This window comes from Enterococcus sp. DIV1094 (assembly GCF_017316305.2).
Lineage (GTDB): Bacteria > Bacillota > Bacilli > Lactobacillales > Enterococcaceae > Enterococcus_B > Enterococcus_B mangumiae.
This window is the reverse complement of the sequence record NZ_CP147250.1, coordinates 1,180,687-1,411,372: the sequence shown is the minus strand read 5'-3', so window position 1 is coordinate 1,411,372 and position 230,686 is coordinate 1,180,687. Positions and strand designations below refer to the sequence as shown.

Annotated in this window: 219 protein-coding genes, 10 tRNA genes, 3 rRNA genes, 4 pseudogenes, 1 riboswitch and 1 other annotated feature (1 of these 238 cut by a window edge); of the genes and pseudogenes, 86 read left to right on the top strand and 150 right to left on the bottom strand. The window is 38.8% G+C overall.

What is annotated here, in order from left to right; all coding sequences use genetic code 11:
- The first annotated feature begins 120 nt into the window (after window positions 1-120).
- Window positions 121-834: a trehalose operon repressor gene (treR, locus tag DOK79_RS06875; protein ID WP_206854469.1), complete on the top strand. Its 714-nt coding sequence runs from the start codon at window positions 121-123 to the stop codon at window positions 832-834.
- Window positions 835-1,114: 280 nt separating this feature from the next.
- A complete protein-coding gene (gene msrB / locus DOK79_RS06870; RefSeq protein ID WP_206854472.1) occupies window positions 1,115-1,561 on the top strand; it encodes a peptide-methionine (R)-S-oxide reductase MsrB in 447 nt (148 codons plus the stop codon).
- A 166-nt stretch (window positions 1,562-1,727) separates the two neighbouring features.
- Here the strand turns inward: msrB and DOK79_RS06865 are convergent, their stop codons facing one another.
- The 9 genes from DOK79_RS06865 to DOK79_RS06825 all read right to left on the bottom strand — a co-directional run bounded on the left by DOK79_RS06865 (window position 1,728) and on the right by DOK79_RS06825 (window position 12,015).
- Window positions 1,728-2,672 (bottom strand): tocopherol cyclase family protein, encoded by a 945-nt coding sequence (locus tag DOK79_RS06865; RefSeq protein ID WP_206854475.1) that lies wholly within the window; start codon window positions 2,670-2,672, stop codon window positions 1,728-1,730.
- A 168-nt stretch (window positions 2,673-2,840) separates the two neighbouring features.
- The gene (locus tag DOK79_RS06860) at window positions 2,841-3,407 is read right to left on the bottom strand and encodes a Maf family protein (protein WP_206854478.1); all 567 of its coding nucleotides are present in this window, start codon (window positions 3,405-3,407) and stop codon (window positions 2,841-2,843) included.
- Between the two features lie 28 nt (window positions 3,408-3,435).
- Window positions 3,436-5,529: a DNA mismatch repair endonuclease MutL gene (mutL, locus tag DOK79_RS06855; RefSeq protein ID WP_206854482.1), complete on the bottom strand. Its 2,094-nt coding sequence runs from the start codon at window positions 5,527-5,529 to the stop codon at window positions 3,436-3,438.
- Between the two features lie 17 nt (window positions 5,530-5,546).
- Entirely contained in the window at window positions 5,547-8,135 is a 2,589-nt protein-coding gene (mutS, locus tag DOK79_RS06850; RefSeq protein WP_422392099.1) for a DNA mismatch repair protein MutS, read from the bottom strand.
- A gap of 13 nt (window positions 8,136-8,148) precedes the next feature.
- Entirely contained in the window at window positions 8,149-8,523 is a 375-nt protein-coding gene (locus tag DOK79_RS06845; RefSeq protein WP_206854776.1) for a YlbF family regulator, read from the bottom strand.
- 15 nt (window positions 8,524-8,538) lie between these two features.
- Window positions 8,539-9,336, bottom strand: coding sequence for a TIGR00282 family metallophosphoesterase (locus tag DOK79_RS06840; RefSeq protein ID WP_206854486.1), 798 nt, complete (start codon window positions 9,334-9,336; stop codon window positions 8,539-8,541).
- 432 nt (window positions 9,337-9,768) lie between these two features.
- Window positions 9,769-10,542 (bottom strand): HAD family hydrolase, encoded by a 774-nt coding sequence (locus DOK79_RS06835; protein WP_206854488.1) that lies wholly within the window; start codon window positions 10,540-10,542, stop codon window positions 9,769-9,771.
- Window positions 10,543-10,556: 14 nt separating this feature from the next.
- Complete coding sequence (locus tag DOK79_RS06830; protein WP_206854490.1) at window positions 10,557-11,189, bottom strand: DNA alkylation repair protein; 633 nt, start codon at window positions 11,187-11,189, stop codon at window positions 10,557-10,559.
- A 28-nt stretch (window positions 11,190-11,217) separates the two neighbouring features.
- Window positions 11,218-12,015, bottom strand: coding sequence for a formate/nitrite transporter family protein (locus DOK79_RS06825; protein WP_206854492.1), 798 nt, complete (start codon window positions 12,013-12,015; stop codon window positions 11,218-11,220).
- 323 nt (window positions 12,016-12,338) lie between these two features.
- Here DOK79_RS06825 and rpsD point away from each other — a divergent pair, with 323 nt between their 5' ends.
- Both rpsD and DOK79_RS06815 read left to right on the top strand, forming a co-directional pair.
- Complete coding sequence (rpsD, locus tag DOK79_RS06820; protein ID WP_010734406.1) at window positions 12,339-12,950, top strand: 30S ribosomal protein S4; 612 nt, start codon at window positions 12,339-12,341, stop codon at window positions 12,948-12,950.
- 910 nt (window positions 12,951-13,860) lie between these two features.
- Window positions 13,861-14,415, top strand: a complete 555-nt coding sequence (locus DOK79_RS06815) for a biotin transporter BioY (RefSeq protein WP_206854494.1) — start codon at window positions 13,861-13,863, stop codon at window positions 14,413-14,415.
- A gap of 130 nt (window positions 14,416-14,545) precedes the next feature.
- Here the strand turns inward: DOK79_RS06815 and DOK79_RS06810 are convergent, their stop codons facing one another.
- The 9 genes from DOK79_RS06810 to DOK79_RS06770 form a co-directional block, all read right to left on the bottom strand.
- A complete protein-coding gene (locus DOK79_RS06810; protein WP_206854497.1) occupies window positions 14,546-15,499 on the bottom strand; it encodes a zinc-binding dehydrogenase in 954 nt (317 codons plus the stop codon).
- Between the two features lie 41 nt (window positions 15,500-15,540).
- Window positions 15,541-16,773 carry a nucleotide disphospho-sugar-binding domain-containing protein gene (locus tag DOK79_RS06805; RefSeq protein ID WP_206854500.1) on the bottom strand — a complete coding sequence of 411 codons (1,233 nt, stop codon included), beginning with the start codon at window positions 16,771-16,773 and terminating at the stop codon, window positions 15,541-15,543.
- 91 nt (window positions 16,774-16,864) lie between these two features.
- Window positions 16,865-17,653 carry a GNAT family N-acetyltransferase gene (locus DOK79_RS06800; protein ID WP_206854504.1) on the bottom strand — a complete coding sequence of 263 codons (789 nt, stop codon included), beginning with the start codon at window positions 17,651-17,653 and terminating at the stop codon, window positions 16,865-16,867.
- A 151-nt stretch (window positions 17,654-17,804) separates the two neighbouring features.
- Window positions 17,805-19,061: an ABC transporter permease gene (locus tag DOK79_RS06795; RefSeq protein WP_206854506.1), complete on the bottom strand. Its 1,257-nt coding sequence runs from the start codon at window positions 19,059-19,061 to the stop codon at window positions 17,805-17,807.
- Complete coding sequence (locus DOK79_RS06790) at window positions 19,054-19,953, bottom strand: ABC transporter ATP-binding protein (protein ID WP_206854509.1); 900 nt, start codon at window positions 19,951-19,953, stop codon at window positions 19,054-19,056. The genes DOK79_RS06795 and DOK79_RS06790 overlap by 8 nt, the downstream gene beginning before the upstream one ends.
- 469 nt (window positions 19,954-20,422) lie before the next feature.
- Window positions 20,423-21,064, bottom strand: coding sequence for a DUF998 domain-containing protein (locus DOK79_RS06785; protein WP_206854511.1), 642 nt, complete (start codon window positions 21,062-21,064; stop codon window positions 20,423-20,425).
- 29 nt (window positions 21,065-21,093) lie between these two features.
- On the bottom strand, window positions 21,094-21,855 hold the full coding sequence (locus DOK79_RS06780) for a 3-oxoacyl-ACP reductase (RefSeq protein ID WP_206854513.1): 762 nt from the start codon (window positions 21,853-21,855) through the stop codon (window positions 21,094-21,096).
- On the bottom strand, window positions 21,852-22,073 hold the full coding sequence (locus tag DOK79_RS06775) for a DUF2829 domain-containing protein (RefSeq protein ID WP_206854515.1): 222 nt from the start codon (window positions 22,071-22,073) through the stop codon (window positions 21,852-21,854). The genes DOK79_RS06780 and DOK79_RS06775 overlap by 4 nt, the downstream gene beginning before the upstream one ends.
- Entirely contained in the window at window positions 22,070-23,593 is a 1,524-nt protein-coding gene (locus DOK79_RS06770) for a helix-turn-helix domain-containing protein (RefSeq protein ID WP_206854778.1), read from the bottom strand. Before DOK79_RS06770 ends, DOK79_RS06775 begins: the two co-directional genes overlap by 4 nt.
- A 422-nt stretch (window positions 23,594-24,015) precedes the next feature.
- Between DOK79_RS06770 and DOK79_RS06765 the strand changes: the two genes are divergently transcribed.
- On the top strand, window positions 24,016-24,750 hold the full coding sequence (locus DOK79_RS06765) for an MIP/aquaporin family protein (protein ID WP_086335311.1): 735 nt from the start codon (window positions 24,016-24,018) through the stop codon (window positions 24,748-24,750).
- A gap of 183 nt (window positions 24,751-24,933) precedes the next feature.
- Window positions 24,934-25,557, top strand: coding sequence for a helix-turn-helix domain-containing protein (locus DOK79_RS06760; protein ID WP_206854519.1), 624 nt, complete (start codon window positions 24,934-24,936; stop codon window positions 25,555-25,557).
- A gap of 564 nt (window positions 25,558-26,121) precedes the next feature.
- On the opposite strand, the pseudogene DOK79_RS06755 reads toward DOK79_RS06760, so the two are convergent.
- Together DOK79_RS06755 and relB (DOK79_RS06750) are read right to left on the bottom strand one after the other, a co-directional pair.
- Window positions 26,122-26,223, bottom strand: a pseudogene (locus DOK79_RS06755) (type II toxin-antitoxin system RelE family toxin); the annotation flags it as partial.
- Window positions 26,224-26,326: 103 nt separating this feature from the next.
- Window positions 26,327-26,596, bottom strand: a complete 270-nt coding sequence (gene relB, locus DOK79_RS06750) for a type II toxin-antitoxin system RelB family antitoxin (RefSeq protein ID WP_206854521.1) — start codon at window positions 26,594-26,596, stop codon at window positions 26,327-26,329.
- Window positions 26,597-26,801: 205 nt separating this feature from the next.
- On the opposite strand from relB (DOK79_RS06750), the gene DOK79_RS06745 reads away from it, so the two are divergent.
- Together DOK79_RS06745 and DOK79_RS06740 are read left to right on the top strand one after the other, a co-directional pair.
- Window positions 26,802-27,050, top strand: a complete 249-nt coding sequence (locus tag DOK79_RS06745; protein WP_206854524.1) for a type II toxin-antitoxin system RelB/DinJ family antitoxin — start codon at window positions 26,802-26,804, stop codon at window positions 27,048-27,050.
- Window positions 27,047-27,343, top strand: a complete 297-nt coding sequence (locus tag DOK79_RS06740; protein WP_206854526.1) for an addiction module toxin RelE — start codon at window positions 27,047-27,049, stop codon at window positions 27,341-27,343. Before DOK79_RS06745 ends, DOK79_RS06740 begins: the two co-directional genes overlap by 4 nt.
- Window positions 27,344-27,400: 57 nt before the next feature.
- Here the strand turns inward: DOK79_RS06740 and DOK79_RS06735 are convergent, their stop codons facing one another.
- From DOK79_RS06735 to DOK79_RS06725, 3 genes are read right to left on the bottom strand one after another with little or no spacing between them, the layout of a single operon-like run.
- Window positions 27,401-28,297: a metallophosphoesterase gene (locus DOK79_RS06735; RefSeq protein WP_206854529.1), complete on the bottom strand. Its 897-nt coding sequence runs from the start codon at window positions 28,295-28,297 to the stop codon at window positions 27,401-27,403.
- Between the two features lie 18 nt (window positions 28,298-28,315).
- Window positions 28,316-28,675 carry an iron-sulfur cluster biosynthesis family protein gene (locus DOK79_RS06730; RefSeq protein ID WP_206854532.1) on the bottom strand — a complete coding sequence of 120 codons (360 nt, stop codon included), beginning with the start codon at window positions 28,673-28,675 and terminating at the stop codon, window positions 28,316-28,318.
- Window positions 28,676-28,722: 47 nt separating this feature from the next.
- A complete protein-coding gene (locus tag DOK79_RS06725) occupies window positions 28,723-29,301 on the bottom strand; it encodes a GNAT family N-acetyltransferase (RefSeq protein WP_206854535.1) in 579 nt (192 codons plus the stop codon).
- 218 nt (window positions 29,302-29,519) lie between these two features.
- Here DOK79_RS06725 and DOK79_RS06720 point away from each other — a divergent pair, with 218 nt between their 5' ends.
- A complete protein-coding gene (locus DOK79_RS06720) occupies window positions 29,520-29,816 on the top strand; it encodes a hypothetical protein (protein ID WP_206854537.1) in 297 nt (98 codons plus the stop codon).
- A gap of 67 nt (window positions 29,817-29,883) precedes the next feature.
- Window positions 29,884-30,006 carry a hypothetical protein gene (locus DOK79_RS06715; RefSeq protein WP_254905451.1) on the top strand — a complete coding sequence of 41 codons (123 nt, stop codon included), beginning with the start codon at window positions 29,884-29,886 and terminating at the stop codon, window positions 30,004-30,006.
- A 185-nt stretch (window positions 30,007-30,191) separates the two neighbouring features.
- Here DOK79_RS06715 and DOK79_RS06710 read toward each other — a convergent pair whose 3' ends face one another.
- The 4 genes from DOK79_RS06710 to DOK79_RS06695 are packed head-to-tail and all read right to left on the bottom strand — an operon-like array spanning window position 30,192 to window position 33,822.
- Entirely contained in the window at window positions 30,192-31,145 is a 954-nt protein-coding gene (locus DOK79_RS06710) for a siderophore ABC transporter substrate-binding protein (RefSeq protein ID WP_206854539.1), read from the bottom strand.
- Window positions 31,146-31,167: 22 nt separating this feature from the next.
- A complete protein-coding gene (locus DOK79_RS06705) occupies window positions 31,168-31,923 on the bottom strand; it encodes an ABC transporter ATP-binding protein (protein WP_206854543.1) in 756 nt (251 codons plus the stop codon).
- Window positions 31,920-32,879, bottom strand: a complete 960-nt coding sequence (locus DOK79_RS06700) for an iron chelate uptake ABC transporter family permease subunit (protein ID WP_206854546.1) — start codon at window positions 32,877-32,879, stop codon at window positions 31,920-31,922. The genes DOK79_RS06705 and DOK79_RS06700 overlap by 4 nt, the downstream gene beginning before the upstream one ends.
- The gene (locus DOK79_RS06695) at window positions 32,872-33,822 is read right to left on the bottom strand and encodes an ABC transporter permease (RefSeq protein ID WP_206854549.1); all 951 of its coding nucleotides are present in this window, start codon (window positions 33,820-33,822) and stop codon (window positions 32,872-32,874) included. The genes DOK79_RS06700 and DOK79_RS06695 overlap by 8 nt, the downstream gene beginning before the upstream one ends.
- A gap of 173 nt (window positions 33,823-33,995) precedes the next feature.
- Between DOK79_RS06695 and DOK79_RS06690 the strand changes: the two genes are divergently transcribed.
- Window positions 33,996-34,436: a YueI family protein gene (locus DOK79_RS06690; protein WP_206854550.1), complete on the top strand. Its 441-nt coding sequence runs from the start codon at window positions 33,996-33,998 to the stop codon at window positions 34,434-34,436.
- A gap of 650 nt (window positions 34,437-35,086) precedes the next feature.
- On the opposite strand, the gene DOK79_RS06685 is transcribed toward DOK79_RS06690, so the two are convergent.
- The 21 genes from DOK79_RS06685 to DOK79_RS06590 all read right to left on the bottom strand — a co-directional run bounded on the left by DOK79_RS06685 (window position 35,087) and on the right by DOK79_RS06590 (window position 60,863).
- The gene (locus tag DOK79_RS06685) at window positions 35,087-35,401 is read right to left on the bottom strand and encodes a hypothetical protein (RefSeq protein WP_206854553.1); all 315 of its coding nucleotides are present in this window, start codon (window positions 35,399-35,401) and stop codon (window positions 35,087-35,089) included.
- A 274-nt stretch (window positions 35,402-35,675) separates the two neighbouring features.
- Complete coding sequence (locus tag DOK79_RS06680; RefSeq protein ID WP_242543227.1) at window positions 35,676-36,146, bottom strand: SMI1/KNR4 family protein; 471 nt, start codon at window positions 36,144-36,146, stop codon at window positions 35,676-35,678.
- Between the two features lie 13 nt (window positions 36,147-36,159).
- Window positions 36,160-36,228 (bottom strand): hypothetical protein, encoded by a 69-nt coding sequence (locus tag DOK79_RS15485; RefSeq protein WP_421757549.1) that lies wholly within the window; start codon window positions 36,226-36,228, stop codon window positions 36,160-36,162.
- A gap of 238 nt (window positions 36,229-36,466) precedes the next feature.
- Window positions 36,467-36,670 (bottom strand): hypothetical protein, encoded by a 204-nt coding sequence (locus DOK79_RS06675; RefSeq protein WP_242543228.1) that lies wholly within the window; start codon window positions 36,668-36,670, stop codon window positions 36,467-36,469.
- Window positions 36,671-37,030: 360 nt separating this feature from the next.
- Window positions 37,031-39,313, bottom strand: a complete 2,283-nt coding sequence (gshAB, locus tag DOK79_RS06670) for a bifunctional glutamate--cysteine ligase GshA/glutathione synthetase GshB (protein ID WP_206854555.1) — start codon at window positions 39,311-39,313, stop codon at window positions 37,031-37,033.
- Window positions 39,314-39,599: 286 nt separating this feature from the next.
- A complete protein-coding gene (gene ftsY / locus DOK79_RS06665) occupies window positions 39,600-40,598 on the bottom strand; it encodes a signal recognition particle-docking protein FtsY (RefSeq protein WP_206854558.1) in 999 nt (332 codons plus the stop codon).
- A 12-nt stretch (window positions 40,599-40,610) separates the two neighbouring features.
- Window positions 40,611-41,420: a Cof-type HAD-IIB family hydrolase gene (locus tag DOK79_RS06660; RefSeq protein ID WP_206854560.1), complete on the bottom strand. Its 810-nt coding sequence runs from the start codon at window positions 41,418-41,420 to the stop codon at window positions 40,611-40,613.
- A gap of 8 nt (window positions 41,421-41,428) precedes the next feature.
- Window positions 41,429-45,010 carry a chromosome segregation protein SMC gene (gene smc / locus DOK79_RS06655; protein WP_206854563.1) on the bottom strand — a complete coding sequence of 1,194 codons (3,582 nt, stop codon included), beginning with the start codon at window positions 45,008-45,010 and terminating at the stop codon, window positions 41,429-41,431.
- 12 nt (window positions 45,011-45,022) lie between these two features.
- Complete coding sequence (rnc, locus tag DOK79_RS06650) at window positions 45,023-45,715, bottom strand: ribonuclease III (protein WP_206854565.1); 693 nt, start codon at window positions 45,713-45,715, stop codon at window positions 45,023-45,025.
- Between the two features lie 203 nt (window positions 45,716-45,918).
- The gene (locus DOK79_RS06645; protein WP_206854568.1) at window positions 45,919-46,542 is read right to left on the bottom strand and encodes an ATP-binding cassette domain-containing protein; all 624 of its coding nucleotides are present in this window, start codon (window positions 46,540-46,542) and stop codon (window positions 45,919-45,921) included.
- Window positions 46,535-48,574 carry a DUF1430 domain-containing protein gene (locus DOK79_RS06640; protein WP_339093170.1) on the bottom strand — a complete coding sequence of 680 codons (2,040 nt, stop codon included), beginning with the start codon at window positions 48,572-48,574 and terminating at the stop codon, window positions 46,535-46,537. The genes DOK79_RS06645 and DOK79_RS06640 overlap by 8 nt, the downstream gene beginning before the upstream one ends.
- Before the next feature lie 383 nt (window positions 48,575-48,957).
- A complete protein-coding gene (locus DOK79_RS06635; RefSeq protein WP_206854570.1) occupies window positions 48,958-50,739 on the bottom strand; it encodes an oligopeptide ABC transporter substrate-binding protein in 1,782 nt (593 codons plus the stop codon).
- A gap of 25 nt (window positions 50,740-50,764) precedes the next feature.
- Window positions 50,765-51,679, bottom strand: coding sequence for an ABC transporter permease (locus DOK79_RS06630; protein WP_206854572.1), 915 nt, complete (start codon window positions 51,677-51,679; stop codon window positions 50,765-50,767).
- 29 nt (window positions 51,680-51,708) lie between these two features.
- Window positions 51,709-52,671 (bottom strand): oligopeptide ABC transporter permease, encoded by a 963-nt coding sequence (gene opp4B, locus DOK79_RS06625; RefSeq protein ID WP_206854576.1) that lies wholly within the window; start codon window positions 52,669-52,671, stop codon window positions 51,709-51,711.
- On the bottom strand, window positions 52,671-53,615 hold the full coding sequence (locus tag DOK79_RS06620; RefSeq protein ID WP_206854579.1) for an ABC transporter ATP-binding protein: 945 nt from the start codon (window positions 53,613-53,615) through the stop codon (window positions 52,671-52,673). The genes opp4B and DOK79_RS06620 overlap by 1 nt, the downstream gene beginning before the upstream one ends.
- A complete protein-coding gene (locus tag DOK79_RS06615; RefSeq protein WP_071867772.1) occupies window positions 53,616-54,620 on the bottom strand; it encodes an ABC transporter ATP-binding protein in 1,005 nt (334 codons plus the stop codon).
- A 589-nt stretch (window positions 54,621-55,209) separates the two neighbouring features.
- The gene (gene acpP / locus DOK79_RS06610) at window positions 55,210-55,452 is read right to left on the bottom strand and encodes an acyl carrier protein (RefSeq protein WP_206854789.1); all 243 of its coding nucleotides are present in this window, start codon (window positions 55,450-55,452) and stop codon (window positions 55,210-55,212) included.
- Window positions 55,453-55,571: 119 nt separating this feature from the next.
- Window positions 55,572-56,573, bottom strand: coding sequence for a phosphate acyltransferase PlsX (plsX, locus tag DOK79_RS06605; protein ID WP_206854582.1), 1,002 nt, complete (start codon window positions 56,571-56,573; stop codon window positions 55,572-55,574).
- Between the two features lie 47 nt (window positions 56,574-56,620).
- Complete coding sequence (recG, locus tag DOK79_RS06600) at window positions 56,621-58,657, bottom strand: ATP-dependent DNA helicase RecG (protein WP_206854584.1); 2,037 nt, start codon at window positions 58,655-58,657, stop codon at window positions 56,621-56,623.
- A 109-nt stretch (window positions 58,658-58,766) separates the two neighbouring features.
- Window positions 58,767-60,449 (bottom strand): DAK2 domain-containing protein, encoded by a 1,683-nt coding sequence (locus DOK79_RS06595; RefSeq protein ID WP_206854587.1) that lies wholly within the window; start codon window positions 60,447-60,449, stop codon window positions 58,767-58,769.
- A 51-nt stretch (window positions 60,450-60,500) separates the two neighbouring features.
- Window positions 60,501-60,863 carry an Asp23/Gls24 family envelope stress response protein gene (locus DOK79_RS06590; protein WP_010720424.1) on the bottom strand — a complete coding sequence of 121 codons (363 nt, stop codon included), beginning with the start codon at window positions 60,861-60,863 and terminating at the stop codon, window positions 60,501-60,503.
- Between the two features lie 270 nt (window positions 60,864-61,133).
- On the opposite strand from DOK79_RS06590, the gene rpmB reads away from it, so the two are divergent.
- Together rpmB and DOK79_RS06580 are read left to right on the top strand one after the other, a co-directional pair.
- Entirely contained in the window at window positions 61,134-61,322 is a 189-nt protein-coding gene (rpmB, locus tag DOK79_RS06585) for a 50S ribosomal protein L28 (protein WP_206854589.1), read from the top strand.
- Between the two features lie 445 nt (window positions 61,323-61,767).
- Entirely contained in the window at window positions 61,768-64,437 is a 2,670-nt protein-coding gene (locus tag DOK79_RS06580) for a YfhO family protein (RefSeq protein ID WP_206854593.1), read from the top strand.
- Window positions 64,438-64,483: 46 nt separating this feature from the next.
- Here the strand turns inward: DOK79_RS06580 and truA are convergent, their stop codons facing one another.
- The 38 genes from truA to rpsL form a co-directional block, all read right to left on the bottom strand.
- Window positions 64,484-65,230, bottom strand: a complete 747-nt coding sequence (truA, locus tag DOK79_RS06575; protein ID WP_206854596.1) for a tRNA pseudouridine(38-40) synthase TruA — start codon at window positions 65,228-65,230, stop codon at window positions 64,484-64,486.
- Between the two features lie 35 nt (window positions 65,231-65,265).
- Window positions 65,266-66,063, bottom strand: a complete 798-nt coding sequence (locus tag DOK79_RS06570; protein ID WP_206854597.1) for an energy-coupling factor transporter transmembrane component T family protein — start codon at window positions 66,061-66,063, stop codon at window positions 65,266-65,268.
- On the bottom strand, window positions 66,053-66,922 hold the full coding sequence (locus DOK79_RS06565; RefSeq protein ID WP_206854599.1) for an energy-coupling factor ABC transporter ATP-binding protein: 870 nt from the start codon (window positions 66,920-66,922) through the stop codon (window positions 66,053-66,055). The genes DOK79_RS06570 and DOK79_RS06565 overlap by 11 nt, the downstream gene beginning before the upstream one ends.
- Window positions 66,898-67,737: an energy-coupling factor ABC transporter ATP-binding protein gene (locus tag DOK79_RS06560; protein WP_206854601.1), complete on the bottom strand. Its 840-nt coding sequence runs from the start codon at window positions 67,735-67,737 to the stop codon at window positions 66,898-66,900. The genes DOK79_RS06565 and DOK79_RS06560 overlap by 25 nt, the downstream gene beginning before the upstream one ends.
- 266 nt (window positions 67,738-68,003) lie before the next feature.
- Window positions 68,004-68,384 carry a 50S ribosomal protein L17 gene (gene rplQ, locus DOK79_RS06555; protein ID WP_010734449.1) on the bottom strand — a complete coding sequence of 127 codons (381 nt, stop codon included), beginning with the start codon at window positions 68,382-68,384 and terminating at the stop codon, window positions 68,004-68,006.
- A gap of 26 nt (window positions 68,385-68,410) precedes the next feature.
- The gene (locus DOK79_RS06550; RefSeq protein WP_005880735.1) at window positions 68,411-69,349 is read right to left on the bottom strand and encodes a DNA-directed RNA polymerase subunit alpha; all 939 of its coding nucleotides are present in this window, start codon (window positions 69,347-69,349) and stop codon (window positions 68,411-68,413) included.
- Between the two features lie 79 nt (window positions 69,350-69,428).
- Window positions 69,429-69,818 (bottom strand): 30S ribosomal protein S11, encoded by a 390-nt coding sequence (gene rpsK / locus DOK79_RS06545; protein WP_010734450.1) that lies wholly within the window; start codon window positions 69,816-69,818, stop codon window positions 69,429-69,431.
- 27 nt (window positions 69,819-69,845) lie between these two features.
- Window positions 69,846-70,211, bottom strand: a complete 366-nt coding sequence (gene rpsM / locus DOK79_RS06540) for a 30S ribosomal protein S13 (protein ID WP_206854604.1) — start codon at window positions 70,209-70,211, stop codon at window positions 69,846-69,848.
- 17 nt (window positions 70,212-70,228) lie between these two features.
- Window positions 70,229-70,345 carry a 50S ribosomal protein L36 gene (gene rpmJ / locus DOK79_RS06535; protein ID WP_002288710.1) on the bottom strand — a complete coding sequence of 39 codons (117 nt, stop codon included), beginning with the start codon at window positions 70,343-70,345 and terminating at the stop codon, window positions 70,229-70,231.
- A 32-nt stretch (window positions 70,346-70,377) separates the two neighbouring features.
- Window positions 70,378-70,596: a translation initiation factor IF-1 gene (gene infA, locus DOK79_RS06530; RefSeq protein ID WP_002288695.1), complete on the bottom strand. Its 219-nt coding sequence runs from the start codon at window positions 70,594-70,596 to the stop codon at window positions 70,378-70,380.
- A gap of 190 nt (window positions 70,597-70,786) precedes the next feature.
- Window positions 70,787-71,434, bottom strand: coding sequence for an adenylate kinase (locus DOK79_RS06525; protein ID WP_206854606.1), 648 nt, complete (start codon window positions 71,432-71,434; stop codon window positions 70,787-70,789).
- A gap of 60 nt (window positions 71,435-71,494) precedes the next feature.
- Window positions 71,495-72,790, bottom strand: a complete 1,296-nt coding sequence (gene secY / locus DOK79_RS06520) for a preprotein translocase subunit SecY (RefSeq protein ID WP_206854608.1) — start codon at window positions 72,788-72,790, stop codon at window positions 71,495-71,497.
- The gene (gene rplO / locus DOK79_RS06515; protein WP_010734454.1) at window positions 72,790-73,230 is read right to left on the bottom strand and encodes a 50S ribosomal protein L15; all 441 of its coding nucleotides are present in this window, start codon (window positions 73,228-73,230) and stop codon (window positions 72,790-72,792) included. The genes secY and rplO overlap by 1 nt, the downstream gene beginning before the upstream one ends.
- Window positions 73,231-73,278: 48 nt before the next feature.
- Window positions 73,279-73,458, bottom strand: coding sequence for a 50S ribosomal protein L30 (rpmD, locus tag DOK79_RS06510; RefSeq protein WP_206854611.1), 180 nt, complete (start codon window positions 73,456-73,458; stop codon window positions 73,279-73,281).
- A gap of 14 nt (window positions 73,459-73,472) precedes the next feature.
- Entirely contained in the window at window positions 73,473-73,973 is a 501-nt protein-coding gene (gene rpsE / locus DOK79_RS06505) for a 30S ribosomal protein S5 (protein WP_002288681.1), read from the bottom strand.
- A gap of 20 nt (window positions 73,974-73,993) precedes the next feature.
- Complete coding sequence (rplR, locus tag DOK79_RS06500; RefSeq protein WP_010734457.1) at window positions 73,994-74,350, bottom strand: 50S ribosomal protein L18; 357 nt, start codon at window positions 74,348-74,350, stop codon at window positions 73,994-73,996.
- 164 nt (window positions 74,351-74,514) lie between these two features.
- The gene (rplF, locus tag DOK79_RS06495) at window positions 74,515-75,051 is read right to left on the bottom strand and encodes a 50S ribosomal protein L6 (RefSeq protein WP_206854614.1); all 537 of its coding nucleotides are present in this window, start codon (window positions 75,049-75,051) and stop codon (window positions 74,515-74,517) included.
- Window positions 75,052-75,082: 31 nt separating this feature from the next.
- A complete protein-coding gene (gene rpsH / locus DOK79_RS06490; RefSeq protein ID WP_010734459.1) occupies window positions 75,083-75,481 on the bottom strand; it encodes a 30S ribosomal protein S8 in 399 nt (132 codons plus the stop codon).
- 36 nt (window positions 75,482-75,517) lie between these two features.
- Window positions 75,518-75,703 (bottom strand): type Z 30S ribosomal protein S14, encoded by a 186-nt coding sequence (locus DOK79_RS06485; protein WP_002356214.1) that lies wholly within the window; start codon window positions 75,701-75,703, stop codon window positions 75,518-75,520.
- Between the two features lie 18 nt (window positions 75,704-75,721).
- Window positions 75,722-76,261 (bottom strand): 50S ribosomal protein L5, encoded by a 540-nt coding sequence (gene rplE, locus DOK79_RS06480; protein ID WP_034689410.1) that lies wholly within the window; start codon window positions 76,259-76,261, stop codon window positions 75,722-75,724.
- A 28-nt stretch (window positions 76,262-76,289) separates the two neighbouring features.
- Window positions 76,290-76,598 (bottom strand): 50S ribosomal protein L24, encoded by a 309-nt coding sequence (gene rplX / locus DOK79_RS06475; RefSeq protein WP_010734461.1) that lies wholly within the window; start codon window positions 76,596-76,598, stop codon window positions 76,290-76,292.
- Window positions 76,599-76,633: 35 nt separating this feature from the next.
- Window positions 76,634-77,002 carry a 50S ribosomal protein L14 gene (gene rplN, locus DOK79_RS06470; protein ID WP_010734462.1) on the bottom strand — a complete coding sequence of 123 codons (369 nt, stop codon included), beginning with the start codon at window positions 77,000-77,002 and terminating at the stop codon, window positions 76,634-76,636.
- 57 nt (window positions 77,003-77,059) lie between these two features.
- Window positions 77,060-77,326, bottom strand: coding sequence for a 30S ribosomal protein S17 (rpsQ, locus tag DOK79_RS06465; protein WP_010734463.1), 267 nt, complete (start codon window positions 77,324-77,326; stop codon window positions 77,060-77,062).
- 24 nt (window positions 77,327-77,350) lie between these two features.
- Complete coding sequence (rpmC, locus tag DOK79_RS06460; RefSeq protein ID WP_002288664.1) at window positions 77,351-77,539, bottom strand: 50S ribosomal protein L29; 189 nt, start codon at window positions 77,537-77,539, stop codon at window positions 77,351-77,353.
- Complete coding sequence (rplP, locus tag DOK79_RS06455; RefSeq protein WP_010734464.1) at window positions 77,529-77,963, bottom strand: 50S ribosomal protein L16; 435 nt, start codon at window positions 77,961-77,963, stop codon at window positions 77,529-77,531. Before rplP ends, rpmC begins: the two co-directional genes overlap by 11 nt.
- A 2-nt stretch (window positions 77,964-77,965) precedes the next feature.
- Window positions 77,966-78,622, bottom strand: a complete 657-nt coding sequence (gene rpsC, locus DOK79_RS06450; RefSeq protein ID WP_010734465.1) for a 30S ribosomal protein S3 — start codon at window positions 78,620-78,622, stop codon at window positions 77,966-77,968.
- Between the two features lie 13 nt (window positions 78,623-78,635).
- Window positions 78,636-78,983, bottom strand: coding sequence for a 50S ribosomal protein L22 (gene rplV / locus DOK79_RS06445; protein WP_010734466.1), 348 nt, complete (start codon window positions 78,981-78,983; stop codon window positions 78,636-78,638).
- A 22-nt stretch (window positions 78,984-79,005) separates the two neighbouring features.
- Window positions 79,006-79,284, bottom strand: coding sequence for a 30S ribosomal protein S19 (rpsS, locus tag DOK79_RS06440; protein ID WP_010734467.1), 279 nt, complete (start codon window positions 79,282-79,284; stop codon window positions 79,006-79,008).
- Window positions 79,285-79,326: 42 nt separating this feature from the next.
- Entirely contained in the window at window positions 79,327-80,157 is an 831-nt protein-coding gene (rplB, locus tag DOK79_RS06435; protein WP_010734468.1) for a 50S ribosomal protein L2, read from the bottom strand.
- A gap of 38 nt (window positions 80,158-80,195) precedes the next feature.
- Window positions 80,196-80,486 carry a 50S ribosomal protein L23 gene (rplW, locus tag DOK79_RS06430; RefSeq protein WP_034689412.1) on the bottom strand — a complete coding sequence of 97 codons (291 nt, stop codon included), beginning with the start codon at window positions 80,484-80,486 and terminating at the stop codon, window positions 80,196-80,198.
- The gene (gene rplD, locus DOK79_RS06425) at window positions 80,486-81,109 is read right to left on the bottom strand and encodes a 50S ribosomal protein L4 (protein WP_010734469.1); all 624 of its coding nucleotides are present in this window, start codon (window positions 81,107-81,109) and stop codon (window positions 80,486-80,488) included. Before rplD ends, rplW begins: the two co-directional genes overlap by 1 nt.
- Before the next feature lie 27 nt (window positions 81,110-81,136).
- Entirely contained in the window at window positions 81,137-81,766 is a 630-nt protein-coding gene (gene rplC, locus DOK79_RS06420) for a 50S ribosomal protein L3 (protein WP_002290445.1), read from the bottom strand.
- A 31-nt stretch (window positions 81,767-81,797) separates the two neighbouring features.
- Entirely contained in the window at window positions 81,798-82,106 is a 309-nt protein-coding gene (gene rpsJ / locus DOK79_RS06415) for a 30S ribosomal protein S10 (protein ID WP_010734471.1), read from the bottom strand.
- Window positions 82,107-82,498: 392 nt separating this feature from the next.
- Window positions 82,499-82,756: a hypothetical protein gene (locus DOK79_RS06410; RefSeq protein ID WP_206854617.1), complete on the bottom strand. Its 258-nt coding sequence runs from the start codon at window positions 82,754-82,756 to the stop codon at window positions 82,499-82,501.
- Between the two features lie 292 nt (window positions 82,757-83,048).
- Window positions 83,049-84,236: an elongation factor Tu gene (gene tuf / locus DOK79_RS06405; RefSeq protein ID WP_010734472.1), complete on the bottom strand. Its 1,188-nt coding sequence runs from the start codon at window positions 84,234-84,236 to the stop codon at window positions 83,049-83,051.
- A 173-nt stretch (window positions 84,237-84,409) separates the two neighbouring features.
- Window positions 84,410-86,494, bottom strand: coding sequence for an elongation factor G (gene fusA, locus DOK79_RS06400; RefSeq protein ID WP_206854621.1), 2,085 nt, complete (start codon window positions 86,492-86,494; stop codon window positions 84,410-84,412).
- 78 nt (window positions 86,495-86,572) lie between these two features.
- Window positions 86,573-87,043, bottom strand: coding sequence for a 30S ribosomal protein S7 (gene rpsG / locus DOK79_RS06395; RefSeq protein WP_010734474.1), 471 nt, complete (start codon window positions 87,041-87,043; stop codon window positions 86,573-86,575).
- Window positions 87,044-87,134: 91 nt separating this feature from the next.
- Complete coding sequence (gene rpsL, locus DOK79_RS06390; protein ID WP_010734475.1) at window positions 87,135-87,548, bottom strand: 30S ribosomal protein S12; 414 nt, start codon at window positions 87,546-87,548, stop codon at window positions 87,135-87,137.
- 307 nt (window positions 87,549-87,855) lie between these two features.
- On the opposite strand from rpsL, the gene rpiA reads away from it, so the two are divergent.
- From rpiA to DOK79_RS06375, 3 genes are all read left to right on the top strand, one after another.
- Window positions 87,856-88,539 (top strand): ribose-5-phosphate isomerase RpiA, encoded by a 684-nt coding sequence (rpiA, locus tag DOK79_RS06385; protein WP_206854624.1) that lies wholly within the window; start codon window positions 87,856-87,858, stop codon window positions 88,537-88,539.
- Window positions 88,540-88,650: 111 nt separating this feature from the next.
- On the top strand, window positions 88,651-89,235 hold the full coding sequence (locus tag DOK79_RS06380; protein ID WP_206854625.1) for a recombinase family protein: 585 nt from the start codon (window positions 88,651-88,653) through the stop codon (window positions 89,233-89,235).
- A 282-nt stretch (window positions 89,236-89,517) separates the two neighbouring features.
- Window positions 89,518-90,204: a 2,3-diphosphoglycerate-dependent phosphoglycerate mutase gene (locus DOK79_RS06375; RefSeq protein ID WP_010734478.1), complete on the top strand. Its 687-nt coding sequence runs from the start codon at window positions 89,518-89,520 to the stop codon at window positions 90,202-90,204.
- A 178-nt stretch (window positions 90,205-90,382) separates the two neighbouring features.
- On the opposite strand, the gene DOK79_RS15480 is transcribed toward DOK79_RS06375, so the two are convergent.
- On the bottom strand, window positions 90,383-90,760 hold the full coding sequence (locus tag DOK79_RS15480) for a CPBP family intramembrane glutamic endopeptidase (protein WP_422392098.1): 378 nt from the start codon (window positions 90,758-90,760) through the stop codon (window positions 90,383-90,385).
- 786 nt (window positions 90,761-91,546) lie between these two features.
- On the opposite strand from DOK79_RS15480, the gene DOK79_RS06370 reads away from it, so the two are divergent.
- Window positions 91,547-92,407 carry a carbohydrate binding domain-containing protein gene (locus DOK79_RS06370; protein WP_206854627.1) on the top strand — a complete coding sequence of 287 codons (861 nt, stop codon included), beginning with the start codon at window positions 91,547-91,549 and terminating at the stop codon, window positions 92,405-92,407.
- Between the two features lie 161 nt (window positions 92,408-92,568).
- On the opposite strand, the gene deoD is transcribed toward DOK79_RS06370, so the two are convergent.
- The 15 genes from deoD to DOK79_RS06295 all read right to left on the bottom strand — a co-directional run bounded on the left by deoD (window position 92,569) and on the right by DOK79_RS06295 (window position 107,180).
- On the bottom strand, window positions 92,569-93,276 hold the full coding sequence (deoD, locus tag DOK79_RS06365; RefSeq protein WP_206854629.1) for a purine-nucleoside phosphorylase: 708 nt from the start codon (window positions 93,274-93,276) through the stop codon (window positions 92,569-92,571).
- Window positions 93,277-93,299: 23 nt separating this feature from the next.
- A complete protein-coding gene (locus tag DOK79_RS06360; RefSeq protein WP_206854631.1) occupies window positions 93,300-94,115 on the bottom strand; it encodes a purine-nucleoside phosphorylase in 816 nt (271 codons plus the stop codon).
- Between the two features lie 85 nt (window positions 94,116-94,200).
- Complete coding sequence (gene deoB / locus DOK79_RS06355; protein ID WP_206854635.1) at window positions 94,201-95,367, bottom strand: phosphopentomutase; 1,167 nt, start codon at window positions 95,365-95,367, stop codon at window positions 94,201-94,203.
- Window positions 95,368-95,461: 94 nt separating this feature from the next.
- Complete coding sequence (locus DOK79_RS06350) at window positions 95,462-96,418, bottom strand: ABC transporter permease (protein WP_206854638.1); 957 nt, start codon at window positions 96,416-96,418, stop codon at window positions 95,462-95,464.
- Entirely contained in the window at window positions 96,418-97,551 is a 1,134-nt protein-coding gene (locus DOK79_RS06345) for an ABC transporter permease (protein ID WP_206854640.1), read from the bottom strand. The genes DOK79_RS06350 and DOK79_RS06345 overlap by 1 nt, the downstream gene beginning before the upstream one ends.
- Window positions 97,544-99,106, bottom strand: a complete 1,563-nt coding sequence (locus DOK79_RS06340; protein WP_206854644.1) for an ATP-binding cassette domain-containing protein — start codon at window positions 99,104-99,106, stop codon at window positions 97,544-97,546. Before DOK79_RS06340 ends, DOK79_RS06345 begins: the two co-directional genes overlap by 8 nt.
- Before the next feature lie 248 nt (window positions 99,107-99,354).
- The gene (locus DOK79_RS06335; RefSeq protein WP_206854646.1) at window positions 99,355-100,440 is read right to left on the bottom strand and encodes a BMP family lipoprotein; all 1,086 of its coding nucleotides are present in this window, start codon (window positions 100,438-100,440) and stop codon (window positions 99,355-99,357) included.
- A 62-nt stretch (window positions 100,441-100,502) separates the two neighbouring features.
- A complete protein-coding gene (locus DOK79_RS06330) occupies window positions 100,503-100,901 on the bottom strand; it encodes a cytidine deaminase (protein WP_206854649.1) in 399 nt (132 codons plus the stop codon).
- 17 nt (window positions 100,902-100,918) lie between these two features.
- Window positions 100,919-101,581 carry a deoxyribose-phosphate aldolase gene (gene deoC / locus DOK79_RS06325; RefSeq protein ID WP_206854651.1) on the bottom strand — a complete coding sequence of 221 codons (663 nt, stop codon included), beginning with the start codon at window positions 101,579-101,581 and terminating at the stop codon, window positions 100,919-100,921.
- A 13-nt stretch (window positions 101,582-101,594) separates the two neighbouring features.
- A complete protein-coding gene (locus DOK79_RS06320; protein ID WP_206854654.1) occupies window positions 101,595-102,896 on the bottom strand; it encodes a pyrimidine-nucleoside phosphorylase in 1,302 nt (433 codons plus the stop codon).
- Between the two features lie 140 nt (window positions 102,897-103,036).
- Complete coding sequence (locus DOK79_RS06315; protein WP_206854657.1) at window positions 103,037-104,053, bottom strand: substrate-binding domain-containing protein; 1,017 nt, start codon at window positions 104,051-104,053, stop codon at window positions 103,037-103,039.
- Between the two features lie 332 nt (window positions 104,054-104,385).
- A complete protein-coding gene (locus tag DOK79_RS06310) occupies window positions 104,386-104,967 on the bottom strand; it encodes a hypothetical protein (protein WP_206854660.1) in 582 nt (193 codons plus the stop codon).
- Between the two features lie 14 nt (window positions 104,968-104,981).
- Window positions 104,982-105,548, bottom strand: a complete 567-nt coding sequence (locus DOK79_RS06305; protein WP_206854663.1) for a hypothetical protein — start codon at window positions 105,546-105,548, stop codon at window positions 104,982-104,984.
- Window positions 105,532-106,116 (bottom strand): hypothetical protein, encoded by a 585-nt coding sequence (locus DOK79_RS06300; RefSeq protein WP_206854664.1) that lies wholly within the window; start codon window positions 106,114-106,116, stop codon window positions 105,532-105,534. Before DOK79_RS06300 ends, DOK79_RS06305 begins: the two co-directional genes overlap by 17 nt.
- Window positions 106,117-106,574: 458 nt before the next feature.
- Window positions 106,575-107,180 carry a class I SAM-dependent methyltransferase gene (locus DOK79_RS06295; protein WP_206854666.1) on the bottom strand — a complete coding sequence of 202 codons (606 nt, stop codon included), beginning with the start codon at window positions 107,178-107,180 and terminating at the stop codon, window positions 106,575-106,577.
- Window positions 107,181-107,627: 447 nt separating this feature from the next.
- A riboswitch (M-box (ykoK) riboswitch) is annotated at window positions 107,628-107,795 on the top strand.
- A 450-nt stretch (window positions 107,796-108,245) separates the two neighbouring features.
- On the opposite strand from DOK79_RS06295, the gene DOK79_RS06290 reads away from it, so the two are divergent.
- From DOK79_RS06290 to DOK79_RS06275, 4 genes are all read left to right on the top strand, one after another.
- Window positions 108,246-109,166, top strand: coding sequence for a LysR family transcriptional regulator (locus DOK79_RS06290; protein ID WP_206854668.1), 921 nt, complete (start codon window positions 108,246-108,248; stop codon window positions 109,164-109,166).
- Between the two features lie 318 nt (window positions 109,167-109,484).
- Entirely contained in the window at window positions 109,485-110,408 is a 924-nt protein-coding gene (gene coaA, locus DOK79_RS06285) for a type I pantothenate kinase (RefSeq protein WP_206854670.1), read from the top strand.
- Window positions 110,409-110,466: 58 nt separating this feature from the next.
- Window positions 110,467-112,032 carry a glutamine-hydrolyzing GMP synthase gene (gene guaA, locus DOK79_RS06280; protein ID WP_206854671.1) on the top strand — a complete coding sequence of 522 codons (1,566 nt, stop codon included), beginning with the start codon at window positions 110,467-110,469 and terminating at the stop codon, window positions 112,030-112,032.
- Between the two features lie 406 nt (window positions 112,033-112,438).
- Window positions 112,439-112,975, top strand: a complete 537-nt coding sequence (locus DOK79_RS06275; RefSeq protein WP_206854673.1) for an HNH endonuclease — start codon at window positions 112,439-112,441, stop codon at window positions 112,973-112,975.
- 315 nt (window positions 112,976-113,290) lie between these two features.
- On the opposite strand, the gene DOK79_RS06270 is transcribed toward DOK79_RS06275, so the two are convergent.
- Window positions 113,291-114,892: a TIGR04141 family sporadically distributed protein gene (locus DOK79_RS06270; RefSeq protein ID WP_206854675.1), complete on the bottom strand. Its 1,602-nt coding sequence runs from the start codon at window positions 114,890-114,892 to the stop codon at window positions 113,291-113,293.
- A 691-nt stretch (window positions 114,893-115,583) separates the two neighbouring features.
- On the bottom strand, window positions 115,584-118,274 hold the full coding sequence (locus DOK79_RS06265; RefSeq protein WP_206854677.1) for a bacterial Ig-like domain-containing protein: 2,691 nt from the start codon (window positions 118,272-118,274) through the stop codon (window positions 115,584-115,586).
- 266 nt (window positions 118,275-118,540) lie between these two features.
- On the opposite strand from DOK79_RS06265, the gene DOK79_RS06260 reads away from it, so the two are divergent.
- Window positions 118,541-120,028 (top strand): helix-turn-helix domain-containing protein, encoded by a 1,488-nt coding sequence (locus tag DOK79_RS06260; protein ID WP_206854680.1) that lies wholly within the window; start codon window positions 118,541-118,543, stop codon window positions 120,026-120,028.
- Between the two features lie 97 nt (window positions 120,029-120,125).
- Here the strand turns inward: DOK79_RS06260 and DOK79_RS06255 are convergent, their stop codons facing one another.
- On the bottom strand, window positions 120,126-120,494 hold the full coding sequence (locus DOK79_RS06255; RefSeq protein ID WP_206854683.1) for a hypothetical protein: 369 nt from the start codon (window positions 120,492-120,494) through the stop codon (window positions 120,126-120,128).
- 159 nt (window positions 120,495-120,653) lie between these two features.
- Between DOK79_RS06255 and DOK79_RS06250 the strand changes: the two genes are divergently transcribed.
- From DOK79_RS06250 to DOK79_RS06215, 8 genes are all read left to right on the top strand, one after another.
- Window positions 120,654-120,776 carry a hypothetical protein gene (locus tag DOK79_RS06250; RefSeq protein WP_339093131.1) on the top strand — a complete coding sequence of 41 codons (123 nt, stop codon included), beginning with the start codon at window positions 120,654-120,656 and terminating at the stop codon, window positions 120,774-120,776.
- 386 nt (window positions 120,777-121,162) lie between these two features.
- Window positions 121,163-123,118 (top strand): BglG family transcription antiterminator, encoded by a 1,956-nt coding sequence (locus DOK79_RS06245; protein WP_206854686.1) that lies wholly within the window; start codon window positions 121,163-121,165, stop codon window positions 123,116-123,118.
- Window positions 123,108-123,563, top strand: coding sequence for a PTS sugar transporter subunit IIA (locus tag DOK79_RS06240; protein ID WP_206854690.1), 456 nt, complete (start codon window positions 123,108-123,110; stop codon window positions 123,561-123,563). The genes DOK79_RS06245 and DOK79_RS06240 overlap by 11 nt, the downstream gene beginning before the upstream one ends.
- Before the next feature lie 12 nt (window positions 123,564-123,575).
- Window positions 123,576-124,922, top strand: coding sequence for a PTS galactitol transporter subunit IIC (locus DOK79_RS06235; RefSeq protein WP_206854691.1), 1,347 nt, complete (start codon window positions 123,576-123,578; stop codon window positions 124,920-124,922).
- Between the two features lie 12 nt (window positions 124,923-124,934).
- Complete coding sequence (locus tag DOK79_RS06230) at window positions 124,935-125,219, top strand: PTS sugar transporter subunit IIB (RefSeq protein ID WP_206854693.1); 285 nt, start codon at window positions 124,935-124,937, stop codon at window positions 125,217-125,219.
- 12 nt (window positions 125,220-125,231) lie between these two features.
- Entirely contained in the window at window positions 125,232-126,065 is an 834-nt protein-coding gene (locus DOK79_RS06225) for a class II fructose-bisphosphate aldolase (RefSeq protein WP_206854695.1), read from the top strand.
- A gap of 12 nt (window positions 126,066-126,077) precedes the next feature.
- On the top strand, window positions 126,078-126,773 hold the full coding sequence (locus DOK79_RS06220; RefSeq protein ID WP_206854697.1) for a triose-phosphate isomerase: 696 nt from the start codon (window positions 126,078-126,080) through the stop codon (window positions 126,771-126,773).
- Window positions 126,774-127,289: a YjbQ family protein gene (locus tag DOK79_RS06215; RefSeq protein ID WP_206854698.1), complete on the top strand. Its 516-nt coding sequence runs from the start codon at window positions 126,774-126,776 to the stop codon at window positions 127,287-127,289. It begins immediately after the preceding gene.
- 149 nt (window positions 127,290-127,438) lie between these two features.
- On the opposite strand, the gene yicI is transcribed toward DOK79_RS06215, so the two are convergent.
- The 4 genes and pseudogenes from yicI to DOK79_RS06195 all read right to left on the bottom strand — a co-directional run bounded on the left by yicI (window position 127,439) and on the right by DOK79_RS06195 (window position 132,712).
- Window positions 127,439-129,700, bottom strand: coding sequence for an alpha-xylosidase (yicI, locus tag DOK79_RS06210; RefSeq protein ID WP_206854700.1), 2,262 nt, complete (start codon window positions 129,698-129,700; stop codon window positions 127,439-127,441).
- Between the two features lie 10 nt (window positions 129,701-129,710).
- A complete protein-coding gene (locus tag DOK79_RS06205) occupies window positions 129,711-130,550 on the bottom strand; it encodes a carbohydrate ABC transporter permease (protein ID WP_206854702.1) in 840 nt (279 codons plus the stop codon).
- Window positions 130,547-131,413, bottom strand: a pseudogene (locus DOK79_RS06200) (carbohydrate ABC transporter permease). Before DOK79_RS06200 ends, DOK79_RS06205 begins: the two are co-directional and overlap by 4 nt.
- Before the next feature lie 18 nt (window positions 131,414-131,431).
- A complete protein-coding gene (locus tag DOK79_RS06195; RefSeq protein WP_206854704.1) occupies window positions 131,432-132,712 on the bottom strand; it encodes an ABC transporter substrate-binding protein in 1,281 nt (426 codons plus the stop codon).
- Between the two features lie 113 nt (window positions 132,713-132,825).
- Here DOK79_RS06195 and DOK79_RS06190 point away from each other — a divergent pair, with 113 nt between their 5' ends.
- Window positions 132,826-133,770, top strand: coding sequence for a helix-turn-helix transcriptional regulator (locus DOK79_RS06190; protein WP_206854706.1), 945 nt, complete (start codon window positions 132,826-132,828; stop codon window positions 133,768-133,770).
- Window positions 133,771-133,991: 221 nt separating this feature from the next.
- Window positions 133,992-134,657, top strand: a complete 666-nt coding sequence (locus tag DOK79_RS06185; RefSeq protein WP_206854708.1) for a hypothetical protein — start codon at window positions 133,992-133,994, stop codon at window positions 134,655-134,657.
- Here DOK79_RS06185 and DOK79_RS06180 read toward each other — a convergent pair.
- The 7 genes from DOK79_RS06180 to DOK79_RS06150 all read right to left on the bottom strand — a co-directional run bounded on the left by DOK79_RS06180 (window position 134,654) and on the right by DOK79_RS06150 (window position 141,462).
- Entirely contained in the window at window positions 134,654-135,310 is a 657-nt protein-coding gene (locus DOK79_RS06180; RefSeq protein ID WP_206854711.1) for a hypothetical protein, read from the bottom strand. The two genes, DOK79_RS06185 and DOK79_RS06180, sit on opposite strands and share 4 nt — an antisense overlap.
- Window positions 135,311-135,617: 307 nt before the next feature.
- Window positions 135,618-136,784 carry a carbohydrate binding domain-containing protein gene (locus DOK79_RS06175; protein WP_206854714.1) on the bottom strand — a complete coding sequence of 389 codons (1,167 nt, stop codon included), beginning with the start codon at window positions 136,782-136,784 and terminating at the stop codon, window positions 135,618-135,620.
- 390 nt (window positions 136,785-137,174) lie between these two features.
- Window positions 137,175-137,990: a MetQ/NlpA family ABC transporter substrate-binding protein gene (locus DOK79_RS06170; protein ID WP_206854716.1), complete on the bottom strand. Its 816-nt coding sequence runs from the start codon at window positions 137,988-137,990 to the stop codon at window positions 137,175-137,177.
- A 10-nt stretch (window positions 137,991-138,000) separates the two neighbouring features.
- Window positions 138,001-138,681, bottom strand: coding sequence for a methionine ABC transporter permease (locus DOK79_RS06165; RefSeq protein WP_206854719.1), 681 nt, complete (start codon window positions 138,679-138,681; stop codon window positions 138,001-138,003).
- Complete coding sequence (locus tag DOK79_RS06160) at window positions 138,656-139,399, bottom strand: ATP-binding cassette domain-containing protein (protein WP_206854721.1); 744 nt, start codon at window positions 139,397-139,399, stop codon at window positions 138,656-138,658. Before DOK79_RS06160 ends, DOK79_RS06165 begins: the two co-directional genes overlap by 26 nt.
- Before the next feature lie 699 nt (window positions 139,400-140,098).
- On the bottom strand, window positions 140,099-140,362 hold the full coding sequence (locus DOK79_RS06155) for a hypothetical protein (RefSeq protein ID WP_206854723.1): 264 nt from the start codon (window positions 140,360-140,362) through the stop codon (window positions 140,099-140,101).
- A gap of 17 nt (window positions 140,363-140,379) precedes the next feature.
- A complete protein-coding gene (locus DOK79_RS06150; protein ID WP_206854726.1) occupies window positions 140,380-141,462 on the bottom strand; it encodes a radical SAM/SPASM domain-containing protein in 1,083 nt (360 codons plus the stop codon).
- A 636-nt stretch (window positions 141,463-142,098) separates the two neighbouring features.
- Between DOK79_RS06150 and DOK79_RS06145 the strand changes: the two genes are divergently transcribed.
- Window positions 142,099-143,700 carry an ABC transporter ATP-binding protein gene (locus DOK79_RS06145; RefSeq protein WP_206854728.1) on the top strand — a complete coding sequence of 534 codons (1,602 nt, stop codon included), beginning with the start codon at window positions 142,099-142,101 and terminating at the stop codon, window positions 143,698-143,700.
- Window positions 143,701-143,811: 111 nt separating this feature from the next.
- Here DOK79_RS06145 and DOK79_RS06140 read toward each other — a convergent pair whose 3' ends face one another.
- The 4 genes from DOK79_RS06140 to DOK79_RS06125 form a co-directional block, all read right to left on the bottom strand.
- On the bottom strand, window positions 143,812-144,639 hold the full coding sequence (locus DOK79_RS06140; RefSeq protein WP_206854731.1) for a class I SAM-dependent methyltransferase: 828 nt from the start codon (window positions 144,637-144,639) through the stop codon (window positions 143,812-143,814).
- Between the two features lie 425 nt (window positions 144,640-145,064).
- Window positions 145,065-146,390 carry a 6-phospho-alpha-glucosidase gene (locus tag DOK79_RS06135; protein ID WP_206854734.1) on the bottom strand — a complete coding sequence of 442 codons (1,326 nt, stop codon included), beginning with the start codon at window positions 146,388-146,390 and terminating at the stop codon, window positions 145,065-145,067.
- 23 nt (window positions 146,391-146,413) lie between these two features.
- Window positions 146,414-147,997 (bottom strand): PTS transporter subunit EIIC, encoded by a 1,584-nt coding sequence (locus DOK79_RS06130; protein ID WP_206854738.1) that lies wholly within the window; start codon window positions 147,995-147,997, stop codon window positions 146,414-146,416.
- A gap of 57 nt (window positions 147,998-148,054) precedes the next feature.
- Window positions 148,055-148,846 carry a carbohydrate deacetylase gene (locus DOK79_RS06125; RefSeq protein WP_206854741.1) on the bottom strand — a complete coding sequence of 264 codons (792 nt, stop codon included), beginning with the start codon at window positions 148,844-148,846 and terminating at the stop codon, window positions 148,055-148,057.
- Window positions 148,847-149,002: 156 nt separating this feature from the next.
- Here DOK79_RS06125 and DOK79_RS06120 point away from each other — a divergent pair, with 156 nt between their 5' ends.
- Window positions 149,003-149,716 (top strand): MurR/RpiR family transcriptional regulator, encoded by a 714-nt coding sequence (locus DOK79_RS06120; protein ID WP_206854744.1) that lies wholly within the window; start codon window positions 149,003-149,005, stop codon window positions 149,714-149,716.
- 90 nt (window positions 149,717-149,806) lie between these two features.
- Here the strand turns inward: DOK79_RS06120 and DOK79_RS06115 are convergent, their stop codons facing one another.
- Entirely contained in the window at window positions 149,807-150,010 is a 204-nt protein-coding gene (locus tag DOK79_RS06115; protein WP_206854747.1) for an RICIN domain-containing protein, read from the bottom strand.
- Window positions 149,979-150,542, bottom strand: a complete 564-nt coding sequence (locus tag DOK79_RS06110; protein WP_206854749.1) for a TIGR00730 family Rossman fold protein — start codon at window positions 150,540-150,542, stop codon at window positions 149,979-149,981. The genes DOK79_RS06115 and DOK79_RS06110 overlap by 32 nt, the downstream gene beginning before the upstream one ends.
- A gap of 68 nt (window positions 150,543-150,610) precedes the next feature.
- Here DOK79_RS06110 and DOK79_RS06105 point away from each other — a divergent pair, with 68 nt between their 5' ends.
- The 4 genes from DOK79_RS06105 (at window position 150,611) to DOK79_RS06090 (ending at window position 154,670) form a co-directional block, all read left to right on the top strand.
- Window positions 150,611-150,928, top strand: a complete 318-nt coding sequence (locus DOK79_RS06105; RefSeq protein WP_206854755.1) for a MazG nucleotide pyrophosphohydrolase domain-containing protein — start codon at window positions 150,611-150,613, stop codon at window positions 150,926-150,928.
- Window positions 150,929-151,010: 82 nt separating this feature from the next.
- Window positions 151,011-151,766, top strand: coding sequence for a MurR/RpiR family transcriptional regulator (locus DOK79_RS06100; RefSeq protein WP_206854758.1), 756 nt, complete (start codon window positions 151,011-151,013; stop codon window positions 151,764-151,766).
- Between the two features lie 139 nt (window positions 151,767-151,905).
- The gene (locus DOK79_RS06095) at window positions 151,906-153,213 is read left to right on the top strand and encodes a PTS sugar transporter subunit IIC (RefSeq protein WP_206854760.1); all 1,308 of its coding nucleotides are present in this window, start codon (window positions 151,906-151,908) and stop codon (window positions 153,211-153,213) included.
- Window positions 153,214-153,230: 17 nt separating this feature from the next.
- Window positions 153,231-154,670: a 6-phospho-beta-glucosidase gene (locus DOK79_RS06090; RefSeq protein ID WP_206854762.1), complete on the top strand. Its 1,440-nt coding sequence runs from the start codon at window positions 153,231-153,233 to the stop codon at window positions 154,668-154,670.
- Between the two features lie 54 nt (window positions 154,671-154,724).
- On the opposite strand, the gene DOK79_RS06085 is transcribed toward DOK79_RS06090, so the two are convergent.
- Window positions 154,725-155,753 (bottom strand): FUSC family protein, encoded by a 1,029-nt coding sequence (locus DOK79_RS06085; RefSeq protein ID WP_206854764.1) that lies wholly within the window; start codon window positions 155,751-155,753, stop codon window positions 154,725-154,727.
- 470 nt (window positions 155,754-156,223) lie between these two features.
- On the opposite strand from DOK79_RS06085, the gene DOK79_RS06080 reads away from it, so the two are divergent.
- Window positions 156,224-156,673 (top strand): hypothetical protein, encoded by a 450-nt coding sequence (locus DOK79_RS06080; protein ID WP_206854766.1) that lies wholly within the window; start codon window positions 156,224-156,226, stop codon window positions 156,671-156,673.
- Window positions 156,674-157,303: 630 nt separating this feature from the next.
- On the opposite strand, the gene DOK79_RS06075 is transcribed toward DOK79_RS06080, so the two are convergent.
- Window positions 157,304-157,882, bottom strand: coding sequence for a TMEM175 family protein (locus tag DOK79_RS06075; RefSeq protein ID WP_206858860.1), 579 nt, complete (start codon window positions 157,880-157,882; stop codon window positions 157,304-157,306).
- Window positions 157,883-158,077: 195 nt separating this feature from the next.
- On the opposite strand from DOK79_RS06075, the gene DOK79_RS06070 reads away from it, so the two are divergent.
- On the top strand, window positions 158,078-158,275 hold the full coding sequence (locus tag DOK79_RS06070; protein ID WP_206858861.1) for a hypothetical protein: 198 nt from the start codon (window positions 158,078-158,080) through the stop codon (window positions 158,273-158,275).
- 74 nt (window positions 158,276-158,349) lie between these two features.
- On the opposite strand, the gene DOK79_RS06065 is transcribed toward DOK79_RS06070, so the two are convergent.
- Together DOK79_RS06065 and DOK79_RS06060 are read right to left on the bottom strand one after the other, a co-directional pair.
- Window positions 158,350-159,168, bottom strand: coding sequence for a ZIP family metal transporter (locus DOK79_RS06065; RefSeq protein WP_206858862.1), 819 nt, complete (start codon window positions 159,166-159,168; stop codon window positions 158,350-158,352).
- Between the two features lie 57 nt (window positions 159,169-159,225).
- Entirely contained in the window at window positions 159,226-160,209 is a 984-nt protein-coding gene (locus tag DOK79_RS06060) for a Gfo/Idh/MocA family protein (protein WP_206858864.1), read from the bottom strand.
- Between the two features lie 155 nt (window positions 160,210-160,364).
- Between DOK79_RS06060 and spxB the strand changes: the two genes are divergently transcribed.
- Window positions 160,365-162,107, top strand: coding sequence for a pyruvate oxidase (spxB, locus tag DOK79_RS06055; protein WP_206858867.1), 1,743 nt, complete (start codon window positions 160,365-160,367; stop codon window positions 162,105-162,107).
- A gap of 305 nt (window positions 162,108-162,412) precedes the next feature.
- On the opposite strand, the gene relB (DOK79_RS06050) is transcribed toward spxB, so the two are convergent.
- Together relB (DOK79_RS06050) and DOK79_RS06045 are read right to left on the bottom strand one after the other, a co-directional pair.
- Window positions 162,413-162,628: a type II toxin-antitoxin system RelB family antitoxin gene (gene relB / locus DOK79_RS06050; RefSeq protein WP_206857194.1), complete on the bottom strand. Its 216-nt coding sequence runs from the start codon at window positions 162,626-162,628 to the stop codon at window positions 162,413-162,415.
- Between the two features lie 234 nt (window positions 162,629-162,862).
- Window positions 162,863-163,384 carry an HdeD family acid-resistance protein gene (locus tag DOK79_RS06045; protein WP_206857195.1) on the bottom strand — a complete coding sequence of 174 codons (522 nt, stop codon included), beginning with the start codon at window positions 163,382-163,384 and terminating at the stop codon, window positions 162,863-162,865.
- A 237-nt stretch (window positions 163,385-163,621) separates the two neighbouring features.
- Here DOK79_RS06045 and DOK79_RS06040 point away from each other — a divergent pair, with 237 nt between their 5' ends.
- Window positions 163,622-165,244: an ABC-F family ATP-binding cassette domain-containing protein gene (locus tag DOK79_RS06040; RefSeq protein WP_206857199.1), complete on the top strand. Its 1,623-nt coding sequence runs from the start codon at window positions 163,622-163,624 to the stop codon at window positions 165,242-165,244.
- Window positions 165,245-165,314: 70 nt separating this feature from the next.
- Here DOK79_RS06040 and DOK79_RS06035 read toward each other — a convergent pair whose 3' ends face one another.
- The 8 genes from DOK79_RS06035 to rpsF form a co-directional block, all read right to left on the bottom strand.
- Window positions 165,315-166,178 carry a DegV family protein gene (locus DOK79_RS06035; protein ID WP_206857201.1) on the bottom strand — a complete coding sequence of 288 codons (864 nt, stop codon included), beginning with the start codon at window positions 166,176-166,178 and terminating at the stop codon, window positions 165,315-165,317.
- 248 nt (window positions 166,179-166,426) lie between these two features.
- The gene (locus tag DOK79_RS06030; RefSeq protein WP_206857202.1) at window positions 166,427-167,719 is read right to left on the bottom strand and encodes an adenylosuccinate synthase; all 1,293 of its coding nucleotides are present in this window, start codon (window positions 167,717-167,719) and stop codon (window positions 166,427-166,429) included.
- Between the two features lie 247 nt (window positions 167,720-167,966).
- Window positions 167,967-169,334, bottom strand: coding sequence for a replicative DNA helicase (gene dnaB, locus DOK79_RS06025; protein ID WP_206857203.1), 1,368 nt, complete (start codon window positions 169,332-169,334; stop codon window positions 167,967-167,969).
- 193 nt (window positions 169,335-169,527) lie between these two features.
- The gene (gene rplI / locus DOK79_RS06020) at window positions 169,528-169,980 is read right to left on the bottom strand and encodes a 50S ribosomal protein L9 (RefSeq protein WP_010734553.1); all 453 of its coding nucleotides are present in this window, start codon (window positions 169,978-169,980) and stop codon (window positions 169,528-169,530) included.
- A 5-nt stretch (window positions 169,981-169,985) separates the two neighbouring features.
- Entirely contained in the window at window positions 169,986-171,959 is a 1,974-nt protein-coding gene (locus DOK79_RS06015; protein ID WP_206857205.1) for a DHH family phosphoesterase, read from the bottom strand.
- A 165-nt stretch (window positions 171,960-172,124) separates the two neighbouring features.
- Complete coding sequence (gene rpsR, locus DOK79_RS06010; RefSeq protein WP_010734555.1) at window positions 172,125-172,361, bottom strand: 30S ribosomal protein S18; 237 nt, start codon at window positions 172,359-172,361, stop codon at window positions 172,125-172,127.
- Between the two features lie 25 nt (window positions 172,362-172,386).
- A complete protein-coding gene (ssb, locus tag DOK79_RS06005; protein WP_161642285.1) occupies window positions 172,387-172,899 on the bottom strand; it encodes a single-stranded DNA-binding protein in 513 nt (170 codons plus the stop codon).
- 50 nt (window positions 172,900-172,949) lie between these two features.
- A complete protein-coding gene (gene rpsF / locus DOK79_RS06000; protein ID WP_206857206.1) occupies window positions 172,950-173,249 on the bottom strand; it encodes a 30S ribosomal protein S6 in 300 nt (99 codons plus the stop codon).
- A gap of 323 nt (window positions 173,250-173,572) precedes the next feature.
- On the opposite strand from rpsF, the gene DOK79_RS05995 reads away from it, so the two are divergent.
- The gene (locus DOK79_RS05995) at window positions 173,573-174,868 is read left to right on the top strand and encodes an ISL3 family transposase (protein ID WP_206859623.1); all 1,296 of its coding nucleotides are present in this window, start codon (window positions 173,573-173,575) and stop codon (window positions 174,866-174,868) included.
- Window positions 174,869-175,014: 146 nt separating this feature from the next.
- Here DOK79_RS05995 and gyrA read toward each other — a convergent pair whose 3' ends face one another.
- The 6 genes from gyrA to dnaA all read right to left on the bottom strand — a co-directional run bounded on the left by gyrA (window position 175,015) and on the right by dnaA (window position 183,701).
- Window positions 175,015-177,510 (bottom strand): DNA gyrase subunit A, encoded by a 2,496-nt coding sequence (gyrA, locus tag DOK79_RS05990; protein ID WP_206856679.1) that lies wholly within the window; start codon window positions 177,508-177,510, stop codon window positions 175,015-175,017.
- Window positions 177,511-177,529: 19 nt separating this feature from the next.
- Complete coding sequence (gyrB, locus tag DOK79_RS05985; RefSeq protein ID WP_206856681.1) at window positions 177,530-179,476, bottom strand: DNA topoisomerase (ATP-hydrolyzing) subunit B; 1,947 nt, start codon at window positions 179,474-179,476, stop codon at window positions 177,530-177,532.
- Between the two features lie 6 nt (window positions 179,477-179,482).
- Entirely contained in the window at window positions 179,483-180,598 is a 1,116-nt protein-coding gene (gene recF / locus DOK79_RS05980) for a DNA replication/repair protein RecF (RefSeq protein ID WP_206856682.1), read from the bottom strand.
- Entirely contained in the window at window positions 180,585-180,827 is a 243-nt protein-coding gene (yaaA, locus tag DOK79_RS05975; RefSeq protein ID WP_019723041.1) for a S4 domain-containing protein YaaA, read from the bottom strand. Before yaaA ends, recF begins: the two co-directional genes overlap by 14 nt.
- A 208-nt stretch (window positions 180,828-181,035) precedes the next feature.
- Window positions 181,036-182,166, bottom strand: a complete 1,131-nt coding sequence (dnaN, locus tag DOK79_RS05970; RefSeq protein ID WP_019723042.1) for a DNA polymerase III subunit beta — start codon at window positions 182,164-182,166, stop codon at window positions 181,036-181,038.
- Between the two features lie 200 nt (window positions 182,167-182,366).
- Window positions 182,367-183,701, bottom strand: a complete 1,335-nt coding sequence (gene dnaA / locus DOK79_RS05965) for a chromosomal replication initiator protein DnaA (RefSeq protein ID WP_023518857.1) — start codon at window positions 183,699-183,701, stop codon at window positions 182,367-182,369.
- Window positions 183,702-184,240: 539 nt separating this feature from the next.
- Here dnaA and rpmH point away from each other — a divergent pair.
- The 4 genes from rpmH to jag all read left to right on the top strand — a co-directional run bounded on the left by rpmH (window position 184,241) and on the right by jag (window position 186,426).
- On the top strand, window positions 184,241-184,375 hold the full coding sequence (gene rpmH, locus DOK79_RS05960; RefSeq protein ID WP_002293121.1) for a 50S ribosomal protein L34: 135 nt from the start codon (window positions 184,241-184,243) through the stop codon (window positions 184,373-184,375).
- Window positions 184,376-184,493: 118 nt separating this feature from the next.
- Window positions 184,494-184,850, top strand: coding sequence for a ribonuclease P protein component (rnpA, locus tag DOK79_RS05955; RefSeq protein WP_206856683.1), 357 nt, complete (start codon window positions 184,494-184,496; stop codon window positions 184,848-184,850).
- Window positions 184,847-185,668 carry a membrane protein insertase YidC gene (locus DOK79_RS05950; protein ID WP_206856684.1) on the top strand — a complete coding sequence of 274 codons (822 nt, stop codon included), beginning with the start codon at window positions 184,847-184,849 and terminating at the stop codon, window positions 185,666-185,668. Before rnpA ends, DOK79_RS05950 begins: the two co-directional genes overlap by 4 nt.
- Window positions 185,669-185,682: 14 nt before the next feature.
- On the top strand, window positions 185,683-186,426 hold the full coding sequence (jag, locus tag DOK79_RS05945; protein ID WP_206856685.1) for an RNA-binding cell elongation regulator Jag/EloR: 744 nt from the start codon (window positions 185,683-185,685) through the stop codon (window positions 186,424-186,426).
- 162 nt (window positions 186,427-186,588) lie between these two features.
- Here the strand turns inward: jag and DOK79_RS05940 are convergent, their stop codons facing one another.
- Window positions 186,589-186,927, bottom strand: coding sequence for a heavy metal-binding domain-containing protein (locus tag DOK79_RS05940; RefSeq protein ID WP_206856686.1), 339 nt, complete (start codon window positions 186,925-186,927; stop codon window positions 186,589-186,591).
- A gap of 340 nt (window positions 186,928-187,267) precedes the next feature.
- On the opposite strand from DOK79_RS05940, the gene mnmE reads away from it, so the two are divergent.
- Window positions 187,268-188,665, top strand: coding sequence for a tRNA uridine-5-carboxymethylaminomethyl(34) synthesis GTPase MnmE (mnmE, locus tag DOK79_RS05935; protein WP_206856687.1), 1,398 nt, complete (start codon window positions 187,268-187,270; stop codon window positions 188,663-188,665).
- Between the two features lie 17 nt (window positions 188,666-188,682).
- Window positions 188,683-190,578 (top strand): tRNA uridine-5-carboxymethylaminomethyl(34) synthesis enzyme MnmG, encoded by a 1,896-nt coding sequence (gene mnmG / locus DOK79_RS05930; RefSeq protein WP_206856689.1) that lies wholly within the window; start codon window positions 188,683-188,685, stop codon window positions 190,576-190,578.
- A 117-nt stretch (window positions 190,579-190,695) separates the two neighbouring features.
- On the opposite strand, the pseudogene DOK79_RS05925 reads toward mnmG, so the two are convergent.
- Window positions 190,696-190,819: pseudogene (locus DOK79_RS05925) on the bottom strand (site-specific integrase); the annotation flags it as partial.
- Window positions 190,820-191,030: 211 nt separating this feature from the next.
- Here DOK79_RS05925 and DOK79_RS05920 point away from each other — a divergent pair.
- Together DOK79_RS05920 and DOK79_RS05915 are read left to right on the top strand one after the other, a co-directional pair.
- Window positions 191,031-191,186, top strand: coding sequence for a hypothetical protein (locus DOK79_RS05920; protein ID WP_206856690.1), 156 nt, complete (start codon window positions 191,031-191,033; stop codon window positions 191,184-191,186).
- Window position 191,187: 1 nt separating this feature from the next.
- Window positions 191,188-192,018, top strand: coding sequence for an Abi family protein (locus DOK79_RS05915; RefSeq protein ID WP_206856691.1), 831 nt, complete (start codon window positions 191,188-191,190; stop codon window positions 192,016-192,018).
- 230 nt (window positions 192,019-192,248) lie between these two features.
- On the opposite strand, the gene DOK79_RS05910 is transcribed toward DOK79_RS05915, so the two are convergent.
- Complete coding sequence (locus DOK79_RS05910) at window positions 192,249-192,548, bottom strand: VanZ family protein (RefSeq protein WP_242543295.1); 300 nt, start codon at window positions 192,546-192,548, stop codon at window positions 192,249-192,251.
- 658 nt (window positions 192,549-193,206) lie between these two features.
- Here DOK79_RS05910 and rsmG point away from each other — a divergent pair.
- From rsmG to guaB, 8 genes are all read left to right on the top strand, one after another.
- Complete coding sequence (gene rsmG / locus DOK79_RS05905) at window positions 193,207-193,920, top strand: 16S rRNA (guanine(527)-N(7))-methyltransferase RsmG (RefSeq protein WP_206856710.1); 714 nt, start codon at window positions 193,207-193,209, stop codon at window positions 193,918-193,920.
- Window positions 193,921-193,931: 11 nt separating this feature from the next.
- Complete coding sequence (locus DOK79_RS05900; RefSeq protein WP_206856693.1) at window positions 193,932-194,699, top strand: ParA family protein; 768 nt, start codon at window positions 193,932-193,934, stop codon at window positions 194,697-194,699.
- Window positions 194,686-195,576 carry a ParB/RepB/Spo0J family partition protein gene (locus tag DOK79_RS05895; protein ID WP_181055239.1) on the top strand — a complete coding sequence of 297 codons (891 nt, stop codon included), beginning with the start codon at window positions 194,686-194,688 and terminating at the stop codon, window positions 195,574-195,576. Before DOK79_RS05900 ends, DOK79_RS05895 begins: the two co-directional genes overlap by 14 nt.
- Window positions 195,577-195,593: 17 nt before the next feature.
- Window positions 195,594-195,785, top strand: coding sequence for a DUF951 domain-containing protein (locus DOK79_RS05890; RefSeq protein WP_010734580.1), 192 nt, complete (start codon window positions 195,594-195,596; stop codon window positions 195,783-195,785).
- 8 nt (window positions 195,786-195,793) lie between these two features.
- Window positions 195,794-196,894 carry a redox-regulated ATPase YchF gene (ychF, locus tag DOK79_RS05885; RefSeq protein ID WP_206856694.1) on the top strand — a complete coding sequence of 367 codons (1,101 nt, stop codon included), beginning with the start codon at window positions 195,794-195,796 and terminating at the stop codon, window positions 196,892-196,894.
- Window positions 196,895-196,973: 79 nt separating this feature from the next.
- Complete coding sequence (locus DOK79_RS05880) at window positions 196,974-197,669, top strand: DUF1129 domain-containing protein (protein WP_206856695.1); 696 nt, start codon at window positions 196,974-196,976, stop codon at window positions 197,667-197,669.
- Between the two features lie 235 nt (window positions 197,670-197,904).
- Window positions 197,905-198,237, top strand: coding sequence for a hypothetical protein (locus tag DOK79_RS05875; RefSeq protein WP_206856696.1), 333 nt, complete (start codon window positions 197,905-197,907; stop codon window positions 198,235-198,237).
- 217 nt (window positions 198,238-198,454) lie between these two features.
- Window positions 198,455-199,939, top strand: coding sequence for an IMP dehydrogenase (gene guaB / locus DOK79_RS05870; protein ID WP_206856700.1), 1,485 nt, complete (start codon window positions 198,455-198,457; stop codon window positions 199,937-199,939).
- 67 nt (window positions 199,940-200,006) lie between these two features.
- Here guaB and serS read toward each other — a convergent pair whose 3' ends face one another.
- From serS to DOK79_RS05855, 3 genes are all read right to left on the bottom strand, one after another.
- Window positions 200,007-201,278 (bottom strand): serine--tRNA ligase, encoded by a 1,272-nt coding sequence (gene serS, locus DOK79_RS05865; protein WP_206856701.1) that lies wholly within the window; start codon window positions 201,276-201,278, stop codon window positions 200,007-200,009.
- Window positions 201,279-201,328: 50 nt separating this feature from the next.
- Window positions 201,329-201,543, bottom strand: a binding site (T-box leader).
- Between the two features lie 25 nt (window positions 201,544-201,568).
- Complete coding sequence (locus tag DOK79_RS05860; RefSeq protein WP_206856712.1) at window positions 201,569-202,774, bottom strand: sensor histidine kinase; 1,206 nt, start codon at window positions 202,772-202,774, stop codon at window positions 201,569-201,571.
- On the bottom strand, window positions 202,761-203,450 hold the full coding sequence (locus tag DOK79_RS05855; RefSeq protein ID WP_010734587.1) for a response regulator transcription factor: 690 nt from the start codon (window positions 203,448-203,450) through the stop codon (window positions 202,761-202,763). The genes DOK79_RS05860 and DOK79_RS05855 overlap by 14 nt, the downstream gene beginning before the upstream one ends.
- 877 nt (window positions 203,451-204,327) lie before the next feature.
- Here DOK79_RS05855 and DOK79_RS05850 point away from each other — a divergent pair.
- From DOK79_RS05850 to DOK79_RS05795, 12 genes are all read left to right on the top strand, one after another.
- A 16S ribosomal RNA gene (locus DOK79_RS05850) occupies window positions 204,328-205,887 on the top strand.
- A 77-nt stretch (window positions 205,888-205,964) separates the two neighbouring features.
- Window positions 205,965-206,037: transfer RNA gene (locus DOK79_RS05845), tRNA-Ala, on the top strand.
- A gap of 181 nt (window positions 206,038-206,218) precedes the next feature.
- Window positions 206,219-209,133 (top strand): 23S ribosomal RNA (locus tag DOK79_RS05840).
- Between the two features lie 90 nt (window positions 209,134-209,223).
- Window positions 209,224-209,339, top strand: a 5S ribosomal RNA gene (gene rrf / locus DOK79_RS05835).
- The 16S, 23S and 5S rRNA genes sit together here with 9 tRNA genes alongside, the layout of an rRNA operon.
- Before the next feature lie 12 nt (window positions 209,340-209,351).
- A tRNA-Val gene (locus DOK79_RS05830) sits at window positions 209,352-209,424 on the top strand.
- A gap of 3 nt (window positions 209,425-209,427) precedes the next feature.
- Window positions 209,428-209,500 (top strand) — tRNA-Lys (locus DOK79_RS05825).
- Between the two features lie 7 nt (window positions 209,501-209,507).
- Window positions 209,508-209,589 (top strand) — tRNA-Leu (locus DOK79_RS05820).
- Window positions 209,590-209,615: 26 nt separating this feature from the next.
- A tRNA-Thr gene (locus DOK79_RS05815) sits at window positions 209,616-209,688 on the top strand.
- Between the two features lie 10 nt (window positions 209,689-209,698).
- A tRNA-Gly gene (locus DOK79_RS05810) sits at window positions 209,699-209,770 on the top strand.
- 24 nt (window positions 209,771-209,794) lie between these two features.
- Window positions 209,795-209,880, top strand: a tRNA-Leu gene (locus tag DOK79_RS05805).
- A gap of 10 nt (window positions 209,881-209,890) precedes the next feature.
- Window positions 209,891-209,964: transfer RNA gene (locus tag DOK79_RS05800), tRNA-Arg, on the top strand.
- 18 nt (window positions 209,965-209,982) lie between these two features.
- Window positions 209,983-210,056 (top strand) — tRNA-Pro (locus DOK79_RS05795).
- Between the two features lie 144 nt (window positions 210,057-210,200).
- Here the strand turns inward: DOK79_RS05795 and DOK79_RS05790 are convergent.
- Window positions 210,201-210,410: pseudogene (locus DOK79_RS05790) on the bottom strand (transposase); the annotation flags it as partial.
- Between the two features lie 162 nt (window positions 210,411-210,572).
- Here DOK79_RS05790 and DOK79_RS05785 point away from each other — a divergent pair.
- From DOK79_RS05785 to DOK79_RS05755, 7 genes are all read left to right on the top strand, one after another.
- Window positions 210,573-210,646: transfer RNA gene (locus DOK79_RS05785), tRNA-Arg, on the top strand.
- 165 nt (window positions 210,647-210,811) lie between these two features.
- Window positions 210,812-211,279, top strand: coding sequence for a CtsR family transcriptional regulator (locus DOK79_RS05780; RefSeq protein WP_206859633.1), 468 nt, complete (start codon window positions 210,812-210,814; stop codon window positions 211,277-211,279).
- A gap of 7 nt (window positions 211,280-211,286) precedes the next feature.
- The gene (locus tag DOK79_RS05775; protein ID WP_206859631.1) at window positions 211,287-213,761 is read left to right on the top strand and encodes an ATP-dependent Clp protease ATP-binding subunit; all 2,475 of its coding nucleotides are present in this window, start codon (window positions 211,287-211,289) and stop codon (window positions 213,759-213,761) included.
- Window positions 213,762-214,018: 257 nt separating this feature from the next.
- Window positions 214,019-214,942 carry a peptidase U32 family protein gene (locus tag DOK79_RS05770; RefSeq protein WP_206859629.1) on the top strand — a complete coding sequence of 308 codons (924 nt, stop codon included), beginning with the start codon at window positions 214,019-214,021 and terminating at the stop codon, window positions 214,940-214,942.
- 18 nt (window positions 214,943-214,960) lie between these two features.
- Entirely contained in the window at window positions 214,961-216,202 is a 1,242-nt protein-coding gene (locus tag DOK79_RS05765; RefSeq protein WP_206859626.1) for a peptidase U32 family protein, read from the top strand.
- 144 nt (window positions 216,203-216,346) lie between these two features.
- Window positions 216,347-217,693 carry a glutathione-disulfide reductase gene (gor, locus tag DOK79_RS05760; RefSeq protein WP_206859625.1) on the top strand — a complete coding sequence of 449 codons (1,347 nt, stop codon included), beginning with the start codon at window positions 216,347-216,349 and terminating at the stop codon, window positions 217,691-217,693.
- A 145-nt stretch (window positions 217,694-217,838) separates the two neighbouring features.
- The gene (locus DOK79_RS05755; protein ID WP_206853763.1) at window positions 217,839-219,275 is read left to right on the top strand and encodes an IS1182 family transposase; all 1,437 of its coding nucleotides are present in this window, start codon (window positions 217,839-217,841) and stop codon (window positions 219,273-219,275) included.
- Between the two features lie 57 nt (window positions 219,276-219,332).
- On the opposite strand, the gene DOK79_RS05750 is transcribed toward DOK79_RS05755, so the two are convergent.
- Window positions 219,333-220,763 carry a helix-turn-helix domain-containing protein gene (locus DOK79_RS05750; RefSeq protein ID WP_206858487.1) on the bottom strand — a complete coding sequence of 477 codons (1,431 nt, stop codon included), beginning with the start codon at window positions 220,761-220,763 and terminating at the stop codon, window positions 219,333-219,335.
- 477 nt (window positions 220,764-221,240) lie between these two features.
- On the opposite strand from DOK79_RS05750, the gene DOK79_RS05745 reads away from it, so the two are divergent.
- From DOK79_RS05745 to DOK79_RS05710, 8 genes are all read left to right on the top strand, one after another.
- Window positions 221,241-222,662, top strand: coding sequence for a helix-turn-helix domain-containing protein (locus DOK79_RS05745; RefSeq protein WP_206858500.1), 1,422 nt, complete (start codon window positions 221,241-221,243; stop codon window positions 222,660-222,662).
- A gap of 152 nt (window positions 222,663-222,814) precedes the next feature.
- Window positions 222,815-223,159 carry a hypothetical protein gene (locus tag DOK79_RS05740; protein WP_206858502.1) on the top strand — a complete coding sequence of 115 codons (345 nt, stop codon included), beginning with the start codon at window positions 222,815-222,817 and terminating at the stop codon, window positions 223,157-223,159.
- Window positions 223,160-223,194: 35 nt separating this feature from the next.
- Window positions 223,195-226,146, top strand: coding sequence for a hypothetical protein (locus tag DOK79_RS05735; protein WP_206858505.1), 2,952 nt, complete (start codon window positions 223,195-223,197; stop codon window positions 226,144-226,146).
- A 32-nt stretch (window positions 226,147-226,178) separates the two neighbouring features.
- The gene (locus DOK79_RS05730; RefSeq protein ID WP_422392095.1) at window positions 226,179-227,897 is read left to right on the top strand and encodes a VirD4-like conjugal transfer protein, CD1115 family; all 1,719 of its coding nucleotides are present in this window, start codon (window positions 226,179-226,181) and stop codon (window positions 227,895-227,897) included.
- Between the two features lie 403 nt (window positions 227,898-228,300).
- The gene (locus DOK79_RS05725) at window positions 228,301-228,528 is read left to right on the top strand and encodes a hypothetical protein (RefSeq protein ID WP_019722809.1); all 228 of its coding nucleotides are present in this window, start codon (window positions 228,301-228,303) and stop codon (window positions 228,526-228,528) included.
- 35 nt (window positions 228,529-228,563) lie between these two features.
- A complete protein-coding gene (locus tag DOK79_RS05720; protein ID WP_206858508.1) occupies window positions 228,564-229,388 on the top strand; it encodes a hypothetical protein in 825 nt (274 codons plus the stop codon).
- Window positions 229,389-229,397: 9 nt separating this feature from the next.
- Window positions 229,398-229,748 (top strand): PrgI family protein, encoded by a 351-nt coding sequence (locus DOK79_RS05715; protein WP_206858512.1) that lies wholly within the window; start codon window positions 229,398-229,400, stop codon window positions 229,746-229,748.
- On the top strand, window positions 229,745-230,686 hold the start of the coding sequence (locus DOK79_RS05710; protein ID WP_206858513.1) for a VirB4-like conjugal transfer ATPase, CD1110 family. 1,401 nt of this gene lie beyond the right edge of the window; 942 of the gene's 2,343 nt are visible here — the first part of the coding sequence; it begins with the start codon at window positions 229,745-229,747; the stop codon falls past the right edge of the window. Before DOK79_RS05715 ends, DOK79_RS05710 begins: the two co-directional genes overlap by 4 nt.

The window sequence follows — 230,686 nt, the reverse complement described above, 5'->3', positions numbered from 1 at the left end:
ATCGCTCTTATCCTTGCCATAGAAACATCGATCTTCTGTCTAAGTCCAGTTTGAAATCTACATATAGCTGTAGTATAGTGAATAAGCGAAGAATGAATGATTGACCAAAGGAGAGGAACGATGAACAAATTCAATGAAATTTTTTTAGACTTAGAAAAGAAAATCTTAGACAAAGAGTATCCTCCTCATACTTTATTACCCAGCGAAAATCAATTGATCAAAATCTATGGTGTTTCACGGGAAACAATTCGTAAAGCACTTAATCTATTGACGACAGAAGGATATATCCAAAAGAAACAAGGAAAAGGATCGATTGTTTTAGACCGAAACCGTTTTGATTTTCCGATTGCTGGACTAACAAGCTATAAGGAACTTCAAGAAAATCAACATATTCCGAGTGAAACGATCGTACAAACACTGGAAGAAACAGTGATCGACAAAGAATTACACAAAGTAACTGGCTGGCCAGTCGATACACCTGTCTGGCATTTAGTCCGTCAAAGAAAAATCAATGGCGAAGTCGTGATTTTAGACCGAGACTATTTATTAAAAGAAACCGTTCCTACTTTGACTAAGGAACAAGCAGCCAATTCGATTTATGAATACTTTGAAAATGAGCTAGATCTCTCCATTGCCTATGCTCAAAAAGAAATCACCGTCGAACCAGTTGATGCCAGTATCTCGGAGTCTATGGATCTCCACGACGATCCTTACGTCGTGATCGTTCGCGGCCTTGTTTATTTAGAAAATACTGAATGCTTCGAATACACTGAATCGATCCACCGTCTCGACAAATTCCGTTTCGTGGAATTTGCACGGAGAAGAAGGTTGTGAGAAAAGTGTTCTGACCTGAGCAGTAAGATAGGAAATTGAAAAATAGCTTCTCATATTTTACAATTTCTTAGCTTAGTGTTGAAGGTCAGCTTTTCGAACACCGTTTATCAGGTTGTGAGAAAGCCGGGTAGCTCCAAGTAATAAGCCAGAAAAAATGAGCGTGCCTTCTACTGTTCGTTAAATTTCCGCTAAATCACTAAGCTATCCTCCCTACTTAAAGCAGATTGTTTGCTTCTATTTCAGATGGCAGTATGATTAGGAGACAAAGGGGGCATTAGCAATGAGTAAACCAACCGACACAAACAAAGAGGATTTAAAAGAAACATTATCTCCGATTTCTTATGCAGTGACACAAGAAAATGCGACAGAACGTCCATTTACCGGAGAATACGACGACTTTTATGAAAAAGGGATCTATGTCGATATCGTTAGCGGCGAACCACTTTTTAGTTCTGCGGAAAAGTATGATGCAGGCTGTGGCTGGCCGGCATTTAGCCAACCAATCAGCAGAAAAGACATCAAAGAAAAAGCGGACTTTTCTCATGGGATGCACCGTGTCGAAGTAAGAAGTAATGAAGCCGACTCTCATCTGGGACATGTGTTTAATGACGGTCCCGCAGATAAAGGCGGCTTACGCTATTGTATCAACTCGGCGGCTTTGAAGTTTATCCCTTATGAAGAAATGGATGCTGCAGGTTACAGCGAATATAAATCAATTGTCGAATAAATTGGATGTAACTGAAGTACACTATTAAAAAATAATCAGCCCGCACCTCCCGAAATTGTTCTAATTTGGAGGTGCAGGCTTTTTTTGAAGAAAAGACTTCTGGAATACCGACTATTCAGTTTCAGAAACCACGATATATCTACTATTACCGTCGCTTTTTTTATACTTAATATTCATGCCCACGGAGATTTCCTACTTCCTCAAAACCAGCGGCATTCCCTTTTTGTTGAAAGACTTCCTGCTTGTTTTTACGGAAAATCAAGGTCATCTCTGTACTCGCTTTTTCACGGATGATCCGACTCATCTGACCTTGTTGTGGTGCCATCAGCGGATGTCCCTCTTTTGCTAAGACTTGGATTTCTAGTTCAAGATTTTTTTGCTTTATTCGAATGATCAGATGATTCTCTTCACGAAAAATAGCCGAAATCTTAGCTCCATCATATGTGGACAAACGATATTCTTCCCCACCGATTTGTAAAACCGAAATGATGCCTAAAAAACCAAAACCTAAAAATGGAATCTCAGCCGCGGAGAAGAAAAAACGAGCATCCGAGGCAACAAACTGATTGCATTGAACCCATAGGTAGGTAGCAGGAAAGGAACTTCCCCAGTCCTTTTCCAAATAGCCGACACCATCTGTAAAATCAATCGTTTCTCCATTCCAGCGCAACTCTCCTTTTAACGAATGTTTCATGCTTAAAATGCCATGATAACATTCCATAAAAGATAAATACGAGAAAGGACCCATGATGCTTGGCGCGTAGCGACTTCTTTTCAATGGAATAAATTCCCCATAAGAAATCGTTCCTTCTATCGTCAATGACGGGCTCCGTAAAGCCAGTGTGATCCCTTCCTCGCTAAATGTATTCTCACCGATTTTGACAAATAAACGATCTTCGCTTGCCATAAATGCTTCACTGTCAAAATGAAATACTTCCGAAGATTCGTGATTGATCACTTGGATAAACGGGCACTTTTCTCCTTGTTCTCCGATCGAGTAGCCCGGAATAAATGCATAAACTTCATTACCTATTTGATGCTTGAAATACCAACCTTCAAAAAACGGCGCTTTTTTCGTTTCGCCATGATAAAACTTATCCGTTGTAATCACCTTGTCCACTCCCCTCAGATAAATTAAGTTTACCATGTTTTTTTATAGCTTCTAGTTGATACGCTTGAACCGAGGGAGTGGCATAAAATCATTCAATTTATCAGTATACGAAAAAACACACGACCCGCTTGGTGACAGACGGATCGTGTGTTTTTCTCATTTTATTCATCAAGACAAAATATCTGTCCATTTCTTCAATGCTTGATTGACTGCGCCGATCGGAAAGCCAACGATACTGTAATAATCGCCAGAAATCGACTCTACAAAAGCCCCTGCGTAACTTTGAATGCCATACGCTCCCGCTTTATCGCGATGATCGCCAGTTGCTAAATACCGTTCGATCTCTTCTTCGGTCAACTCATAAAAAGTAACTGCCGCATGGGAAAGAATGTGTTCTTCTTGAGTTCCGTCACTTAGTACAACGGCTGTGTAGACATCATGGGTGTCTCCACTAAATTTGCGTAACATCCGTTTTGCGTCTTCGTCATTCTCTGGCTTTCCAAGAATTTCGTCTCCTAAAACCACGGTGGTGTCACTGGCAATAACTAACGCTTCTTCGTTTTCCTCTTGAACAGCCGCCGCTTTTTCTGCCGCCATCCGTTGGACATAAGCAATCGGGTCTTCTTGTAGCTTAGGTGTCTCGTCGATGTCTGCTGGTTGGATCGTAAATTCGGACACTAATCGACCGAGTAATTCTTTTCTTCTAGGCGATTGCGATGCCAATATTATTTTCATCAAAAAACTTCCTTTCGAGCCTCATCGATCAATGCGGGTCTTGGATTCGTTTGAACATTCGTTCCATATCTGAATTCGTAAAGTGGATCAATACCGGACGACCGTGCGGGCAATTGAACGGATTCTCACATTTTGCCAAGTCTTTTAATAATACTCTTGCTTGTGCTTCATTTAAATAGTGATTCGCTTTGATCGATCGTTTACAGCTCATCATGATCGCCGTTGCTTCTCTGAATTTCTTCACACTCACTTCACCAGTCGTCAATAACATATCGATCATCCCTTGAATAATCGCTTCTTCTTCTCCACTTGGGTACCATGTCGGGTGCGCTCGGACGATAAAACTATTCTGGCCAAATTCTTCCAGATAGATTCCTGCCTCTTCCAATAGTTCCTTTTTCTCTTTTAACTTGATGGCATCACTATTGGGATAATCTAAAACAAAAGGAACGAGTAATTCTTGTAAATCATCTGAAACATCACCGATTTTTTCACGGAAATATTCATATTTGATCCGCTCTTGCGCAGCATGTTGATCAATGATGTATAATCCTTCATTGCTTTGCGCAAAAAGATAGGTTCCGTGCATCTGTCCAAAGTATTCAAGCTGCGGAAACCGTTGTGTGGGTACTTCCTGCTCGATCTTATCAATGGCTTTTTCTAAACTACGACTATCTTGAGTCAGATCAAATTCGGGATGCAGTTTGAGTTCTTCTTGCCCACGATCAAGTTCTGCTTCACTTTCTTCCACTGGATCGTGTGGTTCTTCATAGTTATCAACAGTGGATAAATCAATTGCTTGAAAGTTATCCACTGTTTTTTCTACAAAGTTATCAACACTTTCACCAGAGTTATCCACCGTTTTCTCCTCTTTTTCTGGATAATTCAGTGTATCTTCAGAAAAAACAGGGAGGTTTTCAACATTTTCCACAGACTTATCAACAGGTTGTATCGTTTTTTGTGGATTTTCTTCAACGTAAAACGTGCCCGTTTGTCGGTCAAAATTTAAACTTTGTGGTTTCTTTGTTGGTTCCTCGAACGCATAAGAAAGATCGATTTCGATTTGTTCCGTTTTCGGCTGATCTGCGATTTTTTTCTTAAAGCGAAGATTATCTGCTGCACTAGGAATCAGATTTTCTTGACTTAGCGCTTGTTGGATCGCTTGTGTGATCAGTTCGGTCAGTTCTTTTTCCTTCGATAAGCGGACTTCTTGCTTCGTTGGATGGACATTCACATCGACAAGTAACGGGTCCATTTTGACTTCTAACACAGCGATAGGAAAACGCCCCACCATTAGTTTCGATCCATAACCGGCCACGATAGCTTTATTCAATGAAAAGTTCTTGATAAAACGACCATTGATGATCGTCGATAGGTAATTCCGACTCGCTCGAGTGACTTCTGGTAAAGAAACGTACCCTGAAACTTCAAAATCAAGATCTTTTGCTTCGACTTTTAACATTTTTTTCGCTGTCGAAAGTCCATAGATTCCTGCAATCGTTTGTTTCAAGTCTCCATTACCAGCTGTGGCGAGCATCTTATTGCCGTCATGAACTAAGCGAAAGGCGATGTTAGGATGACTCAACGCCAGTCGATTGACGATATCCCCTATATTGGCTAATTCTGTTTGCAACGTCTTGACGTATTTTAACCGTGCTGGTGTGTTGAAAAACAAGTTGCTCACTGTGATCTTGGTGCCTTGTCTTAATGGTGCAGGGCGATGCGTCAATACTTCCCCACCTTTTAATTCAAGATAGGTCCCTTGTGTTTCTTCTTGGTTTGCTGTCTCGATCGTCAGCTCCGAGACAGACGCAATACTAGGAAGAGCTTCCCCGCGAAACCCTAATGTCCGAATGCGAAACAAATCATCACGGTTATGGATTTTACTCGTCGCATGTCGTTTAAACGCATTTTCAACATCGTCTGCTAAGATACCTTCCCCGTTATCGATGATTTGGATTTTTTTCAAACCGGCTTCTTCTACCAGAATATCGATTTGAGAGCTATGGGCATCAATGGCATTCTCAACAAGTTCTTTCACAACAGAAGCTGGTCGTTCAACCACTTCTCCTGCTGCGATTTGATTGGCTAAGCGTTCGGATAATTCCTGGATTTTCGCCATTGATCAGCACCTTCTTCCTATAATTGTTTTTGTAATTCGTACAATTTATTCAACGCATCCATTGGGGTCATTTCTAAGAGATTCAATTGTTTCAACGAAGAAATGACCTGAGTTTCAGCTTCCGTCACTTCGCCAAATAAGGACAATTGTTGACTCTCTTCGTTGACATAATGCGTTTCTTGATCTGTTGGTGTCATTGAATAGTCACGTTTTTTCGTGACAGATGCTTCAAGAGCAGAGACATGATGTGTCGTTTCCCCTGACTCTAAAAAGGCTAAGATCGCAGATGCACGTGTCAATAATTCATCTGGCAGTCCCGCAATCTTAGCTACATGGATCCCGTAACTTTTGTCTGCTGGACCGTCCATCATCTTGTGTAAAAACACGACGTCGCCATCTTTTTCGACTGCCCCGACGTGGACATTTTTCAATTGTGGTAATTCTGTATCAAGCACCGTCAGCTCGTGGTAGTGCGTAGAAAATAATGTTTTGGCTTTGACGTGTTGATGGATATACTCGATGATCGCCTGTGCTAATGCCATCCCATCATAGGTTGCTGTTCCTCGACCAAGTTCATCAAATAATATCAAACTATTTGGTGTCGCATGACGCAAGGCTTGGTTGGCTTCCATCATTTCTACCATAAAGGTACTTTGTCCCGCAATCAAATCATCACTCGCACCGATCCGAGTGAAGATCCGATCAAAAATCGGCAACACTGCTTTTTGTGCAGGAACGAAACAACCCATCTGTGCCATCAAGACCGTCAATGCTAATTGACGCATATACGTACTTTTACCAGACATATTTGGCCCAGTGATCAGCAAGATCATCTCTTCTTCTGACATGATCACACTATTGGGAATGTATTCTTGATGCCCCAACACTTTTTCTACCACCGGATGACGTCCTTCTTCGATCACTAGCGTCTTTTGGTTCGTCAATTCTGGACGGACATACTGATAGCGTTCACTGATCGTCGCAAAGCTTTGCAAGACGTCCACAGTACTCAATGATTTTGCTAAGGTTTGCAATGGCTGGATTGCTTTTTTCACTTCTTCTCGAACGGCTAAAAAGAGTTGATACTCCAAATCGACTGATTTTTCTTCAGCTTCTAAGATTTGTGTCTCTAATTCTTTTAATTCAGGTGTGATAAAACGTTCCGCGTTTGCTAACGTTTGTTTTCGTTCATATTTTTCCAGTTCAGCATTCATCAGGTTGGCTTTCGTAATTTCAATGTAGTAGCCAAACACTCGGTTAAAGCCAACTTTTAAATTTTTGATCCCTGTACTTTGACGCTCTCTAGCTTCCAATTCTGCTAACCATTGTTTGCCATTTCTCATCGCAGAACGATAGGTGTCTAACTGTTCATTAAATCCGTCTTTGATGACATTTCCTTCGGTGATCTGTAAAGGCGGCTCATCTTGGATCGCTTGTTCGATCAGTTCAACCAATGTATCCATCGGTTGCATATCTTGCAACAACTCTGTCCATTGCCCTTTATCGATACCTGCGATCAATTCACGGATCATCGGCACTTGCTGAAGCGATGTTTTTAATTGGATCAAATCTCGACCATTGACATTGCCAAAAGCGACTCGCCCAGCTAAACGTTCCAGATCATAGACTTTCGTCAACGCACTCTGCAAATCAAGCCGTTCAAAATAACTATCGATCAGCGATGCCACCATTTCTTGGCGAGCAGTGATTTGATGGGATTGGATCAACGGGCGATCGAGCCATTGTTTTAATAAACGTCCACCCATCGCTGTTTTTGTTTCATCTAATAGCCATAGTAGCGTGCCATGTTTTTTTCCTGTACGGATCGACTGACTTAATTCTAAATTGAATTTAGAATAATAATCCATTTTCAAAAAATGATCCGGTTGATATTCGACCGCTTTTTGGATATGTGCCAAACTTCTTTTTTGCGTGACTGCTAAATAAGTCAGTAATTTCCCAGTCGCTTCTTTTTCTAATTCATCCGTCAACTCACTCGTTAGAAAACTGAATTCCGCATTTTCTTCTACACTTTCTTGTTTTGAGAAGACTAAACCAAGTCTAGTGCTTAGTTGTTCATATAATGTTTCGCTGATCTCTGTTCCTAGAATCAGTTCTTTTGTTTGTAAAGCAGAAGTTTCATTCAAAACAGCTTCTTCATCGACCAAACGAGCCGTTTTTAGCTCGCCTGTACTCAAATCTGCGTAGGCAAAACCAAAAGCAGAACCCTGATTGACCACTGCCGTCAGGAAATTGTTGTCTTTGGCTGATAGTCCTTTACTATCCATCACTGTTCCAGGAGTCACTAATTGCACGACTTCGCGTTTGACCATTCCTTTGGTCGTTTTAGGATCTTCGACTTGTTCACAAATCGCCACTTTGTATCCTTTTTCGATCAAGCTATCGATATATCCTTGCGCCGAATGATGTGGGACACCACACATTGGGATAGGATCATCTGCATTACGATTGCGGCTTGTTAAAGTCAGTTCTAAGATTTGCGCTGCTTTGACAGCATCTTCGTAAAATAATTCATAAAAATCTCCGAGACGATAGAACAAAAAAGCATCTTGGTATTGTGCCTTGATGCTTAGATATTGTTCCATCATCGGAGTGTTCTTAGTTTTTTGAGGCATTTTGCTCCTCCTCTATATACTCATTGATTTCATTTTGGATCATTTGAGTCAAATGGTGCAACAACTCATTTGCTTCCATCAATTGACGGCGATAAGCAATCACTAAAGGATATTCATCGATTGCTTGCGTCAAGACCTCGATTCGTTTGATGGCTTCTTTTTCTGCTTCTTTTTGTCCGTAATGCGCATATTGTACGGCATCTTTTTGTGCTTGCTTCAATGCTTCTGTTTGTTCATTCAAGTAATGACTATGTTTGACTTTATGTTCCAATTCTTGATAGCGTTTGATCGTTTCATTCTTTTTTAAAAGAGTCGCCAACTGATCGACTTCTAATTGGATCGTCATTTCATCCTGCACAGATTTTCTCACTTTCTACTCTCTATAAGGGCGGTCTTCATTGATTTGGATCAATTCGATTGCTTTCGCTTGCCCCGTCTGGTCGTCAATATCTAAGATACAGCCACTTAAGATTCCTCGACCTTGTTCTACTACTTCAAAACGTTTTGGTAACGCCGTTAAGAATTTTTCAATGACCGGTTCACGGCGCATCCCTAAAATCCCATCATATGGTCCTGTCATACCAACATCCGTCAAATAAGCCGTTCCTTGTGGCAAGATACGCGCATCATTCGTTTGAACATGGGTATGTGTACCGACCACCGCAGACACTTTCCCGTCTAAAAACCAACCCATCGCTTGTTTTTCACTCGTTGTTTCTCCGTGAAAATCAACAAAGATGATCGGTGTTCTTTTACGAGCTTCTTCGACTAACTCAGCCATTTTACGAAATGGATCATCTAAATCAACCATAAATGAACGAGCTTGCATATTGATGACTGCTAGCTCCAATTGATTGACTTTGACAAAGACAATCCCTTGTCCAGGCGTTCCTTCTGGAAAATTTGCTGGACGAACCATTTTTTTCGCATCATCGATAAATTCAAAAATATCCCGATTGTCCCATGTATGATTTCCCATCGTTACGACATCTACGCCATCTTGCAGAAACTTCTTATAGATTTTCTCTGTGATCCCACGACCAGATGCCGCATTCTCACCATTAACGATCGTCATTTGTGGACGATATTTTTTCTTCAAACGAGGGAGATATTCTGTGATCATTTCTCTACCCATCGCACCTACTACATCACCAATAAACAATACCCGCACACGATTTCCTCTTCTCTTCTAACGTATCTTATATTATAAGTGTTTTAGTAAAGAAAGGAAAGAGGTTGTAATAGAAGCTGTTTTCTAGAATATCAAGAAAGGTAATTTGGAACTAGCTAGCAACAGCTTTTCCTCTCCTTATCTCTAACTATGTAAATTGATCAAAATTTATTTTTTATTCTTTTTACTAAGTAAACAATAGACAGGGCTAAACCTATGAAGAGCATGAACCAAAACAGAAATTTAAAAACTAAAACTAAATAAAAGACGATGTTCCCCATGATATCACCTCCCGAAAAAAGATTGTTTTCAAAGAAGGAACAAAGTAACTATCTGATGATATGCTAAGAAAAAAACAGAGGACATCCAATCAGAAAATTCTGTTGCATGTCCTCTGTTTTGCTAAGCGCATTGTCGAAGTATTTCTTTGACCTAAATCAAAGCTAATTCTTTCAAAGCCTTCCAAATACCATCTTGATCATTCGTATCTGTGACCATTTTTGCTTCTGCTTGGACTTCTGGTACTGCATTGCCCATTGCGACGCCAATACCAGACATACGCAGCATTTCACGATCATTTTGTCCATCACCAAAACTGATGACGTCTTCTGGCGCAATCCCCACTCGGTTCGCCAGGTTCATGATCGTTACCGCTTTTGAACCATCGTGCGGCACCACATCGACACTATTTTCGTGCCAGCGCACAAAACGGATACGATCGTAAGCACTGAATTGTTGGTCATAAGAGTGATCAAAGAAAGCTAATGCTTGATACACATCCTGTTTTTCAACAAAGTATTCATCCAATTCTGGTAAATGCGCACCAAATGAATGCATCGCATCTTCCATCATATCGATACGATTAGATGAAAAGCGTTTGATTGAATCCAAACTAACAAATGCGGTATCGATAGCCTTTTCTTGTGCTTCTTGAATAAATTGGTGTAACTGTTCTTCATCCAGCAAATTTTTGTAGACTTGTTCATGATCCAAAAATCCGGCTGCACCGTTACATAGAATATAATTGCTAAATGCTAGATCACGGATAACTTCTTGTGCGTGAAAGCGACTACGCCCTGTAGCAATCGTCACTAAATGTCCATCTTTACGCAGTTTTTCCAAGGCTTCCCTTGTACTATCCAACGCTTGCTTGTTGGAGTCTAACAACGTGCCGTCGATATCAAAAGCAATTAATTTGCGTGTCATTCTATCTCGCCTCTCTATAAATACTTACTTGCTTCTCTCGTTGCAAGTTTGCTTAATTCTTTCGTCAATTGTTCTTTTACCCAAAGTGGATTTGTTTTACTATAATCTCGCAGCGCCCAACCAATGGCCTTTTGAATAAAAAATTCCTTTGTTGAACGATCTGCATCAATCGCCCGTTCAAGTAAAGTGACATCTGTCTGCTCTTTAAAACCTAGTTGTAAGGTAATCGCAATGCGTCTCAACCAAAAGTCTTCTTGACCTTCAAATAACTGGAAAACAGCTTCGATTTCTTGATGAAGTTTCCCCCATGTACTGTAGACTTTTTGCCATGAATCAATGCTGTCCCACCATTCCTTCTGTGAGACAAGTTCACGCAACCATACTAGATTCTCAAAAGAGAGTCGTTTGACGTTCTTCTGGACTAGATCGATCGCTAAATATTGATATTCACGCTCTTCTCGTGCATAGTAATCAGCTACTAAAGAAAGTAGTTCAGGAACAGGTAACTTCTGACTTTCTTTCATTAATGATTTCTGTATCAATGCTCTTTCTGGCTTAGGCACACCAGCAAAGCGGAAATGATGTTTCATATAAGCTTCCATCTGTACCGCTTTTTCGGTGTTTTTAGGAAATATGATTTTCTCCAAAACACTTCCTCCCTTTTAGAGATACCTCTTAGTCAACATAAGATGATTTCGATTGATTCAACCATGCATAGCCTAAACCAATCACTAATCCTCCACCAATATAGTTTCCAATCAAAGCAAACGTTAAGTTGTGGATGATATTGCCCACTGTCATCGCGTCCATGTGTCCGCCTGAAACGAAATAAGCTAATGTAAATGCTGGGAAATTGGCGATAACGTGTTCATAGCCTAGAAAAGCAAAAATGAAAATAATGAAAACAATTGCTAAGACTTTCCCCGCATCATCTTTCATTCTCATACTGATCAATACCGCTGTATTTACTACAATGTTGGCAAACATTGCTTCCACTAAAATTGTCATCGTCGGTTTCGTCAATTTGACTGCGATCGACTCTAACATATAATTATCCATCGGCAGATCTTGGAATGGTGTAGTCAAAGAAACTAAAAAGCCAAATAATACCCCACCGATCAAGTTAAATAAAATACAAGTAAACAGAATTTTTGCAGCTAGTCCTAATTTTAATCGCTTACGTTGGACCCCAACTGACATATAAAGCATATTTGAGGTACCAAGTTCAGCATTCATGTATAAAATCATTACTAACGACCAACTAAACATAAACGCATAAAGCATCTTTCCAAAGCCATGAGCAATATGCTCACCTTTGATCGCAATCGAAAAAGCAACAGCGGTTCCAAGTGTCAAGAACAAACTAGCTAATACAGCACGCACAGCATAGCGGGCGTAACTATTTTCGATCAAATCAACTTTCTTTTCGATTGATGCTTCAATCTTTTCAAACAACGGTGATACTGGGTTCATCTCTTTTCTCCTTTAAGATTTGTTCAATTATTTTCATGCTTTTGGCATATACCCTCTTATTCTATAGACAGAGTCGAGGTTTGTAAAGCTTTTTTGCTACTTATTCGCTTGACATTGACCAGTCATATCGCTTATACTGTTATTCGTGTAAAATAATGCAGCAGAAAAATAATAACTCGTCCCTAGTTTGTTGCCCCGCTTCGGGTTCAATTGTGTAACCGCGGCTGCAAAGGTGAAGATTGAAGAACAAACTATACGATTATGAATTTTTTAACGGATTATTTTACTCCAAAAAATATAGTTATCTATTGGAGGAAATTTTAATGTCTCGTTATACAGGACCATCATGGAAAATTTCTCGTCGCCTAGGTATTTCATTATCTGGCACAGGAAAAGAATTAGCACGTCGCCCTTACGCTCCAGGTCAACATGGACCAAACAGCCGTGGCAAACAATCAGAATACGGTATGCAATTAACTGAAAAACAAAAATTACGTCATATGTACGGTATGAACGAACGTCAATTCCGTAACTTGTTCGTTAAAGCAAGCAAAATCAAAGAAGGTAAACACGGGGTTAACTTCATGATCTTACTAGAACAACGTTTAGACAATGTTGTTTATCGTTTAGGTCTTGCAACTACTCGTCGTCAAGCACGTCAATTAGTTAACCATGGTCATATCATGGTTGATGGCAAACGCGTTGACATCCCTTCATACCACGTTGCAGTTGGTCAAGTGATCTCAGTTCGTGAAAAATCACAAAACATCTCAACTGTTAAAGAAGCAGTTGAAGCAACTGTTGGACGTCCAGCATTCGTAAGCTTCGACGCTGAAAAATTAGAAGGTTCATTGACTCGTTTACCAGAACGTGACGAATTGTACCCAGAAATCGACGAAGCTCTTGTCGTTGAATACTACAACCAAAGCCTATAATTCAAAAAACTTTGGTACAAAAAAAGCCGGCTATCTTATGGATAGCTGGTTTTTTTAGCTTACTGTTGAAGGTCAGCTTTTTGAACACCGTTTATCGAGGTTGTGAAAAAGCCGGTTAGCTCCAAGTAACAAGAAACCAACCTCCCTCTCCTCAAGTCGGCACATATCCAAAGATAGCACTCGAAACAGCGTATATGTCACGCTGATTCGAGTGCTATCTTTGGATGTTGGCTTTAGCTGTTTCAGGTGTTTCAGTGACTGGATCAATAGGAAGGAACATTAAAAGATTCTTTATTTGGGTGATCGAACAGCGAAGCTTTTGTCGTTCGCCTATTGTTCTCTAAAAACATCGTCATTGAATACCTTCCACTTAATCTAGACGAGGAAAAGAAAAAGATCTCTAAAGTGTGATGCTTTGAATGGAACAAAATAGTCAGCATCGTTGCTTTCCTAATGAAATGTCTCCTTTAAACAATCAACTGCTTCGTTTTCCCTTTATCAATGGTGGATAGACAGATTACCTTGTCACTTTCACAGTTGCTGATTCTTGGCACACTCATTACTCAAACAACATTTAGTGCCCATTGTAAATCAATGAATGTCTAGCTGATCGATTGAATCAACAAACGATTTCATTGACTACATTGGGCACCTCTCTATAGAAGATTCAAATTCAAAAAATCCTCATTTTTCTATGTGCCAAAATATAGTTGTTTATGTTATATAAAAATTATATCATGTATCAAAACACTTGCTATTCATACTTTTTTCTACGTGCGGAAATATTTTTGCACTCTTGCTTCACGTAATGTAACAAAAAAATAAATATACGGAGCCTTTACATTTATTTTCTTTTCCTCTATAATTTCGTTAACCTTTAAAAATAAAATGGTTAACGAAAGGAAAGCTGATGACAAAATCATTAAAAGAACTTATACTCGTTGCCGAATTTACAGCAATCATTGCTGTACTCTCACAATTTGCGATTCCATTAGGTGTGATTCCACTGACTGGCCAGACTTTTGCGATTGGGTTGACCGCCACCTTCCTAGGGAAACGTACTGGTACTCTCGCTGTTTGTATGTATCTCTTATTAGGGTTGATTGGCCTCCCCGTCTTTTCCGGTACGACTGGGGGAATAGGCGTCTTATTTGGCCCATCAGGTGGTTACCTTTTTGGTTTTATTCTTCAATCTTTCGTCATTGGTTGGTGGATTGAAAAGACCAGTTCTCGCTTCTTTCACGCTTGGTACGCCAATCTATTCGGCTCTCTTCTTGCTTTAGTTGTCGGAACTCTGTGGTTATCATTCAGTGGTAATTTATCATTTCAAACAGCTCTACTCAGCGGATTCGTTCCTTTTTTATTGCCAGAATTGATCAAAAGTACAGGGGCAGCGTACGTTGGAAGTACCTTGCGAAGACGACTACATTTCAAATCAGAAACGATTCTTTCATCAAAAAAATAACTAGCGGAGATGGAGATATAAATGTTTGACTTCGGGAAATAAAGCGTAATCCACCAAATGAGCCAAATTTTGGTAGCTTCCGCCTTATTACCGAAATATTTTTCTTATCCTAGATTGGTGACGAAAAAACTTACGAAGGTTGCAAAAGTATTTTCCCGATACTTTTACCTGATTCAAGATGCTCATGTGCTTGTTTCCCCTCTTTTAAAGCATAAATCGTTGGTGGACTTGTTACTATTTTTTCCTCTTCAAAATACTTGAACAGCCTTGCGCTTCTTTCTTTTCGTTGGTTTGCGCTGGTCAAGTAATCCCATAAATCGCCAGTTAGTATACTTTTTGATTGAGATAATAATTGGATGAAATCAATAGCTGGTGGATTTCCCCCAGCCATACCGAAGAAAACCACCTTTCCTCTATTTTTGAGCAACGAAGTACTCTCAAGTAAAGTAGATCCTACGCCATCGTAGACTGTATCAAAAAAAGAATGATATTCAGATTCCCAACCAGAATTTCTCACAAAGACCATCTCTGCGCCTTGGTTCAATGCGAGTTGTTGCTTCTCTTCTGTAGAAGTTACACCATAAACTTTGACGCCATCTGCCGTGAGCATTTGCGATAAGATTTGCCCTACGCCACCACTGATACCATGTACGAAAACATTCTCATCCTTGCCGTTCAAACCTAGATCATGCGCTAAAAAATCTGCGGTCAAGCCTTGTAGCCCAATGCTTGCTATTAATTGGATATCGATTGTCTTTGGTACTCTTATCGCCTTTTCTTCAGGTACAGCTACCAATTCAGCATTAGCAAACGGAACATCAACAAACAAGACTTTATCACCAACTTCATACTCGGCGACCGCGGTACCTATTTCCACTACAGTGCCTACTCCTTCATAGCCATTGATATAAGGTATATGTTTTTCGATATGGTAATTTCCTTTTCTTCGATAGATATCTGCGTAATTCAGTCCTATATACTCCATTTGAACTAATAGTTCTTTGTTGGCAATTACGGGTTCAGGAAGTTCACCATACTGCAAGACGTCCGAACTTCCAAAGCTTTCAAAATATAAGGCTTTCATCTACATTATCTCCTAACACCACTTATTTTTTTCTACTTATTTCAGAGATATTCTGCCTTAATGATCTCTGCTGCATTTTTTGCACCATCTATCTCCATAAGTGTCTTCATTTCGATTGCTTTTTGGCTATATCTCTTGGAAGAAATTTTTTGAAGCATAGTTACTATTTTATGATACTTTATTTCATTTGGACGTACAGATAATGCATTCCCAAATTGTTCACAATAGCGAATGTTCAATTCTTGCTCATATTGAAGTCCGACACCAATAAATGGCTTACCTGATGTGCAAGCCGTTTGGACAGTTCCCTCTCCGCCATGGATGATTGAAAGATCAACTTCTTTTGAAATCAGATGTGCTGGTAATAACTCTGTCAAATAGATATTCTTACCAAAATTATTTTCGTTAGAATCTCCTGTTATGAAGTGTTTTACTGGTGCTATCACGACACAATCCAATCTGTTAAGAATATTCAAAAGTTTTAAGATCATTTTTTTGTTCCCTGAACTCCCCATAGATAAATAGATCACTTTCACTTTATTCGCTTTCGCAGCTTGAATCACCTTTTTGATGAAATCAGGTATTTCTAAATCGAATCGAGCATAAATGGGACCTACTATACGCATATTTTTTGATAAGGGTACTTCCGAAATAAACGTTGGATGCGTCGTGAGCAAATCCAACTCACCCGATAATAAGTCAATCGTATATTTTGGAAGTGTCAAACCATACTTTTTGGCTACACGCTTTAGTGCATAAGGTTTCCATTTTGTATGAAGGAATATTTTTTTGCAGATTGACCAAATGAAGTTGGTTGGAATTATTTTTTGTGTCAGTTGATGAGGTGCAGGTGCATCATACAAAGATAGTTGCTCTCTTGTCAACGTAAAAGGTTTGATATATATCAGTGGTACTTTATAGATTCTAGCGGATAAAAAGGCAGTGATATTCGTTCCTGTGACAATCACTTTAGGCTGCTTCTTCTGATAGAAAGCCAACTCATTTTCTATTCGTTCCTGAACGATTTTAAACGTAAACGGATGTCTGATGGACTTCATTTGATCTACTTTGATTATTTGTTTCTCTTGTTCCAAGGTAAATATAGGTTTTAATAAATAAAAAGTGAATCCTGCATCCTCTATTAGATGCTTATAAGTTTTAGAAAATCCAAAAAAAATACAATGCCCCGCGTCTTTTAAATTATTTGCTACCTCAATCATTCTTGTTGTTTCCGCTAAATTGAATGTTGCTGGGGCAAATACGATTGTCTCCATTTATTCTCTCCAATAACAAGTTAGTAGCTATAGTAATACTTGACGAATCAGTAAAATCAATCGGTAGTAAAGTGAAACTTATTTTACCTAACTACCATTGAAAGAAGATCCCCTGCTGTTCTCCGATTTTTTCAAACCCAAGTTTTAAATACATCTCTTTTGCTGTTTCGTCTTCATTCGCTACTAGATAAACCTTGGTAGCTCCTTGTTCTATGGCATCCTTCATTAATTCTTTGATCAACGTCGTGCCATACCCTTTGCGCTGTTCCTCAGAAATGATGTGGAAATCTTCAATTTTTGCTATCCCTTGATGAATAAACAAATCACAACTGCCCACCACTTGATTTGTCTCATCATAACAAAGATACGTATTAATTTTGCCTTCACTCAAATAAACTTCTTCTTTGCGTTTTTCTTTATTTTCTACAAAAGCCATGTAATCTGGGTCCGTTTCGTCCTCTAACTCAATCATCAATTTTTCTTTTAATTGCGAAAGATTCGTGACTTTTATTACTTTACAGTCTGTTCTTGAGCGGATATGATCAAATTTAGACAAATCAAACAAATAAAAACCATCTGTTTCTATTTCAACTTGTTGTTCAACTTGTGCTAACTGCTCACTGTTGAGTTGAAAATATATTTGGATTTTACAAAATGAATGCTTTTGTTCTTTTCTAAGCAACACTTCCCGTTCGATGATATCCAACAACTCCTCTTGGGAATCACTTTCAGCGATCAACGTGAAATTTAGGTCATACATATCTAGTAATCGCTCATCTGTAAATCGAATCACTTTTCCTTCTTTTTTTTCATCTGCCATACATTTTGTATAGTATTTCTCACATTGCTTCACTTGTCGGTCATTCATTGTTTTTAACATTTTTTACTCTCCTAAAATTTACTTTTCTATTACCAGAATTTTTTTATCTAGTTAAATACTTCTCGTCCTTAGCTGTCTTTTTTGCAAACAAGCCAGATTCATCAGCGTATTCTGAGGAATCTGGCTTGTTTTTCATATGTCATTATATTTACTATTTTTTCTCATTTCGCATGATGGAAATCGATTGTTTCAAGGAACTCCAAATCCCACCTTCACTATAGACCAAGACATTGGATTTATACATTGTGGCAGAAAAGAACATCAGTCCTAATGTCGCTACAAGCAGGATGATCAATGAAATCCAAGCCTCCATATTCTGCGCTGTTTCATTTGCCAAGCGAATCGGCATGATATATGACGAAAGAAATGGAATATAAGACGTGATGCGAAGAACGATATTACTCGGATCAATTACAGCTAGCATCACCCCTAATCCATAGCCACCAATAGAAAGATACGTCACAGGAACGATTGCTTTTGCTGTATCCTCTGCTTTATTGACTAACGAACCGCAAAGAGCCGCTAAAATAGAATAGATCAAAATACCTAAAATCATAAATAGTAGTACATACCATAGGAATGGTCCAAAGAACATCTCCAAGGATACATCTGCTAAAAACATTTGGACGATCTCCATATCTTTGAACTGCGTATAGCCAAATCCAAAAATAATGGCATACAATCCCATTTGCGTGAGTGCCACAAGTAAGATTCCTGTCAATTTTCCATAAAAATGTTTTTGTGCCGTAGTACTCGATAATATGACTTCCATGATTCTTGTTCCTTTTTCAGAAGCAATTTCTTGCGCAATGATTTGTGAATAAGTCATGATAATAAGAAGCAAGAACACGCTAACAATCGAACTGACTATATTTTGGACTCGCGAATGATCTTCTCCGATCATCATTTCACCATTCTCGTCAAAGCTGACTTTTTGCCGAGTAAATGTTGCCTGCTGACTTAGTTGAGCAACTTCTTCAGGCGTTACACCTAAGTTTGTCGCACGAATCATCGATTGGATGCCATTCAACTGCTGTTGGATTATGACTTGAGTCACTTGTCCTAATGAATTCTCACTGAACAACTCTCCAGAAACGGTATTATTTTCAGTTGAAATGATCATATACGCATCTAACTGCTCGTCTGCTAACTTCTCTTCACCTGCTTGTTCAGTCTCTACTGCTTCAAATTCAAAATCATCCGACTTGATTTGTTCCAGATACTGAGAAATTTCCTCATTGTCTGCTACGATCCCTATACGATTGATTTCACCAGTTCGTTGTGCAAACGTACTTGCAACATAACTGATTCCCATGGTAAAAAACGGAACTAGAATCATGATGAGAAAGGAGAACGTTTTGACATTTTTCCAATAGACATCTTTTGCAATGATCCAAAATTTACGCACCGAGCTCACCCGCTTTCATTTTAAATATTTCTTCCAATGTTGGTGGTTGTTGATTGAACATTGGGATATAGCCAGATTGCATGGCACGAGCGAAAATTTCTTTACCTACTTCTGGATCTTCTAATGTGATTTCTAAAGATTGGTCCTCACGCATATTGACTTGTTGTACGCCACTGATTTCTTCAATCTCTTCTTTCGAAAGATCTGATTCAAGAAACAGCTTTGTACGCCCAAAGGCTTCACGGATCTCATGGACTTTGCCATCTAAAACCATTTTTCCATTCCGTAACATGATCAAATGATCACAAATCTTCTCCACATTGTCCATATTATGACTTGAAAAGATGACACTTGAACCTTTATCTTTCAATTCGATGATCCCATCTTTTAATAACTCTGCATTGACTGGATCTAAGCCGCTGAATGGTTCATCTAGAATGATCAATTTAGGTTCATGGATCAATGTAGCAATCAGTTGGACTTTTTGTTGATTTCCTTTAGACAGCGATTTTACTTTATCTGTTTTCTTTCCTTTCACTTGAAATTTCTCCATCCAAAAATCGATTTTAGGTTCGATTTCTTTTTTGGTTTTCCCTCGAAGTGAGGCAAAATAAATCAACTGTTCTTGGATTGATACCCTTGGATAAAGTCCGCGTTCCTCTGGCAAATAGCCAATCACATCATAGTCTTTTTCACTTAAGTGTTGTCCATTCCATAAAACCTCTCCTTGATCTTGTGTCAAAAAATCTAAAATCAAACGAAAAGTCGTCGTTTTCCCAGCTCCGTTTTGCCCGATCAAACCCATGATCTTCCCACGGGGAATTTGAAAGGATACTTGATCCACTGCTGTGTAATTCCCAAAACTCTTTACTAAATTATTCACTTCTAACATGCAAATCCTCCCTCTATGCACATTCCGTAAAGAAATCGCATACATAAAAAATGAGATAGTTATTTATACGGTTTCCGGTAATCTACACACAGTTGTTTGGTTTAAAAATGATTTCAACTCTTCTTGACTGGTATTTACGCTTACTTGTAGGAATAAACCGTTATAATATTATTCATTTATCATCCAATTATAACTAAAATGTAATTTTATTTCCATTCATTTTTTTCGAAACATATGAAAACAAACGTTTTTTATCACACAAAACACGTAACTTTTGTTATTTTATTTTTTTGGTTATAGATAGAAATGAAGGGTTATTCAGTAATTTAAGACATATACGATTTCTTCGTTAGAAATAAACCTAGAACAAAAACCAGAACATTCTCTGGTTTTTATCCTAGGTTTCCTTATTTCTTATTCAAAATAGCTTTACCTTTCGCTTAACTATTCCTATTATGTGTCTGGGACATTATTCGTCGCTCACTATCAACTTATTGTTTGTTGTATAGATATAAGACAGGAAAAAAACAAATGCTTGCAGCGGAAAAATCACCATTCGTTCTGTCAATCCTAAAATATTCCAACCTTGTGCCATACCAATTGGATTCAATGCCCCAAATAAAGTAATCAATGTGGCAGTTGCTATACAGATTTTTCCAAATGTTGGTAGTTTTTCTTGTTTAAGGTAGCCAAAACCAATCAGGAAAAGGGCGGAAATGGTAGTGAATACGACAATGATCGTCACGATGATGTGCATCATATTTTGAAAATTCATCTCCGTTTTGTCGCCGGTCAGTGGAAATAGTTTATACCCCACCACCGTGGTAATTGCCATCACAAGAAAGAGCAGATAACCGATTCGGGTCAACCAATGATACTTTTCAACTGATTTCACGACCATTCCAACGACGAAAAGTAAAAAGCATAATCCATAAACAAGCAGGATTGCATTCAATAATTCCGCATTTGGTGCATCGACTGCGGTTAACGAGCTAATGTCTGTGGTGATTGGATCATAGGTTTTCCAAAGGTGTTGACCAAGAAAAACATGTAAAACATATGCCACTACACTGACCATTCCAAGAGGCATCAACCAGTTGAGCCCTTTCATCCTTTCACCCCCACTTATTCTGTTTATTACTATTTAAGCAGCCAACCGCCATCGATTGGGACGACTGCCCCATGGATATAACTCGCTTGAGGCGTCGCAAGAAACAACGTTAATTCTGCCACTTCTTCTGGTTGCGCCCAACGTTTGACAGGTGTCTCTTCTGCCACCCATTTTGCCATCTCTCCATCGCCTGCAAAATCAGCCGCATTCATTGGTGTTTGGATAGCTCCTGGTGCGATGGCTTTTACGCGGATCCCTTGAGCCGCATAATCAAGAGCTAATTGTTTCGTAAACCCGATGATTGCATGCTTCGCACTCGTATAGGCGATTCCGCCACCACCAGCTACCATACCTGCAATCGAGGCCATGTTGATAATCGTACCTGTTTGCTTTTCTAACATATCCGGCAATACTTGTTTTGTTAGTCGAAACAAGCTTTTCACGTTGACCTCATAGATTCGATCCCAAAGTGTTTCTTCTGTTTCTAACAAAGGCTTGTAATCATCAAGAATCCCTGCGGTGTTCAACAAAATAGTAATGGTCCCGACTGTTTCACGGCAAGTCATGACCGCTTTTTCAATCACTTCTTTTTGCGAAATGTCACCGATAAATGGAACAAAATGCTCAGGGTATTTTGTAGCTAGTTCTTCCATACGTCCTAATTTCAAATCCACTCCAAACACGACCGCTTGTTGGTTTAAAAAAGCTTCTGCTTGCGCAGCACCGATTCCTTGAGCTGCGCCTGTCACAAAGACGACTTGATTCGCTAAATCAGGATAATGATTGGTCATTCAACGATCATCCAATCTTCTGCTAGAATGTCACAAACGGTTGGCGCGAAGCTTGAAAATCCTTCATCACTTGTTTTGATCAGAAAATATGGCGTAACTGGACACCCATCAAATTCATCGCCTGATACAAGAACTACATATAATTCAAATCCGCTCCAGCCTTTTCGAATGACTTTCGCACCTGTTTTCAACTTGGGTAATACTTCTTCAAATGTCATGTTTTTTTTCTCGCTTTCTTTATTTGGATTTCTTTGATTTTATCAAATAATCGGATATAATCCGAGAGTTCAAGGTCAGCGGTCACGATAAAGTAATCTAAGTCCGCCCAAGGTTTGCGATGGACCTTACTTGTAGACAGTAACAGATCAACCTCTTTTCCCCGATAATCCGCTGGCAAAAACGACAACTGGTACTCTTCTTTGAAGAATTGTCTTAGTTTTTCTTTTAGTAATTCTTCTTCAAAAAGAGGGAAATCCGTCATCAATAAAATAGTGACCTTGGGCAATTGTCGATTGAACGCACGCATTGTTTTTAACACAGTTAAATATCTTCGCATTAAAAATGTCTCGTTTTCATAGACCCACTCGTCTGAATGTTGCTTTTCTTTGTTGAAAAAATTCCGCAACCACTGTTTCAACGACTCATTTTCAATCACTAAATGCCTACTAAAATCGTTACCGTTCTCATCAATCATTTCTTTCGCTTGAGGGAATAAATAAGCAAATAGGTGACTACTGAATAAATAGTTCTCTGCTTCTTTTGTAAATGGTTCTTCTTCTAGTTTTTGCTCTTGATAATACGTACTTACCGCCTTTTTTGCTTCTATTAAAGCTGTAAAAGGAGGCGTTTGTTGTTGTTGATGAAAAGTGAAGAACTGCTGACGGATCATTGGTGCTTGATAATATTCTTCCCGAGTCATCAATACGAGAAATAGCGCCCCTAATTCTTCTTTCGCTTGAAAATAGTTGGGTAAGAAAGGCTCCATCCATTGACAGAACGCTTTAAATAGTGGATTTTCTTCAATCAAATCACGCTTTTTCTTATTCAAAACCACATAATGTTTTTGGGATTTGCGTAAGAAAAACGCTCCTAACATATACTCTAATCGCCGCTTTTTGATTTCATGCAAACGCACATCAAAAAACAGTAAAATTTGTTCAGCGATTTGCTTCACATCTTCTTGCGGAATCGTTTCAAAAGGCCAAACTTTTCCACGAAACAATTGCCAAAAAGTCATATGTAGATATAGTCGAATGATTTCTTCTTCCCCGCATGCGATATAGCTTCCCCTTTTTAGTTGGATGCCATATCCAGAAAACTGTTCTTTCCATTCATTGATTTTCCGATGAACAGTTGACTCACTGATATAATGCTTTTGGGCAAATTGATAGAGCGTGTGGAATTCTTCAAAAAAAATGTCGTGCAACAGCTGATACTTTAGCGTACTTTGCACGAGATAAATCAAAAAGCGTTCACGTTCAATGGGATCCAATGAAGGATAAAAATGATAACCTGAGCGATTATTCTTTGTAAATAAATCTTGATTTTTCCCACTGAATCTATGATAGTTTTTGCTCAATTCATTTAAATATTTGGACACACTTCGCGCGTCTAACTGAAGTTTTTGCGCAAGTTGAACAGCTGTATGCCCTGCTTGATCTTCAAAGCTTTCGAGCAAGAGCACTTTGTAATATAAGTCTTTGTCAAAACGTTTTAAGTACTCAGAAGACAAATACAACAACTTCACCCCTTGATCGTATTTCCTTCATTGTAGCATATAATCGTTGTCTAAACATCCAAACAGATGCACTACCAAAGGAAGGAAGCAATTAAGGATAGTTCTGCCTTTGATTGGTTCCATACATTTTCTTTTCCATTGGCATATCGATATTTTTCTGAAATTTTTCAAAAAATGCAGATCACAACCGACACTATTTGATAAAAATCGATATTTTTTTTTGATATATTTATAGTTAGGGTTGGTGTTTTGTGTCATAGGGTTTTATCAATGTATCACCTGTTGTTCGGATTTCTTTGCATAAAGAAGTCATTTTTTATTTTGCACTTATCACAACAACAGAAATACACCTCTTACGGAACACTTCACCCACTTGTGTTGCTGTTTCTTTTTTATATTTCAATAAATTGATGGAGGGTATTATGGATTATTCACTTATGACCCGTCTTGCGGCGGAACTACTTGGTACAGCATTATTGATCGTTTTAGGTAATGGTGCTGTTGCAAACGTAGACTTAAAAGGAACAAAAGGATATGGCAGTGACTGGATGCTGATTGCGGTCGGCTATGGTTTTGGGGTTATGATGCCAGCAATGATTTTTGGTGGAATCAGCGGAAATCATATCAATCCGGCATTTACGATTGCTTTAGCATCTAATGGGTTATTCCCTTGGGCAGAAGTCGTACCTTATATCGTCGCTCAACTACTTGGAGCGGCTCTTGGCCAATTGATCGTTGTCGCTTGTTACAAACCTTATTACGATCAAACAGAAGACGTGAATCATGTATTAGGTACTTTCTCTACGATCAACAGCGTTGGTTCTAAATTCAACGGTTTCGTCAATGAGTTCTTCGGTTCATTCGTTTTATTCTTTGGCGCATTAGGTATCACAAAAGCACCATTTTTCCAAGATAACTTAGGAACAGCTCATTTAGCTCTTGGTTTCTTAGTTTGGACATTGGTCGCTTCACTAGGTGGTCCTACTGGTCCTGGATTGAACCCTGCTCGTGACTTTGCGCCACGTTTGGTTCATGCGTTGTTACCATTGAAACATAAAGGTTCTTCACAATGGGATTACGCTTGGGTACCAGTTGTCGCACCGATTTGTGCCGGTATCGTAGCAGTCTTTCTCTACAAAGCATTATTTATGGCATAAAATGAATGCGTACTGTAAAAACGGAAATCTTTGGAAGCAATTCCTTAGATTTCCGTTTTTTGTTGATTTCAAGCTTAAAAACCACTCTTGCAACTGCCAGTTGACAGAACGCAACAGGTAGATAGTAGCTACGCAACCGTTAAAATTGTTACAATAAATGCAGGAAAGAAAGGAGTGTTGACGATGGATATGGCAGAAAGAATACAACACTTGAGAAAAACAAAAGGGCTATCTCAAGAGGAACTTGCTGACACGATGAACGTTTCAAGGCAAGCCGTTTCTAAATGGGAGAGCGGGCAAAGTACACCGGACTTAGAAAAAATAATTATGCTTAGTGAATTTTTTGAAGTCACCACCGATTACATCCTAAAAGGAATTGAAACAGTAAAAGATAAAGACCAACAAACCAAAGAAATATTAAGTAAAATTCTCTATATCTCTTCCACAGCCTTTGTTGCGATTGGTTTATACAGTGCATTTTCTGGCTGGTATGCAGAACAAATGTTAGAAGATGTTTGGGGTTCAATGATTATCCAAGCAGTCGGAATTGCTGGCTACTTTATCGGAAAAACATTGTCGAAAGAAAAAGCACCCTTTTATGTTGATTGGCTTAATCTCATGGGAATTTCCTTTATGCCAATTTCTATGTTGATTGGTTATCTTTCGCTACTTGCTTTGAATCAAGGTCAGATTGCACCTTATCCAATTGGCACCGCTCATACTTTACTTTTTGGCTTGGTACTCTTTGCGGTTGGTGTGATAAGTTTTATCTTTATTAAAAATCGGAATAAACTCTCGGTTAGATAAATCAATACAAAAGCACCTTTATTCTTTTTGAATGAGGTGCTTTTGTATTTGACTTGGTAAAACAAGACACGAAAAGTTGATATATGCTATTTTCTTTTGTAGACTCAGTTGGAAATATTCATTGCACGAATCAAGAACTGAATCTCTCAAGGAACCCTAGTTGGTATGTTTACCCTTTGTGCATTATCAAGTATTTTCTGTTCTTCTTACTTTAAAATATCTGGGTTCTCCGGTTGTTGAAAATGACTTGATACAGGACAAAGCATTATTGAGCCATCATGCTTACTAGAATAAACAACTCTCCCTTGATATCCATATTTTCCAGTTAAGCTCACTGTTTCATTTGGATATTCGAGACTAATTTCATCCTATGGATTAATTTTTGTGTCGCATGAAGAAAAGTTCATATTCAGTGTGAAATCTGCATTACCTAGATCATTTTTATACGGCGTTCCCTGCACAGTTAGCCTGACACGTACATATTCAAAAATACAAAATTCATTGAAAAGAGCTTTGAATACAAAAAACCGAAGTGTACAAAAATTCACTTCGGAGTAGATGCTACTATAGATATATATTTTTTCTATGTCCTACTTCTAATGCTAAAACAATCAACTGCTCATCATCAATCTTTGTAATGACGCGATAATTTTCCGTTCTGTATCGTCACCCACCTGTATTTATAGAATTTTTTATGCCTTTGATCTGTTTATGTTTATGTAATCATCTTATAATAAGTTGTTACTTCAAATTTCTTTAGTTTTCTTATTTACTTATCGAAGATGGCTATTGTATTTACCAAGTAAATCATTTTTTCACCTATATCATACTTCTCTAAAATGACAGATAAATCACTCGACTTTTTATCTTTCAAATATTCTTCATAGACCAAATCTCCTATTTTTGCATCATAGGTATCTTCTAAAGCATCTAATGTTTTTGTTTTAAGTAAATCAGATAGACTCTTTCCTTCAAATTTAGCCATTTCATCCAAAAATTTTTTCTCATCTTCTGTCACACGAACTGTAATTGTTGCCATAATGTTCCCCTCCTTTTGCTTTATTCGATAGATATATTAATTATAAAACACCTATGAATATAAGAACACAGCGTGTTCGTTCGTTGGGAGAATTTTTTTCTTTATTCATCAATAGTGCAAAAAAAGAATGTTCTTATTGTACACATCTCCAAACAGGTGTACAATAGGTGCATAAATAGCACAAAAAAAGAGGGCTGAACTTACTATGGACACAAATAAGACAAAAGAACGATTAAGTATCAATTTAGACAGTGAATTGAAAAAAGAAGTTGGTAGTTTATTATCTGATTTAGGGCTAGATTACACGACAGCAATTACGATTTATTTTAAGCAAATTGCCAAGAAAAAAAAGATTCCTTTTGAGCTTTCGACAACAAGTTATTACACGATCGATGAAGTTGCTGGGCAGGATTGGCGAAATAAGGTAGCGGAAATCAAGGATGAATGGGAATGATCTATGAAGTAAAATTAACAGAAAAATCAAAAATAGATTTTCAACAGCTCGATAATAGTCAAAAACAACAGATCCTCAAATCTTTTATGAAAATAGAGTTACATGGGATGCAAACCGGGCAACAATTACGTGGAAAATTAAAAGACTGTAGAAAACTAAAACATAAGCGTTTAGGATTAAGAGTTATATTTAGAGAATCAAATTTTGGTATAGAAATAATTGAAATCATAGCAATTGGTAGACGCTCAGATAATGAAGTCTATACAATAGCTGAGAAAAGATTGGGACGATAAAAAATACATAAAAGCCCCCCAGTGTCAGTTTCGATGACACTGGGGGGCTTCACATTCTCAGTAAGCAATCACTGTTAACGCTTGTTCAAACTCTTGTTTTAAATGTTGCAATTGGTACTCCTTAAATTCTGGACGATGGGTACGCAATAATACACGCAATTTCATTGGGTTGTAGCGATCAATCAATTGATACTCGTTGATGAAATCCCGCGTCAATTGCCATTCGTAATAATAGCCAAAAGGACGGCAACTATACGTCGTTCCTTGAAGGGATTTATCCTCAAATCGCCGATGCGTATGGCCAAACACAACTTGTTGAAGATTGTCATATTGATCCAGTAATTGCCCAAATGAAGCTGATCCTAAGAACGCGTTGAGTTGGTTCCACCGTTCATAAGGAGCATTTTGGTAAACAATGAACTCTTGTTTCGGAACAAAATGCGTCGATAAGATCACATTTAAATTCTTTTTACGCAAAGTATCCAATAAGGATCTTGTCGCTTCCAATACTCGTTCATTCACTTCTAAATCCGTGCCTTCTCGTTCGATCAAACGATCATACCAGTATAAACGCTTCATCCGAACGATTTTATTCACGTCTGTTTCTTCTGAAAATTGGTAATCATACCAACCGTTGATACCTAATAATACGGTATCTTCGTTTAGTGGGATATAGCGTTCATTCAAAAAATGCGCATCTGGAAAATGACTGATCATCGCTTCACCAGTGACATCGGCTAACTCATGATTCCCAAAGTGAAAAGTCGTCGGTAGCCGCTCTGCAAAAAATTCAGCGACAGCGACACAGCGATCTACTTTATTGGCAGTATCACCAGCCAAGTGTAGCCGAGTAATCTTTTTTTGTTGTAAGACGTTCCATAAAATCAGTAATTCAGCCTCACCAAATTGATTGATATCGACATGTAAGTCACTGATGATTGCTAAATTCCCCATACGTTTTCCTTCTAAATCTTAAATATTTGATGTAACGATTTGAACATTGTTTTTGATGATTCCTCCAGGACCTTTTAGTTGTAGACTCTTGTAAGTTGGTTCTACCGCTAAAGTTGTCGGATTATCTAAATAAACTAACGCACTTTTCTTGATTTTTATTGGTCCCATTTGAGTATCAACTACTTCAGAATATAAGCTCAAATCTGCTGATGTCTCTTTGTTTACAATAATCAGACGAAAAGAAGTATCGATTTGGCAAGTGATTCGGCTATTTGCAAATGGTCCATCTCCGTCTTCTACATCCAGCAATAATTGTTCATTCTCATTCACTTTTCTACGAAGCAGTTCTTCTGCTTCTTTTGATACGATAAATTCCATCTTAATCACCTCAGTTTCAGCTTAATGATTTTTGCATGAAGTTGCAACTAACTTGTTTTTTGTTTACTTTCTAACCACATTTTTTGGGTAATTCCTTTAAGAACCATTGAAATGAGTTCTCCTTTTTCGCGTTTCGCATCAGGGATCACAGCTTCTTCTCTCATCCCTAGCTTATCCATCACTCGACCTGATTTACTATTTTTTATATTATAATAAGCAAAAATCCTTACGAGTCCCATCTTTTCAAAACCAAGATCAATTAGGGCTTTTCCGGCTTCTGGCATGATTCCTTTTCCCCAATACTTTTTATTTAACGCATAACCTAGTTCACCCGTATCATCGCCTTCTTGTATCCGCAAATCGATCGTACCGATCATCTTCCCGTTTTCTTTCCATTCAATGGCATACTTCCCAAGTGGTGCCGTCATAAAAAAATTGGCCACATTGATTTTTGTATCTTCAATTGACTGATGGCGAGGGAAAACGAAGCGACATGTTTCTTCATCATGGGCATATTCAAATATATCCTCTGAATCTTCTAGTGCAACTGGTCTTAAAATTAAACGTTCCGTTTCTATCACACGATTTTCAGCAAATACCAAGTTTCGATTGATCAATAATTCCATGTGCATCCCTACCTTTTCAATTGTTTTAAATTACTTTATCGAAGTTCACGAAAAGAAGCAAGCTAAATCTTAACTTTGTCTTAAAATAACATTTCATACATAAAAAAGCGAAAAAACTTAAACAATCCCTGAAAAAGAATAATTTTTTGTTCACGATTTATTAACAATTTTTCTGTAAAGTTATTTTATCAAGTAAATGAGTACAGGAGGATAAGAAGATGGCAGAGTATATAAAGAGTATTTACTTTATTGAAGAAACACAAAATATTGAAGGTTCATACATCGAAGTGAAAACATTATTCGTTGATGAAGACAAAGAAAAAGCACTGTCGATCTATCATAAATTAGCGAAGAAGAAACCAAATTACTTTGGCTTGATTCTAAGTGAATACAAAATCAAAGCAGAAGAAAGCTATTTTTATCAGCTCTTGAAACGCTGGACAAAACTGCCAGCTGACTTTTATCGTCAAGTCAAAATCGTTAATTATCAACCATTAGCTGAAACACACGCTTAAATTTAAGCTTTAAGCTTTCTCTAAGGTTCGCCTTGTATCCTTGAGTCAAATCAAAGGAGGCGATCTTATGTTTCGACAATGGCTTGCTCACTTCTTCCATGACCCAACACCGCGAATCGACCCGTATGAAGTTGATAATGAATTTACCCTGACACTGGATTTTCCTAACGATCAAACAATCACCCATTAAATGAAGTTGTACAGAAATCCTCAGCTCCGAGAAATAAGCGTGAACCCCCGAAAATTTTTCTTCAAATTTTTGGGGGTTCACGCTTATTTCTATAGGAGCTACTTCTGCATCACCTTTTATTCAGTTTTAGGGTGTACAAGGGCTCTAATGTCCCAGGTTCATTTTCTTAGTTATTCACTGGAGAGTTATTTTAACGCTTGATTCACGTCTTCAATCATTAAATTCATTGATTCAAGTCCACCACCGCTCAAATACCAGACGTCTGGTTGCAATGAAATCACTTGATCATTTTTACCGGCATCTGTTTGCGCCACTAGTTCATTCGCAGCGACGTTATCGTTGCTTGTGTCTCCTCCAATTGCTTGCGTACGGTCGATCACAAATAAAATTCCAGGATTTTTCTCTAAAACATATTCGTAAGAAACACTTTGACCATGCGTAGATGCTTCGATTTGATCATCTGCTTGTTTAAACCCAAATAAATCATGAACTAATCCGAAACGTGAGCCTGATCCGTAAGCTGAAAGCTGGCCTTCATTGACTAAAGTGACTAAAGCTGTCTGATCAAGCGCACTCGCTTTTTCTTTTACTTCAGTGATTTTTTCGTTAAGATCTGCTAATTTTTCATCTGCTTCTGTTTCTTTATCGAAGATTTTTCCTAATGTTGTCACATTTTCTTGCATTGATTCCCAAGGTTTTTCTGAGTCCAGCGCCAAAAATAACGTTGGCGCGATTTGGCTCAATTGTTCCTGATAATCTCTTTGACGACCTGAAATAATGATCAAATCTGGTTGCATCTCATTGATTTTTTCCAAATCAGGTTCTTTGATGCCCCCCGCAGATTCAACTTCTTGATATTTTTCTAAGTACGCAGGAAGATTTTTAGTTGCAGCACCTACTACCTTATCTCCCACACCTAACGCATCCAATGTATCTAGAGAGCCATTATCGAATACCACGACTTTCTCAGGGTTTTGTTGCACTTCGACAGATTCACCATTACTGTCTTTGACTGTTAACTTGGAATCTGTTGCTACGGCGCTTGATGCTGTTGTTTCACTCGTTTGTGCTTCGTTATTTCCACATGCAGCTAATCCTAATGATGCCATGACTAAAAATCCTAAAACTATTTTCTTCATTTTGACGCTCCTTCATATTTTTTTAGAAATAAAGACAAAATCTGCGTCCTTCGATTTCACAGATTCGAATGTCCATTTCGTATAATTGATCTAAAACCTCTTTTTTGATGATATCGTTTGTTTTGCCTTGCCTAAATAATTTCCCTTGTTTCATTGCAATGATCTCATCGGCATAACTCGCCGCAAAATTGATATCATGTAACACAATGATGATGGTTTTTCCTAATTCCTGTACAAGGCGCTTTAAAATTTGCATGATTTGTACTGCAAAATTCATATCTAAATTATTGAGTGGTTCATCCAATAGAATATAATCTGTATCTTGTGCAAGAACCATCGCAATATACGCTCGTTGTAGTTGTCCTCCAGAAAGTGTGCCGATCGTTTGGTCTTTCATCGTTTCTAACCCTAGATGTTGGAGTGATTCTTCAATGATTTCATGGTCTTTTGTAGTCAGCTTTCCTTTTGAATAAGGAAAACGTCCAAATGACACAAGTTCTTCGACCGTTATTTTCATACTGATCTCATTTGATTGTTTTAAAATCGCTAGCTTTTTTGCCATTTCTTTTGACTTCCAAGCTTTTACTTCGTTGTGATCCAAGTAGATCTCACCGGCATCTTTAGGAATCAAACGACTGATCATGGATAGAACCGTTGATTTACCAGCACCATTAGGACCGATAAAGGCAGTCAATTGTTGATCCGAGATTTCTAATTGCAAGGAATCAATGACTGTTTTTCCTTGGTAACGTTTATCGACCATCTTTAAATTGATCATCTTAGTTCCTTCCTTTCTCGAATCAATTTCGTGATAAAATAAATCCCGCCAGTAAACTCGACAACGACACTGACCGTCGTATTCCACCCAAACACTTGCTCAACGATCAATTGGCCACCGGTCAAAAATAAGAACGCAATCAAAAAACTGCCGACTAACAAAACACCATGTCTGTACGTCGCAAACAAGCGATAACTGACATTTGCGACAATAAACCCTAGAAAAGTGATTGGTCCAACTAAAGCAGTTGCTGTACCGGTCAACAAACTGACACAACAAAGAATCGCAAACTGAAAACGTTTGGTCTCGATCCCCAGATTTGTTGCTTGATCCTTTCCTAGATGAAAGACATCCAGATAATGCCTTTTGTAGAAAAGAAACAACCAACAACAGCCAATCAATAGTGCAGCAGGAATGAGATAGCCTGTCTGGACATTTCCAAAGCTAGCAAATAATTTCCCCTGCAACAAATCATATTCATTTGGGTCCATCACTACTTGTAAAAATGTACTGATGCTATTGAACAGTGTGCCTAGGATCATGCCTGTCATCAACAATAAGAACAAGTTAGGTTGTTCCTTTCGTAACAAAAAGAAAAACAGTAACTGGCTTAAACCCACCATCAATGCTACGTTGATCAAGAAAAAGCTTGTACCTGTTTGCTGGAGCATCGTCACGCCGCCGATCAAGAAAAACAGGACCGTTTGAACAAGGACATAGAGCGAATCCAGCCCTAATACAGAGGGGGTCAAAAATTGATTTTGAGTGATGGTTTGAAAACTGACCGTCGCACTACTTGTAGCGAGTGCGACTAAAATGAATGCCATGATTTTCTTACTCCGCAACGCCCAAGCAAACGACCAGTTGCCATACGTATTGATCGTCAAATAGCCAATCGACACGCCGATCACGAGTAGCACTAAAAGTAAAAATAGACTAGTTATTTTCTTACCCATGCTTGCGCCCCCTTACTAACAAGTAAAGGAAAATCACGCCACCGATGATCCCCACGATCACACTGACTGGAATCTCATAAGGAAAAATCACAAGACGCGCAATCATATCACAAATCAGCAAAAACATACTTCCAAAAATCGCTGTGATACCCAATGTTTTATGTACTTGATCCCCATAAAGCTTTGCGGTGATATTCGGAATGATCACACCTAGAAAAGGAATGGTACCAACCATGATCAATGTAATCGCACTGGCTAAAGAAACGAGGCCGATCCCAAATAATTGCATGTTGCGATAATTCATCCCTAAATTCACTGCAAAAGATTCCCCTAATCCTACGATCGTAAATTGATACGCAAAAAAAGCTAAAATAAGTAATAACGGAATCGTGACATATAACAACTCATAATTTCCCCGCATGACTGTGGCGAAATTGCCTTGCAGCCAAGATGACATGTTTTGCACTAGTTGAAACTGATACGCAAAAAACGTCGCAACAGATCCAATAATATTTCCTAACATCACGCCGATCAAAGGTAACATCAACTGATTTTTTTGTGGGAAAAATCGTGAAAAAGATAAAAATAAAAGTGTACCGGCAAAAGCAAATAAAAAAGCAGTTGCTGAACGAAGCCAAAGAGAGGCATTCGGTAAAAAGAGCATCACCATTAAGATACCCAATCTGGCACTATCCATCGTCCCTGCTGTTGTTGGTGATACAAACTTGTTTTGAGTCAAATGCTGCATGATCAAGCCACAAATACTGCTCGTTGCGCCAACAAGTAATAGACAAATCGTCCGCGGAAAACGCGTCGCCAATAACAATTGCATACTCTGACCTTCAAATCGAATAATATCCATTAGTTCGACACGTGACACACCAATAAACAGCGAACATATACTTAAAATAACTAACAAAACAATCAAGCGACCCACGCGCATTTTACTCTACCTCACTAACTGAGAATGATTCTCATTCTTATTCTAAGTGAAGTGTTGAACAAAAGCAACCGTTTTTTTAGTAAAACAAGAAGAAACACTTTAAATTCGGGAGCACGCAAGGATGAACCTTGCTATGTTATAATGACTTAAAAGAACAAAAGGAGGTAAATTGGATGGCATCAGATGAATTAAAAAATCATTTGGACAAAGGAATGTATGGCACGCCTTTGGTCAACCCAGAAGAGCAGCATAAATACCTAGGTACCTTCCGTGAACGTTGCTATCTTAGTATGACCGTTGCTGAAATGAATGACCCGACAAACAAAGCAAAGTTTCTAGAAGAACTAGAGAAACGACCAGAAGCATTTATTCTGATAAATGGGACCCTGCCCCTCGATATCCAGAATCAATACATCCAATTGGCAACGAAAAATCAAACGAAATTCACTGTTGTAAACGATTATGTTTCTGAAGATCCGGAAAGTATTGGTCTTTTGATTGCAACCAAAGAAGCGGTGAATGAACCCGTTATTGACGTAGAAGAAAAATATCCAACGAAACAAGAAGAAGAAGAACCAAAGAAAAAAAGCTTTTGGAACCGATTATTCAAATAATTGCTAAAAGATCAATCGATTCTTGGAGTTTCTAATCAAAACTTGTCAGAATCCAGAAGTCGATTCGCCAGAATAAAAGAATCATCCACAAACTAGATAGGTCTAATGATGTGGATGATTTTTTATTGGTGCAGAAAAAGTCCTATCTCCTCCATGTTTCAACCTAATTTAAGTGGGAGAGGTTATACTTTCATTGAGTGCTATCCATATTATACTTATCATCATTTGCCGAAAAAGATACTGTGATTGGCGTATAATAGTCAACTTCTATATCATCTTGAATTAGTTTATTTTCATAATTTTGGATTTTCATCATTCTTTTCCACTAGCAATTATTTCAAAAGATTTAGAAGTCGTAATTACTTTTCTTGAGGGTTATGTAGTTTAAATATCCTCATAAATTTTACTGATATAATATAAATCATCTTTGTCGCATCCATTAAGATAATCTATAGTTTCTTCCTCATTCTTTGTTAAATTTTTTGTCATTTCATCCCAACATTTTTCTATTCCAAAATCATCATTTATATCTAACACTTTTCTCTTTTTTTAAAATATTAACCATTTCTTTATTTAATTTTATGGTTGCCTGGTTGCATCAGGAAATATAGTTGCCGGTTTCCCATTTTTTTATTACGTCAACCCTTCAATTATTGATTGCTAACACTCACTGAAAGTACTGTCCCAAAACAAAGTTCTACAACTTCCTGATTTTCTTTAAAAATCTTTAGATACATGTCTTCCTTTTTTAGTTCTGTAATATTATAAAAATCCCCATAAAAAACATCCGTTTCTTTATAAGTCAAAAATACACTGACTTGGCTATCATAAGTCCTTATAAAGATTTTCAACTTAAAATCATCTTTGGAAATTTTATACATGATATTGCCATCACCTATATTATCAGTTATACTCCCAGCTTCAGATAAGAAAAGCTCCATCAATTCTAACTCATCATATTTCATTCCCTTATCTCCCTTACTTACGAATCACTGTAATTACTAATTCCAAACCATTAATTACTGTAGTATCAGTAGTGTCGTCAATCATATCTGCACGATAATTTATGTTGTCTCTTTGTAGATAACTTTTCTTTTTAGCTGTTTCATTACTTCAAATATCCAAATGAAAATCATACTTGTAAGCATAGATCCAATTTATTATGAAGACACACTAGTATTCTTCTACGTATCAAATTAAGGTTTTAATAGGCTACCTCGTCAGATAATTGTTTATATATTAATTGATTTCGTCTTTTACCATATCTAGAAGAAATTCTCCAAAATCATTGTATAAAACTTCATTATTTTGCGATTCTTCAGGGAAACCTGGGAAATATGAGGTTATTTTAGGTTCATCATTTCCATTTAATTCTTTATAATTCAAGCAATACATTTCTCCCATTCCAGTGTTATACAAAATAACTAAGTGCCTTGGCATATTTACTAATTTCCGTTCATTCAAAGTTGCCCAAACGGTATCAGGAACACCAGAATTTTTAAAATCCTCTCTGAAAACCCCGTAAATTTCAATTGAGCCAAACGTTAAAGCACCAAAAGATGATAAAAAAAGTTGATAATCTTTTGGAAATTGTAATTCAAGCTCTAGTTGGGCCGACCGTATGAGAGTATCAGAAGCGCCACCAAAATCGTCTGCTATATTCTTATTTTCTTCTATTATTTTTTTTGCCCTATTGTACTCATTGATCATTCCATCATCTCCTTTATTTAAAATCATTTGCTCTATTTTTCCAATAGTTAGAACGCCATTTATTAAAAGTTTTTCTATCAATTCCAGATGGTACATTGCGAGTAACAACGTATTTGATTGAGTTGAAACCCTTAATGTTCTTCTGGCATATAAGGTGAAAGAAGCAGTTGCCTTATTCCTTCTGCTTGAGTGATAAATTGATTCATTTGGCGAATCTGTGCTTCTAATTCGGATTGTTTTAAGGTAATGGAATCAACTTGTTCTATGTATTCTTGAGGAAATCGTTTTGTTGCTTTTTCGACCGCTTCGGAGAGTAAGATTTATCCTTGGACGAGTGGGTAAAGTACTTGAGAAAAATAGGCTTTCTCTGCATCGTACGCTTTTCCTTTAAGATTGGGCATTTGTAAGGTGAACTGGGTAATCACTTGTTGGAGATTCTGGTAATCAGTGACTTGTTTTTGGCAAAAGTGACTAGTGCTACTGGCTTGTGTCAGGGAATCGGCTAGGTACATGTCGATACTCATGCGTTTTATTTCCTTATGTAAGTTGGTATATTTACTACTTGCGCTAAAAAATTCCTCCCTATATTTTTTGTACCACTTTCAAAAACAGTATAACAATTCATCACTAGCCATGGGATGAAAGTTCGATTAGATAGATATTGTTACCTAATTTCATCAGGTTTGTAACTACATCCTTGTCTTTTGAACAAGACCAGAATATTCCTCATAACAGCACTACTAGACTGCGTAAGCAATATTCAAAATATTCAATAGTAATTGATTCAAAAATAAGCAATTTGATCCAAACAGGCAAGCTGTTCTTGGATCAAATTGCTTATTGTGGCTAAATACTTTTAATACAGCCCTTTTTAACGACTTATTTTAGTTCTCTTTTCGTGTCTTGATTACTTCAGGATACAACAATTCCAACACGTTCATCGTCAGTCTTCTGCCTTTTCCAGCAAATGGATAGACGTGCATGTGCATCGCTGGGTTGAAGTTGGCTTCGATGATGCCATAGGCTTGCTCATCTGTTTGAGGATCAATATCTTTATCTGGAATGATCAGGTCGATCCCACTGATTTTTGCTCCTAAGGCTTCTACCGCTTGTTGTGCAATTTGTTTATATGCTTCGGAAAATTCATCCGTCACGTCAATTGAATCCCCACCTGTACTGATATTGGAATTTTCGCGTAAGTACACGACTTGATCTTTTGCAGGAACAGAATGGATTGTTAATCCTTGTTCTTTTAACATCAACTGTTCGAGTTCGCCTAACTGGATCAATTCCAATGGTGCTCGATGGTGACTTCCTCTTAATGGATCTAGATTTTTTTCAGCAACAAGCTCTTCCACTGTTCGTTTTCCATCACCCACAACATTGGCAGGGACACGAAGTAAGATGGCTTTTACTTGGCCGTCAATGACAAAGAAACGATATTCTGTTCCTGGCATAAATGCTTCAACCAGTACAGAAGTATCTTCACGAAAAGCGATTGCTAAACCAGCCTGGTAATCCTCTAAAGAAGCTCCTTCTTTAAAGATCGTGATCCCTAATCCGTAATTTGTCGATTTCGGTTTAATGACAAAAGCTTGTTCTGCAAACCGTGGATAAGCAGTTAAAGCTTCTTCGATCGAATCGAATTCGGCTCCTTCAGGTACACGGAAACCGGCTTCCTTTAAAACTTTTTTAGTCACTGTTTTATTTTCCATGATCAATGGGACGATGTAGCTATCTTTACTTGTCATATTGGCATTTTTCACATATTCAATATGATCTTGGTGTTGCAAGCGTAGAAACTGGTCCGATTCATCTAATACTTTCACTTGGATGCCTTTTTGGATCGCATCAAACATCAAGATTTGTGTCGACAGCTCCATTTCACGAAATCCTGCTAATTGATAGGATCGTTCATGGCTTTCTTCTTCATACTGTTTTCCTAAAGCATAGGCAAACGCATGTTGACTTGTTTGTTGTGCTTGTTGATAAATCTTCCCTGCCAGAGTTTCAGCTGGATGATCAAATTGTTCGATCATTTCGTCAATCATTGTTAGGCGCTCAGATTGTCCTAAAGCCACAAGCATCTCTTTCATCCCTTGAAGAAGACGGATGCCTTCATCATAAAAAGCAGTTTGAGTCACGGGATTTTCTAGCGATACGTGTTCATTTCGCTGTTCACCTTCGTCGACCCAGCGATCAACTGCTACATCGTGTTCGGTCCATAGCATATACAATAAGAACGATTGTAAAAATTGCACTTGTTCTTGACTGATACCGACACGTGCATAGGGATTTAAATCAATATTTCTCAACTCGATATAGCGGATACCCGATTTCGCCAAATCAGCTACTCGTTTTCCACCACGGAAACGGATCGGTGCATAAAATTCTTTTTCTTCAGATAATTTACCTTCTTCGACCATTCTTTCAATATCAGACAAATATTGTTGCAGAGAAGCATACGATACTTTGACATTCGGATGGTTCGTATAACCATAGGAACTATTGCGAATACTGCGCACAGGTTCTACTGGTGCCGGTTTGTCAACGAAATAGTGGTCTTCACTTAGAGGGGATGCTCCGAATAAATAAGTGATTAACCAACGATAGCGCAAGAAATTCTGAGCTGTTTTGAAATACAATTCTGTTTTAAATGCAGCAAAATCAGTGAATTCTGCCTGTTGTGTATATAAAGCTTGCAGAAGATCATCACCAAATTCAAAGTTGAAATGGATCCCGCTGACCATTTGCTTGCGTTTGCCATATTCTTTTGCCAAATAACGACGATACAAGACATCTTCGAAATTAGAAAGCTTTGCGATCATGATATCTTCGTCTTTTTCAGGTAAAGCAGGAGGCATACTTAATGGCCAGATCATTTCATCATCTGCCATCGAGCGTGAAGCGACGTCATAGATTGCTTCTAAATAATTAAAAAGTTCGTTGATAGAATCCGTTACCGGAGTAATCAATTCGACTTGAGTTTCACTAAAATCTGTCTGGATGTATGGATGATACGTACGATCCCCAAAAATCTCAGGATGATTCGTTGTTGCCAGCTCTCCAGAGAAGTTCACACGTTGGCCTTCACGTTCAATCCCAAAGCGGGCTTGACTAATAAACGGCAGTGAACGAGGATGCAGTAATAATTCTTTATAGTTCATGGTTAAATGTCCTCCAATTCATATGTCTCATTATAGTAAAAACCGCCAAGAAAAAGAATGAAATTGTTTGAAAATGAGAAAAAAGGGGTGTTTTTTTTATAAATCACCTAAGTTTACGGAAAAAATACTTTGAATGAAATAAAAAAAAGAGGATGAAACAAAAGGACACTCTCCAAAAAACAAGCAGGAAACCACGAAAATCAGAAAAATATTATTCGTAGAATCTCTTTTGTTTTTTGAGATGGATCACTTCTGTTCCAAACTCTTTCGCTAAATGCACACTTATCTATTCTTCTTTCAATAGGCCTTTGAATAAGCCAATCACAAAATCATTTGGATCGAAGGCTTCTAGATCATCGATTCCTTCACCTAGACCAACTAATTTCACCGGCAAGTGCAATTCATTACGAATGGCTAAGACGATCCCACCTTTGGCTGTACCGTCTAATTTCGTTAAAACTAACCCCGTTACATCTGTCGTTTCTTTGAACTGTTTCGCTTGGACCATGGCATTTTGACCCGTCGTCGCATCCAACACGAGTAAAATCTCATGTGGTGCTTCTGGTAGTTCTCGTTGGATCACTCGCTTGATTTTTTCTAATTCGTTCATCAAATTGACTTTGTTTTGCAGACGCCCAGCTGTATCGACGAGTAAGATATCCGCTTGCTGTTCTTTGGCTTTTTCAATGGCATCGTACACGACTGCTGCAGGATCGCCACCGGCATTTCCTCTAACTACTTCGACTTCCGCACGGTCGCCCCAAACAACTAATTGGTCGATCGCCCCCGCACGAAATGTATCTGCTGCCGCTAACAATACCTTTTTGCCTTCTGTTTTGTATTGATGCGCTAGTTTTCCGATACTTGTGGTTTTTCCTACACCATTTACACCAACAAAGAGGATCACTGTTAGACCTTCTTCTTGGAGATTCAGCGTGTTGACTTCATCGATTCCTTCTTGCTCATAAAGCTCCACTAATTTTTCAATGATTGCATTTTGGATCTCTGCCGGTTTCTTGGCGTTTCTTAGCTTCACTTCTTGGCGTAAGGCTTCAGTGATCTTGATGGCTGTTTCAAATCCGACGTCCGCACCGATCAATGTTTCTTCCAATTCTTCGAAGAAATCTTCATCGACTGTACGGAAGTTTGCAAACAGCTCATTCATTCGTTCACCGAACGTTTTACGGGTCTTTTCTAGACCCTTGTCATATTTCTCTTGTACTTCAACTTCTTCTGGTGCTTCTTCACCAGTAAAGGCTCGTTTGATCTTATCAAAAAATCCCATATTATACCTCCTTTACTTTAAAACAAATTGTTTGATTGCTTGTGCTACCCCATGTTCGATATTACTTGCCGTAACATGATCAGCCGCTTCTTTGACAAAAGGTACCGCATTTTCCATCGCAACACCCAGCCCTGCGTATTCGATCATTGGCAGATCGTTTTCTTCATCTCCGATTGCCATGATCTCACTACGTTCAAGACCTAAATCTTTTGCCAGTAAAGAAATACCATACGCCTTAGTCACACCTTTTGGCATAAACTCTAATAAAACGTTGCGCGTTTTGATCACTTCATACGAATCATAATAAGCGCTTGGGATTTCCTTGATTTTTGCATCTAGTTCGTCTTGCTCATAGGCAATGACTGCTTTATTCAACACAAACTCATCCGTGATATCAGCTAGTTCTGCTGGTTGGAATTGCAATAAGTTGTTTAAAACATTGTACAATGATTGTTTTCTGGGCGCACTCGGTAATTGCAAAACGACATTATCCGACAAAACGTCCAATGGCAAGTCTAGCTCTTGGCTCAACGCATAAAGTCGGTGGATATCCGAAACAGCCATCGCTTTTTTCTCGATGATTTCACCTGTATCGTTCTTTTGGACTAAGCCACCATTGAAGGTAATGCTATAATCGCCTTCTTCTACTAAGCCTAGTTCTTGTAAATAATGGGCCATCGCAGCTAATGGGCGCCCCGTACATAAGACGATTTTTACGCCTTGGGCTTTTGCTTTAGTCAACGCCTCTTTATTCTCAGGCGAGATTTTCTTTTCTTCATTCAATAATGTTCCATCTAAATCGATAGCGATTAATTTGATCATTTTGTCCCCTACACTTTCGTTTCGCTCATTCTTCCTTCTTCATTGATATCTTCCATGCGGACAGAGACGATTTTTGAAACCCCAGACTCTTGCATCGTCACACCATACAAGACATTCGCAGCTACCATCGTCCCTTTACGATGGGTGACCACAATAAACTGTGTATCATCTTGAAACTCGCTGAGGTAACGACCAAAGCGTTTGACATTGGCTTCATCTAACGCTGCCTCGACCTCATCCAAAATACAAAACGGTACTGGACAAACGCGAATGATTGAAAAGAGCAAGGCAATCGCAGTCAAGGCTCGTTCGCCTCCAGAAAGCAGGCTTAAACTTTGTAGTTTTTTCCCTGGTGGTTGTACCTCGATCTCAATCCCTGTCTGCAACAAATCAGTTGGATCAGTCAATACAAGCTCTGCGTGTCCACCACCAAACATATTTGGAAAAACGATTTTGAATTCTTGACGAATCGCTTCAAACACTTCTTTAAAGCGGGTCCGTACCTCATCGTCCATTTCATCCATCGTTTCAAATAATTGGTCTTTCGCTGATAATAAATCATCACGTTGTGCAGCCAGGAAAGTATGGCGTTCATTGACTTGTTCGTACTGTTCGATCGCATTAAGATTCACCGGTCCTAAACGATCGATTTGTTGTTTCAACGAAGCAACTTCTACTCGGCTATTTGCTACATCCGTCGTTTCTTCATAAGCTTCACAAGCTTTTTCATAATTCATCTGGTACTCAGTTTGCAAGTAATTCAAATGATTGTCCAAAATCATTTCCGCACGATTCTTTTGTACCTCTAATTGTGATTGCTCTGTTAAAAGCCCTTTTTGCTTGCGGTTTTCAGCTAACAGTTCGGTATCTAGTGCATCGATTGCTGTTTGCATTTCTTCACGTGTCACTTTTGCTTCTTCCAGAGAAGCTTTTAGGCGATCTCTTTCTGCGGCTAGGTCAGTGATTCGTTGATCTAAACTCTCTTCTGTCAGTTCATGATCAGAAAAATCCGCAGTTAATGCGTGTAGTTGCTGTTCCAATCCTTCTTGTTTGGCTAATGCTTCATTTTTTTGTACGCGTGCGCCACGTAATTGGATCTGCAAGTGATTGTATTGTTCTTTCAACACTGCTAGTGACGCTTGTTCTTGCGCTTGTTTTTCTTGGATCTGCGCACGGCGTTCTTCCATTTTGTCACTTTCTTGACTCAATGAACTGATTTCAGTATCGATCTCTTGACGTTGGACTTCAAGTTCTTGCTGTTTGGTCAAAAGCTCTTTTTGTTGTTTTTGGTAGTTCTCCATGAATTGTTGCAATTCTCGTGTTTCATAGCTTGAGATTTGTTGCTCTTTTTCAAAACGAGTTAATTCGTTAGCTACATTTTGCCGCTGATTGGCTACTTCTTGTTCTTCAAAGCGTAACTGTTCGCCTTGTGTCCGTAGGCGTTCTTGTTCTTCTGCTAAAACTGTTACTTCTTGTTGTAATGCTTGCACTTTCTTTTCTTGACTCTGCAATTCCTGATCCGCTTGTTGGAACTCACTCGTCAATTGTTTTAATTCTTGATTTTGTGCAAACAAACTTCCTTGATTGCCTCGCTTAGTCGCTCCACCAGTCATTGAACCACCGGCATTCATGACGTCTCCTTCTAATGAGACAACACGATACTGGTAACGAATCTGTTGGGCGATTGCATTGGCACTTGCTAAATCTTTCGCTAAGAGAATCGTCCCTAATAAATTATGAACGATGGTTTGGATCTGTTCAGGATAAGTCACTTGTTCGCTCGCGATCCCGATAAAACCTTCAACTGTTTGCGCTTGAGCAAATATATGCGCGGGTAGTTGGCGAGGTTTGATCGTCGTCAGTGGTAGAAACGTTGCTCGGCCACCTTTTTGCTGTTTCAAATAAGTGATTGCTTGACGTGCGTCACTTTCATTTTCAACAATGACATGTTGCGCTGACCCACCTAAAGCTGTTTCGATGGCTAATGTATAATCAGCTGGAACATCGATCAACTCAGCAACTGCACCAACGATCCCAGAAAGCCGTTGTTTTTGTTGTAAGATCAACCGAACACCTTGATAGAACCCAAAATAATTTTCTTGGATTTCTTGCAGACTTTTTTGACGTGCCCGTAATTGTTGGACTTGATTCATCAGTTGATACATTTTCGGCTGTTCTTTGGCTAACAGATCTTGCGCTTTTTTCCCTTTGGTTTGGACATCTTCAAGTGAAGCTTTGACCTCATTCAATGCGTGCTGTAGTTTTTCATGTCGCTTCGTCAGCTCGATTTGTTTGGCGGACATTTCTGCTACATTGGCTTCCACTTCTGATTGTTTGGCTAATGTTTGTTGGCTTTTAGAAGTTTCTTGGATATATTGACGCTCCAAATATTTCAATTCATTGCCGACAGTCGCTTGTTCTTGCATCAAATCGACATACTGATCGCGTAGTTCTGCCAATAGTTCTTTCGTTGATTTTTGGTATTTCTCCAACTCTTGTTGCGTACTCATCAGTGCTTTTTCAGCTTGTTGGATCTCTGCTTCTTTTTGACTTACTTCTTGTGTCAATGTCGCTTGTAAGTCTTCAAAGTGAGCTACTTTTTCTTGCACTTCAGCTAGAGAAGCTTGGTATTCTTTTGAGCTTTTTTGGGTATGCTTCGTTCGCTCAAGTAAAACTTCTTTTTGTCCTTCGGTTTGCTTCAATTTTTCTGACAAGGCTAACAAGGTTTGTTGATTTTTTTCGATCATGCGATCGGCTTGATTGTTTTGTTTGCGTTTGTCTGCTAATAATTGTTCTTTCGTTTGGATCTGTGTCGTTAATGACGTCAACGATTGATTGAACTGATCCAATTGTACTTGTCGTTCATCCCACTCTTTTTTTGCAGCCTTGATTTCCGCAATCATTAAGGAGATATCGGTCTTTGTCAATGTTTCTTTTAATCGTAAAAACTCCTTAGCTGCCTCACTCTGGGCGGCCAAAGGAGTTAATTGCTCTTCAAGTTCATGGATGATATCTTGGACACGGCTTAGATTATCCTCTGTTTCAAAAAGCTTTTGCTCCGCTTTCTTCTTGCGTTGTTTATATTTCAAGACTCCTGCTGCTTCTTCAAAGATCCCACGTCGATCTTCGGGTTTACTACTAAAAATCGCTTCGACTTTCCCTTGAGAGATGATCGAAAAAGATTCTTTACCCAAACCTGAATCCATGAATAATTCTTGGATGTCTTTCAAACGACAAGGCTGTTTATTGATGAAAAATTCACTTTCACCTGTTCGACGGTAACGACGTGTGACACTGATCTCACTATATTCTAGTGGTAAGTAATGATCTGAGTTGTCTAATACGACGGTTACTTCAGCGACATTCAATTGTTTGCGAGAATCAGAACCGGCAAAAATAATATCCGGCATTTTCCCACCACGAAGGCTTTTCGCAGACTGTTCTCCTAGCACCCAACGGATGGCCTCGGTAATATTGCTTTTCCCACTACCGTTTGGTCCAACGACCGCTGTGACGCTATTTTCAAACTCAATGATTGTTTTGTCTGCAAACGATTTAAAGCCGGCTATTTCAATGCGTTTTAAATACACGAAGTCTTTCCCTCACTTACTTAGTGCTGCCAAAGCATTCTCAGCAGCAGCTTGTTCTGCTAATTTTTTCGATTTTCCTTGTCCAGTCCCAATCAACCGATCATCAACGTATACTTCGATCCAAAAAATACGTTCGTGTGCTGGCCCTTCTTCGTTGATCAAACGATATTCGATCAATACATCTCCTGCTTTTTGCAATACTTCTTGTAATTTTGTTTTGTGATCCATCTCATGGGAAAAAGCACCTGCACGAACCTTCGGAAAAATCACTGTTTCAATAAACGCATGTGCTGCGTCAAATCCTTGATCAAGGTACAATGCTCCTAAAAAGGCTTCAAACAAATCACAAAGAAGTGCTGGACGTGTGCGTCCACCAGAGTTCTCCTCACCTTTTCCTAACAGGATATACTGATCAAAATGACATTCCTTGGCAAATTTGGATAAACTATCTTCACGTACGATAGCTGCACGAGTTTTGGTCAATTTTCCTTCTGGAATATCTGGATACAAACGATACAGATATTCTGAAACCATCAACTCTAATACAGCATCTCCTAAAAACTCAAGACGTTCGTTGTCCGACAGTTGCAAATTGCGATGCTCATTCACATAGGATGAATGGGTAAAAGCTTGTTCAAGCAAGTTTAAATCGTGAAAAACGATGCTATACTTCTCTTTCAATTCTTTTGTTAGCTGATTGTCCATTTCCCACATTCCTTTATGGCTATTTTTTCAATACTTCCTTATTATACTGGTTTTTTATAAAATATGAAATGGTTGAGACAAAAGGTATGAAAAGCTTTATAAACCATGTTGGAAAATCCTATTAATAAAAAAACACTACGAATAAAAGATAAGAAATTTGATGAAACATATCTTACCGTCTATTCGTAGTTCAGTTATACCTATCACAACTTTTTCTTGATCAATAGTTGTTTCATATCGATTTGCCCACCTAGCTGTTCTGCCAAATCTAAGTCATGGGTGACTAAGACGATCGTCACTCCTTGTTCATTCAATTCTTTCAATGCATCGATCACGAGTTGGCGATTCCCTCTATCTAAAGAGGCAGTAGGTTCATCCGCAAAAACAATCTTAGGCCTTTGTAAAAATAAACGAGCTAATGCGACGCGCTGTTGTTCGCCACCGCTTAGACGAAATACTTTTTGATGCAATAAATCTTCCGTTTGAAACTTACGAAGCGCAGCAATCATTTTCTCCTCTTCGTTTACTACTAATTTTAAATTTTGCTTGACCGTTTCATTATCGATCAATGCAAAGTTTTGAAATAAAAATCCTGCATACTCACGAAAAAAGCGTTTTTTACTTTTGTGATGGAGTAATTGATTGTCGAGCCATATTTCACCAGAATCAATTGGTTCAAGTTGTCCTAAGCAGTTTAATAACGTCGTTTTCCCAACACCACTACTTCCTGTGATCACAGTTATCGAACCAGTCGCTAACTGTAAAGAGACATTGTCAAAAATCACTTTTCCCTTATACTTTTTACTGATTTTTTTTGCTTCAATCATATTTGATCACCTCCAGACGTTTCCTTTTTTCTGAGAAATACGTAGCGAATAGAAGGACACATGATTCAAATAGTAGTAATAAAATTAAAATTTGCCACCAAGCATGATGGATAAATGACAGAATCAACGCGACAACCCCAGAAATACCTAATACTTTCATGTAATACTTATGATGCCTTTGGAGTAGTGTCCAACCCGTAATATATTTGAGAAATAGTTTTTTCTTATTCATTTCTACATACACTAGACTCAAATAGATCTGGACGAACACAAAACCAATGAGGATCAGGAAAAGAATGCTTACGGTTGTATAATACTCACGTCTCACACTCACAAGCACTTGATTGATGCTATCTTTGACAGCAATCAATCCATAAAAATCATGTTCCATATGATTCTCTTCAATAAATTCTTGAACAAGTTGAGGATCTCGAAATAAATAAGTGCCATTTGAGATATCCTGGAGCCATATTTCGATATTCGGTTGGATCAATGGCAGTGACATGGAGACGATAATTGGATTAGAAGAAAAAATTTTTTCGTAGGGTTGGAAATTATAGTTAAAAAGGACTTGATTTGCTTGCGTATAAAGAATTTTTAACTCGCCTTCGTATGCTTTCGTTTCGTACTCAAAAGAATTTTGATAAAAATCAAGTTCAGCTTCGGCTTCTGGAATGATCATTTCTGTATACATTCGCTTATTTTCAGGAATAAGCAGATAGAAAAAAGAATCATCTAATGCGTCAATCGATTGACCATTCGCATCCTTAATAGCAAATTCCTGAATGGCCTGATGGTTACTTAACCAAAAAGCATCATTTTGAATATAACTTAGTGTCGGACTATTGTGGCCAAGTTCATTGTCCCGCAGAAAAATACCGCCTGCTTGCTCTGATTGTTCTAACAAAGGAAGTAGCCGTGAATTGATTGACACTTGTTCTTTCTGTCGCACCTCTTTACTTTTTGCCAAATCTACAAGTAAACTCGTGTCTCTACTAAATCCCAAGTGATAATAGTCAGGAACTCTTGTCCATTGGGAGAGCTGTCGTTCAAGCTCACGTGTCTCCATTACTTTATTTGATAACGTACTGGCTTGCACAGTGACAAATGTGAAGATAACGATCTTTAATAAAATATTCAAACGAAATAATAATCGGTAAGGTTTCCTTCCTTTTATCTTATCTGAAATCGTACCAAACGAAAATATCACCCAACTCGTAAATAATTGAAGCACCCAAATCATTAAAAGGCCCCAGAAAAAAATAGGTAGATAAAGAAACTGCAATTGTGGGAATCCCCAAGAAAAAGCAACAATTATGAAGGTGTAAATCGCACTATCAATGAAACTATCCTTGATTGAACCCTTTAACCAACGACGCCCTAGCATCTCAAGGATACCGATTTTCTTACGCAGAGAAGCTTTATAAAACAATAAAGCTAAGATCACAAAGACAAATAAAATCAAAAATAGTTGGCCAATACTCATTAACAATCCCGCAGTCAACAAATAGAACCATTTTATCTCCTCAATCTCCAATTTGATCCCTTGCTCATAAAAATCAGCCACCATTTCAGATGGGGGTGCTTCTGTTACTATATACGTACCTAACACATCTTGATTCTTCATCTCTGTATAATCATAAAAATATGTGTTGACATCCGATTTTATTGGGGTGAAAGAGTATTCTGAACGCTCCGTTTGATCAAACGTATAAATTTCTTTTATCGTCTCACCGGACTCGCCCATTCGAAAAACTAACTTATGTATCGCTATTTGATGTTTTTTTGCATACGCAGAAATCGTTTGGTTGACTTCTTGAATCGTTCCACTTGCTTCTTCGATCATAATACCGGAATGAGCATTGGGGATCGCACTCTTTATCCCCTCATTTCCAATAAAAGAAATCGCATAAAGGAAACTTAACACTGTAACTATAAATAATCCTCGATAGATTTTTTTCATCATGAATAGAAAAAAGTAGCTAAAATATAAATAAGCTAAAAACACTTCGTACAATAGTGGCGAAGTCATTGAATATTTGTATCCTTCGCCTAATCGTGTAGCGAGATTTATATCTTAGTCACTTACAATTTCTGTATCCACCACCTTTCAGCCTTACTTCCAGTAAACACATGCTCTCGTTCTGATATTTACAGTGACTTTTAGATTGCATAAAAATAACAAAACTAAAACATCTGATTATTCCTCTCCCTTCACAAATAATTATATATTCACAAGTCTATAAAGAATATCTATTCTTCTTTTTTTCTGATTAAAAAACAGCCATAGTTTATTTGTTATGTATTAATGATTTAAGACAACGAACCTTTCACCTACTACTCACAAAGAAAAAAAGAACCAGCCGAGAATAGGACAAGCCTATCTCGAGCTGATTCGTTTTTATCATTTGTTGATTATGAACGTGAATCTGAAGTCACAGTTACAGTAGCCCATGGATTTGGTGCTCCGTATGACCAGTCCCAATCTCTTACGCGGTCGTTGACTGGTAATACTTCGTTACGGAATAATGTTGGAATTGCAAATGCTTCTTCAAATGCATATTGTTGCCAGTTGCTATAAGCTTCTTTCAAGAAATCTTCATCAAATGCTTCTGAAGAGTTGATTGCATTGATCAATTTTGTGTTTTCTTCTGACTCATAACGAGTGTAGTTGAATGCAGCGTTTGCGCCCCATAAGCCAGTTGGGTTTGGATCTGTTCCTGTGCTCCAAGCAGCTTGATAGACATCAATTTCTGGATCATCATTTTCTAAACGATCGTAGAATGAGTTGAATTCGATCAAACGACCAGTTGTATATTGAACATCTAGTCCGATTTCTTTCCATTGTTGGATATAGTAATCGGCTAATGGTTGTGCCACTTCACCACCGGACATTGATGCAAAGTTGATCGTCAATTTATTGCCGTCTTTATCTTCACGGATACCATCGCCATCAACATCTTTAAATCCTGCATCATCCAATAATTTGTTTGCTTTATCAAGGTTCAATGTGTAACCTTCGATTGAATCATCATGGAAGTCTGCAAATACTGGTGGGATCAACGTTGTTCCGTTGCTTCTCAAGCCTGCGTAGAAACGTTCCCCTACTGCATTATTATCTAAAGCGTAACCCATTGCTTGACGTAATGACTTATCTGCCATTTTTGAATCTGGATCGTAAGCAACTTTTCCTTCATCAGCATCCCATTTACCTAGTTTGAATCCTAGATATGTGTATGAAGTTTGTGGACGACCTAAGTTTGTATAGCCAGCGATATCTTGGTAAGTTTCGAAAGTATCCGTTGGCATTTGGAAAATCATGTCATATAATTTTGAATTCAATGCTTCTGTCGCACTTGCTGTTGGCAATGATTTCATTGTGATTTTCTTCAATGGTGGTGTTCCGTTCCAGTAGTGTTCGTTTGGTAAGTACTCTACTGATTCACCAGCTACGATATTGCTCATGTAGTATGGACCAAATGTCACTGGATGTTTGCGGACTTGATCACTTGATTCCATATCTTTGACTTCAACACCTTCAAGTGTGTGTTTAGGTGCAGCATATGTCCAGATACCGCCACCTGCTTGAAGCATACTTGGGTTCATTTCTTTGTATTCGATTTTAACAGTTTTGTCATCTACTTTAGTAATTCCAGAAATCGTATCGGCACTACCACTGTTATATTCTTCCATACCGACGATATTACGGAACGTATCGTCATAACGAATACCTGTGTAGTCAGGATGTCCGATGATTTCATAAGGGAAAATAACGTCATCTGCTGTAACGTCCTCGCCGTCAGACCACTTAACATTGTCTTTCAGTGTGATCGTTGCTGTTTTCGCATCTTCATCTAACTCTAATGAAGCTGCACCATCATTTGTGATCGTGAAGTTGGCATCATTTGTAAATAATGGTTCATGAGAAGGTGCCATAAATGCATTATCAAAGGCATCTTGATAAAATTCCCATTGGAACAATCCTTTGAATTGGCTATCCGTTGCTACTGCAACGTTCAATTCGCCATCTTCGATTGCATCATCATTATTTGTTGTTGCTAGTGGGAACGTTAAATCACTACCACTCCCGTTATCTGACGAATTATTCCCTGAGGAACTAGTTCCGCCGCCATTTCCACACGCTGCTAAAGTTGCAACAGATAGCAGTGTGACAAGTCCAAAAATCGTTTTCTTCATATCCTATTTTCCCCCTTCACTTCTCTTATCCTAACCGTTGACGCGCATCTGCAGAACGCTTAAATGCTTGACCAACGTAATTTATACTCAACATCAAGACTAAAATCAGAATTGACGCGGGTAACCAAATCCATTGTCGATTCACTAAAACTTCACCGTTACTTGCATAACCGATCAATGTTCCCAAACTTGGTACATTGGTTGGCAATCCGAAGCCTAAGAAAGTCAAAGTGGTCTCGATCCCAATATTTGCCGCAAAGTTCATTGTCAAGTTGGTAATGATCAATGAGCTAAGGTTCGGCATGATTTCACGGAACATGATTTTCACATCACTTGTTCCCATTGTTTTAGAAGCACTGACATAATCACGTCTTGCTTCGGATAATGTTTTGCTTCGGAATAATCGGGCTTTAGCGACCCAATAAAATGCACTCATAATAAAGATGAATGACCATACATTATAGTTCGTAATAATTGAAACAAATACAATAATGATCAACATGATCGGTAAAATCATGATGAAATCGACGATACGCATCAAGATGTTATCGATCATACCACCGTAGAATCCTGAAAGGATCCCTAAACCTACCCCGATGATCGAAGTCAAGATCGTAATAGCAAAACCGATCATGACAGAGTTTCTTGCCCCGATGATCAATTGTCCGAAGACATCACGTCCACCTTCATCTGCTCCTAAAAGGAATTTTGTTCCTTGAGTGGAGATAGCACCAGGTTCTGCGTACTTATCAAAAATACTAACAAACATTACTTGATCTTGGTCAATAAAGATTGCCCCAATAAAAATGACTAACAACAAAATCACTAGTAAGGCCAGTGAAAAAATGGCGACTTTATCTTTTATAAATTCTCGTGCAATCATTCGTATCCCCATTGGTGGGATACTTTCTTGCGTAACTTCTTTCTTTTTATCACTCATTGATCGATTCTCCCTTCTGTTTGATTTTTTTATTGGATTCGTATACGCGGATCAACAATGCTCATGATGATATCTGACAGCAGTGTTCCGACTAGCGTTGCGATTCCTAAAATCAAGACTAAGGCAGTGATCACGGTATAATCACGTTGACCGATTGAGTCAATAAATAGTTTTCCGACACCAGGGTAACCAAAGATCTTTTCGATAACTACAGATCCGGCGATCAATGACGTAATTTCATACCCCATTTGAGAAGCCATTGGCAATGCTGCATTACGGAAAATGTGGCGACTGAATACTTTGTTGGTCGGCACACCTTTTGATCGAGCGGTACGTACAAAGTCGAGTGATTTTGAATCAATGACTTCACTACGCAGATACTGGATCGTAACAGCTGTGGCTAAAAAGGCTTGTGTGATTGCTGGCAATAGAATGTATTGCAAGCGATCAAACCATTGAGCAATAAAGTTTCCTTGGAAACCTAAGGTCTGAGAACCACTGGTTGGGAACCAGCCTAAACGGTAACCAAAAACGAATAACATGATCAATCCAAAAATGAATAATGGAACAGCAAAACTAAAGAAGTTATAGATAACAACTGCTTTGTCCAAAATCGAATTTTGGTAACGACCAGCCAACATGCCTAACGGTACAGCGATCAAATACGTAATAATTACAGTTAAAACTGATAAATACAAAGTATTGACGACACGTTCACCAATCAAATAGGCAACAGGGCGTTTGAATAAGAAACTTTGTCCGAAATCACCTTGTACAGCATTTCCGATCCAACGGAAATATTGTTCATACCAAGGATCGTTCAGTCCGGCTGCTTGACGCATTTGCTCGATGACAGCTGGGTCTTGGTTTGGGTTGATCAATCCTGTAAAAGGATCTCCAGGCATGGCTTGCGCTAGTATAAAGATCAACACACTAAGAATGATCACTTGCGGGATCATTAAAAGAACTCTTCGTAGAATCGTTTTCCACATTAGCTAGCACCTCCATCTTTCAACGCTACTTTGTGTGTAGGGGTTAATGTACGTAAGTCATACACTCGGCCTGTTGTGTCGTAGTAATCTTTTTGATGTTCGATATACTCGCGTTCAACATTCCGTCGGTTTTGTTTATGCATTTCCCGATTGTCTACATCGATTCGTGGAATCGCAGATAGTAAGCGTTTTGTATAGATGTGGCGTGGATCATTGTAGATATCTTCTCGTGTACCGATTTCAACAAATCGACCTTTGTACATGATCGCAATATTGTCACACATGTGTTTTACGACACCTAAGTCATGAGAGATAAATAAATAGCTCAATCCAAATTCTTGTTGGATGCGTTTCATGAAGTTCAAGACTTGCGCCTGAACGGATAAGTCTAAGGCAGAAACAGGTTCATCTGCCACGATCAACTTAGGATTTGTCGCGACTGCTCGGGCAACCCCCAAACGCTGTCTTTGTCCACCAGAAAATTCATGTGGATACTTGTATAACGCATCTTCTGGCATCCCAACGATATCTAATAAGCTTTTGACCTTTTTCTTTTCTTCTTGATCGCTCAAGCGTTCAAAGTTACGGATCGGTTCAGCGATGATATCCAACACGCGTTTTTTCGGGTTCAAACTAGACATCGAATCTTGGAAGATCATTTGGACGTCTTTGTTATAACCGATTTTTTTGCGGTTACTTCTTTTCGTCACGTCTTTGCCTTCATACATGATTTCTCCGGAGGTCACTTTTTCTAAACCAACCACTGCTTTACCAGTTGTGGATTTACCAGAACCTGATTCGCCAACTAGTCCATATGTTTTTCCTTTTTCAATAATAAAATCGACACCGTCTACTGCATAGACATGGTCTGTTACTCGGTTGAAAAACCCACTGCGAATAGGATAGTGAACTTTCAAATCTTTGATTGTGATTAATTCTGACATCTACACCTCTCCTTTTTCGTCTCTAAAGTGGAAATGTTTATAACATGAGCAACGTACCATGTGATTTGGTGCGATTTCATGCAACACTGGATTTTCTTCGTGAGCGCTCGCTGGAATCCAAGGAATCCGCGGTGCAAAACGACAGCCTGTTCGTGGCATATTTTTCAATGAAGGAACGACCCCTTCGATCACATGTAATTCTGCTTCGTGGTTTCCTTCTTGTGGAATCGAATTTAGTAGTGATTGTGTATAAGGGTGTTTTGGGTTCTCAAATAATTCTTTGACGCCCGCAACTTCAACAAATTGTCCACCGTACATTACAGCAACACGATCGGCCATTTCAGCAACGACACCTAAATCGTGCGTGATCAAAATGATCCCTGTTTTTGTTTCTTCTTGTAAATCTTTCAATAAGTCCAAAATCTGTGCTTGGATCGTTACGTCCAAAGCGGTCGTTGGTTCATCTGCGATGATGATTGGCGGCTTACATGCAATGGCGATTGCGATGATCACACGCTGTCTCATACCACCTGATAGCTCATGCGGATATTGACGACCCACTCGCGCAGGATTTGGGATCCCAACTTGTTCTAATAGTTCCAATGCACGTGCCTGTCTTTGATCAGCAGTCATTTTTGTATGATAAGACAAACCTTCTTTGATTTGGTCTTCAATTCTCATCAGAGGGTTTAACGCAGACAACGGATCTTGGAAAATCATTCCAATATCATTTCCGCGAATTTTGTTATACAACGTTTCATTTAATTCAATTAAATTTAAATCATTGTACATGATCTCCCCTGTGATCTTTGTGTTGTTAGGATCCAACAACCCCATGATCGTTGTAGCTAACGTACTTTTTCCGCAACCAGACTCACCTACGATGGCTAAGATCTCGTTTTTATCTAAAGTAAAAGAAACGTCGTCTACTGCATCGTAATATTCATCTTTTAGACGGAAGCCTGTGTGTAGGTTCTGAACATCTAATAATTGATTATCTGACAATCGAATACCCCTCTCTGCTCCTCGATGGAAGTTCTTTAATAAAAAAAATAATCCTACACTGAATAACAACTTAAACAACAAAAAATTAAATAAGTAGCATTCTAAGGAGTGTGTAATTTATTATTAATAATTATATAGAAAACCGTTTTATATTGCAAGATTATTTCACATTGTTGCCAGAATTATCTGAAAAATCTTACGTCACTATGTGAGTATCAGAAAAAGATTAAAAAAAAATGAGGCGAAGAGCAAACCTTCTCTTTATCCTACTATTTTTATAAAATGAGAATTATTATAAAACATGACAAAAAAACAGGCGCCGATAAAAAACGGGGTTTATTAAAAAAACATTTTTATTTACAAAAGCATAATTATACAAAATATACGGAATAAAAATAATGGAAAATCTGTTAAGGCGTTCCCTTTTCTTCCATGATCTTACTCTTTAAAAAAACTATTTCATAAAAAAACACAACTGAAAAAGCCAAGAAAACATGAAATAGTAAACCTATTTCTGTTTTCTTGGCTTTGATTTGAAATTAGCTTTCGCCAATTCATTCATCGGTTGTTGTGTATTTATTCATTGAATTTATTTCAAGTTATTGCTGATATAATCCACGGCGCCGCCGACTGTTTCGATTTGTTCAGCATCTTCATCAGAGATCTCTGTTCCGAATTCATCCTCCAGTTCAAGAACGAATTCCATGATACTAATTGAATCAGCTTTCAGATCATCTTTAATGTTTAATTCATCTGTCACTTTGTCGGTATCCATTTCAAAGTGATTCGAAATGATTTTAGCTACTTTATTAAATACTTCTTCACGCGTCAATTTTTTCACCCCCACAATTCTTAGAACTACTACGTTTTCTTCACCATAGCTAATTTTACTGACAATTTTTGGGAATGTCCACCCTTTTTTCTCCATGAGCTTGTCAATTCACAGAAAAATCAGTCCTCTTTTTTCTCAAATTGCTCGACCAATTGTCCTACGACGTTGGTTTCAAGCATCGTATGAATCTGGCGGATCGTATAGCGAACAGCCTCTGGTCCGGTTGCACCATGTGTTTTGATGACTGGTGCTTTCAATCCAAATAAAACTGCGCCGCCATGTTTTGAATAATCCATTTCAGCTTTCAATGAGCGCAAACCGTCTTTTAGCAGTAACGCACCCATTTTCCCTTTAATGCCTTCATTCAAAATGGCAGATTTCAACAATGTCATCATGTTCATCGCTGTACCTTCAATCGATTTCAAGACCGCATTTCCAGTAAAGCCATCCGTGACCACGACATCTGCTACGCCATTCAATAGGTCACGTGCTTCTACATTCCCGATGAAGTTCAAGCTTGTTTCATTTTGTAAGAGTTCAAACGCTTGTTTCGTCAATTCGCTGCCTTTAGTTTCTTCCGTTCCGTTGTTCAACAATGCTACGCGAGGACGGCCAATTCCACGAACTTTTCTCGCATAAAACGAACCTAGGATACCATATTGTAAAAGATGCTCTGGTTTATTTTCCGCATTTGCACCTAAGTCAAGCATATCAAAGCCTTCGCCTTCTTTGCCGACAACTGGCAACGTGGACATCAATCCTGGGCGTTCAATATTTTTGATACGTCCGACAATAAATAAGCCGGCTGCTAATAGGGCCCCTGTGTTTCCCGCTGAAAAAATGGCATCTGCTTCCCCATTTTTGACTGCTTGTGCAGCTAAAACCATAGAAGCCGTTTTTTTGCGACGGATGGCTTTGACTGGTTCATCATCACTATTGATTTTTTCGTCAGTATGGACGATCGTGATATTTGTTTGATCTGTTAAATATTTCTTGATTTCTGGTTCTTTACCATAAAGAACAAATTCTAAATCAGGAAAATCTTTTTGTGCTAGAGCTACGCCTTCCACAATGGCTTGTGGTGCGTGATCTCCGCCCATTGCATCTACTGCAATTCTCATTATTGTTTCCACTCCTCGTCATCATTTTTGAACGTATTGATAATCGATTAATCAAAATAACGATTATCTTGGTTGTCTAATTGTAGCTTGGCTGTTAATGGTTGATACTCAGGTAATAATTGCCAGTCTTTGATTTGCCAGATTGCCGCAGCTTCCTCACGGGCAACCTCTAAGACGTTCCCATCTGTGACTAGATCTGCGATCGCAAATTCTGGCAAGCCAGATTGGCGAAACCCGAATACTTCCCCTGGCCCTCGTAACTCTAAATCTTTTTCACTCAAGATAAAGCCATTCGTGGTTTCTGTCATGATTTTCATCCGCTCGACACCTAATTCATTTTTAGGGTTCGCCACGAGGATACAATAAGAAGCCTCACTCCCCCGACCGACACGCCCACGTAGCTGATGTAGCTGGGCTAAACCGAAACGGTCCGCATCCATGATCAGCATGACCGTTGCATTCGGCACATTGACCCCGACTTCGATCACTGTCGTCGACACTAAGATCTGGAGTTGATTTTCTTTGAATGTTTCCATGATCTGATCTTTTTCTTGATTCTTCATTTTACCATGCAATAAGCCAACTTCATATTCTGGTGCAAATAACTCACGAAGTTTTTCATAAATTTCCACTGCATTTTTCACATCTAAGGCTTCCGACTCTTCAATCAGTGGACAAATCACGTACATCTGATGCCCTTTGCGTAGTTCCTTATACGTCCATTCTAACACGCTATCTAGTTGAGGGGTTCTGACCCACCTTGTTTCGATCGGAATCCGCCCAGCAGGAAGCTCATCGATCACAGACACATCCATTTCACCATAAGCTGTGATTGCTAAGGTTCGAGGGATAGGTGTTGCTGTCATAAACAGCACATCAGGTCGCCAACCTTTTTCACGTAGGACCTTTCGTTGATTCACACCAAACCGATGTTGTTCATCCGTGATCACTAAACCAAGATTTTTGAAAGCCACGCCTTCTTGGATCAATGCGTGTGTGCCAACGATGATATCGATCTCCCCATTTTCTAAACGTTCTAGAAGCTCTCGGCGTTCTTTGGCTTTCGTTGAACCAGTCAATAACGCGACTGTTACTTCATTGGGATCAAATAGTTGGGATAAACTTTCCATATGTTGTTGCGCTAAGATTTCTGTTGGGACCATCAGCGCTCCTTGAAAACCAGCAGTCACTGTCGCATATAACGCAATAGCAGCAACCACGGTTTTACCACTCCCTACATCGCCTTGTAAAAGTCGCTGCATGTGATGAGGATTACGGAGATCTCGACAAATCTCATTCGTCACACGTTTTTGTGCCGTCGTTAATTCAAAGGGCAATTTTCTCGTAAACTGTTTTAACCGTTCCACATCATAAAGGATCTCAAGCCCGTTCTTCTCCGATTTTTCTGCTTTTTTAAGTCCTTGTAACTGCATCTGGAACATAAAAAATTCTTCAAAGACGATCCGTCGTTTGGCTTGATGATTTTCCTCATGATTTTGCGGAAAATGCATGCTTCTTACAGCAGTTGAACGATCAAGTAAACGGTATTTTTCAACCAATGATAATGGTAAATTCTCTTCAATAAAATCACCATACTCACTAAATCCTCGGCGGATCAGATCGACGAGAGTCGTTTGACGAATGGATTTGTTGACGTGATAGATGGGAGAGAAATCATCTGGGCTTTGCGAACCAAGGATCTTCATCCCATTTAGTGCTTTACGTTTTGCATCCCATTTCCCATAAACGGCGATTTCTTCAGATAAAATGACTTTATCTTTTAAATAAGGTTGATTGAAGAAAGACACATTGAAAACTTCATGATCTTGCATCATACGAAACTGCAAGCGGCTTTTTTTGTAGCCAAAACGGCTCATTACTGGCGGAGAGACAACCAATCCTTTTAATGTAACTTTTTCTTGGTCTTGGATTTCGTTTAGATTTCTTTCTTGGATATCTTCATAACGAAAAGGATAATAAGTTAACAAATCTTCGATCGTATGGATGCCTAAACTCGCTAAACTATCCGCTCTTTTTTGACCGACACCTGCTAGGACTGTGACTGGATCAGCTAATGAACGCAAAAGACTCCCCTCCTTTAACAAAAAAAGGAACTTGGTCAACGATTCACTGATCGTTGACCGAAGATCCTTTCAAATGATTTTCTGCTCCATCTATCGGCTTCACTCTACATTATTCAGCAGAGAATAAATAAGGATAGACAGGTTGATCCCCTTGATGGATCTCGATTTCTAACTCAGCGTGTTTCTCGCTTAATTGATCCGCTAATGCTTGTGCTTGTTCTGCGGAACCATCTTCTCCGATTAAAATCGTAACGATCTCAGTATCTTCGTTGATCATTTGCTCTAACGTAGCAAATGATGTCGCTAACATGTCTGGATTAGAAATCACGATCTTGCCATCGATCATTCCTAAGAAATCACCTTCTGTGATTTTCACTCCATCGATCATCGTGTCACGAATCGCATGCGTCACTTGACCGCTGACAACGCTTGAAAGCATATCTGTCATCGTTGCTTTATTTTCTTCTAAAGTAGCTTGCTCATTGAAGGACAACATCGCTGTCAAACCTTGAGAAACCGTTTTTGAAGGTACTACAGCAACTGGAAGTTCAGCCACCTCAGCAGCTTGGTCAGCTGCCATAAAGATATTTTTGTTGTTTGGTAAGATGATGACTTTATCTGCGTTTACTTCGTTGATTGCTTTCACGATATCTTCCGTACTTGGATTCATCGTTTGACCACCACTGATCACGTAGTTCGCTCCTAAACTTTCAAACAACTCTTGCACACCTTTACCCGCTGCAATTGCAACGATTCCATAAGGCACACGAGGTTTTGCTTGTGCGACAGGCGCTGAAGGTGCTTGATCATGTTCCAAGATCGTTTCATGTTGTAGACGCATGTTGTCTACTTTGACTTTCACTAAGGAACCGAATTTTTGACCATAATTCATGACTTCACCAGGATTTTCTGTATGCACGTGCACTTTGATGATCTCATCGTCATTGACCACTAATAGAGAGTCACCCAATCCATCTAGATAGTTACGGAATTCTTCATAATCGAATGTACTATCTACTGTCGGCCCTTCACCGATCTTCACCATGATTTCTGTACAGTAACCATAATGGATATCTTCAGTAGCTAATTGACCTTGCACGCTACGATGATGTTCTGCGTTCACCATATCATCCATTTGAGCAGGAGATGGTTCATAGACTTCATCTGCTTGATATTCTCCATTCAACGCAGTTAGAAAACCTTCATATACAAATAGCAGACCTTGTCCGCCACTATCAACAACGCCCACTTCTTTTAACACAGGCAATAAATCAGGTGTTTTAGCTAACGCGCGTTTACCACCTTTGACGACAGCAGTCATGACTTCGATCACGTCATCTGTTGACTTTGCTTTTTTCTCACCAGCTTTTGCAGCTTCTCTTGCAACTGTCAAAATCGTTCCTTCGACAGGCTTCATTACTGCTTTATAAGCTGTTTCAACGCCATGAGTGAAAGCCGCAGCTAATTCTGTAGCTGTTAAGACAGTCACGTCAGGGATTTGTTTTGAAAAGCCACGGAACAACTGAGACAAAATGACCCCAGAGTTTCCTCGGGCACCCATCAATAATCCTTTAGATAGTAACGCTGCTAATTCTCCTACCTTTTCATAGGTAGAATCAACAACGGCTTTTGCGCCACTTGTCATTGATAAATTCATATTTGTACCGGTATCTCCATCGGGAACCGGGAATACATTTAGCGAATTGACATATTCTGCATTTTTTTGTAGCCGATTCGCACCGGACTGAACCATTTCTTGGAATTGGCTTGCACTAATTTCTGTTACACTCACCTAGATAATCCTCCTTCAGATCGACTGCTGAACAGTCAGCAAGTCTCCTGCCTAGTCTGGCAGTACACGAACACCTTGCACGAAGACATTTACTGAATTGGCTGTAACACCTAGTAAAGTCTCCAAGTTATATTTCACTTTTTCTTGGACATTACGAGAAACTTCCGAAATTTTTGTTCCATAACTAATGATCGTATAAACATCTACAGCGATCCCATTAGCTTCTTGGCGGACAACTACTCCTCTTGAGTAATTTTCTTTACGTAAAATTTCAGTGATATTATCTTTGATTTGATTCTTGCTAGCCATTCCTACAACACCAAATACATCTGTTGCGGCACCACCAACAACTGTTGCGATGACATCATTGGTAATTTCAATGGTTCCAGCTGACGTTTGAATTTTTACAGCCATGAATGAGCCTCCTTAACGGGTAAAATATTCCCATTTTTCTACTATCACATTTTATCATAGCGTCCACGGAAATAAAAGGTTGTTCCCTTAAAGTACTCAAAAACCATTGAAAAAAATAGGAAAAGACCTTGTTCACGTTACATTTAATCAATGAAAATGTCAACCAGATCTATGAAAATATGCTTGCAAATTCCCACGCTATATGATATGTTATTCTGGTATGAGCTGAATTTACTATTGCTCCAAATCAAGGCAAAGGAGGAAATTTACATGGCAAAAGTTTGTTACTTTACAGGTCGCAAGACAACAAGTGGAAACAACCGTTCACATGCGATGAACTCAACAAAACGTACTGTTAAACCTAACTTGCAAAAAGTTCGCGTATTGATCGACGGCAAACCTAAAAAAGTTTGGGTGTCAACTCGTGCGTTGAAATCAGGAAAAGTTGAACGCGTATAATTGAATGAAATGATTTGAACCGTTCAACAAAATGAACGGTTTTTATTTTTAACGAATTATTATCAAATGAGAAACATGTTCTCAACTCATTCGAATCAAGTAGATAAAATAAAAAAGGCTTAAAACAATCAATCACCCAGATAATTGTTTTAAGTCTTCTTTTATGTGCCACTATCCCTAAGATAGTGATAGGTATATGTTTTTTTATAATTGTTACAAATAAAACATAACGCATTTGCAAACGCCTGTCAACACTTTATTTTAAAGTAGAAAGTGTTTTCTTATTTTATGTTATTTTCTTAATAGAAATGTAATTTAAACAGACTGATGTTATTTAATTTTAAATGTAATTTTTTTATGAATTTGATTGTATTTTCAGCAAGTAAAATCATGAATGTGATAAACTAAATATAACTTCTTATAGAAATTTGGTGACTGAATTGTAATGAAAACAACATTGAAAAAATTCTTAAAAGAAAACGGCCGCTATGCAGCTGCTAGCTTCTTTATCCCTTTTCTGATTCTTTTATTGGTATATTTAAGTATCGGTATTTATCCAGGAAGTGATCGAAGTATCCTGGCAAGTGATGCTTTCTCACAATTTTCAAACTTTCATGCAAGCTTCCGTAACATGTTGTTAGGGAAACAAAGCATTTTTTACACGTGGAATGCTTCACTTGGTTTAAATTATCTATCATTGATTTCTTATTATTTGGGTGGACTTTTCACCCCACTCGTTTTATTGTTCCCTAATCAGCTGATGCCAGATGCCTTGTATGTCATCACCTTACTAAAGGTTGGTTTCGCAGGATTGTCTTTCTGGTTTTTAGCACGTAGCTATCGCATTCCAAATTGGGGACAAGTCGCATTAAGTGTGAGTTATGCATCGATTTCATTTATCACTGCCCATTCACAGATCATTATGTGGTTAGACACCTTTATCTATCTTCCTTTGATCATTTTAGGTATCCATCGGGTAATGGATCAAAAGAAACCCGTTTTATTATTTGTCAGCTACTTGCTTTTATTCCTGTCCAGTTTTTATATGGGCTTCATGGTCGGTGTTTTTTCCTTTTTATATTTTGTCACACGACTACTGACGAATTGGCGGGTATACAAAGGTTCGATCTTACCCTATGGCATCACTTCCTTATTAGCAGGAGGCGCTTCGATGGTGATCATCTTGCCAGCTATCCTCGATCTACGTTCCAATGGCGAAGCGTTGACGCAGATCACCTCCTTAAAGACAGAAGCGACTTCTTATTTAGATCTATTGATGAAAAATATGGTCGGTGTCTATGATACGACAAAATATGGTTCGATTCCTTTTATCTATGCTGGGTTACTTCCTTTGGCATTGTGTCTCTTCTATTTTGTCAGTCGTAAATTCCCGTTAAAGAATAAGTTGCTATTCGGCGGATTATTTGCAATCTTGATTGCTAGCTTCTATTTAGTACCTTTAAATTTATTCTGGCATGGGATGCACGCGCCAAATATGTTTTTATTCCGCTATTCGTATCTGTTTTCTTTCCTCGTCCTCTTATTAGCAGCCCAAAGTTGGGAAAAGGTACAGGAGAACGATCACAAACGATTGCTAGGAGTCATCATCGTACTAGCAGCTGCTTTTGCTACCGCTTGGGGAATCAAACCAGCTGACAGCTATACGTATGTCACGCTTACGTCCTTTATTTTGACGCTGGTCTTTTTAGGACTGTATGCTTTGACGATCGGCTTATTCCAACAACATCCGTTTGACTGGAAACGATTGAGTATCCTCTTGCTCCTAGTAATGACAGCCGAAGCAGCAGTCAATACAAATAGCATGATCCATGGGATTCTCGATGATTGGAACTATGCCTCACGAAGTTTGTTTACAGAGCCATATCCTGAGATCAAAACATTAGTGGACGCGTCAAAACAAGATTCAGATACTTTTTATCGCTTAGAAAACCTTGATCCTGTTTCTCCAAATGATTCGATCAACTACGGTTATAGCGGGATCAGTATGTTCTCTTCCATCAGAAATCGTAACTCCTCCTCCTATCTGGACACTTTAGGCTTCCGTTCAAGAGGAACAAATTTGAATATTCGCTACAATAATAATACCTTGCTGATGGATGGATTTACGGGAATCAAATACAACATCGCTAAAAATGATAGTAGTTTCAATAAATATGGTTTCCAACCAGTCAAAGAAACGGAAAACTACACGTTGTTCGAGAACAACAATGCTGTGCCATTGGCGTTTAAAGCACCCTTGACGATCAATGAGATCGAGCAACCGGTGTCCGATAACCTAACGAGTCAAACGAATTTGATGAATGCTCTTTCTGGATTGAATCAACAATTCTTTACGTTCTACACACCGACCCTAAAAAGTCATGAAAACACAGAGATCGTCAACACGACAAATGGGGTCACGTATAAAGAAACAGCAAATAATTTACCAAAAGATTTAACTTGGGAAGTTCAAGTACCGGCGAATACTCAAGCGTATCTAAGTTTATTCCCAACGAATTTTGCCCAATTAGAAAGCTCTACAGCAACTATTACCGTGAATGGAGTATCTAGAAAATCTCAACTCAATATCACTGGTCAATATTATGATTTAGGTTATTACCCACAAGATACAACTGTCACTTTCACTGCAAGCTTCTACGGAACAAAAGAAGTCAGCTTTATGGAACCAAAAGTGGTGGGACTTGACGTAGTGGCTTATCAAGCAGCAGTCAACCAAATCAGAAATAATGGTGTAGAGATGACTACGACTGGCCGAACAGCCACAGGAACAGTCAATGCGACGGAGAAAACAATGGTAGCAACCACGATCCCTTACGATGGCGGTTGGACAGCTAAGATCGATGGTGAAAAAGTCCCTGTAAAGAAATTCCAAGATGCCTTTATTATGATCGAAGTGCCTAAAGGCGAGCATACGATCACCTTTAGCTATCTACCAAATGGTTTCATCCCTGGCTTACTTCTCTTTATTGGATGTATTGCCTTGTTCCTCTTATATCTGTGGTATCTTAAACGGCAACCATTTGGCGGTATCATCGATCCTACAAACGGCAGTGATGACAAGCGTCCAAGACGTGAGCGTCGTAGAGCAAGATAAAAAGAAAAAAGCGTTTCGGTGATTGCCGAAACGCTTTTTATTTATACTATTCGTATTTTACTTCATAGAGATACAAACCTTCAGGATGCGCAGTAGGACCGGCAGCATTGCGGTCTTTTTTAGCAATGATCTCCGGCAGACAATCTTCCGGCAAACGATCGTTGCCTATTTTTAATAATGTTCCGACTAAAATACGGATCATTTTATACAGGAAGCCATCACCACGAAACGTGAACGTCAGCTCATCGCCAGCTTCATTGACTTGCAAACTCGCTTCATAGATTGTCCGAACCTTGTCTTCGATCGAGCTTCCTGAAGCACAAAACGAAGTAAAATCATGCGTACCAAGTAAATCAGGCAATGCTCGCTCAATCTTCTTTAAATCTAAAGGATAAGGAAAATAGCTCGCATAATGTCTGCGAAAAGGACTACGTGGCTTGCCGATATCCACTTTGAATTGATACGTCTTTTCTTTAACGAGATAGCGTGCGTGAAAAGTCTCCGGCACGATCTCCACACTTTTTACCGCAATATCTTCTGGCGACTGTGTGTCTAACCCAAAACGCATCCGTTCCAACGGTCGCTCTTCTGGATAATCAAAGTGAATGACTTGGCCGAGTGCATGAACCCCTGCATCTGTCCTACCAGATCCAAAAATCGTGATTTCTTTTCCATTTGCCATCTTCTTTAATGTTTTTTCCAGTTCTTCTTGGACAGTTCGTCCGTTAGGTTGTTTCTGAAACCCATTGAACTGTGTACCATCATAGGCAATGATTGCTTTATAGCGTACCATTCTTCTTCCCCTGTTCTCGTTCATCTTTGATCCGTTTAGCTGCGAAGGAACACTAGCACGACCGTCACGACCACAAAGGCAAGCATGACAATCGTGTCTTGCAAGTGCCAGTGAAGCACACGGTATTTTGTTCGTCCTTCTCCACCTTGATAGCCTCTTGCTTCCATCGCTGTTGCTAGATCTTCCGCACGATTGAAACTGCTGACAAATAGTGGGATCAGTAAAGGAATCACTGCTTTCATTTTTTGCACTAGACTGCCTTCACCAAAATCGACACCACGAGCGCGTTGTGCATTCATGATCTTCTCTGTTTCATCCATCAATGTCGGAACAAAACGTAAAGCAATCGAAAGCATCAAGGAAACCTCATGTACAGGAAAGCGCACAGCCTTCAATGGGCGCAACAAATATTCAATCGCATCAGACAATTCCAAAGGCGGTGTTGTCAGTGTCAACAATGTAGACATAAAGATGATCAAGACAAAACGACAAAAAATAAACAGTCCATTCATTACGCCGAATTGAGTAATGTTGAAAATCCACCAACTCCAATAAGTTTCTCCACCGCTAGTAAACAGTACTTGCAAAGCGACCGTGAATAGGATCAACCAGATCAGCGGTCGGATTCCACGAATAAAGAATTTGATATCTACTTTTGACAAAAAGACAGTGAATAAAGTAAACACTGCTAATAAGGCATAGGTTTGCCAATTATTTGCTAAGAAAATAATGCCGATAAAATAGAAACTCGCTAATAACTTTGCTCGTGGGTCTAATCGGTGGATAAATGAGTCTCCAGGCATGTAACGACCAAAAATCAGTTTATTCATCATGAGCGGTACCTCCAACCAGTTTTACCAGTTGATCTGCTAGCGCTTCTGCAGTGATCGGCAGTTCATCAAAAGGAATCCCTTTTGCTCGTAGATCCTCTGCAAATTCAGTAGCTGTTGGCACTCCTAATTGGCGTTCCTTTAACCAAGAAAGGTGTTGGAACACTTCTTTAGGTTCTCCGCATTTAACGATCCGGCCTTTTTCTAACACATAAACAAAATCAGCATAATTTGCTACATCATCCATTAAATGTGTCACCAATACGATCGTGATTTGATGTTCTTGATGCAACCGCCAGAACATATCCATCATTTCTTTTCTTCCTTGTGGATCTAACCCCGCTGTAGGCTCATCTAACACGAGTACTTCTGGTTTCATTGCTAAGACGCCAGCAATCGCTACACGGCGCATTTGACCCCCAGACAGCTCAAATGGGGAGCGTTCTAGATACGTTTCATCTAAGCCGACTTGCTCTAATGTTTCTTTTGCTAGTAACATCGCTTCTTCTTCGCTAACACCAAAGTTTTTAGGTCCAAAAGCAATATCTTTTGCTACCGTTTCTTCGAATAGCTGTGCTTCTGGAAACTGAAAAACAATACCAACTTTTTTTCGAATCGGTTTCAAATTTTTATTATCTGTATCCGGTTTGATTTGACGATCGCCGATTTGAACGATTCCTTCTGTTGGTTTGATCAACGCATTCAAATGCTGAAGCAAGGTGGATTTCCCGCTTCCTGTATGACCAACTAAGGCAGTATAGCTATTTTCTTTGATCAACAAATCAATGTCGAATAACGCTCGTTGCTCGAATGGTGTATTCGGTTGGTACGTAAAGTTTACTTTTTCAAAACGGATGTCCATAACCAATCCACCATCCTTTCTTCTGTCATGTATTCTTTAGGCACTTCAATGCCGCGTTCTTTCAAGGCACTTTTTAGTTTTTCAGGGAAAGGCAAATCTAAGCCGAGATTGATGAGTTCCGGTCCAGCAGAGAAAATCTCTTTAGGTGTTCCTTCATTCACTAATTCGCCTTCTTTCATCACAAAGATACGATTGGCATTCGCTGCTTCATCGATATCATGCGTGATTGAAATAACGGTCAATTGGCTTTCCTCTTTGATCTTTTTGATCGTCGTGATAACTTCTTCACGACCTTCAGGATCTAACATACTTGTCGCCTCATCTAAAATAATGATTTCTGGTCGGAGTGCTACAACACCGGCAATCGCCACACGTTGTTTCTGCCCACCAGAAAGACGAACGGGTTCTCTTGTCGCAAAATCAGACATCCGTACTTTTTGAAGGGCATCTTTTACTCGAACGACCATTTCTTCGCGAGGAATACCTTGGTTCTCTAATCCAAAGGCAACATCATCTTCGACTGTTGATCCAACAAATTGATTGTCTGGATTCTGAAAAACCATGCCGACTTTTTGACGAATCGCCCATATATTCTCTTCATTTAGTGTTTGGTTACCAACTTTGACTGTTCCAGATTCTGGCAGGAGTAATCCATTGATCGTTTTCGCAAGCGTGGATTTACCAGAACCATTGTGCCCGATAATCGCGATCCATTCTCCTTTGTTGATCGTGAAAGAAACATCTTTCAATGCTGGTCGTAAATCTTCTGGTTGGTATTTGTAATTAATCTTTCCTAATTCAATAATCGGCTCCATAAGTACTCCCCTCATCCTAAAGTTCCTACTAACACTATCAAAAAAACGTTGAGTTTTCAATCATTTCTGATTTTTAAAATGTTTTTTTATACCTTCAATGCTGTCTTGACAGTTAATTGAAGGTACAAAAAAACACTTTATGATGAGTGCATACTCCCCAAACGGATCGCCTGGGGAGTAGCGCTGAGCTAGACTCGGAATAAGTAACTTCCAACATCATAACACTCTAAAAGAATCATCCATAAAGTGATGTTATTAGTGTGATTTTAGACAAGTTCTAAGACAACCATTGGTGCACCGTCTCCGCGTCTTGGTTCTGTCTTCAAGATACGAGTGTAGCCACCTTGACGTTCAGCATAACGAGGTGCAATATCGTTGAACAACTTTTGTAAAGCTGATTCGATAACGATTTCCTCATTTTCTTCACGCACGCTAGCAACTTCATTACGTACGAAAGCCGCAGCTTGACGACGTGCATGTAAGTCCCCACGTTTGCCTAAAGTGATCATTTTTTCAGCAGTTGAGCGAACTTCTTTCGCACGAGCTTCTGTAGTCACAATACGTTCATTAATTAATAAGTCAGTTGTTAAATCACGCAACATCGCTTTACGTTGGCTAGATGTGCGTCCTAGTTTACGATAACTCACGTTGGTTTCCCTCCTTCGTAAAAGGTTTAATCTTCTTTACGTAAACCTAAACCTAAGTCATGCAATTTTGCTTTAACTTCTTCTAATGATTTACGTCCTAAGTTACGGACTTTGATCATTTCTGGCTCAGATTTATTCGTAAGTTCTTGTACAGTATTGATTCCTGCACGTTTTAAGCAATTGTAAGAGCGAACAGATAAGTCTAATTCTTCAATTGTCATTTCTAACATTTTTTCTTTTTGTGTTTCTTCTTTTTCGACCATGATTTCAGCGTTTTTCGCTTCATCAGTTAGGTTGACAAAGATGTCTAAATGTTCAGTCATGATTTTTGCAGATAAACTCATTGCTTCCAATGGTTCGATTGAACCATCTGTCCAGATCTCCATCGTCAATTTATCAAAGTCTTCACGATGTCCAACACGTGTGTTTTCTACTTGGTAGTTGACACGACGTACAGGCGTGTAGATTGAATCGACTGGAAGAACACCGATTGGCATATCTTCTTTTTTGTTTTCATCTGCTTGAACATAACCACGTCCTGGTTTCACTGTTAAGCGAGCATGGAACGTAGCACCTTCAGATACACTACAGATGTACATATCTTTGTTAAGAATTTCTACCTCACTATCAACGATAATATCGCCAGCAGTTACTGTAGCAGGTCCGGTAATATCGATTTCAAGGGTTTTTTCTTCTTGACCATACATTTTCAGTGCTAAACCTTTAATGTTCAAGATGATTTGAGTGACGTCTTCTCTAACACCTTTGATGGTAGAGAATTCATGCAGCACACCATCGATTTGAATATTAGTGATGGCAGCACCTGGCAAAGAAGATAATAAAATACGACGTAGGGAATTCCCTAAAGTAGTCCCATACCCTCTTTCAAGAGGTTCAACGATGAACTTGCCATAATCTTTTTCTTCATCAATTTTTGCGATTCTTGGTTTTTCGAACTCAATCATTCTTATCTTTACCCCTTTCAAAACGAAAAGTGTCTTGTTCAATGACGTTACTAATAGAACTCAAAATGAGAGGCACTCATTAAACACGACGGCGTTTTGGAGGGCGGGCACCATTATGAGGAACTGGAGTCACGTCACGAATTGCAGTCACTTCTAAACCTGTCGCTTGTAATGAACGAATTGCTGCTTCACGTCCAGAACCAGGTCCTTTAACTGTTACTTCAACAGTTTTTAATCCGTGTTCCATTGCTGCTTTTGTAGCTGTTTCTGCTGCCATTTGAGCCGCAAAAGGAGTTGATTTTTTGCTTCCTTTGAAACCTAATGAACCAGCTGATGACCACGCTAAAGCATTTCCGTGAGTATCAGTGATCATGATGATTGTGTTGTTGAATGTAGAGTGGATATGTGCAATCCCAGCTTCTATATTCTTTTTCACACGGCGTTTACGATTCACTTTTTTTGCTACCATGAAGATTTAACCTCCTTCACTTAAGAATTATTTTTTCTTGCCAGCGATAGCGCGAGCTGGGCCTTTACGAGTACGTGCATTGTTTTTCGTGTTTTGTCCACGAACAGGCAATCCACGACGGTGACGGATTCCACGGTAAGAACCGATTTCCATCAAGCGTTTGATGTTTAAGTTCACTTCACGACGAAGATCCCCTTCAACTTTTAATTTATCTACTTCTGCACGGATAGCATCTGTTTGTTCATTCGTTAATTCACGAACACGAACATCTTCAGATACGCCAGCATCAGCTAAGATTTGTTTCGCAGTAGTGTTACCAATACCATAGATATAAGTAAGTGAAACTACTACACGTTTATCACGAGGAATATCTACTCCTGCAATACGAGCCATATTTAGTGCACCTCCAATTATCCTTGACGTTGTTTATGTTTTGGATTTGCTGGGCAAATCACCATAACGCGTCCTTTACGACGAATTACTTTACAATGTTCACACATTGGTTTTACTGATGGTCTTACTTTCATGATAATACCTCCTGTAGTTTTACGGAGTACAATTATTTAAAGCGATAAGTAATACGGCCACGGTTTAAATCATACGGAGACAATTCAACCGTCACTTTGTCACCAGGTAGAATACGAATGTAGTGCATACGAATTTTACCTGAAACAGTAGCAAGAACTTGGTGTCCGTTTTCTAGTTCAACTTTAAACATTGCATTCGGCAAAGTTTCGACGACTGTACCTTCGACTTCAATCATATCTTCTTTTGCCACGCACAGTACCTCCTTGTACTTGTTTCGCATTTTCACACGATAAAATGGCGGAAACTGCAGTTCCCACCTCAAAATTCTCAAAATGGATCATCTAGAGGATTCTCTAGAAGTCGGACTGACATATTCTATCATAATTTATTGAACTTGACAAGAGTAACTGCTTAATGCAAGTCGGCTACGGGCAATCGTGCTATTTTTCAATGATTTTTTTGACATCAGTAAATACAGCATCGATTTCACGATCACCATCGATAGTGTTTAGCAAACCTTGTTCTTTATAATAAGCCAAGATTGGTTCACTATTTTTGATGTTGATAGCCAGACGATTTTTAACCGTCTCAGGTTTATCATCTTCTCTTTGATAGAATTCATGCCCACCACAACGATCACATGTGTCTTCAACTTTTGTAGGGTTGAAAATTTTATGGTAAGTTGCTCCACAGTTACGGCAAATGAAGCGGCCTGCTAAACGCTCAACCAAAACTTCTTCACCCACGTGGATATCGATGACAGCATCAATTTGTTTATTTAAATCTTTTAGCATTGCATCTAGAGCTTCTGCTTGCTCGATCGTACGAGGAAAACCATCTAATAAGAAGCCTTTCTCTGTATCGGGTTCTGCTAAACGCTCTTTTACGATTCCATTTGTTACTTCATCAGGAACTAATGCACCTTTATCCATATAAGACTTTGCTTCCAAGCCAAGAGCTGTTTCATTTTTGATAGCTGCACGAAACATATCTCCTGTTGAGATGTGAGGAATCCCGTAAGCGTCAATGATTTTTTCCGCTTGAGTTCCTTTACCTGCACCTGGCAGCCCCATTAAAATGAGGTTCATTGCTTTCCCTCCTAATAAATGTGAGAACGTGTGTTGAGGAAAAAACCTCAACACGCTTTCTTACTCAATAAAGCCAACATATTTACGTTTCAGCATTAAGCCTTCTAACTGTTTCGCAGTTTCTAAAGCCACACCGATCACGATCAACAGACTTGTACCACCTAATCCGATTGATTGTGGCAGATCCCAAACCATTTGTGCAATGATTGGTAATAATGCCACTAAACCAAGGAATAGTGCTCCGACTGTACTTAATCGCATCAATAAGCTTGAGACATACTCTTCAGTTCCCTTACCAGGGCGTACACTTGGTATATAGCTTCCTTGCTTTTGTAAGTTCTCCGCTAATTTCTCAGGGTTAACTTGGACAAAGGCATAGAAGAACGTAAATGCGACGATCAATACCGTATAAATCGTTGCGCCAGGCACCGTATTATAGTTAAAGATCTCCATCATTATTTTATACCAGTTTTCAGATCCAAATCGGCCACTCAACGCTTGTAATACAGCATTAGGTGTTGCAATAAATGAACTTGCAAAGATAACCGGAATTACCCCAGCAGCGTTCACTTTCAACGGTAGATAACTACTTGTTGGCGCACCTGCTACACGTTTTGTGTACTGAATCGGAATCTTACGTTCAGCTTGTTGGAAAAATGTTACGAATGTCACGATTGCTAGAACCGCAACAAGTAAGATGGCAACGAAAATCGCAGATCTCCAAAGATTGGAAGAGTCGATGTTTACGAAGTAATCTTCGTAAATTTCTCGCACACTTTCCGGTAATCTTGAAATGATCCCTGCAAAGATGATCATTGACACACCATTACCGATACCTTTTTCAGTGATTTGTTCACCCAACCAAGTCACAAACATCGTTCCTGCCGTTAAGATCAAACCGATCGTCACGTAAGTAGAGATGTTTGGATTATTGACAAAACCTAATTGAGCGTATTGGTTGAATCCAGCAGTGATACCGACAGATTGGATAAATGCCAATACTAATGTCAAATATCGTGTTGCTTGGTTCAATTTTTTACGTCCAACTTCACCTTGTTTTGACCATTCAACAAAACGTGGAACGATATCCATTTGTAATAACTGGATCACGATCGATGCAGTAATGTATGGCGAAACCCCCATCGAAAAGATCGAGAAGTTTTGCATCGCACTACCACTGACCAAGTTCAACATGTTGAAAAATGGTAAGCTAGAAAGGTTTTGTAATGAGCTCGCGTTTACGCCAGGAACAGTAATATGTGCCCCTAGACGAAAGACAAAGAGAACAAATACAGTGAAAAGGATTTTCGATCTAATATCTTTGACCTTAAAAGCGTCCTTTAATAGTTTAAGCATTAGATCACCTCAACAGAGCCACCAGCCGCTTCGATTGCTTCTTGTGCTGCTTTTGAGAATTTAGCTGCTTTCACAGTTAACTTTTTGTTCAATTCTCCGTTAGCTAATACTTTGATCCCAGCTTTTTCGTTTTTCACGATTCCAGCTTCTACTAAAGCAACAGGTGTTACTTCAGCTCCGTCTTCAAAGCGGTTCAAGACATCTAAATTAACGACTGCGTAGTCCTTACGGTTAACATTTGTAAATCCACGTTTTGGTAAACGACGGAACAATGGTGTTTGTCCCCCTTCGAATCCTAGACGTACACCACCGCCTGAACGAGCTTTTTGTCCTTTTTGACCACGTCCGGCAGTTTTTCCGTTACCTGAAGAAGTACCACGACCAACACGGTTACGTACTTGGCGTGAACCTTCAGCGGGTTTTAATTCATGAAGTTTCATAGGTTTGGCACCTCCTTAATTGTCCTAATTCTTATTTTAATTGTTTAATTAAACTTCTTCAACGTCCACTAAGTGAGAAACAGTGTTGATCATGCCTTTGATTGCTTCGTTAGAAGGCTTAACCACTGAGCTGTTAATCTTTGTAAGACCTAGCGCTTTAACAGTTGCGCGTTGGTTTTGAGGACGTCCGATAATACTGCGTTTTAAAGTTACTTTTAATTCAGCCATTATGTTTGTCCTCCTTATCCGATTAATTCTTCCACTGATTTGCCGCGAAGTTCTGCAACTTCTTCAGCACGTTTTAATTGTTTCAAACCTTCAACAGTTGCGCGAACAACGTTGATTGGTGTGTTTGAGCCTAAAGATTTAGAAGTGATATCTGCTACCCCTGCTAATTCTAATACGGCACGAACTGGTCCACCAGCAGCAACCCCAGAACCTTCAACAGCAGGTTTCATTAGGATTCTACCACCACTAAAAGCACCGATTACTTCGTGTGGGATTGTTGAACCAACCATAGGTACTTCAACTAAGTTTTTCTTCGCATCTTCAATTGCTTTACGGATTGCTTCAGGTACTTCTTGTGCTTTACCAGTACCAAATCCTACGTGTCCGTTTTTGTCACCGACAACAACTAAAGCAGCAAAACGTAGACGACGTCCACCTTTAACAACTTTTGTTACACGGTTAATTGCAACAACGCGGTCTTCTAATTCCAAATGTTTTGGATCGATATAAACCATGAATGGTATTCCTCCTTCTTCTAAAATTCTAGTCCATTTTCGCGAGCAGCTTCAGCTAAAGCTTGCACACGGCCATGGTAAAGGTATCCACCACGGTCAAAGACTACGACTTTAATGCCTTTTTCAGTTGCGCGTTCAGCAACTAATTTACCGACAGCTTGTGCTGCTTCTGTTTTTGTTCCACCTGAAATTTCTTTATCCAAGGTAGAGGCACTTGCTAGCGTTACACCCGCTACGTCATCAATAAGTTGCGCGTAGATGTTTTTGTTAGAACGAAAAACGTTCAAGCGTGGGCGCTCAGCAGTACCAGAGATAGTATTACGTACACGACGGTGTCTCTTTTGACGTGTTTTGTTTTTATCTGGTTTTGTAATCACAATTGTCACCTCTTTATTTTTATTTTTTCTACTGTCATGCAGTAGAAATAATCAGTTTTGAAAAAATAGAAGCTGCGGCACAAGTAAACTCTCTCTTAATGAAGAAATACTTCAGCAAAATCCTTTTTTCCTGCTGCTGGCTTCTATGCAATTTTTCGAAACGATTATTTACCAGTTTTACCTTCTTTACGGCGTACGAATTCGCCAACATAACGAATACCTTTACCTTTATAAGGTTCTGGAGGACGAGTACCACGGATGTTCGCAGCTAATTCGCCAACTTCTTCTTTGTTCGCACCCTTCACAATTACTTGTGTGTTAGATGGCACTTCAACAGTAATGCCAGCTGGTGGTGTGATTTCTACTGGATGTGAGTAACCAACGTTCAATACAAGTTTTGTTCCTTGCATTTGCGCACGGTACCCAACCCCGATTAATTCTAATCCTTTTTGGAATCCTTCACTAACACCTACAACCATGTTGTTGAAGTTAGCACGAGTAGTTCCATGGATAGTTTTCATTTCTTTACTGTCGTTTGGACGAGTGAATGTCACTTCGTTTCCTTCGATATTCATTTTGATATCAGCAGAAAACTCACGAGTCAATTCCCCTTTTGGTCCTTTAACTGTAATGTTGTTTCCATCTTGAGTGATTGTTACTCCTTCAGGGATCACAACGATCTTATTTCCAATACGGCTCACTTAAAGACACCTCCTTGTAGATTCTACTTGATTACCATACGTAAGCGATAACTTCGCCGCCGATGTTTTTCTCACGAGCTTCTTTATCAGTGACAACACCTTCAGAAGTCGAAATAATAGCGATACCTAAGCCATTTAAAACTTTTGGCACTTCGCCAGCTTTAACATAAACACGTAAACCTGGTTTAGAAATACGTTTTAAGTTTGTAATAACACGTTCGCCGCTTTTACCGAATTTAAGGAAAACACGGATCACGCCTTGCTTGTCATCTTCGATATATTCAACATCACGAACGAAACCTTCACGTTTCAAGATTTCAGCGATGTCACGTTTAATTTTTGATGCAGGAACTTCTAAAGCCTCATGTTTAACCATGTTTGCATTACGGATACGAGTTAGAAAATCTGCAATTGGATCTGTCATGACCATTGAACTTTTACCTCCTTCTTATGCGAATTTACTTTTTTACCAGCTAGCTTTCTTCACGCCGGGAATTTGACCTTTATAGGCAAGTTCGCGGAAGCAAATACGGCAAAGATGGAACTTACGATAAACTGAATGTGGACGTCCGCAACGTTCGCAACGAGTATAAGCTTGTGTTGAATGTTTTGCAGGACGTTTGTTTTTAGCAATCATTGATTTTTTAGCCACGTAGTTCGCCTCCTTTAATTATTTTTGGAATGGCATGCCTAATTGTGTCAACAACTCACGAGATTCTTCATCTGTGTTCGCTGTTGTTACAATAACGATGTCCATACCACGTACTTTATCTACTAAATCATAATCTACTTCTGGGAAGATCAATTGTTCTTTAATACCTAAAGTGTAGTTTCCACGACCATCAAAGGCTTTTTTACTTACACCATGGAAGTCACGTACACGTGGTAGAGAAACTGATACTAATTTATCTAAAAATTCGTACATTCTTTCTCCGCGCAAGGTAACTTTTGCACCAATTGGCATTCCTTCACGTAAACGGAATCCAGCGATTGATTTTTTAGCTTTTGTAATCATTGGTTTTTGTCCAGTGATCAAAGTTAGTTCTTCAACTGCTTTGTCTAAGTTTTTAGCGTTTGATACCGCATCACCAACACCCATGTTGATGACGATTTTTTCAACTTTAGGTGTTTGCATAACAGAGCTATAGTTAAATTTTTCCATCAATGATGGAGTTACTTCTTTAAGATATTTTTCTTTTAGGCGGTTCATTCAGTAAGACCCTCCTTCCTTAAACTTTTTATTTATCTAAAACTTCACCGGTTTTTTTAGAAACACGGACTTTTTTTCCGTCTACTTCTTTGTAGCCAACACGGCCAGCTACACCAGTAGAGTCGATGACCATCACGTTAGAAACGTGAAGTGGCGCTTCCATCTCAACAATCCCGCCTTGAGGAGCAGCTTGAGAAGGTTTTTGGTGTTTTTTGATCATGTTCACACCTTCGACAACCACTTTATCCTGTTTAGGAAACGCTGCTAATACAACGCCTTCTTTGTTTTTGTCTTTACCGGTGATCACTTTAACTTTATCGCCTTTTTTAACAAACATACTGTTTCGCACCTCCTTTGTTAAGTGTCTCAAGATTATAAAACTTCTGGTGCTAGAGAAACGATCTTCATGAAGTTGTTTTCACGTAGTTCACGTGCAACTGGCCCAAAGATACGTGTTCCACGAGGGCTTTTATCATCACGAATAATCACTGCAGCATTTTCATCAAATTTGATGTATGAACCGTCTGCACGACGAGCTCCTGATTTTGTACGAACGATAACGGCTTTAACGACGTCACCTTTTTTGACAACCCCACCTGGCGTTGCTTGTTTAACCGTAGCAACGATCACATCACCGATATTCGCAGTTTTGCGACCAGATCCACCAAGGACTTTGATCGTCAAAATTTCACGTGCGCCTGAATTATCAGCGATTCTTAAACGACTTTCTGCTTGGATCACGTTGTGTATCCTCCTTTCAGATTTTGCATTCAATCTACATAGGAAAATCTCGTGTTATTAGATAATAACTGCTTCTTCGACTATTTCCAACAAACGGAAACGTTTTGTAGCTGATAATGGACGAGTTTCCATAATTCTCACGATGTCGCCAACTTTTGCTGTGTTGTTTTCATCATGTACTTTGTACTTCTTAGAGTAGTTCATGCGTTTACCGTAAATAGGGTGGTTTTTCTTTGTTTCGACAGCAACGGTAATTGTTTTATCCATTTTGTCTGATACCACGCGACCTTGATAAACTTTGCGTTGATTTCTTTCTTCAGTCATACGCTTAATGGCCTCCTTCCATAATTACTTAGCTTGTTCACGCAAAACTGTTTTGATGCGTGCAATCGATTTACGTACTTCTTTAATACGTGCAGTGTTTTCTAATTGACCTGTTGCTAATTGGAATCTAAGATTAAACAATTCTTCTTTTAATTGTTTTTCTTGATCAAGCATTTCGGCAGTGGTTAATTCTCTGATTTCTTTAACCTTCATTCGATTCACCACCCATTTCCTCACGTTTTACGATCTTAGTTTTCATTGGTAATTTGTGAGAAGCTAAACGTAATGCTTCACGAGCTACTTCTTCAGATACGCCTGCGATTTCAAACATGATTTTACCACGTTTTACTGGTGCAACCCATCCTTCAGGAGCCCCTTTACCTTTACCCATACGAACGCCGATCGCTTTAGATGTATATGATTTATGAGGGAAAATTTTGATCCATACTTTCCCGCCACGTTTCATGTAACGAGTCATAGCAATACGAGAAGCTTCGATCTGACGGTTTGTGATCCAGTGTGATTCAACAGCTTGTAAGCCGTATTCACCGAATGCTACTTCTTTTCCGCCTTTTGCTTCACCACGCATTTTTCCGCGGAATTCACGACGGTGTTTTACACGTTTAGGTACTAACATGTTTATTTCCCTCCTTTCTCAGTGTTTTTTTTAGTTGGAAGAATTTCTCCACGATAGATCCACACTTTAACTCCTAGTTTTCCGTATGTTGTATCTGCTTCTTCCCATGCGTAATCAATATCCGCACGCAAAGTGTGAAGAGGAACTGTTCCTTCTGAGTATCCTTCTGAACGAGCGATATCCGCACCGTTTAGACGTCCAGATACTTGAGTTTTGATACCTTTAGCGCCAGAACGCATTGAACGTTGGATGGCTTGTTTTTGAGCGCGACGGAATGCAACACGGTTTTCTAATTGACGTGCAATTCCTTCACCTACTAATTTAGCATCTAAATCTGGTTTTTTGATTTCCACGATGTTGATATGGATTCTTTTACCAGTTAATTTGTTTAATTCTTTTCTTAGGTTTTCGACTTCAGATCCGCCTTTACCAATAACCATACCTGGTTTAGCTGTGTGGATTGAAATGTTTACGCGGCCAGTTGCGCGTTCGATTTCAATTGTTGATACAGCAGCATCAGCAAGTCTAGTTGAAATAAATTTACGGATTCTTAAATCTTCGTGTAAGAACTCTGCATACTCTTTTTCAGCAAACCATTTTGCATCCCAGTCGCGGATGATGCCTACACGCATTCCAATTGGATGTACTTTTTGACCCACAGATTATCCCTCCTTATTTTTCTGATACGACTACCGTGATATGACTTGTACGTTTGTTGATTGGTGAAGCTGAACCTTTTGCACGTGGACGGAAACGTTTCATTGTTGGTCCTTCGTTAACAAATGCTTCAGATACTACCAAGTTCTCAACATCTAAGTCAAAGTTGTTTTCTGCATTTGCAATTGCTGACATCAATACTTTCTCGATGATCCCAGCAGATTTGTTTGGTGTGAATTTCAAGATTGAAATTGCATCCGCAACACTTTTACCTCTGATAAGGTCAATTACTAGACGCGCTTTACGAGGTGAAGTGCGAACTGTTTTTGCAGTTGCTTTAGCTGATGTGATTTGTTCTGCCATTTGCTTTTATCCTCCCCTCGAATTAGCGTCTCGTTTTCTTGTCGTCAGCAACATGCCCACGATAAGTTCTAGTTGGTGCGAATTCACCTAATTTGTGTCCTACCATATCTTCTTGGATGTAAACTGGTACGTGTTTACGTCCATCATATACTGCGATGGTATATCCAACAAAACTTGGGAAAATTGTCGAACGACGAGACCAAGTTTTGATTACTTTTTTCTTTTCGGCCCCTGCTTGAGCTTCAACTTTACTCATTAAATGCTCATCAACGAAAGGCCCTTTCTTTAAACTACGACCCATGGTGAACCTCCTCTCAAAATGTGCGACACATGGTCAAAGTAATTATTTATTTTTACGACGAACGATAAGTTTGTCTGATTTAGCTTTCTTGTTACGAGTTTTGTAACCAAGAGCTGGTTGACCCCAAGGAGAAACTGGAGCTTTACGCCCGATTGGAGCTTTACCTTCACCACCACCGTGTGGGTGATCGTTAGGGTTCATTACGCTACCACGTACAGTTGGGCGTTTACGCATCCAACGAGAGCGGCCAGCTTTACCAATATTGATAAGTTCATGTTGTTCGTTACCTACAGAACCGATTGTTGCACGGCATGCAGCTAAGATCATGCGAACTTCACCAGAGTTTAAGCGGATCAATACGTATTTGCCTTCTTTACCAAGTACTTGAGCACTTGTACCAGCAGAACGGATCAATTGTCCACCTTTACCAGGTTTCATTTCAATATTGTGGATCACAGTACCAACTGGAATGTTTTCTAAAGGAAGAGCATTTCCGACTTTGATATCTGCTTCTGGACCTGAAACAAGTTTCATTCCAACTTGTAGTCCTTTTGGTGCTAAGATGTAAGCTTTCACTCCATCTTCATAATGTACTAACGCGATGTTAGCTGAACGGTTTGGATCATATTCGATCGTTTGAACAGTAGCAACAACGTTGTCTTTGTTACGTTTGAAATCGATCACGCGGTATTGGCGTTTGTGTCCGCCACCTTGATGACGTACAGTGATGCGGCCGTTGTTGTTACGTCCAGCATGGTTTTTCAATGGCTGTAACAATGTTTTTTCAGGTGTTGATGTTGTGATTTCAGCAAAATCAGAACCTGTCATGTTACGACGGCCATTTGTGGTAGGTTTGTACTTTTTAATCGCCACGTTTTCCCCTCCTAATTTAATCAGTCATCGAGCAATGCTTATTCAGCAGCATCGAATAATTGGATTTCTTTTGAATCTTCAGTCAATGTAACGATCGCTTTGCGACGTTTTTTCGTATATCCTGCATATTTGCCCATACGTTTGAATTTCGCACGTACGTTCACGATGTTCACGTTTTTGACTTTTACGTCAAAAGCAGCTTCAACCGCTTGTTTTACTAAAGTTTTGTTTGCGCGAGTGTCTACTTCGAAAGTATATTTCTTGTCATCCATGGCAAGCATTGATTTCTCAGTGATCACTGGGCGTTTGATTACGTCTAGTAAGTTCATTATGCAAGCACCTCCTCAATTTGAGTAAGAGCAGTTTGTGTTGCTAAAACTTTTGTATTTGATACAACATCTAGAACGCTAACGTTATCAGAAGTTACTACAGAAACGTTTGATAAGTTACGTGCAGATAAAGCTGCAAAGTCGTTACCAGGTTCTAGTACAACCAATACTTTAGAGTCAATAGATAATTTAGCAAGAACTTCTTTGAATTCTTTTGTTTTTGGTGCATCAAAGCTCAATCCTTCGATTGCTACCAAGTTGTTTTCAGCAACTTTTTCTGACAATACAGATTTCATTGCTAAGCGACGAACTTTTTTAGGAAGTTTGTAGCTGTAAGAACGTGGTGTTGGTCCGAAGACTACGCCACCTCCACGCCATTGTGGTGAACGGATTGATCCTTGACGAGCACGACCAGTTCCTTTTTGGCGCCATGGTTTACGGCCACCGCCTCGAACAGCGCTACGGTTTTTAACCGCATGAGTTCCTTGTCTTAATGATGCACGTTGCATAACGATTGCGTCGTATACAACACTTTCATTTGGTTCAATTCCGAAGATTTCTTCGTTAAGAGTGATTTCACCGTTTTGGCTTCCATCTTGTTTGAATAATGCTACATTCGGCATTCCTTAGTTCCTCCTTTCTTCCTACTATTATTTAGCTTTCACAGCTGATTTGATAGTGATTAATGATTTTTTCGCTCCAGGAACGTTACCTTTGATCAAGATTACGTTTCTTTCAGCATCTACACGTACAACTTCCAAGTTTTGGATAGTTACGCGGTTGCCACCCATACGGCCAGCAAGACGTTTGTTTTTGAATACACGGTTAGGTGCAACTGGACCCATTGACCCAGGACGACGATGGTAGCGAGAACCGTGAGCCATTGGTCCGCGGCTTTGGCCGTGACGTTTGATAACCCCTTGGAATCCTTTACCTTTCGTAGTACCTGTTACATCAATAATGTCTCCTGCTTGGAAAACATCAACTGTAATTTCTTTTCCTACTTCATATTCTCCTAGCTCAACATTTTTGAATTCACGAATGAAGCGCTTAGGAGCCGTGTTTGCTTTTGCAACATGACCTTTCGCAGGTTTGTTTGATAAAACTTCACGCATATCTTGGTAACCAACTTGAATAGCTTCGTAGCCATCAGTTTCCATTGTTTTCACTTGTAGTACTACGTTTGGCGTAGCTTCTACAACAGTAACTGGAATTAATTCGCCAGATTCAGTGAAGATTTGTGTCATTCCCACTTTTTTCCCTAAGATTCCTTTGGTCATGAGTACACCTCCATTATTATTAGTTTAGTTTTTATAGTTTGATTTCGATGTTAACACCTGATGGTAAGTCAAGCTTCATTAAAGCATCAACTGTTTTTGGTGTTGGGTTCACAATGTCGATAAGACGTTTGTGTGTACGCATTTCGAATTGTTCGCGTGAATCTTTGTATTTGTGCGTCGCACGAATAACTGTGTAAAGACTGCGTTCAGTTGGTAATGGAATTGGACCAGAAACGCCAGCTCCAGTTCTTTTTGCAGTTTCCACGATTTTATCCGCTGATTGATCTAAAATACGGTGTTCATACGCTTTTAAACGGATACGAATTTTTTGTTTTGCCATCTTGTTCCCTCCTTCGCCTATTTTGAAAAGTAGACATAGCTCCACGAAAATTTCCGTCACGCTCGTTCGTGGCAAAGCGTCCGGGCGTGTCGCAACCTCTCGTTTCTTAGCCGACAAAATCATTTTGATTTCGTCTGTGCCATTCACCTAAGGTAAACGCACCTTTGTCATTATAATATATCTAAATGCACAACGCAAGGTTTTTTTGCTGTAAAAAACATTTTATTTTCATAAGTTTTCATTTTATTGAGAAAAGAGAAATCCTTCTCTATGTACAAGTGAATTTGCTGTTTTTCTTTTAGTTTCTTCCAACTATGCCAGAAAAAGCCAACCCTCAACATGGAGAGTTGGCTCAAAACATTTCTTTATGTATTACTTGCAAAAGTGAAGGATCAACGGCGAACAATGAACTTTGCTATTTTTTTGATAAGCAGTACCAAAAGATACATTAAATAAATAAGAAATCCTATAAAGACAAATTGAAAGACACGAACCATGAATACTAAGTCGAAAGCAAATCTTAGCCACCCTATCCATAAAATTGCAATAAACAACAATTTTACTCTTAGATTTATTCTTCTAATAAATAGCCATGAGAGAAAATCATCTGTCGGTTGTTTTGTAGCCTTGTATTCTCTAAATATTTTCATCAAACGACAGCCTCCTAGAAAAAGCATGATGGTATATATTTTATAGTAGAATGTTCCCTTTCATAAAATCAATTATAAACGAACAAGGAGGTGAATGCTTGTGTTGTTTTCATCTATGTCATTGTTTGGGTGGGGACAGCACACACATGATCACGCGATTTAATTAAGAGGAAACGCTCGCCAAAACAAGACACGCATCTTTTACATAAAAAAAGTTCGAGGCAAAGGATCAAGATCCTTACCTCGAACTTTAACGTCCGAATAGATGTTACTTCATTAGGCTTAAAATGAATTAAGCTTTGATTTCTGTAACGACACCGGCACCAACTGTACGTCCGCCTTCACGGATTGAGAATTTAGTACCGTTTTCGATAGCGATTGGGTGGATTAATTCAACTTCCATTGTTACGTTGTCGCCAGGCATAACCATTTCAGTTCCTTCTGGTAATTCAACAACACCAGTTACGTCAGTCGTACGGAAGTAGAATTGTGGACGGTAGTTAGTGAAGAATGGAGTATGACGTCCACCTTCTTCTTTAGTCAACACGTATACTTCTGCAGAGAATTTTGTATGAGGTGTAATTGTACCTGGTTTAGCTAAAACTTGACCACGTTGGATGTCTTCACGTGAAACACCACGTAGTAACGCACCAATGTTATCGCCTGCTTCAGCGTAGTCTAATAATTTACGGAACATTTCAACACCAGTTACTGTTGTTTGAGCTGTTTCTTCTGCGATACCAACGATATCGATAACGTCACCAACACGAACTTGTCCACGTTCAACACGTCCTGTAGCAACAGTACCACGACCAGTGATTGAGAATACGTCCTCAACTGGCATCATGAATGGTTTGTCGTTGTCACGTTCTGGAGTTGGGATATATTCGTCAACTGCAGCCATCAATTCAAGAATTTTTTCTTCGTATGAAGCGTCGCCTTCTAAAGCTCTTAAAGCTGAACCAGCGATTACAGGAACATCGTCACCAGGGAATTCGTATTCTGTTAATAGGTCACGAACTTCCATTTCAACTAATTCTAGTAATTCTTCATCATCAACCATATCTACTTTGTTCAAGAATACAACGATGTATGGTACACCAACTTGACGAGATAATAGGATGTGTTCACGAGTTTGAGGCATAGGGCCGTCAGCAGCAGAAACAACTAAGATTGCTCCGTCCATTTGAGCAGCACCAGTGATCATGTTTTTAACGTAGTCCGCGTGTCCTGGGCAGTCAACGTGAGCGTAGTGACGTGCGTCAGTTTCGTACTCAACGTGAGCTGTTGAGATAGTGATTCCGCGTTCGCGTTCTTCTGGAGCACCATCGATTTGATCGTAAGCCATTGCTTGGCCGCCGTTTTTCTTAGATAGTACAGTTGTGATTGCAGCTGTTAAAGTTGTTTTACCATGGTCAACGTGTCCGATAGTACCAATGTTAACGTGTGGTTTCGAACGGTCAAATTTTTCTTTTGCCATTTTAAAATATCCTCCCTAAAATTACAGTTTAATTTTTTATTTGTCTGATAGGTATGTGATGGACAAAACTGCCAATCACATGCCCGTATCATCAAAAGTTATTTTACACGAAACTGCATAAAAAATACAGTCTCTAGATAAATCTCTTCACGAGACTACCTTGCCTTAAGAAATTATTCAGCTTTTCCGCCGTTTTTCTTAATGATTTCTTCTTGAACAGATTTTGGTACGTCTTCGTAGTGGTCAAATACCATCATGAATGTACCACGTCCTTGAGTTGCTGAACGCAATGTTGTTGCATATCCGAACATTTCTGCCAATGGAACGATTGCATTAACGATTTGTGAGTTACCGTGTGCTTCCATTCCTTCAACACGTCCGCGACGGCTTGTTACGTGTCCCATGATATCACCTAAGTAATCTTCTGGTACAGTGATCGTAACTTTCATCATTGGTTCAAGGATCACAGGGCGTGCGTGTTTTGCAGCAGCTCTTAGAGACATAGATGCAGCAACACGGAACGCTGTTTCATTTGAATCGACGTCATGGTATGAACCATCGTAAAGTTTTGCTTTGATATCCACTAATGGATAACCAGCAAGAACACCGTTATTCATTGATTCTTCTAATCCTTTTTCAACTGCTGGGATGTATTCACGTGGAACCACACCACCAACGATTGCGTTTTCGAATTCGAAGCCTTTTCCTTCTTCGTTTGGTGTAAATTCAACCCATACGTGACCGTATTGACCTTTACCACCAGACTGACGTACGAATTTACCTTCCGCTTTAGTTGCTTCACGGAATGTTTCGCGGTAAGAAACTTGAGGCGCACCAACGTTTGCTTCAACTTTAAATTCGCGTTTCATACGGTCTACTAATACGTCCAAGTGCAACTCACCCATACCTGAGATAACTGTTTCACCTGTTTCAACGTTTGTTTCAACACGGAATGAAGGATCTTCTTCTGCAAGTTTTTGCAACGCAATACCCATTTTATCTTGGTCAGCTTTTGATTTAGGCTCAACAGCGACTTGGATAACTGGTTCTGGGAATTCGATTGATTCAAGGATAACTGGCGCGTCTAACGCACACAATGTGTCCCCTGTTGTTGTATCTTTCAATCCAACAGCAGCGGCGATATCACCTGAATACACTTTGTCGATTTCTTGACGAGTGTTTGCGTGCATTTGTAGAATACGACCGATACGTTCTTTTTTGCCTTTAGATGCGTTCAATACGTATGAACCACTTTCAAGGACACCAGAATAGACACGGAAGAAAGTTAGACGACCTACGAATGGGTCAGTCATTACTTTAAATGCTAATGAAGCAAAAGGAGCTTCGTCATCTGCAGGACGAGTTGTTTCTTCGTCTGTTTTTGAGTCAATACCTTTAATTGCTTCGATATCTAATGGTGATGGCAAGTAATCAAGAACAGCATCCAACATCAATTGGACCCCTTTATTCTTGAATGCTGAACCAGCCAATACAGGGAAGAACTCAACGTTGATTGTTGCACGGCGGATACCAGCAACTAATTCTTCTTGAGTGATTTCTTCACCTTCAAGATATTTCATCATTAGTTCTTCGTCTGTTTCAGCAACAGCTTCGACTAATTTTTCACGCCATTCTTGTGCTTGTTCTGCATATTCTTCAGGGATTTCAGTTTCTTGGATGTCTGTGCCTAGATCGTTTGTGTAGATCTCTGCTTTCATCGTTACCAAGTCAATGATACCTGTGAAGTTATCTTCAGAACCGATTGGCAATTGGATTGGATGCGCGTTCGCTTGTAAGCGATCGTGCAATGATTTTACTGAGTATAAGAAGTCTGCACCGATTTTATCCATTTTGTTACAGAATACGATACGAGGCACTCGGTACTCAGTTGCTTGACGCCAAACAGTTTCTGTTTGAGGTTCAACACCTGATTGTGCATCAAGTACAGTTACAGCACCATCCAATACACGTAGAGAACGTTGAACTTCGATTGTGAAGTCTACGTGTCCTGGTGTATCGATGATATTTACGCGGTAACCTTTCCACTGCGCAGTAGTGGCAGCAGATGTAATTGTGATACCACGTTCTTGTTCTTGCTCCATCCAGTCCATCTGTGAAGCTCCTTCGTGAGTTTCACCGATTTTATGGATTTTACCAGTATAGTACAAGATACGCTCTGTTGTTGTAGTTTTACCTGCATCAACGTGAGCCATGATACCAATATTACGAGTTTTTTCTAGCGAAAATTCTCTTGCCATTTTCTTACTCCTCTCTTTATTTAAATCGATTGTAAATTGACTTTCTGCTGCGGGGTTAGCCGACAGACAGAGAGGATCTTACCAACGATAATGAGCAAATGCGCGGTTCGCGTCTGCCATTTTGTGTGTGTCTTCGCGTTTTTTAACAGAAGCTCCAGTGTTGTTTGCAGCGTCCATGATTTCTTTCGCTAAGCGTTCTTCCATTGTGTGTTCACCGCGCAAGCGAGCGTAGTTAACTACCCAACGTAGCGCTAAAGTCGTACGACGTTCAGGGCGAACTTCAACTGGTACTTGATAGTTTGAACCCCCAACACGACGTGCTTTAACTTCAAGAACAGGCATAACATTGTTCATTGCTTGTTCAAACACTTCTAATGGATCGTTACCTGTAGATTCTTTGATCAAATCAAAGGCATTATAGATAATATTAGCAGCAACACCGCGTTTTCCGTCAACCATTACACGGTTGATCAAGCGAGTTACTAATTTTGAGTTATAAATAGGATCTGGTAAAACATCACGTTTTGCAACAGGACCTTTACGTGGCATCCGTAACTCCTCCTTCCGAAATATTCTTCATAGTTGATCGAACGACTATTATATAGTAAGTTCGAATTTCATTTGTAGTAAATAATTAAAATTAAGCTTTAGGTCTTTTCGTACCGTATTTAGAACGGCTTTGTTTACGATCGTTTACACCAGCAGTATCAAGTGCACCACGAACGATATGGTAACGTACCCCTGGTAAGTCTTTTACACGTCCACCGCGTAATAGTACCACGCTGTGTTCTTGTAAATTGTGACCAATCCCTGGGATATAAGCAGTAACTTCAATTAAGTTTGACAAACGAACACGAGCATATTTACGTAAAGCTGAGTTCGGTTTTTTAGGTGTCATTGTACCCACACGTGTAGCTACCCCACGTTTTTGAGGAGAGTTCACGTTTGTTTGAGTTTTCTTAAAGCTGTTATATCCTTTGTTCAAAGCAGGTGAATTAGATTTTTCCACCTTTGATTTACGAGGTTTACGTACTAATTGGTTAATTGTAGGCATTCCTAGTTCCTCCTTCCCACGATTCACATCTAGTTCCACACATCCAGGTGGTTCTTTTTTTGCGATAAAAAATAAATGCAAGTTATGCATCTTTATCAAATATGCTTTGATAAACAGTCAGCACGTCCCTAAACAGAGACCTGTAGATAAAGCACCTTGGTTAGAATATCATGGATAAAAAAGATTGTCAACCAAACATATACATTTTTTTCTGTCCCATAAAATTTCTGGTATGCTCCCTATCTTTTTCGCTGAAATCAAGCTAAAATAGCAAGTAAAGAGCTACAAAATTGCTGGAGGGATAGGAATGAACTTAAAACAATTAGTAGGTATCAAAGCAGCAGAATTTGTTGAAGACGGGATGATCGTTGGACTAGGAACTGGATCAACTGCTTATTATATGGTAGAAGAAATCGGACGTCGCATGCGTGAAGAAGGATTGAAAATCACTGGGGTCACTACTTCTAGCGGCACAAAAGCACAAGCAGAAGGCTTAGGTATCCCTTTGAAAAGTATCGATGAAGTTTCGATGGTCGATTTGACGATCGATGGTGCCGATGAGATCAGCGCGGATTTCCAAGGAATCAAAGGTGGCGGTGCTGCCCTATTGTTTGAAAAGATCGTTGCAACGTATTCCAAACAAACGATCTGGATCGTTGATGGGTCAAAAATGGTCGATCAATTAGGACGCTTCCCACTCCCTGTCGAAGTCATCCCTTATGGTTCTCAACAATTGATGCGTCTTTTTGAAGAAAAAAACTATCAACCTGTCTTACGCCAAACGGAAGCTGGAGAGACCGTATTAACAGATAGCGGTCATTATATTATTGACCTTCATTTAGAACGAATCGAAGACCCTGAAAAATTAGCGGCTTACTTGGATCAATTAGTCGGTGTGGTCGAACACGGCTTGTTTTTAAATATGGTTTCAAAGGTAGTCGTTGCCTCTGAAAATGGCGTGGATGTACTTGATACTCCCTTTCAAAAATAATGGTAAAGAGATTCGTTGAAAATACCTAAAAAAACTATCTTTTTCAGTTACTTTATGCTACATTTTTACTTGTCTCAAACACTTAGAAAACTTTGCTAGAAAGGAATCACCATGAAGATTATCGGTTATGCACGTACAACTATCAATGATGTCGATTTGACGGCTCAAATGCAAAAACTCTCTGATTTTGGTTGTCACGAAATTTTTCACGAAACTTATGGTCAAAAAGATACTTTATCTGACACAATTTGCTTAGAGAAAGTCATCGATAAAATGGAGCAAGGCGATACATTGGTTATTTGCCAACTTCACCATTTAGGAAAATCGACAAGACAATTAACAGAATTCACGAAATTATTCAAAGACCGTGGGTTACATCTAGTCAGCATCACAGAAAAAATCGATACTCGCGAACCTATGGGGACGGTCTACTTCCAGTTGATGGAAGGATTAGCTGAGATGGAGTGTGCATTGATCAAAGAACGCACACTGATTGGATTAGAAGAAGCACGTAAAAAAGGAAAAATCGGCGGTCGACCAAAAATCGATGCCAAAACAATCAAAAAAATTCGTCGACTTTACTATGAAAAGAAAGAAACGATCCAATTTATTTCTTCCAAATGCGGCGTTTCAGTCGGCACTTGCTACAAATACATCAATCTACCTGAAAAAGAGATTCAGCAATTATTCAACTAGTGAGCGAGTGGAATTTCGAGGATTTCATCATCTGATAGCTAGAAGCTACACCCACTCACCAAACAGAAATTATTTTACTTATTTATAAAAAAGGTTGTTAGACAAGTTTTATGAGCAAAGCTCTGTAATAACGCTTGTTTCACAGCCTTTTTTTTAGTTATCCTGTGACCTTTTGGACAAACTGCTTTCATTTTACAATGGAAATCTTATGAAAAACATTGTACAATAAGGCAGAACTGAAATTTTCAGAAATATCACTTATTTTTAAAAGGAGAGTTAAACATGCCAAAATTAGTTTTTTCTCGTCACGGTCTTAGCGAATGGAATGCATTGAACCAATTTACTGGTTGGGCTGATGTAAACCTAGCACCAGAAGGAATCGAAGAAGCAAAAGAAGGCGGACGTAAAATCAAAGAAGCTGGAATTGAATTTGATGTTGCTTATACTTCTGTATTAACTCGTGCTATCAAAACTTGTAACTTGATTTTAGAATACTCAGATCAACTTTGGGTACCACAAATCAAATCATGGCGCTTAAACGAACGTCATTATGGTAAATTACAAGGTCTAAATAAAAAAGAAACAGCAGAAAAATACGGTGACGAACAAGTTCACATCTGGCGTCGTTCATATGACACTCTTCCTCCATTAATGGAAGCAACTGATGAAGGTTCAGCAGCAAACGATCGTCGTTATGCAATGTTAGACAAACGCGACGTACCTGGTGGCGAAAACTTGAAAGTTACTTTAGAACGCGCATTGCCATTCTGGCAAGACGAAATTGCACCAGCTTTGTTAGACAACAAAACTGTCTTAGTTGCTGCACACGGTAACTCTTTACGCGCATTAGCAAAACACATCGAAGGAATCTCTGATGAAGACATCATGGATCTTGAAATCCCAACAGGTCAACCACTTGTTTATGAATTAAACGACGACTTGACTGTTATCAAAAAATACTACTTATAATAGATACTCTATTATAAGTAAGACAGCCTCATCATCTTTTATTATTATAAGAGATGATGGGGCTGTTTTTTTAGATATTGGGTGGATGCAGACTTCGCTGCTTAATACTAATGGTACTAAATTACATACTACCTATATGAATGTACTAGTAAAAATCGTTCGAAAGAAACAAAATTAACTAGAATTGGTTTAGTTGTTTACACATTAATTGGACCAGCGACAGCAAGAGAACAAATAGATTATACGAGCTATGTAACATAATAGCAGGGAATATATTGTTGGTTTTCACGTATAGATATGTTGTAGCTAAAGTCAAAAATAGAACTTGGACCATTGCGAATAGATTTCCACCATATGTAAAGCTATGCCCATAGAAAAAGAATCCTGTTGAAACCAAACCCAAAACTATTTTTAACCAACTAGAATCAGTTATACTCAAAAATAGGTAACGGTAAACTAATTCTTCTCTTATTGGGGCAATCACGATGACAGAAAATAGAACAACACTATCGAAATTTTGTGAGACTACTTCAAAACTGCCAAATACAAGTATCATATATATGAAATTCGTCACTAACAAAAGTAGCAAAGTGAATCCTACTTGTTTCATCATTGACAGATTCAGACCTTTTAAGGCTCGATTTAATTCGGGCATGCAAAGTACGTAAATAAATAGGATCATTAGCAAATTTAGACCCAATTGATTATTTTCTAATAGCATGAGAATGGCCTTACTTCTTATGATTCCAAAGTTTATTATAGAAAAAATGATTACCCATATAGTCAGAATGATACTTTTTTTTAGAGTTAGCTGAATTTTATCTGCCTTCATCTGAAACACCAATCAATCGGACGATTGGCCATCTTGCATTCTTCTTCATATCGCCCCTCCACATGATCATCTTACTATGTAAAAATACTGTTTATTGCTTTCACCACCAACTTTCTCAATCATCTCAAAATGCTAATCCTTACTTAATGATTATACCTTTTCTTTTTTTTAGTATAGCAAGATACCAGAAAAGTAAACTCATACGATAATTTTTATCCATACAATATTTACATGTTTTTCTAAATGATCGATTCGCAAAAATCACAAACGGATGTATTCCCCCACTACCCTTTCGTTATTCAAAAATAAAACAAACTGAGACCAACTCAACCATAATCCTTCTTATTTTACCACTTTTTTCTAAAAACGATGGTTATCTGGAAAAAAGCGGTTACATAAATGTTATTTTCCAGGTTATTATTAATTTGTGAGATACAAACAGATCAAATGATTGCATCTTACAAACGAAATAAAAAATAAAAAAATTCATATAGATAGAGGAGAGACAAGATGATCAAAAACAATTTAAAAACAATGATGGTAGCAGGTATGGTATTTTTGAGTTTAGGAGGATCTGTTTCAACATTCGCAACAAGTCTATCCACAACTGACTTAGTTAGCACAAGTAAACAGGCAATTGAACAAGAGCTATATATCCATAATGGGAACTTTGATGCAGGGTTTGATCGTTGGATCGTTAGTGACCCAGCCACAAATAATCCAACACTTCAAACAGTTAATGGAAATAACTTTGCATTAGCAAAAAATGGCGAAAACGTTCACCAGTATGTCACACTAAAACCAAATACGACTTATACATTTAGTTATGATGTTGCCGCAAGCGAATCTTCTCCAGGTCGTGTTGAATTAGGAATCATGACTCATGGTGTAGGGTTTGATGTATTAGAACGTAGTGAACATAATAATGAGGACTGGGAACGTGGCAAACTTACATTTACGACGCCAGACGCTGAAAATACATACCTTGTGCGCTTTGCTTCTACATGGAATGGGTGGGCGACATATGACAATATCGAAGTTACGACTGAGTCAGACGTGACGGAAACAAGATTGCTGTCTGTAGGAAGAGAAGGAAGCCGAGCGCTTGCTTATTTAACATTGACACCTGAACGTTTTAACAGTCGAGAAAGATTAATGGTTACTGTTAATGGAAGATATCTTTTTGAAACATATAATGGAACCAACTACTATTCTTCTAGAAGAACAGTTGATGGAAACATCCAAGTACGACAAACTATTGCTGGTACTTCAGGTCAAGTCATCCGAGTTTATAGAGTACCTGGGCATCCAGGACAAAGCACAACAGGACGAGTATTATTAGAATCACTGACTTTAGATACTGATATTTAATTTTCAAATAATTAGCAACTACTGTTGATAGCAAACCTAACTTTTTTGGACTAGAAAGAAACTTTCTTCTTTCTAGTCTTTTTAAATTGTTAAAAAAATGACTGCCAATTTCTCTTAAAAGAAAGTTAGGCAGTCATTTTTTCTTGCTATTTAACTCTTATTTACCCTTGAATCGCTGTTTCCAATCCAACTTCGATCATATCATTGAATGTTGTTTGGCGTTCGCTGGCTGTTGTTTCTTCGCCTGTGATCAGATGGTCACTGACTGTCATGATTGCTAGTGTCTGTACTTTGTATTTTGCACCTAGATAGTACAGCGCAGCAGCTTCCATTTCAACGCCCATCACGCCAAGTTCTGCTAACTTGAATGTTTCTGTCAAATCGTCTTTGTAGAAAGAATCTTCTGATAGCACGTTACCAACGTGGGTAGTAAAGCCTTTTTCTTTTGCCACTTCGTATGCTTTTAACAACAAGTCAAAATCACAGATTGGTGGGAAGTGGAATGCATTGAAATTCTTTTCGATCATAGAAGAACTTGTCGCAGCTCCTTGTGCTAATACTAGGTCACGAACGTGTACGTCTTTTGACAAGGCACCGCATGTTCCTACACGAATCAATTTTTTTACATCATAGGAATTTACCAACTCATGGGCATAGATCATCGCTGATGGCATCCCCATCCCTGTTCCTTGAACAGAGACTCTTTCTCCTTTATACGTTCCAGTATACCCAAGCATACCGCGTACTTGGTTGTAACAAACCGGATTCTCTAAAAAAGTTTCTGCAATATATTTTGCTCTTAGTGGATCTCCAGGAAGTAAAATCTTATCTGCAATCTCTCCTGGCTTTGCTTCAATATGAACACTCATTTTCAAACCTCGCAATCAATTTTTTATAGTAAAGAAAGTGTTTCTTTGATCAATGATTTAAATGTTTGTTTGACTCTCTCAGTTGTTTCAACGACTTCTTCGTGATTCAAGTTCGCTTGCATACCCGCAGCCAAGTTGGTGATACAAGAGATACCTAAGACTTTCAAACCGCTATGTGCTGCAACAATGACTTCTGGTACAGTCGACATACCGACTGCGTCTGCCCCCATCACTCGAGACATCCGAATCTCAGCTGGTGTTTCGTACGTTGGACCAGAATAACCCATATACACACCTTCTTTTAATTCTACATCTAATGAGGCCGCTGCTGCTTTTGCAATTTCACGATAGGCTTTTGTATAGGCTTCACTCATATCAGGGAAACGAGGCCCCATTTCTTCTTCATTTGGTCCAATCAATGGATTTTGGCCTGTAAAGTTGATATGATCGGTGATCAACATCAAATCTCCTGGTGCAAATGATTCATTCACTCCACCACACGCATTCGTCACGACAACTGAATGAGCGTCTAATGCAGCCATTACACGTACTGGATAAGTGACGGTTTGCATGGAATGACCTTCATAAAAATGGAAGCGTCCTTGCATCGCCAATACTTTTTTCCCTGAAAGGGTCCCGTAGACAAGCTGTCCTGCATGCCCAACAACTGTCGAAGTTGGGAAGAAAGGAATCTTGTCATAAGGAATCACGATTGCTTCTTCGATTTCTTCTGCTAATTCTCCTAAGCCTGAACCGAGGATCATCCCGAAATCGATGGTGCCTACCCCTTTACTTTTGATAAACGCTGTCGTTTCTTGTAACATCTCATTTAATTTCATTGTTTTTCTCCTATATATAAAATTTTGATTGTTCGATCTTACATAATAAAGCCAATGATGATTCACAAGTGGATGCTGCTGTTGCTTATTTCAATAATTTCAAGAAGCTTTCGCCATTTTCAGTAGCTGCTACGTCAAAGTTTTCGGCAATCGTTGCAGAGATATCCGCATAATAGCCTTGTGGTAAACTGCCTTGCTCGTTCATCTGTTTACTATAAGCAAGTAGCGGCACGTATTCCCGAGTATGATCAGTACCAGTAAAGGTCGGATCATTCCCATGGTCAGCGGTGATCAACAATAAGTCATCGTCTGCCATTGCATCGAATAATTCTGGAAGACGCAAGTCAAAATCTTCGATCGCACGCGCGTAACCAACCACATCTCGGCGGTGACCGTATAACGCATCAAAGTCAACTAAGTTAGTGAAACTCAAACCAGTGAAGTCTTGTTTCATCACGTTCAATAATTGATCGACGCCATCCATATTACTCTTCGTACGAACAGAGTCAGTGATGCCTTGACCATTGAAAATATCATTGATCTTACCTACCGCGATGACATCTTTGCCTGCTTCTTTCAATGAGTCTAAAACTGTATGACCAAATGGATCTAATGCGTAATCGTGACGGTTGCTTGTTCGTGTAAAGTTGCCGGGTTCTCCCACATACGGGCGTGCAATGATTCGACCGATCATATAAGGATCATCTTTTGTAATCTCACGAACATATTCACAAATTCGATACAGTTCTTCTAAAGGAATAATTTCTTCATGTGCAGCAATTTGTAATACTGGATCAGCTGACGTATAAACGATCAAGTCACCTGTTTTCATTTGATGCTCACCAAAGTCGTCAATGACGGCTGTTCCGCTATACGGTTCATTACAAACGATTTTACGTCCAGAGAAGTCTTCGATTTTCTTCAGTAATTCGTCGGGGAAGCCGTTTGGAAAAACACGAAATGGCGTTTTGATATTCAAACCCATGATTTCCCAGTGACCAGTCATTGTGTCTTTACCGACAGAAACTTCTTCTAATTTCGTTGCATAGCCTTGGTGGTCTTCTATCGCTTGAACACCTTCTAATGGACGGATCGTCCCTAATCCAAGTTGCTCCAAATTCGGTATCGTCAACCCAGCTTCTTTGGCAATATGACCTAACGTATCCGAGCCTTTATCTCCGAATTTTTCAGCATCAGGTGCTTCTCCGATTCCGACTGAATCCATGACGATCAAATGTACGCGTTTAAACATGAGTATTCCTTCTTTCTATTTATTTTCTTTATAAAGTAAAAAGGGCGAGACGAAAAAAACTTCCCGTAACCCGCCCTTTTTAATCACTAAACGATTATTTGGATTTTATATAATTCTTACCGTTTGCTTTTGGTCCAGATGCTTTACCTAAGAACGCCACTAAAACGATGATCGTCAATAGATAAGGCGCAATTTGTAGTAACACTGGTGGAATCGATGAGATTACTGGTAATTGCGCACCGATAATACTTAAACTTTGCGCAAATCCAAAGAATAATGAAGCGCCCATCGCACCTAAAGGATTCCATTTACCAAAAATCATGGCAGCCATCGAGATGAACCCTTGACCGACAATCGTTCCTGCTGAAAAGTTCCCAGAGATTGATTGAGCAAAAACAGCACCACCCATTCCTCCAAGAAGACCAGAAATCATTACACCTGAATAGCGCATCGCGTAAACATTGATTCCTAATGTATCCGCAGCTTGCGGATTTTCCCCAACAGAACGTAAACGTAAACCAAATTTTGTTTTGAAGATAATGAACCATGCAATAACAGCAATCAAAATTGCACAATATGCTGGTAGAAATGTACTTCTAAAGAAAATTTGTCCAATTACTGGAATATCTGCCAACCCAGGGAATGAAAAGTAACCTAAGTTTTGTGAGATATTGTCTGTTTGACCTTTACCATACCACGCTTTGATCAAAAATACACCTAAAGCAGGTGCCATCAAATTGATGACCGTTCCACTGATGATATGATCTGCTCGTAAGCTGACTGTAGCGACTGCATGAATCAATGAAAAGAGGACACCGACCACACCGCCGACTAAAATAGCGATCCAAGGAGTCATTGAGCCTAGGGTATCACTCATCGTCAAGTTAAAGACGACTGCACTAAACGCACCCATTACCATAATGCCTTCTAACCCAACGTTGACGATTCCGCTTCGTTCAGAAAACGTTCCGCCTAATGAAGTTAAGATCAACGGTGTCGAATAAACGAGTGTCGATGTAAGGATCAAAGAGATCAGTTCTACTGTTGACATTACAGCTCTCCTCCTTCTTGATTTTGATGATTCGGTTCCGTTTCAATCGTTGCAACGATCTCTTCTTGTTTTTTCCCTTGGAAGAATTTCGCCATAAGGAAACGAATCAAGAAGTTGATACCAACGAAGAAGATGATCAAGGCAATCGACACGTTGACGATCTCAAACGGTACACCAGCACCTGTTTGCATCCCCAATCCACCAATTTTTAGAACACTGAATAATAGCGCAGATAGTAAAATACCGATGGCAGAGCCAGAACCTAATAATGAAACGGCCATACCGTCAAAACCAATGGATAGAGAAGTCGTTTGGACAAAGAAGTTTTGATACGTTCCTAGACCTTCTACCACACCACCTAAGCCAGCTAAACCACCAGAAATGACCATTGATAAGATAATTGTTCGTTTACTGCTCATCCCTGCATATTCAGAGGCAAAAGGATTCAATCCAACGGAACGGATCTCAAATCCTAATGTTGTTTTCTTCATAACGATCCATACCACTACTAACGCGATCAACGCCAAGAACAGTCCACCATTCACGCGGGAACCGCCAAACATCTGGGTCAACCAAGGAATACGTAACGAAGCATTCTGACTGATCATATTTGAAGAGTCTAAACTAGAACGATAAGATTCCGGCATAACTTCATGAAGTGTATACGTACTTAAATAAAGCAAAATATAGTTCATCATGATCGTCACGATTACTTCACTTGTGCCGAAGAACGCTCGCAACAATCCTGGAATCGCTGCAGCCATGGCTCCAGCAAGTGCGCCTAAGATCACACACATTGGTAACAAAATAGCTTTGGGTAAATCAGGAAACGCTAATGCAGTCCAGATACTCACGATCCAACCACACAATGCTTGCCCAGAAAGCCCGATATTAAAGAATCCAGCTGAATTGGCAACAGAAAAACCTAATGCTGTAAAAATCAAAGGAGTTGCTTCTCTTAATGTTTCACCGATACTTCTTTGAGAACCTAACGAAGCATTCAACATCGAAGAATATCCTTGAATTGGATGGTAACCAAAGGCAACCATCAAAATCGCACCTAAAATCAAACCTAAAATAACTGAAAATATAGGTACTAGCAGATTACGAAACCTTTCGCTACGATCATTCATGTGCGTCACCCACCTTTTCTAACTCTCTTCGTGCTTCTTCTAAAGTATAGCCCGCCATCAATAGACCTAGCTCATTTTCAGATGTTTCTTTTGGATCAACGATCCCTACGATTTTTCCTTCATGGATTACCGCAATACGATCTGACACATTTAAAATTTCTTCTAATTCAAAACTGATCAATAAGACTGCTTTGAATTTATCCCGTTGTTCAATCAAGCGTTTATGAATAAACTCGATCGCCCCAACATCTAACCCACGTGTCGGATTCGCAACGATCAATAGATCAGGGTCACGATCGATTTCACGTGCAATGATGGCTTTTTGTTGATTCCCACCGGATAATGCTTTCGCTGGTACTAATTCGCTCGTCGTTCGTACATCGTACTCATCGATCAAGTCTCTGGCATGTTCATTCATCACGCCGTAATTCAATAAGCCATTTTTGCTATATGGTTTTTGATAGTACGTTTGCATCGCAATATTTTCAGATAAAGTCATATCAAGGACTAAGCCATATTTATGACGATCCTCCGGTACATGTCCTAGCCCAGCTTCTGTGATTTTACGTGGTTTTTTATTTGTCACGTCTTCGTCTTTCAGGCGAACCGTGCCACTTTCCACTTTACGTAAACCGGTCAACGCTTGGATCAATTCCGACTGTCCATTGCCATCGATACCAGCTATCCCCAACACTTCACCTGCTCGCACTTCTAAGCTCAAGTCTTTTACCGCTTCTAATCCACGGTTTTCTTTGACTACAAGATTTTCGACAGAAAGTACGACTTCTTGCGGACGTGCTTCTTTTTTCATTGTTTTGAATGAAACGGTTCTTCCGACCATCATATCAGCTAACTGCTGAGAAGAAACATCTTTCACATTGACAGTTCCGATACCTTGTCCACGTCGGATAACGGTACAACGATCAGCAACTGCTTTGATTTCATCTAATTTATGTGTGATCAAAATGATCGATTTTCCTTCTTTAACTAATTCTTTCATGATCACGATCAATTCATCGATTTCTTGCGGCGTCAATACAGCTGTCGGCTCGTCAAAAATCAATACATCTGCACCACGATAGAGTGTTTTCAAAATCTCAACACGTTGTTCCATACCGACAGAAATATCACGAACGTATGCATCTGGATTCACTGCTAAGCCATATTGTTCAGACAATCGTTTGATTTCTTCACGGGCTTTTTTGCGATTCAAGATACCGCCTGCACTTGGCTCACTTCCCAATACGATATTTTCTGTTACTGTGAATGCATCGACTAACATAAAGTGTTGATGCACCATTCCGATCCCTAATTGATTCGCTTTCGTTGGGCTCGTGATGTTTACTTCTTTGCCGTGCATCAAAATCTCACCAGATGTTGGCTCTAAAAGACCTGATAAAACATTCATTAACGTTGATTTACCTGCACCATTTTCACCAAGCAAGGCATGGATTTCTCCTGCTTTTACTTGAAGGTTGATGTTGTCATTTGCTTTGAAAGTACCGAATTGTTTCGTGATATTTCGCATTTCGATGACAATATTTTCTTGATCCACATTTTTCACATCCTAACAATTTATATCCAGGCGACATTGTCTAAAAAATAAAAGGGACGATCATATTCGTTCACAAAAACGCCTACGATCGAATAACCAAAATCCAAGGAGTTCAGCTACTTGAAACGAGTTGTTCCCTTATCCAAATCGGGGTAGCTAACAACTTGAATAAAAAAACAACAATAGATAATAACTAAACGATAGCCCTGTTAAACAATTGTCCAACAAGGCTATAGAAATGGAATTTATTAGCTTTCAGGAGTTTCTGGAACTTCGATATCGCCTGAAATGATTTTTTCTTTCGCTTCGTCTACTGCTTTTTTCGCTTCATCAGAAAGTTGTCCTTCAGTGATACCTACACCGTCTTCTTTCAAACCATAAACAGTGTGTTCGCCACCAGGGAAATTACCATCTGCTGATTGTTGCGCTAAATCTTTTACAACTGTTCCTACACCTTTAAGTGTTGATGTCAATGTGAAGTTCTTGTCTTCACCATCTAATGTGTAGTTACCTTCGTCAGATTGGTCACGGTCAACACCAATTACCCAAACTTTTTTGTCGCCTGATTCATTCAATGATTTTGCTTCTTGGAAGACACCGTTACCGGTACCACCTGAAGCATGGAAAATGATGTCGGCATTTTGTGCGTACATACCTTGTGCAATTGAACGTCCTTTATCTGGAGCTGAGAAGTCACCAGCGTATTGGTTCAATACTTCGATTTCTTTGTTCAACGCTTCAGCGCCGGCTTTCACACCTGCATTGAAACCAGCTTCAAAGCGGTCGATTACTTCACCTTTAACTCCACCGATAAAGCCAACAACATTTGTTTCAGTTGTGTAAGCTGCTGCGATTCCTGCAAGGTAAGAAGCTTCGTTGTCTTTAAATGTTGCTGAAACTACGTTGTCTTTTCCTTCAATGACATCATCAATGATCGCAAAATTTGTTTCAGGATTACTTGTTGCTTGTTCTTCGATCGCTGGTTTTAATTTAAACCCGATCCCAAAAATTGTTTTGAAGCCTGCGTTCAACGCTTGATCGATATTTGGGATATAATCTGATTCATTTGATGATTGGAAATATTGGAAGCCGTCATTTCCGCGAGACAAGCCTTGTTCTTTACCCCAATCTTCTAACCCTTCCCAAGCTGACTGGTTGAATGAACGGTCATCGACGCCACCAGTATCTGTAATCAATGCTGCAGTTGCTGTTCCTGATGCACTGTTTCCACCTGTTGAATCAGTAGAATCTGAACCGCCGTTACCGCATGCGCTTAAAAGTAAGCCGGCTGATAGTGCGATAGCACCTAAACCAAATAATTTTGCTTTTTTCATTTCTGTAAAGCCCCCTAAAGTAGTTGTTTTTTCAACAGTCAGCTGACTGAATTGAACATAGTTTATAAATCTTTTTCTGAAAATGCGTAAGGTAATAACTCTCTCACGGTCATTGTTTTCGTCACACCGTGGTCGCCTACCAACGTGACTGGCATCTCTGCGTCACAAAATTCTGCCATGACTTGGCGACAGGCGCCACATGGAGAAATTGGCTCAGGCGTGTGTCCTGCAACGACTAGATGAGCAAAATCCATTTCTTTTTCGGATACTGCCTTAAAAAATGCGGTACGTTCTGCGCAATTCGTTAAACCAAATGACGCATTTTCGATATTCAATCCTTGATAGGTTTTCCCAGAGGCTGTCACTAAACAAGCACCGACTGGAAATTTGGAGTAAGGAACATACGCTTTATCCAAAGCGTCGATCGCGATATCGATCCATTCTTGTTTGATTTCTGACATCTTTTTCTCCTTAGAAATTAATAGCCTTCGCCAGTTGAACCGGACATGATTGCTACACCTGCACTTGTGCCGATTCTTGTCGCACCAGCTTCGACCATCGCAACAGCTTCCGCTTCATTATGGATACCGCCAGAAGCTTTGACACCCATCTCTGGCCCAACCGTTTCACGCATCAAGCGAATATCTTCCACTCTTGCTCCACCTGTTGAGAACCCAGTAGAAGTCTTCACAAAATCAGCGCCCGCAGCTTTCGCCAATTCGCAAGCTTTGATGATCTCTGCTTGTTCCAACAATGCTGTTTCGATAATCACTTTCACTAACGCGCGATCTTTTGCTGCTTCAACTACTGCTTCGATATCCTTTTTCACGACATCGTCTTGCTCAGATTTCAATGCACCGATATTGATGACCATATCTACTTCATCCGCACCATTTTCAATCGCATTCGCTGTTTCAAATGCCTTTGTTTCAGCTGTGTTCGCTCCCAAAGGAAAACCGATTACGGTACAAACGGCAACTGGCTCACCTTTTAATTCTTCTTTTGCTAAGGCAACCCATGTTGGATTAATACATACTGAATAGAAATGATGTTTTTTTGCTTCCTCAATAATACGCATTACATCAGCCTTTGTAGCATCTGCTTTTAGAATTGTGTGGTCGATCATTCGATTTAATTCCATGTCTCTTCTCCTTCTACTCTGTGATAATGTCGTGTATCAATATTGGCTTCTCAGCCTTATTTCCAATTTCAATATTTTTATATAATAAGTCGATCACTGAAGAGATTTCTTCTTCATTACTGTAGATCGTCAATAAGGATTCCCCTTCTTCTATCTTGTCGCCGATTTTTTTATTCAATCGCAACCCTACAGCATGGTCGATCGAGTCTTCTTTCGTTTTACGTCCTGCACCAAGCATCATTGCCGCGATCCCTAATTCGTTCGCTACGATTTTTGTAACGACACCTGACGCTTTTGCCGGCAATTCATAGGTATAACGAGCAGTCAACAAACGTTCTGGTTGATCGACGATCGTCGGGTCTCCCCCTTGGTTTTTGATCATCTCTTTGAATTTCGCCAAAGCTTTTCCAGATTCAAGCGCTTCTTTAAGCAACGCACGTGCCTCTTCGATCGTTGTTGCTTTACCTGCTAGCACAACCATTTGACTACCTAAAGCATAGCACATTTCGACTAAATCTTCCGGTCCGTTCCCCTGAAGTGTCTCGATTGCTTCAACGACTTCTAAGCTATTGCCGATTGCTTCGCCCAACGGTTCAGACATATCAGAAATCACTGCCACTGTTTGGCGATCCGCCAACTTGCCGATTCTTGTCATGGTCTTCGCCAAACGTCTCGCATCATCAATATTTTTCATGAAGGCACCGTCACCTGTAGTCACATCCAACACGATCGCATCCGCACCCGCAGCAATTTTCTTACTCATGATCGAGCTAGCGATCAATGGGATCGAGTTAACCGTTGCGGTCACATCACGCAAGGCATATAATTTTTTATCTGCTGGAGCAAGATTACCTGATTGCCCAATGACAGCGACTTTGCTTTCATTCACCGTACGTATAAATTCTTCGTCAGACAGCTCGATACGAAATCCAGGAATAGCTTCCAATTTGTCTAATGTACCGCCTGTATAACCAAGCCCACGTCCTGACATTTTTGCCACTGTGGCGCCAACACTTGCTACTAAAGGTGCTAAGATCAATGTAGTAGTATCTCCCACGCCTCCGGTAGAATGTTTGTCGACTTTTATTCCTTCTAATGAACTTAAATCGATCACATCGCCAGAATGAGCGATTGCTAATGTTAGCTCAGTAATTTCTTCATCGGTCATATCTTGATAAAAGATAGCCATCAATAATGCACTGATTTGATAATCAGGGATTTTATCATTTGTGTAATTCGTGATAATGTACGAGATTTCTTCCTTAGATAACTGGTGCCCATCTCTCTTTTTTTCAATCAAATCGACCATCCGCATGACGTAATCCTCCTCGTCTTCATTCGGTATTATACAGGAAATTCGGAAAAGGTAAACCACTTTAGTAAACCGGTTTACTAGTTTCTCGCATTGTATCTTACCAGCTTTGTAAACACTTACATAAGCAATATAACGCCCAACTAGACCTTTGTCAATGTTTTTACGCTCTCACGAATAATTAATTTTGTTTCGAATACTTTGTTCGGAACTTTTCTTTGTGGAAATTCAATCGTATCAATCAAAAAGCGAGCCGCATAAAAACCGATATCAAAACTTGGTTGTTTGACCGTTGTCAGCTTAGGGATCATATACTCAGACAATTTTAATCCATCAAAGCCAATCACTGAAATATCTTCTGGAATACGCTTGCCCATCTCATGGATGGCTTGGTAACAACCGATTGCCATTGCATCGTTCCCACAAAATACCGCCGTTACATCTTTGTGACGTAACAAACGCTTACTTGCTTCATATCCACCTTGAACAGTCAGGTCGCCTTCTTCGACAAACTTCCCGTTAAACGCTAACTCATGATCTTTCAGCGCATGACGATAACCGTTAAATCGCTCCTCTAATTGATAATACCCAGTTGTTTCCTTTAGCATACCAATTTTCGTATGACCGTTTTTGATCAACAATGAGACTGCTTGATAAGCGCCTTCATATTCTTTCACGATCAAACGACCATTATCCCGACGATTCAATCCACGATCGATCAGGATGATCGGCATATTGTTATAAAAACCACTATCCAGTGCATACTCTTGGGGCAACACATTTGGCGTAGCCAGTAACAAGCCATCCACCGCTCGATGAGAAAGCTCTCTCAAGTATTTCAACTCATTTTCTTGACTATGTCTGGAGTTACAAAGAATGATGACATATCCAAGTGGATTCAAATAGCTTTCGACTCCTTCGATCACTTTTGAAAAGAAGAAATCCGTCACATCTGGCACGATCATGCCAATTGTTTTTGAGTGACGATTGATCACATTAGAAGCAAAATAATCTGGTTTATAATGATGCTCGTTCACGATCGCTAATACTTTTTTTCGTGTCTTTTCACTAAAACGACTACCTTTATTGTTTAAGATTTGTGACACAGTCGTCACTGAAACCCCCGCCATCTCAGCAATATCCCGAATTGTCAGTTTCACCTTTGTTCCCCCTTTTTATATGTAAATTCCTTAACAGTGTACCAAATGGTTTTCGAAATGGATAGAGGAAAAAAGGGCTTGTCCAAAAGTAAATCAGTAACCTATAACTATTTGCTAGGTAAACTTGATAAACGACGTGTTCTTTTTCAAGGTTACCTCTCACTTTCCGTCAGTTAACTTTATTTGCCTTCCTCCAATGACTCAACCACTTGATATAGGTGCGAATCATGCACACTGGCCCACACACCCTTTTGCAAATTGTAACCATACAATAAAACACCAATTAAACTCAATATTTCTGAGCTAATTGGTGTTTTGACATCCTGGTACACTTAATCGGTCAAAGAACAACCGATAACAATCAGTTTATTTGATGTAATGTCATAAATTGTCCAAAAGAAAGTACCCATCCATTCCCTACCCGCAGAAAAATAATTCGACCAATTATCATTCCACTTGTATATCGTTAACGCAGTTTTATCAGGGAATAATACATCATTCCAAAAAAGAAAATCTGCTTCATCCCCAATATTAGAATACAGAGAATCAAGAAATGTTTGAGCGTAACCAGAAACATAGTTGTTTTTATCTGTTTTTTCAACTGAAAAGAAAGCATCTGCCTCTATCGGTTTCCCATACATTAACTCTGGATTCACTGCATATATCAATTTGATCGGATCGTGTATGATAGGTAAATCATCAAAGTAACGTAAATCTGTATAGAGAATCCCTGGAACACCTCTTTCATCATTCTTCACTTTGATGAATTCGAGGGCAGCTTTACGATGACTGGAATATCCACGATAATCTGTTTCTTCAAAAAAAACATAATCGAGCCCAAGCCTAGATCTTGGAAATTTTTTTGAACAAAGCTTCTTTTCAAACTGACACGTCTCCTCTTTTAAATATTTCATTTGTTCCTCCTCATTCATTTTAACCTCGATGCCCCACATACCGTAAATCTTTTTCTTGTTGGATCATAAATCGTCCACAGATACGCTCCTTTTTCGGAATGTTTTCCATAAGCAAAATAATCTGACCATATGTTGTTCCATTGGTAAATGACTAATGTTTCTTTCCTAGGAAACAAGTAATCATTTAGTTCAATGAAATCTTTCTTGCCTCCTCTATAGAAAAAAGGAATTTTAAAAAAAGCGTAGGCATAATCTGAAATATATTGACCTTTCAAGTTACTATATGTAGAAAAAAAAGCATCAAATGGAATCCTTTTGGCTTCCATTACATTAGGATTTATGGAATAAGGTGCTGTTATATTGACTGGGAAATCAAGTTTATCTGTATACTCAATTCGATCATGCCCTCGTCTCTCATTGATGGATGTAACAAATGCCAGAGCTGCTTTTCTATGGCTTTCGTATCCTTGATGATTCTTTTCTTGGAAAAATACATAGTTGATCGCTACATCTTTCATCCAAATATTTTTTTCAACCATGGTCAATACAAAGCGATTCGTCTCCTTATCCAATAATTTCATATGGCTCCTCCTCTACTAGCGGAATGTAAATGACAGTTATACGTTTTTGTTGTGGATCGTATACTGTGAATAAGCGATTTCCTTTATGCCTTCTACCCATACAAAAAAATGTCGACCAATCATCATTCCATTCTCTAATAACTAAGCGCTCTTGTTCTGGAAATAATTCTTTATTTAAGCGATAAAAATCCTTCTCTTCACTAGAACGATCCCCTCTACCATAAAGAAAACCATGAGTATAATGTCCATAATCACCAAAAAAATCGCTGTAGCTAAGGTTAGATCCTCGCATCAACGCAGGATTGACTAAAATCGGGTACTGCTCTAGGTGATCAAATGATAAAAGTTCGCTGAAAATGATATTATTTGTTGAACGGCTATCTTTTTTGTAGGAATGATGATCCTTATTATTCAAAAATTGCAAAATTGCTTGTTTATGACTCTCTTCTTCTTGATAATTCGTCACACGAAAAAAAGCATGATCCAAATATAGAATTTGGTACTTTCCCATTCTATTGCTCCATTTATGGATAAGTTTTTCCATTTCTTCTTCGTTTAAAAACTCCATTCTCTTTCCTCCTCCATTACTTCTTAACTAACTTCCCGCTGTAACTCTCAAAAAATGGTTAACATATTTTTATCATTATAAAAACTCCAGCATACGCATCCTAGCCCCACAAACACCCTTGAAATTGCTCTTTAGATTTCGATTTTGAGCGCCATTCACCTGTCGTTTGCACGGTGTCCATAATCAAGCACCTATCCCAACAACGATAATTTGTTATTTTAAAAGAAGCAAAACTCAAATATAATATCTTTTTTCAAGTTAATTTTAAAACGACAAAAACTCATAAGCAAGTTATTTTATTTCCATATTTTTTATTTTTTGTTTCTTGTTTTTTACTTTCTTTGTATTCTAGTTCCTCTCACATACCCATTTACCAGCTTCCTGTAAGAATAAACAAAACAGCCAAAGAAATGACTACTCATTCCTTTGACTGTTTCTTTGTTTTTATGCGATTATTTTTAATCTTCTTTCACGCTTCGGATAATATAATATCCTTTATCTTTGATCACGATTTCTGCGTTACCAAATGTTTCCTGCATTTTCTTTTGCGCGCTAGGTGCGCCTTGTTTTTTCTGAATGACGATCGTTAAAGTACCACCTGTACGCAAACGGGCATAGGCACCAGTCAGGATTTCATGTACGACTTTTTTGCCTGCACGGATCGGCGGATTGCTGACGATTGCAGCATAGTCTGTTTCTGCCACCTCATCATAAATGTTTGACTGGTAGATCGCTACATTTTTGATTTGATTGCGCTTCGCATTTCCTTGTGCTAAGTCCACCGCTCGAGCATTGATGTCTACCATCTCCACAAAACGTTCACTCGCATATGCAAGAGAAAGCCCGATTGGACCATAGCCACAACCAACATCCAAAATTTTGCCTTCAGGTAACTGCGTCCATTCAAAGGCATCAATCAATACGCGTGAGCCATAGTCGACTGTTTCACGTGAAAACACGCCCGAGTCTGTTACGAACTGAAAGTTTTTTCCTCTTAACTCAAATGACCATTCATCAAACTCATGAGCAGTCTCTGGGTGTTCGGAATAATAATGATTCGTCATAGTTTCCATCCTTCTCATCTATTAGATGTTCATAGTCTATCGTGTTCCTTGAGAAGGTGCAAGCGAAATTGTGTTTCTTCGAGGGTGTGACAGAAGTGTCCAGCTTCGAGAAATAAGCCAGGAAACCCGAAAATTGTTCTTCAAATTTTTGGGTTTCCTGGCTTATTTCCGAAGGAGTTGCTTCTGGAACACCTTTTCTTCGGTTTTCTTTTATAAATAAAACCATTTAATCGCGATACGGAAGAAAAAACTTTTCTTAGCTGCTCACTCTTCTCCTTTTTCGGTATTTGCGTAATCTGTTTCGTGAAAGTAGAGAAAATATCAATAGAAGTCCCATAAACCCTACTATTATCGTTTTTAAGAAGACAAATATCTCCATGATATCTCTATTCATGAAACGCGCATGATTGACTATTACTTCCACTGCCCTTTATGATATGGATGAAAAAATAATCATATTAGGTGAGGTTACTCTGAAGAACATAGGTTATCGCTCGGAAATGTCGAGAGACAGTAACGAGTAAAGCAGGGATTGTCGGATTAAGGCTTTTCCAAGATAACTAGAACTTGTTTCTTACGTCTCAGAAAGCCAAAGCTCAATTAACGTGATTACAATTGCGCCTTACAATTGCAAATTACACTATCCAATGTTTATTTGAGTACGCCGCCCTTTATGTATTAAGGAGGCTTTTTTATGTTGTCAGTAAACCTCACGCCACCAAAAAATCAGTAGAAAACCGCTTTAAGTAAGCGTGTCTTATTCCACATTCTTTTGCTTTCCTAGGTGTGTTGATTCCCTTTCCTAGTTGAGATTCACTTCATCCATTGCAACCTATCAATCACTAGCCTTCGATCAAGAGTCTATAAATCATTGACTCGCATAAAAATCAACTAGCAACCGATAAAACTGTCATGTTTCATTTCCTATTAAAAGTAATAGTGATTCGTTTCACATTTATTAAGGAATGTTTAATCTCTATGCGCCCTGCTATATAACCCTTGTTTTTTAAAAAGGCGCATGAGAAATTTAGGGGGAGAATAAAATGTTAAAGGAGGCATAGGTGTATGTCGATCGAAAAATTAGAGTATTTCTATATGATTGCCCGTTTCAATAGTCTTTCACAAGCTTCAAAAGAGCTCCATGTCAGTATTTCCTCATTAAGTAGTTCGTTAAAAAGTTTAGAACAAGAAATCGGGACTGAACTATTCGAACGTCATGGCAAAAAAATCAAGTTGAGTAGCCATGGGAAATCGATTCTTCCTTCCGTAGAATTGATTTTGTCGGAAGCGAAGAAATTGAATATCTCATTAAATGAATCAGTGGACTATCCTTCTTTGCGTGTTGGCACAAGTGATGCATCGTTTATCTTTGAAGCAGACAAGTATCCAACTCATCATCAAAGCTTTACGATCGACTACCGCTATGTTCCTTCATTGGACTTATTGAATAAACTAAGCCAGAAAGAAATCGATTTTGCGATTACTTCTGCCACCTTAGATCACCCGAAATTTGTTCAAACAAGGTTGGCAACTTTAGAACTCAAAGTAGCAGTCAGTGAATATTTACTAAAACCAGATGGTGCATTGTCCACGGAGATACTTGAAGAATTACCTTTTATCTTTTTACTCGATCATGTCGAACATCAAGTGATCACAAAAAAAGTAGCACAACAGCTGACGAGCGAACCAAAATATATCGTTTGTCCAGATAGCTTAGGGGCAATGAAGATGATCACAGAAGGCAAAGGAATGTTATTAGTCAATCCCTTTGCACAAGAACTCTTAACCATTGAACCCGTTTGTTTTGTCTCTTTACCAACATTTCCGACCATTCATTTTTATCTTTATAAAAATAGTGAATCAAAAAACTTTTACTTCTATCCAGAAGTTGAAAAAGAAATCCAAGCAATCTTTACTCAAAAATGTCACAAAACTTTAGAAAGAACCTCGATAGAGAATCACCCCTCTTACTTGTCAAAACGATAAGCCTTACTGTCAAACTAAGACAAGGAACCAAAGATCAAAAATAAATGCAGGCAAGAAGCCAACACAGAAATATTTAACTTCATAAAATAAGTAAACATCCACGAAATCTACCCTTCAAAATTTTGTGGATGTTTCTTTTTTATTTACTGAAATCCCATCTATGCCCTCCCCGCCTTTCTGTTATGAAAAAAAACGAAATACTTATTCTTCCATCCTTTGATTTGAGAAAAACCAATGAGTTTCTCGCCTAAGTGGTAGGGTTTGATGCTCTTTTATGTTAAAATAGGTCCATTGATGGGAGAATCCAGGAGGCTATGTATGAATGATCCAATGAATTATTACCGTGTGGCAAGAGAAGAGTGGCGCGAATTTTACCGAAATGGTCAAGCTCCATTGACACAAGATGAACTAAATAGTATAAAAAGTTTGAACGACCGTATTTCCATGCAAGATGTTCGCGACATCTATGTACCACTTGCACACTTGATCTTTCTTCATATGAAAGAGTTTGAATCCCTCTCTCTGAGCAAAGGGTTATTCCTACACAAGTACGTCCAAGTTCCACCGTTTATCATTGGGATTGCCGGAAGTGTCGCAGTTGGTAAAAGTACGACTGCACGCTTGTTACAAATGATCTTATCTCGGACATTCAAACGAAGAAATGTCCAGTTGATCACCACCGACGGCTTCTTGTATCCGAATAAAGTCTTAAAAGAACGTGGCATCATGGATCGGAAAGGATTTCCAGAAAGCTATGACATGGAAATGCTGATCGACTTTCTTAACCAAGTAAAATCTGGTCAAGAAACAACAAAAGTACCGGTCTATTCCCACGATGTTTATGATATTATTCCCGATGAATATGAACTGATCCAACAACCGGACATTTTGATCGTCGAAGGAATCAATACGCTCCAACTGCCAGCCAATCAACAAATTTACGTCAGTGATTTTTTTGATTTCTCTGTTTATGTGGATGCAGATTCTGAATTGATCGAAAAATGGTATTTGGATCGCTTTGGTGCGTTACTTGATACAGCTTTTCAACATCCACAAAACTATTACTATCAATTTGCCATTGGCAATCGTGAAGATGCATTCAAAATGGCAAGAGATGTATGGAAAAATGTGAATTTGAAGAATTTAAACGAATATATCTTGCCTACTCGTGGAAGAGCCGATATAATTCTCCATAAAACTGAAAATCATATCATCGATTCGATTTTCATGCGAAAATATTAGCATTTTAAAATAGTTCAACTATTTTGAGATAAATTTTAAAGGGATAGGGGTAATAAATGTGACGAACGTTGCCGATATGACAAACGTTGAAAAAATCATCGTACTAGATTACGGTAGTCAATATAATCAATTGATTACACGACGCATCCGTGATTTAGGTGTTTTTTCTGAATTATTGAGCCACCGCATTACAGCTGAAGAAGTGAAAGCCATGAATCCGAAAGGGATCATCCTTTCTGGAGGTCCAAACAGTGTCTATGACGAAAATGCTTTTGGCATTGATCCTGAAATCTTCAATTTAGGGATTCCAGTGTTAGGGATTTGTTATGGTATGCAATTGATCACGTACAAACTTGGTGGTTCTGTTGAGCCAGCGAAAAACCGTGAATACGGAAAAGCATTACTTGAAGTAACAGCAGATGATGCGGCGCTATTCAGCCAAACACCAAAACAACAAACCGTTTGGATGAGCCATGGAGATCTAGTGACGAAAGTACCAGAAGGTTTTGAAACTGTTGCTACAAGTAACGACTGCCCGATCGCATCGATCCAAAACAAAGAACGTAACTTCTACGGTATCCAATTCCACGCAGAAGTTCGTCATTCAGAATACGGAATCGAATTATTACGTCATTTTGCTTTTGACATTTGTCAGTGTGAAGGAAATTGGACAATGAACAATTTCATCGACATGCAAATCGAAAAAATCCGTGAACAAGTCGGCGATAAAAAAGTCCTACTTGGTTTATCTGGCGGAGTGGATTCAAGTGTCGTTGGTGTCCTTTTACAAAAAGCAATCGGTGATCAATTAACATCGATTTTCGTTGACCACGGTCTATTGCGTAAAGGTGAAGCAGATCAAGTCATGGAAAGCTTAGGCGGAAAATTCGGCTTGAACATTATCAAAGTAGACGCAAGAGAGCGTTTCTTAGATAAACTTGCAGGTGTCTCTGATCCTGAACAAAAACGTAAAATTATCGGTAATGAGTTTGTCTACTTGTTTGACGACGAAGCAACAAAACTTGCTGGCGAAGAAGGCGTATCTTTCTTAGCACAAGGAACACTTTACACAGACGTAATCGAAAGTGGAACAGAAACTGCCCAAACGATCAAATCACACCACAACGTAGGTGGCTTGCCTGAGGATATGCAATTTGAATTGATCGAACCATTGAATACACTATTCAAAGACGAAGTCCGTGAATTAGGTACACAGCTTGGTATGCCTGATTCAATCGTTTGGCGTCAACCTTTCCCTGGACCAGGTCTTGGTATCCGTGTCTTAGGTGAAATCACTGAAGAAAAACTTGAGATCGTCCGTGAATCAGATATGATCTTACGTGAAGAAATCGCCGCTGCCGGTCTTGACCGTGACATCTGGCAATACTTCACTGTCTTACCAGGCATCCGTTCTGTGGGTGTAATGGGCGATGGACGTACGTATGACTACACAGTCGGCATCCGTGCAGTCACTTCGATCGACGGCATGACAGCTGACTTTGCGCGTATCCCATGGGATGTACTACAAAAAATCTCTGTACGTATCGTCAATGAAGTCGCACACGTGAACCGTATCGTGTACGATATTACCTCTAAACCACCAGCAACTGTGGAGTGGGAATAGGATAATCAAAGAAACCGTGAAACCTTTGTTAATGAAGGGATTCACGGTTTTATTTGTTATTGCAAACAATAACCTTTGTACATAGAGAATTGACTATTTAATGATTGATAGTACATAATAAACTGTAAAGAATTTCCGTAAAAGCTGAAGCATATGACATCACTAATTTTGTTTAGTCTCAATATATAGATATAGAGCATAGTACTAATTTACATAAAAGTATTCAACATCAAAAATCACCTCGTGAAAGTATCAAGAAATTATATAATGAAATAAGCTACATAATTATGGCTTCATATCAGAGCAAATATTTTTTTGATAATAAATGAAAAATATCAAACAAAATTATTATTATTAAAAATTATAAAACTATATTAGATTAATAAAATTCTGAATGGGAGATACTATGGCTAAAAGATCGAATATTAAAACTCCAATTGATGATATTGTGTCGTATTGGGTAACAAAAGTTTATGAGGGAGATTTAAGCGTAGATTTTAGTGAGGCTCATGAACGATGCTGGAGATGTGGATATCAAAAAAAATTGGAACGATGTCATATTATCCCACATTCTCTAGGTGGGAAAGACATTCCTTCTAACTACGTATTATTATGTAAAAGATGCCACATTGATAATCCTAATGTTTCTGATCCAGAAATAATGTGGGATTGGTTAAAAGCTTATAAAGCTGATTTTTATGATACGTTTTGGGCATTTCAAGGTATGATTGAGTATAAAAAAATCTATGGGATTTCTTTCCAACAAGAATTAATTAACAGAAATATTGAGGATAGAATTGTTGCTGACATATTCAAGGATCAGTTTAAAAATGCAAGTATCCATTTTGGAAATCCTGAATTTAACGTTGCGACTATCGCAGGTATACTAAAAATGTTTTTAAAAGAATACGATAGACAAATATCTACACCTACACAACGATAGTTAAATATTCTAAAAATAAGTATTTCCCCCTATTATAAACCTTTGTTTAATCAACTTCTATCCTTACAATACTAAAACTAGTACGAAGTGAATAGAATGAAATAAACACACTTAATTAATTAAACTTTTTGATGGTGATTAAACCGAAAAAACACATAGAATCAAAAATCCCCTGCCAAGTTTACTCTTAGCAGGGTTTAACTTTCCCATTAGCTGACTTATTTGATTAAATTTGTCCAAACTTAAACATCGGCTTACAAAACACTATTTTTTATGTAGCTACACAAACTCAATTACACAATATCTAAGTGAAAATTACTTTACCTCTATCTTCATTAAAGAATATTTGTACTGCATTTGCTTTAGTTGATCCAAACTTTGAGCCAAACTAACCATAGAAAAGAAAGGAAGTATTTCAAAAATTTCTTTTTCTCTCTTATCAACAATCGCATAAACCACCTCATAGTCTTGGTTCTGAGCATTCGCTTTTAAAAAAGTCTTTCCTAGTTTTTCTTTTACTTGTTTATTTATATGGTTTCTGAACTCTGAATCGCTACTTAATAATTGAGCAGACACAGTACCCTGAGAAAAAAGATGACTCAATTTAGATGAAGAATCACTCTTCTTAACATGAATAAATTTTTTATCTCTAGTAAGAATGTCGCAAGGTTCTATTTGGCTATAAGAATAACCTGGAACGCGATAATTTTTACTATCTAAGAGCTCATAATCATCACTTGAATCACATATTCTTTTGTTGTAATCATCTTCCCTTTCTCCTACATTTAATTCCGATAGCTGGATAGAGCAAATTGGGCAAGCAGATATTTTTTCTTTTATTTCTTCATAAAAATTTTTATCTACTGTAAACCAATTCCCATTACAAAGTAAATATTTCTTTTCTTCAAAAACTAGTTCATAGATAATGCCGTCGTATACCTTAGAAATAACAATCTCCTCATCTGTAATAGTTCGAGCCATAATTCTATCTCTTTTAATCTTGGAAAGTATATTTATATCTGGTTTTGTTTTAATAAATTCTATATATTTCTCATAGTCAAGTGTCATATCTAAATTTTCAAGATTAATCTTTCCGATTCCTTTGAAAAATAGACCTGCGATATTTTCCCAATCCATTATACGATTGGGACCAATTGTAATCCTATTACTTTGATTCAAGATACTATAAACTAATTCACTGTCCAATTTACTTATAGTTTTTTTATCCTTTTCTTTTTTAACATTATCTAACCATGCAAAGCCATTATCTTTATAATCTTGTTTTTTATATGTATCATAATAAAATATAATTGATTCTTTTATATCTTCAATTTTCATTTTTCTAGTGGCTGTTAGAGAGTCTGTTCCTACTAAAAAATGTGCAGTGCTTTCTAATTTAGGAGCACCTGATACCGATTTTAAAATTTCTCTATTGGCATTAACTTGTAAATCAGATTGTCTCGAATAAAATATTGATTGTTTTTGCGTATCAATTATCGTATCTTCAAGTGTCATTGAATTTAAACTTCTAATTTTCTTGGGATCAATCAAATTTGCAGCAACTACCAATCCAAAGTTCCGTTCAATATTTTCCTCTTCTAGCATTGATCTTCCGTATCCATACACTACACTAAAGTAACGTTTACTATATTTAAATACAACGACAGCTTTATTTGATGAATTACTTGAAATATCAATAGTTTTATTTGTTAATTTTTCTAAGGTTGTTTTCCAATCTGGGATATTTACTGTTGATTGATGAACATATATCTTACCAGATAACCCAATTTCAGATTTAACTTCATATATATTTGAGTTATCTCTAGAATGTTTTTTTATACATTCATCAAAACTTTCAACTTCTTCTTCATGTAAAAATATAGACAATTTTTGAGTTCCAACCTGTGATTTTACCATTATAATACCTACTTTCTATTCTAAAGTTCAAGTTCTCTTGAAAACATATAACAAATAGTCTTCGTTGTTTATAATAATAAATTATCCTACATTAATACACCTCCTAATGAAATATCACTTGCCATTACTATAAAAAGTTTTTATCATTTATCATCAATATAACATTATGTATTGTTTTTTTTTTAATTAATCAGAAAATAGTTTTTTAGAATCATAATCGTAGTTAATATAGATAAATAAGAGTTACTCTCGTATATTTTCGAATATTATTACAGACTGAGAGTAATCAAAGAAACCGTGAATCTTTTATTTGTAAAAAGATCCGCAGTTTCTTTTTCATTTTATATAAACATATTCTGTATGTGAGCATACTATCATTACTAAACACCCTAAAAAAGATAAGGGAATGTTGAAAATATTTTAAAACAATCATATACATTGTTGATAATACCTAGCCTTTTGTTCACTGAGTATCTAGATCACTTCAACAATATTATTAAATTTTTTAGTATAAAAAGCGAATCTATACATAGTAGTAGTACCACTTAATCAGCTCAACCAACATTGAATTTTTTATAATTCGTTCTCACGCTGGTATTTTTTGAGTAAAAAGACCAACATGAGAAGATAGTAAAGCAATCATACTTTATCAATATGTTCGCGGATAATTTAAGAATACTTTTACATTAAATCATCTTACTTTCTTCCTTCTTGCTAAATAGAACAATGAAAAAAGAAGCGTGAATACTCCAGCGAGTTGCCATATATTGTTTGTTTGCTCTCCGGTATGAGGAAAATTTTTATTGCTAGTTTTATTGTCGTTTGTATTGCTAGCATTGCTAATATTTTGAGAATTTTGACCTTTATTACCATTATTTGTAGTTCCAGTTTTCTGTTTATCTCTCACAGTGATTGCAGCGGTACTCGTTACACCGGCATAGCTATAGGTTACTCTATACGTACCGACTTTCGTTGTATCCACACTACCTTCGACTGTCACAGCTTCGAAACCTACTGGGTTGCCGTATTCATCAACTGCACTGTCAAAATTGTCTTCTGCTTTCCAATTCGTTCCGATATAAAGCGTGGAATCATGAACATTTACTGCCGTCGTACCGACTTCTTTGACTGTGATCGTAGCACTACTTGTCACTCCGTCATAGCTGTATTTTACTTCATACGTGCCGACTTTTGTTGTATCCACCATACCTTCGACTGTTACAGCTTCGAAACCTACTGGGTCACCATTTTCATCAACCGCACTGTCAAAATTATCTTCTGCTTTCCAATTGGATCCAATATAAACTGTGGAGTCATGGACATTTACTGCTGTCGTACCGATTTCTTTGACTGTGATTGTAGCACTACTTGTCACTCCGTCATAGCTGTATTTTACTTCATACGTGCCGACTTTCGCTGTATCTACACTACCTTCGACTATCACAGCTCCGAAATCTACTGAGTTGCCATCTTTATCCACTGCACTATCAAAGTTGTCTTCTGCTTTCCAATCCGTTCCGATATAGAGTGTAGAGTCGTGGACATTTACTGCCGTTTGGTTCGCCTGCACTGTGATTGTAGCAATACTCGTCACTCCGTCATAAGTGTATTTTACTTCATATATTCCGACTTTCGTAGTGTCTACTGTGCCTTCAACCGTCACAGCTCCGAAATCTACAGAATCGCCATTTCCATCAAATGCACTGTCAAAGTTGTCTTCTGCTTTCCAATCTGTACCGATATAAAGCGTGGAATCGTGGACATTCACTACTGTTTGGTTCGCTTGCACTGTGATTTTGGCAATACTTGTCACTCCGTCATAGCTGTATTTTACTTCATATGTGCCGGCTTTCGTTGTATCCACTGTGCCTTCCACTGTCACAGCTGCGAAATCTACTAGGCCGCCGTCTTTATCGACCGCACTGTCAAAATTATCTTCTGCACGCCAATTTGAACCGATATACACGATGGAATCATGGATATTCACTGCCGTTTGGATTGCTTTGACTGTGATTGTAGCAATACTAGTCACTTCGTCATAGCTGTACTTCACTTCATATGTGCCGGCTTTCGTTGTATCCACTGTGCCTTCCACTGTTAAATCTTCGAAAGCCACTGGATTCCCGTCTTTATCTTTTGCATCAATAAAATTATCTTTTGCTTCCCATTTATCACCTTCATAAATAGAGGAATCAATCACCTCAATACTTTCTTGTGAAGTTGCCCAATACCAATCTCCCTTCATAGTCGCACCCATATAATTAGTTGCTAACTCTAAAGAAGTGTAAAGAGGACCAGACTGATCTTTCTGCCATTTGCCAATATAAGTAGTATCAATTGGTGGTTCGCCTAATAAAGAATCTTTAAATACAAAATTTTCTCCTAACTTGATATGTTCGAGCGGTGTTTGCCAAAAAGTATCTGGCCCCATAGCTGCTTGTAAGGTATTAAAATTTGATATGTCCAGTGATTTTATACTTGCATAGGAAAACATGCCCATCATATTCGTCAGATTAGGTGTTTCAAAATTTGATAAATCAAGGAATGTTAAACTTCTCATGTCATAGAACATTTGCCCCATATATATGACAGAACTTGTATCAAATTTTGATACATCAAGGGTCGACAAACTACTTGCCCCAGAAAACATCTGTCTCATATCCGTTACTTTACTTGTGTCAAACCTTGATACATCAATGGAAGTTAGCGCAGACATATTGCAAAACATATAATGCATACTAGTCGTTTGACTCGTATCAAGATAGCTTAGGTTTTCTATTTTTGTCACTTTGTTCAAACCATAAAATAGCATTTCTAAAGAATCCCCTGCTGTTACCTTTCCGTCAAAAATGATTGAAGTAATTTGATCACTATAGAAAAAAAACGGTGAACTACCATTCGACATAACCGATGAAGATAGTTGACCCGCCCCAATGTGTAAAGTTCCATCGGCGTCAATTTCCCAATCAACTGTACCCAAGTGACCAGATGCAACTGTATTAGCTGTTAAACTGACTTCTCCAGTTGTTGTGTCTTCTTGCGACACTAAATCCTCTTCAACTGCGTTAGCCAAGGAACTATCTACCGTTTCTGTCATGGAAGTTGGATCTTCACTTAAAATTGGTGACTCATTTATTCCCTCAGGACGACCGGATTGATCGGTAGAATCTTCTACGATACTTTCAATTGGTTCACTAGTTGTGCTATCTTCAAGAGTTCTTTCAGCACTACCAGTAGCTATATCCCCTTCACTACTCTCTTGTGTCTCTAGTTCCTGTGACTGCTCTGTTTCAATAGTCTCCGCCACTACTTGTCCTGTCCCTATTAAGGAAGGGCTTACTAACAACACGGCACTAAAAATAGCTATCCATTTCTTTTTCATTGCTTCTCTCCATTTCTTTTTCAACCATATCTCTCAATTCAGGTATGTAAATTTGATAAATGTATTTTTCAACCACTCCAAAAATAACGTTAATAAAAATAAAAAAGCTTGAAATTCAAGGTTAATATTTTAAAAAATAACATTATATCATTTTACATATCTATACCAACAGTGATATAATAACATGACGAAAAAACGACTACTATCCACAATTTTTGTAGAACAAACAACAAAAATTGTATTCAAGAAATGGAGTAAGTTAGCAAATGATACCGGACTATTTAAGAAAAGAATTGGCAGTTCTATTTTTCATTGTAAATAAAGATCAAACAACGACTGATGAGATTTCACGAGATTTGAAGTTATCTAAAAGAACCATTAGAGAAACAATTTCAACGATAAAAAAACATTTGGAAGAGCATCAAGGACTTAAAGACTTTATCGTAATAAAAAAATCTGGCATGATTCACATCCATCCCACGTTTAAATCAGAAGCAATCGATGTAGCATACAATTTAAAGCTGCAATTACTTAAAACAAATACGATTTTTAATTATACTGTTCTAATACTTACTCGAACTTCACTGGACAAGGCTACCATTCTAAATGAACTTTTTATCTCGAACAGTTATTTGAATAAAATCACACAACATTTAAATAACTTCTTTTCATCTTTTGATTTCATGATCACTATTTCAAAAGGAAATTTTTCTTTAAAGGGAAATGAAATGAATATACGCTTATTTTCTTATTTATTCTTGCAAGATTCTTTTCAAGATATCGAATGGCCATTCTACGACATGCCCCTCGAAAGTATTCTAGAGAATATTCCAGAAGACATTTTGATTTACTCGCATCAACGGTCAAATATAAAAAATAGATCGCTATGTATTCTCTATGCTATTTTGCAAATCAGGATCAGGAACCAGAATTACGTTCCCCAACCAAAAGACCAATTGATCCAAACGCTCTTCACACTTATTCATGAGATTGTTGGTGTAGCTTCAATTTTTGAACAGGACACCTTTGGCACTCTCGAAAGAAATGTGGAGAAAACGGAAATTCAATATTTTAACTTTCTTGCACGTATTTTTATTTCAGATGTCATTCAAACAAAGGAAAAAATCAATTTAGGAAAAGCTTTCGTGAATGAAATCCATCCTTACTGTACGCTGTCTAATGATGTCCTTAGAATGAACACGATGTTGATCGAAGAGGGTATTCTAGAGGAAGAACGATGTTTATTTAACTACTATATAACATTATTCAATACTTTTTATTTTCTAGTTGGCGATACATTAGATTGCTTTTCTGATTTATTTATCCCTTCTTGGTCGTTTCATTCCGAGGTAAAAAATGAATACATGTCGATCATTGAGACGAACCTATCTCCCCTTACTATGAATGAAAAGCACAAACATTACTTAGCAAATCAACTATATACTCTTTTCACCTCTGAAATGAAGTCAGAAGTGAAAATCTATTTGCACCTATCCAAAGACTTTACTGCAAGCTTTTTTGTTGAAAATCAGCTTAGACATTTATTTAATGAAAAGCAAATTATGATCACAGATAATTATTCTCTATCAGACATCGTCATCACAGATATGCTAGAACGGCCTACATCGAATAAGAAGATTTTTTATTTAGATTCACTAGATAATGCAACAAGATGGAAAGAACTACTCTTCCTGATTCAAGAAACCTATCTAGATAAACAAATGAAGCAGAAACATCAAGTTCGTAAATTTTAAGCGCTTACTCTGCTGTTGACAGAATAAAAGGACTGCGGAATCTAACATGATTCTACAGTCCTTTTATTATCTTTGACTAGATGTGTCTAAAAGTAAGTTAAGATTTCTGCTCTTTTTTTACAAAGTAATGCCTTAGATAATAAAAACAAGCCCCTAAAGAAGCGATGGACATGATCCATAGATACTCATGAAGTGGTACACTGATTTTTATACTATCCAGGTATTCCAATGTCTTTTCAAATGTATATGACAGAAGAAACAACAGTAAAAATACTTTGAGTTTGCCAAGTTTTTGTTGAATAGTTTGTTCTCCTAGTGTAGCTAATCCTAAAATCAATCCGATAGTACTTGGGTGCAATATAACTAACTCTTGTTTTGACAATATTTTTGCGATGCCAATAGCCATTACACTCGCATATAACGCAAGTATCACGTTTCTTAATATATTGCTTAGTATGATTTTCATGTTCGTATCAACTCCAAAATAGATGTTTTACATAGACTAACTATTTAACTTCTTCACAAATAGATATACATCACTTATATCATTTTCTGCCGATGATTTCCCATATTAGTCAGAAAATACCTTTTTGGGGTCATAATCGTCCATGAGGTTGGGGCAAAGGTGCTCGAATTCAAGTTAAGTGAAGTCATTTATCAAGCAATCTTTGATGGCACTTTGAAAGGATACTTACACTATCTTGATGATTATTCAAATATTATCCATTTTTCACCTAGTCGAAAATAAGGATAATTGAACCCTATAACGCATTCTTCTGACATTCTGAAATGTACTAAAATAATTTTTTAATAACAAGCTACTAAAACAAAAGGGATTGCCTATTTCTTGTTTTGGTGGCTTGTTTCGTTTGCTTACTTTTATTTTAAATAAGTCATCTATATTGTGTATATACTATTTTAGAACCCTCACTTACCTTCTCACCGCAAAAAATTAAATATGGATTATATTCATTTTTTATCATTACTTTTCCCACCTTATAAACTGTCCATTGAAATGGACAAAACATTGTTATACCAAGGACTACCACATTAATGTGGTAATTAGTTATCATTTACTACATAACAAAGTTTCATTAAGATAGATTTAAGGAAGCGCTTCCGGAGGTGGGTTTGATGATTTTAAGTAAAAGGGAAAAGCTGTTGCTCCGTCTACTTTTAGAACAGCAGAAGTATCAACCAGCAGCTTTTTTCCAAAAACAGTTGTATGTCTCTCCTAAGACTGTCTACAACGACTTAACAAGTTTGGAAGAAAAAATAAAAGAAACAGGCACTACGATTACTAAGTTGCCACGTAAAGGGATTCGTTTGGAAGGTAATGAATCAGCAAAACAAAAAGCACGCTGTCTTTTGGTGTATGAGCAACTCATTCTTGATGAATATTCGCCAGAGTATCGTCGCTTGTTCATATTTGGAAACTATCTATTTTCAAAAAAAGCCATGCGCTATCAAGAGTTTGCTGAATATTTTTTCGTGAGTCAACAGTCGATCAAAAATGATGTCGATGACATCGTGAGATTTTGCCAAGCCAAGCAGATCACAGGAAAGGTAACATCAAATGGCCTGCAATTGCTCGCAGATGAATCGGTACAACAGCATGTGTTCAAGTCATTCTTAGAACCATATATGGAAACGGAAGGCAGTCAACATACTTCCATCCCCTCTTTATTTGATGAGCGAATCATCGAACTGACGGAGGCGTTCATCTCTGGGATGATCCAGCAAACCGGACGACAAATCAATAATTATTTTGTGGAATCATTGTCTTTATCCTTACAGATTTTTTTATCTAGGCTTCTTTTAGATCATCACATCGAAAAACAAGAACAGCTAGTCTTTGATGAACTAAAACGGATGAAGCTCTATATGATCGCGCGCTCATTTGCTGAAATGGTCAATGACTACATGGCAATTTCGTTACAGGAATCAGATATCCAATATATCTGCTCGCTTTTACTTGCGCATGGAATCGAGCCTTATGTTCAAAGCACGGATAAACCCGATTCAGTGATCACGGTTTCTACTAAACAGATTATTGGCAAAATGTCGACTTTATTGAAAATCGATTTGACTCAAGATGAACTGTTGTTTCAAGCCTTGCTCTCACATATCGTCCCGATGATCCATCGTCTGAAAACGGGGATGTTGATCAAGAATCCTTTGCTTAAAAGTATCAAAACACAATATTCGACGATGTTCACATTGACCAAGTATGCGATTGGTGAATTAGAAAAAGAGTTCCACTGCTCTTTAACGGAAGATGAAGTCTCTTTTCTTACGATCCATTTCCAATTGGCTTTTGAAAAGCGGAAGATGACGAATCATATTCTCATCGTATGCCGTTCTGGGCTTGCTACGTCCGAATTGATTTTCAATCGAATCAAGCAGACGATCTCAGCAAATACCGTTTTAGAAATCATTCAATCGAATAGACTGCCCCACACCTCTTTAGAAATGGTTGATATGATTATTTCAACGATTCCTTTAGAAGAAATAGAAACACCTGTTATGTACGTATCTGCTCTACCCACTACAGAGGACATCACAAACATTTCAGCGAGGATCTCTAATTTGAACGAAAACGAAAAAAAATTCCATTCAAAAAAATATCAATCACCCACTTTACTAAAAAAATACCTTGATCCAGCTTTCATTTATATACAAAAGCCTTTTTCTACAAAAGAAGCAATCTTGTCTTTTTTAGCTAATGATTATCTTGAAAAAGATTTAGTGACGCACGGTTTTAAACGCTCTTTATTTGATCGAGAAGAATTAGGTAGTACCGGATTAAAAACAGGGGTTGCGATCCCTCATGCTGATCCGCATACAGTGAAAGAAACAAAATTGGCATTCGTCACACTTGCTTCCCCGATTGCTTGGGGAGATACGAAAATCCAATTGATCGTCTTATTAGCGATCGCCGAGGAAAATATGAGCGAAGCAAAAGAATTGATTGCTTCCATTTATGACTTATTCAATTCCTCAGAGGAAATCCAGTGGATTGTAGCGAGTCAAACGCCAGATGAACTTTATCACAGACTTTTACGAGGAGGGAATGAGCTTGTTTTTTGATCATCAACTTGCATTATTGAATCAATCATTTGAAACAAAAGAAGAAGCATTGCAAAAATTATCAGAAGAACTGCGAAAAAAACAATGTGTCACGGATGATTTCTATCAAAATATCATCCGCCGTGAAGAAGTATTTCCAACAGGCTTAGCGATCAACGGGATTGGCGTCGCGATTCCACATACAGATAGTCAGTATGTCAATGAATCTCAAGTAGCGTTCATGTCGCTTAAAAAGCCTTTATCGTTTATTGAAATGGGCACCAATGACAAAGAAATAAACGTTTCGCTATTATTCATGCTTGCTTTGAAAGAACCACATGAACAATTAGAGATGTTGCAACAATTGATTGAGATGTTCCAAAAACCTGGTGTTTTAGAGGGACTCTTAACACTCACTACAGAAACAGAATATCTAACGATCATAAAAAAATACGGCTTGCAATAAGGAGGAAAATTTATGTTAGATGCATTACAATGGTTTGTTGATTTAGGTTCGATCGTTGTTCTTCCTATCTTGATCTTTATTTTTGGGATCATTTTAGGCACAAAGCCAGGAAAAGCATTTACTTCAGCATTGACAGTTGGCGTTGGTTTTGTCGGTTTGAATTTAGTGATCGACTTACTAGGAAACAGCTTAGGACCAGCGGCACAGCATATGGTCGAGCGTTTAGGGTTGAACTTGACTACGATCGATGTCGGTTGGCCAGCCGCAGCGGCGATTTCTTATGGAACGATCTTGGGAAGTCTAGCCATTCCAATTGGTGTGGTGTTGAATGTCGTTCTTATTTTACTCGGCTTGACGAAAGTATTGAATGTCGATATTTGGAATATCTGGCATGCTGCATTTATTTCATCTCTTATTTTTGCTTTGACTGGTGACTTCGCTATGGGGATCGCTGCAACTGTGATCTACTTGATGATGATTCTTTTGATGGGCGATATCCTAGGACCGATCATCAATAAATTTTATGGATTCCCGAATATTACTTTCCCACATGGAACAGCTGCTCCGGGATTTGTCTTTGCATTACCAATGAATTGGATTTTTGATCGTATACCAGGATTGAGAGATTGGAAAGCTGACCCTGAAACGATTCAAAAGAAATTTGGGGTTTTCGGTGATTCAACCGTAATGGGCTTCTTGATTGGTTTAGTGATGGGGATTTTGGCTGGTTATGATGTCGCTGGTACAGGTCAATTGGCGGTTCAAACAGGTGCCGTTATGGTGATCATGCCTAAAATGGTTGCTTTATTAATGGAAGGGCTTACGCCGATATCAGAAGCTGCGAATGAATTTGTTAAAAAACGTTTCCCAGGAAGAGAACTTTATATCGGAATGGATGCGGCATTATCTGTCGGTCATCCAGCTGTGCTTTCTTCTTCCTTATTGCTCGTGCCGATCACTATTTTATTGGCAGTCATTCTACCAGGAAATACGACCTTACCTTTTGGCGATTTAGCAACGATTCCTTTCTTGATCTGTTTGATGGCGGCTGTCTTTGCAGGAAACATCATTCGAACAGTGATTGCTGGAACAGTCTACATGGTAAGTATTCTTTACATTACTTCTTGGGTTGCTCCGCTAGTAACAACAGCTGCTCGTTCAGCAAACTTTGATTTACAAGGAAACTCAACGATCACTGCAATGGCAGAAGGTGGCCTCTGGACAACTTGGATGTATGTCGGCTTAACAAAAGTTTTAAGCTGGGGTGGTTTAGCGATCATCGGCGCAGTTGTTCTGATCGGCTTGATTTACGTCAACAAAATTTTACCCAAAAAACAAGCAGCTAAAGCAGCTGAATAGGAGGAAACTAGGATGAAAAAATTATTGATCATGTGTGGCACAGGTGTCGCAACTTCGACTGTTGTAACGAATAAAGTGAAAGAATGGTTGAAAGAAAAAGGACTAACTGATCAAGTGAAATTGTATCAATCAAAAGTAGCGGATGAAATGAATAAAATCGATGAATACGATATTGTTGTCAGCACGACAGTTGTCCCAGATTCAATCAAAGATCGTGTGATCATGGGTCTGCCTTTATTGACAGGTATCGGTACAGAAGCGATGTATGCTGAAATCGAGAAGAAAATCAACGAATAAAGGAGAATCCACATGCTGGTTACTACAAAAGAATTATTTGAACAGGCGGATAAAAACAATTATGCGATCCCTGCTGCCAATTTCTTCGATTTAGATAGCGCAAGAACGTACGTTAAAACAGCTGAGCGTTTAAAAAAACCATTGATTCTCGCGTTTGCCCAATCACATATGGACATGATGTCACTAGAGGAAGCTGCTTTGATCGGTAAATTCTTAGCAGAACAAAGTACTTCTCCTGTCGCTTTGCATTTAGACCATGGTCAAGACGAAAAAATCATCAAACAAGCAATCGATCTAGGGTTTACTTCTGTCATGATCGACGCATCCGAAGATTCATTTGAAGAGAACGTTCGCCGCTCGAAAGCAATCGCTGATTATGCGCATCCTTTTGGTGTCGTTGTGGAGGCAGAAATCGGCCATGTCGGTGCTGGTGATAGCTTAGAATCAGAAGAGAGTGATTCCATCTACACAGAGTTTAGCGAAGCAGTGAAATTTGCAGAAGCAACTGGGGTGGATTCATTGGCAGTATCGATCGGTACCGCACATGGACACTACACAGGAACCCCAAAAATCAACTTCGCTGTCTTGCAACAGATTTATGATGCTTTGGCTATTCCTTTAGTTTTACACGGCGGCTCTTCTTCTGGCGATGAAAACCTTGAGAAGTGTGCGCTGAATGGGATTCGTAAAATCAATATCTTTACTGACTTTATCACAGCAGCCATGGATAAGATCCGTAAAGAGCAACCAGAAAATTACTTTGACTTGATCCATGATACAAATGATGCGATTGCTGAAACTTTGGAACATTATTTCAATGTCTTCCACACAGCTTCTCATGAATAAAGGAGGGTAATTATGCAAAAAAGAACCTTACGTGCCCCATTCTTTGTGGTTAATCCAAAAGCTTATTTATACGGCGACCAAGCACTTGCTTTAGCTAAAGTAGCCGATGAGCTATCTGGCACGCACGATATCGACATCTTATTCACTGTTCAGCATGTTGATGCTGCACGGATCAAAAACGAAACGAATCATTTATTCATTACTGTCCAACATTTAGACGGACTTCAAGTAGGACGTGGCATGGGATATATCCTTCCTGAAGCAGTGGCTGAAGTTGGAGTGACCGCTACATTTTTAAATCATGCGGAACACCCAATGACCGTCAACGAACTGACGAAAGCCGTAAAACGTGCAGATGAACTAGGTATCCTGACGATCGTCTGTGCAGATTCCATTGCAGAAGCGCAAGCAGTAGCAACGCTTGATCCTGACGTGATGGTCTGTGAGCCGACAGAATTGATTGGAACGGGGCAATCCAGTGATCTCTCTTATATGAAAGCAACCAATGATGCGGTTCGTGCGATCAATCCAACGATCCAAATCTTACAAGCTGCGGGAATCTCTACGGTGGAAGACGTAGAAAAAGCGTTATTATCTGGTGCAGATGGTACTGGGGGAACAAGCGGTATCGTGGCAGCTGATGATCCTGCCCAAACGTTGACGGATATGATCCATAAAGTAGCGGAATTGAAGAAGGAGTTCAAATAGATGAAATTTGCAAAAGACCAATTAACTTTAACTTCAAACGGTAATCGCGTGTCTTATCATAATATTACCGAACAAGTTAAAGCAATCGTTGAGAAAAGCCAGATCAAGAATGGTATTTGTTTAGTCCAATCGCCCCACACCACTTGCTCGGTGATTTTTGAAGAGTATATGCACGATACCGATTTTAATGGTGATGAGTTTCTTCAAGTAGATTTAAATCGTATCTTGGATAAAATCATCCCCCGAGAACTATCTGAAAATACGAATTACCGTTATCCAGGACCGAAGCATTTGGAATTTCTGATGAGCCTCGACGATCCTAATTATCCAACGGACCCTGCGACGATTTTAAATGGCGATGCTCACATCCGCTCTTCCTTTTTCGGCGCAAGCGAAAGCTTTATTTTGAGCGAAGGAAAATTAGAGATCGGTTCTGTTGGCTATATTTACTTCGTAGACTTTGATCAAAATCGTGTAAGAAACCGAACATGTCACGTCATGGTGATGGGAGAATAATTTTCTTCCGCGGGGTTTCCCATTCATTCCTAACCCACCATTGATAGCTAGACAAAACAGACGAAACCACACGCACACTCTCCCGACTCCTATTGGTTGATGTAAGGCTGCAGTTTCGTCTTTTTTGTCGTCTGAGCCAAACGACTCTTCTAGTGTTCAACGACGATTGAAGACCCCAGCGGATGATCGTTTGCTCCTGGTATTTGCCGATTTCTAAATACTACTTGAACATTTATTAACCCTTCTGTTTTGATCTGATAGCTATCATCTTCAGGAGTAACGGTGATCGCCCTAACTGGCATCCCGTGTTGATCCACCACTCGCTGTGTCACTTCTTCCGTTAGTTCAAAAACGTGTACGGTCAAGTCTTTTGTATAATCATATGCAGCGGTCGTGTCGACGGAACCTTCAATGATCAGTGAATTAGGGCGAACCATAAGCGGTAGATTAAAATAATCATAGGTCTGTGTGTGCCATTGTCGTCCTTCATATACCCGATTATCTAAATAATTCGTCCAACGTCCTTCTGGTAAATAAAAAGAGACCTGCCCTTGTGCATTGAAAATCGGTGCAATCAACAAACGTTCACCAAACATGTACTGTTTATCGATCGTATGTGTCGTATAATCTTCTGGAAATTCCAGCATCACTGGGCGCATCATTGGTATGCCTGTTTGCGCTGTTTCTACTGCTTGCTCATAAATATAAGGCATCAGGCGATTTTTTAATTTTGAAAATCGTTGACTGACTAAGGCTGCTTCTTCGCCAAAGTTCCATGGCACACGGTATTCGATGTTTCCATGATAACGGCTATGCGTCGATAGCAGTCCAAATTGAGTCCAGCGTTTATAGATGTCTTCTGAAGCATTTTCTTCAAACCCACCGATATCATGACTCCAAAAGCCGAAACCGGATAAAACAAATGAGAGTCCACCTCTTAATGATTCTGCCATAGATGGATATTCCGATAGATTATCACCACCCCAATGGACTGGGAATTTTTGTGAACCGACCGAAGCGGAACGAGCAAAGACGACCGCTTCATCTGGACGTAATTCTGCTAATAATTCAAAGACGACTTCGTTATAAAGATACGCATAATAATTGTGCATTTTTTTCGGATCAGAACCATCGTGGTACTTCACATCAGTTGGTATGCGTTCACCAAAATCCGTCTTGAAGGAATCGACACCGATTTCTATGAGTTCCTTCAGCCGTTCTTTGTACCAGTCACGAGCTTTTGGATTGGTAAAGTCAATGATCCCTTGACCCGCTTGCCAAAGATCCCATTGCCATACTTCACCGTTTGTATCTTTGATGAAATACCCTTTTTCTTTACACACTTGAAAGGCCGCCGCTTTTTGTCCGATGTAAGGATTGATCCATACACAGACTTTCAACCCTTTCTGGTGGATTTTTTCAATCAATTGTTGGGGATCTGGGAATAGCTCATGATTCCATTCAAAACCACACCACTCAAATTCTTTCATCCAAAAACAATCAAAATGGAAGACATCAAAAGGAATCTCTCGTGTCTGCATTTCTTCAATAAATCGCATGACTGTTTCCTCGCGATAATCCGTCGTAAAGGAAGTCGATAACCACAACCCAAATGACCATGCAGGAGGCAATGCAGGTTTGCCAGTTAAATCGGTGTATTTCTTTAGGATCGTTTTCATATCTGGCCCATAGATGATATAGTATTCCAGCCGTTCACCGGCGACACTGAATTGTGTCCGAGAGACATTTTCCGAACCGACTTCAAATGATACCTTTTCAGGATGATTGACGAACACGCCATAGCCTTGATTCGTTAAATAAAAAGGAATATTTTTATATGCCTGTTCACTCCCCGTGCCACCGTCTTGATTCCAGCAATCAACGACTTGTCCATTCTTGATAAAAGGGGTGAATCGTTCCCCTAAACCATAGACGTATTCGTAAGGATCTAGTGACAACTGTTCACGCATGTATTGCGTACCGTCACTGCTTTGAATCAATGCTTGCGCTTTTGGCATAGAAGACGTCAAACACTTCCCCTCTGCCAGAAAATCGATTTGGAACGCTGCATTTTTTGTTACTCGTGCTTCTAGCTTACCTGATTTGAAGATGTAAGTTTCCTCATTTTCTGTATCGATCATGACAGAAGGCGATTGCTTATTAAGATGAAAATGAGGAGCTGTTTGTGCTTTGTCATGATGCACCAGTTGTACTTTGATGATATCTTCTCTTGGTGACTCAAAAGTCAACGTTGTCATCCCTAGATTCAAGGTATCTCCTCTTGTGTGGATCGGTTTATATGGTAAGTACAGCGTCAGCTTTTCCTCATCCACTTGAGCCTCATATACATGGTTCGGGTGTTCAAGATGAAACCCTTCTTTTGCCAACCAATAGCCATTTGTAAATTTCATTTTTTTCCTCCTACTTCACTGCGCCATCTGAAATGCCTTTTACGACATGTTTTTGCAAGACAACAAATAAAATAATAATTGGTAAAACGACGATCACTAGCGCAGCCAGTGCTAAGTGCCACTGCTTGTTGAATTCGCCGAAGAAATAAAACATTCGTAAAGGGATCGTGTACATGCCCGCTTTATTGATACTTAATGAAGGCAACAGATAGTCATTCCAAAACCACAAAGCGTTCAACACGATCACAGTCACCGTCGTAGGTTTTAATAAAGGAAAAATGACTTTCCAGTAGATTTGGAAGGTATTTGCCCCATCGATCAATGCCGCTTCATCTAATGATTTCGGAATACCTCTTAAAGCACCATAATACAAAAAGGTCGACATACTTGTTGCTAACCCTAGATACATCACCATCAAACCAGGCTGATTCAACATACTGACTTGCCCAAAAAGTGAAATCAAAGGGATCATGATCCCTTGAAATGGAATCAATAAACCGATCGCTACAATAAAATAGAGAAACGAACTTAAACGACTCGTATTTCTTGATAAGGCATACGCCGCCATCGAAGAAACGAACACGATCAACACTAAGGACCCGACTGTTACCAATAATGAATTGGCTGCGCTTTTCAAAAAATCTAAGTGCGCAAATGAATCAATATAATTTTCCAGTGTCAGTTCCGCTGGTAAAGTGAGCGTGTTTTGAAAAATCTCCGCTTTGGTTTTGAACGAATTGATCACCACCAAGAAAAAAGGATAAAACCACAAGCTAGCAAGCAACAACCCGCCCAAAATCAGCAAAGTCTTCTTAAACTGTCGTGAATGTTTCACATTTGATTGCTTCATGCGCTGACCTCCTTTTTACGTGTCAGTGAGATTTGAACCACTGAGATGATCACGATAATGACGAGAAAAATCACTGCTTTCGCCTGAGCATACCCCATTTTTCGCATTCCAAATGCTTCATTGTAGATGTTCATCGCTACCATTTGTGTGGAATTGAATGGGCCACCTTGTGTCAGGGCTAAGTTTTGATCATAGATTTTAAATGCGTTGGACAACGTCAAGAACAACGTGACGGTGAAAGCCGGCATCAACATCGGCAATTTGATACGGAAAAAGACTTGTAAAGGATTCGCCCCATCCATATCCGCCGCTTCCAAAATCTCTTCTGGAATATTATTGAGAAATGAGATGTAGATCAGCATCATATAGCCACTCATTTGCCAAACAAATAAAATAATCAGTCCCCAAAAACCCGTTTCTGGCGTGTTCAACCAACCGGCAAAAAATTCGATACCTGTCATGGCTGCCAGACTTTCAAATGCTTTATTAAAGATGAACTGCTAAATAAATCCTAGGATGATCCCACCGATCAGATTTGGCATAAAAAAGATCGTACGGAAAAAAGTCGTCCATCTGCCTAATTTTTGAGTCACGAACATCGCGAGTCCTAACGCCACGACGTTGATCAAAAGCACACTGAAAAATGAGAATTTCGCGGTAAACAGTAAACTGTCGATAAATCCTTGGTCACTAAATGCGCGAAGATAGTTTTCGAATCCAACGAATTCGCCCACCGTATTGCCATTCCAGTTGGTCAGGGAATAATAGCCACCTGTCAGTAGCGGAATGAACAAAACGATCGATAGCGCCAATAACGCGGGTGCAAGTAATAACCAAAAAGCTTTTGTGCGATTTGTTAACATAAAAATCCTCCTTGTTTCTTACTCCCGCTCTTGTGCCCAACTGGTTTGCAACGTATCGATAAATTCCTCCCAAGAGATTCGTCCAGCTGCATATGCTTGGATCTGCACACCAAAAATATTTTGCCCATATCCGTCTGGATAGGAATTGTGGACCCACGGAACAGTTTGTCCTTCACTTAAATAGGTGTAGATTTCCTTAGATAAAGGATCATGGATCGCTTCACTTGAGAAATTAGTATAAGCTGGAATGAATTGAAACTCATCAATGATTGCCGTCATCGCTTGTTCATCGGTATACATCCACGTTAGAAATTCGATCGAAGCGTCAATGATTTCTTGGTCCTTGTCTTTATTGACCCCCCAATACCAGGCTGGACCTGCGACGATTTTACTTTCTTCTGGAGATTCGATCTGCATCGGGATGATGCCTAGTTTTTCTTTTGTAAAAGTCTCATCTAAGCTATCCAAGGTTGGAACGATCCAATTGCCTTGATGGATGATAGCGACTTTTCCACTCGCAAATAGCTCCTCAACAGACGTACTGTAATCCATTGCTTCCATTGGCTGTGCGTTGTATTCAATGACTAGATCCGTGTAGTTTTTCATTTGTTCTGCATAATCCACGCTTAATTCAGGCGCTTCATAGGTCTTTTCTAAGCTATCATCAAACTCTGGAGCAAAAAAATTCGAACTATATTGACTGGACACCCATGTTTCTGCCCCACTAAAACCAAATACGCCTTGTAGCCCTAGTTCTTCTTTTTTGCTATCTAATAATTGAACAGCTTCTTCAAATGCTTCAAATGTATTGATTGAATCATTATCAATGCCTGCTTCTTTAAAAATCTCTTGATTGATCAACCAGCCATATCCTTCGATATTCATCGGGACACCATAAATCGTTCCATCGAGAGTCGCGCCTTCCAATGTGCCTTCGATTGCTTGTTTTGCTAATGTTGTTTCCCCAAGATCATAGAGTTTATGTTGCCATATCTGTGTATCTGCTAAGCCACCTAACATAAAAATATCTGGTTCATCTCCAGAGGAAAACTTCGATTGCAATGCTGCTGTCGCATCTGTCCCTCCACCGACTGTGGTCAAATTGATCTTGATTTCCGGATGATCGTTCTCGAACGCTTCCACTAATGCATCCATTTGCTCGGCCGTTTCTGTCTTGATATTGAAAATCTCTAATGTTACACTACCATCATCTGAACGCCCGCTTTGTGTCGTGCCACAGCCGGCAATTCCTAACAACATGGCAAAAGCAAGTACCAAAAATCCTCGTTGTTTCTTCATGATCTGTCCTCCTCAACTTATTCATAAATTGATTATATTGATATCTACAACGGTATGTAATCGCTATCTTAGTCGAAATACCTTGTAATATTGATCAAAATGGAGGAAATGTGATGTTTAGACCAAACGATATTTTTACCCCCAATCCTAGTCAACAAGATATTGATACAACGCTAAAGGAAATGACCGAACATGGTGATAGTTTGTTTCCAGTAGCTGTTCACTATACGAACCACCCGGTACACCAGGAAAATATGATCCATCCCCATTGGCATCGAGAGCTGGAGATTCTTTACGTCTACCGCGGACTCATGGAAGTAAAAGTAGAAGGTTTATCTTACGTTGTTCGAGAAGGGGATATTTTGTTTATACCTGCGAACCAATTACATGAAGCTCTCAATTATCAAATGAATGCCTGTGCTTTTTTTGCAATCGTGTTTGATGCGTCATTCATCGAAAGTCGGATTTCTGACCATATCCAACAAACCTATCTTGATCCGTTACTTCATTCAATGGAGCAATCAACCATCCATTTTACAAATAATTGCTCTGATATTTTAGCTATCCAACAACTCATTATCACGATCATCGATACTTTTGCCTTGAAAGAATCACGATTTGAACTGACGATCAAAGCCCAATTGTTACTACTGATCAAACATTTTTCGCGTTACAGCACACAAGTAACTCCTGCAAAATTAGTTGACAGTAAAAAGAAACTCAATACGTATCGCTGCAAAAAAATCATTCTATACATTGAAGAAAATTATCAAAGTACGATCACCCTTGAAGCAATCAGTAGTCATATCGGCTACAGTAAAGAACATTTCTGTCGCTTTTTTAAAAAACATTTTCGCATGACCTTCTTTACGTATTTAAATCAAATGCGAATCAAAAAGGCAGAGTACTTACTGCTGCATTCAGATTTGAAAATTATCGATATTGCATTGGAAGCCGGTTTCGATGATCCTAATTACTTCACTAGCCTATTTAAACGAGAAACACAAATGACTCCGTCAAATTATCGGAAAAAAATGCGCGAGTTCACTAGTATGTGAGATTATTTTCTATTTATGCAGTAGAAGAAACTAGGATAAATCTCACAAATGGTTGCTGAATACAAAAAATAGCGACTCAAAACTTTTTTCAAGTTTTTGAGTCGCTATTTATTTTGTTGCTATTTCTTACCATAAATAACGTTCTAGATTCTTCTTTACTTTAAAATATCGGTTGTTATAATAATGTGTGTTCATACTATATTTATCAATTAGGAGTTAATGTGTATATGGAAAATAAAGCTTTTTTAGCAGTTAGTAGCTTGTTTTTTTTGTTTACGTTAGCAAGTTGCCATTCAATAAATGACACGATGCCACACACAAAATCTTCAGTAATGACTACTACCAAAACGACTGCCACGGAATCATCTACACCATCGTCTGATCCCTCGGACTCAAAGAGCGAACCATCAAACGATACGACAACGATTCACGGACTAAACGATCCAGCCACGATATCTTTAAATGGAAAACCTGCAGTTACGATCGAAATTATCAAAGCCAGTGCCCAAGCTAATGATATCATTCAAGAACAAGAGTACTTAGCTTACCCTATGGATACTATCATTAGACTTGATATTCGCATGACCAATCACTCAGTAAAAGATTTTAATAATGGTTCGAAGTTTTACAGAAACTTTGAGATCACTACAGAAGATAATATCCATGTCGATCCTACATTACAGAACCAACCAGATGATCAGCCGGCAACTGATGCTTTGGAAATAGGCTCTACAGGAGTTGTCCAAGCTTACTTTGTATTAGACGAAGAGATGAAAAACACTAACGTTCAAACAATTAATATCGAATACTATTATCTACGTGATTTACTTAACCCGAATAGTCAAGATTTTCGTTCAATCAAATTCAAGCTTCCAGTGACACATTAATTTTCGATGTTCATCACACGGATCAATTCCTTGATATCTTCAGGATTACCGGTAGGGATATTTATCCGTTGTGCATTATTGAGTATATTTTGTTCTTCTTCCTTCAAAATAGCTTGATCATCTGGCTGTTGGAAATGACTTGGTACAGGATAGTAGGTGATTGAGCCATCGTGATTACTGGAGTAAACGATACCACTTTGATAGCCATATTTTCCTGATATCATGACTGTCTCATTCGGAAACGTCAAACTACTTTCATCATAAGGATTGATCGGTGATCCTGCTGGCGCACGTCGGACATTAAGCTCAAATTCATTGTTCGCGAGATCAGACTTGTAGTTGGTTCCCATGATCGTCAACCAAACTCTGGCATACTCGATTTGATCATCCGTATAACCGGCTAAGGGATTTGTCTCTTCGATCATTTCAGAAGAGGTTGTTGTCGTGATGGTTGAACTAGTGCTAGTAGAAATTTCAGCCGATTGACTGCTAGATTCACTCGTTGCTGCTTGAGACGACGAAGCTGTTTCCTGTGTTTCCTGTGTTTCCTCTGTCGAATAGTCTGAAGAAGCACTTTTCTCATCATTTGTTTTTCCACCGCATCCAGTAAGAATAAATACAGCTACCATAATTAATACCATTGAAGATTTCATAACCATACGCCCTCCTTTTTCATTACAATAACATTGTAACGTATCTCAGGTAAACGCACGAGTAAATGAGGTATTCTCTGAAAATTACATGACGGCTACATTTTCTCCTAAGTAATCAAAAAATAAGGCAGTAACCATGAAAGAATTCATAGCTACCGCCTTATTTTAAGAATATGTTTCACCCACCTAACACCGAATAAACGGTGTGCCAGAAGTTGACCTTCAACACTAAACGAAAAAATGATAAAAGATAAACATACTTTTCAATTTTCTAGCTTACGGCTCAGGACAAGACACTACTCTTTCTCTATTCTACTTCAAATGTTGCTAATACTTGGATCAACTTAGCCGAACCACCAGGAGTGCCGCTGCGTAGTTCCACTGAAATCACATCTCCGGATTTAAAATCAGAAGATTTACTTACTTTGATACTATCAGTTAACTTCTCACGTACAGATGAATAGTATGCTTTGCCTTTGTAGACTTCAGCAATGTATTTGCCATTTTTATAGATCATCATTCGATTTTTTCCTTCAAAACTTGCACGATCGAAATCAATATCTAGTCGGCTTCCTGATAATTTGATGTTCTTTACCGCATGATCTAATAAAGAAGTGTCAACTGCTAAATCTTCTTCTAACGTGATCGACTCTAATAAACGCTTGCCTGTTGAACTATGACCAGGTGAGTTTGGTGCAGTATATACTTCGATCACTTGTCCTTTGACTCCGGAAATACTACGACGGACTTGAGTTCCGCCATCCTTTTTACTTGTGAAGGAATAGTAAGCTTTGCCTTTGTATGTTTCAAAATGATAGCGGCCATCCACGTAGACCATCAATCTTTCTGAGCTATTAAAACGTTCTGAATCTAAGTTTAAATACGCATACGCTTCACGATCTTGTGTACCTAAAGTCAATAAGTTCGTTTCTGTTTTTTCTGGTTCTACTTGGATATTGTCAAATTTTGCCCAACCGTTTCCTGTTGAAGAAAAACGAAGAATGTATGTATTTTCTGTTGCAGGTGTCGTAAACGTAAATTCTCTACGTGTCCAGTTCTCGTTGTTGTGGGCTGTTTCTTCTAATGAAACGAATCCTTCATCATGATTCATCGTACCGAATTCAACTTTCGCTGGGAAATCAGCACTTCCTGCGACATCATAACCAAATGTATAGGTCGTGTTTGGCTTCAATGTCAAATATTGATGAATGTTTTCTCCATATGTTGCGACCACGTACTTATTTCCATTTAATTCTTCGATCTTCGGATTTTGTGTCCCTGGATTCGATACGATCCAGTTGTTCAATCCATCATTGAAATCGCCGTTTTTAATTGCTAACTGCTCTTCTACCTGACTACTGATACTGGCCAAGTCACCTGTTGATTGACTTGTCGCAAATGTTACCGCTGGTCCTCCTAATGTAAGTAGTAACATGCTTGCTGCTGCAATTTTTTTCAAATTGTTTTTTTTCATCTCAAGCTCCTTATAGATTTTTTTGTAGCGAATAGTTCGTTATACAGTGAACTGTAAAACATAATCTATCTCGCCCTCTAAAAATACTAACTGAAAAATTAGACAATAAAAAAACATTTTTTTCTGAAAAAATATATTTTTGGATACATAACAAAAAAATAAAAACGCCTACTGTAAAATAACTTGAAGAAACAATGCGTACTGACCAAAAGAATGCGGATTTATCATGTAAATTGGTCCATATATTTTTTCAGATAAAATAAAAAGATACGACCGAATGTCGTATCTTTTTCACTTTGATTATAGAAATCACCCAATAAGGACGATTCATTTGTACATAACAAGCCACGCTGTTACTTACATCATTATTTGTTATAGTTCGCACGTTGTTTAAAATGCTGGGATATTTGAACCTTTTGTATTGTTCTTGATATAGTCAGCGACTTCTGGTGTTGTCATTGCTTCTTTCAATACCTTGATTTTCTCGCTGTCTTTTTCTTCTTCTCGAGTAACTAATTGCAATGCATAATGTTTGCTTGCTTCTTCATCCTCTAGTAATAAAGCATCTGCTGTCGTCAAGTTTGCTGGTTCTAGATAAGCTGGATAACAGAAAACCATAGCGATATCACTCTCATCATAAGCTTTGACCAAATTCAAAAGATCAATACTTTCAAAATTAAGATTTTTAGGATTCTCTACAATGTCTGCTACTGTCCCATCAAAGCCGACACCATCTTTCAATGTAATAATGCCATTCTCATTCAAAATCGCTAACGCACGACCTTCATTTGTTGGATCGCTAGGGATGCCCACTTTCGCATTTTCTGGCAAATCATTCACATCATCATATTCTTTGGAATAAAACCCGCCGGCAAAATAATAAATTGGTTGAACGGCTACTAGATCCGCATCTTTTTCTTGATTGAAGCGTTCCATAAATGGCTCATGTTGTGCAAAGTTTGCATCTGCTTCATTATGTTGCACCGCATCATTATAAGCAACGTTATCACTGACTTCCATGATATTGATCGTATAGCCTGATTTTTCTACTTCTTTTTTGGCAATTTCTAAAATATCTTTTGATGATTCCAATTGCACGGCTACAGTGATTTCTTTCTTGCTTTCTTCTGTCTCATTGCTTCCCCCACAGGCTGCTAAGACAAGGACACTTGCTAAAGCTAACGTGAATAAATAAAACTTTTTCATGATTTTTCTCCTACTTTCGTTTATCTAATGATTGTGCAACAAAATTTCCTAACATTTGCAAAATGAAGACCAAAGCGATCATGATCACAATGGCAACATACATCACACCATATTCATACCGTTGATAACCAACACGTACAGCAAAATCCCCAATTCCGCCGCCACCTACGACGCCCATGACAGTGGAAAAAGAAATCATACTGACTGTCGTCGTGGTATAAGCTAACACTAAGCCGCTTCGTGCTTCCACAAATAAAAAATGCCAGATATATTGAAAACGAGAGGCACCTAATGAATTTGACAGCGCATAGATTTCTTCAGGTACATCTAACAATACTTGTTCAACTAAACGAGCAAAAATCGCTACTGCGACAATGCTCAGAGGAATGGATGAAGGAACTGGACCAAACGCCCTTCCTAAAATCGCGCGTGTCACTGGGATCAAAGCAATCACTAACAGGAGGTAAGGAAACGAGCGAACGACAGTCACGATGAAGTTGAGTAACCAGTATAACCAAGGATGGGCCCCTTTTGTCCTTCTGACCTTAGGATTCGTCAAGTACAAGCCCAAGCCGGCTGGCAATCCTCCCAACACACAAACGAACATGGAAATAGCCATCATGATGCCAGTTTCTTTCAAACTATTGATTAAAGACGGCCAATATTCAATAAGTGCTGTTGGTAGGTTCATCAGACAAACTCCTTTTTATTTTTTCAAAATAGGTTAGATCCTCTTCCTCATACTGTTGCGGGTCATTCGTCAATTCACCGATCAGATGGCCATTCTCCATGACCAAGATTCGTTTACATAAGCGTTTAACGGTTTCAAGTTCATGACTAACAAAAAAAATAGTCGGTTGGAACTCTTCGTGTGTTTTATGTAGTAAACGAACGACACTCTCTGTATTTTCTTCATCTAAAGAACTGGTGGCCTCATCACAAAGTAACAAATGCGGATCTCTACTCAATGCTCTTGCGATCGAAACCCGTTGTCTTTCGCCACCAGAGAGTTTGACCGGATAGCTATCTGCTTTATGACTCATCCCAACAAAATCTAATAAGTCATTGATTTTTTTAGGGTTTTTCTTTTTTTGCAGTTTTAAAGGAAGTGCGACATTCTGATAGACACGTAGGTTTTCAAGCAAATTATGATGTTGAAAAATCATGCCTATTTTTTGTTGCTGTTGCCGTAATTCTTTTTTTGATAACGACTGGACGTCTACACCATTTAGCTTGATCGTGCCTTCAGTAGGCGTTTCCATCAAATTCAATAAGCGTAATAAAGTCGATTTGCCAGAACCGCTTTTACCAACGATCCCGATCACTTCTCCTTGTTCTACTGTAAAACTGATTTGATGCAGCGACTTGGTCTTATCATATTGCTTCGACACATTTACTAGCTCAATCACATTTTTCCTCCAGTCTATAAAGCAATTCCCAAAATTAATACAAAGAAAAAAACTGTATCAATTCCACTGTTTACCAAAGATTGCTTTACTTTTATAAAAAAGCAAGGCAAATGCAAAATCTTCTGTTTTTATAATCCATTAAATGGAAGCAAAAAGCAACTTTTTTACTCACCAATAAATATAATCTGTTTTTATTTCTGTACCATTAAAAATTGAAAAATACGATGATGCTTGTCACAAACAGATCGCAAACCTTCTACTCATTTGTTTTCGTTTTTTGTATCGTTAACATATAAATATTTTTTTACAAAAAGAATTTTTCCCTATCCTATTTTTATTCAATTAGAAAAAAATAAGTAAATGTACATCAGCGAAAGATGCTATACTCTGGATAACGGATAGTTACATAAGTTATAAAATATTGATTTATTCGTTATCTTATATTGTAACAAAAAAACAGGTTGTTGATAAACGAGCGAATGAAGACTATCCGAATACAACTAATATGGATGAAAAGAAGTAGCACTAAAAATTATTTGGGGAAGTAATTCTAGTGTATGGCATCCATATAATGTGCATGACGTGCCACATTTAGTAGCCACAAGAGAGGTCAGAGCAAAACTGTTCTGCCTCGAAAAAAATAAGCAGAGGCCCAACGATTTTATGGGCTTCTGCTTATTTTTTTCGATTAAACGATGGTCAAGTTTCTGTAATGATTCCATTCATCTTGAGTACAGCTAAAAATTCTTCTACATACCCATCTTTTTCAGCATCTGTAAATTCTTGATCTAGACGATATTTATTTCGCACAAAGGCTTTTATTTTCTCTTTTGTACACTCATCCTTTAGCAAATCAAACACGTCGATTGATACCTCATTGTCCAATATAAAACGTTCATCTTCAATCATGATATATAGATCATTACCCATTTTTTCATAAGTGATATTCTCGCTAAGTTTCATATCTCTCACTCTTTTCGTTATTCATTGGTACAGCTGCGAACCATTTGATGCTTTAAGGTTTCCTTGATCAAGGTACATTCCGCATCATCTACACCATGGATATCGTTCGTTGCATAATAATGATGCGCTCGACATCCGCCACCACATAAATATCGGAATGAGCAGTCGGTGCATTTTGATAATCGATCAATGCTTTGAGAGCGAATCAATTCAATGTTCTCTTCATCAAAAATAGCACTAAGTTGCTTTTCCCTGATATTTCCCAGTTTGTAATCAGCGGTTTCTAAAAGCTTACAGGCAAAGATATCGCCTACAGGATTGATTGCAAATTCTCCAACACCCAGACCGCATGACTCCTTGATTGAAAAAGGTTTTAAAAAAGGAGAGCGGGTCTCGTTCTTTTCTTTTAACTCGATTGCCACTCTTTCCTTCTCAGTCAAGGAAATCTCTGCCATTTTTGCACGTCCTAGCTCGCTGAAGCCTCCTAATTTATAATTGATATGATTCTTCTTTAAAAAGTGAATGGTTTCGTCAATCTTCTCAAAATTGTTATTTGTAATAATCGTATTGACTGAAATGTTAGGATATTTCAAGTTCAATAGATTTTGGATTCCTCTCATTGCGAGGCGATAACAGCCTTTTCCTCTATTTTTGTCATTTTCCACTTGATCGATCGAATCTAAACTGATGGTGATCGAATCACATCGTTCCGCTAAAAATGCTGCATCATTGGCATTTCGTAACAATGTGCCATTGGTGATCAAGCCGATAGATAGACCAATTTTTTTGGCATAGTCGATATATTTTAATGCATCTTTACTTAAACCGACCTCCCCTCCAGTGAAGACAATATTCTTCACGCCACAATCTTTCAATTGATTGAGTACATCGATCCATTCAATAAAACTTAAACTATCTTCGTACTCCTTTTCAGGACTGGCTTCCGCATAGCAGTAAACACATTTCAAATTGCAACGATGTGTCATCACCAAATAAGCGGTTTCCGGTATCGTATAGGTAGCTTTTTCTACTTCTAATGGGTCATCTAAAAGGATTTGAAAAAGATTCATCTTTTTTTGAGTTGCTGTTCTTAAATTCATGTAATCTTGCTTTCTTATTTTGCTTAATTCTTCTTGATCCACTAATATCCACGTACTTCGCGAGACATTATGTACAATAAATTCTTCATTGAACTGATAGGCATAAAGATTATCATTGATTCGAATAAGATCACCTCATTTTTTAAGCCGAAAAACTCATTTCTACCACGTAAAATAAGTACTCACCCGCTTTTTCCTTTCTAAAAACGGCGAACACTGGAAATAAAAACCCTTTCAAAAAAGCTGAGAACTACAAAAATTGCACAAACAATTCTCGTAATCCTCAGCTTATTTCTCGAGACAAGACAGGTTGACCTTGTCTCATTCTCACTTACGATCCTTGACCTGCGATAATACCACAAGAACATGGTGCGGCATAAGTACCTGTAATTTTCTTCAACTCAGGTTTTTTAAACATTTGCACCCCTCCTTTATTTTATGTATTGATGACGAACGTCAGCAAAAGATCATGGAACAACAGATAATCCATTAAGTTTTATAACAGTTTCTCTGTACATTACATAACCTCAAACTATGAAAAAAAGAGAAAACGGGATATTCACTTTTTTTCCTAAATAAAGTATAATCTTCTTTATAATCATTTGTCAATCATGTACTCAAGGAGTGTAATAAAAAATGAAGTTTCTCACAAGAAAAGGTTATAATTACCTATTTATATCAATGTTATTAGTCTTAGTAACCGTACTAACCACTTTGATTGCGCCATTTATCTTAAATAGTATCAATAGTTATGAAATTAATGCTATTTTTCCTATTATTTTCCTAATAATCGGTGCCATGTCACTCTCTTATATTTTTCAAGTTGGTTTGATTATTTATCGAGAAAATTTTGCAAAAAAATTCAATTTGAACTCATTTTTTGATTTATTAGCTAACATATATACCTTGAAATTTGAGAAATACATCAAGTTAGAATCAGGAAATCTAGTCAGTCGAATGTTTCGAATTGTGGATACGACTTATCTGTTTATGACAACAAGTTTCTTTTTAGTACTGAAATCGGCCATCTCTATTCTCATTGTGTTAGGTATCTTTTTTTCACTCGATTCAGTTATCTTCCTAATCACTCTTCTTTTGATCCCAATTAATCTTTTTTCTTATCTCTTTATTAATAAAACACTGAATGTAAGAATCAAAACGATGCAAGATGAAAATGCTCATGCGCAAAAAGATTTGATTTTGCTCTTAGGTAATCCAGAACAATTTAAGATGTTACCTAGCTTTGATACCGTCAAACAACTAACTTCAAATACACTCAAAAATATGTATACAAGCTTGGCAGCAACAAATAAATTCGCTCAAATCACTAGTTACACGGTTTCATTTATCAATCAGCTTTCACAAAATATTATTTTTATCACGATCAGCTACTTAGTCTATAATCAGCAACTTCAGTTGAACAATATGATGGTCGTCAGTATTTTGATGCCTATTTTCTTCACGGCACTTTCTGATTTATCAAAGATCAATGTCGATTATCGAACGGTCGTAGCGAATCAACAATTTGTTCAAGAAAACTTAGAATTACACCAAGAGAGGTCCTCTGGCACAGCCATCGATCAGATCACCAGCATCAGATTTGCCAATCCGCAAATCACGATGGCATCAAATGCCAAAAGAATCCATTTATCGTTAACTGAAACGTTGCATTTAGGCGATATTTGTTATATCGAAGGTCCTTCAGGTTCTGGAAAATCGACCCTCATAAAAGCAATCTTAGGTTTTTATGAAAGCAAGGATCTCTTTATCAATGAGTTGCCGATTGAACAACTGGACTTGAGTTTCATCAGAGAACAGATGACTTATCTTTCTCAAACCACGCTGCTCTTTTCAAATACACTTGAATACAACATCACTCTCGGTCAGCCGATTTCAGATGAAAAAAAAGAAGAACTGAGAAATTCATCCCTGCTTGCACCGATTTTTAAAAATAAAGACTGGGATTCTTTGATCATTGACAATGGCGCAAATCTTTCTGGCGGAGAAAAACAACGCGTGTTCATTGCCCGTATGATGCTCCAAGACAGCAGGATCTGGATTCTAGATGAAAGCACGAGTAGTATTGATAAAGACTCTGCGGATGCTATCTTCAAAACACTCATTGACGTACGTAAGAATAAAATCATTTTATTCACCTCCCATGATAAGGAGAATAAAAATTTTGCCAATAAATTCATTCAAATCTCCTCTCATGTTGAGACGATCGAATCATGCTGATCACAAATCTCCGCAAAAAAGAAATCCCCAAAAATCAAACTAAAGATTTTTGGGGATTTCTACTTGCCTCTTAAGGACGATCTTTGCTATTTCAAATTCAAAAGAAATTCGTTACCCTTTCTTTTCTAACAATACTGCTAACGTTGGCGAATCCTCTTCATAGTCAGTCCCTTTTACATCACCAAAAAAACCACAGACAGCAAAACCCGAAGCCGCCATTTCGGCTTGCAACGTTTCCTTTGTAAAATACGTCATCCACAAATAATAATTTTTGAATTCATTTGCAGTAAGAATCGTTGTCTGTTCTAAAGTGACTCGTTCATTGTATTTTGTATTATACTGCAATGCAACGTGAGGTTCTGCTGTCCAAAAACCTCCGTCTGGACAAGTATCCCATACTTGTTTTTCTTCAAACAGTTGATAGCTTGCCATAGAAAAGACATCCAATAAAACTTTTCCGGTTGGTTTTAGATGCTGATAAATCTTTTCCAATAATTTTTTTCTATCACTCGTTGATAATGCGCCAAAGTCACAATAGATCATCGTGATGATGTCGTATTGTTTGCCTAAATCCATCTTTAAATAGTCCGCATAATGGTAAGTGATCGGTAAGTGTTGGCTTTCCGCAGATTTTCTACCGTAAGAAATGGATCGTTTAGAAAAATCAAGCCCCGTCACTTGATAACCTAACTGACTAAATTTTTCTGCATAGATCCCTGGACCACAGCCGATATCCAGTAATGTCGGATAGTCTTCTGGTTTGAGCATTTGATTGATCCAACGAACAGATTCATCGATGAATTGGGCTTTTCGACTTGCCCCTTCAAATTCAGGATCAAGGTGTGCTTGAAGCATTTGCTTCGAGATGTGCCGATCATCCCAAAAAGCTCCTTTCGTTTGTTGATAAAGTGTTGGTTTGCTTAAAAGTGTTTCAATCATTGTATCCATCTCCTCATTCTTTTTTATAAATTCAAACAAAAGAAAAAAGCCGTAGATTTTACTCTACGGCTTCCCTGCATAAGGCGAAGATGCGAGTAAAATAAAATCAAATACATAGGTACGCTAAATAAAGCTGGATCTCAGCTCAATTTTTTACCTATTGAATTGATTTTATTTACTCGCTTCCAGTCATATCCATGTTACTGATTTTATAACATCTGATATGCCGGATTCATCACCTTTTTCTGTTGAATTGATAAATATAGCTTACCAAGAATAACCAGAAATGTCACGATATTTTACTATGGTGACATCGTATTTACTATTAAAAGATTTATAAATATCAACTAAATAAGAACTAATAGAACTCTTTTAGTCAAAAATGAAAGCAGAAAATATAACAAACTATTTTCTGCTTTTATCATTTATTTCAAAGTCGGCCAGAACGCTGTATTCGCTTCATACAATTCATCCAATACTTTTTTACCTGTCTGATAATCAGGAATGGTTTTATTCAGCATCACTGCTTCTAATGCTGTTTGATAAGAACCAGAAAGTGCGGCATCAACTGTCAATTTTTCGTAAGCTTTCTGCATCTCCATCAAGCCTTTTTGCATCGTCGGAATCTCACCGATATTGATTGTTTCAGCACCCATTGCGCCAACATAAGCGGGTGTCTCGATCACCGCTTCAGCATCAAAATTTGAAATCGCCCCGTGATTCTTTTTATTGACTGTAAAACGTTCTCTCGTATTATGGATGATCGCATAGGCAATATCAACAATATAATTACCATGGACCCCCGCATGTAAGGAGGAATCTTTAGCTGTTCCCGCAGCAATTACTCTACGACATTCCTCATAAATACGCTTCTCACGTCCTTGCATCACATAATCACCACGAGTAAACGTAGGATCATCATGTGACACCATTTCATCGGGTGTCAAATAGTACTGTAAGTAGCAATTCGGGAAATAATCAGGGAACCGTTTGAATAAACGAATCATCTGTTTGTAGGTGTCGATCCAATATTGATCACCGACCGTCTCATCATTAGACATCAATAACGTATCGATTTTTCCACTTAGTACATCTTCTCGTAGTTTTGGTAATAGATCTTGCCCCTTTTCATCGATGACATTCGTCCACCAACCAAAATGGTTAAGTCCAAAATACTTGAATGTCAGATCTCGCAAATCTTTATTGAAGTACTTGGCAATCGCTCCCTCGATCGAAATCGGCATATCACAAATACACAATACTTTCGCATCAGGAAACTCGCGATAAATCGCTTCAGACAAAATCGCTTCAGGATTTGTATAATTTAAGATCCAAGCTTCTGGACAAATTTCTTTCACTTTGCGAATAATCTCCAAAACGGCAGGTATCACACGTAACGCAAATGAAAAACCGCCTAAGCCACAAGTTTCTTGCCCCACGACTCCATTGCGTAAGCAGATTTTTTCATCAATTGCTCGCTGCTTATTCAAACCTGGACGAATCTGCATAAATAGAAAATCTGCACCTTGTAACGCCTCGTCAATGTCCGTAGTAAAAGAGACGTTTACTTTTGAACCCGTTTCATAATAGTACATTTTTGTGTATTGTCCCAATAATGATACGCGTTCTTCATCATTATCGTATAAGACCAACTCACTTAAATTCAATTCTTCCGCACGTTTTCGCAATACTTCTAAAATACCTGGTGACTGCGTGGAACCGCCACCGATCATGACAAATTTATTTCCCATTGATTTGTTCCTCCAACTTTCTTTTACTGTGCTTGCGTAGTAGTTAAATAATTTAAATAATCTTCGACTTTTTCTCGCTCTTTTTCGACGCCCATACCAATGACGATTTGTATATGTTTGCCTTTATCGACAATTCCCGATGATTTCACTTTATTATTTAAAATAGCCATGTCTACCTTTGTCTCATCCTTCACATCTACCCGCAGACGAGTATAGCAATTCATCATACTTGCGATATTTTCAGGCCCACCTAGACCTGCAACGATGTATTGGATTTGTGGATCGAAAGTGTTAGCTACCACTGGTAGATCCATCGTTTGTTCAACGTCCCCCTCTTCAGACGATTCTTCTACATCTTCGGATTTTTCTCGCCCTAATGTCGGAATATCCAGTTTTACAATAAGTGTTTTGAATACAAAATATTCCAATGCTGCTGTGACAATAAATACGAGCGGAATCAAATATTGTCGCCCTAAATGTGCTGGAAAGGCGAAGCTATTGATAATCATATTGATTCCTGTATCAAATTGAATACTGATACCTACTAAGTTCGTGATCAACATACTTAGCCCATAGACAACGGAATGAGCGAACCATAGAACAGGTGATAAAAACAAGAATAGAAACTCCAATGGTTCTGTTACACCAGCTAGAAAAGCCGTAGTGACTGTTGGAATCAAAATGCCGGCAACTTTCTTTTTATTCTCCGGTTTCGCTGTTTTCCATAAAGCAAAGGCAATACCAATCGGTAAGGAAATCGAACCAAAGTTGGCTAAGTAACCAATTGATGGATGCATCGACGTAATCTGACTTGCGTTTCCTAGTTCAGCTAACCAGATATTGAATGCCCCATTGTACATTTCTCCAGCAATTTCTGCTGTTCCCCCCAGCGGTGTATAAAATAGCGGCATCCATAGAAAATGATGTAATCCTAAAGGTAACAACATCCGATTTAAGAACCCATAGAAGAAAAAGCCAAGAGCACCCGCGGTAGTCGTTGTGCCTACCACTGCCTCAACCAGATGATTGATGATCGGCCAAATGTAAGTGATACCCATTGCAAATAAGATCGTCGCAAAGAGAATCAAGATATAGACTGACTTTGTACCTGAATAAGGCGAAAGATATTTATGTAGTTTGATCTCGCCAAATCGATTCACCATAAAGCCAACAAAAACGCCAAGAAGAATCCCTAGAAAAACGCCCATATCTGTGACTTGAATACCAAACACCATTCCTTGTCCGGTTCCGTATAACCCTTGATCCCCCGCCTCAGCTAATGTATTGGTCACTGTCAGCCAAGCATTGTTTGCATAAAGAAACAATAAGTAAGTGATGATCCCTAAAATCGCCGCATCTGTTTTGTATTTTGGTTTTGCCAAAGCCGCTGCTATGCCCACACAGAAGATGGCACTTAACTGACCAATCATCCCTCCGGACAAAATACTATAAACAAAATTGCCCACATTTTTTGAGAACGTCGGCATCATCTCCAGACTAAGAATGGCACAGACCGAAAGGATGATACCTGTGACAGCCATAAACATGACTGGTTGGATAATTGCTTTTGAAAATATACTTGCTGATTTCATAAACTTTTCCCGCATCTTTTTCTACTCCTTTATCGAATAATTTACAGCTTTCAGCCAATCGAACATGTATCATCAAGACTGGATGTTGCCATAGTGATACATGGTAAAATCTTGTGTCTCTAATACCTGCTTTAACTCAGTTGAGCAGAGAATCGCCACTTCCTTCACTCGTTGCACATTGAAAGAAGAATGAAAATAAAGGATCTCGTCCACATAAGCTGGGTGGACCATCAGCTCTGTTACTTGTCCTTCTTCAACTTGATTTAAAACGCCTTGTATCTCAGCTAGGCATTCTTTCTTTCTCGAGGCAAAGGTAGCGTCTAAATTTCGGATTTCTTGATGATCCATTAAGTCCAAAAAGCCAGTGATTGCTTTTTGACAAGGAAGTGCTAGCTGTTCTTCCAGTCCAAATGCGTTTCTAAAACACAATTGATATTTCTCTGCAATTTTTGTTGTAATTTCGTAGTTCTCACGAAACGTATGCACATGGTGATGGCTATCCAAATGGGTCAAGTTCACGCCGTTATTCAGAAGATAGTCGATTTGTGCACACCATTCCTCGAATATTTCCGCATCCTCCATTTCATTTCGCTTCTCTTGGTATTCGTTCAAATTAAAAAAGTTTCCTTGCTCATCAATAAGAGAGTTACTTGAAAGCATAGGTTTTCCGCAAGTTAACACAAGATGCCCACCCACACCAAGCCCAGCATGCTTCTTGGCTAATTGAATCGCTTCATCGCTACCAGGCATGTTGGCCATCAAGGTAGTGGAAGTTAGTACGCCATTTTGAAAAGCTTCAATAATACCCAAGTTCACCGCTGGCGAGTAACCAAAATCATCGGCGTTGATAATAATTTTTTTCATCGTCAATCCTCTTTCATTAAAGAAATTACTTTCACTAAGTTATTTACTTTATTTATGTATGTAGTATAATTTACCAAGATAGCGCATACAACGCTTTTAAGACAAGATGATTGAACTTTCTTACTTTGAAAGTACTTTCAGATAAGGAGGAGAATTATGGCGAATATTTATTACTGTAATCGTTTATTTCCCAATAGCAATTTACGAAGTGAAGATGAACAAATCATCGAAAGTATGATCGAGCGAGTGAAAAACAAAAAAAACAGTGAAATAAAAACAATTGCCGAAGAAAATTTTACCTCCCAATCATCCATTAGCCGTTTAGCAAAACGAGCGGGTTTCAATAATTACAAAGAACTGATCTTTTTCTTAAAAACTGAATTTTCTATCGTTGAAAAAAAGCAAGAAACGCCATTACCTTTTGTTCAGACACTTCAAGATTGGGATGTCATCGACCATTACTTCGAAAAAGCTTTCGAGTCAAAAAAAATTTACTTATTTGGAGAAGGTTTCTGTCAATTTTTAGTTGACTATACGTATAGAAAATTACTGCTGAAAAAAGTTTATGCCATTGATCTTGAAGGAGTAGAAATCAGCCTCGTTTCGGACGAAACACCACATACTCTGATTATCTTTTCCCAATCTGGAGAGAACAAACGAGGATTGATCAAAATGAAAGAATGTAAAAATTATGGTGGAAATGTTATTGCAATAACCGCCACAAAGAATAGCAGTTATGCGAAACAGAGTGACTTATCTTTTATTGTGGATCGTGAAAACACGGGCGTTGATTATGAAAATCAAACTCTGAACTACTTTTTTGGAAATACTTTAAATTTAATGGAGTTCTTGATCCATCGCTACACATAAAAACCTTGTTGCTAAAAAAACAGCTAGGATCACCGTGACAAAAACACGTTGATCCTAGCTGTTTTGACTAAAACGATCTCGATTGTTCGCTTACTTTAGTGACCATTGGCTTTTCCATGCGCCAGAATGAATCGCACTAGCTTCTAAATAGCCTAAATCATTTTCTGTGTGAATGACTTGGTTTGGTTTCCAACGATTGACGAGTCGTGTATAGCCTTCTACTGTTTCTTTTGTCCACTGTGCGCTGAATACTTTCCTATATCTATTTATACTCCCTGATTTTCGGTGGAACATACTGATCCACAAACGGCTGAATCTCTGTCAGTGTGTTCGCAAACAAAATTTTATCGAAATCTTCTTTAGTCAAAAAGCCTTGATTGACCATGGCTTGATACTGTTGCTTCAGTGGATCGAAAAAACCTTGATGATTCATCAACACACATGGATTGACATGCTGTCCAATCCTTCCCCAAGAAATCACTTCCGTAATCTCTTCAACCGTTCCAGGTCCACCGGGTAAAGCGATATAGACATCTGATAATTCAATCATCTTTTGTTTCCGTTCGTGCATGGTCGAAACGATCATCAAAGAGGTGACATCTTTTTTAGCGAGTTCTCGTTTTGCTAGAAAGTCCGGCATGATCCCTGTTACTTTCCCACCAGATTCAAGCACTGAATCAGCAATGATCCCCATCAAGCCCGCATTGCCACCGCCATAAACTAACTGATACTCATTACTGCCGATCCACTCACCTAATTTTCTCGTCACTCGTTCATACTCTGGGGAATTCCCCTTACTTGCTCCGCAATATACTGCAACGTTCATCTCTGTGACCCCTCCCAAGTTTTTTCCAGCTTATGCTATTATATAATTGAAAGGTGGTTATCCTCAACATGAACATCAAAGATTATAATAAATGGGTAGTTGAATTTTATAAAAAAAGAAATTGGTACGACTATGATCCATTTATCCGTATCGGCTTTTTAACAGAAGAAGTTGGCGAAGTATCAAGAGCGGTTCGAAGCCTCGAAATCGGCAGAGATCGCCCGGATGAGTCTGTACAAACAACCGAATTTTACAAAGAAAATCTGATGGAGGAATTGGGCGATGTGCTGGATAATGTGCTGATTCTTGCTGATAAATATGGACTGACCTTTGAAGAAATCATTCATCACCATCAACAGAAATTAGAGAATCGATTTAGTGAATAGGTCTTATCTCCTTTCAAGAATTCTTACAAAATCCCTTCTCATCATGCTATACTCTAAAGAAAAAGAATCTTGAGGTGAACACATGGCTATCTTTGAAAATCTCAGCTTAAATAAATTGTCTTCTGTCGAACAAGAGATTTATCGATTTATCGTTAATAACCTCGAGAAAATACCTTATATGCGGGTACGAGACATCGCGACAGATGCGCATGTTTCTTCGACCTCAGTCTTTCGCTTTATCCAAAAAGTTGGCTTTGATTCATTTCCGGAGTTTCGTTTTTATATCAAAAATCATTTAGAAAAAGCCCACTATGAAACAGATGAAAAACAAGTCAAGCTAGAGGAACGAATCGGTCAGTTGAACATGACGATTTTTCATCCCGACATTGAATATCAAATCAAAAAAATGGCAAAAACATTGCAGCAAGCGGATTTTATTCTGTTTATGGGCATGGGGGCTTCAGGGGCATTAGCACAATATGTCGCACGAAAATTAGCAAATATTGGTTATTTTTGTATCAGTTTAGATGAACTGACTTATCCCATTCGTAGTTTTTTGCGTAAGGATCAAAAAAATGCATTGGTCTTTTTGAGTGTTTCAGGTGAAACAAAAGAACTGATCGAAGTCATTTCAGGATTAGCTCATGCTGATAGTGTGCATAAATATTGTATTACTGCGCATAAGGAAAGTTCATTGGCACAGTTATGTGATTATTCGATCGACTATGCCATTAAAGAAGAACGCAAAGATATCTTTCTTGATTTGACTAGCCAACTGCCTGCCATGGCGATTCTTGAAACACTGATCGGTTACCTAGAGGAATCAACCTGCCAATAGAACCGACTTGGAACACTACGTTCCTCCCACGAAATAATTTTCATTGTTCCAAATTTTTATCCTAAATAAGAATGCGCTTACTTTTCTTTTGCACCTTTCGCTATAATGAATGCATCATATAGCGAAAGGTGTTATTCTTATGCAAAAATTTAATGATTTATTAGATCGAAGTCTTGTTCCGATTGCAACACGGTTAAACAACCAGCGACACATTGCAGCCGTACGAGATGCATTTATGCTTATTTTTCCATTGACGATTTCTTCATCATTAGTGATTTTAGTCAATAATATTTTATTTTCAAAAGATAGCTTTATCGTGCAATTATTTCAACTTTCACGTATCTTTCCAAATTTAGAAAGTGCGCAACAAGTCCTTGCTTCTGTAGCCAACGGAACGATCAACATCATGAGCTTGTTTATTGCGTTTTTAGTCGCTCAGCTTTTGGCGAAGCACTTTGAAGCGGATGCCACCTTAGTTGGATTAACGAGTGTCGCTTGCTTTATGATCTTCTATCCTACTTCTTTTTCGGTCGACGAAATGAACGTTATCAGCACCCAATATTTAGGGGCTCAAGGTTTGTTTGTGGCGATGATTGTCGCTTGCTTAGTTGGAGAATTCTTACCGAAATTATTCAAAGTCAAAAAATTACAAATCAAGATGCCAGAACTTGTTCCACCAGCTGTTTCTCGTTCTTTTTCTGGTATGATTCCGATCATCATCATCGTTGCTATGGCAGCTTTGATCAATTTCTTCGTCTTGATGATTGCACCAGAAGGGATCAACGAGTTGATTTATGCCGGTATTCAGACGCCTTTGCGCGATCTAGGTGGAAATGTGGTTGGCGTACTCCTTTTAGCGTTTATTCAAACGCTGCTATTTTCTATCGGTATCCATGGTCCAAACACGTTGAATGCTGTTCGTTCAGCGATCTTTACCGAACAAGACTTAGCCAATCTACAATTTATCAATGATGGCGGTTCACTGTGGGACGTCCCTTTCAAAGAAACTTGGGGCATCTTGAACGATATGTTTGCGAATATGGGTGGTACTGGTATGACCCTAGGCTTGATCATTGCGATTTTTATTGCGTCAAGAAGACCCGAACATCGAGAAATTGCCAAACTGTCTTTCGTACCAGGTATTTTCCAAATCAATGAACCAATGATCTTTGGTTTACCGATCGTCTTGAATCCAATCATGATCATTCCTTTTGTTCTAACACCAATGGTCAATATTCTTGTTGGTTATTTCGTTACAGTAGTATGGCCGATCATGCCCTCACCGGCGATTGGTTTACCGTGGACCACACCCGGAATCATCAATTTGTTTTTAGGAACGGGTGGTAACATCATGGGGATCGTTATCGGGATTCTATGTTTAGCCATCTCCATTTTGATCTATCTACCTTTTGTCATTGCTTCGAACCGCGCACAGCGTACAGAATAATCGTAGGAGGATTTATTATGCTTAGAGAATTACCAAAAGATTTTTTATGGGGTGGCGCGATCGCTGCTCACCAGGCAGAAGGCGCTTGGAATATTGATGGACGGGGCCCAAGTATCGCTGACGTTATGACTGCTGGCGGAAATGGGATTCCTCGAAAAATCACTAAAGGCATCCTTGAAGGAGAATATTATCCAAATCACGAAGCGATTGATTTTTATCATCGCTACAAAGAAGACATCCAATTATTTAAAGAACTAGGATTAAAATGTCTACGTACCTCGATTTCATGGAGTCGCATTTTTCCTACTGGTCAAGAAGAAACACCAAATGAACAAGGGTTAAAATTTTATGATGATCTTTTCGATGAGTGTTTAAAAAATGGAATTGAGCCAGTCGTTACGTTGTCTCATTTTGAGATTCCTTATGCCATTTATGAAGATTTCGGTGGCTTTACCAATAAAGCGGTTATTCCTTTATTTGTAAAATTTGCCAAGTGTGTCTTTGAACGTTACAAAGACAAAGTCACTTATTGGATGACCTTCAATGAAATCAATAACCAGGCAGATGGGCAAGAACCAGTACATGTTTGGACCAATTCTGCGATGATCATCGAAGAGGGTCAAGATAAAGAAGCGTTAGTCTTCCAAGCAGGAGTCAACGAACTGATTGCCAGTACTTGGGCTGTCAACGAAGGGAAAAAGATCAATCCTGATTTTCAGATCGGCTGTATGATGGCTTATGTCCCAATCTATCCTTATTCTTGTGCGCCAGAAGATATGATCGCTTCAGTCAAAGCGAACGAACGTCGCTTCTTCTACAGTGATGTTCATGTCCGTGGCGAAATCCCTACCTACACGACGAAATACTGGGAACAAAAAGGGATCACGATCGATATCAGTGAAAACGAACGACAACTCTTACGTGAAGGAACAGTTGACTATATCGGTTTTAGCTACTATATGTCGGGAACGATCACAACACTTCCTGACGTAGAGGGCAATCAAACAGAAGATATTCCTTCCGCTAAACTTGTTAAAAATCCTTATATCACTGCTTCTGATTGGGGATGGCCCATTGATCCTGTCGGGTTGCGCTATGTATTGAATACCGTATATCAACGCTACGATCTTCCGCTATTTATCGTTGAGAATGGTTTCGGCGCATACGACCAGTTGACGGATTCAAATGAGATCCATGATGACTACCGAATCAATTATTTAAAAGAACATATCGAACAAATGAAAAAAGCAGTGATCGAAGATGGTGTTCCTTTATTAGGCTATACGCCTTGGGGAATCATCGATATCGTCAGCTTTGGCAGCGGTGAAATGGAAAAACGCTACGGCATGATCTATGTCGATAAAGATAATACCGGCAAAGGAACTTTGCAACGTCTGAAAAAAGATTCTTTTGCTTGGTACCAAAAAGTGATTGAAACGAATGGCGAACAGCTTTAACAATCAAAAAAAGAAAAGCGATCCGACCTCAGTGTCGTGACCGCCTTTCTTTTTTTATGCTTCGTATTTTTCTTTGACAACTGCTAAATAATGTTGTAAACCGATATTCATCACCCAAGCTACACCTAGACCGATGAAACTGCCTATGACGATACCGATAAAACGATACTCGATCAATGAGATCAAATAGGTGTTCCTGACCAGTGTCGAAAGCATCAAGGCCATGGGATTCAAGAAGATATTCGCTACTGCGTAGTTTCTAGCGACTAGAAATTGTGAAATGCCATAAAGAAGAGTAATCAAACCTATTGTTTCAAGCTGCGTAAATGGGATCAATGATAGCACCGCAGATAAACATAATCCTAGCATCGAGCCGATCAAATATTGAACTTGTCGATGTTTCATGGCATCTAAATTCTCCGCTAATAAAATCGAGGCACAAGACAGTGTCAGCCAATAAGGGTTTTTCATATTCAAGCCATGACTTACGTAGACTGAAAGAAACAATGCCGCGCTATAAAAAATCGAATCAATGATCACTAAAGGTTCTTGATGAAACCGTTCCTTCAGTGATACCTTGATCACTTCCTGTTCTGGACGTGAATCCAATTTCTTCGTAAGAAATGCGGCAATCAAGGAGAATACAACACCCATGAAGAAAAAAGTAGCTGCTGTCGGCAAATGGGAAAGCGGAATCGACATACTCGTACCCATCGCCGCTAACATCGCAAAGAATAAGCCTCCGGGTTTAGAAATATGAAACAAACGTAAAATAAAACGGCTGAAAAACGCCACGGCGCCAACAGCAAAGGGTTCAAGCCAGATGACATAAGTAGACAACAACCCTAATGTAAATGCCAGTAATAAGCCACAGCCAATCAAAAACATGCGCTTTAATAATTGCTTCATTGGAATGTTCTGGTAGTAAAAGAATGTAAAGATCCCTAGAGAGGAGAAACTTGATATCAAAAAATTGTGATTGATGTAGCCAATCCATAAAACGAGAAAGATCAACACCATCAAGTTCATGATACGATATGGATTATCTTGGATTTTGTTAAATGTAAAATAGGATTTAACCATAAAAAACCTCCTTATTTTGAAATGTGTATAAAAATCGTTTTCGCCTTAAGGATGTCTTGTCTATTTAGATGAAGATCAAAGAAATCGATCAACTATTGGATGTGAAAGGAGTTTTTTCAAAGAAAAATCAAAACGAGTTTACTTTGTCTAGTATAACACCAATTTTCATAGGTTAAACAAGCAGAATTTATTATAAATTATTAAATAACGATCATATTATTATAGTTAATTAATAATAACCACCATTATTTGTAATAAACAAGCGAGTTTTCACTATCTAAAATTAAAAGCTTTTCATCTACGCAAAGAATTTAGGAAATCTACTTTATTTTTTTGTATTTTAAATTTATACTATGAAAGAAATCATTTTTAATAACAAAAAAAGATACAAATTTATTGTTACATAAAGTTTTATTGATTTTAAATCAAACACATAAGTTGGAGAATCTAGAAAGGATAGAAGTAAGGAAATGAAGAAAATTATTTTGATCATTAGTAGTTTATTTGGATGTGTCGGCTTATTTTCTTTTGTTCATTTTTTGAATTCTCCTGTTCGAGATGTTACCTCCAAAGCTGAAATGACCCAAAATGACGAAATTAAAATGGAATATGTTCCAACAAAAAAGCAGTTATTGAAAAGCATTGGTGATTCAGTCGATTTTTTAGGCATCTACGAAGTTACAGAAATCAATTTTAATGATACACCACATATCATACTAACAAAAGAAGAGGAAGACGAACTATCTTTTGAAATCAGAGTGACTGATCCAAAAGAACAATCGTTCTCGATTCCAGCAATAAAATTCTCTCCACAAAACATTCATGTCTCTGATACATTTGGCATTGCTAAGAAAAATGATCATTACTTTGCCTATAAAAATAATGTACCCCCAGAAGGAGATCCTTACAACACACGTTGATATTGATCTTTCTCATACCCTCCCAGGGTACATTGATATTGATCTATGGACACCAGTTAACAAACTGAAACGAGCGTTCATTCTCTTGTTTCAGTTTGTTTTTTTGCATTGTTTCCAATAAATTATTAACCAGTTTATGTGTTTATTTTCTCTTGCGTTATTTAAAATAACAGAACCTAACAAAAGTTATTGTTATTCCTGAAATTTGAGTGTCCCACCAAGTTATCCACAGTGGATAACTTACCGTTTCTCTCTGCTTGTCCACAGAAAACTGTAGATGTTCTTTGAATGGCTGATCATCCTTTGAGCGTGACGATTAACGTAAGTAAAATTGACAATAAGAGAACTAGCAGACTCCCTCTCGATTGCTCTACATAAATAAGTATGGTAATGACACTTGTCACGATGGCTGGATAAAATTTTTCCCTTTTTCTCATACGACATCCCTCTTTAACCACTAGTATGCCTTAAAATTTCGATTGTTTTTTTGTATTTTACTTATTTTTCTATTAAATTTCCTCCAAATGACTGATAAACCAGTTCGACGTTTATACAACAAAAGACATGTAAGAGTGAGGAATTACGCCTTTCACTCTTACATGTCTTTTGTTGTACGTTTTAGCTAGGTAGTTAACGATAGTAGGCTTCAATTTTACGACTTGGGATCAACCAAGCGATCAAGATCACGACATTGACCAATAGTACAGCAATTGGCGCAACCAAAACTCCCAGTATCAGTCCTACAACGTTCAAGCCTATCGATAAATATGATTTACGGTAATTACCGAACAGCTCTTTGATGGATGCTTTTTCGTCTTCTTCTGAGGCCACTAATGTCCGTGCTAACACGTAATAGGTGAGATTAGCACCTAATATCACCACGCCATAGGTGATTTCAGGGACAAGGCTGTTACTGTATTCGCTGATCCATGATGTAACAAAAGGAAACAGCGATAGGAAAAAAATAAAAAAGCTATTCACCCACAGCACTCGGCCATTGACCTTATGAACGGCTTGAAACAAGTGATGATGGTTATTCCAGTAAATACCTAAAGTGAAAAAACTAATGATATAGATAAGAAAGCGTGGAGCAAGTGTCATCAATGCTTGAAAGGTATCTGAATGTGGTTCATGTAGCTCCAGTACTAAAATCGTCATGATGATGGCGATTACTGCATCTGTAAAGGCTTCTAGTCGATTTTTCGGCATGACTTTCCTCTCCTTTCGCTTCATTTTATTCGTAAAAAGGATAAAAAAGCAACCTTTTCACACCAAAGTAGCAAGTAGAAATCGGCCTCTAGGTGGAGGTCATCATAAAAAATCCTTGCTATACTTATTTTATCGAAAAGAACAAGTGAAGCTTCTAGTGAGAAGTTTACCAAATAGAGAAAAGAGGCGATCAACATGCAAAAAAGAAATACGTTCCAAACGATCATCCTATTGGTTATCGGTTTAGTCGTAGCTAGCTTTGTCCTCAGCCTATTCGTTAGCGTAATCAGCAGCTTGCTATGGTTAGGTATCAAATTATTGATTCCAGCAGCCATTGCGATTTGGTTAGTCCGTTGGATCACTCGCGCAACGCAACAAAGAAAATACTACTAATTCCCTTTCAACAAAAACAAAAAGAGACAGAAATTTTCTGCCTCTTTTTTTGTTTTACTAAATGATATATCATTTCATCCGAGTGCTACATCTAAAATCATCATGATAATAAAGCCAGACATGACACCGAAAACGGCATAGTGTCGTTTACTGGAAAGTGTTTGTTGCGCTTCTGGAATCAATTCCTCCACTACGACATAAATCATTGCACCCGCTGCAAAAGCTAACGCATACGGCAACAAGACCGAAACTTTCGTCACCAAGATTGCTCCGATGACTCCTGCAATCGGTTCAACGACACCTGATGCTTGTCCATAGACGAAAGCTTTTGTCCGACTCAATCCTTCTTGGCGAAGAGGAATCGAAACAGCTGCTCCTTCTGGGAAGTTTTGAATACCGATCCCTAGCGCAACAGAGATCGCTGCCAGCACCGCAGTCGTTGGGTTCTCCGAAGTGGCTGCCGCACCAAATGCCACCCCTACGGCTAAGCCCTCTGGAATATTATGCAAAGTAATCGAAAAAACAAGTAAAATCGTTCGTTTTAAATGTGTCGGTAATCCTTCTTTTTCATGTGCTGGACCAAAATGCATATGTGGTAAAGTTTTGTCCGCAAGATATAAGAATAATCCACCTAGCCCAAAACCAATACTAACGACAAGCCAAGCAATGTCGCCATTTTCTTCTGCTTTTGTGATTGCCGGATCTAACAAAGACCAAAAACTGGCAGCGATCATCACACCAGAAGCAAATCCTAACATCAGATTAAGTACATCTTTTTTGATTTCTTTAAAGAAAAAAACTAAGCCAGCCCCAAGCGCAGTCATAAAATAAGTAAACGCTGTACCCGTCAACGCTTGCTGCCAAGGTTCTAGCTTCAGCAGCCAATCAACCATACAAATCTCCTTTCAACCTTTTATTCTTACTCTAGCATATTGGCAAAAATGTGACTACTATTTATCTGATGATCCCTTTCGCCAAGCATCCCCAAACCACTTGTAGTAAAGATCGTCAACGACTTGAACATTTGTGATCGTCATGTTCGGATCTACCACTGTCCCTTGCTTCTTGCCTGAGGAAAGTAAATCGGCGACATGACGGATCTCAAAGACGAATTCACTATTCATCGGAAAATCTTTTTTCACTACTTCTCCATCGTTCATTTGGATCGTATAATGGTCCGTTTTCCAATAATTAGGAATAATGATCGTCCCTTTTTCGCCAATGATTGAGTACGTACTAGTAAAAGACATTTTTGTTGTTAGAAATAAACTGATCAAAAGATCTTTCTGTTTCAAGTTGATCATACATTGCTCGTCTGTTTGACCTGAGCCGTGTTCAACACATATACCGTTATAGCCATCAAAGCCTGTTCCAAAGAAATATTGACTGACACTTAACGGGTAGGAAGCATTAGAGATCAATACGCCTCCCCCTTTTTCCATATCCCAGAACCAAGGAATCTTTTCAGACCCCGGGCGAGCATCACGAATATCTACTAATTGCACTTGACCGATTTTTCCTGAATCAATCGTTTTTTTCACGTCTTCGATTGCTGGGAGAAACACTGCTTTTTGTGCTTCCATAAGAAAAACATCGTGTTGTTGCGCCAGCGCATAGAGTTCTTGTGCCTCTTCTGAATGCAATGTGAAAGGTTTCTCTAAAAGCACATGCTTCTTCGCTTGAATGGCGGCTTTCGCTGCGGAAAAATGAAGATGATTGATCAGTGGAATATAAATCAATTCTACCTCGTTGTCAGCAAGCAATGCTTCATAACTGCCATAAGCCTTTGGAATCCCTAATTCTGTTGCTAACTGCTGTGCCTTTTCTAAGCGACGTGTAGCAATCGCTGCAGCTTGCGCCACACCACTTTCTTTGATCCCCTCAACAAAACGTGGCACGATCGACGCGCCACTCATGATACCGATTTTTAGCATACGCTTCCTCCTCACTTTTTGACCTCACTATACCACAGTTTCATGATTTACTTGCAAGTCGTACAGCTGAAAAGTCGCTTTAGTTGGGCTTTTGAAAAGGAAGATTTATACTTTAAACAATAAATATAATTCGTTTTTTTAAGGAGTGTGTCAAAATGTCAACAATAAATGCCGGTATTGCAATGGTAAAAGTGCTTGAAAGCTGGGGAATCGATCATATTTATGGGATTCCAGGTGGTTCGTTCAATTCCATTATGGATGCGTTGTACAAAGAAAAAGAAAAAATCGATTATATCCAAGTACGTCATGAAGAAGTCGGCGCGTTAGCTGCGGCTGCTGATGCCAAATTAACAGGGAAAGTAGGTGCTGTCTTTGGTTCTGCTGGGCCTGGCGCAACACATTTGATCAATGGACTTTACGATGCTCAAATGGACCATGTCCCAGTCGTCGCTCTTTTAGGACAAGTGGCTTCGACTTCAATGAATTATACTGCTTTTCAAGAGTTAAATGAAAATCCGATTTTCGCTGATGTGAGTGTCTACAACCGCACAGTCATGACACCTGAAAGTTTACCCCATGTGGTTGATGAAGCCATCAAGGCGGCATATGCGCATCAAGGCGTCGCAGTCGTGACGATCCCTGTTGATTTTGGTTTTGAAGAAATTGAGTGGCAAGAGGTGTCCAACGCTCATACTTACAAAACAGGAGTGATCTTACCTGACACAGAAGACGTAAACGCAGCTTTACCATATCTCAAACAAGCTCAAAAACCTGTCTTATTCATCGGACAAGGTGTCCGTCATGGGTATGAGCAAATCAAGCGATTTTCCGAATATTTTAAGATGCCGATAGTTGCTTCTGTTTTAGCTAAAGGAATTGTGCCAGATGAAGACAAAAACTTTCTTGGTTTTGCGGGGCGGGTAGCGACAAAACCTGCAAATGAAGCGTTGGCAGAAGCCGATTTGATTTTATTCGTAGGAAGTGACTTTCCTTTTGGGCGGACGTTCTTCAATCCTGAGGCAGCTTTTATCCAAGTCGATATTGATGCAGCCAAGTTTGGCCGCCGTCATCACGCAGATTTAGCCATTTTAGGCGATGGAAAATTCACATTAGAGAAATTAGTTGAACTGGGAAAAGAACGAGCAGAAGATGCTTGGTATTTAGCCAACCAAGAAAATGTCCAAAATTGGCGGCGTTGGTTACAATCGTTTGAAGAACCGACTGAGCAATCGATTCGCCCAGAAGCAGTCTACAAAGAAATCAACCGGATTGCCGAACACGATGCTGTTTTTGTGACAGATGTTGGAAACACGACCATTCACTCGATTCGCTTATTGAATATGAACGGCGAGCAGCTACACACCACTTCTGGTTGGTTTGCGACGATGGGAAATGGTGTACCAGGCGGAATTGCTGCTCAATTAAGTTTTCCCGATCGACAAGTCTTTACTTTGAGCGGTGACGGTGGCTTTGCTATGGTGATGCAAGATATCTTGACCCAAGTCAACTATCAGTTACCAGTCATCAATGTCGTTTTCTCAAATGATTCATTTGGCTTTATCGAAGCCGAACAAGAAGACACTGAACAACAAAAATTTGGCGTCTTACTTGAACAAGCTGATTTTGGAAAAGCTTCTGAAGCCTTAGGTGCGGATGGATTCACGATTACACACTACGAGCAATTACGCCCTGCTTTCGACGCTGCGGCGGCATCCGATCGCCCAGTCGTAATCGATGTGAAAATCCCCAATAAACGTCCCTTACCTGTCGAAGACTTACACTTAGATCCAAGAAAATATAGCGAAGAAGAAATCGAGGCCTTCAAAGAAAAATATAAGGTCCATGATATGCCTGTGCTTCATGAAATATATACGCAACATCTTTCTAAACAGTTGTAAAAGTTCTTCCAAGTGAATCAAGAAAATCCCAAAGTTAGCAGAACAAAAAATTTAAAAACCTCATAAAGCCAAAATATGGAAACTATTTTGGCTTTATGAGGTTTTTCCCAAAGGATAGGCTTTTAAAAACATGAAAGCTGAATATTACTATAAAAATATGTAATAATTACATCGACTAAATACTATAAATTGTCTCACGCTTTCCTGACTTGATAACAAGCACAAGAGCACAATCATCATGGATGATGCAAATAAGTCTGTATTTACCTATACGGTAACGCCAGAGTAAAATTCCACAAGTTAAGTCATAAGCCTTCTTCTTTCAACATATTTTGGAGACTAGCTGATTCATTAGTTAGATTTTTCAATACTTCATATCCGTCTTGCAAATCAAGATAATCTTCAATTTTTTCAGTCAATGCTTGTTTCATCAAAGTAGATAAAGGTTGACCCGTTAATTCTGCATAGCTTTGAAAGAAAGCTTCTTCCTGATCATTCAATCTTATCGTTATTATACCCATACTATTGATCCCTCCCCTTCTATTCAACTAATTGTAATATAATTGTTAATTTACAAAAAATCTATACACACCTTCTCTTAATCAATAAAAAAGCCAACCAAGTAACTCAATGATTGAATCACTTGGTCAGCTATTGCACTTTTTTAAGTGTAAACTTAGTTCATGATTAAGATCATCTGCCAATCACTTCTAACAACTTAAATTTAATTGATTTTATTCTTATATTTCTAGAAATCATCTAAACGCATAAACGATCTGATTGATCCCAACCACCATAAAGTAAAAACCAACTAAAAAACTTAGCGTCAACGCAGAGGATAAAGGATTGAATAATAAAATGATCCCTAATAAGATACCCAAGATGTTGATGACTACGGTGAACCAATAATGACCTTCACTGATTCCTCTAAATAAATCAGCCGTAACTAAAGCTAAAACAGAATCAATAATGAACCAAATAGCGAAGACAAATGGTAATGCTACAACACCGGCGCCAATATTGAAGATGAAAAAGATCCCAATCAAAATATCAATGATCCCGACGACCAATGGCATCTTGCCTTTATAACCTGTCAGCTCTTTTACTTGTTTGCGCATAAATAACTCAAATAACCCTTTTATAATAGCAAAAACAGCAAATACAATAACGATGGCAACCAAGTTACCTACTGGATCACGAAAAGAAATCAAGGAAACTAAAACAAATAATATCCCTAATATCAGTGAACCCCAATCTACTTTTCTACTTTCTTTCATTTTTTATCCCTACTTTCTTCTTTATCTATTTCTATCTTACGCCCCCATTAAAATAACTTCAAAAATTTAGCACCTATGAAAATGCTTTAGTGGTAAAAAAACGTTTACCATCTTTTATTCCTTTAATTGTTTCACGTGAAACGTAAAGAATCACTGATTTCCTTGAAACTTTCAACATTCCCCTATATAATTCTAGAAGACTTGGCAAATATTATAAACATAAAGTGAGGAAAAAAATTGATTACTGTAAATGATGTAAGTTTGCACTTTTCAGATCGCAAACTATTTGATGATGTTAATATAAAATTCACTCCCGGCAATTGTTATGGCTTAATTGGAGCAAATGGCGCAGGTAAATCAACATTCCTTAAAGTATTATCTGGAGACTTACAACCTTCAACAGGTTCTGTTACATTAGGCCCTGATGAACGTATGGCTGTTTTGAAACAAAACCACTTTGACTATGAAGAATATACTGTAATGGAAACAGTGATCATGGGGCATAAACGTTTGTATGAAGTAATGAAAGAAAAAGATGCCATCTATATGAAAGAAGATTTTACAGATGAAGATGGGATTCGTGCCGCAGAATTAGAAGGCGAGTTCGCAGAATTAAATGGTTGGGAAGCAGAGCCAGAAGCAGCTGTTTTACTTCAAGGATTGAATATTCCTGAAGAGTTACACCATCAATTGATGAGCGAACTAACAGGTGGACAAAAAGTGAAAGTGTTGCTTGCACAAACACTATTTGGTAAACCAGATGTATTACTTCTAGATGAGCCGACCAACGGACTAGATATCCAGTCGATCAACTGGTTAGAAGAATTTTTGATTGAATTTGAGAATACAGTGATCGTTGTTTCCCATGACCGTCACTTCTTGAACAAAGTATGTACCCACATGGCAGATTTAGACTTTGGTAAAATCAAACTTTATGTAGGAAATTACGACTTCTGGTTAGAATCAAGCCAATTAGCGACTAAGTTACAAGCGAATGCCAATGCGAAAAAAGAAGAACAAATCAAAGAATTACAAGACTTTATCGCACGTTTCAGTGCAAATGCGTCAAAATCAAAACAAGCGACATCTCGTAAGAAAATGTTAGAAAAAATCACGTTGGACGATATCCAACCATCTTCACGTCGTTATCCTTTTGTTGGATTCAAACCGGAGCGTGAAATCGGAAATGACTTACTACAAGTTGAAAATGTCAGTGTAACGATTGATGGTAAGAAGATTTTAGATGATATATCATTCACTTTGAACAAAGAAGACAAGGTAGCATTCGTTGCCGAAAATGATATAACAACTACAACGCTATTCAAAGTGATCATGGGCGATTTAACACCGGATACGGGTACTGTCCGTTGGGGTGTAACAACAAGCAATGCTTATCTACCAAAGGATACAACAAAAGAATTTGATACAGACTTAACGATCCTTGACTGGTTACGCCAATATGCAAGTAAAGAAGAAGATGATAACACCTTCTTACGAAGCTTCTTAGGTCGCATGTTGTTTTCTGGTGAAGAAGTATTAAAACCAGTAAATGTCCTTTCTGGGGGCGAAAAAGTTCGTTGTATGCTTTCTAAATTGATGCTTTCAAAAGCAAATGTCCTTGTCTTAGATGATCCAACGAACCATTTAGACTTAGAATCGATTACTGCATTGAATGATGGTTTGATGGCATTTTCAGGTTCGATCCTATTTGCTTCTCATGACCACCAATTCATCCAAACGTTAGCAAATCGCATCATTGCTGTTTCTGATAAAGGCGTGATCGACCGTGCAGATACGACTTATGATGAATTCTTAGAGAACAAAGACATACAAAAACAATTAGAACAACTTTGGAACTAAGCCTTTCAACATCAACAAAAAAACAGGTGTACAGCGTAAGTATTCTTACGTGATACACCTGTTTTTCTTTTTATCGGCTGACGCCCATTGAGAATATCGCGATACAGCCATAGCCTGTATGACTTGCGATCGTTGGTCCTAAGGGATAGAGCTTGATTTCTTTTGTTTTGATGCTTTCTTCCAGCAGCTTTTTGGCTTTCTCAGCACTTTCTAGATCACCTGCATAAGCGATATACACCGTTTGTTCAAGTGGCGCGACAATCGATTTGACGGTTTCATCCACGATTTTTTGAATGGATTTATTTCTACCGCGTACTTTATCGACATTTGATAGATGACCACCTGGTTCAACGGTAATGATTGGTTTTACGCTTAAAAGACTACCAATAGTGGCACTTGCTTTAGAAATACGGCCACCACGTTCTAAATGTTTTAAATCATCGACTGTTACCCAAGAATGAACCTTGAGGTAATTGTTTTCTAGCCAAGTCAGTGTTTCTTCTAGAGAAGAGCCTGCTTGTTTCAAGCGAACTGCTTCTAATACCAACAATCCCTCACCGATGCTTGCGGCTTTTGTATCAAATACATAAACTTGTGGGTCTTCGTATGATTCCTTCAATAATTCCACTGCTTGTAAGGCACTGCTGTAAGAACCACTCATCCCACTCGAAAAAGCAATGTACAAAACAGGGATTCCTTTTTCTACATAGCTACGAAAGAATTCTAAATAACGACCAACATTGATTTGTGAGGTCGTAGGCATTGCGCCTTCACGTAACTGTTGGATGTACCCTTCATAATCAAATGTTTTTCCTAGATCATCGATCAGGATCTCCTCACCTATCTGGATTTCCATAGATAAAAAATCAACATTTGCATTTGCTAATACCTGATATGGCAGATCGCAACATGAATCTGTGACTATTTGATACATTCGTTCCAACTCCTTTTTTCTCCACTTTTCATCGTTGTCTATTATAGCAAACTCCTAGAATTTTAAATAACTTCAACCCTTGTAGACATTCTACTTGGCATGAACTGTTCAAACGAAAGGGTGAATAGATACGATAAGAGGGAAAAACGTTCGATTCCCCGTTTTCCCCTCTTATCTGTTTATCGTGATTCCAGTGTTTCACTCATTCTTGAAAGAATGTTCCTGTTAGCGAATAGTCACTGAAAGGCCTAGATTTGCGCCCACACGCTTTCTAGGATATTTGTTTGGTTTCGGTCAGGACCGACTGAAAATGTTGAAATACGCACGCCTACAAGCTCTGAGATACGTCTTACATAGTTACGCGCATTTTCTGGTAGTTCTGCTAACGTACGGCAAGCAGTAATGTCCTCTGACCAGCCTGGTAATTCTTCATAGATTGGCTTGCAACGATTCAATTCTTTCAGACTCGCTGGGTAATGATAGATTCGTTCACCGTCTAATTCGTACGCTGTACAGATCTTCACTGTTTCTAAGCCGCTCAAGACATCGATCGAATTCAAAGATAGATTCGTGATACCTGATACACGTTTTGAGTGACGCATCACGACTGTATCAAACCAGCCGACACGACGAGGACGCCCTGTCGTTGTACCATACTCACGACCGATATCACGGATTCGTTGACCTGTTTCGTCAAATAATTCTGTTGGGAATGGGCCATCACCCACACGTGACGTATAGGCTTTACATACACCGACCACTTTATTGATTTTAGAAGGGCCGACACCACTACCGATCGTCACGCCTCCAGCAACTGGATTGGATGAAGTAACAAAAGGATAGGTTCCTTGATCGATATCCAACATAACTCCTTGTGCGCCTTCAAATAGCACACGTTTTCCTGCATCTAGCGCATCATTTAAAATGACAGATGTATCTGTCACATATTGTTTGATTTGTTGACCATACTCATAGTATTCTTCAAAGATTTCTTCAAAATCGATTGGCTCTGAATCGAACATTTTCACAAATTGACGATTTTTATCGTCTAAATTCATGCGTAAACGTTCTTCAAAAATTTCTTTGTCCAATAAATCGGCTACACGAATACCGACACGTGCTGCTTTATCCATATAAGCAGGTCCGATCCCTTTGATGGTCGTTCCGATTTTGTTTTCCCCTTTTGCATCTTCTTGCAATTGGTCTAATTTGATATGATACGGCAAGATGACATGTGCGCGATCAGAGATACGTAAATTATCTGTCGTCACATTTTTTTCGTGTAAATAAGCCAATTCTTTGACTAAAGATTTCGGATTGACTACCACACCATTCCCGATCACGCTGATTTTATCTTTGTAAAAAATCCCCGAAGGAATCAAGTGCAGTTTATACGTAACACCATCGAATTTAATTGTGTGTCCCGCATTGTCGCCACCTTGGTACCGTGCGATCACTTCAGCATTTTCACTAAGAAAGTCAGTAATTTTTCCTTTCCCTTCGTCGCCCCATTGTGTACCCACTACTACTACAGATGACATTTGAACACCTCATTTAATATTATTTAATCCTGAATTATTGTAACAATGATTGACACTTTATTCAACTAAAATCGAATGATATTTGGAATAATTTAGTGAAAACGATTGAAAAACGAACAATATAGTGTAATTTCTTCAAACTCACCCTCGCGAAGAAAAAGCTCAATTAAGGGGTATTTCAAAAAAAATCCGAGAAACGAAAGTAGTCCTTCCTTCGTTTCTCGGATGTATTTTTGATTGATTCTGATTAATATTCTTCTCGCGGTGAAAGGGAAGAAAATTTATTGTATTCTTTGATGAAGAGCAACTCGACTGTTCCCCTTGCACCACTACGGTTTTTTTCGATTATGACTTCGATGACATTGTCATTTTGCGGTTCTGGTGCATCGCTGTCCTCGCCGCCTTCACGTTCGTAGTAATCATCACGATATAAGAAAGCAACGATATCGGCATCCTGCTCGATTGACCCAGATTCCCGGATATCACTCAATACAGGGCGTTTATCCTGACGTTGTTCTACCCCACGAGAAAGCTGTGAAAGGGCAATGACGGGTACTTTTAATTCTTTTGCCAGTTTCTTTAACTGACGAGAAATATCAGAGACTTCTTGTTGGCGGTTTTCTTTGCCGTTTCCTTCGATCAACTGCAAGTAATCGATAAGGATCAAGCCTAGATTTCCTTTTTCTTGCGCAAGTTTTCGGCATTTTGCACGTATCTCAGAGATTTTGATCCCTGGGGTATCATCGATAAAGATATTGGCTTTAGATAAGCTTCCCATCGCAACGATCAAATTCGACCATTCTTCTTCTGAAAGCTGACCTGTACGTAGGTGACTCGCTTCGATCGACCCTTCCGCACAAAGCATCCGATTGACTAGTGATTCTGCCCCCATCTCCAAACTGAAGATCGCTACGGAACGATCCGTTTTTGTACCGACATTTTGGGCAATATTCAAGGCAAAGGCTGTTTTACCTACCGCCGGACGAGCAGCTAAAATAATCAGCTCTTCTGCTTGGAATCCAGCAGTCATTTTATCTAATCCTTGGTAACCCGTAGGTAAACCGGTGATTTCTTCATTGTTTTGTGCTAACTGGTCGATATTTTCAATCGTTGAATTCAAGACGTCCGCAATGGATAAGAATCCGCTGCGATTACGTTTTTCTGATACTTCAAGGATACTACGTTCCGCATCGTCCAAGATCGATTGGACTTCTTCTCCTTGTTCAAATCCTCTCGTGACAATGCCTGTTGCTGTTTGGATCAAATTACGAAGTAACGATTTTTCTTCCACGATTTTTGCATAGTACACGATGTTTGCTGCCGTTGGTACTGCTAAGGCTAGGTCAGATAAATAGCTGACGCCACCAGCATCTTCCAGTAGATTTCGTTGCTCTAAACGATCTTTGACTGTCACAACATCAATGGCTTCACTACGGTCATTCAATTCGATCATGATCTCAAAAATGATTTGATGTCCCCGACGATAAAAGTCTTTCGGTTCTATGTACTCCATGGCATCAATGATCGTTTCAGCGTCTAGAAACACAGAACCTAGAACCGCTTGTTCAGCTTCAATATTTTGCGGTGGAATTCGATCCTGCCACACTTCACTCATATTCTATCGCTCCTTGCTTTCAATTGCTTCATTTTACAAGAAAATGGCAGAAAAGTCATCCCTAAAATGAACATCTGTTCCAAAAGCTGTGCCTTCGAAAATAGACCACAGAGGCCAAAAATAATCAAAAGCTATTTTTGACCTCTGCGGCTGTTTTTTGAAGTGATGACCTTTCGTCACAGGTTCTTTTCGTTTATTCAGAAACAACATGCACTTTGATCGTTGCCGTTACTTCATGATGCAACTTCACTGGTACGTTCGTGTAACCTAATGTACGGATCGGGTTATTCAATTCGATTTTACGTTTGTCCAATTTTACTTTGTATTGTTTATTCAGACCTTCAGCGATTTGTTTCGATGGGATTGAACCGAACAAGCGGCTATCTTCTCCTGCTTTGGCTTTTAATTCAACGACTGTTTCTTCTTTTTCAAGAAATTCTTTTAGTTTTTTTGCTTCTTCAAGGATTTCTGCTTCTTGTTTTTCTTGCGCTTTTTTCTGTCCTTCTAACTGACTGATACTACTTTTATTTGCTTCTTTTGCTAGGTTGTTCTTGATCAAATAGTTTTGTGCATAGCCTGTAGGCACTTCTTTGACATCGCCTTTTTTGCCTTTGCCTTTGACATCTTGTAAGAAAATGACTTTCATTTCATCTACTCCTTTTTATATAATTGTTGCATATTTTCTTGGATAGCAGCGAGCAGTTGTTGTTTTGCTTCTTCGACAGTCACATTTTCCAATTGTGTTGCGGCATTGGTGAAATGTCCGCCACCACCTAGAGATTCCATGATGAGTTGGACATTGATCGTTCCTGTGCTGCGAGCGCTGATACCAACTAAGCCATCTGTTCGTTTGGTAATCACGAAAGCGCCGTTGATATTGACCATTGAAAGCAACGTATCTGCTGTTTTTGCTGCGATAACACTATTATACTCTTTTTCATCCGTCCCTGCTGCCACCACTATATCCTCCGTCACTTGTTCATTGTGTGCGATCAAGTGGCTGATTTCGAGATAAGTGGCTAAATCAGAGCTCAATAAATATTGTACTAAGGATGCGTCTGCACTACAAGTCTTTAAATAGCTTGCCACATCAAAAGTGCGTGCTGTGGTTCGGACATTGAAGTTATTCGTATCCACGGTCATCCCTGCCAACAACAAGGTAGCCTCTAAACGGCTGATCCGATTGGTTCGACTGCTTTGGTATTGAATCAATTCTGTGACTAATTCAGAGGCAGAAGAGGCAGAGGACTCAATATACGTCAAAAGTGGCTTACTTGGAAACTCTTCTCCTCGACGATGATGGTCGATGATCACGATCTTATCAAATTGCTCATAAAGGCTCTGAGAGATCGATAGCGAAGGTTTATGGTAATCGACCATTACGAGTAGATCCTTTGCTTTCTTAAGCTCCATCGCGCGTTCTGGCGTAATCAATTGCATCTCCAACTCTGGTTCTTTATGAATTTCTTCCAAACAGCGTTCCACATCTGGAATGATTTCTTTTTCATCGATGACGATATATGCTTTTTTCTGATTGAAGCGTGCCAGGCAACTGACACCAACGGCTGAACCAATCGCATCCATATCAGGGAATCGATGCCCCATAATAAATACATCGCCTGTTTCATCAAATATTTTCCGTAAGGCAGTACTCATGGCTCTTGAACGAACGCGCGTACGCTTGATCGTTGTCGCTGATTTCCCCCCATAATAAGTGGGTTTTGCGCCTTCGCGAACTTCTTTCACCACGACTTGATCCCCACCACGAACTAAGGCAATATCTAGGTTGTTTTGAGCTTCACTACCAATCTCTTCTAGTGACTGTTGCCCATAGGCGATCCCCATGCTAAGCGTCAACGGATGGTTTTGTCTTTCTGCTTCTGATCGTAAGCGATCTAAAAGATCAAATTTCTTATCCATCATTTTCTTCAAGTCGCTCATCTGTCCAAAGAAGAAAAAGCGCTCTGAATTGATGCGTTTAAAAAATACGTGATATTCATTCATCCAGTCAGAGATCAATGTCGTAATAAAGGAGTTCAAATAAGAAACTTCTTTTTCATCCAATTTATCCACTGTATCTGCATAATTATCAATTGAAAGAATACCGATGATCGGTTGGCTGTTTACTTGATGGATCTTCAGTAACTGATTCTGTGTCACATCAATAAAATAAACAACACCTTTTACCGTATCCAATTCGAATTGAAACGTTTTGTCGGCTAAATAGACTTGATTTTTCTTTTTTTCTTTTGCTGAAAAAAAGGTTTCTAACAAGTCTGCATCTAAGAGTGAACTTTGATCTTTCACGTTCAATGCGAAAGGATTCAGCCAATCAACGGTTTGTGTCGCTGGTTGATAAGAGATGATCCCTACTGGCATGATTTCAGAAACATAATTCAAATTGGATTCTGCGACGGTTGAAGCTTGTTGGATCTTCTCACGATTCCTCAAAGTCAACCACCGTTTCACCTTTAAACCATAACGAATACAAAAGATGTTCACGAACAGTATGAACAATGCACTGATCGGCCGAAATGGCATCACTAATACAACCAAAACTTCTGCAAGGATCAATAAAAGAATGAGCAGAGGGCTCGGGCTTACTTTTATTTTTTCTTTATCCATGTCTTTCCTCCCGTAACTGATTAGCCTAATTTTACCATAACTCATGTCATGTAAGCGACTAAACACCTGAATGGAACAAAAAGAGGAAGTCACGACAGTAGTCATAACTTCCTCTGTAATGGTTGAAACGATTAGGTATTCCTACAAAATCATTCCTAAAGCGAATTATTCTTCGCCAACGAATGGTAGTAATCCCATGATACGTGCACGTTTGATTGCAATCGTAATTTTACGTTGGTTTTTAGCGCCTGTACCTGTTACACGACGTGGCAAGATTTTACCGCGTTCTGAGATAAATCTTTTTAGTAATTCGATATCTTTATAATCGATATATTCAATATGGTTAGCAGCAATATAGTCTACTTTACGACGTTTACGTCCGCCTCTTCTTTGTTGTGCCATTCTATTTCCCTCCTATCAAATTCGTTTAGAATGGTAAATCATCGTCTGAAATGTCGATCGTTGAACTTGACCCAAATGGATCAGAAGAATCACGATCAAAATCAGGCATACCGTTGGATGATTGAGATGTTTGATTATAGTTATTGTTTCCGCCAAAATTATTTGTCGATTGACCAGTGTCTTGGTAGCCACCGCTTTGTTGACGGTTTTCAGATGCTGCACGACTTTCCAATAATTGGAAGTTTTCAGCAACTACTTCTGTTACGTACACACGTTGTCCTTGTTGATTATCATAAGAACGCGTTTGAATACGACCAGTTACACCTAAAAGAGTTCCTTTATGTGCATAGTTTGCTAGTGTTTCTGCTGATTTTCGCCAAATCACACAATTAATAAAATCCGCCTCACGGTTGCCGTTTTGGCTCGTGAAGTTACGATTGACAGCTAAAGTGAACGTTGCTACAGCAGTGCCACTTGATGTATATCGTAAATCTGGATCTTTTGTTAGACGTCCAACTAGTACAACGTTATTAATCAAAATGGTCATCTCCTCTCATCGTTGTGTTACTGTTTCACGTGAAACAATAATTAAGCTTCTTCTTTAATGATCATGTGACGAACGATATCGTCATTGATTTTAGCAAGACGATCAAACTCGTTGATTGCATCTGCTGATGATGGAGAAGATACTTTAACGATGTGATAGATACCTTCACGGTAACCGTTCATTTCGTATGCTAAACGGCGTTTTTCCCAATCTTTTGATTCGATAACTTCAGCTCCGTTATCTTTCAAGATTGAATCGAAACGTTCGATTAAAGCAGTTTTTGCTTCTTCATCAATGTTAGGACGAATAATATACATGATTTCGTATTTCGTGTTTTCCATTGATTTTTCACCTCCCTATGGACTTTCGGCCCTCAGCTTTCCCGAGAGCAAGGAGAGTTTTCTAATAAATTAGACTACTCACAATCCTCAATTATACACGCAACGCACTAGAAAAGCAAGCGAGTGTTCTGCTTTTTATAAAGTTTTCTTTTGCCACGAGCAAAAACCTCCGAAGCTAGTTTTACCGGCTCTATAATAAAGTGGACTGATGAATCAATTCTGATTCGTCAGTCCACTTTTTCTTTTTGGGTATTAAAAAACATATCGTTCTCTAGTATGATTAAATCACCACAAAATAAACAACTGAGAGGACGATATGCTCTATGGAAAATTCTATCAAAAAAATGCTCCGATTAACAGATAAATATTTAACCATCCAAGATGTTTCTTACGAAACGTTCCATCAAACCAATACTTTAGTTATTGACGCAGTGTTAGCTCCTCCTACTTCTGCTTGTTTGACTTGTGGCTCTGCCGTGAGAGATTCGAAGGGGAAAACGGTCATTGTCAAAAATGGCAAGAAAATGACCTGCATTCGTTTCGATCAATTCAACCATTTACCGCTAATCATGCGGCTGAAGAAACAACGTTATCACTGTAGAAACTGCCATACCCATTGGACAGCCCAAAGCTATTTTGTTCGGCCAAATCATTCGATTGCCGAGCATGTAAAAATGAAAATCATTGCTTTACTCACCGAAAAGGTCTCCTTATCTTTTATCGCAAAGCATTGCCAGGTGTCTATTCCAACGGTGACGCGTATTTTGAAGTCGTTAAAAACCTATTTACCAAAACAAGCCAAGCGCCACCTGCCCAAAGTATTGATGGTCGATGAATTTCGTTCCCATGTATCCTCAGAAGATAAGATGAGTTTTATTTGTGCCGATGGGGAAACCGGGCAATTAGTTGATATCTTACCCACTCGAAAATTGTCTCGGTTGACCACTTATTTCCAGACATGTGTGAATCCATCTGACGTCGACTATTTAGTTACTGATATGAATGCGGCGTATTTTCAACTAACAAAAAAAGTATTTCCTCATGCCAAACTGGTCATTGATCGTTTTCATGTGATCAAACACATGAATCAAGCGTTCCAAGATTTTCGTGTCCGTGAAATGAAACGCCTGATTGCTTCGGGCAATCGGACAATGCCAAGGAAATTAAAAAGCCATTGGCGCTTACTCACCAAAAATCGGAAGAATATCAACCACACAGAATATAAAACTTGGCGTAGCTTTCGTGCCCCAAAGTATCCTTACCTGACAGAAGCCATGGTGCTTGACCGTTTATTAAGTGCTTCAACTGCCTTGAAAGTCGCCTATCAAGCGTTCCATGAACTAGCGGATGCCTTTCGTGACAAAGACCACGAGTCATTTTTCACTCTCTTGCATCAGTTACCAGAAACATTAGATAAAGAATTTCGGCTAAAACTACAAAATCTTCTGAGCTATGAAGAAGGGATTCGTCATTCTTTGATTTATCCTTACTCTAATGGGAAAATTGAAGCAAAAAACACCCACATCAAAACACTCAAACGAGTGTCTTATGGCTTTAAATCATTTGAGAACATGCGCATCCGAATCTTTTTGACGAATCAAGTCATTCACGTCAAATAACGAAGAAAATCCGGAGAAGAAGTGTTCACTTCTTCTTCCGGATTTCACTTGATTGCACTCATCAGTCCTTATTGACAAAGAGCCGTTTTACCTAGTCTCGGAGGCTCTGATAGTTAAGACATTCACTACTCGTTTACGTCTATTTTCTATTCTTCTGTGTTGTCTGTTTCTACATCCGTTGTGTCTGCTTCAACAGTTGCTTCTTCTGCGGGTTCTGGTTCTACCGCTGCCATCGTCACAACTTTTGTTTCTGCTTCCATCTTGATCAAACGTACGCCTAGCGTTGCACGACCTGTTTGAGAAACAGTTGAAACGTTGAAGCGGATGATCACGCCTTTGTCTGTGATCAACATGATATCCTCTTCACCGGTCACAGTCGTCAATCCAGCTAATGGCCCATTTTTCTCAGTGATATTGGCCGTCTTGATCCCTTTACCACCACGGCCTTTGACTGGATACTCAGAAACTTTCGTTCGTTTACCGTAACCTTTTTCTGTGATGATCAAGACTTCATGGTCGTCATTCATCAAGGCTGCACCTACGACATAATCGTCTTCTCTCAAACGAACACCACGAACACCAGAGGCTGTACGTCCCATATCACGAACGGCATCTTCTGCAAATGTCACAGAATACCCATCGTGCGTGCCAATGATGATGTTTGATTTGCCATCCGTCAATAATACATTCACCAATTCATCATTTTCTTTCAAGCCAATCGCAATCAACCCATTACTGCGGATATTCGCAAATGCAGTGACAGTTGTACGTTTGACTGTTCCTTGGCGTGTTGTGAAGAATAAATAATGTCCTTCTTCTGCTTCGCCAGTCACTGCAATGATGGCCTGGATCTTCTCGCTTGAATCAATCCCAAGCAAGTTGATGATCGGGATACCTTTAGCTGTACGTCCGTATTCTGGAATCTCATATCCTTTCGCACGATACACTTTTCCGTTATTTGTAAAGAACAACAATGTGTCATGTGTCGAGCAAGAAACGAGATTTTTCACGAAATCATCGTTATGGACGCCCATTCCTTGGATCCCGCGACCGCCACGACGTTGTGCGCGGAATTCATTGTTGGCTAAACGCTTGATATAGCCGTTATTCGTCAACGTGATCACGATTTCTTCTTCTTCAATCAAGTCTTCGTCTTCTAGACTCAAGACTTCGCCGACTAATAATTCTGTACGACGTTTGTCACCAAATCGTTGGCTTAATTCAGCAAGTTCAGTTTGGATGATTTCCGTTACTCGTTCAGGACGAGCAAGAATATCAGCTAAATCTTCAATGAGTTTCAATAATTCTTGGTACTCATTTTCGATTTTTTCTCTTTCCAAACCAGTCAAACGACGTAAACGCATGTCTAAGATCGCTTGTGATTGGCGATCAGAAAGCTCAAAGCGTTCGATCATCGTATTTTTCGCTTCTTCATCAGATTTAGACCCACGAATGATCGCGATGATCTCATCGATATGGTCTAAAGCGATTCGCAACCCTTCCAAGATGTGCGCTCTTGCTTCTGCTTTGTCCTTTTCAAACACGGTACGACGTGTGATTACTTCGCGTTGGTGTTCGATATAATTTTCAAGGATCTGCTTCAAGCTAAGAACTTTCGGCACACCTTTTTCGATTGCTAACATATTGAAACCAAATGAGTTTTGCAAGGATGTCAGTTTGTAGAGATTGTTTAAAATGACAGAAGCACTTGCATCTCGACGTACATCGATCACGATACGCATTCCTTCACGAGAAGACTCGTCTCTTAGATCAGTGATACCTTCGATTCGTTTATCACGGTGCAACTCTGAAATTCGCTCGATCAATTTCGCTTTATTGACCATATAAGGCAATTCAGTGACTAAGATCCGCTCTTTTCCGTTTGGCATTTCTGTGATTTCTACTTTTGCTCGAACAGTGATCGAACCTTTACCCGTTTCGTACGCACGACGAATACCAGATTTACCCATCACTAATCCGCCTGTAGGAAAATCAGGTCCAGGTAAGACTTCCATCAATTCATTTGTTGTGACATCGGGATTTTCCATCAATAGATCAATCGCTGCTACCACTTCTGTCAGGTTATGTGGCGGGATATTCGTCGCCATCCCGACCGCGATCCCTGTCGTACCATTGACTAATAAGTTAGGGAAACGTGCCGGTAAAACAACCGGTTCTTTTTCCGTATCATCGTAGTTGCTTTGGAAATCAACGGTATTTTTATTGATATCTCGTAACATTTCTGTCGCGATTTTACTCATTCTTGCTTCCGTATAACGCATCGCAGCTGCGCCATCGCCATCCACTGAGCCAAAGTTTCCATGACCATCAACTAACATGTAACGGTAACTAAATGGCTGTGCCATACGGACCATTGATTCATAGATCGCACTATCACCGTGGGGATGGTATTTACCCATAACGTCCCCAACGATTCTGGCTGATTTCTTGTGCGCTTTATCCGGTGTGACACCGAGTTCGTTCATGCCGTATAAAATACGGCGGTGAACTGGTTTCAATCCATCTCTAACATCTGGTAAAGCCCGAGCAACGATGACACTCATGGCGTAATCAATGAAGGAGTCTTTCATTTCGCTGGTTAGATTGACATCATGGATGTTTTCTCTGATTTCTTCACTCATTTTTCTTCCTCCTTCATGATCAAATATCTAGATTTTTAACATAATGCGCATTTTCTTCAATAAATGCACGACGAGGTTCCACTCGATCGCCCATCAACATTTCAAATACTTCATCGGCAGCAATCGCATCATCAACGCTGACACGAGCCATCATCCGTTTGCTTGGGTCCATTGTCGTTTCCCATAGTTGATGATCATCCATTTCACCAAGCCCTTTGTATCGTTGGACACTTGGTTTTGGTGTTGCTGGTAGTGATTCGATGACTTTTCTCAAATCTTCTTCTGCATTTTTCCCTGGTTGGACATACGTGATTTTCTTTCCTTGTTTGACACCATATAGTGGTGGTTGCGCGATATAAACATAGCCAGCCTCCACGATTGGGCGCATGTAACGATAAAAGAGTGTCAATAGCAACGTACGGATGTGCGCACCATCGACATCGGCATCGGTCATGATAACTAATTTATGATATCGTGCCTTAGACACGTCAAAATCTTCACCAAAACCTGTTCCCATCGCTGTAAACAATGAGCGAATTTCTTCGTTCGCTAAAATTTTATCCATACTTGCTTTTTCCACGTTCAGGATTTTCCCACGAATCGGTAAAATCGCTTGGAATTCACGGCTTCGTCCTTGTTTCGCTGAACCGCCGGCAGAATCTCCTTCGACGATGAATAATTCGCATTTTTCCGGATCATTACTTGAGCAATCGGCTAATTTACCAGGTAAATTACTGATTTCTAGTGCGCCTTTTCTTCGAGTCACTTCACGCGCACGTTTCGCTGCTAAGCGGGCTCTAGAAGCCAGGAGACCTTTTTCGACGATTTGACGGCCAACACTTGGATTTTCCAATAAGAACTTCATAAAATGCTCACTGAACAAACGATCAGTAACGGTACGTACTTCTGAATTTCCTAGTTTTGTCTTCGTTTGTCCTTCAAACTGCGGATCTGGATGCTTGATCGAAATGACTGCTGTCAATCCCTCACGGACATCTTCACCGGTCAAATTATCATCATTTTCTTTCATCAATTTTTGCTTACGCGCGTAATCATTGATGACACGTGTCAAAGCTGTCTTAAATCCTGATTCATGGGTTCCGCCTTCATACGTATGGATATTATTGGCAAAACTCATGATATTGGAATGATAACCATCTGTATATTGCATCGAAACTTCAACAGTGATTTCTTGTTGCTCCCCTTCTAAATAAACAGGTTCAGGGAAGATGACTGTTTTACTTGCATTTAAATATTCGACATAACTCTTGATTCCGCCGTCATAGTGGTATTCTTTCAAGACAGGCGTTTCTTCGCGACGATCTTCAATCGAGATTTTCATGCCACGATTCAAGAAAGCTAACTCACGAATACGAGTCGCTAATTTGTTGAAATCGAAAGTTGTCGTTTCCGTAAAAATTTCTGGATCTGGGATAAAATGGACAGTCGTTCCGCTCAAATCAGTGTCACCGATGACTTTTAAATCATCGACGACTGCACCACGACGATACTCTTGATAGTAAATCTTGCCGTCTTTGTAGACTTTGACATCTAACAATGTCGATAATGCATTAACAACGGAAGATCCAACCCCATGCAGACCACCGGATACTTTGTAGCCGCCTCCGCCAAATTTACCACCTGCATGTAAGACAGTGAAGACAGTCTCAACAGCTGGGCGACCAGTCTTCGCTTGGATATCGACCGGAATCCCACGACCATCATCGACTACAGTGATACTGTTGTCTTCTTCAATGATCACTTGGATCTTTGTCGCAAATCCTGCCAAGACTTCATCGATCGAATTGTCGACGATTTCCCAAACTAAGTGGTGGAGTCCTTCTGAACTTGTTGAACCAATGTACATTCCCGGACGTTTTCGAACGGCTTCAAGACCTTCAAGCACTTGAATCTGACTGGCATCATATTCTTTTGCGCGCTCGACTAAACTTCTTTCTTCTGTCATGTATGATTATTCTCCTTTTATTTCCCCCTGCTGAACATAAAAAATCTCAGGTTCAACAGTCATTTTATTTTTAACGTGATCAAGGGTGGTAGTCGTTAAGAACGTTTGGACTTTCCCTTCGATCGTTTCTAGCAAATGGAGTTGACGTTGATCGTCTAACTCACTCATCACATCATCTAGTAATAGAATCGGATATTCGCCTGTTTCTTCTTTGATCAAATCGATTTCTGCTAATTTGACACTTAATGCTGTCGTTCGTTGTTGGCCTTGAGAACCAAAATTTTGTACGTTTTTTTCATTGACAAAAAAAGAAAGGTCATCTCGATGAGGACCGACAGTTGTTGTCCCTCGAAAGAGATCCTTCTTTTTATTTTGTTCGAGCAACGTTAAAAATTGTGATTGGATCTCTTGAACTGTCAGAGTGTCTAAAGAAGAGAGGGACGTGACATATTCGATTGCCAACTGTTCTCTTTGATGCGTGATTTGTTGATGCAAAGAATTTGCCCAATATTCTAAACGCTTGATAAATTGCGCCCTTGCCTTTAAAACTTTGCTGCCAAATTCTGCTAGTTGTTCGGATAAAATATCTAGATAAAGTAAATCCGTTTGTTTTTTCTCATTCAATTGTTTCAAATATTGATTTCTTTGTTTTAAGATCGCTTGATATTGGACAAGATCATACAGATAGATCGGGTTGATCTGACCTAATTCCATATCTAAAAATTTGCGTCGGATCTGTGGGCTTCCTTTGACTAAAGATAGATCCTCAGGAGCAAATAAGATGACATTCAATTGTCCAACGTAACTACTTAGTTTCTTTTGTTCGATATGATTGATCTTTGTTTTGCGGCCTTTTTTAGACAATTGGATCTCTAAAGGGATCTTAGAGGTCCCTCGTGTGATCTCCCCTTGGATCATCGACTGTTCGTCGTTCCATCCAATCAATTCTTGTTCACTATTCGTCCGGTGGCTTCTTGTCATTGCAAGCACATAAATACTTTCCAAAAGATTCGTCTTTCCTTGGGCATTTTCCCCTAAAAAAATGACGAGATTTTTGGAAAAATCAATCTGTAACTCTTGATAGTTCCGATAATTTTTGAGGTGCAGCTTATTCAGCCTCATTATCGTTATTCCCTTTTTTTACCATAAAAAAAGTTCCTGCTTCTGGAACTTCGATCATCATACCGGGATAAAGCTTTCGTCCACGACGATTTTCTGGCTCGCCATCAACCAAAACCGTGTTTTCTGCTAAATACCATTTTGCTTGTCCGCCACTGCCGATGACTGTGACTTCTTTAAGCATTTGACCCAACGTCATAAACTCAGTTTTTAGAATGACTTGTTGTTTCACTCTTCATCCCTCATTTTCATTATTAAAAGTATACTTTATTATACCCTTTTTTTCGCAAGAAAACAAATTTATCCATATATTTTTCCATATGAGCGGATTTAAATGAAAAAAGGTGTTTTAAACAAAAAGAAACAGAAAGCCTTAAAATTGATTTTAGGGCCTTCTGTTAAAAATGGATTATTTTTTCAGTTTATTTTCAATGATAATTTTAGTTTGTACGTACAGGGGTGATCAATTGGATAAATTGGACCCCATCTTCTGTCGGTTCTAACGTAAATGGACGAATGGCAGAAATGAATTTCACTTTGATACTCATGTCACCAAATGCACGTAATGCGGCTTTCATATAGTCTGGGTTGAATGAAATATCCAATGGATCACCCGTGCTAGTCGTATAGTTCAAGCTTTCTTCTACTTTCCCGATTTCAGGAGAGTTTCCATAGAGAACAACCGAATCAGGCTGGATCGATAAGCGAACGATATTGTTACGGCCTTCATGTGATAGCAAAGAAGCACGCTCAATCGCTGCTAAAAAGCTTGGGACAGAAAATTCAACTTCTGTATTGAAGCTTGAAGGAATCAAACGATTCGTGTCAGGATAGTTTCCTTCTAACAGACGTGAATAAAAATACATATTTTCCGTTTTGAATAGTACTTGGTTTTCCATAATACTGATTTCGACGATTTCTTCTTCATTTGTCAAAGAACGAGATAATTCAGTCAAACTTTTTCCAGGGATCACGATATCAAATTGATCAGCGGATTGTTCGATCGGGATCACTCGTTGGCTCAAACGATGAGAGTCAGTTGCTACTGCCAATAATGAGTTGTCTTTCAAAATGAAATGAACACCGGTAAGGATCGGACGACTTTCATGTTGTGAAACGGCAAACACGGTTTCATTGATCAATTTTGTCAAGACGTGTACAGGTAATTTCATTTGGTTATGGCTTTCAACAACAGGAAGATGAGGATAGTTATCTGCATCTAACCCATTGACTAGGAAATTCGCTTTGCCTGAAGTGATGGCTACTTGTTTGTTTTCTAATACTTCTAGTGTAAAAGTTTCTTCGGGTAATCGACGAATGATTTCACTGAAGAAACGAGCTTGTAGGACGATCGCTCCAGTTGCTTCGATTTGCATTTGAGCTTTTTCATTTTCAACAGATAGAAATGTTTCAATCGAAATATCTGCATTACTTCCTGTCAAAGTCAGACCTTCTTGATTAAGGGTGATCTTGACCCCAGTCAAAATAGGGATTGTCGTTTTGCTTGAAATCGCACGCTGAACAGTTTGCAATTCTTGCATAAATGTTGCGCGGTTTAAGGTTACTTTCATTGTGGATCTCCTTTGCCGTATATTTATTTTATTATTAGTTAAATAAAGTAATAAAAGTATTAGGTACTGTTGATACTGTGGAAAACTATAAAAATGCTAGAAGAGAAAAGAAAAAACAGCTGTGGAAAATATGTGTATAACTTTTGAATGATTTCTGTTTTTATCCACAATACATTTTTTCTTTCTATCGAGCATCTGTTTTAATTTAATAAGAAATTTTTGATTTCTGACACTTCATTTTGCATGCTGACACTTGAATCGATCAGCTGCTGGATTTTTTCGTGCGCATGGATGACTGTGGTATGGTCTTTACCGCCAAATTCAGCGCCGATTTTAGGAAGAGAGCTATCAGTCAATTCCCGAGCCAAGTACATTGCGATTTGACGAGGGACAACGATCGATTTGACACGTTTCTTTCCTTTTAGATCTTTTAATTGGATATGATAATACTTCGCAACTTCCTCTTGGATCTGCAAAATCGAGAGTTGCGGATGGCCTTTACCAGATTTCAATGTTTTAAGCGCATCAGCAGCTAAACTAGTTGATATATCTTCACTATTCATCGTAGCAAACGCTTGGACACGTACAAGTGCGCCTTCGAGTTCACGAATGTTGGAATCGATCTGTCCGGCAATATAACTTAATGTATCGTCGGGGATCTCTAGGCGCTCTGCTGCGGCTTTTTTTCTTAAAATAGCTGTTCTTGTTTCTAGATCCGGCGGCGTAATATCTACTGAAAGTCCCCAAGCAAAGCGAGAAACGAGTCGTTCTTGCAATTTAGGGATCTCGTTTGGTAAACGATCACTTGTTAATACGATTTGTTTTCCTTCATTGTAAAGCGCATTGAATGTATGGAAAAATTCTTCCTGAGTCGCTTCTTTCTCAGCAAAAAATTGAATATCATCGACTAATAGTAAGTCCACATTACGATATTCTTGGCGGAATTCTTCGGCCGTTTTGTTTTGGATCGAATTGATAAAATCATTGGCAAACGTTTCACTGCTGACATATTTGACTTTTGCATTTGGCTGACTCAACAACATTTGATGACCAATCGCGTGCATCAAGTGAGTCTTACCAAGTCCGACGCCCCCATAGAAGAACAATGGATTATAGATGGAACCAGGGTCTTCCGCGACGACCAAAGCAGCAGCATGTGCCATCTGGTTGCCTTTCCCGATCACAAATGTGTCGAAGGTATACTTAGGATTCAACATCGCTTTTTTGATTGGTGTGATAGGGGGAACTTTCATTGTTTTGATTTCTTCTACTTCTTCTTGTTCCGCTTCTTCACCGGTCACAAAACGTGGAATGATCTCTTTTCCCGTTAACATGTAGCCGACCTCAACAATCTTTGTCGCGAGATTTTTTTCCCAATATTCCTTATGGATCTTACTTGGAACAGTTACCACTAATTGGCTTTGTTCTAATGATTTAGGTTGTGCTGTCTCGATCCAAGTATTGTAACTTGCTGGCGACAGTTCTTTTTGATAAGTCGTTTTTAATTCTGTCCATAAAGCATCGAGGGATACCATACAAGGCCTCCTCCTTCATTAAAAGTAAATAGCTAGTACTAATTTAGCATTTTTTACAAAAGTTTTCCACAGAAAGAAAAGAAAAATATTTTTTATAACAATTATCCACATTATCCAGAAGGAAAAAAAAGAAGAAAATCACAGAGAGGAAAAAAAGATATCCACAAGAGTAATCAACAGGTGGATAACTGCTGGATAAGTAACGATTTCCCCAACGTGTTGTGGATAAAAAATGTAATAAGGACAATAGATACAGAAATTAATACACAGAAAATAAAGCATTTGTGGATTTCTTATTTTCAGCTGTTTATTCTGTGTAAAAACTGAGGTCAAAATGCTGTGGAAAACTTTTGTGCATAACTTTATCCACAACGAAAACACAGAGAGAAAAATACCTATTGTGGATAAAGCGAAGAATTATTTTATAGATAAAAGCTTTTTTTATATTGACAAATCCCCTATGTACTCGTTATACTATCAAAGTATGTCTGTGTTTAATTCATGTACATGTAGATAAGAATTTCTGGAGGTGGAACAAGATGAAAAGAACATACCAACCAAATAAACGTAAACGTCAAAAAGTTCACGGATTCCGTAAACGTATGAGTACTAAAAATGGACGTCGTGTTTTAGCTAGCCGTCGTCGTAAAGGAAGAAAAGTTCTTTCAGCTTAGACCACTGGGGTTACAGTGGTTTTTTTTATGCCCTTTTTTAGGGGAAAGGGTGAAAGACTTATAGTAAATATGGTATGATTGGGAACGTAAGTGAGAGATAGAAAAGGAAAGAAAACGAATGAGAAAAGCGTATCGAGTGAAAAAAGAACGAGAGTTCCAAGCGGTGTTTCAAACTGGCGCTTCCTTTGCTAACCGTAAGTTTGTCGTGTACCGCTTAGAAAAGAACGAGCAACCGCATTTTCGTGTTGGCTTATCTGTAGGTAAGAAAGTCGGAAACGCTGTATGTCGCAATGAAGTAAAACGAAAGATCCGTGCAGCGATTTATTCATTAAAAGAAGAGATCGAGCCGGAATTAGATTTTATTGTGATTGCTAGACCAAGCATTAAAGGATTGACTTACGATGAGATTCGCTCCAACTTAGTCCACGTCTTAAAGCTTGCAAAAATAATCGACAGAGAGGAAAAGAGTAAGTGAAGAAATACAAACGTTTACTTTTGATGGCCGGGCTTGTCGGTCTGATCATCGTCTTATCCGGTTGTGGAACTGGAGAAGTCAGCGCACAAAGTACAGGAATTTGGGATCGCTACATTGTTTATTATTTTGCAGAAGCGATTAAAGCATTGTCATTTGGGAATGTCGGCATCGGGATCATCTTATTCACGATCATCATTCGAGTGATTTTATTACCATTGATGCATTTCCAAACAAAAAGCATGCGTAAGACCCAAGAACTTCAACCAAAACTAAAAGCGATCCAACAAGAATATAGTTCAAAAGACCCTGAAACACAAAGCAAGTTAAGAGAAGCACAACAACGATTATATGCCGAAAATGGTGTGAATCCTTATGCGGGATGTCTTCCATTATTAGTACAAATGCCAATCTTGATGGCTTTGTGGCAATCGATCTCTCGTGTTCCTGAGTTAAGTCAAGGTCACTTCTTATGGTTGAACTTAGGGAACTCTGACCCAACCTTTATTTTACCAGTCTTGGCTGCGATCTTTACTTTTGCAAGTACTTATCTATCAAGTATGAGCCAAGTAGAATCGAATGCTTCCTTGAAAGTCATGAACTTTGCGATGCCAGTGATGATCTTAGTTATGGGTGTCAACTTAGCCAGTGGTCTTTCATTATACTGGGTAGTATCCAATGCTTTCCAAGTGTTCCAAACACTATTGATCAATAATCCATTTAAAATCAAACGTGAGCGCGAAGAAGAAGCGCAACGCATCCGTGAAAAAGAACGCGCATTGCGTAAAGCACAAAATCCTAAGAAAAAACGTAAAAAATAAGGGAGGGAATGCAAATGCCGATTTATGAAGCTGCAACCGTAGATGAAGCTGTTGAAATTGGATTGAATGAATTAGGACTAGCAAAAGAGCAAGTCGCTATTGAGATACTTGATGAAGGAAAAAAAGGATTTCTCGGAATGGGAAAAAGAAATGCCAAACTTTCAATCGAACCGAATATCAGCGAGGCTGTATCTGAAACGATTGAAGAAACCGTAGAAGAAGTATTGGAAGAAACATCTGTTCAAACAGAGATTACGGATGAAATCGAACCTGAGGAATCGATTGAAGAGAAAAGTGAATTAGGTGACGAAGCAGCTTTATCGGAATTAGCAACCTATCTCACGGAGATCTCCCAACAACTGAATGCGCCAGCTGTAGTAAAAATGACAAGAGAAGCAAATTCGATCGTTTTCCATCTAGAAACGGATAAACAAGGTTTGTTGATCGGTAAACATGGAAAAACGCTGAATGCCTTACAATATTTAGCACAAGTGTTTATTCACCGAGTTGCCGGTAACAAACTATCCGTAGTGGTAAATGTTGGAAATTATCGTGAGAAAAGACAAGAAATCATTCAACGTCTAGCTGAGCGTACGGCAGAAAAAGTCTTACGTACAGGACAACCCGTGTTTTTAGAACCAATGCCCGCCTTTGAGCGTAAACAGATCCATGCGGCGTTAAGTAAACATGAAGGAGTGCAAACTCACTCAGAAGGTGATGAACCATATCGTTACTTAGTTGTCGAGCCAGTCAGATAACTACTACGCATCAAATGATTCGAAATCGTACGATCAGATTGACAAACTTTTTCAAACAAAGTATATTTTATTAGAAATCATTCTTATCGGAGTATACGATGGTAGTCTTTACTTTGGTAGAAAAAACGTGCAGAGCATTCGCTCTGCACGTTTTTTTGTTGATCAGCCAATCGTTGTTTGAACAAATTGGATCACGGTACCATAGGCAAAAAGCTCAATGACCTGTTTTCCATCTCGCGATTTTTGCTGATACTCAAAGTGGCAATTGATGACAGCATTTGCGCCATAATCTAACACTTTCTTTTTCAATTTCTGTTTCGTCGTTAAAAACATATCATCACTATTGAATGTAGGATCGAATAAGTCCGCTTCAATACATTCCGCGACAAATACGATGTCTCTGACGATATATTTTTGATTGATATTCCCCGTTGATAGTACGACTTCATTGATCCTTGGATCATCTATCCCGTCCACTGCACTTGGTTTAAATTGGGCCATATTTTTTGCTCCTTTCGGTAAAGAAAAAGTATGTAGATACCGTTACAATTTAAGTGTAACGTTTTTTGGAACAAAGATAAAGATATAAGAGTAGATTTACTTCTATAGCGCGTTATCTAATGAATACATCTAACCAAAACAATCTTGCGCAGAAAAAGTTTAAGAATGAGTAATCACTCTCGTAAAAATAGACAAAAAAGCTTGATTACTAGAAATAGATATGATAGTCTATGACCAGAATTTAAACAGAACAAGCAGTCAAAGTGCGAAGTTCACCATTTATTGCAAAGGGTGAAGTGGGCACTTTTTTTGTGCGTAAAATGAAAAAGGAAGTGAAAAAATGGCTGAAATAACCTTAGAATTTGATACGATCGCAGCAATCTCTACGCCACCTGGTGAAGGAGCGATAAGCATTGTGCGTTTAAGCGGTGATCAAGCACTAACCATCGCCAATAAAGTCTATCAAAGCGGCAATAAGCAGTTGTTGGATGTTCCTAGTCATACGATTCACTATGGGCATATCGTTGATCCCAAAAGTGAACAATTAGTGGATGAAGTGATGGTATCTGTGATGCGCGCACCAAAAACGTTCACCCGTGAAGATGTCGTGGAAATCAATTGTCATGGCGGAATCGTCGTCGTCAATCAAATTTTACAGCTTCTATTAAGAGAAGGTGCACGTTTAGCAGAACCAGGAGAATTTACGAAACGCGCATTTCTAAATGGCCGTGTTGATTTGTCTCAAGCAGAGGCAGTCATGGATTTGATCCGTGCAAAAACAGATAAGGCGATGGGCGTGGCATTGAACCAATTAGACGGAAATCTTTCTGCGCTGATCCGTTCTCTTCGACAAGAGATTTTAGAAACATTGGCACAAGTCGAAGTGAATATCGATTACCCTGAATATGATGATGTCGAAGAATTGACAACAAAACTTCTATTAGAAAAAGCACAAATGATCCAACAACGTATTGAAGTTCTTTTAGCGACTTCACAACAAGGGAAGGTCTTACGAGAAGGGTTAAGCACAGCTATCATTGGTCGCCCAAACGTTGGGAAATCAAGTTTATTGAACCATTTGTTACGTGAAGAAAAAGCGATCGTGACGGATATTGCGGGAACGACAAGAGATGTGATCGAAGAATACGTCAATGTTCGCGGCGTACCATTGAAGTTGATCGATACAGCAGGTATTCGGGAAACAGAAGATATCGTCGAACAAATCGGTGTCGCTCGCAGCCGTAAAGCTTTAGCTGAATCTGAATTGATCTTACTTGTCTTGAATCAAAGCGAGCCATTAACGATTGAAGATGAACAGTTATTGGAAGCAACAAAAGGCTTGAAACGGATTATTTTATTGAATAAAACAGATTTACCGAAACAACTAGAGGAAGAAAAGCTTGCCTCATTAATTGAAGATGAGCCGGTATTCGCTGTATCGGTTGCTAAGAATGAAGGATTAGATCGATTAGAAACAGCAATTTCTGAGTTGTTTTTCGGTGGGCAAACGGGAGAAAGAGATGCAACTTATGTATCCAACACACGACATATTGCCTTACTAGAAAAAGCGGCTATTTCGTTACAAGAAGTAATCGCGGGAATCGATGCAGGAATGCCCGTCGACCTAGTCCAAATGGATATGACACGATGCTGGGATTACCTCGGTGAAGTCGTAGGAGATAGTGTCCAAGATGAATTGATCACACAATTGTTCAGTCAATTCTGTCTCGGAAAATAATAAAGGAGGAACAGTTCTTGAATCATTATCAAGCAGAAGAATATGATGTGATCGTTGTCGGAGCAGGACATGCTGGTTCAGAAGCCGCTTTGGCTGCTGCACGCATGGGGTCAAAAACGTTACTGTTAACGATCAATTTAGACATGGTGGCATTTATGCCATGTAACCCTTCCGTCGGCGGTCCAGCCAAAGGTGTTGTTGTTCGTGAGATCGACGCACTAGGTGGTGAAATGGGTAAAAACATTGATAAAACATACATTCAAATGAGAATGTTGAACACTGGAAAAGGCCCTGCTGTCCGAGCATTACGTGCGCAAGCAGACAAGCACGCCTATGCCAATGAAATGAAACATACGATTGAAAAAGAAGAGAATTTGACATTAAGACAAGGAATCGTTGAAGAATTGATCGTTGAAGATGGTGTTTGTCGTGGTGTAGTAACTTCAACAGGAGCGAGTTATCGTTCAAAAGCAGTCGTTATCACTGCGGGTACAGCATTGCGTGGGGAGATCATCATCGGTGAATTAAAATATTCATCCGGTCCCAATAACTCACAACCATCGATTGGTTTAGCGAATCACTTAAAAGAATTAGGTTTTGCGATTGATCGTTTTAAAACTGGGACTCCGCCACGTGTGAAATCAAGTACGATCGATTACTCTGTCACAGAAGAACAACCTGGTGACAAGGAGCCAAATCATTTTAGCTTTGCGACACCCGACAGTGCCTATAACTTAAACCAAGAACCATGTTGGTTAACTTATACTGGTGAAACGACCCATCAAATCATTCGTGACAATCTTCATCGTGCACCAATGTTTACAGGAATCGTTGAAGGTGTCGGTGCGCGTTACTGCCCGTCAATCGAAGATAAAATCGTTCGTTTTGCGGATAAACCACGTCATCAATTATTTTTAGAACCAGAAGGATTGAATACGGAAGAAGTTTATGTTCAAGGGCTTTCAACTTCACTTCCAGAAGATGTCCAAGTGGATATGCTGCATTCGATTGCTGGCTTAGAAAAAGCAGAAATGATGCGTACAGGTTATGCTATTGAGTATGATGTCGTTGAACCACATCAGTTACGTCCTACATTAGAAACCAAAGTCGTAGAAAATCTTTACACAGCTGGCCAAACAAATGGCACAAGCGGGTACGAAGAAGCGGCAGGACAAGGATTGATCGCAGGAATCAATGCGGCATTGAAAGTCCAAGGCAAAGAGCCATTAGTCATCAAACGGAGCGATGGCTATATCGGTGTCATGATCGATGATTTAGTGACAAAAGGAACGAATGAACCGTACCGTTTACTGACATCTCGGGCAGAATATCGTTTACTTCTTCGTCATGACAACGCTGACCTACGCTTAACGGAAATGGGTCACCACATTGGTTTGGTAAAAGAAGAGCAGTACGCCGCTTATTTGAAAAAGAAAGCAGCAGTAGAACAAGAAATCAAACGATTGATGAACGTTCGGATCAAACCAACAGAAGAAGTTCAAGCCTTTTTAGCAAGCTTGAATGCTGCTCCATTAAAAGATGGCGTATTAGCCAGTGACTTCTTGCGTCGTCCGGAAATCTCTTATGCAGATCTCTTACGATTCATTCCTGAAAATGAGGAATTAACACGCAAAGAAATCGAGCAAGTCGAAATCCAATTGAAATACGAAGGCTATATCAAAAAAGCATTAGAAAAAGTAGAAAAACTAAAACGGATGGAAGCAAAACGCATCCCAGAAAATATTGATTATGCTGCGATCAACGGATTAGCAACTGAAGCAAAACAAAAACTTCAAAAAATCCGTCCAGAAACCATCGCCCAAGCAAGCCGCATCAGCGGTGTCAATCCAGCAGATCTAAGCATCTTGATGGTGTATATTGAACAAGGGAAGATTGCGAAAGTAGAAGCGTAAAGCAGTGATACGTTAAGAATTCATGATACTAAATGAATTCTTAACGTGTAGACTGGCTCGATTTCTCAGCTATTCATGTAAAGAATGTTCTAGTCTATCTTTTACATCTTTTACTTATGAACTAGCCTCAAAGATCAAGGTAGCGTGGGTATTTCTAAAGCCATGGACTTTGATTATTTTCATATTTAGGGAACTTCCTAGCTACCTTATCAGGGTAGCCTTTGTAGAGGAAGTTCCTTTTTATTGCATTTTCACACTTCTGTTAACTGTGAATGAGCTAATTGGGTATATTTTTATGAGTTTTTAGATACGCCTTAATAAATAAAAGAATAATAATGGATAATTTCACAATACAGGTGCTGACTGACCAATGATGACATGACTGCATTGTAAAGGAGTAATGCCAAATGCTATAATATTCTAACAATTTAAATCTAAAGGAGTTGTAGTGAGTGGTAGAAAAAGGAAAAAGCACCGATGGTTTAATGAGACATATTAGAAATTCTCATGGAGTAGAGATCAATGGAAGCACTGAGAAACAAGCTCTACTAAACATGGGATATTATCATGGCTACAAGGCGAGTAGATACATAAAAAAAGAGTTCTAATTTGCAAAATTATAATAATTTTCAGGAAGTGAAAGCTATCTATGATTTTGATATAGAAGTAAAAACAATATTTTATCCATTACTAGTAAGAATTGAAACATCATTAAAAAATCGTTTAATTGATTATTTAGTCAAGGATGACAATTCTGATATGGAAAGTATTTATCAAAATAAATTAAATGATTATGAGGCAAAACCTGTAGGTAATAAAGAATATAAAAAATATTTAAATAAAAAATTGGAGTTACGGAACAAAATAGACAGTACTATTGCGTATAACTACTCTAAAGGACATCCGTGTATTCAGCATTTTTTCCATAGCAGTAAACCACTTCCATTATGGGCATACTTTGAAGTAACAACTATGGGTGAGTTTGGAAATTTTATCTCTTGTATGAATATTTCATATAGAATTGAATTTACTCAAGATATGAATATGCATCATACTGGTTTTAATCAGAATGGTAGAATGTTAGAAAATATAATTTTCTGTTTAACAGGTATTAGAAATGCAACAATGCATAATTCTATGATTTTTGATTGCAGATTTAATAACAGTAATTTCTCTTCTCAACTTATAAAATATTTAGAAAATTGTACAGGGATTAAAAACATTGATTTTGAAAGCATAGTAGATTTTTTAGTATTGCTTATATTTTTAATGAAGAAGCAATATACGACAAAAACAGAACTAAACCGTGTGGTATCACAGTTTGATAAGAAGAGAGAACTTCTATATACCTCTATTCCAATGAAAGCCTACAGTGAGATACTAGGAACAGATGCTAGAAAGAAAATAGAGGGGTTAAAAGAGTATATTTCAAATGGTTAGAATTTTTTTGCTTTACTCTGTATATTGCTCGTGGTACTATAAGTATACTAAATAGCGGTGTATTACTTCGGTATGCACCTAAAAAAGTCGGATGCGTCCGGCTTTTTTTCTTTGACCAAGGCAAGATTGCGAAAGTAGAAACGTCTGCTTAAATAAGAAATATAAAAATAACAGCTAATGAATCATCTGATTCGTTCGCTGTTATTTTTTTAGAAAGAACATAAATTGATTCACTTATGTAAAAAAGAAGAAACCTGAATATCCAATCGACTGATCAGAAACCTATGTATACAAGCACCTAAAAGAAACCCACAAGTATTTACAAAAACATCGCCCATATCAAAGATTCCTAGGTAAAAGAAATATTGAATCCATTCAACTCCTAAAACAGATAAAATGACCAAAAAACTACTCTTCCAACTTAATGGTAACATCCAGCCTAGCGGGAGAAACATCAAAAAATTAAACAGAACAATCATTGGATCGCCGGAAATCAAATCCTTTACCCACGAAAAAAGTTGGAGTTCCATCCCTCGTATCCCAATATTTTTCAAGAAAAGTAGATAAACGAGAAAAGAGAGATAGAGAAAAGAAAAAAAGATCAGCCATTCCCGATAGATTTTTCTAGTAAAAAGGCACTGGATACTGACATAAAGGGAGAGCGCAATAATTATCACTAAGAAAAAAGGAAACCAAAAATCGACAGAACCAGAAGGTGGAAAAAGCGTAATAGAATAGTAGTAGAGGTAACGCATGAAAAACCAGCGAGAAAAAAGTAGGCAAGAAAGCAGCAAAAGAAAATTTAAAAATAACGTTTTTATTTCAAGTTTGATTTGAAACTCCTCCTTGTTTTTGATCTAATCAGTTTTAATGAACCGTAGGGAAACAATTATCGGATGAGAATAATTATTCTTCTCTATTTGAGTATACATAAAATAACTCTGTATTAGAATGTGTTTGCAGAATAAATGAAAAGAAAGATGTATAAATGCTAGGCAAAACACTCTTTTTTGTTTTGCCTGATTCGTAATCATTTTTCTATTTTAGAAGCTGATTTACGCTCTATACAAATTTTTCATAACCTCCTTTAAATTTATATATGGAAAGATTGCAACTCGGCTCATTTTGCGTTAAAGTAGGAAGAGATTCTGTGAAACAATTAGCTGTTTCACAATGAAAGGACAAATTATGACACCAGAAGAATTTCGCCAAGTCTTGGCAGAAAAAGACATTCATTTATCCGATAAACAAATGGCGCAGTTCGACCGTTATTTTCATTTATTAGTTGAGTGGAATGAAAAAATGAATTTGACGGCGATCACTGAACGAGAAGAAGTCTATTTAAAACACTTTTACGATTCGTTGACGTTGGCGTTTGATGTTGATTTTTCAACTGGCCTGTCTTTATGTGACGTTGGTTCCGGCGCTGGATTTCCGAGTATTCCTTTAAAAATCGCTTTTCCTGAGCTACAAATAACGATTGTTGATTCCTTGAATAAGCGAATCACCTTTTTGACTGAACTGACCAATCAATTAGAAATCGATGCGTCTCTTTACCATGATCGAGCAGAAACATTCGGACAAAATCCGCAATTTCGTGCATCGTTTGATTTTGTAACCGCTCGTGCAGTGGCTCGTTTGAACGTATTGACGGAGCTGTGCTTACCGTTAGTAAAACAAGAGGGCTATTTCTATGCATTGAAAGCTGCGAAAAGCGAAGAAGAACTAGCAGAAGCAAAACCGGCGATTGCTCAATTAGGTGGTAAATTCATTGGAGAACAAGCGATTGAATTACCTAAAACCTCCGATAAACGCCACATTTTGATCATCCAGAAAAAGAAACCAACACCGAAGAAGTATCCAAGAAAACCTGGCTTGCCGAATAAGCAACCAATCAAGTAGGAGGAGAAGAGATGGCACAAATTATATCCGTTGCAAATCAAAAAGGCGGCGTTGGTAAGACAACGACAACTGTAAATCTAGGCGCTTGTTTAGCCAGTTTAGGCAAACAAGTGTTGTTAGTGGATATGGATGCACAAGGAAATGCAACAAGCGGAGTAGGCATTCGTAAACCTGATGTGACACAAGATATCTATGATGTATTAGTCAATGAGTTGCCAATTGCCGAAGCGACAATTGCTACTGAACATGAAAACTTGAGTATTGTGCCTGCCACTCTTCAATTAGCAGGAGCAGAGATTGAATTGACTTCAATGATGGCAAGAGAATCACGTCTAAAAAGTTCATTGGCTGAAGTCAACGAGCAATACGATTATATTTTAATCGATTGCCCACCTTCTTTAGGACACCTTACGATCAACTCATTTACTGCCAGTGATTCGATTTTGATTCCTGTACAGTGTGAATACTATGCGTTAGAAGGATTAAGTCAACTACTGAATACCGTTCGCTTAGTACAAAAGCATTTCAACCCTGAGTTAGAAATCGAAGGGGTACTATTAACGATGTACGATGCCCGTACAAATCTAGGCAATGAAGTGGTAGAAGAAGTACGGAAATATTTCCGTGAAAAAGTGTATGACACAGTGATTCCTCGGAATATCCGTTTGTCAGAAGCACCAAGTCACGGAAAACCAATCATTGATTATGATCCGCGTTCCAGAGGGGCTGAAGTGTATCAAGCATTAGCAAAGGAAGTGGTCGATCGTGAAGAAAAGTAAAGGACTAGGTCGGGGAATCGATGCGCTGTTTCAAGATTTAGAAAATCTAGAGACAGTGAACGTGAAAGATGAGACCGTCATTCAGTTGCCACTAAATGAATTGCGTCCTAATCCATATCAACCACGTAAAACATTTGAAGAAGTATCATTGCAAGAATTAGCAAATTCGATCGAGTACTCTGGTGTCTTCCAACCAATCATCGTTCGTCGTTCTTCGGTGAAAGGTTATGAGATCATCGCAGGTGAACGACGCTTCCGTGCGTCTAAGTTAGCTGGAAAAGAAACGATTCCCGCAATCGTAAGAGATTTCGACGAAGAGGCAATGATGCAAGTTGCTGTGTTAGAAAACTTACAACGCGAGGACTTGAATCCTTTAGAAGAAGCAGAAGCTTACGAGATGTTGATGAAGAACTTGAAATTGACTCAAGCTGAAGTCGCAAGTCGCTTAGGAAAAAGCCGTCCTTACATCGCAAACTATTTACGATTATTGACGTTGCCTGATTTAGTGAAAGAAATGGTCCAAGATCAACGATTGTCTATGGGGCAAGCTCGGACATTACTTGGATTGAAAAATAAACAGCTGATATTAAAGTTAGCAAATCGTGTTGTGACAGAGAATCTAACGGTTCGTCAATTAGAACAACTTGTTTCAGAACTGAATCAAAATGACGGACAAGAAAAGAAAAAAATCCCACGTTTAGCTAAGGAAAAACCGTACTATATCCGTGAGAGTGAAGATCGCTTGATGGATAAATTTGGAACAAGTGTTGCGATCCAAGAAAAGAATGGTAAAGGTAAGATTGAAATTGAATACCTTTCACAAAATGATTTGACTAGGATTCTTGATATTCTAAATATTCAATTTGATGAAGAATAAACAGAGGAGGGCATGTTATGTACGACTTACATGATATCGTAGAAATGAAAAAACCTCATGCTTGTCAAACGAACCGTTGGGAGATCATCCGAATGGGCGCTGATATTAAGATCAAATGTATGAATTGTGGTCATATCGTGATGATGACCCGTCGAGAATTTGAGAAAAAGATGAAAAAAGTACTTGAAAAAAATGTAGAGAAAGAGTGAATGAATTTATGGCATTAACTGCTGGAATTGTGGGCTTACCCAACGTAGGAAAATCAACTTTATTCAATGCAATTACAAAGGCGGGGGCAGAAGCTGCCAACTATCCTTTTGCAACGATCGATCCAAATATCGGGATGGTCGAAGTACCTGATTGGCGTTTACAACGTCTAACAGAGTTAGTAAAACCAAAGAAGACTGTACCAACAACTTTTGAGTTTACCGATATTGCAGGAATCGTAAAGGGTGCAAGTAAAGGTGAAGGACTAGGAAATCAATTTTTAAGTCATATTCGTCAAGTAGATGCGATTTGTCATGTGGTACGTTGTTTTGACGATGACAATATCACTCACGTAGAAGGACGTGTTGATCCCTTAGCCGATATCGATACGATCAATCTAGAACTTGTTTTAGCTGATCTAGAATCCGTAACAAAGCGTTACACACGTGTGGCAAAAATTGCCAAAACAAAAGATAAAGAAGCAGTTGCTGAATTAGCTGTGTTAGATAAAATCAAACCAGTTTTAGAAGACGGACGTTCTGCACGTTCCATCGAATTTACGGAAGAAGAACAAAAAATCGTTAAATCTTTATTCTTATTAACGACAAAGCCTATTTTATATGTGGCTAACGTGGCAGAAGATGAAGTAGCAGATGCAGATGCAAACAAATATGTTCAAGCAGTTCGTGATTTTGCAGCGGAAGAAAATGCAGAAGTGATTGTCGTTAGCGCCAGAGCAGAAGAAGAAATTGCAGAGTTGGACGACGAAGATAAAGCAGAGTTCCTTGAAGCATTAGGAATTGAAGAATCAGGTTTGGATCAATTGATTCGCGCTGCATATGATCTATTAGGATTAGCGACCTATTTTACAGCAGGTGAACAAGAAGTCCGTGCGTGGACATTCAAAAAAGGAATCAAAGCACCACAAGCTGCTGGAATCATCCATACCGATTTTGAACGTGGCTTTATCCGTGCAGAAACAGTCTCTTTTGAAGATTTAGACCAATACGGTACGATGCACGCAGCGAAAGAAGCTGGACGTGTACGATTGGAAGGGAAAGATTATGTCGTTCAAGATGGCGATGTTATGTTATTCCGTTTTAATGTATAAAAAGGCTATCATACGGTGTATGTGATATGTTAAAATGTCTTTTGTGACAACCGTCAGCGTCTAAGGAGGACTGTAAATAATGGAAGCAGAACAGTTACGAGAAGTCGTAAAAGAAAATGCGCAGTTAGAAGAGCAACTAACAAAACGTAATCAACAATATATTTTTGACTTAAAGAAGTCGCTAGAAGCAGCGAATTTATCAGAAGAAGAAAAAGTAACGGCTTTGCATGATATGTTACCCGTTTTAGTATCTGAGCAAAAAGGTGGGAAAACCGCCCGCCAATTATTTGGAACGGTATCTGAAAGAACAGAAGCAATCATCAATAAACCAGTCGAAGTGAAAACTTCTTCGACGCCAATGTTGATGTGGTTAGATAATACGTTACTCTTACTTGGATTATTAAGTGTGATGATCGCAATCACTGGATTGTTTTCACGTGAAACAACGCCCGCTTACGGCATCACTACGCTTGTCCTAGGTTCGGCTATTGGTGGCTGGGTGTTTTACTTGATGTATAAGTATATTTATCAATATGAGTACCCAGGTGCTGATCGTAGTAAAAAACCTGGAATGGGTAAAACTTTGTTGATCTTAGGTGGAACAACGTTGATTTGGGTCATTGCCTTTTCAGCAACGACGCTATTGCCACCAATCGTTAATCCATTGTTAGATCCAGTAGTGATCATCATCATTGGTGCAGCAGCTCTTGCGTTACGTTACTACTTAAAGAAAAAATATGGCATCGTTGGCAGCCTCTCTGTTCCAAGAAGATAATTCGTTGGACTTAGCCATTGATTCGTTTACGAAAATAGATATAGAAAAGAATGTGCAGCGTAATGCTGGCACATTCTTTTTTTACTTTTATTTCTAGCAACCTTACAATGACGATTATGCGATCAAAACACTCTTTTTTTACGAGAATAACGAAATACAAATTACTAGTGTTATAATCGATTAGAAATATTACTTGTGTTATAGAATGTAGTCAAACGATAAAGGGGGAGCGTAGATGAAAAAAGTAAAGTGGATATTTTCAATCAATGCTGACGGAGTGTTTCCTTTTGGTTATGCAGGAATCAAAACTGGACAGTTTGTTCTTGGGCATGTAAGAGCTTTCCAACAAGAACTAACGTCTTTATTGGGACCAGAAATCGAATTAGAATTTATTAGCTATAATACAAGAAACTCTGAGGCACCGTCTGCTGATTTAATTGTGTACACAGATGTCGATGAAAAGTATCTTGATGAAGAGACAAAGAAAAAGGGGTTAAGTATTCCATATAAACTCTATTATTTGAATGAGATTGAAAAAATCAAAGAATCGATTGAAGCAAACGTTTGAAACAAACTTTTTCTTGAGTCTAAACAGTCCAAAAACGAACGAAATAGGAATCAACAGCAAAACGAGAGAATGTTCAGATAATACTGGAACGTTCTCTTTTTTTAGGATTCACTGAGTAGTTCCTTAGAAAAGTCATGGGATTAGTAGAAGTTGTTGACTTACAAAAGAAAATCGATTATTTTAGTAGATAAACTAAACAAGAGGAGTGGTACTAAAAATGTCCAACTGGGAAACAAAGTTCACGAAAAAAGGATTTACTTTTGATGATGTCTTATTGATACCAGCAGAAAGTCACGTGTTACCAAACGAAGTGGATATGAGTGTACAATTAGCAAAAAATATCAAATTGAATATTCCTATCATCAGTGCAAGTATGGATACCGTTACTGACAGTAAAATGGCGATCGCTATGGCAAGACAAGGCGGTCTAGGTGTAATCCATAAAAATATGACAATCAGCGAACAAGCAGACGAAGTACGTAAAGTGAAACGTTCTGAAAGTGGCGTGATCATTGACCCATTCTTCTTGACGCCACAACATTTAGTTGCAGATGCAGAAGAGTTGATGAGCAGATACCGTATCAGTGGTGTGCCAATCGTTGAAACATTGGAAAACCGCAAATTAGTAGGAATTATTACAAACCGTGATATGCGTTTTGTTACAGACTTCCATATCGAAATCAGTGAAGTCATGACAAAAGAAAACTTAGTAACAGCCCCAGTAGGTACTTCTCTAAAAGATGCAGAAAAAATCTTGCAACAACATAAAATTGAAAAATTACCGATCGTTGATGACGCAGGCCGATTAAGTGGTTTGATCACGATCAAAGATATCGAAAAAGTAATCGAGTTTCCAAATGCAGCGAAAGATGAACATGGCCGTTTATTGGTAGCTGCAGCAGTTGGTGTGACGAGTGACACATTTGAGCGTGCGCAAGCTTTACTTGATGCTGGTGCCGATGCAATCGTCATCGATACAGCTCATGGACATAGTGCGGGCGTGATCCGTAAAATCCAAGAGATCCGTACAACCTTCAAAGATGCAACATTGATTGCCGGTAATGTGGCAACAGCAGAAGCAACAAAAGCGTTATACGATGTCGGCGTGGACGTTGTGAAAGTAGGTATCGGACCTGGTTCGATTTGTACGACACGTGTCGTTGCGGGTGTAGGTGTTCCTCAATTAACAGCGATTTACGATGCCGCTTCAGTTGCACGTCAATATGGAAAAACCATTATTGCAGATGGCGGGATCAAGTATTCTGGTGATATCGTCAAAGCTTTAGCAGCTGGTGGACATGCGGTCATGTTAGGTAGTATGTTGGCAGGGACAGATGAATCACCAGGTGAATTTGAGATCTATCAAGGTCGTCGTTTCAAAACATATCGTGGAATGGGTTCATTAGGCGCAATGGAAAAAGGTTCAAAAGACCGTTACTTCCAAGGTGGTACGAATGAAGCGAACAAGTTAGTTCCAGAAGGTATTGAAGGTCGCGTAGCTTACAAAGGAAGTGTAGCGGACATTCTCTTCCAAATGATCGGCGGCTTAAAATCAGGGATGGGGTATGTTGGTTCAGCAACCTTAAAACAATTAAGAGATGACGCACAGTTCATTCAAATGAGTGGCAGTGGTCTGAAAGAATCTCATCCACATGATGTACAAATCACTAAAGAAGCACCAAACTACTCTGTAGAATCATAAGCAATTTCTTGAATCGAAAAAAGCAGCTAAGCATTCGTATAAACGAATCACTTAGCTGCTTTATTGTTTATTTGATTACTTTTAGATTCCCCATGTAAGGAACAAGTACTTCTGGAACTGTAACAGAACCATCTTCGTTTTGATAGTTTTCAAGGATTGCCGCAACGGTACGTCCAACAGCAAGTCCAGAACCATTCAATGTATGCGCATAATGGATTTTTCCATCTGCATCTCGGTAACGGATCATTGCTCGACGTGCTTGGAAATCTTCACAGTTTGAGCAAGAACTGATTTCACGATACGTATCTTGCGCAGGAATCCATACTTCCAAATCGTACGTTTTCGCTGCTGAGAAGCCCATATCTCCAGTTGATAATGTCATGACGCGGTATGGTAGATGTAGTTTTTTCAAAATATCCTCTGCATCAGCAGTCATTTTTTCAAGTTCTTCATATGAATGTTCCGCATCAGCAAATTTTACCATTTCTACTTTATTGAATTGATGAAGACGAATCAATCCACGGGTATCACGACCCGCACTACCTGCTTCAGAACGGAAAGCTGGGCTAAGTGCAGTAAAGTAAATAGGAAGATCTTCATTCGCTAAGATTTCATTACTGTAGTAGTTCGTTAAAGGCACTTCTGCTGTTGGGATCAATGTTAGGTCAGTTTCAGCTAATTGGAAAACATCTTCTTTAAATTTAGGAAATTGACCAGTACCAAACATGGCTTGGCTGTTTACAGCATAAGGTGTCATCATTTCAGTATAGCCATGTTCATAGACGTGTTGATCTAACATAAAATTATAAAGCGCGCGTTCTAAGCGAGCACCTAGTCCTTTATAATAAACAAAGCGACTGCCTGATACTTTTGCACCACGTTCAAAGTCAAGAATACCTAGATTTTCAGCAATTTCCCAGTGAGGCTTTGGTTCAAAAGCAAATTGACGAGGTTCACTCCAACGACGAGCTTCCACATTGTCGTCTTCATCTTTACCGACTGGCACAGAATCATGAGGCAAGTTAGGTAACGTTGTAGCGATTTGTTGTAATTTTTCATCGACTTCTGCTACTTCTTCATCTAATGCTTTGATTTTTCCACCGACTTCTTTCATTTCAGTGATCTTATCAGTGTCATCTTCTTTATTACGCTTTAATTGAGCGATTTCAGTAGATACATCGTTGCGGTATTTTTTCAATTCTTCACTTTCCACCAACAATTTTCGACGAGCTTCATCTAGCGCTACAAATTCAGCTAAGATTTCTTTATTAACGCCACGTGACGTCAATTTCTCTTGTACATAATCAACATTTTGACGGATCATTTTAATATCTAACATTTCTTTTCCTCCTTTTTTATATAAAAAAAACCAGCTCATCCAAAGAAATATCTTGGGACGAACTGGTTTGAGTTTCGCGGTACCACCCAAGTTCAGCCTAAAAAAGACTGCACTTGTAAACAGATAACGGCTGTTGCCGACCTTTCTTATTTCGAAAGGCACATGTTGGTGAACTGGAACTTCTAAATTATTCTTTACTGATTTGCACCGACCATCAGCTCTCTTGAAAAAAATAAAATGTACTGGGTTCACTGTTTTCTTTTATTGGTATTCTAAGAATAGCGAAAAATTTAGTTGCCGTCAATATGTTCTACTGGATTAGCCGCTAACTTTTCATTCTTTTTAAGTGGAAAATGCATGATAAAGGAAGTCCAATCTTGATCTGACTTCGCATAGATGTAGCCTCCGTGTAGCGCAACGATACTTTGTGCAATCGCTAGACCAAGCCCTGTTCCACCAGTTTCCTGTGAACGAGATTCTTCTACACGATAAAATCGATCGAAGAGATTATCAAGTGCTTGCTGTGGAATCATGGCGCCATTGTTTTTGACGACAACAACGACTTCTGAACCAAGTTTTTCAATGCCAATGATGATTTTTGTAGCGCCTTTGCCATATTTTAGTGCATTGGTCAGTAGATTATTGAATACGCGGACTAACTTTTCAGTATCACCATCCATGATCAGAGAATTGATAGGCGATTCAACAAAAATCTGGATGTCCTTTTTCGAAGCTTCAAGTTCAAAATCAGCAGCCAATTGTTCCGTTAATTGAATCAGATCAAATGCAGAAAAATTAACAGGTACAGCTGGTTGCCGGACTTTTGTATATTCAAATAAATCTTCTACTAAAGATTTCATTTGCTTGGCTTTGATATAAGCTGTATGCGTGTACTTCAACAGATCTTCTTCTGTTTGGTACTGGCCATCTTCAATCAGGCCTAAATAGCCAATGATCGAAGTCAAAGGTGTACGGATATCATGACTGACGTTCGTAATCAGTTCATCCTTTGATTTTTCGATTTTACGTTCATCTTCGATCGCTGCCACTGTACTATCCACTAAGCCATTGATACTTTTGACTACACGACTGAGATCGCCACTTAATTCAAAAGGGATACGATGGTCATAATTTCCATTCGCGATATAATGCAATTCACTAATGATATGACGCAACTGCATTTGTCGGTAACGACGAATCAGACGCCAGTACAATACACCGACATCTAATAGAAAGAAAATAGGAAAAATGAAATTTCGCCCGTTCCAAAACAAATCGCTATCTAAACGTTGGGCAAAAATATTTTTTGAATCCCAAATGGCGTTCGTTAAAGAAGGCGAGCTGCTGATGATCGAGCTGATAATCACTAACATGGCAACATTTAATAGAAGCAGAAGGATGATCGTAATGATTCCTTCTGCTAATAATTCACTTATTTCTTTAGATGTCAGATTGATCCGGCGTCGTTTTTCGATCACTTTTTTATCTTGCATCAATTTTATAGCCCACTCCCCAAACGGTTTGAATGACTTTTTCTCCACCAGTTGCTTCTTCGATCTTATCTCTTAAATGGCTAACATGGACCATTACTGTTTTAGCTGAAACAATACTTTCTTGTTTCCATACACGCTCAAAGATCTCGTCGGCACTGAATACATGATTAGGATGGCTGGCAAGTAAGTAAAGAATCCCAAATTCTAAGGCAGTTAATTGGATCTCTTTTCCATCGATCGTTTTGACTTCATGTGAGTCTTTATTGATGATCAACGCATTTACTTCCAATACATCCGGTTGATCCGGTGTGACTTGCATTTTTGTGCGACGTAACAAAGACTTCACACGAGCCATGACTTCAAGAGGATTAAATGGTTTTGTCACATAATCATCTGCGCCAGCTACCAAGCCCTTGATTTTATCCATATCTGTTGTTTTTGCCGTCAACATGATGATAGGGATCTGTGATTCTTTTCTTAACTCTTTGACCACTTGCATACCGTCCATCTCAGGCATCATGATATCTAAGATAAGTAGTTCAATATCAGGAATCGTTCTTACTTTCGATAACGCTTCTTTTCCATCATAGGCTTTTACTGCTTCGTAGCCTTCATTGTGTACGTAGATACTAAGTAGTTCAACAATTTCCTTGTCATCATCTGCGATTAATATTTTCATCTATAAATCCTCCATCGATTAATGTGTTTACTCTTAATATTTTAGCAAAAAAAATGATAAATAGATAAAAGCAGCGCTTTGTTAAGGAAAATTTTAGAAGAGGAGAGTGAAGCGGCGTGAAATGTATAGAGGGGAATGGAACGAAAAGCGGCAAAAAAATGCAATGAAAAATGATAAATTAAAAAAGAACGAAGGATAAGAACGCTTACGCAATCGTGGGGGGAAAAGCGCGTATTTATTCGTTAAGTTAAAAGATGAACATTCTTGTGGTTTATCTAGTTAAAATAGTAGAATAACTCGTAAAAAACGAATGATTTTGTAGTTCTTCTTTTTAACGATCGACTATCTTAAAAATGTTGATAAATCAGCCTTTTTTTAGTTGACTTTCAAAATTGATGTTGGTATATTATTATTTGTTCGAAAGAACGGAAACAAACAAATCGATTCTTAAAATTAGTGATTGACATGTTTGTTGACACATGATAAGATAACGAAGTTGATTTTGAGTGATTCACTGATTGAAGTTAGTTTCGCAAAGAAAAAAACAAAAAAAGTGATTGACAAATAACAAACAACAAGTTATTATAAGTGAGTTGCTAAAACGACCTCGTGAAAAACGAGTTCGAAAAACTTTTAAAAAATAGTTGACAATCAATTAATGGTTTGCTAAGATATAAAAGTTGCTACGGCAATCACAAACGATGAACGAAGCAGTTGTGTTTCATTTATCACGTAGACCTTTGAAAACTGAACAAAGTAAGACAAACCAAATGTGTAGGGCGTCTTGATTCAATTCAAGACAACAAACATTTTTAACAAGCAAGCAATATGCTAGCAAACAAATTGAGCTTAACAATCGAAAGATTGTTCTAACTTTTATTATGAGAGTTTGATCCTGGCTCAGGACGAACGCTGGCGGCGTGCCTAATACATGCAAGTCGAACGCTTCTTTTTCCACCGGAGCTTGCTCCACCGGAAAAAGAGGAGTGGCGAACGGGTGAGTAACACGTGGGTAACCTGCCCATCAGAAGGGGATAACACTTGGAAACAGGTGCTAATACCGTATAACAATCGAAACCGCATGGTTTCGGTTTGAAAGGCGCTTTACGGTGCCGCTGATGGATGGACCCGCGGTGCATTAGCTAGTTGGTGAGGTAACGGCTCACCAAGGCCACGATGCATAGCCGACCTGAGAGGGTGATCGGCCACATTGGGACTGAGACACGGCCCAAACTCCTACGGGAGGCAGCAGTAGGGAATCTTCGGCAATGGACGAAAGTCTGACCGAGCAACGCCGCGTGAGTGAAGAAGGTTTTCGGATCGTAAAACTCTGTTGTTAGAGAAGAACAAGGGTGAGAGTAACTGTTCACCCCTTGACGGTATCTAACCAGAAAGCCACGGCTAACTACGTGCCAGCAGCCGCGGTAATACGTAGGTGGCAAGCGTTGTCCGGATTTATTGGGCGTAAAGCGAGCGCAGGCGGTTTCTTAAGTCTGATGTGAAAGCCCCCGGCTCAACCGGGGAGGGTCATTGGAAACTGGGAGACTTGAGTGCAGAAGAGGAGAGTGGAATTCCATGTGTAGCGGTGAAATGCGTAGATATATGGAGGAACACCAGTGGCGAAGGCGGCTCTCTGGTCTGTAACTGACGCTGAGGCTCGAAAGCGTGGGGAGCAAACAGGATTAGATACCCTGGTAGTCCACGCCGTAAACGATGAGTGCTAAGTGTTGGAGGGTTTCCGCCCTTCAGTGCTGCAGCTAACGCATTAAGCACTCCGCCTGGGGAGTACGACCGCAAGGTTGAAACTCAAAGGAATTGACGGGGGCCCGCACAAGCGGTGGAGCATGTGGTTTAATTCGAAGCAACGCGAAGAACCTTACCAGGTCTTGACATCCTTTGACCACTCTAGAGATAGAGCTTCCCCTTCGGGGGCAAAGTGACAGGTGGTGCATGGTTGTCGTCAGCTCGTGTCGTGAGATGTTGGGTTAAGTCCCGCAACGAGCGCAACCCTTATTGTTAGTTGCCATCATTTAGTTGGGCACTCTAGCAAGACTGCCGGTGACAAACCGGAGGAAGGTGGGGATGACGTCAAATCATCATGCCCCTTATGACCTGGGCTACACACGTGCTACAATGGGAAGTACAACGAGTCGCGAAGTCGCGAGGCTAAGCTAATCTCTTAAAGCTTCTCTCAGTTCGGATTGTAGGCTGCAACTCGCCTACATGAAGCCGGAATCGCTAGTAATCGCGGATCAGCACGCCGCGGTGAATACGTTCCCGGGCCTTGTACACACCGCCCGTCACACCACGAGAGTTTGTAACACCCGAAGTCGGTGAGGTAACCTTTTGGAGCCAGCCGCCTAAGGTGGGATAGATGATTGGGGTGAAGTCGTAACAAGGTAGCCGTATCGGAAGGTGCGGCTGGATCACCTCCTTTCTAAGGAATATTACGGAGACTACACACGTTTGTTTATACTTTGTTCAGTTTTGAGAGGTCTACTCAAAATTTAACCCGGGGCCTTAGCTCAGCTGGGAGAGCGCCTGCTTTGCACGCAGGAGGTCAGCGGTTCGATCCCGCTAGGCTCCATTAACAACATTTGTTGTTATATACTTGTTCATTGAAAACTGGATATTGAAGTAAAAATGTAAGTAATACAAACCGAGAACACCGCGTTGAATGAGTTTTTTAATAAGTTCAATTGCTTATTTTTCTTGATCGGACTTCTATCGCTAGAAGAAAGATCAAAACCCAACCGTAAGGTTGATAAGGTTAAGTGAATAAGGGCGCACGGTGGATGCCTTGGCACTAGGAGCCGATGAAGGACGGGACTAACACCGATATGCTTTGGGGAGCTGTACGTAAGCTATGATCCAGAGATTTCCGAATGGGGGAACCCAGCATCTTTTATAGGATGTTACGTATACGTGAATACATAGCGTATACGAGGTAGACGCAGAGAACTGAAACATCTAAGTACCTGCAGGAAGAGAAAGAAAATTCGATTCCCTGAGTAGCGGCGAGCGAAACGGGAAAAGCCCAAACCAATGAGCTTGCTCATTGGGGTTGTAGGACTCCGATCTGGTAGTTCTTTCAGATAGTCGAATGACTTGGAAAAGTCAGTCAAAGAGGGTGAAAGCCCCGTAGACGAAATTTGGAAGGCACCTAGGAGGATCCTGAGTACGGCGGAACACGAGGAATTCCGTCGGAATCCGGGAGGACCATCTCCCAAGGCTAAATACTCCCTAGTGACCGATAGTGAACCAGTACCGTGAGGGAAAGGTGAAAAGCACCCCGGAAGGGGAGTGAAATAGAACCTGAAACCGTGTGCCTACAACAAGTCAAAGCCCGTTAATGGGTGATGGCGTGCCTTTTGTAGAATGAACCGGCGAGTTACGATTGCATGCGAGGTTAAGTTGAAGAGACGGAGCCGCAGCGAAAGCGAGTCTGAATAGGGCGTTTGAGTATGTAGTCGTAGACCCGAAACCATGTGATCTACCCATGTCCAGGTTGAAGGTGCGGTAAAACGCACTGGAGGACCGAACCCACGTACGTTGAAAAGTGCGGGGATGAGGTGTGGGTAGCGGAGAAATTCCAAACGAACTTGGAGATAGCTGGTTCTCTCCGAAATAGCTTTAGGGCTAGCCTCGGATTTGAGAATGATGGAGGTAGAGCACTGTTTGGACTAGGGGCCCATCTCGGGTTACCGAATTCAGATAAACTCCGAATGCCATTCATTCATATCCGGGAGTCAGACTGTGAGTGATAAGATCCATAGTCGAAAGGGAAACAGCCCAGACCACCAGCTAAGGTCCCAAAATATATGTTAAGTGGAAAAGGATGTGGGGTTGCACAGACAACTAGGATGTTGGCTTAGAAGCAGCCACCATTTAAAGAGTGCGTAATAGCTCACTAGTCGAGTGACCCTGCGCCGAAAATGTACCGGGGCTAAACATATTACCGAAGCTGTGGAGTGCACCATTAGGTGCATTGGTAGGAGAGCGTTCTAAGGGCGTTGAAGGTAGATCGTGAGGACTGCTGGAGCGCTTAGAAGTGAGAATGCCGGTATGAGTAGCGAAAGACAGGTGAGAATCCTGTCCACCGAATGACTAAGGTTTCCTGGGGAAGGCTCGTCCGCCCAGGGTTAGTCGGGACCTAAGCCGAGGCCGACAGGCGTAGGCGATGGACAACAGGTTGATATTCCTGTACTCGTTGTTTTTGTTTGAGCAATGGAGGGACGCAGGAGGCTAAGGAATGCAGACGATCGGAAATGTCTGTCCAAGCAGTAAGTCTTGATAGGAGTCAAATGCTTCTAACTTTAAGGACAAGCTGTGATGGGGAGGGAAATAATAGTACCGAAGTTCCTGACGTCACACTGCCGAGAAAAGCTTCTAGTGAGAAAACAACGACCCGTACCGCAAACCGACACAGGTAGTCGAGGAGAGAATCCTAAGGTGAGCGAGAGAACTCTCGTTAAGGAACTCGGCAAAATGACCCCGTAACTTCGGGAGAAGGGGTGCTGATCGTCAGATCAGCCGCAGTGAATAGGCCCAAGCGACTGTTTATCAAAAACACAGGTCTCTGCAAAATCGTAAGATGAAGTATAGGGGCTGACGCCTGCCCGGTGCTGGAAGGTTAAGAGGAGTGCTTAGCGTAAGCGAAGGTACGAATTGAAGCCCCAGTAAACGGCGGCCGTAACTATAACGGTCCTAAGGTAGCGAAATTCCTTGTCGGGTAAGTTCCGACCCGCACGAAAGGCGTAACGATTTGGGCACTGTCTCAACGAGAGACTCGGTGAAATTTTAGTACCTGTGAAGATGCAGGTTACCCGCGACAGGACGGAAAGACCCCATGGAGCTTTACTGTAGTTTGATATTGAGTGTCTGTACCGCATGTACAGGATAGGTAGGAGCCGTAGAAATCGGAACGCTAGTTTCGATGGAGGCGCTGGTGGGATACTACCCCTGCGTTATGGCCACTCTAACCCGCACCACTGATCGTGGTGGGAGACAGTGTCAGATGGGCAGTTTGACTGGGGCGGTCGCCTCCTAAAGAGTAACGGAGGCGCCCAAAGGTTCCCTCAGAATGGTTGGAAATCATTCGAAGAGTGTAAAGGCAGAAGGGAGCTTGACTGCGAGACCTACAAGTCGAGCAGGGACGAAAGTCGGGCTTAGTGATCCGGTGGTTCCGCATGGAAGGGCCATCGCTCAACGGATAAAAGCTACCCTGGGGATAACAGGCTTATCTCCCCCAAGAGTCCACATCGACGGGGAGGTTTGGCACCTCGATGTCGGCTCGTCGCATCCTGGGGCTGTAGTCGGTCCCAAGGGTTGGGCTGTTCGCCCATTAAAGCGGCACGCGAGCTGGGTTCAGAACGTCGTGAGACAGTTCGGTCCCTATCCGTCGCGGGCGTTGGAAATTTGAGAGGAGCTGTCCTTAGTACGAGAGGACCGGGATGGACTTACCGCTGGTGTACCAGTTGTTCTGCCAAGGGCATTGCTGGGTAGCTATGTAGGGAAGGGATAAACGCTGAAAGCATCTAAGTGTGAAGCCCACCTCAAGATGAGATTTCCCATTTCTTTAAGAAAGTAAGATCCCTGAGAGATGATCAGGTAGATAGGTCAGAAGTGGAAGTACAGTGATGTATGGAGCGGACTGATACTAATCGATCGAGGACTTAACCAAAATAAAATGAAAAACTCGGAGAGTTTCTTACTGATACTTCAAATCCAGTTTTGAGTGAACAAGATTTACTCAGAAATAGATAACACCAAGTGTGGTGGCGATGGCGAGAAGGATACACCTGTAACCATGCCGAACACAGAAGTTAAGCTTCTTAGCGCCGATTGTAGTGAGGGGTTGCCCCTTGTGAGAGTAGGACGCCGCCACGCTTTGTTATCTTTGGAGGTTTAGCTCAGCTGGGAGAGCATCTGCCTTACAAGCAGAGGGTCAGCGGTTCGATCCCGTTAACCTCCATATGAGCCGTTAGCTCAGTTGGTAGAGCATCTGACTTTTAATCAGAGGGTCACAGGTTCGAGCCCTGTACGGCTCATATTTTTGCGGGTGTGGCGGAATTGGCAGACGCACTAGATTTAGGATCTAGCGCCTTACGGCGTGGGGGTTCAAGTCCCTTCACCCGCATCATATGATTTATTCTATTTTTTTACGCCGGCTTAGCTCAGTTGGTAGAGCATCTGATTTGTAATCAGAGGGTCGAGGGTTCAAGTCCTTTAGCCGGCATCGTAAATACGCGGAAATAGCTCAGTGGTAGAGCACCACCTTGCCAAGGTGGGGGTCGCGGGTTCGAACCCCGTTTTCCGCTTTGCCAAAGTACTACGTACTACGCGCCGGGGTGGCGGAACTGGCAGACGCACAGGACTTAAAATCCTGCGGTGAGTGATCACCGTACCGGTTCGATTCCGGTCCTCGGCATTACAAATATGCGCCCATAGCTCAATTGGATAGAGTGTTTGACTACGGATCAAAAGGTTAGGGGTTCGACTCCTCTTGGGCGCGTAGTCTTTTTATTTTTTACGGGAAGTAGCTCAGCTTGGTAGAGCACTTGGTTTGGGACCAAGGGGTCGCAGGTTCGAATCCTGTCTTCCCGATTTTAATTAGTAATGAGATGTCCGAAACAGAAGGGTTACTTTCTGTTTCGGTCTTTTTTTGGCTCTTTGTCAATAAGGACTGATGAGTTCAATCAAGTGAAATCCGGAAGAGGAAGTGAACACTTCTTCTCCGGATTTTCTTCGTTATTTTACGTGAATGACTTGATTCGTCAAAAAGATTCGGATGCGCATGTTCTCAAATGATTTAAAGCCATAAGACACTCGTTTGAGTGCTTGATGTTGGTGTGTTCTTTGCTTCTATTTTTCCATTAGAGTAAGGTAGATCAAGAAATGACGAATCCCTTCTTCATAGCTGAGAAGATTTTGTAGTTTTATTCGAAATTCTTCATCTAATATTGTGATATTGGTGATAAGCTAATAGGAATTGCTCGTACGAAAACTAAAGATATGAAATGAAGCGGATAAATAAAAACTTGAAAATAATTATTATAAAGTCTTATAACAGCTTGCTTTATTCTAAAATTTATCGTATGATTATCATTGTTAACTGAATATGCGCCCATAGCTCAATTGGATAGAGTGTTTGACTACGGATCAAAAGGTTAGGGGTTCGACTCCTCTTGGGCGCGTTGGAAAAACTGGGACTTCATTGAATTCCTAGTTTTTTTTATTTACATAAAAAAAATCGTCTCTTATCGTTATCTTCGAATCAAACACCTAACAAGCGTTCTCCTTTCTTTCTATCTGTAAATTCGCTATAATTAAGGTCAATATTAGTCAAAGGAATGAGTGGGATGGCACAACAAAATACTTCGGATCTAATTGAATCATATATAAAAAAGATCCTAGAAAAAAATGAGATGATCGAGCTTCGAAGGATTGAATTGGCAGACCTTTTTAACTGCGTTCCTTCGCAAATCAATTACGTGATCAATACACGCTTTACGATCCAACGAGGCTATCTTGTAGAGAGTAAACGTGGTGGCGGTGGGTATATCCGGATTGCTAAAGTGAGAATGTCGGATAAGAAACAAATGCTTGAACGAATCAATTTGTTGTTTGGTGAAACCATCAATGAAAAAAACGCCTATGCCATTATTCAGAAATTATATGAAGACCAAATCATTACCAAAAAAGAAGGAAACTTGATGTTGAGCGCCATTGCTAAAAATACGTTGAACATCAATGAGACAGAAGATTATACGCGTGCTCGCATTCTACGAGCATTTTTAGAACGATTAAGCTATGAAGACGGGAAGTGAAGATTAAATGGCAGAGATATTTACAGAAAGAGCGCAACGTGTCTTAGAAATTGCCCAAGAAGAAGCAAAACGCTTCAAACATCAAGCGGTAAGTTCAGAACATATATTGTTGGCTTTAGTGATCGAACCTGATGGGATTGCTGGAAAAGTATTACGAGAAATGAAATTAAATGAAAAAGATATTTACGAAGAAATCGAACATTTAGTCGGTTATGGGACAGTGAAAACTTATGCAAAAGGTGCATTACTACCTTATTCCCCTCGGATGAAACAAATTTTTGCTTTGGCAAATAGCGAAGTGAATAAAATGGGCGCACAAAAGGTAGGCACTGAACATATTTTACTTAGTCTATTAAAAGATGAAAGTATCATGGCTACACGTATCATGATCAACCTTGGCATCAGTTTGAGTAAAGTTCGTCAGTCATTGAAGCGTACGATGGGTACAGACTCGAACAGTGGTGGTATTCGCCGTCGTAATCCCCAAGAAAAACGTGCAATGACACAAGGAACCCCGACATTGGATTCTTTAGCTAGAGATTTAACAAAGTTAGCAAAAGAAAACAGACTAGATCCAGTCGTAGGACGTTCAAGAGAAGTCAAACGCTTGATCCAAATCCTTAGTCGTCGAACAAAAAACAATCCCGTATTGGTGGGGGAACCTGGTGTTGGTAAAACAGCGATTGCGGAAGGTTTAGCTCAAAAAATTATTTTAGGTGAAGTCCCTGAAGAAATGCGAACAAAACGTTTGATGATGTTAGACATGGGTGCATTGGTCGCTGGAACGAAGTATCGTGGTGAATTTGAAGATCGAATGAAAAAAGTAATTGATGAAATTTATCATGACGGTCAAGTGATCCTCTTTATTGATGAGCTACACACGTTGATCGGCGCAGGTGGGGCAGAAGGTGCGATCGATGCCTCGAATATTTTGAAGCCGGCATTAGCGCGTGGTGAGTTACAGACGATCGGTGCAACCACATTAGATGAATACCAAAAATATATTGAAAAAGATTCTGCATTAGAGCGACGTTTTGCACGTATCCAAGTAGATGAACCGACAGCGGATGAAGCAGAAGAAATCTTACGTGGCCTACGTTCACGCTATGAAGAACATCATCATGTGGAGATCACAGATGAAGCCGTGCGAGCAGCGGTCAATCTGTCTGTTCGTTATATCACTTCTAGACAATTACCGGATAAAGCAATCGACTTGATCGATGAATCGGCAGCAAAAGTTCGATTGGAGCAAGCAGATGATTTGTCAGAAACGGCGATCTTGAAGCAAGAGATCGAACAATTGAACAAAGACAAAGAGCGTGCCATTCAAAAGCAAGATTTTGAAACTGCTGCGCATCTACGTAGACAAGAAAAAAGCTTAATGAAGAAATTAGAAAAACGATTAGCGATCGAAGCAAAACATAAAAATGGCTTTGCAGATCGTGTCACTGAAGAAGATGTGGCTACTGTTGTTTCTGAATGGACAGGTGTGCCATTGCAACAGTTAGAGAAGAAAGAAAGTCAACGATTGTTGGAGCTAGAAGCCTTACTTCACGAACGTGTCGTTGGACAAGATGAAGCAGTTAAAGCTGTGTCTCGTGCCATTCGTCGGGCGCGTAGTGGCTTAAAAGATCCAAATCGTCCAATTGGTTCCTTCATGTTTTTAGGCCCAACAGGGGTAGGGAAAACAGAGCTTGCGAAAGCATTGTCGGAAGTGATGTTTGGTGAAGAGGATGCCTTGATTCGTGTTGATATGTCCGAGTTCATGGAAAAATATAGTACGAGCCGCTTGATTGGTTCACCGCCAGGTTATGTGGGATATGATGAAGGCGGACAATTGACAGAAAAAATCCGTCAAAAACCTTACTCAGTTATCTTGCTAGACGAAGTGGAAAAAGCTCATCCAGATGTCTTCAATCTATTGTTACAAGTATTAGATGATGGTCATTTAACCGATGCTAAAGGAAGAAAAGTCGACTTTAGAAATACGATCATGATTATGACTTCTAATATTGGAGCAACACAAATTCGAGAAGAAAAAAATGTTGGCTTCAATGTACAAGATATTACAAAGGATCATCAAGCGATGCAAAAACGGATACTTGAAGAGTTGAAGAAAGCTTTTCGTCCTGAATTCTTGAACCGTATCGATGAAACAGTTGTGTTCCATTCATTAACAAAAGACGAGGTCCATGCGATTGTTCAAATCATGAGCCAATCGATCGTCAAGCGATTGAAAGAACAAGATATCCAAGTGAAAATCACACCAGCGGCAGTTGATGTGATCGGCAAAGTCGGTTTTGATCCAGAGTATGGCGCACGTCCTCTAAGACGGGCATTGCAAAAAGAAGTAGAAGATCGCTTGAGCGAAGCATTACTTGGCGGTGAGATCCATTTAGGAGATCAAATCACTGTCGGCGCTTCGAAAGGTAAAATCACGGTAAATGTACGTGAACCTAAAAAAGTGACTGCTAAAGTATGATGATAAAATTATAGGTTGTGAAATTGTGCCACCTCAATAAACCAGAAAGCCCAGAAATCGTCTGATTTTTGGGCTTTCTGGTTTATTTCCGCTATCAGATCCTTCTGTCCGTTGTTTAACTAGGCTGTTAAACAGCATGTTTTGCTTAGGTTGATGTGCTTATTTTACAATCGCGTTACAATCAATAATAAATGTAAGAAGTATTGGAAAGTTTTCAGAGCTGTGCTACTATTATGGAGTTGTAGGAGGAGGAAATGATGATCGAAATCATAACTACTATAGAGTCAATGAAACAAGCAGAAGCATTGCTTGAGGCAGGCACTGACACCCTGTATTTTGGGGAAGAACGCTTTGGCCTGCGCTTACCAGCTTCTTTTACAAGAGAAGAGCAACGCGAATTAGTCGAGCTTGCACATCGTTACGGTAAAAAAGTAAATATAGCTGTCAATGGGATCATTCACCCTGAAAAAATGAAAAAAATTCCAGAGTATCTGCTGTTTTTAAAAGAGATCAATGCGGATATGATCACAGTTGGTGATACTGGGATCATCTATACTATGCGAAAAAATCCAGAATTGAGTCTTCCTTATGTTTTTGATGCAGAAACATTAGTCACTAGTGCAAGACAAATCAATTTTTGGGCAAAAAAAGGGGCGATTTCTGCTGTGTTGGCACGTGAAGTCCCATTTGATGAGATGAAAGAAATGGAAAGCAAATTGCTGATACCTGTCGAAACGCTTGTGTACGGAGCTACATGCATCCATCAATCGAAGCGTCCGTTGTTACAGAATTACTATAACTACACGCAACAGGACGAAAAGAAAGATCGTGAAAGAGGGCTCTTTCTCGCTGAACCTAAAAAAGAAGACACGCATTATTCAATTTATGAAGATTCACATGGCACGCATATTTTTGCCAATAATGACATTAATTTAAGCAATGAACTTGCCCAACTTTATGCGCATCATTTCCGTACGTGGAAATTAGATGGCGTGTTTACACCAGGTGAAGCATTTGTTGCGATCACTAAATTATTTGTCAAAGCAAAACAAGCGTTACTAGCAGACACATGGACAGAGGACATGGCACAAGAAATGACGAATAAGATCAATGGATTACATCCAGCGAATCGAGGACTTGATACAGGTTTCTTTTATATTGATCCTGAATCTATCAAGTAAGGAGTATGGTGAAAGAAAATGACAACAAAAAGAAAACTAAAGCGTCCGGAAGTTTTAGCTCCGGCAGGCACACTTGAAAAACTAAAGACAGCGATCCATTATGGGGCAGATGCTGTTTATATTGGTGGTAATGCCTATGGTTTGCGTAGCCGTGCGGGCAACTTTACTTATGAAGAAATGGCAGAAGGCGTGGCATTCGCAAAGGAACATCAAGCGAAAGTCTATGTGGCAGCGAATATGGTCACACATGAAGGAAACGATGAAGGGGCAGGAGAATTTTTCCGTAACCTACGGGATGTAGGGATTTCTGCGGTGATCGTGTCTGACCCAGCATTGATCGAGATCTGTGCAACGGAAGCACCAGGTTTACCGATCCATCTATCGACCCAGGCTTCTGCTACGAACTACGAAACATTGGAATTCTGGAAAGAAGAAGGCTTAGAACGTGTCGTTTTAGCTCGGGAAGTTTCGATGGAAGAAGTTGCTGAGATTCGCCGTCATACTGATGTAGAGATCGAAGCGTTCATTCACGGCGCAATGTGTATCTCTTATTCAGGACGGTGTACTTTGTCGAATCATATGTCGATGCGTGATGCCAATCGTGGTGGCTGTTCACAATCTTGCCGTTGGAAATATGAATTATACGACTTACCGTTTGGTCAAGAAAGACATACATTGACGGATGCAGGTGAAGTCGAAGAAGAGTTTTCGATGAGTGCGGTGGATATGTCAATGATCGAACATATTCCTGATTTGATCGAAAATGGTGTCGATAGTTTTAAAATCGAAGGTCGCATGAAGTCGATCCATTATGTGTCAACAGTCGCCAATGTCTATAAAGCAGCCGTTGATAGTTATATGGAAGATCCTGAAAACTATGTTTGCAAACAAGAATGGATCGATGAATTATGGAAAGTAGCGCAACGAGAACTAGCAACAGGATTTTATTACAATACACCTAGTGAAAATGAGCAGTTGTTTGGTGAACGACGTAAGATCCCTGTTTATAAATTTGTCGGAGAAGTCTTGTCGTATGATGAGGAAACGAAAATTGCGACGATCCGTCAGAGAAATCTCTTTTCTGTAGGGGATGAAATCGAATTTTATGGTCCAGGATTTACTCATTTTAGTCAAATGGTCGACGTGATGTACAATGAAGAAGGGGAATCCATCGATCGGGCACCAAATCCTATGATGATTTTGACGATGCCGGTGGCACAACCTGTTAAACCTGGAGATATGATTAGAAAAAGAAAATAATTTTTTAAACAATGAAGCGAAATGAGCATCTTGTCAACAGATTGTCTAGAAACATGCTACACTTATTTTTTGTAAGAGCTGATAAAAAGTTTATTGAAAAAACAGAGGTAGAATGTGTCATCAGCTGCTAAAAGGAGGAACAAGATGAAAACATATGATTATATTGTCATTGGCGGAGGATCTGGAGGAATTGCTTCAGCAAATCGTGCCGGTATGCATGGAGCGAAAGTATTATTGATTGAAGGCAATGAACTAGGTGGAACTTGCGTCAATGTCGGATGTGTTCCTAAAAAAGTCATGTGGCAAGCAAGCACGATCTTAGAAACGATCGAACGTGATGCTTCAAGCTATGGTATCCAAGCAGACGTCAAACAGGTTGACTTTAAAGAACTAGTAGAGAAACGTGAGAAATACATTGATTTCCTTCATGGGGCTTATCAAAGAGGGTTAGATAGTAATCATGTTGAAGCAATCAAGGGCTACGCTCGCTTTGTGGATAGCCAAACAGTCGAGGTAAATGGGGAAAGCTATCAAGCGGATCATATTTTGATCGCAACCGGTGGTAAGCCAAGCAAAATGACGATTCCTGGCGGAGAATATGCCATTGATTCAAACGGCTTTTTTGCATTGACGGAATTGCCAAAGCGCACGATCGTATTAGGTGCTGGCTATATCGCAGCCGAACTTTCGGGTGTGTTGAATGGCTTGGGAAGTGAAGTCATGTGGGCTTATCGTAAAGAACGTCCGTTACGTACGTTTGATAAAATGTTATCTGACAACTTGATTGAGATGTATCAAGACGCAGGAATCCATACTTATGCAAACTTTACGGCTCGTGAAATAACAAAAAATGAAGATGTCTACACAGTTACTTTTGAGAATGGCGAAACGTTGACGGCAGATTGCGTGTTATTTGCTGGCGGACGTGTACCTAATACAGACACATTAGGTATCGAAAAAACGAATGTCGAGTTAGATGAAAAAGGATTTATCAAAGTGGATAAATTCCAAAATACAACCGATGCACACATCTATGCAATCGGTGATGTGATTGGCAAAATCGATTTGACACCAGTAGCAATTGCCGCAGGTCGTCGTTTATCCGAGCGACTGTTCAACGGAAAAGAAAATTCTTATTTAGATTATGATCTCATACCAACAGTTGTCTTTACTCATCCACCGATTGCAACGATCGGACTGACAGAAGAGCAAGCATTGACGACGTATGGTGAAGGACAATTAAAAATCTATCGTTCACGATTCACGCCGATGTACTTTGCTTTAAACGATTATCGTCAAAAATGTGAGATGAAATTGATCTGTGTTGGTGAAGAAGAAAAAATCGTTGGGCTACATGCCATCGGTGTAGGCGTTGATGAAATGTTACAAGGCTTTGCAGTAGCAATCAAAATGGGCGCAACAAAAGCAGATTTCGATAATACAGTAGCGATTCATCCAACGGGTGCAGAAGAGTTTGTAACGATGCGCTAACGGGCAATCCAATAAAAAGAATAAGCAAAATAGAAAAAAGCAGACGCAAGCCGTCTGCTTTCAGATTGTAGACAAAGTACTTATTTATAGTGCTTTGTCTTTTTTTATACGTTAAAATAAAACTATGAATTGGAGGTGTAACCCGATGCTCTCAAAACAAGATATGAGTAAGCGTGCACAGATGGGCTTTTTTGCTCTTGAGGACTTAGTTCCCCAAGACCATTTATTACGACAAATGGATCAGTTTATTGATTTTTCTTTTATTTACGATTTGGTAAAAGATAAATATGATGAAACCCAAGGACGGCCAAGCTTAGATCCCGTTCTTCTGATTAAGTTACCGATGATTCAATACTTTTTTGGTATTAAAAGCATGAGACAAACCATCAAAGAAATTGAAGTGAACAACGCGTATCGATGGTTTTTGGGGTTAGGGTTAGAAGATGCAGTTCCTCATTTTTCTACATTTGGTAAAAACTATACGAGACGGTTCAAAGGAACCACTACGTTTGAACAAATCTTTTATGAGATTTTAGCACAATGTATGACGGAAGGAATCGTTGATACCTCTGAAATTTTTATTGATGGGACGCATATTAAAGCACATGCGAATCGAAACAAGAAAGAATCCGTCGAAGTGATGGATCAAGCCTTCTTTTATACGGAAAAATTGACAAAAGAAATTGAAAAAGATCGAGAAAAACGCCTAAAAAAGCCCTTAAAAGAAACAAACGCAGGAACTAAAATGGCCATGAAAAAAACAAGTACTACTGATCCCGAAAGTGGTTGGTTTCATAAAGGTGAGCATAAAGAAGTTTTTGCATATAGCGCACAAGTGGCATGTGATAAAAACGGCTGGATACTAGGTTATACGACCCACCCAGGAAACTTACATGATAGTCGTACGTTTATTTCTTTATTTAAAAAGCTCAAAGGAGCTTTTACTTTAGATAAATTGATTATGGATGCTGGGTATAAAACGCCAGCAATCGCACAATTACTTCTCGAAGAAAATCTGACCCCTGTTTTCCCTTATAAGCGACCAATGACGAAAGCGGGCTATTTCAAGAAGAACGACTATGCCTACGATGAATACTATGATTGTTATATCTGTCCTAATGATAAGATCCTCTCTTATTCGACAACCAATCGAAAAGGATATTTAGAATACAAAAGTAATCCAGAAGAATGTAAAAATTGTCCTGTTCTATCTACTTGTACAAATTCAAAAAATCATACAAAAGTCATCACCAGACATATTTGGGCGAAAGCAATCGAACGATGTGAGGAAATACGTCATCAAAGAAGTTTTAAAGACCTATATAGAAAAAGAAAAGAAACAATTGAACGAATTTTTGGTACAGCAAAGGAATTTCATGGATTACGTTATACGAATCAAATAGGAATAGAAAAAATGCACATGAAAATTGGGCTTACTTTTGCCTGTCTAAATATGAAAAAACTAATAAAAATCAAAAAAGGGCGAGCAGGAAAGGTGTGTTTTTCTTTAGAAAAACAAAGAAATTTCTCTTTTATTCTTAAAATCGTACATATAAAAAAGACAAACCTCATTTTTACATAAGGTTTGTCTACAATCTGAAAGCAGACGCAAGCCGTCTGCTTTTTTTAGTGAGTAAAACTATGGATAAAGTACTGTTTCAATATTGTTCCAAAAAGAAGTCGTTGGTATTTTAGAGATTTTAATTGTTTTTGCTTTGGTTTTTGCTTGATTCAATTCGATATCTGTTAAAACTAAGTCATATTGGTTTACTGTATCGTAGTTCACTTGAAAGATGTTGTCAGTATATGTATGGATCATATGGATTGCAGGAATTTTTTTGAATAACAATTGCTTATACAATGCAAGCGTTCGTTCTTCCTGATAGGAAACAATCAAAATAGATACCTTTTTCTTGTAAGGAAAAACGGTTGTCAACAACGAAGGCGATAAAGAAATCAATTCGAGTAATAACTCTTCATAGAGTAATTGATTTCGTCTGATCGTCAATAACCCAGCATGATCAATGGCTTGATTGTATGCCTTTAATATCTGTGGTGAATGTGTAAATAGAATTTCAGATAAAATCTGTATATAGGTTGTTTTAAAAAATTGTCGGTTTTTATTGTAATTGATGAGCTCACTCAATTGCTGGATACCTTCCGAGTTCAAAGAAAAGTCTTGAGACAACGAACGATAGAAGTATTCCGAGAATCGCTGAATACGTTGGTACTCTTCATGATTGCCAGTTGTTGATTGAATGCAAGGATAATAGATTTTTGGATCTAATAGATTCGATACATTCGTTGATGTCACATTGAACCCATATTCTTTTTCAATGATCGAACAAAATACCGTATTATTTTTTATTAAATCGTAAAAAGAAGGATCATTGATTGGATTTCCCTTACTCTCTGAGATTAGATGACCTTGTCCAATACGAATGATTGCTGTGTAAAGATAAAAACTATTGATGATGATTTTATATGTACTAATTGTTTTAGGCGTTGCCTGTTTCTTATAGTAACGCTGCAAAACATCGAATATGTGATAAAAATGTGGCAATTGCTGTGGTGTAAATTGCTCGCGAAACATACTACAGAAGAATTGCCTGATATATTGTTCATCCCCAATGATTTGGAGTTTCGATGAGATCTGGATCGATAAAGGCGCATTGATCTCACAGAAATAACTATTGATATTTGCGATGATCCGGCGAATACTTGTTTCGCTTAGGTATAATTTATTTGCCAATTTGGATAACGTTGGCTCTACTTCAAAGATCATCTGTAATATTTGGACATTCGTCGATTGGTTGAGGATTTGTTTGATCAAATCTTCTAAATTGATCTCAGGTGGCAATAATAAAGAAGCCACTTGATACTGATCCGTATTGATACACACTGGTGCATATGTATGGTTAAAAAACACAATATCAGTCAATAATGTTTTTTTTGTAACCTCGAGTTGCTCCGCTAATGTCGTACAGTCAATGGCAGCCATCCCTAGGAGTAAAGCTAATTTGATTTGTCTTTCAGAAGTCTTTTCAAGCATATTTGTTCGTTTTATCATACTTTTCAGATCTTCTAAAATTAGAAAATCTGTTATTTCACATCCTTTGTTCATTTTATAAACATTATTTTATCATACTTTTCTAATTATTCGAGTTTTTTCTTTTTATAATAATAGTTGATTATTTAAAAGTGAAATTGTTCTTTTTATTTAATAATTCCTTTTTCTATAAAAAAACGGAAGATGGTAGGATAAATAACTAAAGTTCACTATTGTTAGCCATAAAAATGAATATTTCCGATCGATGTTTTTTTATTTCCACGTAACGCTTTTTATGAACCAATCAGAAGAGAATTAAGGATAACATAGACGTCTTTGGTCGTCTGGTTGTATTATTTATTAAACCTACATTATATCATTTTAAAAATCTGATATTTGAACTTGTTTTTTGTAAAACAGAAAAACTAATATTATGAAATTATCGAAAAAGCTGTACGATACATTATAGGTTTTTTAAAAGAAAGGAGCTTGTTGACTATGGGTGTACTTGAAAAACAATTAGAAAGGCAAATTTCATTGCTTTACTTACTCAATATCGAATCATCTAATATTAGTGATTTGGCTAAGGAATTGAGTATTACAGACAAAACGATTGCTGCAGATATCGATAGTTTCAATACCGCTTGTTTTCCTGCTCGGATTGAAACGAATCAGTATAAAGAGGTGTCGCTTTCGATACCTAAGAAGTTGAATTTAGATGATATATTTGTAAGGATACTTAATAATTCGACAAATGTAAAAATTTTAAAGTACATATTTATTTCAGAACCTTCGCTTTCTGAGATCGCGACGAAATTATTTTTAAGCAAAACGAGTATTCGCAGAATCGTCGCGAAAATCAATACATATTTCTTGAAAGAAAAAATCAATATCCAAATCAATTTAGAGAACAAATTAACGATCACTGGAAATGAAATTGAGATCCGGCGATTATTTGCTAGTATGTTCAAGGAAATTTATAAAGTCAAGGAATTCCCTTACTTTGATACGATCTATCAGATGCTCCGCCGTTGTCTAAAAGCACAAAAAAGGACAGTTAGTACACCTAAAGTAATTTATTCGGTGTATTATATCTACTCATCGATTATCCGCATTGGAAATAACCATATTATTCCTGAGAAGGATTTGATTGACAATGAGCAGATCGTAGAGACGATCTTAGAAATTATCCAAAGTGATCGGGTCTTTTGTACACTGATGAATCAAAAATATAAGTTCAATGTCACACATAAAAATGTTTCAAATATCCTTACCTCTTACTTTGGTTTGATGTTTACAGAGGTGCAACATCGCGACCAAGTATTAGTACAGAATATCAAAAGTTTTCTTCAAAGCTTTTACAGTTTATTAGCAATTGATATGACGATCGATTCTGGTCAGATCGAATACTTTTTTGACTTTATCAATTTTTATAAAGAACTAGCAATCTTTAAAGTAAGCTATGCCGATATTTTTTATAAAAAAATGATGGAGAACAATCCTAAGATCTGGCAAGCCTATCAAAAATCATTGCGGATCGCCCAACTAGATTTTGTCGAACAAAGCAAACTATTACATAAAGAATTATTACTGGAATTGATTATTTCTTCCAATGAATTGTTACGAATGATCGAACCCAAAATACAAGAAAAGTCGATTTTATTATTAAGCTCTCAAGAGATGGGCTTATCCCTTCTATATAAAAATTTGATTTTACATAAGCATCCGTTTTTAAAAAATATTGATATCTATGAAAAAGACGTTTTTTCGATCGATTATCAGTTGATCAATCAATATGACTTGATTTTAACCGATCTATCCTTGAATTTTGATCGGATTACTTCCGAAATATTAAAGATTTCGAAAGTACCGACATCTATTTTTTGGAACAACTTCGAGCAGTGTTTGTATTCTTCTTGACAAGAATCGTTATGTTGGGAGGTTGTTTCATCTTTTTATCAATTTTGAAAAAATAGATAATAGGAGAAGTTAAAACTCAGGTACGCTTAATACACACGCCGTTTAGCGTTGATTAAGTGAGGTATATTTGGATAAAGGGAGCTGAAAGTGATATGAATAAGTTAGGTATTTGTTTATTATTTGCTGTTTATGGTGCAGCATTCAAAGCAGCAGAATTGGCTTTTAAAGCACTTTGGTTGATTAGTAAGACTCTAGCTAAATTGATTGTTAAGATGGTCAAAAAGGGAGTAAACAAACTAAGAGTAAAAAAAGCGATCAAAAATTCACTTGAAGAAACTATACCACTTCAACAGGAAAACAAGCTAGAGCGTTCAGCAGTTCGTTCAAACAACTCACAAGAAAGCCGGTTGAATACACGAATGGCACAAGCGCAAGAACGAGCGAGTCTACGTGGTAGCCAGTCCAGTCATTCTCTAGCGACAGGACACGCAAGATGACGAATCAAAAAAATGTGGAAGAGGGGGGTTAAGAGATGGCTACAGAAAATAAGTCTACAGAAGGTCAGCCAGTAGAAGGTCAGCAGCCAGAAGAAAAACCGCTTATAGATAGCAGCAAAAATATTAGTAAGCTCAATGAAACATTTCTGAACATCTTTGCATACAATAATTCCAATGCAATCAACAAAATCATTAGTTCTCCTAATAATGAAATAATCAGACAAGAAAGCCGAGGGCTCAAATTCGATGATGTATTTGATGAAGTGTTCACAAAGAAACTAGAGAACTTCACTAAAGGTCTGAAGCGTAACAATATTGAACAAGAAATTGCTCGTTTGGAACGCGATATAGAGGTACTCAAAGTAATCGGTGCGATTGCTCCTGAGAAACAAAAGAAAATTGATGTTGATTATGCTACGAAACAAGGAACATTGCTCACTGAACAAAAAAACATGCAAATGTACCAGAGCCAGTTAATGGATCCTGAACTTAAGCAGAAGGTATTCGAGTCAACAAAGAATTCTAAGGAACTTGATCCCTTGATTTATCTTAGAAGGCTCTATAAAGAAGAATATAGACTAGATATGAATAATCAGGCTAAGGAACTGAAAGAAAAAGACGATAAGGTTAACGAACTAAGAACAGAGAGAACTTCTTTAAAAAATCACAATAAAAAAGTACTGGGTCAGAAGGTTAAGTCAGCGCAAGAGAAAGTAAACCAAATTGAGGATATCCAGAAAGATTTGCGAGTACAATTAACTAATGCTGGTGTAATTGTGGAACAATTGGTACCTGTTTCACAGCCAACAATACAACGTGCAGAATCGTTCACTAAATTTGCAGGAACACTAAATGATTCACCAGCAGTATTAGTCTCAAAATGGCAAGGGATTGACGCAATCAAAGAAGGATACAAAACGGAAATTGCTGAGATGAAAGGACTGATTGCCTACAGCGAGAAAGTTGATACGGAAATCATCAAGCCGATACTTGAAAAAGCAGAGCAAGCGAAGGAAACAACGGCTCCCAGTCAGACTACCCAAGAAGCAACGATTGCTTCACCAAAGGTTGAGCGTGAACCGACGCCGATCATCGTCGAAGAACCAAAAAAGGAAGCCAGCAAGGATCAAATCGATCGCCCGGTTGCTGAAAAGCCACCCCATCCGATCGATGTCAACGCAATCGTCAAAGAACCAACACCAGAATTACCAAAAAAACCAGTGGTTGAAGAACCGAAAAAAGAACCTGTTGTCACTGAGAATCTTGATAGCAAAAAAGCGGAACTTGCTCAAGCCTATATTGAAAATTTACAATCAAAAGAGGAACTATTAAAGGCAAGAATAAAGAATTATGAAGAATTGCTAAAGCGTGCACGGAAAAGCGATAGGATCTCACCCGAGCAACACGCCGGTATAAAGCAACGCCTTGAAAACGATAAACTAACACTAAATGCAATCCAAATAAATTTAAGTGATCCGGCAAAAACGCAAGAAATGATGAAAGACCTTCCTACTAAAAGTATCAAACAGATGGACGCCGATATCAAAAGTTTGCAAGAAGAAACGCGTGGGATAAAAGAACAAACGAAAGAATTGAATGGATTAGATCATTCAAAGTTGAAACAATCTTTTTTCCGTAATTCACACAAAATCAGAGCTGCGCGTTGGTTATTGAATCTTTGGCCAATTGCAATGTTACCATTTGGTATGTCTTGGATAAGTTCTATCTTACCGTCGACTTCCTTGGCTATCTTTGGTCAGCAGTTTGTGAACGCGATCGTGGGTTTTGTTGCTGCCAGTTTTTTTGGTTCAAAAGCAATTATTTATGCGAAAAAGAAAATTCCTCAATTATTCAATAAATTAGTCCAAAAATACCCGAGAGTATTTGGTCCAATTGCTCGTGGGTTGACGATCGCTCGGCAGAAATTCCGAGAAAAGATGCCTTTTGTAAAGCAAAAACAGCCGGCAGAACAAACGAAAGATGCCACACCAGTAAATGAGAAATTGGTAGAAGGTATAGAGAAATCTGAAGTAACAAAAGAGGGAATCGATTCTAAGGAACAAAAAGGCAAAGACAAAGTTGTAACAATGGAAGCACCAACTAAAGACGGGGTAACCAAAGAAGGCGCAACGAAAGAAGGGCCAAACACAGTCGAAATCGAAGAGAAACAATCAAGGTTAAAACGTGCGTGGGAATATACGAAACGTGCGCCTAAACGTGCGTTCGATTATGTGATGAAAAATAAAATGTCCTTATTCATCATGTTGGCAGTACCGCTCGCTCTAGGGGTAGGGGGCATGTTTGCCGTAGCCGCTCTTGTACCAGCACTCGCGACTACTATGGCTGCACCATTCTTACTACAATTAGGTGCGGTAGCATTGATTGGTGTTGCCATCGGAATAGGTGTCCAGTTATTAGACAAGTTTGTTTTCAAACGAATTGAAAGTAGAGTAGCCAAAAAAGAGAATTTAGAACATGCAGAAAAGATCAACGAGCGAGGATTAGATGTCCAGGAGAAAGGGAAATGTGTAACCTTAGACTCAAAAGAATTTCGGGATAAGGTAACTGCGATTGCTGGTCTTGATGAAAAAGCGAAAGCACCTGAACATGTCCAGACCATTGAGCAACAAAAAACAACAGAAAGATCTGAACGAACTTCGGAGATAACAAAAGATTCGAAAGTCATTGAGATGAAACCAAGAGAGAGCAATCAACCTCAGCCGAGCACATCACAGGCGAAGGTGGACCCAACACCATCTGGATCGAAAGAATCAGTGACACTGACAAACAGGGGGAATCCGACGATCGAACGTCGTGCAAGTTTCCCAGGTACAATTCCAAACGAGAGGCGTCAGGCAAGCTTTGAAGTAGTAAGAAGAAACTCATTGGATATGTCCGCTCAACGAAATAGCTTAGCACGTACTCAACAAGCTCAGAATCAAGCCAAAGTTCAGAATAATAAGAAAACTAGAACCACACAATTATAAAAATAACTTCAACAGAAAGGAAACAAAAAAATTTGAAAAATTCCCGGCAGCTTATGGTAGTGCATGTGTTAGTAATTAGTATTCTGCTTTATTTTGGTAATCGCGTTGGTTATTTATTTTTAGCAGAAAATACTGGGAATTTATCATTTGCAGATAATTTACTAACAGCATTTAACCGAACATTTGAAGAAATTTCCAGATTTTCCCCAAGATTTGAATATGAATTGAGGTCATTAGGGATAGCAGCTGTGGCTGCTATTTCCTATATACTCTTTGTTTTATATAAGACGTTTGACGAAAAGAATACACGTCCTAATGAAGAATACGGAAGTGCGCGTTGGGGGAAGTACAGCGATATCCGTGCATTTCTTGATAAGAAAAAAGACTTCAATATTTTGTTGACGAAGAGCGAGAGCTTATCGTTGTCTGGCCGTATGAAAATCACACGCAACGATAATTTCAACCGTAATAAAAATGTCGTTGTCGTTGGAGGAGCAGGTAGTGGTAAGACACGTTTCTATGTGAAACCGAACTTGATGCAAATGCATTCCTCTTATGTAGTCAGTGATTCTAAAGGTTTATTATTAGCTGAAACAGGCAAAATGTTTGAAGAAGCAGGGTATCAAATCAAGATTTTTGACTTGATCAACCGACGAGATACCCATCAGTATAACCCGTTTCAATATATTCAAACAGAGGATGATATTCTTAAAATCGTAAACAATCTGATCAAAAATACGACCAATCCAGATAAAAAAGGTGGAGATGACTTTTGGGAAAAGGCTGAAACAGCGCTATTAATGGCTATTTTCAGTTATCTGATCCAAGAAGTGACCGCAGAAGATCGAACGCTAGGGAATGTGATCGAATTAGTACGTTTAGCTGATATCGAAGAAGATGTGCCTGGCTATGTCAGTCCTTTAGATATATTATTCAATGAGTTGGAACAAAAAGATCCGACGAACTTTGCCGTATCACAGTATAAGATTTTTAAACTTTCTGGTGATAAAACGACGAAAAGTATCTTAGTCAGTCTAGGCGTGCGGTTGTCACCATTTGATATTCCAAGTATCAAGGAGCTAGTGTCACAAGATACACTTGAACTAGATACAGTCGGCGATGTCAAAACGATTCTCTATATCTTACTACCTGATACAGATACCAGTTTCAACTTTTTAGCCAGCATGATGTATCAGCAATTATTTGATATGTTAGTTTACAAAGCAGATAACTTTTATAAAGGAAGATTGCCTTGCCATGTACGTTGTATCCTAGATGAGTTTGCCAATATTGGGCAAATCCCTGATTTTGAAAAAGTGATTTCGGTTATTCGAAGTCGTGAAATCTCGACGAATGTCATTTTACAAAATATCAGTCAGTTAAAGACCTTATATAAAGATACTTGGGAAACGATCATTGGTACAAGTGATGTCTTTTTATATTTAGGTGGAATGGAACAAAGTACTCATGAATATATCTCAAAATTACTAGGGAAACAAACGATCGAACAAAGAAATACAAGTGTTACGAAAGGTAGCAATGGTTCCTTTAGTGAGAATTTCCAGAAACTAGGAAGAAACTTGATGGACCCGGATGAAGTGGCGAGTCTTAAAGGTCAGGAATGTATACTAAAAATTCGAGGGGTTCATCCGTTTTTATCAAAGAAATACGATATCATGAAGCATAAACACTATAAGAAGTTAGGGGATGTAACAGATTCCTATATGTATGAACGAAATCTATCTGCCTAACTGAACGAAGGTTGACTTCTCTATAGTAACGAATAAAAGCACCTTCATTCGAATGGGAAACAGAGAGTGTGGTGTTTTTTATTTCGTAATAAAAGTACATAGAGGTGAACAGACTGGGAAAAGTTCGTCGTATGTAGAAAGAGCGTAGAAACAATACCAAAAGAATAACATTTAATCGATTTTTTTATAGCTGGTTAATTGTAGTGGTGTATCGCATCTATATCATTAAAATCACCTTGATAAATAGCTTTTTAACATTATTTTCTTAAAGGATTCCATGTGCTTTTATTCTAAAATTTCTTATGATAGAAATAACTGATACATATAAATAGAGAATTTCGCATATACTAAATTTATGAAATAAAATAAAAAAATTACTTTCACAAAGGAGATCAAAAAAATTATGAATGCACAATTATTAGAACAGGTATTTGGTTTGGTTTCACAGTTTACATTAATTGGTGGCGGTCTATGGTTGATTTGGGGAACGATTATCTTAGCCGGTGCGTTGAAAGATAAGAATGGTCCTCAGTTACAACAAGGGATCTGGCAGATCGTTGGTGGTGGATTGATTCTAGTTGCTGCAGGTTGGTTTGCTACTTCATTCAACATTGGTTCGTTTTTACCATAATTGTAACGCCAAAGAGAAGATTAGGAGTATAGCATATGGAATCTGCAATTATGTCTATTTTTGAACAAATCATGACATTCCTTAATGGGGATGATTTGAAAAACGTTTTGGGAATGGATCTACGAAGTTACATATATGATGCGTACAGTTTAGTGGAACGACTACAGCAACACGTAGTTGGGCCACTTGCTTTATCCATTCTAGCAATTTTTATTCTTTTAGAGTTTCAGAAGATCTCAACGAAAGTTGAAGGTGCAGGTGGAGCTCCTATGCTAGGATTTGAGATGATCATCAAAGCATTTGTTAAATTTGTCATTTGTTACATAGTTATTTTAAGGATTCAGGACATTCTGGATGGCATGGTGATCATTGCTGGTAATTTAACCACTAGAATTTTAGAGATAGGAAATGCTTCCGCCGTCAGAGATACAGCAGATGCGGTGAGACAAGCAGTATCTCAATTAAGTTGGTGGTCGCAATTAGTCGTATTGCTCGTGATGTGTATCTTATTTTTAGCATCACTTGTTGTTCGCGTATTAGTTCAAGTAACCATTTATCTCCGCTTTTTGGAGATGTATATATTTTGTGCAATGGCCCCAATTCCGATGAGTGCTTTGCCAAGTCAGGAGTTTTCTCAAATGAGCAAGGGATTTTTCAAAAACTTTGCTGCTCTGGGACTACAAGGGACATTTATTTCATTAGTATTGGTGATTTATCCAACGATCTTCCATCGAATCATGGAAGAAGTCGGATCAGGAATTTTCGGAATCATCTTAGGTTTAACAGTTTACATGATTGCACTGTTGCTTTCTGTAAACAAAACTAAAGGATGGGCAAAAACATTGATGTCAGCATCGTAAGGAGGAACTATGGCAGTTGAGGTAAAGATACCAAAGGATATTAAAGAATATAAGGAAAAAGTGATTGCAGGAATGAATTTGAAGCAGCTGCTTTGTTTAGCTATTGCAGCTGGAGTAAATGTCTTGATCAGTTTGATATTCATCGCTGGATTAAAAATCCCTATGGAGATCACGAGCTGGTTTATGATCCTTTCGTCCATTCCAATCGTCTCATTCGGATGGTTCAAAAGGAATGGCTTAACATTTGATGTCTATCTTAAACAATTTTTCAAGTATCACGTGGCACCAGGTACACGAAAAAAGAAGCCCAAGGAAGAAATAAATAAAGAAATTGAAGATGTAGGCGGGCAAGAAGCATGATGAAGTTAAAAGCGCTTAAGGCGTTAAAACCAACAAAAAAATCAAAAGATGATGAGAAACAATTTATTAGTAAACCTAAACCTAAGAAGAAAGAAGACCTCGATCCTTTTAGAGATACATTTAGGTTTGAAGATATTTATGATAGTGGCATCTGCAAAATTGATGACTTTACCTATTCATTGACACTTGAATTACAAGATATCAACTATCAATTGTCTTCTGACGACAATCAAATTGAAATTTTCTCTCAGTATTGTGACTTTTTGAATTCATTAAGTAGCAAGACGAAGTTGCAATTGACTGTATATAAAAAGAAGCGGCCGCTTGCTGATTTGCAATCGGTCCTTTATTACAAAGCAAAAAATGATTTCCTTGATTCATATCGTGAAGAAATGAATCAAGTCATTTCAAGGAAGTTAGATGAAGAAAAAAATGGGTTCAAGAAGACGATCTTATTTACCTTTGTGCAACAACATCCTACGTTAGAGATTGCACAAAAAGAATTAGAGATGGTTGCAGATCGTTTTGAAATGTTTGCCAGTCGTTTGGGCAGTCAGGCAAAAAAGGTAGAAAAAACAAAATTATTACATATGATGGCAGAGATCCTATTAACGAATGACAAGACGACTAAGTCAGAAGTGAATGAGGTACTGCCTGAAGTCATGGAATTTAAGGAGAATAAAAACTACTTAAAAATCGATGATCACTATGCGAAAACATTATATCTACAAGAATACCCTGCTGAATTATCAGATACTTTTCTTTTTGAAATGTTAGAAATTCCACGGGAAATCGTTGTATCGATACATATTGAACCAATGGATCAAGATGAAGCGTTTGATTTAGTGAAGACGAAATTAGCTTTTATGGAACAACAAAAAGTCGATGAGCAAAAGAAGGCGTTACAAAGTGGTTATGATTTTGAGATGCTTTCTTAT

Coding starts and splice junctions, on each gene's coding strand:
- DOK79_RS06300 (WP_206854664.1), bottom strand. CDS start 106,116: ATGGAGTTTTTAAACGAAGAAGAAATGGAAAAACTTATCCATAAATGG.
- DOK79_RS06810 (WP_206854497.1), bottom strand. CDS start 15,499: ATGAAAGCCTTATATTTTGAAAGCTTTGGAAGTTCGGACGTCTTGCAG.
- DOK79_RS06730 (WP_206854532.1), bottom strand. CDS start 28,675: ATGGAATTTATCGTATCAAAAGAAGCAGAAGAACTGCTTCGTAGAAAA.
- rpsQ (WP_010734463.1), bottom strand. CDS start 77,326: ATGACTGAAGAAAGAAATCAACGCAAAGTTTATCAAGGTCGCGTGGTA.
- DOK79_RS06720 (WP_206854537.1), top strand. CDS start 29,520: ATGGCAGAGTATATAAAGAGTATTTACTTTATTGAAGAAACACAAAAT.
- DOK79_RS06225 (WP_206854695.1), top strand. CDS start 125,232: ATGCTGGTTACTACAAAAGAATTATTTGAACAGGCGGATAAAAACAAT.
- rpsG (WP_010734474.1), bottom strand. CDS start 87,043: ATGCCACGTAAAGGTCCTGTTGCAAAACGTGATGTTTTACCAGATCCT.
- truA (WP_206854596.1), bottom strand. CDS start 65,230: ATGGTACGCTATAAAGCAATCATTGCCTATGATGGTACACAGTTCAAT.
- relB (WP_206857194.1), bottom strand. CDS start 162,628: ATGGGTATAATAACGATAAGATTGAATGATCAGGAAGAAGCTTTCTTT.
- DOK79_RS06800 (WP_206854504.1), bottom strand. CDS start 17,653: ATGTTAAAAACAATGAATGACCGACAAGTGAAGCAATGTGAGAAATAC.
- DOK79_RS05735 (WP_206858505.1), top strand. CDS start 223,195: ATGGCTACAGAAAATAAGTCTACAGAAGGTCAGCCAGTAGAAGGTCAG.
- rplE (WP_034689410.1), bottom strand. CDS start 76,261: ATGAACCGCCTAAAAGAAAAATATCTTAAAGAAGTAACTCCATCATTG.
- rnc (WP_206854565.1), bottom strand. CDS start 45,715: ATGGACAATCAGCTAACAAAAGAATTGAAAGAGAAGTATAGCATCGTT.
- DOK79_RS06700 (WP_206854546.1), bottom strand. CDS start 32,879: ATGGGTAAGAAAATAACTAGTCTATTTTTACTTTTAGTGCTACTCGTG.
- rnpA (WP_206856683.1), top strand. CDS start 184,494: ATGAGAAAAGCGTATCGAGTGAAAAAAGAACGAGAGTTCCAAGCGGTG.
- DOK79_RS05770 (WP_206859629.1), top strand. CDS start 214,019: ATGATCGAAATCATAACTACTATAGAGTCAATGAAACAAGCAGAAGCA.
- gyrB (WP_206856681.1), bottom strand. CDS start 179,476: ATGACAGAAGAAAGAAGTTTAGTCGAGCGCGCAAAAGAATATGATGCC.
- rpsF (WP_206857206.1), bottom strand. CDS start 173,249: ATGGAAAACACGAAATACGAAATCATGTATATTATTCGTCCTAACATT.
- rpsL (WP_010734475.1), bottom strand. CDS start 87,548: ATGCCTACAATTAACCAATTAGTACGTAAACCTCGTAAATCAAAGGTG.
- DOK79_RS06100 (WP_206854758.1), top strand. CDS start 151,011: ATGGCTATCTTTGAAAATCTCAGCTTAAATAAATTGTCTTCTGTCGAA.
- DOK79_RS05725 (WP_019722809.1), top strand. CDS start 228,301: ATGAATGCACAATTATTAGAACAGGTATTTGGTTTGGTTTCACAGTTT.
- DOK79_RS06305 (WP_206854663.1), bottom strand. CDS start 105,548: ATGAAATTATTGGATAAGGAGACGAATCGCTTTGTATTGACCATGGTT.
- DOK79_RS06825 (WP_206854492.1), bottom strand. CDS start 12,015: ATGAACCCAGTATCACCGTTGTTTGAAAAGATTGAAGCATCAATCGAA.
- rplI (WP_010734553.1), bottom strand. CDS start 169,980: ATGAAAGTCATTTTCTTACAAGATGTCAAAGGCAAAGGCAAAAAAGGC.
- guaB (WP_206856700.1), top strand. CDS start 198,455: ATGTCCAACTGGGAAACAAAGTTCACGAAAAAAGGATTTACTTTTGAT.
- deoD (WP_206854629.1), bottom strand. CDS start 93,276: ATGAGTGTTCATATTGAAGCAAAGCCAGGAGAGATTGCAGATAAGATT.
- DOK79_RS06220 (WP_206854697.1), top strand. CDS start 126,078: ATGCAAAAAAGAACCTTACGTGCCCCATTCTTTGTGGTTAATCCAAAA.
- DOK79_RS06790 (WP_206854509.1), bottom strand. CDS start 19,953: ATGTTAGAAGTGAATAATTTAGTAAAGAGTTTTGGGAATTACACAGCA.
- DOK79_RS06265 (WP_206854677.1), bottom strand. CDS start 118,274: ATGAAAAAGAAATGGATAGCTATTTTTAGTGCCGTGTTGTTAGTAAGC.
- rpsJ (WP_010734471.1), bottom strand. CDS start 82,106: ATGGCAAAACAAAAAATTCGTATCCGTTTAAAAGCGTATGAACACCGT.
- DOK79_RS06060 (WP_206858864.1), bottom strand. CDS start 160,209: ATGCTAAAAATCGGTATCATGAGTGGCGCGTCGATCGTGCCACGTTTT.
- DOK79_RS06740 (WP_206854526.1), top strand. CDS start 27,047: ATGATCTATGAAGTAAAATTAACAGAAAAATCAAAAATAGATTTTCAA.
- jag (WP_206856685.1), top strand. CDS start 185,683: ATGCCGATTTATGAAGCTGCAACCGTAGATGAAGCTGTTGAAATTGGA.
- mnmE (WP_206856687.1), top strand. CDS start 187,268: ATGGCTGAAATAACCTTAGAATTTGATACGATCGCAGCAATCTCTACG.
- DOK79_RS06110 (WP_206854749.1), bottom strand. CDS start 150,542: ATGAACGTTGCAGTATATTGCGGAGCAAGTAAGGGGAATTCCCCAGAG.
- tuf (WP_010734472.1), bottom strand. CDS start 84,236: ATGGCAAAAGAAAAATTTGACCGTTCGAAACCACACGTTAACATTGGT.
- DOK79_RS06175 (WP_206854714.1), bottom strand. CDS start 136,784: ATGAAAAAAAACAATTTGAAAAAAATTGCAGCAGCAAGCATGTTACTA.
- mutL (WP_206854482.1), bottom strand. CDS start 5,529: ATGGCGAAAATCCAGGAATTATCCGAACGCTTAGCCAATCAAATCGCA.
- DOK79_RS06550 (WP_005880735.1), bottom strand. CDS start 69,349: ATGATTGAGTTCGAAAAACCAAGAATCGCAAAAATTGATGAAGAAAAA.
- opp4B (WP_206854576.1), bottom strand. CDS start 52,671: ATGTGGAAAACGATTCTACGAAGAGTTCTTTTAATGATCCCGCAAGTG.
- DOK79_RS06780 (WP_206854513.1), bottom strand. CDS start 21,855: ATGACCAATCATTATCCTGATTTAGCGAATCAAGTCGTCTTTGTGACA.
- DOK79_RS06330 (WP_206854649.1), bottom strand. CDS start 100,901: ATGTCAGAAATCAAACAAGAATGGATCGATATCGCGATCGACGCTTTG.
- DOK79_RS05940 (WP_206856686.1), bottom strand. CDS start 186,927: ATGGCCCAATTTAAACCAAGTGCAGTGGACGGGATAGATGATCCAAGG.
- DOK79_RS06085 (WP_206854764.1), bottom strand. CDS start 155,753: ATGGTTAAATCCTATTTTACATTTAACAAAATCCAAGATAATCCATAT.
- DOK79_RS06565 (WP_206854599.1), bottom strand. CDS start 66,922: ATGGACATCCGTTTTGAAAAAGTAAACTTTACGTACCAACCGAATACA.
- DOK79_RS05855 (WP_010734587.1), bottom strand. CDS start 203,450: ATGAAAATATTAATCGCAGATGATGACAAGGAAATTGTTGAACTACTT.
- DOK79_RS06640 (WP_339093170.1), bottom strand. CDS start 48,574: ATGACTTCGCCACTATTGTACGAAGTGTTTTTAGCTTATTTATATTTT.
- DOK79_RS06350 (WP_206854638.1), bottom strand. CDS start 96,418: ATGTCAACAGTAGAACTGATCTCTTTGATCCTTACATCGACACTCGTT.
- DOK79_RS06580 (WP_206854593.1), top strand. CDS start 61,768: ATGAAAACAACATTGAAAAAATTCTTAAAAGAAAACGGCCGCTATGCA.
- rpsM (WP_206854604.1), bottom strand. CDS start 70,211: ATGGCTCGTATTGCAGGAGTAGATATTCCTCGTGATAAACGTGTAGTA.
- DOK79_RS06725 (WP_206854535.1), bottom strand. CDS start 29,301: ATGGAATTATTGATCAATCGAAACTTGGTATTTGCTGAAAATCGTGTG.
- DOK79_RS05900 (WP_206856693.1), top strand. CDS start 193,932: ATGGCACAAATTATATCCGTTGCAAATCAAAAAGGCGGCGTTGGTAAG.
- DOK79_RS06295 (WP_206854666.1), bottom strand. CDS start 107,180: ATGACGAATCATTATTATTCCGAACACCCAGAGACTGCTCATGAGTTT.
- DOK79_RS06070 (WP_206858861.1), top strand. CDS start 158,078: ATGCAAAAAAGAAATACGTTCCAAACGATCATCCTATTGGTTATCGGT.
- DOK79_RS06065 (WP_206858862.1), bottom strand. CDS start 159,168: ATGGTTGATTGGCTGCTGAAGCTAGAACCTTGGCAGCAAGCGTTGACG.
- DOK79_RS06760 (WP_206854519.1), top strand. CDS start 24,934: ATGGATATGGCAGAAAGAATACAACACTTGAGAAAAACAAAAGGGCTA.
- treR (WP_206854469.1), top strand. CDS start 121: ATGAACAAATTCAATGAAATTTTTTTAGACTTAGAAAAGAAAATCTTA.
- DOK79_RS06710 (WP_206854539.1), bottom strand. CDS start 31,145: ATGAAGAAAATAGTTTTAGGATTTTTAGTCATGGCATCATTAGGATTA.
- rplD (WP_010734469.1), bottom strand. CDS start 81,109: ATGCCGAATGTAGCATTATTCAAACAAGATGGAAGCCAAAACGGTGAA.
- DOK79_RS06815 (WP_206854494.1), top strand. CDS start 13,861: ATGACAAAATCATTAAAAGAACTTATACTCGTTGCCGAATTTACAGCA.
- DOK79_RS06275 (WP_206854673.1), top strand. CDS start 112,439: ATGGCTAAAAGATCGAATATTAAAACTCCAATTGATGATATTGTGTCG.
- fusA (WP_206854621.1), bottom strand. CDS start 86,494: ATGGCAAGAGAATTTTCGCTAGAAAAAACTCGTAATATTGGTATCATG.
- DOK79_RS06095 (WP_206854760.1), top strand. CDS start 151,906: ATGCAAAAATTTAATGATTTATTAGATCGAAGTCTTGTTCCGATTGCA.
- recF (WP_206856682.1), bottom strand. CDS start 180,598: ATGAGGCTGAATAAGCTGCACCTCAAAAATTATCGGAACTATCAAGAG.
- DOK79_RS06270 (WP_206854675.1), bottom strand. CDS start 114,892: ATGGTAAAATCACAGGTTGGAACTCAAAAATTGTCTATATTTTTACAT.
- DOK79_RS06570 (WP_206854597.1), bottom strand. CDS start 66,063: ATGATGAATAAACTGATTTTTGGTCGTTACATGCCTGGAGACTCATTT.
- deoC (WP_206854651.1), bottom strand. CDS start 101,581: ATGGAATTAAATCGAATGATCGACCACACAATTCTAAAAGCAGATGCT.
- DOK79_RS06205 (WP_206854702.1), bottom strand. CDS start 130,550: ATGAAGCAATCAAATGTGAAACATTCACGACAGTTTAAGAAGACTTTG.
- DOK79_RS05775 (WP_206859631.1), top strand. CDS start 211,287: ATGGCAGAGATATTTACAGAAAGAGCGCAACGTGTCTTAGAAATTGCC.
- DOK79_RS06255 (WP_206854683.1), bottom strand. CDS start 120,494: ATGAAAATCATACTAAGCAATATATTAAGAAACGTGATACTTGCGTTA.
- DOK79_RS06410 (WP_206854617.1), bottom strand. CDS start 82,756: ATGAAAATATTTAGAGAATACAAGGCTACAAAACAACCGACAGATGAT.
- rpmH (WP_002293121.1), top strand. CDS start 184,241: ATGAAAAGAACATACCAACCAAATAAACGTAAACGTCAAAAAGTTCAC.
- DOK79_RS06180 (WP_206854711.1), bottom strand. CDS start 135,310: ATGAAATCTTCAATGGTATTAATTATGGTAGCTGTATTTATTCTTACT.
- gor (WP_206859625.1), top strand. CDS start 216,347: ATGAAAACATATGATTATATTGTCATTGGCGGAGGATCTGGAGGAATT.
- DOK79_RS06140 (WP_206854731.1), bottom strand. CDS start 144,639: ATGATTGAAACACTTTTAAGCAAACCAACACTTTATCAACAAACGAAA.
- spxB (WP_206858867.1), top strand. CDS start 160,365: ATGTCAACAATAAATGCCGGTATTGCAATGGTAAAAGTGCTTGAAAGC.
- DOK79_RS06145 (WP_206854728.1), top strand. CDS start 142,099: ATGAAGTTTCTCACAAGAAAAGGTTATAATTACCTATTTATATCAATG.
- DOK79_RS06130 (WP_206854738.1), bottom strand. CDS start 147,997: ATGCGGGAAAAGTTTATGAAATCAGCAAGTATATTTTCAAAAGCAATT.
- DOK79_RS06260 (WP_206854680.1), top strand. CDS start 118,541: ATGATACCGGACTATTTAAGAAAAGAATTGGCAGTTCTATTTTTCATT.
- rpmB (WP_206854589.1), top strand. CDS start 61,134: ATGGCAAAAGTTTGTTACTTTACAGGTCGCAAGACAACAAGTGGAAAC.
- rplW (WP_034689412.1), bottom strand. CDS start 80,486: ATGAACTTACTAGACGTAATCAAACGCCCAGTGATCACTGAGAAATCA.
- DOK79_RS06380 (WP_206854625.1), top strand. CDS start 88,651: ATGAAGATTATCGGTTATGCACGTACAACTATCAATGATGTCGATTTG.
- DOK79_RS06695 (WP_206854549.1), bottom strand. CDS start 33,822: ATGCGCGTGGGTCGCTTGATTGTTTTGTTAGTTATTTTAAGTATATGT.
- DOK79_RS06125 (WP_206854741.1), bottom strand. CDS start 148,846: ATGAAAAAAATTATTATCAACGCCGATGATTTTGGTTACTCGCCAGCG.
- DOK79_RS06370 (WP_206854627.1), top strand. CDS start 91,547: ATGATCAAAAACAATTTAAAAACAATGATGGTAGCAGGTATGGTATTT.
- coaA (WP_206854670.1), top strand. CDS start 109,485: ATGAATGATCCAATGAATTATTACCGTGTGGCAAGAGAAGAGTGGCGC.
- DOK79_RS06735 (WP_206854529.1), bottom strand. CDS start 28,297: ATGGGGAATTTAGCAATCATCAGTGACTTACATGTCGATATCAATCAA.
- DOK79_RS06290 (WP_206854668.1), top strand. CDS start 108,246: ATGTCGATCGAAAAATTAGAGTATTTCTATATGATTGCCCGTTTCAAT.
- DOK79_RS06035 (WP_206857201.1), bottom strand. CDS start 166,178: ATGTATCAAATAGTCACAGATTCATGTTGCGATCTGCCATATCAGGTA.
- secY (WP_206854608.1), bottom strand. CDS start 72,790: ATGCTTAAACTATTAAAGGACGCTTTTAAGGTCAAAGATATTAGATCG.
- plsX (WP_206854582.1), bottom strand. CDS start 56,573: ATGAGAATTGCAGTAGATGCAATGGGCGGAGATCACGCACCACAAGCC.
- DOK79_RS06590 (WP_010720424.1), bottom strand. CDS start 60,863: ATGGCTGTAAAAATTCAAACGTCAGCTGGAACCATTGAAATTACCAAT.
- DOK79_RS06525 (WP_206854606.1), bottom strand. CDS start 71,434: ATGAACCTCATTTTAATGGGGCTGCCAGGTGCAGGTAAAGGAACTCAA.
- rpsD (WP_010734406.1), top strand. CDS start 12,339: ATGTCTCGTTATACAGGACCATCATGGAAAATTTCTCGTCGCCTAGGT.
- rsmG (WP_206856710.1), top strand. CDS start 193,207: ATGACACCAGAAGAATTTCGCCAAGTCTTGGCAGAAAAAGACATTCAT.
- DOK79_RS06785 (WP_206854511.1), bottom strand. CDS start 21,064: ATGAAAGGGCTCAACTGGTTGATGCCTCTTGGAATGGTCAGTGTAGTG.
- msrB (WP_206854472.1), top strand. CDS start 1,115: ATGAGTAAACCAACCGACACAAACAAAGAGGATTTAAAAGAAACATTA.
- rplO (WP_010734454.1), bottom strand. CDS start 73,230: ATGAAACTTCATGAATTAAAACCCGCTGAAGGTTCACGCCAAGTACGT.
- DOK79_RS06705 (WP_206854543.1), bottom strand. CDS start 31,923: ATGATCAATTTAAAGATGGTCGATAAACGTTACCAAGGAAAAACAGTC.
- DOK79_RS05875 (WP_206856696.1), top strand. CDS start 197,905: ATGAAAAAAGTAAAGTGGATATTTTCAATCAATGCTGACGGAGTGTTT.
- rplX (WP_010734461.1), bottom strand. CDS start 76,598: ATGTTTGTTAAAAAAGGCGATAAAGTTAAAGTGATCACCGGTAAAGAC.
- DOK79_RS06860 (WP_206854478.1), bottom strand. CDS start 3,407: ATGAAAATAATATTGGCATCGCAATCGCCTAGAAGAAAAGAATTACTC.
- DOK79_RS06080 (WP_206854766.1), top strand. CDS start 156,224: ATGAAGAAAATTATTTTGATCATTAGTAGTTTATTTGGATGTGTCGGC.
- DOK79_RS06765 (WP_086335311.1), top strand. CDS start 24,016: ATGGATTATTCACTTATGACCCGTCTTGCGGCGGAACTACTTGGTACA.
- DOK79_RS06805 (WP_206854500.1), bottom strand. CDS start 16,773: ATGGAGACAATCGTATTTGCCCCAGCAACATTCAATTTAGCGGAAACA.
- DOK79_RS06345 (WP_206854640.1), bottom strand. CDS start 97,551: ATGAATGATCGTAGCGAAAGGTTTCGTAATCTGCTAGTACCTATATTT.
- DOK79_RS06230 (WP_206854693.1), top strand. CDS start 124,935: ATGAAAAAATTATTGATCATGTGTGGCACAGGTGTCGCAACTTCGACT.
- DOK79_RS05715 (WP_206858512.1), top strand. CDS start 229,398: ATGGCAGTTGAGGTAAAGATACCAAAGGATATTAAAGAATATAAGGAA.
- DOK79_RS06150 (WP_206854726.1), bottom strand. CDS start 141,462: ATGAATTTAAGAACAGCAACTCAAAAAAAGATGAATCTTTTTCAAATC.
- DOK79_RS05880 (WP_206856695.1), top strand. CDS start 196,974: ATGGAAGCAGAACAGTTACGAGAAGTCGTAAAAGAAAATGCGCAGTTA.
- DOK79_RS06620 (WP_206854579.1), bottom strand. CDS start 53,615: ATGTCAGAATTAATCACAATCAAAGATTTGAAAGTTCACTATCCTATT.
- mutS (WP_422392099.1), bottom strand. CDS start 8,135: ATGGAACAATATCTAAGCATCAAGGCACAATACCAAGATGCTTTTTTG.
- relB (WP_206854521.1), bottom strand. CDS start 26,596: ATGGCAACAATTACAGTTCGTGTGACAGAAGATGAGAAAAAATTTTTG.
- DOK79_RS06030 (WP_206857202.1), bottom strand. CDS start 167,719: ATGTCATCTGTAGTAGTAGTGGGTACACAATGGGGCGACGAAGGGAAA.
- DOK79_RS06310 (WP_206854660.1), bottom strand. CDS start 104,967: ATGAAATATTTAAAAGAGGAGACGTGTCAGTTTGAAAAGAAGCTTTGT.
- dnaB (WP_206857203.1), bottom strand. CDS start 169,334: ATGAGTGAAGTGTGGCAGGATCGAATTCCACCGCAAAATATTGAAGCT.
- DOK79_RS06045 (WP_206857195.1), bottom strand. CDS start 163,384: ATGAAAGAAAGTAGAAAAGTAGATTGGGGTTCACTGATATTAGGGATA.
- rpsR (WP_010734555.1), bottom strand. CDS start 172,361: ATGGCACAACAAAGAAGAGGCGGACGTAAACGTCGTAAAGTAGACTAT.
- rpmC (WP_002288664.1), bottom strand. CDS start 77,539: ATGAAGGTTAAAGAAATCAGAGAATTAACCACTGCCGAAATGCTTGAT.
- DOK79_RS06245 (WP_206854686.1), top strand. CDS start 121,163: ATGATTTTAAGTAAAAGGGAAAAGCTGTTGCTCCGTCTACTTTTAGAA.
- DOK79_RS06645 (WP_206854568.1), bottom strand. CDS start 46,542: ATGATTGAAGCAAAAAAAATCAGTAAAAAGTATAAGGGAAAAGTGATT.
- DOK79_RS06745 (WP_206854524.1), top strand. CDS start 26,802: ATGGACACAAATAAGACAAAAGAACGATTAAGTATCAATTTAGACAGT.
- DOK79_RS06215 (WP_206854698.1), top strand. CDS start 126,774: ATGAAATTTGCAAAAGACCAATTAACTTTAACTTCAAACGGTAATCGC.
- DOK79_RS05740 (WP_206858502.1), top strand. CDS start 222,815: ATGAATAAGTTAGGTATTTGTTTATTATTTGCTGTTTATGGTGCAGCA.
- DOK79_RS05750 (WP_206858487.1), bottom strand. CDS start 220,763: ATGATAAAACGAACAAATATGCTTGAAAAGACTTCTGAAAGACAAATC.
- DOK79_RS06690 (WP_206854550.1), top strand. CDS start 33,996: ATGGCATCAGATGAATTAAAAAATCATTTGGACAAAGGAATGTATGGC.
- DOK79_RS06680 (WP_242543227.1), bottom strand. CDS start 36,146: ATGATCAATGAGTACAATAGGGCAAAAAAAATAATAGAAGAAAATAAG.
- DOK79_RS06560 (WP_206854601.1), bottom strand. CDS start 67,737: ATGGAGCCGATTATTGAATTAGGAAAGATTAATTACAAATACCAACCA.
- DOK79_RS05890 (WP_010734580.1), top strand. CDS start 195,594: ATGTACGACTTACATGATATCGTAGAAATGAAAAAACCTCATGCTTGT.
- DOK79_RS06360 (WP_206854631.1), bottom strand. CDS start 94,115: ATGAAATTAAATGAGATGTTACAAGAAACGACAGCGTTTATCAAAAGT.
- rpsH (WP_010734459.1), bottom strand. CDS start 75,481: ATGGTCATGACAGATCCAATTGCAGATTTTCTAACTCGTATCCGTAAT.
- DOK79_RS05780 (WP_206859633.1), top strand. CDS start 210,812: ATGGCACAACAAAATACTTCGGATCTAATTGAATCATATATAAAAAAG.
- ftsY (WP_206854558.1), bottom strand. CDS start 40,598: ATGGGATTTTTTGATAAGATCAAACGAGCCTTTACTGGTGAAGAAGCA.
- gyrA (WP_206856679.1), bottom strand. CDS start 177,510: ATGAGTGAAGAAATCAGAGAAAACATCCATGATGTCAATCTAACCAGC.
- DOK79_RS06685 (WP_206854553.1), bottom strand. CDS start 35,401: ATGAAATATGATGAGTTAGAATTGATGGAGCTTTTCTTATCTGAAGCT.
- DOK79_RS06155 (WP_206854723.1), bottom strand. CDS start 140,362: ATGAAACTTAGCGAGAATATCACTTATGAAAAAATGGGTAATGATCTA.
- DOK79_RS06165 (WP_206854719.1), bottom strand. CDS start 138,681: ATGAACCTACCAACAGCACTTATTGAATATTGGCCGTCTTTAATCAAT.
- DOK79_RS06835 (WP_206854488.1), bottom strand. CDS start 10,542: ATGACACGCAAATTAATTGCTTTTGATATCGACGGCACGTTGTTAGAC.
- DOK79_RS06775 (WP_206854515.1), bottom strand. CDS start 22,073: ATGACATTTGAAGAAGTATTACCCAAGTTGAAAACAGGTGCGAAAGTC.
- DOK79_RS05720 (WP_206858508.1), top strand. CDS start 228,564: ATGGAATCTGCAATTATGTCTATTTTTGAACAAATCATGACATTCCTT.
- gshAB (WP_206854555.1), bottom strand. CDS start 39,313: ATGAACTATAAAGAATTATTACTGCATCCTCGTTCACTGCCGTTTATT.
- DOK79_RS06375 (WP_010734478.1), top strand. CDS start 89,518: ATGCCAAAATTAGTTTTTTCTCGTCACGGTCTTAGCGAATGGAATGCA.
- DOK79_RS06320 (WP_206854654.1), bottom strand. CDS start 102,896: ATGCGGATGGTCGATTTGATTGAAAAAAAGAGAGATGGGCACCAGTTA.
- serS (WP_206856701.1), bottom strand. CDS start 201,278: ATGTTAGATATTAAAATGATCCGTCAAAATGTTGATTATGTACAAGAG.
- DOK79_RS06105 (WP_206854755.1), top strand. CDS start 150,611: ATGAACATCAAAGATTATAATAAATGGGTAGTTGAATTTTATAAAAAA.
- DOK79_RS05755 (WP_206853763.1), top strand. CDS start 217,839: ATGCTCTCAAAACAAGATATGAGTAAGCGTGCACAGATGGGCTTTTTT.
- dnaN (WP_019723042.1), bottom strand. CDS start 182,166: ATGAAAGTAACCTTAAACCGCGCAACATTTATGCAAGAATTGCAAACT.
- dnaA (WP_023518857.1), bottom strand. CDS start 183,701: ATGGTATCCCTCGATGCTTTATGGACAGAATTAAAAACGACTTATCAA.
- DOK79_RS06235 (WP_206854691.1), top strand. CDS start 123,576: ATGTTAGATGCATTACAATGGTTTGTTGATTTAGGTTCGATCGTTGTT.
- DOK79_RS06715 (WP_254905451.1), top strand. CDS start 29,884: ATGTTTCGACAATGGCTTGCTCACTTCTTCCATGACCCAACACCGCGA.
- rpsK (WP_010734450.1), bottom strand. CDS start 69,818: ATGGTAGCAAAAAAAGTGAATCGTAAACGCCGTGTGAAAAAGAATATA.
- DOK79_RS06190 (WP_206854706.1), top strand. CDS start 132,826: ATGTTTAGACCAAACGATATTTTTACCCCCAATCCTAGTCAACAAGAT.
- rpsE (WP_002288681.1), bottom strand. CDS start 73,973: ATGGTTTATATCGATCCAAAACATTTGGAATTAGAAGACCGCGTTGTT.
- rpiA (WP_206854624.1), top strand. CDS start 87,856: ATGAACTTAAAACAATTAGTAGGTATCAAAGCAGCAGAATTTGTTGAA.
- DOK79_RS06075 (WP_206858860.1), bottom strand. CDS start 157,882: ATGCCGAAAAATCGACTAGAAGCCTTTACAGATGCAGTAATCGCCATC.
- DOK79_RS06630 (WP_206854572.1), bottom strand. CDS start 51,679: ATGAGTGATAAAAAGAAAGAAGTTACGCAAGAAAGTATCCCACCAATG.
- DOK79_RS06135 (WP_206854734.1), bottom strand. CDS start 146,390: ATGGGAAATAAATTTGTCATGATCGGTGGCGGTTCCACGCAGTCACCA.
- rplC (WP_002290445.1), bottom strand. CDS start 81,766: ATGACCAAAGGAATCTTAGGGAAAAAAGTGGGAATGACACAAATCTTC.
- DOK79_RS06170 (WP_206854716.1), bottom strand. CDS start 137,990: ATGAAAAAGTTTTATTTATTCACGTTAGCTTTAGCAAGTGTCCTTGTC.
- DOK79_RS05765 (WP_206859626.1), top strand. CDS start 214,961: ATGACAACAAAAAGAAAACTAAAGCGTCCGGAAGTTTTAGCTCCGGCA.
- deoB (WP_206854635.1), bottom strand. CDS start 95,367: ATGTTTAAACGCGTACATTTGATCGTCATGGATTCAGTCGGAATCGGA.
- yicI (WP_206854700.1), bottom strand. CDS start 129,700: ATGAAATTTACAAATGGCTATTGGTTGGCAAAAGAAGGGTTTCATCTT.
- DOK79_RS06090 (WP_206854762.1), top strand. CDS start 153,231: ATGCTTAGAGAATTACCAAAAGATTTTTTATGGGGTGGCGCGATCGCT.
- DOK79_RS06195 (WP_206854704.1), bottom strand. CDS start 132,712: ATGAAGAAACAACGAGGATTTTTGGTACTTGCTTTTGCCATGTTGTTA.
- DOK79_RS06115 (WP_206854747.1), bottom strand. CDS start 150,010: ATGTTCCACCGAAAATCAGGGAGTATAAATAGATATAGGAAAGTATTC.
- DOK79_RS06120 (WP_206854744.1), top strand. CDS start 149,003: ATGGCGAATATTTATTACTGTAATCGTTTATTTCCCAATAGCAATTTA.
- rpmJ (WP_002288710.1), bottom strand. CDS start 70,345: ATGAAAGTAAGACCATCAGTAAAACCAATGTGTGAACATTGTAAAGTA.
- ychF (WP_206856694.1), top strand. CDS start 195,794: ATGGCATTAACTGCTGGAATTGTGGGCTTACCCAACGTAGGAAAATCA.
- DOK79_RS06675 (WP_242543228.1), bottom strand. CDS start 36,670: ATGAGTATCGACATGTACCTAGCCGATTCCCTGACACAAGCCAGTAGC.
- DOK79_RS06015 (WP_206857205.1), bottom strand. CDS start 171,959: ATGGATAAAGAAAAAATAAAAGTAAGCCCGAGCCCTCTGCTCATTCTT.
- DOK79_RS05995 (WP_206859623.1), top strand. CDS start 173,573: ATGGAAAATTCTATCAAAAAAATGCTCCGATTAACAGATAAATATTTA.
- DOK79_RS05745 (WP_206858500.1), top strand. CDS start 221,241: ATGGGTGTACTTGAAAAACAATTAGAAAGGCAAATTTCATTGCTTTAC.
- DOK79_RS06635 (WP_206854570.1), bottom strand. CDS start 50,739: ATGAAGAAAACGATTTTTGGACTTGTCACACTGCTATCTGTTGCAACT.
- rplP (WP_010734464.1), bottom strand. CDS start 77,963: ATGTTAGTACCTAAACGTGTAAAACACCGTCGTGAATTCCGCGGAAAA.
- DOK79_RS15480 (WP_422392098.1), bottom strand. CDS start 90,760: ATGATACTTGTATTTGGCAGTTTTGAAGTAGTCTCACAAAATTTCGAT.
- rpsS (WP_010734467.1), bottom strand. CDS start 79,284: ATGGGTCGTAGTTTAAAGAAAGGGCCTTTCGTTGATGAGCATTTAATG.
- DOK79_RS06660 (WP_206854560.1), bottom strand. CDS start 41,420: ATGATCAAATTAATCGCTATCGATTTAGATGGAACATTATTGAATGAA.
- rpmD (WP_206854611.1), bottom strand. CDS start 73,458: ATGGCTGAATTAAAAGTAACTTTAAAACGCAGTATTATCGGACGTCCT.
- rplV (WP_010734466.1), bottom strand. CDS start 78,983: ATGGCAGAACAAATCACATCAGCTAAAGCAACTGCAAAAACAGTTCGC.
- DOK79_RS05910 (WP_242543295.1), bottom strand. CDS start 192,548: ATGGAACTCCAACTTTTTTCGTGGGTAAAGGATTTGATTTCCGGCGAT.
- DOK79_RS06335 (WP_206854646.1), bottom strand. CDS start 100,440: ATGAAAAAAGCAAAATTATTTGGTTTAGGTGCTATCGCACTATCAGCC.